241 protein-coding genes and 6 tRNA genes (2 of these 247 running past the window's edge) are annotated in these 222,171 nt (G+C 59.3%); 61 read left to right on the top strand and 186 right to left on the bottom strand.

Annotated features, from left to right (window positions below; genetic code table 11):
• The 31 genes in view from WC529_07050 to WC529_06900 are tightly spaced (at most 47 nt apart) and all read right to left on the bottom strand, a layout consistent with a single transcriptional unit that may run on beyond the window.
• Nucleotides 1–223 carry the 5' end (the start) of a hypothetical protein gene (locus WC529_07050; GenBank protein ID MFA5114031.1) on the bottom strand. It extends 1,073 nt beyond the left edge of the window, so the window shows 223 of its 1,296 coding nt (coding positions 1–223); the start codon lies at nt 221–223; its stop codon lies beyond the left edge, outside the window.
• Nucleotides 220–1,140, bottom strand: a complete 921-nt coding sequence (locus tag WC529_07045) for a glycosyltransferase family 2 protein (GenBank protein MFA5114030.1) — start codon at nt 1,138–1,140, stop codon at nt 220–222. The genes WC529_07050 and WC529_07045 overlap by 4 nt, the downstream gene beginning before the upstream one ends.
• Nucleotides 1,137–2,174, bottom strand: a complete 1,038-nt coding sequence (locus WC529_07040; protein MFA5114029.1) for an NAD-dependent epimerase/dehydratase family protein — start codon at nt 2,172–2,174, stop codon at nt 1,137–1,139. Before WC529_07040 ends, WC529_07045 begins: the two co-directional genes overlap by 4 nt.
• A gap of 12 nt (nt 2,175–2,186) precedes the next feature.
• Complete coding sequence (locus WC529_07035) at nt 2,187–3,398, bottom strand: glycosyltransferase family 4 protein (protein ID MFA5114028.1); 1,212 nt, start codon at nt 3,396–3,398, stop codon at nt 2,187–2,189.
• Nucleotides 3,395–5,557: a bi-domain-containing oxidoreductase gene (locus tag WC529_07030; protein MFA5114027.1), complete on the bottom strand. Its 2,163-nt coding sequence runs from the start codon at nt 5,555–5,557 to the stop codon at nt 3,395–3,397. The genes WC529_07035 and WC529_07030 overlap by 4 nt, the downstream gene beginning before the upstream one ends.
• Nucleotides 5,558–5,578: 21 nt before the next feature.
• Entirely contained in the window at nt 5,579–6,541 is a 963-nt protein-coding gene (locus WC529_07025; GenBank protein MFA5114026.1) for a DUF362 domain-containing protein, read from the bottom strand.
• Nucleotide 6,542: 1 nt separating this feature from the next.
• On the bottom strand, nt 6,543–7,646 hold the full coding sequence (locus WC529_07020; GenBank protein MFA5114025.1) for a glycosyltransferase family 1 protein: 1,104 nt from the start codon (nt 7,644–7,646) through the stop codon (nt 6,543–6,545).
• On the bottom strand, nt 7,643–8,503 hold the full coding sequence (locus tag WC529_07015) for a polysaccharide deacetylase family protein (protein MFA5114024.1): 861 nt from the start codon (nt 8,501–8,503) through the stop codon (nt 7,643–7,645). The genes WC529_07020 and WC529_07015 overlap by 4 nt, the downstream gene beginning before the upstream one ends.
• Nucleotides 8,504–8,506: 3 nt before the next feature.
• On the bottom strand, nt 8,507–9,634 hold the full coding sequence (locus tag WC529_07010) for a GNAT family N-acetyltransferase (protein MFA5114023.1): 1,128 nt from the start codon (nt 9,632–9,634) through the stop codon (nt 8,507–8,509).
• Nucleotide 9,635: 1 nt separating this feature from the next.
• On the bottom strand, nt 9,636–10,817 hold the full coding sequence (locus tag WC529_07005; protein ID MFA5114022.1) for a hypothetical protein: 1,182 nt from the start codon (nt 10,815–10,817) through the stop codon (nt 9,636–9,638).
• A gap of 47 nt (nt 10,818–10,864) precedes the next feature.
• Nucleotides 10,865–11,710 carry a glycosyltransferase family 2 protein gene (locus tag WC529_07000; protein ID MFA5114021.1) on the bottom strand — a complete coding sequence of 282 codons (846 nt, stop codon included), beginning with the start codon at nt 11,708–11,710 and terminating at the stop codon, nt 10,865–10,867.
• A gap of 2 nt (nt 11,711–11,712) precedes the next feature.
• The gene (locus tag WC529_06995) at nt 11,713–12,843 is read right to left on the bottom strand and encodes a glycosyltransferase family 1 protein (GenBank protein MFA5114020.1); all 1,131 of its coding nucleotides are present in this window, start codon (nt 12,841–12,843) and stop codon (nt 11,713–11,715) included.
• On the bottom strand, nt 12,840–13,799 hold the full coding sequence (locus tag WC529_06990; protein MFA5114019.1) for a GDP-mannose 4,6-dehydratase: 960 nt from the start codon (nt 13,797–13,799) through the stop codon (nt 12,840–12,842). Before WC529_06990 ends, WC529_06995 begins: the two co-directional genes overlap by 4 nt.
• A complete protein-coding gene (locus WC529_06985; GenBank protein ID MFA5114018.1) occupies nt 13,796–14,338 on the bottom strand; it encodes an acyltransferase in 543 nt (180 codons plus the stop codon). The genes WC529_06990 and WC529_06985 overlap by 4 nt, the downstream gene beginning before the upstream one ends.
• A gap of 25 nt (nt 14,339–14,363) precedes the next feature.
• Nucleotides 14,364–15,986: a hypothetical protein gene (locus tag WC529_06980; protein MFA5114017.1), complete on the bottom strand. Its 1,623-nt coding sequence runs from the start codon at nt 15,984–15,986 to the stop codon at nt 14,364–14,366.
• A complete protein-coding gene (locus tag WC529_06975) occupies nt 15,974–17,473 on the bottom strand; it encodes an oligosaccharide flippase family protein (protein ID MFA5114016.1) in 1,500 nt (499 codons plus the stop codon). Before WC529_06975 ends, WC529_06980 begins: the two co-directional genes overlap by 13 nt.
• Nucleotides 17,463–18,800, bottom strand: a complete 1,338-nt coding sequence (locus tag WC529_06970; GenBank protein ID MFA5114015.1) for a CDP-glycerol glycerophosphotransferase family protein — start codon at nt 18,798–18,800, stop codon at nt 17,463–17,465. The genes WC529_06975 and WC529_06970 overlap by 11 nt, the downstream gene beginning before the upstream one ends.
• Complete coding sequence (locus WC529_06965) at nt 18,793–19,884, bottom strand: GNAT family N-acetyltransferase (GenBank protein MFA5114014.1); 1,092 nt, start codon at nt 19,882–19,884, stop codon at nt 18,793–18,795. The genes WC529_06970 and WC529_06965 overlap by 8 nt, the downstream gene beginning before the upstream one ends.
• A gap of 3 nt (nt 19,885–19,887) precedes the next feature.
• Nucleotides 19,888–20,940 carry a pseudaminic acid synthase gene (pseI, locus tag WC529_06960; GenBank protein MFA5114013.1) on the bottom strand — a complete coding sequence of 351 codons (1,053 nt, stop codon included), beginning with the start codon at nt 20,938–20,940 and terminating at the stop codon, nt 19,888–19,890.
• Nucleotide 20,941: 1 nt separating this feature from the next.
• A complete protein-coding gene (locus WC529_06955) occupies nt 20,942–21,403 on the bottom strand; it encodes a GNAT family N-acetyltransferase (protein ID MFA5114012.1) in 462 nt (153 codons plus the stop codon).
• Nucleotides 21,390–22,151 (bottom strand): TIM barrel protein, encoded by a 762-nt coding sequence (locus tag WC529_06950; protein MFA5114011.1) that lies wholly within the window; start codon nt 22,149–22,151, stop codon nt 21,390–21,392. The genes WC529_06955 and WC529_06950 overlap by 14 nt, the downstream gene beginning before the upstream one ends.
• Nucleotides 22,152–23,459 (bottom strand): aminotransferase class III-fold pyridoxal phosphate-dependent enzyme, encoded by a 1,308-nt coding sequence (locus WC529_06945; GenBank protein MFA5114010.1) that lies wholly within the window; start codon nt 23,457–23,459, stop codon nt 22,152–22,154.
• Nucleotides 23,452–24,231 carry a glycosyltransferase family protein gene (locus WC529_06940; protein MFA5114009.1) on the bottom strand — a complete coding sequence of 260 codons (780 nt, stop codon included), beginning with the start codon at nt 24,229–24,231 and terminating at the stop codon, nt 23,452–23,454. The genes WC529_06945 and WC529_06940 overlap by 8 nt, the downstream gene beginning before the upstream one ends.
• Nucleotides 24,221–25,096: an aldo/keto reductase gene (locus WC529_06935; protein ID MFA5114008.1), complete on the bottom strand. Its 876-nt coding sequence runs from the start codon at nt 25,094–25,096 to the stop codon at nt 24,221–24,223. Before WC529_06935 ends, WC529_06940 begins: the two co-directional genes overlap by 11 nt.
• Complete coding sequence (gene pseC / locus WC529_06930; protein ID MFA5114007.1) at nt 25,093–26,217, bottom strand: UDP-4-amino-4,6-dideoxy-N-acetyl-beta-L-altrosamine transaminase; 1,125 nt, start codon at nt 26,215–26,217, stop codon at nt 25,093–25,095. The genes WC529_06935 and pseC overlap by 4 nt, the downstream gene beginning before the upstream one ends.
• Nucleotides 26,218–26,219: 2 nt before the next feature.
• Complete coding sequence (gene pseB, locus WC529_06925) at nt 26,220–27,218, bottom strand: UDP-N-acetylglucosamine 4,6-dehydratase (inverting) (protein ID MFA5114006.1); 999 nt, start codon at nt 27,216–27,218, stop codon at nt 26,220–26,222.
• A 13-nt stretch (nt 27,219–27,231) separates the two neighbouring features.
• The gene (locus WC529_06920) at nt 27,232–28,176 is read right to left on the bottom strand and encodes a GDP-L-fucose synthase (GenBank protein ID MFA5114005.1); all 945 of its coding nucleotides are present in this window, start codon (nt 28,174–28,176) and stop codon (nt 27,232–27,234) included.
• On the bottom strand, nt 28,177–29,205 hold the full coding sequence (gmd, locus tag WC529_06915; GenBank protein MFA5114004.1) for a GDP-mannose 4,6-dehydratase: 1,029 nt from the start codon (nt 29,203–29,205) through the stop codon (nt 28,177–28,179).
• Between the two features lie 21 nt (nt 29,206–29,226).
• Nucleotides 29,227–30,132: a Wzz/FepE/Etk N-terminal domain-containing protein gene (locus tag WC529_06910; protein MFA5114003.1), complete on the bottom strand. Its 906-nt coding sequence runs from the start codon at nt 30,130–30,132 to the stop codon at nt 29,227–29,229.
• Nucleotides 30,133–30,145: 13 nt separating this feature from the next.
• Nucleotides 30,146–31,249, bottom strand: a complete 1,104-nt coding sequence (locus WC529_06905; protein ID MFA5114002.1) for an SLBB domain-containing protein — start codon at nt 31,247–31,249, stop codon at nt 30,146–30,148.
• A complete protein-coding gene (locus tag WC529_06900) occupies nt 31,250–31,444 on the bottom strand; it encodes a helix-turn-helix domain-containing protein (GenBank protein ID MFA5114001.1) in 195 nt (64 codons plus the stop codon). It lies immediately after the preceding gene.
• Between the two features lie 83 nt (nt 31,445–31,527).
• On the opposite strand from WC529_06900, the gene WC529_06895 reads away from it, so the two are divergent.
• Nucleotides 31,528–32,553 carry a hypothetical protein gene (locus WC529_06895; protein ID MFA5114000.1) on the top strand — a complete coding sequence of 342 codons (1,026 nt, stop codon included), beginning with the start codon at nt 31,528–31,530 and terminating at the stop codon, nt 32,551–32,553.
• Entirely contained in the window at nt 32,505–33,983 is a 1,479-nt protein-coding gene (locus WC529_06890; GenBank protein ID MFA5113999.1) for a glycosyltransferase family 39 protein, read from the top strand. Before WC529_06895 ends, WC529_06890 begins: the two co-directional genes overlap by 49 nt.
• Here WC529_06890 and WC529_06885 read toward each other — a convergent pair.
• The 27 genes from WC529_06885 to WC529_06755 form a co-directional block, all read right to left on the bottom strand.
• Nucleotides 33,910–35,175, bottom strand: coding sequence for a glycosyltransferase (locus tag WC529_06885; GenBank protein ID MFA5113998.1), 1,266 nt, complete (start codon nt 35,173–35,175; stop codon nt 33,910–33,912). The two genes, WC529_06890 and WC529_06885, sit on opposite strands and share 74 nt — an antisense overlap.
• On the bottom strand, nt 35,172–36,395 hold the full coding sequence (locus tag WC529_06880) for a glycosyltransferase (GenBank protein ID MFA5113997.1): 1,224 nt from the start codon (nt 36,393–36,395) through the stop codon (nt 35,172–35,174). Before WC529_06880 ends, WC529_06885 begins: the two co-directional genes overlap by 4 nt.
• Nucleotides 36,395–37,660: a hypothetical protein gene (locus WC529_06875; protein MFA5113996.1), complete on the bottom strand. Its 1,266-nt coding sequence runs from the start codon at nt 37,658–37,660 to the stop codon at nt 36,395–36,397. Before WC529_06875 ends, WC529_06880 begins: the two co-directional genes overlap by 1 nt.
• Nucleotides 37,657–38,982: an NAD(P)/FAD-dependent oxidoreductase gene (locus tag WC529_06870; protein MFA5113995.1), complete on the bottom strand. Its 1,326-nt coding sequence runs from the start codon at nt 38,980–38,982 to the stop codon at nt 37,657–37,659. Before WC529_06870 ends, WC529_06875 begins: the two co-directional genes overlap by 4 nt.
• Nucleotides 38,963–40,000 (bottom strand): DUF362 domain-containing protein, encoded by a 1,038-nt coding sequence (locus WC529_06865; protein MFA5113994.1) that lies wholly within the window; start codon nt 39,998–40,000, stop codon nt 38,963–38,965. Before WC529_06865 ends, WC529_06870 begins: the two co-directional genes overlap by 20 nt.
• Nucleotides 39,987–41,036 carry a lipopolysaccharide heptosyltransferase II gene (waaF, locus tag WC529_06860; GenBank protein ID MFA5113993.1) on the bottom strand — a complete coding sequence of 350 codons (1,050 nt, stop codon included), beginning with the start codon at nt 41,034–41,036 and terminating at the stop codon, nt 39,987–39,989. The genes WC529_06865 and waaF overlap by 14 nt, the downstream gene beginning before the upstream one ends.
• Nucleotides 41,033–41,557 (bottom strand): methyltransferase domain-containing protein, encoded by a 525-nt coding sequence (locus WC529_06855; GenBank protein ID MFA5113992.1) that lies wholly within the window; start codon nt 41,555–41,557, stop codon nt 41,033–41,035. The genes waaF and WC529_06855 overlap by 4 nt, the downstream gene beginning before the upstream one ends.
• A complete protein-coding gene (locus tag WC529_06850; GenBank protein ID MFA5113991.1) occupies nt 41,554–42,441 on the bottom strand; it encodes a glycosyltransferase family 2 protein in 888 nt (295 codons plus the stop codon). The genes WC529_06855 and WC529_06850 overlap by 4 nt, the downstream gene beginning before the upstream one ends.
• A complete protein-coding gene (locus tag WC529_06845) occupies nt 42,438–43,532 on the bottom strand; it encodes a glycosyltransferase family 9 protein (GenBank protein MFA5113990.1) in 1,095 nt (364 codons plus the stop codon). The genes WC529_06850 and WC529_06845 overlap by 4 nt, the downstream gene beginning before the upstream one ends.
• 52 nt (nt 43,533–43,584) lie before the next feature.
• Nucleotides 43,585–44,742, bottom strand: coding sequence for a hypothetical protein (locus WC529_06840; GenBank protein ID MFA5113989.1), 1,158 nt, complete (start codon nt 44,740–44,742; stop codon nt 43,585–43,587).
• On the bottom strand, nt 44,700–45,686 hold the full coding sequence (locus tag WC529_06835; protein MFA5113988.1) for an NAD-dependent epimerase/dehydratase family protein: 987 nt from the start codon (nt 45,684–45,686) through the stop codon (nt 44,700–44,702). The genes WC529_06840 and WC529_06835 overlap by 43 nt, the downstream gene beginning before the upstream one ends.
• On the bottom strand, nt 45,683–46,612 hold the full coding sequence (locus tag WC529_06830) for a hypothetical protein (protein ID MFA5113987.1): 930 nt from the start codon (nt 46,610–46,612) through the stop codon (nt 45,683–45,685). The genes WC529_06835 and WC529_06830 overlap by 4 nt, the downstream gene beginning before the upstream one ends.
• Complete coding sequence (locus WC529_06825; GenBank protein ID MFA5113986.1) at nt 46,602–48,053, bottom strand: flippase; 1,452 nt, start codon at nt 48,051–48,053, stop codon at nt 46,602–46,604. The genes WC529_06830 and WC529_06825 overlap by 11 nt, the downstream gene beginning before the upstream one ends.
• Nucleotides 48,050–48,571, bottom strand: coding sequence for a winged helix-turn-helix transcriptional regulator (locus WC529_06820; GenBank protein MFA5113985.1), 522 nt, complete (start codon nt 48,569–48,571; stop codon nt 48,050–48,052). Before WC529_06820 ends, WC529_06825 begins: the two co-directional genes overlap by 4 nt.
• Nucleotides 48,572–48,638: 67 nt before the next feature.
• Nucleotides 48,639–49,751 carry a UDP-galactopyranose mutase gene (gene glf, locus WC529_06815; protein MFA5113984.1) on the bottom strand — a complete coding sequence of 371 codons (1,113 nt, stop codon included), beginning with the start codon at nt 49,749–49,751 and terminating at the stop codon, nt 48,639–48,641.
• The gene (locus tag WC529_06810; protein MFA5113983.1) at nt 49,744–50,463 is read right to left on the bottom strand and encodes a glycosyltransferase family 2 protein; all 720 of its coding nucleotides are present in this window, start codon (nt 50,461–50,463) and stop codon (nt 49,744–49,746) included. The genes glf and WC529_06810 overlap by 8 nt, the downstream gene beginning before the upstream one ends.
• Nucleotides 50,460–51,620 carry a tyrosine--tRNA ligase gene (gene tyrS, locus WC529_06805; protein ID MFA5113982.1) on the bottom strand — a complete coding sequence of 387 codons (1,161 nt, stop codon included), beginning with the start codon at nt 51,618–51,620 and terminating at the stop codon, nt 50,460–50,462. The genes WC529_06810 and tyrS overlap by 4 nt, the downstream gene beginning before the upstream one ends.
• On the bottom strand, nt 51,617–52,726 hold the full coding sequence (aroB, locus tag WC529_06800; GenBank protein MFA5113981.1) for a 3-dehydroquinate synthase: 1,110 nt from the start codon (nt 52,724–52,726) through the stop codon (nt 51,617–51,619). Before aroB ends, tyrS begins: the two co-directional genes overlap by 4 nt.
• Nucleotides 52,708–53,214, bottom strand: a complete 507-nt coding sequence (locus WC529_06795) for a shikimate kinase (protein MFA5113980.1) — start codon at nt 53,212–53,214, stop codon at nt 52,708–52,710. The genes aroB and WC529_06795 overlap by 19 nt, the downstream gene beginning before the upstream one ends.
• Before the next feature lie 7 nt (nt 53,215–53,221).
• Nucleotides 53,222–53,295: transfer RNA gene (locus WC529_06790), tRNA-Arg, on the bottom strand.
• Between the two features lie 2 nt (nt 53,296–53,297).
• The gene (gene panB, locus WC529_06785) at nt 53,298–54,002 is read right to left on the bottom strand and encodes a 3-methyl-2-oxobutanoate hydroxymethyltransferase (GenBank protein MFA5113979.1); all 705 of its coding nucleotides are present in this window, start codon (nt 54,000–54,002) and stop codon (nt 53,298–53,300) included.
• Nucleotides 53,981–54,781 (bottom strand): diadenylate cyclase CdaA, encoded by an 801-nt coding sequence (cdaA, locus tag WC529_06780; protein ID MFA5113978.1) that lies wholly within the window; start codon nt 54,779–54,781, stop codon nt 53,981–53,983. Before cdaA ends, panB begins: the two co-directional genes overlap by 22 nt.
• Entirely contained in the window at nt 54,768–56,024 is a 1,257-nt protein-coding gene (gene lysA / locus WC529_06775; protein MFA5113977.1) for a diaminopimelate decarboxylase, read from the bottom strand. Before lysA ends, cdaA begins: the two co-directional genes overlap by 14 nt.
• The gene (gene cimA / locus WC529_06770; GenBank protein ID MFA5113976.1) at nt 56,021–57,583 is read right to left on the bottom strand and encodes a citramalate synthase; all 1,563 of its coding nucleotides are present in this window, start codon (nt 57,581–57,583) and stop codon (nt 56,021–56,023) included. Before cimA ends, lysA begins: the two co-directional genes overlap by 4 nt.
• Before the next feature lie 45 nt (nt 57,584–57,628).
• Nucleotides 57,629–58,714, bottom strand: a complete 1,086-nt coding sequence (locus WC529_06765) for a hypothetical protein (protein MFA5113975.1) — start codon at nt 58,712–58,714, stop codon at nt 57,629–57,631.
• A 31-nt stretch (nt 58,715–58,745) separates the two neighbouring features.
• The gene (locus WC529_06760) at nt 58,746–59,402 is read right to left on the bottom strand and encodes a DNA alkylation repair protein (protein ID MFA5113974.1); all 657 of its coding nucleotides are present in this window, start codon (nt 59,400–59,402) and stop codon (nt 58,746–58,748) included.
• A 6-nt stretch (nt 59,403–59,408) separates the two neighbouring features.
• Entirely contained in the window at nt 59,409–59,927 is a 519-nt protein-coding gene (locus WC529_06755) for a hypothetical protein (GenBank protein MFA5113973.1), read from the bottom strand.
• An 86-nt stretch (nt 59,928–60,013) separates the two neighbouring features.
• Between WC529_06755 and WC529_06750 the strand changes: the two genes are divergently transcribed.
• Complete coding sequence (locus WC529_06750; protein ID MFA5113972.1) at nt 60,014–61,639, top strand: hypothetical protein; 1,626 nt, start codon at nt 60,014–60,016, stop codon at nt 61,637–61,639.
• On the opposite strand, the gene WC529_06745 is transcribed toward WC529_06750, so the two are convergent.
• Both WC529_06745 and WC529_06740 read right to left on the bottom strand, forming a co-directional pair.
• Nucleotides 61,636–62,115 (bottom strand): hydrolase, encoded by a 480-nt coding sequence (locus WC529_06745; GenBank protein MFA5113971.1) that lies wholly within the window; start codon nt 62,113–62,115, stop codon nt 61,636–61,638. The two genes, WC529_06750 and WC529_06745, sit on opposite strands and share 4 nt — an antisense overlap.
• A 349-nt stretch (nt 62,116–62,464) precedes the next feature.
• Nucleotides 62,465–62,950: a GNAT family N-acetyltransferase gene (locus WC529_06740; GenBank protein ID MFA5113970.1), complete on the bottom strand. Its 486-nt coding sequence runs from the start codon at nt 62,948–62,950 to the stop codon at nt 62,465–62,467.
• Between the two features lie 97 nt (nt 62,951–63,047).
• Here WC529_06740 and WC529_06735 point away from each other — a divergent pair, with 97 nt between their 5' ends.
• Complete coding sequence (locus tag WC529_06735; GenBank protein MFA5113969.1) at nt 63,048–63,218, top strand: hypothetical protein; 171 nt, start codon at nt 63,048–63,050, stop codon at nt 63,216–63,218.
• A 12-nt stretch (nt 63,219–63,230) separates the two neighbouring features.
• Here WC529_06735 and WC529_06730 read toward each other — a convergent pair whose 3' ends face one another.
• A complete protein-coding gene (locus WC529_06730; protein ID MFA5113968.1) occupies nt 63,231–63,923 on the bottom strand; it encodes a class I SAM-dependent methyltransferase in 693 nt (230 codons plus the stop codon).
• Nucleotides 63,923–64,651 carry a hypothetical protein gene (locus tag WC529_06725; protein MFA5113967.1) on the bottom strand — a complete coding sequence of 243 codons (729 nt, stop codon included), beginning with the start codon at nt 64,649–64,651 and terminating at the stop codon, nt 63,923–63,925. The genes WC529_06730 and WC529_06725 overlap by 1 nt, the downstream gene beginning before the upstream one ends.
• A 95-nt stretch (nt 64,652–64,746) precedes the next feature.
• Here WC529_06725 and WC529_06720 point away from each other — a divergent pair, with 95 nt between their 5' ends.
• Entirely contained in the window at nt 64,747–64,941 is a 195-nt protein-coding gene (locus WC529_06720; GenBank protein MFA5113966.1) for a DUF5652 family protein, read from the top strand.
• Between the two features lies 1 nt (nt 64,942).
• Here the strand turns inward: WC529_06720 and WC529_06715 are convergent, their stop codons facing one another.
• The 4 genes from WC529_06715 to WC529_06700 are packed head-to-tail and all read right to left on the bottom strand — an operon-like array spanning nt 64,943 to nt 67,581.
• Nucleotides 64,943–65,539: a class I SAM-dependent methyltransferase gene (locus WC529_06715; GenBank protein MFA5113965.1), complete on the bottom strand. Its 597-nt coding sequence runs from the start codon at nt 65,537–65,539 to the stop codon at nt 64,943–64,945.
• Nucleotides 65,540–65,541: 2 nt separating this feature from the next.
• Nucleotides 65,542–65,985 carry a hypothetical protein gene (locus WC529_06710; GenBank protein ID MFA5113964.1) on the bottom strand — a complete coding sequence of 148 codons (444 nt, stop codon included), beginning with the start codon at nt 65,983–65,985 and terminating at the stop codon, nt 65,542–65,544.
• Nucleotides 65,986–65,992: 7 nt separating this feature from the next.
• Nucleotides 65,993–67,216: a hypothetical protein gene (locus WC529_06705; protein ID MFA5113963.1), complete on the bottom strand. Its 1,224-nt coding sequence runs from the start codon at nt 67,214–67,216 to the stop codon at nt 65,993–65,995.
• Nucleotides 67,216–67,581, bottom strand: coding sequence for a hypothetical protein (locus WC529_06700; GenBank protein MFA5113962.1), 366 nt, complete (start codon nt 67,579–67,581; stop codon nt 67,216–67,218). The genes WC529_06705 and WC529_06700 overlap by 1 nt, the downstream gene beginning before the upstream one ends.
• 155 nt (nt 67,582–67,736) lie before the next feature.
• Here WC529_06700 and WC529_06695 point away from each other — a divergent pair, with 155 nt between their 5' ends.
• The 3 genes from WC529_06695 to pta are packed head-to-tail and all read left to right on the top strand — an operon-like array spanning nt 67,737 to nt 70,286.
• Nucleotides 67,737–68,369 (top strand): uracil-DNA glycosylase, encoded by a 633-nt coding sequence (locus WC529_06695; GenBank protein MFA5113961.1) that lies wholly within the window; start codon nt 67,737–67,739, stop codon nt 68,367–68,369.
• Entirely contained in the window at nt 68,366–69,283 is a 918-nt protein-coding gene (locus WC529_06690; GenBank protein MFA5113960.1) for a DUF362 domain-containing protein, read from the top strand. The genes WC529_06695 and WC529_06690 overlap by 4 nt, the downstream gene beginning before the upstream one ends.
• A gap of 7 nt (nt 69,284–69,290) precedes the next feature.
• Nucleotides 69,291–70,286, top strand: coding sequence for a phosphate acetyltransferase (gene pta, locus WC529_06685; GenBank protein MFA5113959.1), 996 nt, complete (start codon nt 69,291–69,293; stop codon nt 70,284–70,286).
• Here the strand turns inward: pta and rfbB are convergent, their stop codons facing one another.
• From rfbB to recG, 7 genes are read right to left on the bottom strand one after another with little or no spacing between them, the layout of a single operon-like run.
• Nucleotides 70,287–71,297 carry a dTDP-glucose 4,6-dehydratase gene (rfbB, locus tag WC529_06680; GenBank protein MFA5113958.1) on the bottom strand — a complete coding sequence of 337 codons (1,011 nt, stop codon included), beginning with the start codon at nt 71,295–71,297 and terminating at the stop codon, nt 70,287–70,289. It abuts the gene before it with no gap.
• Nucleotides 71,294–72,013 (bottom strand): sugar phosphate nucleotidyltransferase, encoded by a 720-nt coding sequence (locus WC529_06675; GenBank protein ID MFA5113957.1) that lies wholly within the window; start codon nt 72,011–72,013, stop codon nt 71,294–71,296. Before WC529_06675 ends, rfbB begins: the two co-directional genes overlap by 4 nt.
• Nucleotides 72,010–72,726 (bottom strand): ribonuclease PH, encoded by a 717-nt coding sequence (gene rph, locus WC529_06670; GenBank protein MFA5113956.1) that lies wholly within the window; start codon nt 72,724–72,726, stop codon nt 72,010–72,012. Before rph ends, WC529_06675 begins: the two co-directional genes overlap by 4 nt.
• Entirely contained in the window at nt 72,723–73,142 is a 420-nt protein-coding gene (locus WC529_06665; GenBank protein ID MFA5113955.1) for a hypothetical protein, read from the bottom strand. The genes rph and WC529_06665 overlap by 4 nt, the downstream gene beginning before the upstream one ends.
• Before the next feature lie 2 nt (nt 73,143–73,144).
• Nucleotides 73,145–73,621, bottom strand: coding sequence for a pantetheine-phosphate adenylyltransferase (gene coaD / locus WC529_06660; GenBank protein MFA5113954.1), 477 nt, complete (start codon nt 73,619–73,621; stop codon nt 73,145–73,147).
• The gene (gene rsmD, locus WC529_06655; protein ID MFA5113953.1) at nt 73,618–74,175 is read right to left on the bottom strand and encodes a 16S rRNA (guanine(966)-N(2))-methyltransferase RsmD; all 558 of its coding nucleotides are present in this window, start codon (nt 74,173–74,175) and stop codon (nt 73,618–73,620) included. Before rsmD ends, coaD begins: the two co-directional genes overlap by 4 nt.
• Nucleotides 74,096–76,108, bottom strand: a complete 2,013-nt coding sequence (gene recG / locus WC529_06650; protein ID MFA5113952.1) for an ATP-dependent DNA helicase RecG — start codon at nt 76,106–76,108, stop codon at nt 74,096–74,098. The genes rsmD and recG overlap by 80 nt, the downstream gene beginning before the upstream one ends.
• A gap of 31 nt (nt 76,109–76,139) precedes the next feature.
• Between recG and rpmB the strand changes: the two genes are divergently transcribed.
• Nucleotides 76,140–76,340 (top strand): 50S ribosomal protein L28, encoded by a 201-nt coding sequence (gene rpmB / locus WC529_06645; protein ID MFA5113951.1) that lies wholly within the window; start codon nt 76,140–76,142, stop codon nt 76,338–76,340.
• Here the strand turns inward: rpmB and WC529_06640 are convergent.
• Genes WC529_06640 through metG form a run of 16 tightly spaced genes read right to left on the bottom strand, consistent with a single transcriptional unit; the run spans nt 76,318 to nt 87,405 of the window.
• Nucleotides 76,318–76,794 carry a flagellar FliJ family protein gene (locus tag WC529_06640; protein ID MFA5113950.1) on the bottom strand — a complete coding sequence of 159 codons (477 nt, stop codon included), beginning with the start codon at nt 76,792–76,794 and terminating at the stop codon, nt 76,318–76,320. The two genes, rpmB and WC529_06640, sit on opposite strands and share 23 nt — an antisense overlap.
• A gap of 8 nt (nt 76,795–76,802) precedes the next feature.
• Entirely contained in the window at nt 76,803–78,119 is a 1,317-nt protein-coding gene (gene fliI, locus WC529_06635) for a flagellar protein export ATPase FliI (protein ID MFA5113949.1), read from the bottom strand.
• 1 nt (nt 78,120) lies between these two features.
• Nucleotides 78,121–78,804 (bottom strand): FliH/SctL family protein, encoded by a 684-nt coding sequence (locus tag WC529_06630; protein MFA5113948.1) that lies wholly within the window; start codon nt 78,802–78,804, stop codon nt 78,121–78,123.
• 1 nt (nt 78,805) lies between these two features.
• Complete coding sequence (locus tag WC529_06625) at nt 78,806–79,264, bottom strand: hypothetical protein (GenBank protein MFA5113947.1); 459 nt, start codon at nt 79,262–79,264, stop codon at nt 78,806–78,808.
• Nucleotide 79,265: 1 nt separating this feature from the next.
• The gene (gene fliF / locus WC529_06620) at nt 79,266–80,816 is read right to left on the bottom strand and encodes a flagellar basal-body MS-ring/collar protein FliF (protein MFA5113946.1); all 1,551 of its coding nucleotides are present in this window, start codon (nt 80,814–80,816) and stop codon (nt 79,266–79,268) included.
• A gap of 58 nt (nt 80,817–80,874) precedes the next feature.
• Complete coding sequence (locus WC529_06615) at nt 80,875–81,243, bottom strand: flagellar hook-basal body complex protein FliE (protein MFA5113945.1); 369 nt, start codon at nt 81,241–81,243, stop codon at nt 80,875–80,877.
• Between the two features lie 21 nt (nt 81,244–81,264).
• Entirely contained in the window at nt 81,265–81,702 is a 438-nt protein-coding gene (gene flgC / locus WC529_06610; GenBank protein MFA5113944.1) for a flagellar basal body rod protein FlgC, read from the bottom strand.
• Nucleotides 81,703–81,708: 6 nt separating this feature from the next.
• On the bottom strand, nt 81,709–82,014 hold the full coding sequence (locus WC529_06605; GenBank protein ID MFA5113943.1) for a flagellar basal body protein: 306 nt from the start codon (nt 82,012–82,014) through the stop codon (nt 81,709–81,711).
• A complete protein-coding gene (locus WC529_06600; GenBank protein ID MFA5113942.1) occupies nt 82,014–82,742 on the bottom strand; it encodes a sigma-70 family RNA polymerase sigma factor in 729 nt (242 codons plus the stop codon). The genes WC529_06605 and WC529_06600 overlap by 1 nt, the downstream gene beginning before the upstream one ends.
• Nucleotides 82,739–83,047 carry a hypothetical protein gene (locus WC529_06595; GenBank protein MFA5113941.1) on the bottom strand — a complete coding sequence of 103 codons (309 nt, stop codon included), beginning with the start codon at nt 83,045–83,047 and terminating at the stop codon, nt 82,739–82,741. Before WC529_06595 ends, WC529_06600 begins: the two co-directional genes overlap by 4 nt.
• Complete coding sequence (locus WC529_06590) at nt 83,047–84,147, bottom strand: flagellar basal body P-ring protein FlgI (GenBank protein ID MFA5113940.1); 1,101 nt, start codon at nt 84,145–84,147, stop codon at nt 83,047–83,049. The genes WC529_06595 and WC529_06590 overlap by 1 nt, the downstream gene beginning before the upstream one ends.
• An 11-nt stretch (nt 84,148–84,158) precedes the next feature.
• Nucleotides 84,159–84,746 (bottom strand): flagellar basal body L-ring protein FlgH, encoded by a 588-nt coding sequence (locus WC529_06585; protein MFA5113939.1) that lies wholly within the window; start codon nt 84,744–84,746, stop codon nt 84,159–84,161.
• Complete coding sequence (gene flgA, locus WC529_06580) at nt 84,743–85,465, bottom strand: flagellar basal body P-ring formation chaperone FlgA (protein MFA5113938.1); 723 nt, start codon at nt 85,463–85,465, stop codon at nt 84,743–84,745. Before flgA ends, WC529_06585 begins: the two co-directional genes overlap by 4 nt.
• Nucleotides 85,466–85,469: 4 nt before the next feature.
• Nucleotides 85,470–86,267 carry a flagellar basal-body rod protein FlgG gene (gene flgG, locus WC529_06575; GenBank protein MFA5113937.1) on the bottom strand — a complete coding sequence of 266 codons (798 nt, stop codon included), beginning with the start codon at nt 86,265–86,267 and terminating at the stop codon, nt 85,470–85,472.
• A 24-nt stretch (nt 86,268–86,291) separates the two neighbouring features.
• A complete protein-coding gene (locus tag WC529_06570) occupies nt 86,292–87,029 on the bottom strand; it encodes a flagellar hook basal-body protein (GenBank protein MFA5113936.1) in 738 nt (245 codons plus the stop codon).
• A 43-nt stretch (nt 87,030–87,072) separates the two neighbouring features.
• Nucleotides 87,073–87,405 (bottom strand): methionine--tRNA ligase subunit beta, encoded by a 333-nt coding sequence (gene metG / locus WC529_06565; protein ID MFA5113935.1) that lies wholly within the window; start codon nt 87,403–87,405, stop codon nt 87,073–87,075.
• Between the two features lie 49 nt (nt 87,406–87,454).
• Between metG and WC529_06560 the strand changes: the two genes are divergently transcribed.
• Nucleotides 87,455–88,516 carry a DNA recombination protein RmuC gene (locus WC529_06560; GenBank protein MFA5113934.1) on the top strand — a complete coding sequence of 354 codons (1,062 nt, stop codon included), beginning with the start codon at nt 87,455–87,457 and terminating at the stop codon, nt 88,514–88,516.
• On the opposite strand, the gene WC529_06555 is transcribed toward WC529_06560, so the two are convergent.
• The gene (locus WC529_06555; GenBank protein ID MFA5113933.1) at nt 88,513–91,410 is read right to left on the bottom strand and encodes an ATP-dependent DNA helicase; all 2,898 of its coding nucleotides are present in this window, start codon (nt 91,408–91,410) and stop codon (nt 88,513–88,515) included. The two genes, WC529_06560 and WC529_06555, sit on opposite strands and share 4 nt — an antisense overlap.
• A gap of 157 nt (nt 91,411–91,567) precedes the next feature.
• Between WC529_06555 and WC529_06550 the strand changes: the two genes are divergently transcribed.
• Nucleotides 91,568–92,908 (top strand): hypothetical protein, encoded by a 1,341-nt coding sequence (locus WC529_06550; protein MFA5113932.1) that lies wholly within the window; start codon nt 91,568–91,570, stop codon nt 92,906–92,908.
• Nucleotides 92,909–92,911: 3 nt separating this feature from the next.
• Here WC529_06550 and WC529_06545 read toward each other — a convergent pair whose 3' ends face one another.
• Nucleotides 92,912–93,793 carry a hypothetical protein gene (locus tag WC529_06545; protein ID MFA5113931.1) on the bottom strand — a complete coding sequence of 294 codons (882 nt, stop codon included), beginning with the start codon at nt 93,791–93,793 and terminating at the stop codon, nt 92,912–92,914.
• A gap of 83 nt (nt 93,794–93,876) precedes the next feature.
• Between WC529_06545 and WC529_06540 the strand changes: the two genes are divergently transcribed.
• Entirely contained in the window at nt 93,877–94,734 is an 858-nt protein-coding gene (locus WC529_06540; GenBank protein ID MFA5113930.1) for a hypothetical protein, read from the top strand.
• Here the strand turns inward: WC529_06540 and pyrR are convergent, their stop codons facing one another.
• From pyrR to WC529_06510, 6 genes are all read right to left on the bottom strand, one after another.
• Nucleotides 94,735–95,286, bottom strand: a complete 552-nt coding sequence (gene pyrR / locus WC529_06535; GenBank protein ID MFA5113929.1) for a bifunctional pyr operon transcriptional regulator/uracil phosphoribosyltransferase PyrR — start codon at nt 95,284–95,286, stop codon at nt 94,735–94,737. It lies immediately after the preceding gene.
• A gap of 29 nt (nt 95,287–95,315) precedes the next feature.
• A complete protein-coding gene (locus tag WC529_06530; protein MFA5113928.1) occupies nt 95,316–96,215 on the bottom strand; it encodes a hypothetical protein in 900 nt (299 codons plus the stop codon).
• A 10-nt stretch (nt 96,216–96,225) separates the two neighbouring features.
• Nucleotides 96,226–96,312, bottom strand: a tRNA-Ser gene (locus WC529_06525).
• An 11-nt stretch (nt 96,313–96,323) separates the two neighbouring features.
• Nucleotides 96,324–96,410 (bottom strand) — tRNA-Ser (locus WC529_06520).
• A gap of 7 nt (nt 96,411–96,417) precedes the next feature.
• A tRNA-Arg gene (locus WC529_06515) sits at nt 96,418–96,491 on the bottom strand.
• Nucleotides 96,492–96,562: 71 nt separating this feature from the next.
• A complete protein-coding gene (locus WC529_06510; GenBank protein MFA5113927.1) occupies nt 96,563–98,560 on the bottom strand; it encodes a sodium-translocating pyrophosphatase in 1,998 nt (665 codons plus the stop codon).
• Between the two features lie 92 nt (nt 98,561–98,652).
• Here WC529_06510 and WC529_06505 point away from each other — a divergent pair, with 92 nt between their 5' ends.
• The gene (locus WC529_06505) at nt 98,653–99,231 is read left to right on the top strand and encodes a Mov34/MPN/PAD-1 family protein (protein ID MFA5113926.1); all 579 of its coding nucleotides are present in this window, start codon (nt 98,653–98,655) and stop codon (nt 99,229–99,231) included.
• Nucleotides 99,232–99,269: 38 nt separating this feature from the next.
• The gene (locus tag WC529_06500) at nt 99,270–99,908 is read left to right on the top strand and encodes a hypothetical protein (GenBank protein ID MFA5113925.1); all 639 of its coding nucleotides are present in this window, start codon (nt 99,270–99,272) and stop codon (nt 99,906–99,908) included.
• On the opposite strand, the gene WC529_06495 is transcribed toward WC529_06500, so the two are convergent.
• Entirely contained in the window at nt 99,902–100,162 is a 261-nt protein-coding gene (locus WC529_06495; GenBank protein MFA5113924.1) for a hypothetical protein, read from the bottom strand. The genes WC529_06500 and WC529_06495 overlap by 7 nt on opposite strands.
• A gap of 61 nt (nt 100,163–100,223) precedes the next feature.
• Here WC529_06495 and WC529_06490 point away from each other — a divergent pair, with 61 nt between their 5' ends.
• Together WC529_06490 and WC529_06485 are read left to right on the top strand one after the other, a co-directional pair.
• Nucleotides 100,224–101,324 carry an HD domain-containing protein gene (locus tag WC529_06490; GenBank protein MFA5113923.1) on the top strand — a complete coding sequence of 367 codons (1,101 nt, stop codon included), beginning with the start codon at nt 100,224–100,226 and terminating at the stop codon, nt 101,322–101,324.
• 16 nt (nt 101,325–101,340) lie between these two features.
• Nucleotides 101,341–102,054 (top strand): hypothetical protein, encoded by a 714-nt coding sequence (locus tag WC529_06485; protein ID MFA5113922.1) that lies wholly within the window; start codon nt 101,341–101,343, stop codon nt 102,052–102,054.
• A 3-nt stretch (nt 102,055–102,057) separates the two neighbouring features.
• Here the strand turns inward: WC529_06485 and WC529_06480 are convergent, their stop codons facing one another.
• The 19 genes from WC529_06480 to WC529_06390 all read right to left on the bottom strand — a co-directional run bounded on the left by WC529_06480 (nt 102,058) and on the right by WC529_06390 (nt 125,765).
• A complete protein-coding gene (locus WC529_06480) occupies nt 102,058–104,016 on the bottom strand; it encodes an ABC transporter permease (protein MFA5113921.1) in 1,959 nt (652 codons plus the stop codon).
• Nucleotides 104,016–104,957, bottom strand: a complete 942-nt coding sequence (locus WC529_06475; GenBank protein MFA5113920.1) for an efflux RND transporter periplasmic adaptor subunit — start codon at nt 104,955–104,957, stop codon at nt 104,016–104,018. Before WC529_06475 ends, WC529_06480 begins: the two co-directional genes overlap by 1 nt.
• On the bottom strand, nt 104,954–106,186 hold the full coding sequence (locus WC529_06470; protein MFA5113919.1) for a TolC family protein: 1,233 nt from the start codon (nt 106,184–106,186) through the stop codon (nt 104,954–104,956). Before WC529_06470 ends, WC529_06475 begins: the two co-directional genes overlap by 4 nt.
• A 14-nt stretch (nt 106,187–106,200) precedes the next feature.
• A complete protein-coding gene (locus WC529_06465) occupies nt 106,201–106,647 on the bottom strand; it encodes a periplasmic heavy metal sensor (protein MFA5113918.1) in 447 nt (148 codons plus the stop codon).
• A 62-nt stretch (nt 106,648–106,709) separates the two neighbouring features.
• Nucleotides 106,710–106,991 (bottom strand): hypothetical protein, encoded by a 282-nt coding sequence (locus WC529_06460; protein ID MFA5113917.1) that lies wholly within the window; start codon nt 106,989–106,991, stop codon nt 106,710–106,712.
• Nucleotides 106,978–107,469 (bottom strand): sigma-70 family RNA polymerase sigma factor, encoded by a 492-nt coding sequence (locus WC529_06455; protein MFA5113916.1) that lies wholly within the window; start codon nt 107,467–107,469, stop codon nt 106,978–106,980. The genes WC529_06460 and WC529_06455 overlap by 14 nt, the downstream gene beginning before the upstream one ends.
• Before the next feature lie 56 nt (nt 107,470–107,525).
• Nucleotides 107,526–108,608, bottom strand: a complete 1,083-nt coding sequence (locus WC529_06450) for a hypothetical protein (GenBank protein MFA5113915.1) — start codon at nt 108,606–108,608, stop codon at nt 107,526–107,528.
• A complete protein-coding gene (locus tag WC529_06445; GenBank protein MFA5113914.1) occupies nt 108,605–109,351 on the bottom strand; it encodes an outer membrane lipoprotein-sorting protein in 747 nt (248 codons plus the stop codon). Before WC529_06445 ends, WC529_06450 begins: the two co-directional genes overlap by 4 nt.
• Before the next feature lie 13 nt (nt 109,352–109,364).
• The gene (locus tag WC529_06440) at nt 109,365–110,588 is read right to left on the bottom strand and encodes an FtsX-like permease family protein (protein MFA5113913.1); all 1,224 of its coding nucleotides are present in this window, start codon (nt 110,586–110,588) and stop codon (nt 109,365–109,367) included.
• Nucleotide 110,589: 1 nt separating this feature from the next.
• Complete coding sequence (locus WC529_06435) at nt 110,590–111,813, bottom strand: FtsX-like permease family protein (GenBank protein ID MFA5113912.1); 1,224 nt, start codon at nt 111,811–111,813, stop codon at nt 110,590–110,592.
• Entirely contained in the window at nt 111,791–112,486 is a 696-nt protein-coding gene (locus WC529_06430; protein ID MFA5113911.1) for an ABC transporter ATP-binding protein, read from the bottom strand. The genes WC529_06435 and WC529_06430 overlap by 23 nt, the downstream gene beginning before the upstream one ends.
• 47 nt (nt 112,487–112,533) lie before the next feature.
• A complete protein-coding gene (locus WC529_06425) occupies nt 112,534–113,757 on the bottom strand; it encodes an FtsX-like permease family protein (protein ID MFA5113910.1) in 1,224 nt (407 codons plus the stop codon).
• A 1-nt stretch (nt 113,758) separates the two neighbouring features.
• Entirely contained in the window at nt 113,759–114,985 is a 1,227-nt protein-coding gene (locus tag WC529_06420) for an FtsX-like permease family protein (protein ID MFA5113909.1), read from the bottom strand.
• An 8-nt stretch (nt 114,986–114,993) separates the two neighbouring features.
• A complete protein-coding gene (locus WC529_06415; GenBank protein MFA5113908.1) occupies nt 114,994–117,921 on the bottom strand; it encodes a hypothetical protein in 2,928 nt (975 codons plus the stop codon).
• Nucleotides 117,921–119,885 (bottom strand): alkyl sulfatase dimerization domain-containing protein, encoded by a 1,965-nt coding sequence (locus WC529_06410; GenBank protein ID MFA5113907.1) that lies wholly within the window; start codon nt 119,883–119,885, stop codon nt 117,921–117,923. Before WC529_06410 ends, WC529_06415 begins: the two co-directional genes overlap by 1 nt.
• 28 nt (nt 119,886–119,913) lie before the next feature.
• Nucleotides 119,914–122,124 (bottom strand): AsmA family protein, encoded by a 2,211-nt coding sequence (locus WC529_06405; protein ID MFA5113906.1) that lies wholly within the window; start codon nt 122,122–122,124, stop codon nt 119,914–119,916.
• Nucleotides 122,121–123,548: an MFS transporter gene (locus tag WC529_06400; protein MFA5113905.1), complete on the bottom strand. Its 1,428-nt coding sequence runs from the start codon at nt 123,546–123,548 to the stop codon at nt 122,121–122,123. Before WC529_06400 ends, WC529_06405 begins: the two co-directional genes overlap by 4 nt.
• Before the next feature lies 1 nt (nt 123,549).
• Nucleotides 123,550–124,575, bottom strand: a complete 1,026-nt coding sequence (locus WC529_06395; protein MFA5113904.1) for an NAD(P)-dependent oxidoreductase — start codon at nt 124,573–124,575, stop codon at nt 123,550–123,552.
• Between the two features lie 2 nt (nt 124,576–124,577).
• Nucleotides 124,578–125,765, bottom strand: a complete 1,188-nt coding sequence (locus WC529_06390; protein MFA5113903.1) for an NAD/NADP octopine/nopaline dehydrogenase family protein — start codon at nt 125,763–125,765, stop codon at nt 124,578–124,580.
• Between the two features lie 74 nt (nt 125,766–125,839).
• Here WC529_06390 and WC529_06385 point away from each other — a divergent pair, with 74 nt between their 5' ends.
• The 3 genes from WC529_06385 to WC529_06375 are packed head-to-tail and all read left to right on the top strand — an operon-like array spanning nt 125,840 to nt 127,180.
• Nucleotides 125,840–126,388 carry a GyrI-like domain-containing protein gene (locus WC529_06385; protein ID MFA5113902.1) on the top strand — a complete coding sequence of 183 codons (549 nt, stop codon included), beginning with the start codon at nt 125,840–125,842 and terminating at the stop codon, nt 126,386–126,388.
• Nucleotides 126,388–127,032: a hypothetical protein gene (locus tag WC529_06380; GenBank protein ID MFA5113901.1), complete on the top strand. Its 645-nt coding sequence runs from the start codon at nt 126,388–126,390 to the stop codon at nt 127,030–127,032. The genes WC529_06385 and WC529_06380 overlap by 1 nt, the downstream gene beginning before the upstream one ends.
• The gene (locus WC529_06375; GenBank protein MFA5113900.1) at nt 127,025–127,180 is read left to right on the top strand and encodes a hypothetical protein; all 156 of its coding nucleotides are present in this window, start codon (nt 127,025–127,027) and stop codon (nt 127,178–127,180) included. Before WC529_06380 ends, WC529_06375 begins: the two co-directional genes overlap by 8 nt.
• Nucleotides 127,181–127,183: 3 nt before the next feature.
• On the opposite strand, the gene WC529_06370 is transcribed toward WC529_06375, so the two are convergent.
• Nucleotides 127,184–127,648 (bottom strand): DUF6790 family protein, encoded by a 465-nt coding sequence (locus WC529_06370; GenBank protein ID MFA5113899.1) that lies wholly within the window; start codon nt 127,646–127,648, stop codon nt 127,184–127,186.
• 75 nt (nt 127,649–127,723) lie between these two features.
• Between WC529_06370 and WC529_06365 the strand changes: the two genes are divergently transcribed.
• From WC529_06365 to WC529_06355, 3 genes are all read left to right on the top strand, one after another.
• Nucleotides 127,724–128,527 carry a hypothetical protein gene (locus tag WC529_06365; protein MFA5113898.1) on the top strand — a complete coding sequence of 268 codons (804 nt, stop codon included), beginning with the start codon at nt 127,724–127,726 and terminating at the stop codon, nt 128,525–128,527.
• Nucleotides 128,524–129,321 carry a hypothetical protein gene (locus tag WC529_06360; protein ID MFA5113897.1) on the top strand — a complete coding sequence of 266 codons (798 nt, stop codon included), beginning with the start codon at nt 128,524–128,526 and terminating at the stop codon, nt 129,319–129,321. Before WC529_06365 ends, WC529_06360 begins: the two co-directional genes overlap by 4 nt.
• Nucleotides 129,322–129,394: 73 nt before the next feature.
• A complete protein-coding gene (locus WC529_06355) occupies nt 129,395–130,909 on the top strand; it encodes a transglutaminase-like domain-containing protein (GenBank protein ID MFA5113896.1) in 1,515 nt (504 codons plus the stop codon).
• Nucleotides 130,910–130,914: 5 nt separating this feature from the next.
• Here the strand turns inward: WC529_06355 and WC529_06350 are convergent, their stop codons facing one another.
• Together WC529_06350 and WC529_06345 are read right to left on the bottom strand one after the other, a co-directional pair.
• Nucleotides 130,915–131,085, bottom strand: a complete 171-nt coding sequence (locus WC529_06350; GenBank protein MFA5113895.1) for a hypothetical protein — start codon at nt 131,083–131,085, stop codon at nt 130,915–130,917.
• A gap of 41 nt (nt 131,086–131,126) precedes the next feature.
• Complete coding sequence (locus WC529_06345) at nt 131,127–132,044, bottom strand: alpha/beta fold hydrolase (GenBank protein ID MFA5113894.1); 918 nt, start codon at nt 132,042–132,044, stop codon at nt 131,127–131,129.
• A gap of 122 nt (nt 132,045–132,166) precedes the next feature.
• On the opposite strand from WC529_06345, the gene WC529_06340 reads away from it, so the two are divergent.
• Complete coding sequence (locus tag WC529_06340; GenBank protein ID MFA5113893.1) at nt 132,167–132,997, top strand: UPF0489 family protein; 831 nt, start codon at nt 132,167–132,169, stop codon at nt 132,995–132,997.
• On the opposite strand, the gene WC529_06335 is transcribed toward WC529_06340, so the two are convergent.
• Nucleotides 132,994–134,202, bottom strand: coding sequence for a DEAD/DEAH box helicase (locus tag WC529_06335; protein ID MFA5113892.1), 1,209 nt, complete (start codon nt 134,200–134,202; stop codon nt 132,994–132,996). The two genes, WC529_06340 and WC529_06335, sit on opposite strands and share 4 nt — an antisense overlap.
• Before the next feature lie 69 nt (nt 134,203–134,271).
• On the opposite strand from WC529_06335, the gene WC529_06330 reads away from it, so the two are divergent.
• Both WC529_06330 and WC529_06325 read left to right on the top strand, forming a co-directional pair.
• Entirely contained in the window at nt 134,272–134,916 is a 645-nt protein-coding gene (locus tag WC529_06330) for a hypothetical protein (protein MFA5113891.1), read from the top strand.
• A gap of 74 nt (nt 134,917–134,990) precedes the next feature.
• Complete coding sequence (locus WC529_06325) at nt 134,991–135,272, top strand: hypothetical protein (protein MFA5113890.1); 282 nt, start codon at nt 134,991–134,993, stop codon at nt 135,270–135,272.
• Between the two features lie 5 nt (nt 135,273–135,277).
• Here the strand turns inward: WC529_06325 and WC529_06320 are convergent, their stop codons facing one another.
• Nucleotides 135,278–138,022, bottom strand: coding sequence for a L,D-transpeptidase (locus WC529_06320; protein MFA5113889.1), 2,745 nt, complete (start codon nt 138,020–138,022; stop codon nt 135,278–135,280).
• 42 nt (nt 138,023–138,064) lie between these two features.
• Between WC529_06320 and WC529_06315 the strand changes: the two genes are divergently transcribed.
• Nucleotides 138,065–138,742: a hypothetical protein gene (locus WC529_06315; GenBank protein MFA5113888.1), complete on the top strand. Its 678-nt coding sequence runs from the start codon at nt 138,065–138,067 to the stop codon at nt 138,740–138,742.
• Here the strand turns inward: WC529_06315 and WC529_06310 are convergent, their stop codons facing one another.
• Nucleotides 138,743–138,904, bottom strand: a complete 162-nt coding sequence (locus tag WC529_06310) for a hypothetical protein (GenBank protein MFA5113887.1) — start codon at nt 138,902–138,904, stop codon at nt 138,743–138,745.
• 36 nt (nt 138,905–138,940) lie between these two features.
• Here WC529_06310 and WC529_06305 point away from each other — a divergent pair, with 36 nt between their 5' ends.
• Nucleotides 138,941–139,576 (top strand): TMEM175 family protein, encoded by a 636-nt coding sequence (locus WC529_06305; protein MFA5113886.1) that lies wholly within the window; start codon nt 138,941–138,943, stop codon nt 139,574–139,576.
• Here the strand turns inward: WC529_06305 and WC529_06300 are convergent.
• Nucleotides 139,573–139,818 (bottom strand): hypothetical protein, encoded by a 246-nt coding sequence (locus tag WC529_06300; protein MFA5113885.1) that lies wholly within the window; start codon nt 139,816–139,818, stop codon nt 139,573–139,575. The genes WC529_06305 and WC529_06300 overlap by 4 nt on opposite strands.
• 15 nt (nt 139,819–139,833) lie before the next feature.
• The gene (locus WC529_06295; protein ID MFA5113884.1) at nt 139,834–140,568 is read right to left on the bottom strand and encodes an SMP-30/gluconolactonase/LRE family protein; all 735 of its coding nucleotides are present in this window, start codon (nt 140,566–140,568) and stop codon (nt 139,834–139,836) included.
• 178 nt (nt 140,569–140,746) lie between these two features.
• Between WC529_06295 and WC529_06290 the strand changes: the two genes are divergently transcribed.
• Nucleotides 140,747–140,932 (top strand): hypothetical protein, encoded by a 186-nt coding sequence (locus WC529_06290; protein MFA5113883.1) that lies wholly within the window; start codon nt 140,747–140,749, stop codon nt 140,930–140,932.
• 55 nt (nt 140,933–140,987) lie between these two features.
• On the opposite strand, the gene WC529_06285 is transcribed toward WC529_06290, so the two are convergent.
• Both WC529_06285 and WC529_06280 read right to left on the bottom strand, forming a co-directional pair.
• Nucleotides 140,988–142,586: a chitobiase/beta-hexosaminidase C-terminal domain-containing protein gene (locus tag WC529_06285; GenBank protein ID MFA5113882.1), complete on the bottom strand. Its 1,599-nt coding sequence runs from the start codon at nt 142,584–142,586 to the stop codon at nt 140,988–140,990.
• 55 nt (nt 142,587–142,641) lie between these two features.
• Complete coding sequence (locus tag WC529_06280) at nt 142,642–143,736, bottom strand: hypothetical protein (GenBank protein ID MFA5113881.1); 1,095 nt, start codon at nt 143,734–143,736, stop codon at nt 142,642–142,644.
• 134 nt (nt 143,737–143,870) lie between these two features.
• Here WC529_06280 and WC529_06275 point away from each other — a divergent pair, with 134 nt between their 5' ends.
• Complete coding sequence (locus WC529_06275) at nt 143,871–144,143, top strand: DUF4342 domain-containing protein (protein MFA5113880.1); 273 nt, start codon at nt 143,871–143,873, stop codon at nt 144,141–144,143.
• On the opposite strand, the gene hycI is transcribed toward WC529_06275, so the two are convergent.
• Genes hycI through WC529_06220 form a run of 11 tightly spaced genes read right to left on the bottom strand, consistent with a single transcriptional unit; the run spans nt 144,130 to nt 153,571 of the window.
• Nucleotides 144,130–144,609, bottom strand: a complete 480-nt coding sequence (gene hycI, locus WC529_06270) for a hydrogenase maturation peptidase HycI (protein ID MFA5113879.1) — start codon at nt 144,607–144,609, stop codon at nt 144,130–144,132. The genes WC529_06275 and hycI overlap by 14 nt on opposite strands.
• On the bottom strand, nt 144,569–144,970 hold the full coding sequence (locus WC529_06265) for a 4Fe-4S binding protein (protein MFA5113878.1): 402 nt from the start codon (nt 144,968–144,970) through the stop codon (nt 144,569–144,571). The genes hycI and WC529_06265 overlap by 41 nt, the downstream gene beginning before the upstream one ends.
• Nucleotides 144,970–145,908 (bottom strand): complex I subunit 1 family protein, encoded by a 939-nt coding sequence (locus tag WC529_06260; GenBank protein ID MFA5113877.1) that lies wholly within the window; start codon nt 145,906–145,908, stop codon nt 144,970–144,972. Before WC529_06260 ends, WC529_06265 begins: the two co-directional genes overlap by 1 nt.
• Nucleotides 145,889–147,073, bottom strand: a complete 1,185-nt coding sequence (locus WC529_06255) for a nickel-dependent hydrogenase large subunit (protein ID MFA5113876.1) — start codon at nt 147,071–147,073, stop codon at nt 145,889–145,891. Before WC529_06255 ends, WC529_06260 begins: the two co-directional genes overlap by 20 nt.
• Nucleotides 147,074–147,095: 22 nt before the next feature.
• Complete coding sequence (locus tag WC529_06250; protein MFA5113875.1) at nt 147,096–147,563, bottom strand: NADH-quinone oxidoreductase subunit C; 468 nt, start codon at nt 147,561–147,563, stop codon at nt 147,096–147,098.
• Nucleotides 147,560–147,997 (bottom strand): NADH-quinone oxidoreductase subunit B family protein, encoded by a 438-nt coding sequence (locus WC529_06245; protein ID MFA5113874.1) that lies wholly within the window; start codon nt 147,995–147,997, stop codon nt 147,560–147,562. The genes WC529_06250 and WC529_06245 overlap by 4 nt, the downstream gene beginning before the upstream one ends.
• Nucleotides 147,994–148,323: a hypothetical protein gene (locus tag WC529_06240; protein MFA5113873.1), complete on the bottom strand. Its 330-nt coding sequence runs from the start codon at nt 148,321–148,323 to the stop codon at nt 147,994–147,996. The genes WC529_06245 and WC529_06240 overlap by 4 nt, the downstream gene beginning before the upstream one ends.
• Before the next feature lie 2 nt (nt 148,324–148,325).
• Nucleotides 148,326–148,646 (bottom strand): NADH-quinone oxidoreductase subunit K, encoded by a 321-nt coding sequence (locus WC529_06235; protein ID MFA5113872.1) that lies wholly within the window; start codon nt 148,644–148,646, stop codon nt 148,326–148,328.
• Nucleotides 148,636–149,127: a hypothetical protein gene (locus tag WC529_06230; protein ID MFA5113871.1), complete on the bottom strand. Its 492-nt coding sequence runs from the start codon at nt 149,125–149,127 to the stop codon at nt 148,636–148,638. Before WC529_06230 ends, WC529_06235 begins: the two co-directional genes overlap by 11 nt.
• A gap of 1 nt (nt 149,128) precedes the next feature.
• A complete protein-coding gene (locus tag WC529_06225; GenBank protein ID MFA5113870.1) occupies nt 149,129–150,535 on the bottom strand; it encodes a proton-conducting transporter membrane subunit in 1,407 nt (468 codons plus the stop codon).
• Between the two features lie 3 nt (nt 150,536–150,538).
• A complete protein-coding gene (locus tag WC529_06220; GenBank protein MFA5113869.1) occupies nt 150,539–153,571 on the bottom strand; it encodes a proton-conducting transporter membrane subunit in 3,033 nt (1,010 codons plus the stop codon).
• A gap of 116 nt (nt 153,572–153,687) precedes the next feature.
• Between WC529_06220 and WC529_06215 the strand changes: the two genes are divergently transcribed.
• The 4 genes from WC529_06215 to larC are packed head-to-tail and all read left to right on the top strand — an operon-like array spanning nt 153,688 to nt 157,576.
• Nucleotides 153,688–155,001 (top strand): replication-associated recombination protein A, encoded by a 1,314-nt coding sequence (locus WC529_06215; protein ID MFA5113868.1) that lies wholly within the window; start codon nt 153,688–153,690, stop codon nt 154,999–155,001.
• Entirely contained in the window at nt 154,994–155,836 is an 843-nt protein-coding gene (locus WC529_06210; GenBank protein ID MFA5113867.1) for a deoxyribonuclease IV, read from the top strand. The genes WC529_06215 and WC529_06210 overlap by 8 nt, the downstream gene beginning before the upstream one ends.
• Nucleotides 155,837–155,843: 7 nt before the next feature.
• Nucleotides 155,844–156,512 (top strand): nickel pincer cofactor biosynthesis protein LarB, encoded by a 669-nt coding sequence (gene larB, locus WC529_06205; protein MFA5113866.1) that lies wholly within the window; start codon nt 155,844–155,846, stop codon nt 156,510–156,512.
• The gene (gene larC, locus WC529_06200; protein MFA5113865.1) at nt 156,509–157,576 is read left to right on the top strand and encodes a nickel pincer cofactor biosynthesis protein LarC; all 1,068 of its coding nucleotides are present in this window, start codon (nt 156,509–156,511) and stop codon (nt 157,574–157,576) included. Before larB ends, larC begins: the two co-directional genes overlap by 4 nt.
• 30 nt (nt 157,577–157,606) lie before the next feature.
• Here the strand turns inward: larC and WC529_06195 are convergent, their stop codons facing one another.
• From WC529_06195 to WC529_06155, 9 genes are read right to left on the bottom strand one after another with little or no spacing between them, the layout of a single operon-like run.
• Nucleotides 157,607–158,152: a hypothetical protein gene (locus WC529_06195; protein MFA5113864.1), complete on the bottom strand. Its 546-nt coding sequence runs from the start codon at nt 158,150–158,152 to the stop codon at nt 157,607–157,609.
• 23 nt (nt 158,153–158,175) lie between these two features.
• Nucleotides 158,176–159,813: a CTP synthase gene (locus tag WC529_06190; GenBank protein MFA5113863.1), complete on the bottom strand. Its 1,638-nt coding sequence runs from the start codon at nt 159,811–159,813 to the stop codon at nt 158,176–158,178.
• A 4-nt stretch (nt 159,814–159,817) separates the two neighbouring features.
• Nucleotides 159,818–161,329 (bottom strand): DUF1846 domain-containing protein, encoded by a 1,512-nt coding sequence (locus WC529_06185; GenBank protein MFA5113862.1) that lies wholly within the window; start codon nt 161,327–161,329, stop codon nt 159,818–159,820.
• Entirely contained in the window at nt 161,329–162,333 is a 1,005-nt protein-coding gene (locus tag WC529_06180) for a hemolysin family protein (GenBank protein MFA5113861.1), read from the bottom strand. Before WC529_06180 ends, WC529_06185 begins: the two co-directional genes overlap by 1 nt.
• A gap of 1 nt (nt 162,334) precedes the next feature.
• Complete coding sequence (locus tag WC529_06175; GenBank protein MFA5113860.1) at nt 162,335–162,685, bottom strand: diacylglycerol kinase family protein; 351 nt, start codon at nt 162,683–162,685, stop codon at nt 162,335–162,337.
• Complete coding sequence (gene ybeY / locus WC529_06170; GenBank protein ID MFA5113859.1) at nt 162,657–162,992, bottom strand: rRNA maturation RNase YbeY; 336 nt, start codon at nt 162,990–162,992, stop codon at nt 162,657–162,659. The genes WC529_06175 and ybeY overlap by 29 nt, the downstream gene beginning before the upstream one ends.
• On the bottom strand, nt 162,982–164,256 hold the full coding sequence (murA, locus tag WC529_06165) for a UDP-N-acetylglucosamine 1-carboxyvinyltransferase (GenBank protein MFA5113858.1): 1,275 nt from the start codon (nt 164,254–164,256) through the stop codon (nt 162,982–162,984). Before murA ends, ybeY begins: the two co-directional genes overlap by 11 nt.
• On the bottom strand, nt 164,237–165,382 hold the full coding sequence (gene wecB, locus WC529_06160) for a UDP-N-acetylglucosamine 2-epimerase (non-hydrolyzing) (protein MFA5113857.1): 1,146 nt from the start codon (nt 165,380–165,382) through the stop codon (nt 164,237–164,239). The genes murA and wecB overlap by 20 nt, the downstream gene beginning before the upstream one ends.
• A gap of 17 nt (nt 165,383–165,399) precedes the next feature.
• Nucleotides 165,400–166,353 carry an MraY family glycosyltransferase gene (locus WC529_06155; protein MFA5113856.1) on the bottom strand — a complete coding sequence of 318 codons (954 nt, stop codon included), beginning with the start codon at nt 166,351–166,353 and terminating at the stop codon, nt 165,400–165,402.
• Between the two features lie 63 nt (nt 166,354–166,416).
• Here WC529_06155 and WC529_06150 point away from each other — a divergent pair, with 63 nt between their 5' ends.
• Genes WC529_06150 through WC529_06090 form a run of 13 tightly spaced genes read left to right on the top strand, consistent with a single transcriptional unit; the run spans nt 166,417 to nt 177,097 of the window.
• Complete coding sequence (locus WC529_06150; GenBank protein MFA5113855.1) at nt 166,417–166,713, top strand: hypothetical protein; 297 nt, start codon at nt 166,417–166,419, stop codon at nt 166,711–166,713.
• Complete coding sequence (locus WC529_06145; GenBank protein ID MFA5113854.1) at nt 166,704–168,638, top strand: hypothetical protein; 1,935 nt, start codon at nt 166,704–166,706, stop codon at nt 168,636–168,638. The genes WC529_06150 and WC529_06145 overlap by 10 nt, the downstream gene beginning before the upstream one ends.
• A 12-nt stretch (nt 168,639–168,650) precedes the next feature.
• Nucleotides 168,651–169,121 (top strand): V-type ATP synthase subunit K, encoded by a 471-nt coding sequence (locus WC529_06140; protein MFA5113853.1) that lies wholly within the window; start codon nt 168,651–168,653, stop codon nt 169,119–169,121.
• A complete protein-coding gene (locus WC529_06135; GenBank protein MFA5113852.1) occupies nt 169,122–169,445 on the top strand; it encodes a hypothetical protein in 324 nt (107 codons plus the stop codon). It abuts the gene before it with no gap.
• Nucleotides 169,438–170,136 (top strand): V-type ATPase subunit, encoded by a 699-nt coding sequence (locus WC529_06130; GenBank protein MFA5113851.1) that lies wholly within the window; start codon nt 169,438–169,440, stop codon nt 170,134–170,136. Before WC529_06135 ends, WC529_06130 begins: the two co-directional genes overlap by 8 nt.
• Nucleotides 170,129–170,434: a V-type ATP synthase subunit F gene (locus tag WC529_06125; GenBank protein ID MFA5113850.1), complete on the top strand. Its 306-nt coding sequence runs from the start codon at nt 170,129–170,131 to the stop codon at nt 170,432–170,434. Before WC529_06130 ends, WC529_06125 begins: the two co-directional genes overlap by 8 nt.
• Entirely contained in the window at nt 170,431–172,170 is a 1,740-nt protein-coding gene (locus tag WC529_06120) for a V-type ATP synthase subunit A (protein MFA5113849.1), read from the top strand. Before WC529_06125 ends, WC529_06120 begins: the two co-directional genes overlap by 4 nt.
• Nucleotides 172,154–173,515, top strand: a complete 1,362-nt coding sequence (locus WC529_06115) for a V-type ATP synthase subunit B (GenBank protein ID MFA5113848.1) — start codon at nt 172,154–172,156, stop codon at nt 173,513–173,515. Before WC529_06120 ends, WC529_06115 begins: the two co-directional genes overlap by 17 nt.
• Nucleotides 173,499–174,098, top strand: a complete 600-nt coding sequence (locus WC529_06110; GenBank protein MFA5113847.1) for a V-type ATP synthase subunit D — start codon at nt 173,499–173,501, stop codon at nt 174,096–174,098. Before WC529_06115 ends, WC529_06110 begins: the two co-directional genes overlap by 17 nt.
• Nucleotides 174,098–174,673 carry a D-sedoheptulose 7-phosphate isomerase gene (locus WC529_06105; protein MFA5113846.1) on the top strand — a complete coding sequence of 192 codons (576 nt, stop codon included), beginning with the start codon at nt 174,098–174,100 and terminating at the stop codon, nt 174,671–174,673. Before WC529_06110 ends, WC529_06105 begins: the two co-directional genes overlap by 1 nt.
• Nucleotides 174,670–175,653: an ADP-glyceromanno-heptose 6-epimerase gene (gene rfaD / locus WC529_06100; protein ID MFA5113845.1), complete on the top strand. Its 984-nt coding sequence runs from the start codon at nt 174,670–174,672 to the stop codon at nt 175,651–175,653. The genes WC529_06105 and rfaD overlap by 4 nt, the downstream gene beginning before the upstream one ends.
• A 2-nt stretch (nt 175,654–175,655) precedes the next feature.
• The gene (locus tag WC529_06095; protein MFA5113844.1) at nt 175,656–176,573 is read left to right on the top strand and encodes an NAD(P)-dependent oxidoreductase; all 918 of its coding nucleotides are present in this window, start codon (nt 175,656–175,658) and stop codon (nt 176,571–176,573) included.
• Nucleotides 176,574–176,581: 8 nt separating this feature from the next.
• On the top strand, nt 176,582–177,097 hold the full coding sequence (locus WC529_06090) for a phospholipase D family protein (GenBank protein MFA5113843.1): 516 nt from the start codon (nt 176,582–176,584) through the stop codon (nt 177,095–177,097).
• On the opposite strand, the gene WC529_06085 is transcribed toward WC529_06090, so the two are convergent.
• The 4 genes from WC529_06085 to WC529_06070 form a co-directional block, all read right to left on the bottom strand.
• Complete coding sequence (locus WC529_06085; GenBank protein MFA5113842.1) at nt 177,024–178,499, bottom strand: polysaccharide biosynthesis C-terminal domain-containing protein; 1,476 nt, start codon at nt 178,497–178,499, stop codon at nt 177,024–177,026. The two genes, WC529_06090 and WC529_06085, sit on opposite strands and share 74 nt — an antisense overlap.
• Complete coding sequence (locus tag WC529_06080; GenBank protein ID MFA5113841.1) at nt 178,496–179,146, bottom strand: C39 family peptidase; 651 nt, start codon at nt 179,144–179,146, stop codon at nt 178,496–178,498. Before WC529_06080 ends, WC529_06085 begins: the two co-directional genes overlap by 4 nt.
• A gap of 7 nt (nt 179,147–179,153) precedes the next feature.
• Nucleotides 179,154–179,225: transfer RNA gene (locus tag WC529_06075), tRNA-Glu, on the bottom strand.
• A 91-nt stretch (nt 179,226–179,316) separates the two neighbouring features.
• On the bottom strand, nt 179,317–179,919 hold the full coding sequence (locus WC529_06070) for a hypothetical protein (protein ID MFA5113840.1): 603 nt from the start codon (nt 179,917–179,919) through the stop codon (nt 179,317–179,319).
• Between the two features lie 126 nt (nt 179,920–180,045).
• On the opposite strand from WC529_06070, the gene rfbC reads away from it, so the two are divergent.
• Nucleotides 180,046–180,618 (top strand): dTDP-4-dehydrorhamnose 3,5-epimerase, encoded by a 573-nt coding sequence (gene rfbC / locus WC529_06065; protein MFA5113839.1) that lies wholly within the window; start codon nt 180,046–180,048, stop codon nt 180,616–180,618.
• On the opposite strand, the gene WC529_06060 is transcribed toward rfbC, so the two are convergent.
• Nucleotides 180,608–181,633, bottom strand: coding sequence for a DUF933 domain-containing protein (locus WC529_06060; protein MFA5113838.1), 1,026 nt, complete (start codon nt 181,631–181,633; stop codon nt 180,608–180,610). The two genes, rfbC and WC529_06060, sit on opposite strands and share 11 nt — an antisense overlap.
• Before the next feature lie 52 nt (nt 181,634–181,685).
• Here WC529_06060 and WC529_06055 point away from each other — a divergent pair, with 52 nt between their 5' ends.
• Nucleotides 181,686–183,170 carry a HAMP domain-containing sensor histidine kinase gene (locus WC529_06055; GenBank protein MFA5113837.1) on the top strand — a complete coding sequence of 495 codons (1,485 nt, stop codon included), beginning with the start codon at nt 181,686–181,688 and terminating at the stop codon, nt 183,168–183,170.
• Here WC529_06055 and WC529_06050 read toward each other — a convergent pair.
• The 4 genes from WC529_06050 to WC529_06035 are packed head-to-tail and all read right to left on the bottom strand — an operon-like array spanning nt 183,160 to nt 185,520.
• The gene (locus WC529_06050; protein MFA5113836.1) at nt 183,160–183,951 is read right to left on the bottom strand and encodes a polysaccharide deacetylase family protein; all 792 of its coding nucleotides are present in this window, start codon (nt 183,949–183,951) and stop codon (nt 183,160–183,162) included. The two genes, WC529_06055 and WC529_06050, sit on opposite strands and share 11 nt — an antisense overlap.
• The gene (locus tag WC529_06045; protein MFA5113835.1) at nt 183,948–184,313 is read right to left on the bottom strand and encodes a response regulator; all 366 of its coding nucleotides are present in this window, start codon (nt 184,311–184,313) and stop codon (nt 183,948–183,950) included. The genes WC529_06050 and WC529_06045 overlap by 4 nt, the downstream gene beginning before the upstream one ends.
• 24 nt (nt 184,314–184,337) lie before the next feature.
• Complete coding sequence (gene dusB, locus WC529_06040) at nt 184,338–185,318, bottom strand: tRNA dihydrouridine synthase DusB (protein MFA5113834.1); 981 nt, start codon at nt 185,316–185,318, stop codon at nt 184,338–184,340.
• Complete coding sequence (locus WC529_06035; GenBank protein MFA5113833.1) at nt 185,305–185,520, bottom strand: DUF167 domain-containing protein; 216 nt, start codon at nt 185,518–185,520, stop codon at nt 185,305–185,307. The genes dusB and WC529_06035 overlap by 14 nt, the downstream gene beginning before the upstream one ends.
• Before the next feature lie 194 nt (nt 185,521–185,714).
• On the opposite strand from WC529_06035, the gene WC529_06030 reads away from it, so the two are divergent.
• The gene (locus WC529_06030; GenBank protein MFA5113832.1) at nt 185,715–186,716 is read left to right on the top strand and encodes a hypothetical protein; all 1,002 of its coding nucleotides are present in this window, start codon (nt 185,715–185,717) and stop codon (nt 186,714–186,716) included.
• Between the two features lie 42 nt (nt 186,717–186,758).
• Here WC529_06030 and WC529_06025 read toward each other — a convergent pair whose 3' ends face one another.
• The 3 genes from WC529_06025 to WC529_06015 form a co-directional block, all read right to left on the bottom strand.
• Nucleotides 186,759–187,193, bottom strand: a complete 435-nt coding sequence (locus WC529_06025) for a pyridoxamine 5'-phosphate oxidase family protein (GenBank protein ID MFA5113831.1) — start codon at nt 187,191–187,193, stop codon at nt 186,759–186,761.
• Between the two features lie 43 nt (nt 187,194–187,236).
• A tRNA-Gln gene (locus WC529_06020) sits at nt 187,237–187,310 on the bottom strand.
• A gap of 10 nt (nt 187,311–187,320) precedes the next feature.
• The gene (locus WC529_06015) at nt 187,321–187,557 is read right to left on the bottom strand and encodes a hypothetical protein (protein MFA5113830.1); all 237 of its coding nucleotides are present in this window, start codon (nt 187,555–187,557) and stop codon (nt 187,321–187,323) included.
• Between the two features lie 40 nt (nt 187,558–187,597).
• On the opposite strand from WC529_06015, the gene nadB reads away from it, so the two are divergent.
• Nucleotides 187,598–189,187 carry an L-aspartate oxidase gene (nadB, locus tag WC529_06010; protein ID MFA5113829.1) on the top strand — a complete coding sequence of 530 codons (1,590 nt, stop codon included), beginning with the start codon at nt 187,598–187,600 and terminating at the stop codon, nt 189,185–189,187.
• Here nadB and WC529_06005 read toward each other — a convergent pair.
• Genes WC529_06005 through recR form a run of 8 tightly spaced genes read right to left on the bottom strand, consistent with a single transcriptional unit; the run spans nt 189,178 to nt 195,267 of the window.
• Complete coding sequence (locus WC529_06005; GenBank protein MFA5113828.1) at nt 189,178–190,728, bottom strand: R3H domain-containing nucleic acid-binding protein; 1,551 nt, start codon at nt 190,726–190,728, stop codon at nt 189,178–189,180. The two genes, nadB and WC529_06005, sit on opposite strands and share 10 nt — an antisense overlap.
• The gene (locus WC529_06000; GenBank protein MFA5113827.1) at nt 190,725–191,003 is read right to left on the bottom strand and encodes an HU family DNA-binding protein; all 279 of its coding nucleotides are present in this window, start codon (nt 191,001–191,003) and stop codon (nt 190,725–190,727) included. The genes WC529_06005 and WC529_06000 overlap by 4 nt, the downstream gene beginning before the upstream one ends.
• The gene (locus WC529_05995) at nt 191,000–191,923 is read right to left on the bottom strand and encodes a thiamine pyrophosphate-dependent enzyme (GenBank protein ID MFA5113826.1); all 924 of its coding nucleotides are present in this window, start codon (nt 191,921–191,923) and stop codon (nt 191,000–191,002) included. Before WC529_05995 ends, WC529_06000 begins: the two co-directional genes overlap by 4 nt.
• A gap of 18 nt (nt 191,924–191,941) precedes the next feature.
• Nucleotides 191,942–193,114: a transketolase C-terminal domain-containing protein gene (locus WC529_05990; GenBank protein MFA5113825.1), complete on the bottom strand. Its 1,173-nt coding sequence runs from the start codon at nt 193,112–193,114 to the stop codon at nt 191,942–191,944.
• Entirely contained in the window at nt 193,102–193,413 is a 312-nt protein-coding gene (locus tag WC529_05985; GenBank protein ID MFA5113824.1) for a 4Fe-4S binding protein, read from the bottom strand. The genes WC529_05990 and WC529_05985 overlap by 13 nt, the downstream gene beginning before the upstream one ends.
• Entirely contained in the window at nt 193,410–193,988 is a 579-nt protein-coding gene (locus WC529_05980; GenBank protein ID MFA5113823.1) for a 2-oxoacid:acceptor oxidoreductase family protein, read from the bottom strand. Before WC529_05980 ends, WC529_05985 begins: the two co-directional genes overlap by 4 nt.
• Nucleotides 193,967–194,671: a YIP1 family protein gene (locus WC529_05975; protein MFA5113822.1), complete on the bottom strand. Its 705-nt coding sequence runs from the start codon at nt 194,669–194,671 to the stop codon at nt 193,967–193,969. Before WC529_05975 ends, WC529_05980 begins: the two co-directional genes overlap by 22 nt.
• The gene (gene recR, locus WC529_05970; GenBank protein ID MFA5113821.1) at nt 194,668–195,267 is read right to left on the bottom strand and encodes a recombination mediator RecR; all 600 of its coding nucleotides are present in this window, start codon (nt 195,265–195,267) and stop codon (nt 194,668–194,670) included. The genes WC529_05975 and recR overlap by 4 nt, the downstream gene beginning before the upstream one ends.
• Nucleotides 195,268–195,299: 32 nt before the next feature.
• Between recR and gmhB the strand changes: the two genes are divergently transcribed.
• From gmhB to WC529_05940, 6 genes are read left to right on the top strand one after another with little or no spacing between them, the layout of a single operon-like run.
• Nucleotides 195,300–195,869: a D-glycero-beta-D-manno-heptose 1,7-bisphosphate 7-phosphatase gene (gene gmhB, locus WC529_05965; protein MFA5113820.1), complete on the top strand. Its 570-nt coding sequence runs from the start codon at nt 195,300–195,302 to the stop codon at nt 195,867–195,869.
• An 8-nt stretch (nt 195,870–195,877) separates the two neighbouring features.
• Complete coding sequence (rfaE1, locus tag WC529_05960; GenBank protein ID MFA5113819.1) at nt 195,878–197,323, top strand: D-glycero-beta-D-manno-heptose-7-phosphate kinase; 1,446 nt, start codon at nt 195,878–195,880, stop codon at nt 197,321–197,323.
• Nucleotides 197,320–197,919: a hypothetical protein gene (locus WC529_05955; protein ID MFA5113818.1), complete on the top strand. Its 600-nt coding sequence runs from the start codon at nt 197,320–197,322 to the stop codon at nt 197,917–197,919. Before rfaE1 ends, WC529_05955 begins: the two co-directional genes overlap by 4 nt.
• 1 nt (nt 197,920) lies before the next feature.
• Entirely contained in the window at nt 197,921–198,946 is a 1,026-nt protein-coding gene (locus WC529_05950; protein ID MFA5113817.1) for an LptA/OstA family protein, read from the top strand.
• A complete protein-coding gene (gene trxB, locus WC529_05945) occupies nt 198,943–199,950 on the top strand; it encodes a thioredoxin-disulfide reductase (protein ID MFA5113816.1) in 1,008 nt (335 codons plus the stop codon). The genes WC529_05950 and trxB overlap by 4 nt, the downstream gene beginning before the upstream one ends.
• Complete coding sequence (locus WC529_05940) at nt 199,947–200,441, top strand: TlpA disulfide reductase family protein (protein MFA5113815.1); 495 nt, start codon at nt 199,947–199,949, stop codon at nt 200,439–200,441. The genes trxB and WC529_05940 overlap by 4 nt, the downstream gene beginning before the upstream one ends.
• Here the strand turns inward: WC529_05940 and WC529_05935 are convergent.
• The 15 genes from WC529_05935 to galT all read right to left on the bottom strand — a co-directional run bounded on the left by WC529_05935 (nt 200,430) and on the right by galT (nt 214,930).
• Nucleotides 200,430–201,305, bottom strand: coding sequence for a protease inhibitor I42 family protein (locus tag WC529_05935; GenBank protein MFA5113814.1), 876 nt, complete (start codon nt 201,303–201,305; stop codon nt 200,430–200,432). The two genes, WC529_05940 and WC529_05935, sit on opposite strands and share 12 nt — an antisense overlap.
• Complete coding sequence (locus tag WC529_05930) at nt 201,302–202,471, bottom strand: ABC transporter permease (protein MFA5113813.1); 1,170 nt, start codon at nt 202,469–202,471, stop codon at nt 201,302–201,304. Before WC529_05930 ends, WC529_05935 begins: the two co-directional genes overlap by 4 nt.
• A gap of 29 nt (nt 202,472–202,500) precedes the next feature.
• Nucleotides 202,501–203,694 (bottom strand): ABC transporter permease, encoded by a 1,194-nt coding sequence (locus WC529_05925; GenBank protein MFA5113812.1) that lies wholly within the window; start codon nt 203,692–203,694, stop codon nt 202,501–202,503.
• Nucleotides 203,691–204,332 carry an ABC transporter ATP-binding protein gene (locus tag WC529_05920; protein ID MFA5113811.1) on the bottom strand — a complete coding sequence of 214 codons (642 nt, stop codon included), beginning with the start codon at nt 204,330–204,332 and terminating at the stop codon, nt 203,691–203,693. The genes WC529_05925 and WC529_05920 overlap by 4 nt, the downstream gene beginning before the upstream one ends.
• 49 nt (nt 204,333–204,381) lie before the next feature.
• The gene (locus WC529_05915; GenBank protein MFA5113810.1) at nt 204,382–205,251 is read right to left on the bottom strand and encodes an efflux RND transporter periplasmic adaptor subunit; all 870 of its coding nucleotides are present in this window, start codon (nt 205,249–205,251) and stop codon (nt 204,382–204,384) included.
• Between the two features lie 22 nt (nt 205,252–205,273).
• Complete coding sequence (locus tag WC529_05910; protein MFA5113809.1) at nt 205,274–206,599, bottom strand: TolC family protein; 1,326 nt, start codon at nt 206,597–206,599, stop codon at nt 205,274–205,276.
• A 15-nt stretch (nt 206,600–206,614) separates the two neighbouring features.
• Complete coding sequence (locus WC529_05905) at nt 206,615–206,845, bottom strand: AbrB/MazE/SpoVT family DNA-binding domain-containing protein (protein MFA5113808.1); 231 nt, start codon at nt 206,843–206,845, stop codon at nt 206,615–206,617.
• 77 nt (nt 206,846–206,922) lie between these two features.
• Nucleotides 206,923–208,056, bottom strand: coding sequence for an ABC transporter permease (locus tag WC529_05900; GenBank protein ID MFA5113807.1), 1,134 nt, complete (start codon nt 208,054–208,056; stop codon nt 206,923–206,925).
• Nucleotides 208,053–209,186, bottom strand: coding sequence for an ABC transporter permease (locus WC529_05895; GenBank protein MFA5113806.1), 1,134 nt, complete (start codon nt 209,184–209,186; stop codon nt 208,053–208,055). The genes WC529_05900 and WC529_05895 overlap by 4 nt, the downstream gene beginning before the upstream one ends.
• 8 nt (nt 209,187–209,194) lie before the next feature.
• Nucleotides 209,195–210,325, bottom strand: a complete 1,131-nt coding sequence (locus WC529_05890; protein ID MFA5113805.1) for an ABC transporter permease — start codon at nt 210,323–210,325, stop codon at nt 209,195–209,197.
• Nucleotides 210,326–210,332: 7 nt separating this feature from the next.
• Nucleotides 210,333–211,469 carry an ABC transporter permease gene (locus tag WC529_05885; protein MFA5113804.1) on the bottom strand — a complete coding sequence of 379 codons (1,137 nt, stop codon included), beginning with the start codon at nt 211,467–211,469 and terminating at the stop codon, nt 210,333–210,335.
• Nucleotides 211,469–212,413 (bottom strand): ABC transporter ATP-binding protein, encoded by a 945-nt coding sequence (locus tag WC529_05880; protein ID MFA5113803.1) that lies wholly within the window; start codon nt 212,411–212,413, stop codon nt 211,469–211,471. Before WC529_05880 ends, WC529_05885 begins: the two co-directional genes overlap by 1 nt.
• Nucleotides 212,410–213,144, bottom strand: a complete 735-nt coding sequence (locus WC529_05875) for an ABC transporter ATP-binding protein (GenBank protein ID MFA5113802.1) — start codon at nt 213,142–213,144, stop codon at nt 212,410–212,412. The genes WC529_05880 and WC529_05875 overlap by 4 nt, the downstream gene beginning before the upstream one ends.
• Nucleotides 213,144–213,908: an efflux RND transporter periplasmic adaptor subunit gene (locus WC529_05870; GenBank protein MFA5113801.1), complete on the bottom strand. Its 765-nt coding sequence runs from the start codon at nt 213,906–213,908 to the stop codon at nt 213,144–213,146. Before WC529_05870 ends, WC529_05875 begins: the two co-directional genes overlap by 1 nt.
• 8 nt (nt 213,909–213,916) lie before the next feature.
• Nucleotides 213,917–214,930, bottom strand: a complete 1,014-nt coding sequence (gene galT / locus WC529_05865) for a galactose-1-phosphate uridylyltransferase (protein ID MFA5113800.1) — start codon at nt 214,928–214,930, stop codon at nt 213,917–213,919.
• 38 nt (nt 214,931–214,968) lie between these two features.
• Between galT and WC529_05860 the strand changes: the two genes are divergently transcribed.
• Both WC529_05860 and WC529_05855 read left to right on the top strand, forming a co-directional pair.
• Complete coding sequence (locus WC529_05860; GenBank protein MFA5113799.1) at nt 214,969–215,532, top strand: DNA-3-methyladenine glycosylase; 564 nt, start codon at nt 214,969–214,971, stop codon at nt 215,530–215,532.
• Between the two features lie 70 nt (nt 215,533–215,602).
• Entirely contained in the window at nt 215,603–215,965 is a 363-nt protein-coding gene (locus WC529_05855) for a hypothetical protein (GenBank protein ID MFA5113798.1), read from the top strand.
• Here WC529_05855 and WC529_05850 read toward each other — a convergent pair.
• The gene (locus WC529_05850; GenBank protein ID MFA5113797.1) at nt 215,962–218,379 is read right to left on the bottom strand and encodes a homocysteine S-methyltransferase family protein; all 2,418 of its coding nucleotides are present in this window, start codon (nt 218,377–218,379) and stop codon (nt 215,962–215,964) included. The genes WC529_05855 and WC529_05850 overlap by 4 nt on opposite strands.
• 106 nt (nt 218,380–218,485) lie before the next feature.
• Between WC529_05850 and WC529_05845 the strand changes: the two genes are divergently transcribed.
• Nucleotides 218,486–219,049 (top strand): hypothetical protein, encoded by a 564-nt coding sequence (locus tag WC529_05845; GenBank protein ID MFA5113796.1) that lies wholly within the window; start codon nt 218,486–218,488, stop codon nt 219,047–219,049.
• 2 nt (nt 219,050–219,051) lie between these two features.
• Here the strand turns inward: WC529_05845 and rimI are convergent, their stop codons facing one another.
• Nucleotides 219,052–219,465 (bottom strand): ribosomal protein S18-alanine N-acetyltransferase, encoded by a 414-nt coding sequence (gene rimI / locus WC529_05840; GenBank protein ID MFA5113795.1) that lies wholly within the window; start codon nt 219,463–219,465, stop codon nt 219,052–219,054.
• Nucleotides 219,466–219,513: 48 nt separating this feature from the next.
• Between rimI and WC529_05835 the strand changes: the two genes are divergently transcribed.
• Entirely contained in the window at nt 219,514–220,074 is a 561-nt protein-coding gene (locus WC529_05835) for a hypothetical protein (GenBank protein ID MFA5113794.1), read from the top strand.
• Here WC529_05835 and tsaB read toward each other — a convergent pair.
• On the bottom strand, nt 220,055–220,720 hold the full coding sequence (gene tsaB, locus WC529_05830) for a tRNA (adenosine(37)-N6)-threonylcarbamoyltransferase complex dimerization subunit type 1 TsaB (protein MFA5113793.1): 666 nt from the start codon (nt 220,718–220,720) through the stop codon (nt 220,055–220,057). The two genes, WC529_05835 and tsaB, sit on opposite strands and share 20 nt — an antisense overlap.
• A 54-nt stretch (nt 220,721–220,774) precedes the next feature.
• Here tsaB and WC529_05825 point away from each other — a divergent pair, with 54 nt between their 5' ends.
• Nucleotides 220,775–222,067: a hypothetical protein gene (locus WC529_05825; GenBank protein ID MFA5113792.1), complete on the top strand. Its 1,293-nt coding sequence runs from the start codon at nt 220,775–220,777 to the stop codon at nt 222,065–222,067.
• Here WC529_05825 and tsaE read toward each other — a convergent pair.
• On the bottom strand, nt 222,059–222,171 hold the end of the coding sequence (gene tsaE / locus WC529_05820) for a tRNA (adenosine(37)-N6)-threonylcarbamoyltransferase complex ATPase subunit type 1 TsaE (protein ID MFA5113791.1). 319 nt of this gene lie beyond the right edge of the window; the window shows 113 of its 432 coding nt (coding positions 320–432); the start codon falls outside the window, past its right edge — the gene reads right to left on this strand; its stop codon occupies nt 222,059–222,061. The two genes, WC529_05825 and tsaE, sit on opposite strands and share 9 nt — an antisense overlap.

Raw genomic sequence — 222,171 nt, 5'->3', positions numbered from 1 at the left:
GCACTTCCCACAGGATATTCCAATGCGAAACCCGCGCCAGCAGCGCGAAAGCCAGCTTCGGGAAGAACATCCGGTGGACGCTGAACGACTGCCAGAGATAGTGAAAGTTGAAACTGTCGATATTGGCGGCGAGCGACCACTGGTCGGCCACCGGGAACGGCAAATGGAACTGGATAACATACCAGAGCGACGCCAGCGCCGGGCCGAGCAAAAGCCAGATCATCGCCGTGTTAACCGGAAAGAAGCGAACAGGAACAGGCTCCTGACCGTCTCGTAGACCGTTTTACCGGCAACCAGCGCCAACAAACCAAGGTAAGAAACGACCGCCAGCGGGTGCCAGGAGCTCCGGTAAGAATGTTTACGGAAATAGTAATAGGCGGACGAATGCATTTCGTAGATCATGAAGATCCTGGTCTTGAGCGTTCGCCGCCCCCCGCCCTGGCCGGTCAAATGAGTGATCTCCGCCTCCGGCGTGAACCAGACGCTCCAGCCGGCGTCCCTTGCCCGTTTGCACAGGTCGGTGTCTTCCCAGTACATGAAGAAGCGCTCGTCCAATAAGCCGATCCGGTCAAAAACCGCGCGGCGCACCATCATGCAGGCGCCGGAGACCCAGTCGACTTCGCGGACCGAATTATAATCCCAATCGGACAAGGTATTGCGCCGGGTGACCGGATTGCCGGGGAAAAGCTTGCTGAGCAGCGAAGCCCGGCCGAACATCGTATCGAACGGAGTTTTGTAAAAAGAGCGGCAGTTGCGCTGGACCTTGCCGTTCGGTTTATAGAGTTTCCCCGCCAGGATGCCGGTCTTCGGGTGCCCCTCCATAAAAGCCGCCATCCGGCCGCAAGCGTCGTTGCGGAGGAGCGTGTCGTTGTTCAGCAGCAGGAGATATTTCCCCCTGGCGGCCCGGATCGCCTGGTTATTGGCCTTGGCGAATCCGACGTTCCGGTCGTTGCGGATCAGCGTGATCTGCGGGAACTCGCGGGTGATCGCCGCTAGACCATCGTTGGTCGAATCATTGTCGACCAGGATGATCTCATAACCGGGGTCAACCGTTTTCGCCCGGATCGAGCGGAGGCAGTTCAGGGTCAGCTCCCCCGCGTTATGGTTGACCAGGCAAACGGACAGCAGCGGCTCGCTCATTTACCAACGACCGACCTGACCGCCGAAGAAGCGCCCGGCCCGAAACTGGCGGCTTTGGCGATATTGTCCCAGTTCTGCTTGAACCAGTCGATCGCTTGCGGCAAACCTTGCTCAAAGGTCGTGTTCGGGGTGTAGCCGATCACTTTGTGCGCTTTGTCGACCGAGGCCAGGATCCGGCTCTTGGTGTCCCATTTGCGGCGCGGCGCGAAGTTGATCCCCGCCTTGTTGCCGGTCAGCTTATTGATCATTTCCGCCAGCTGGCGGATCTCGATCTCGCGCCCCGAAGCCAGGTTGAACTCTTCGCCAACAGCCGACGGCATGACGCCGGCCCGCAGCAGCCCGTCAACAATATCGCCGACAAAGGTAAAGTCCCTGGTCTCTTCGCCGGTCCCGGTGATCGGCAGCGGCTTGCCGCTCATCGCCCAGTAGATGAAGTTCGGGATCACGTTCCGGTACTGGCCCGGGATCTCGCCCGGCCCGTAGGAATTGAAGAACCGCGTCTTGACGACCGGCACTTCGTACTGGTGCTGAAAGAAATTGGCGTACAGTTCGCCCAGCATCTTGGTGATCTGGTACGGGGTGGACAGGTGGAGCGACATAAAATCCTCCGTGAGCGGCATCGGCGCGTGGCTGCCGTAGATCGAACAGCCGGACGAGGCGTAGACAAAGCGCTTGACCTTGGTCAGCGCGCAATACTCCAGCAGTTTAAGCGTCCCCATCCCGTTGACCTGCAAGTCGCGCTCCGGGTGGTCGAGCGAGTTCTGGTTGGCGAAAAAGGCCGCCAGGTGAAAAACGTAATCGGGCGCTTCAAAAAAGACCCGCTTGAGCTTGATCTCGTCCAGGATATCCCCTTCGGAAAAAAGGACGTTCGGCAGCGACGGGATGTTCCACCTTTCCGCCGACGAGAGATCGTCGAGCACGATCACCCGTTCCGCGCCGAGCGACGCGATCGCCCGGGTCAGGTTCGAACCGATCGCCCCCGCCCCGCCGGTGATCAGGACCTTTTTCCCTTTATACTCCGCCTTGTAATCCATCTTTACCCCTCCTTAAAGATCGCGAAACAGTTCTTCGTACGCCTGGACGCAGGCCTGGCGGGAAAAGAGCTTCTCCGCCGCCCGGCGCCCGTTACTCCCCATCTGCCGCCGGGACCGCTCATCATTGTACAGACTGACGATCGCCTCGGCCAGCGCCGCCGGTTCGCCCGCCGCCACCGCCACGCCGCAGCCGTTCTCCGCGATGATCTTCGGCGCGTCGCCGACCAGCGGCAGGCTGGCAACGACCGGGATGCCGGCCGCCATCACGGAAAGCAGTTTGCCGGGCACCACCGGGGTGACCAGCGTCTTATCGAGCACTACCAGCGAGAGCGCGGAAGCGTGCAGCACTTGCGGATACAGGGCGACCGGCTGGGTTGGGATGAAGCGGACATTGTTCAGGCCAAGCTCAGCGGTCAACTTCTCCAGCTCCGGTTTCTTGGTCCCGTCGCCGACCATGATGAACAAGATGTCCGGTTTGTCCCGCAGCCGTTCCGCCGCCCTGATCACCACTTCCAATCCCTGGGCGAAACCCATGACGCCGGCGAACGAGACGACGAATTTATCTTTCAAGCCGTATTGTCGGGCAAAGGGATTGTCCTTGTCCCCCGGTTTGATCAGGTCGACGTCGACCCAGTTATAAATGACCCGGACCTTTTGCGCCGCGGCCCCGTGGTTGACCAGATATTCCTTGTTCCCTGCGGAATGGACCGTCAAGGCGGCGGACCGCCGGTAAATGAACCGTTCCATCATTTGGGACACCTTGATCAGCAAACGGCTCTTGAGCAGGCCGAGATCGATGACCGTTTGCGGGTAAAGGTCCTGGATGTTGACCACGACCGGACAGCGCTTGATCTTGCCGAGCCAGTAGCCGGCGATGCCGAGCGGCAGCGGCGGCGAATAGACCAGAATGACATCGAACCGGCCGAGAAAAAGCCCGCCCCAAAAGAAAGTCAACCCAAGAAGAAAATGCTCCAGTCCGCGAACTACCGGTATGTCCCTGGCGAGCGGGGGAGTCTGATAACGGTAAACCTGAACACCGGAAATAGTTTCTCGAGAAGGTATCTTGCCCAAATCGACCCCGTCGGCGACGTTATATTTCGGCAGCCGGGTGATCACCGAGACTTCGTGCCCGTTCTTGACCAGCGACTCGGACAGTTCAAAAAAGAGCGTCGAGCACGACTTGGTCTCGGGCGGGAACGATTCCGACAGGATCAGGATCTTCATGCCGGCCCCGCCTCGACCTTTTCCGGTTGGCCGCTCCTGATCGCCGCTTCGATCGCGAACGTCGCCGCGGTGGCGTTCCAGTATTCCCGGAAGCCGACCGGCGCGCGGCCGCTTTTGACCGCGGCGCAGAAAGCCCGGAATTCCGCTTCGTAACCGCGGTCCAGGCTCAGGAACGACTTCTTGGTCGCCTGGCCGTTCTTGGCGTGGAAGAGCGACTTAAAATTATCGATCACGCAAACCGCGTTGCCGCTGAACAGTTCGAGCCGCTCGCGCGGCAGCAGCCGGTCGCCCTGGGACGCGTAGAGGAGCGAAGCGACCGAACCGTCGGCCAGCCGCAGGCTGATGACCATGTTATCCTCGCCCTTCTCCGCCGTCGCGCTCGCCTGGACGCTCACGATCAGCGAACCGGTCAGCGCCTGGATCAGGTCGAGAAAATGGCAGACCTCGCCAACCACCCGCCCGCCCCCTTCGGCGGCGTCGTGGACCCAGCTTTCTTTCGGCACGAAACCGGCGTTGACCCGGCAGTTGATCACCATATTGCCCGGCTTACCCAGCAATTCGCCGGCTTTTACGGTCAGCGGCGCGAAACGCCGGTTAAAGCCGACCATCAGGATCGCGCCGTTCTTGGCGGCCGCCGCCTTGTAGGCCGCGGTTATTTCGTCCAGCTCAGCCTGGTTCAGCGCCAGCGGCTTCTCCACAAAGACATGTTTTCCCGCCCGCAGGGAGTCGATGACCATTTTGGCGTGCAGATTATGGCGCGTGGCAACGATGACCGCGTTGACGCTCTTGTCCGCCAGCAGCGCCTGGTAATCGGTCGCGCAATAAGCAAAGCCGTATTTCCGGCCGGTGTGCTCCGCCTTGAACCCTTCGGCATCGACGACCGCGACCAGGTTGGCTGCGCGCAGCGACTTTAAGGCCGGCAAGATGCTCGTATTGGAATGCAAACCGGCGCCGATCAGACCGAGGTTGACCGCGTCGGCCGGCCGCGCCGCCGCCGCGGTTATCGGTAATGAGACCTTCCCCGTCGCTGGTTTTTCCGCTCCGTAGCTCAAAAGCACTCCCAGATAAGGAGCGGTCCCTTTCAGGATCATCTCGTATGCCTGCAGCGCGTCGTCGATCGGGAAACGGTGCGAGATCAACTCCTTGACCCGGACCTTCCCGGCGGCAATGAGATCGAGAAAACAAGCCATGTTCCGCTGGGTTGTCCAGCGGACCAGCGGCAAGGGATAATCGATCCCCTTTGACTCGTAGAGCGGATCGAACTTGCCCGGGCCGGTCGCCCGCGACACGATGACCGACAGCTCTTTCTTGAAAAACTCCTGGCGCGGCACGTCAAGCGAGATCATGCCGCAGGCGACGATCCGCCCGTGTTCGCGGCTGATCTCGGCCGCCAGTTCGATCGGTTTGTTGTCCTGGGAACCGGCCATGATGATCACCGCGTCCGCCCCGAGCCCGCCGGTGAATTCGTTGACCTGCTCCGCGACGTCGTCGCGGCCGATCAGCGCCGTCCGGTCGCAGCCGAACTGCTTCGCCATCTCCGCTTTCGCCTGGCTGATGTCGATCCCGATCACCTGGCAGCCGAACGCTTTAAGCATCTGGACCGTTAACTGGCCGAGTAAACCTAACCCGACGACCGCGACTTTCTCGCCGAACGTCAGGTTGGCGACGCGGATCGCGTTGAGCGCGATCGAGCCAAGCCCGACAAAAGCCGCCTCTTCGCACGAGACCCCCTCCGGGACCGGCACGAACATGTTCTTGGTGATATAGCTCTGTTCCGAATGCGTGGCGTAGCCGTCGCCGAAACAGGCGATCCGGTCGCCCGGCTTGACGGCGGTGATCCCCTCGCCAACCCCGGTCACAACGCCGGCGGAGCTGTAACCGAGCGTGACCGGCGAATCGAGCCGGCTCATCGCCGCTTTATAAGTGTCCATCAGGCCGTCCACCTTGATCTTGCTGATGACCTGCTTGACCAGGTCGGGCCGAGCCAGCGCTTTGCCGATATAACCTTTCTTGGCCAGGGAGATCATCAGTTTTTCCGTGCCGACGCTGACCAGCGAGTTGACCGTCCGGAAAACGACGCCGCCCGGCCGCAGCAGCGGGTCCGGCACCTCGGCCAGCATTAATTCGCCCGATTTATAGTTCTGGATCAACTGCTTCATCTTCGCTCCCCTTCCTTAATGTTATTCACTGATCGGTTTTTGCCGGAACGTGTACATGATCTTATGGAGCAGGTCAGAGACCGGCGATTCGTAAAAAGTGTAATTGATCACGGGGTGGAGCCAGGCCGACAGCGCCAGGTAACTCCAGATGTCACGCTTTAAGTAAAAGCGGTCGGAGACGAACCGGCCGATAGCCTGGTTCAGCTCGATCTCCTCCAGCCGCGGGACCAGTTTATTCTTATAAGCCAGGTAATAATGCCTGATCTGCCGGAGGTCGACCTTCATCAGCCGGGACGCCACCAGGTCGGCGGCCTCAAAGCTGTCCGACGCCAGGACCCAGCCGAGATCGAAAGCGTCGCCGACCATCGGCCCGCTCCGCGTCAGGCCGTAGGTCCCGTCGATGATCGTGTATTTGTTCTTGATCGCCCGGTTGATCGCGAAGATCGCTTCGTTAAAGACCGGGTGATAGCGGAGCCGCATCACGTTGGGGACGCACCCCCACTGGTTCTTGTAAGAGAGGCTGATCTGGGTCATGGCGTGGACCTTGGGGACCGGCAGGGTAATAAAGCCTTCGATCTCGTCGGTCAAGAGCCGCGGGATCTCCACCTTGAACTCCCGGCCGAATTTATTGATCGTCAGGAAGCCGAACGGGAGCTGGGAAAGGTTCACAACCCGGATCCCGTACTTCTTTTCGTAGTCGTAAAGCCCGTAATCGTGGAAAGCGTCCTTGACCGCGTAAGAATTGTAGCCGCCGTCGGATTCGCCGACGATGATCCGGCAACCGTATTCCTTAAGGAGCACGATCAGCGTCTCGAGCAGCGCCGGCGTGGTCGTGACCCCCGGCTTGAACTTCGGGTAGGTCAGGTTCGGCTTGAGGAAGACGAGCCGTCCGGCCAGGCCTTTATCCAGCCCGGTCCAGACCGCGGCCGCCCGTAACTTAGCCGGCAATTGGCCGGCGATCTCGTCAATAAATACTTTTGCCACGCTAACTAAGCTCCTTAAATACCGCCAGCAAGCGCCTGGCGGTTTGGCTCCAGCGGAATTGTCCCGCGCGCTCTTTCCCCCGGGCGATCAGTTCCTTTTGCAGCTTTTCGTCGGTCAATACCCGGGTGATCTTCCCGGCCAGGTCGGCCGGATCATGGGGGTCAAAAAGCAGTCCGGCCTCCCCGACGATCTCCGGCAGGCAGGTCGCGTCAGCCGCCAGGACCGGGAGCCCGGATGCCATCGCTTCCACGACCGTCAAGCCGAAACTTTCGACCAGCGACGGCAATATAAATATACCACCCTGACGGTAATAGTCAATCAGGGCTCGCCCCTTTTGCTCGCCGGTAAAAACGACCTTAGCCGACGCCGCTTTGTGCCGGCTAAGGAGCTCCGCCTGATACCCGGGCGCGACCCGGCCGACCAGGACCAAACGGTGCGCTGCTTGCAGCGCCGGGCTTAACAAGGCGTACGCTTGCAGCAGTAATTCGTAATTTTTCCGTTTGGAGATATTTGAGACCGACAGGATGTAACCGGGCCGGGCGTCCGGCGCCGGCTTGGCGGACGCAAAGTATTCTGCCGCGACCCCCAGATTGATGGTCACCGCTTTTTTTAACGGTTTTCCCAAACGGCGCTCGACCAGGGCGCGGGAATGAGCGGAAGAAAAGACCACCCGGGCGGCTATCTTGATCGACAGCTTGCCCAGCCAGAATAAAAGCCGGTTACGAGTCTGCCTGACCCGCCCTTCATTGCGGAAATAATGGAACGGGTCAATGTTCTGGATCCAGAGCACTTGCCGGCAGGGCGCAAAAAATGAGGCCAGGTTCGCCGGGCTTAAAAGAACGTCTACCCGATTCCGCCGGATCAAGAAAGGGAGCTGCAACTGTTCCCTGAACAACCTGACCAGGATATTTGGCGACCTGAAGCCGACCACCGTCAGGTTGCGGCTGCTCGTGACCGCGCCGGTGATCTCTATCTGCAACTGCGCCGGAACAAAAACGAGATATTCGTTCTCCCGGTCTTCTGTCAGCAAGCCGGCCGTCAGTTCGCGGGCGAAAGAGACTCCGCCGCCGATCTGGGCCGAGAGAAAGTTAAGCGCGATCTTCATTTCCGCAACATCCCTTTTAGCAAGTGCACCGCTTCCAGCCAATCATAACCGCCCCAGAGCTTCAGCTTGAACTCGAACAGACTGTCATCATAATCGACCCGGAGACGGCGCAGCGCGTAGATATCATCTTTCCCGGAATGCCGCCCCCAGATGGTAGAACAAGCAGCAGCATAGCCGGCCTTTTGCACCAGTTCCTTGATCGTCCGGGTACATTCCCGGGCTTGTCCATAAGGATAAGCAAAGAACCGCACCTGAATGCCCAGTTTCTTCTCGATCGCCTCTTTTGAGCCTTGAAGCTCCTGGAGGGCCTCCGCCCGGCTTAAGGCGGACATTTTCCGGTGCGTAATGCCGTGAGAGCCGATCTCGATCGCCTTATCCCTCACTAGTTGTTTAAGCATCTCCCAGTTCATGATCTTGCCTTTATACCCTTTTTCGGCCCGCTCCCAATCACCGGCGCTGCCAATATGCCGAGTGGGTAAAAAGGTTATTCCCCTGATCCCCGCTTGGCAGAACCGTGGGGAGACATGCGCAAAAACGCCCTCATAACCGTCGTCAAAGGTCAGCACTACTAACGGTTTTTGCGGACGATAGGTGCCGTTAAGATAGTCCAAGGCCTGATCCAAGCCCGTAATTTCATAGCAGCGGCGCAGGTATTCGACCTGCCGCTGGAAACGCGCCAACGGAACATTGTCGGCGTAAAGCAGCTCTTTTTCCGCGACCCCGTGATACATGAGAATAAGCACTTTTTTCCGGCGCAGTAACAATTGCTGCAGGAAAACGGCAGACAAAAAGGCCAGGCCGGAATACAAATACAAGCAAGCCGCCAGGTTCTTCACCGTTCTTTTAATCATGTCCATCCTTTAATAAATGTCAAAATCACCAAAGGTCAAATACCAGTCGTTCAGATCATGCGTCTGGGCGGCATCCAGCAGACCGCCGTGATTGCGGATGATGATCGGAAAAGGGCCGGACTTGAAGCGGTCCGGACAGCGCCGGAAACCGGCAAGGGCCAGATATTTTTCCAGGCTGGAGTTGGGCGTAACCAGGCAAGCGACTATCTCCTTGTTCATTTGCCGGAACATTTTCTCCGCCGCCTCGAGCAGTTTACCGGCGACGGCTTTTTGCCCCTCGCCTTCCGCCAGCAACATGTCTACGATGATCCCCATTACGCCGTTCAGCCGTTCGCTTTGCGCCAGGACAACATAACCGGCCAACCGGCCAGGCTCTTCCGCGACCAATATTTTATAAGGCTCACCGGGTTTGTCCAGGTAGCGCCAGCGCAAGTATTCGGCATCCCTGATCCCGGCATTGATGAACTGGCCTTGCGCTCTCGCCCAGAGGTCGTCAAAGCGCCGATCGATCTCGGCGGTACTCCGGATGTTCAAGCCCGGGCACGGTTTCACGGGCCGGGCGAAAAAAACTACCTTCAGCAGCAGGGAGATGAGCGGCGAAAACAGGTTTAAAACCAGCTTTAACGGCTGCCGGCGAAAGACCGCTGGCAATAACTGCTTGATCCCCTGGACCTTGACCATCAAGACCATCTTCCCAATGTCCGCGAAAGCCATTTTCGTGACGGTCCCCCGATAGGCCTTCTCGTTCGGACTGCCGTAAGAAAAGGCGATCCCCAAGCGCGCACATTCGTCAAAAGCTTCTTCCGCCAGCAAGACGTGGACCCCCTGGCCGCGATGGTCGGAGCGGGTCAAGGTGTTCAGGGCGATCGAGCCAAGCATCTCCTTCCCTCTCAGGCGGAACCGCAGCGGCATCAGCACATATTGGCCGATCAGCTCGCCTTGCGACTTGGCCAGCTGGATGAGCGCTTTCCCGGCCGGATTTTTCTGGTATTCCCAAGTGAAATACTCCTGCGTCCAGCGGTCGTCGTCCTGATGTTCCTGTTGCCACATCCGGAGCATCGCCTGGTCATCGGCCGGCTGGTACGGGTGCGCCTCCCATTTATACCGTCTGGCCAGCAGCTTCTTCAGTTTTTCCATTTCAGGCCGCATTATTATTATCCTGCTCCTTTAAAGCCACGCCGAACAAGATGAAGATCAGCCAGTTGAGCGGGAATGATTCCGTAATGATCCCGGTCATTGAAGTGACTAAGATCAAAGGGACCGTCAAGATGATGGTCGGGTTGATCCCGCTCATTTTATTCCGCCAGGCAAAAAGGAAGCGGTTCAGCATAAAAACGATAAAAGCTACCAGGAAAACAAGCCCGACCTGTGATAAGGCCGAGGCATAAAACGAATCGGCGATAAGGATATCCTCGTCCCCGGTCATGCCCGGAACGATGTTATACGTTTGGATCGTCGCCGCCGCGTTGCTCCCGATGCCGAGGCCTTTGCCGATCGCCATCTCCTTTATCCCGAAAGTTGAGATCATCTCAACGAAGATGCTCAAGCGGGTGCTCCCCGATTCCGAAATGATCTGGTTGCGCCCGGTCAATAAGGGGAGATTACTGAACGCGACCAAAGGGATGATCAAGATGACCGGAACCAGCATGTATTTGATCAAGACATCGACCCGGGCGTAAACCAGGAAATACACTACGGCGATCACCGCCAGGCTGACCAGCCCGCCGCCTGAAGCCGCAAACAAAATAAAGACTATCGATAACAGATAAAAGACCCAGGTCCGGATCTTGACCTTATTATGGCGGGCCAGATCATCCCCCATTTGCAGGCAAAGCACGTAACAAATGAACGCCGCAAAAGCGCCCGGCGCCGTAAAAGTGCCGAAGACGCGCGAACCAAAGAGCGCCGGCATCCCGTAAAAAAAGCTCCGCTGGACCAGGGCGACCGCAAATTCCAACAGACAAACGGCGAACAAGACGTTCTTGATCCGACGGAACGACGGCAGGTCAAAAAAACGGTAACTAACGAACACCAAAATGAACGGGGAAAAGACCCGCACCCCGACGATCGCCATCATCGGCTCATAAAAATACGTACTGGCGGCGGACAAGAGCAGCAAGCCCATGAGCAGCCATAGCCAGGCGTTCTCTACCAGCTTGCGCCTGGCGACTAACAGGTCAATCATAAAAAGGACGGCGATTATCCCGAGCACCAGGTCTTTGATGATCTTGATCAAAACCATCGGGCCGGAGCTCATAATGCCGCTGAAGCCGGGGAAAGATGTCAAGAGCTCCTGCCAACCGAAGATCGGGGTTAGCATGAATATAATCAGAATTAAACCATTAACGATCGATCTGATGGTGATCTTCACGGCGTTTTATCCCGGAAATATTTTTTCTTGATCATGCTGGCCAGGAACCAAATGCCATCGCCCTGCGCGATGAATGAGCCGATCTTTACTATCCTTAACAAGATTTTCAAGAGCACCGGCCGCCAACCGGATTCTTTGGCCCCGTATTTCGCGAATATCCTTGCCCGGTCCTTTAAATGGATCCCGCCGCTGAGAATGAACGTCTTGGAAAGTTCATGGACCCGAAAAACGGCCAGCTGATCGTTGAGCTTGCCGAACCGGCCGCCGGCAAAAGCGAATTTGGTTATCAGGTCGTTATCCATCCCTTGCGTCAGTGCCGGGTCAACCCCCCCGACCCTGTCATATATGGCGCGCGTCCAGAACGCCGACAGTTGGTAAAAAGCGAAATAACCGTAGAGCAGCCCGTAGCCCATTAAACAGGGGATCGGCCGCATCACCCTTCTTTCATCATAGATCTTCCCGGCGCCATCCATCAATAAGAGATTTCCATAGATGACGTCGATATCCCGGTGCCGGTTATAATATTGCGCGACTTTGTGCAATGTCCCCGGCGGGTAAGTATCATCGCTATTTAACCAGGCCAGGATCTCCCCCTTGGCGCGCTGGAACCCTTTCCTGATCGCGTCCGACTGCCCCTCATCCCGTTCGCTGACCCAATAGGCGATCCGCTTTTCATATTTTTTGATGATCTCGACGCTGTTGTCGGTCGAGCCGCCGTCCATAATGATGAATTCCAGGTTCGGGTAGCCCTGCTCCAGGACGGATAAAATGGTTTTCTCCAGATACTGCCCCTGGTTGTATGACGGGGTCACGATCGAGATCCTGGGAAATGATTGATCCATGACTACGCCAATGCCTCCCGATAAACTTCTTTAGTTTGGGCCGCAGTCTTGTCCCAGGAGAACTTCTTTAACCGCTCATAACCTTTCGCTACCAGAGCGGCCCGTTTAGCCTGATCGCCGATGACCGCGGTAACCGCCTTAAGCAGGTCCGCGCCGCTTTTCGGCTCAAAATATTCCGCCGCCTCACCCGCCACTTCCGGCAAGGAACTGGCATTGCTGAGGACCACGGGACAGCCGCAGCTGAAGGCTTCCAGCACGGGTAAGCCAAAACCTTCATACAATGAAGGAAAAACAAAGGCTAAAGCGTTCTGGTATAAATAAGCCAAGGTGACGTCACTATCAATGTAAAAACCTCTGACCCGCCCATGCAACCCCAGCTCAACCAACAAGCGCTCCTCTTGCTGAGTAAAGGCCGGACCGGCGCAGACCAGCAGCAGATCCGGATCGGCCAGTAGTAAAGGCCTGATCGCGCGCACCAAAAGCTCATAATTCTTGTAAGCCTGGCGATTGCCGACGTACAGTAAGTATTTGGGCGGGACCCGCCGGCTGATCGCCGGCCCAACCGCAACCCGGCCGCCGCCCAGGGAACTGGCGAGGTGCACGACCGTGACCTTGTCCGGAGCGACGTTCAAGACCCTGACCAGGTCTTTTTTCGTTTGCTCGGAGATCGCGATGATCCGGCGCGCTTGCTCGATCAACCGCCGTTTCCGGGCGGCCAAAGGATGATGCGGGGCGAAATATTCCGGATAAAGCTCGTGGATCAGGTCATGAACGGTCAGGACAAAAGGTTTATTGCCCAAAGCGCTCAAAAAATAATCGTCGTAATAAGTCGGGTGAAAAAGGTCGTAATCGCCTTGGCGCAATCGTTTTAGCGAATTAGCCTGATTCAGCCAGCCGAACAGCCTGGCCTTGCCGCGAAAATCGCGTCCGCCCAAAAAACCGCTGGCAAAAGAGAACCGCCCGCCGCCTACCGTCCGCAGCGCTTTTAAGTGTTCATTATCGCTGTAAACCAGCGCCAATTCGCTGGTTACTTGCCGATCAACAGCGAAAGACCGGAGCAGTTCGCAGAAATACCGCGAAACGCCGCCGTAACGGTGCTCGGTAAATATCTGGTGATCGTATAAAACTTTCATTTTGCCGACCAATAATCGAGGATGTCCCGCAATGACCGGCGCAGATCGTATTGCGGCCGCCAGCCGGTCTCTTTGGCGATCTTTTGATTGGCACCGACGATCATTTTGATCTCATTGGGCCGGATCAAGGCCCGGTCCACCTTGGTCACGACCTCGATCCCCAGCAGCTCGGCCAGCAGCGCGACCAGGTCGCGCAGGCTGTGCCCCTGGGCGCTGCAGATATTGTAAAGCTGCCCCTTGGTCCCCTGGCGGAACAGTCCGTGATAGGCCCGGACAACGTCGCGCACGTCGCAGAAATCGCGGACCACGTCGAGGTCGCCCGTCACCAGCTCGCACTTATGAAGACCGCGCTTTTTCGCCTCGACCAGCTGTTTAGCGAAGGAAGCGACCACGAACGTCTCCCGCTGTCCCGGCCCGATGTGATTGAACGAGCGGGTCATGATAATGTCCAGGCCGTAGCCGTCGACGAACAACCGCGACAGCATCTCCTGCGAGACCCGCGCCACGGCGTAAGGGCTGGCCGGGCGGAGCGGGCTTTCTTCGGTGAGCGGGAGCTCGTTTTCCGCCACCTGGCCGTATTCATCGGAGGAGCCGACCGAAATGATCCGGCAATCCAGGCCGAGCTTGTGGACCTGTTCCACCAGGTTGAGAAAGATATTGGTGTTGTGCTGAAAACTGAGGATCGGATTTTGCCAGCTGAAAGCGACGCTGCTGAAGGAAGCCAGGTGGAGGATCCGGTCGGGCCGGAACCGCGCGAGCAGTTCCCTAAGCCCGGCGTTATTCAGCAGATCGAGCGGCGCGTATTCGATCTTTAACCCCGGATAACCGGCAAATGCCGGATCGGGCGGCGCGATATCCACCCCCAGCACTTCGGCCTGCTCGCCCTGCCCGGCCAGATAAGCGATAAAATGCTGACTGACGAAACCGGAAAAACCGGTGACCAGGTATTTCGTCATAACTTCCTGATCTCCCGGGCCGGATTGCCGCCGACCACGGTATAGGCCGGGACGTCGCTCGTGACCACGCTGCCGGCGGCGACGACCGCTCCCTCGCCGATCGTCACCCCTTTGAGGATGATCGCGTTAAAACCGATCCACGCCTTATCTTTGATCACGATCGGCGCCCGTTTGACCTTGGCCCAGTCTTTCCGGCCTTTCGCCAGTTCCAGCACGTCGTTAGCCCGCTCCGACCAGTTGAGGGAATGGGAATTATGGTCAATAATCTGCCCCCCCCAGGCGATCATGACGTCGCTGCCGATCTCGATCCGGTCGGCGCAGATCAGTTTGGCGCCGCCGATGTAACAGCGATCGCCGACCGTGATGCCGGCGCCTGATCTTTCCAGGTAAAATTCTCCCTGGACCAGGCAATCGCTCCCGATCGTCAGTCGGCAGTCGGCTTGCGCGTGGACGGCCCGAAAAACGATGGTCGACCGCAATCCGAGAGAAACTGTCCGGCCCAGCTTTCTGGCCGCCGACCACTCCGCGATCCTTATCAAAATTGCTTTAATAAATCCCATATCTTTACTCCCACAACCCCTTTTCGCCTAAGATAAACGAGCAGATCGCGTCCAGGCTGGCGTTGGCGCCCGGCTGCAGCTCGGCGACCGAACGGTATTTGAGCAGGACCGGATTATGGACCCGCAAATGCTGGGCAAAGAACGGGAAATCGATCATGTAACGGAAAAAGAAAGTGTAAGCGTAGCGCCGGGCCGTTTCGACCGCCTGCGCCGGCTTGATCAGTTCCCGGCCGTCGCAGAGCGCCGCCAGCGCCGCGGCGAATTCTTTTTGGTCGCGCGCGTCGATCGTCAGCCCCTTGTTCTTATAATGCGTCTTGCCGGCAACGATGACCGGCTTCCCCTTGCAGGCGGCTTCCAGGCCGGTGATCGAGGTGTTGACCAGCACGCCGTCGGCCAGTTCCATGATCATGTACGAGCTGGTCGGCTCCTCGGGGCCGATCACCACGACGTTCGGCGGCAGTTGGGGATATTCCCGCGCCAGGAAATCGGCCACCTTTTCGCGCGAGGCCAGATGCCGCGGTTTCAGCTCGGCCGGATGGACGCGGATGAACAGCAGCGTGTCGGGCCGCGCGCCGATCTGGCCGATCACCGCCTTAAGCCAGTCAAAAATGCTGGGGAACGACTCGTCGCAGCCGACGACCGCGCTGTCCCACAGGACATTGGTGAACAGGGCCAGGACCCGGCGGTATTTCCGGACGTTATACTTGGCCAGGAACTCCGGCCGGTTAAAATCTGGCTTGTCCCATAATTTGATCTCCGACCGTTTGCCGTACATTCGCTCGTCCAGGTAATCGTCCAGCACCTTGTTCTCGGCCGCCGTCAAAGGTTTGTCTCGCCATTTTTCCCAGGCCTTATCGATCGGGAACCAGACGACCGGCGTCGTGTCGCTGAAGACCAACCGATCGATGAGATAACCGCGTTCGTAAGTAATGTGCCTGATCCCCCGTTTCTTGGCGTGTTCGACCAGGAGCATCCCGGGATAAAAAAGACCGTTGATCACCACGACGACGTCCGGCCGGTATTCGTCGAGCAAGCGGGCCTGCGCCCAGTGAATCAGGAGCGCGGAGATCAGGAGCCGCCGGTAGGCGGCGTAATACTCCGCCGTCGGCTGTTCCCGGCCGATCCGGAGATAATGCAGGAGCGACGCCTTGATGACGTCGTCGAACCTGAGCCCTTCGTAAACGAAATCCTTCAAGCGGTCGTCTTCGGCCGGCAGCAGGGCGGCCGCCTTTAAAGCGTCGTCTTGATTAACATATTTGCTGGCCAGGAACGGCCGGTAACCGGCCGCCGCAAAAAGCGCCGCGCTCTTCTGGGAACAATTCCGGCAGATCGCGGGAGTATCGCTGTCGATCAGCCGAAGCTCGCACATCGGTAATGGGAGATCGCAGAGAAAATTGCGGCATTCGTGCCCCCTGCCCTCCAGCGCTTTCATCAAGGTCAGTTCCCAAGTCAGCGCGACTTCGAAATAACCGAGCGGAAAGAACAAGACCTTTTTCCCGCCCTGAACAGGGGCCGGCCGGCGCCGCCTGAATATCTTTTTGACCTGGCCGATCAGGCGCCGCCGCCCGAGTAAACCGGAAACCGTTTCCCGCAACCGTTCCTTGAGGCTTAATTTCACCTTTTCCATGCTAAACCCCACAACAGCGCCCGTTCCTGCCGGTCAATAAGCAGGTAAACCGAGAGATAAGCGGCGTACAGAAAGACGGCAAAGAAAAAGAGCTGGCCGAGCGAAGTGAACGCGAACCACTGTTTGCATAAGACGGTCAGGAAAAAGAACGAACCGGCCAAAAGATACGGGCCAAGAACGACTTGCCGGAGAAAACCGGCCAGGCCGATCTTGAACAGTTTCGTGAACAGTCCGATATAGATGATCTGGCAGATAATGTAAGCCAGCACTGTTCCAGCCACCAGGCCGCCGATCCCCCACTGCCGGATGGTCAAAAGGGTAATAAGCAAATTAAGGACCGCGCCGAGGACGGAGATATTGAGCAGCTCCCTGACCCGGTTCATGCCGACCATCATCGTGCTGCCGACGCCGGTCAAAACCGTCAACAAGCAATGCGACAGATAGAACCGGGTCAAGAGCGCGTAAGCGGCGTATTCCGGGCCGACCCAGATCCCGAGGAACTCACCGGCCAGGGCCATGAAGAAAACGAGCGCCGGCAGGGTCAGGAGAGCGGCATATTTGGTCGCCTTCAGGAAAAGCAGGCGGAGCCGGTCCTCGTCGCCGGCCGCGTCCAGGTGCGAAGCGAACGGGATCAGCGCTTGGTTCATCAGCGACATGATGGTCAATACGATCATATGGACCTTGTTGATGATGTCGAAATTGGTCATGACCGCCATCGTCAGGAAAGCGGCGATCAGGATCTTTTGCGTGTTGTTGAAGATCAGGCCGACGATACGGGAGACGATCAGCTTGCCCCCCATGTTGAACAGCTGCTGCAGGATCCCGAACTGGAAAGCGAACGGATTGAGCGTATACTCCGGCAGTAGCCGAACCGCCGCGCAGAGGTAACAGAGCGCGGTCAAAAGCGACATCGCGAGCGACGCGCCGACCATCAGCCAGAGACCGTTGGCATAGGTGAGCAGGAAATAGATCAAGAGCGCGTTAACGATGGAAGTGCCGATCGTCGCCCCGCGCAGGATATCATAACGCTTCAACCCTTCGACGACCGCGGAAAAACCCATCAGCGGAAATTGAAAAAGGAAGCTGAGCGCGATCAGGTTAACGAGGACGCGGACCGCCGGCAGGTATTGGAGCGGCACGTTGAACCACTTATCGAGAAAGAGCCCGTTGATCAAAAGCAAGATGACCCCGGCGACCACCCCCATGGCCAGGAAGAAAAAAATGACCGAATTGACCAGGTGGTTCAATTTTTCTTTCTCGCCCCGGGCGTGGTACTCGGCGACGTACTTAACGGCCGACCCCTGCATTCCCAGGTCTAGGAGGGAGAAGTAGCCGCTGGCCGAAAAGATGCTCAAAAAGACCCAGATGCCGTACTGGTCGGTGCCTAACCGCCGCAAGATGAGCGGGGTTAAAGCGAACGAGAGGATGAAACCGAACGCCAGGTTAACGATATTTATTATAGTACTGTTGACGATCTTATCTTTCACGATGGTACTCCGCCGCCAGCCCGGCGATCCGGGCCAGGACCCGTTCGCTGACGTGCCCGTCGGGCTGGAAAAAGAAAACCTCGGTCAGCTTCCGCCGTTCCCGCTTCAGTTCGGGCGTCAGAACAGATTTAAAACCGTTGTTAACGTGCGTTTCCAGCCGACGCCGAAAGTCGTCACGGCTAATTGCGACCTCGATCCCCCGGTTCTCGTCAAAGGGGATCAGGTCTTGCTTCGATTCCGGCGCCTTTCCCCAGTAAGTATAGATCAGCGGTTTGGCCGTCAACATCGCTTCCAGCATGGCGGTCGAATGAAAACCGACGGTCAGGTCCGCCTGCACGATCAGGTCGTTCGACAGCGCGGCGCCCGTGACCAGGCGGACGTTCGCCGCGTTGGCCGCGGCGATCTGCGCCCGAACCTGCTCGAGGTTCCGCGCCTGCGGGTGGACCTTGAAGATAATGTTGATCTGCGGCGCCCGCCGGGCAAGTTCGCATAGTTCGGCGTGGATATCGGCCAGCAAGGCGTCCCAGTTATAACCGCGGTCGAACATCTCTTTCTTAATGTAGTTGTCGCTCTCAAAGTCAAAATAAAGAATGGTCTTTTTCTCCGGGTCAAGATCGAGTTCCCGGAAAAGTTTGCCGCGCTCCGCCCACCGCTCCGGCTGGTTCCAAAAATCGGACCTGGGCTGGCCGACGACCGTGATCCCGGCCGGATCGGGAAAACCGGAGCGCCGGTAATACTCTTTCTGCCGCTCGCTCCAGACCAGGACGTAGTCGCAGATCGGCGGCATATAGCGCTTGATCAGTTCCGCCTGCGTTTCGTAAAAGAGCGGCGAGATCGTCCCCTCTTTATCTAGTACGATGAACGGCAAGCCGACCGCCTTGCAGGCCGCCACAAATTCGCGGATCCAAAAAAACTGGTCGGACGGCGAAACAAAGACGAGCCGGGGCCGTCGTTTTTTTAGCGTCCGCAAAACGCCGACGAGCAGCGCGCGAAGCGCGGCTTTCCCCGCCGCCAGCGCGGGATCGACATAACCGTAGAAATCGCTGGCCGAATCGGGCAAGTAGCAGCGGGCCAGCGCGTAGAGGTCGTTGGGCGCGATCGTTTGGATAACGGCCGCGTCAGGCCGCCCGTTCAGCGCGTGCCGCAGCGCGGCGATATCCTGGTCAAAATGGTGGTTAATGATCAGGATCGGCAGCCGGCCGTCTTTGCCGCTGCTCCCCGCCAGCAGAGCGCGCAAGATCTTCCAGGCCAGATATTTTTCTTTCAGCTTCAGCCGCCGGGCCGGGCCGGCGATTAGGCCGCGGACGGCTCCCGTTAAACTACTCATGATCAGCCACCCGGAAATATTCGCGCTTGTTTAAAACCGCCCTGACCGCCCGGGTGATCTGGGCGCGCAGGAAAGAGAGCGGCGCCAGCGGCTTTTCCACCTCGAACAGCAAAATATTGTCGCCGCCAAAACCCGCCTTAAAAGTGGAGATACTGAGCGATTTGCGGTCGGCCGTCCGGTAGAGGCTGGAATAATCCTGAAAACCAAGGTCGTAACACTTATCGCCCCGCTTTTTCAGGTCGAGCATGATCTGCCAGTGCAGGTAGTGGCTCGGCTCCAGCGCGGCGTACGCCGGCTCCAGCGCGCCGGAATAATAATAAGCGGCGACGCCGTAGCGGAGGATAAAGGCGTAGTCGACGATCTTCCCTTCCGTCTTGATGACGTAGAGGAGCGCCAGCCCCCGCTCGATCAGTTCCTGACGAAAATTAAAGGTCGGGAAATCGCCGAGCGCCCCCTGATAACCGCCGCGCTTGCAGACTTTGACGCAAGCGTCGTAGAAATCTTTCATGATCGCCGGCGTGAGATTGCTTTGATCATAACAGGCAAATTCCAGTTTCTGCTTTTCCGCTCTCTTGACCAGGTACCTGGTCCCCTTTTTCAGGTTGTTCCACAGCTCCGCTTCCGGCTTGGTCAGGTCGACGCAGCGGTGGAGCATAAAGGAAGCGTTCAAATAACCGTTAGGCAACAGGTCGCAAAGGAGGTTGCGCTCGGTTCCGGCCAGCGCCCCCGCCGAGAGGTGCGTCGCCTGAAGCGCTATTCTTTTCGCCCGATCTTGAACGGCCAAACGTTCAACCTCGGCGACCAGCGCGGCCATGACCCCCCTTTTCTCCCGGTAATTGAGCGCCGGCGACAGGAGCGGCCCGGCCGGTTCAATGCTTTGCAGCGAGCGGCCGAGCAGGTAAAGCGGCAGCTGGGCCAGGACCCGGCCGTTCTCCACGATCAGGAACGAGCGGTTCCGCGCTCCGTACAGCGCGACAAAAGCAAAGACCAGTTCGCTTAGATGATACGCCCAGGCCCCCTCGTGCCGGCGTGCCGCTTCGTCCCACAGTTTTACGTTATCCGGCGTTAATTTGACGATCTCCATGTTCTAGCGGATGATCCCCCAGCTGACCGGCGTCCCTCTTTTGACCGCCTTTTTCAGCTTTTTGCCGATCAGCTTATCGTAATATTTCGGCGGCAATCCCAAACCGGGCCGGATCGCCCGCATGTTCTCCGGCGACAGTTTCTCGCCGGCCTGAAGGTCTTTAACGATGTAGAGCGAGCGGCGGAACTTGAGCGAGCCTTTTTCCGCCGCGGTCGAGCCGTACTTGACCGCACCTAAAGACAACCGCGCCCGTTCCGTTTCGGCGACCAGCGCTTTCAGCTCCGCCGGTTCCAGAGAAAACGCCGCGTCGACCCCGCCGTCGGCCCGCGCGAGGGTAAAATGCTTTTCCACGACCACCGCGCCGAGCACCACGCCGGCCAGTGCCGCCCCGATCCCCAAAGTATGGTCGGAAAGGCCGACCTGGCAGCCGAAACGCTTTTGCAGGTCGGGGATCGTGAGCAGATTCGAGTTCTCCGGCGAGGCCGGATAAGTGCTGGTGCACTTAAGAAGGACGATCTTATTATTCCCCGCTTTTCTGGCCGCGCCGACCGCTTCCGCGATCTCCCGCTCCGTTGCCAAGCCGGTCGACATGATCAGCGGCTTGCCGGTCGCCGCCGCTTTTTTGATCAGCGGCAGGTCGACCAGTTCGAACGAGGCGATCTTGTAACACGGGACTTTAAGCTTTTCCAGAAAAGCGACGGCGGTGGCGTCGAACGGCGAACTGAAACCGATCATCCCCAATTTGCGGCAGCGGTCAAAGATCGGCTTGTGCCATTCCCACGGGGTCGCCGCCTGGCGATAAAGGTCAAAAAGCGACTTCCCCCGCCAGAGGCTCTTTTTGTCCCTGATCGAAAAGGCGCCGCCGGTCAGGTCGAGCGTCATTGTTTCGGCGGTGTAGGTCTGGATCTTTAGGGCGTGCGCTCCGGCCTTGGCCGCCGCGTCGACGATTGCCAGCGCCCGGGCCAGCGAATGGTTATGATTACCGGACATTTCGGCGATAATGAACGGCGGCTGGTCCGGTCCGATCCGGCGCCGGCCGATATTAATGTTTCTCATGTTACCCCCTTAACCCCAGGACCAGGACCGTACCCTGCCCGGCGTCTTCATAAGCGAACAGTCGGGTAAATCCGGCTTTTTCAAAAACCTTGACCGAGGCCGGATTCGACTCTTTCGCCCGGGCGATCAGGCTGCAGCCGGCCATTGCCCGGCAGCCTTGCGCGATCAGCGGCGCGCCAAAGCCTTTTCCCCGCTGCGCCGGCGCCAGATTGATGCTGACTTCAGCAAAGCTGGTTCCCAGCAGGTCAAACCGGAGCAGGCCGATCTTTTCCCCGCGTTCGCTTTCGGCGATCAATAACCGGCGCCGCGGATCGCTGAACGCGCCGGCGAACCATTTCTCGTGCTCGGCCGCGCCGACCGGCGCCTGGTTAAAACTGACCTTGACCGTGGCCGGGTCGTTCCGCCAGTTCAGGATATCGGCGCTGTCCGCCGGGACCGCTTTTCTCAGTTTAATTGTTGTCATATTCCTTCAACCGGGCGATATCCTGTTCATAGTCGCGCAGGTCGCCGGGCGAACTCTTGTCCGTCTCCACCGTGACCAGCGCGTCCGCCGGTAAAAGCCGGAGGAGCGCCGGAAAATCAAAGTTACCCTGCCCGATGTGGCTGTGGCTGTCCAGTACGCCGTGCCGGTCGCCGTCGGTCAGATGGAACATCGCCGGCTTTAACCGGAGGAATTCCCGCAAGAACGCCAAAGGTTCCTGCCGCTGGGCGTTGGCCGCACAGATCGCGTGGCCGATATCGAGACAAAAGCCGACGCCGGCCCCGTCCATGACCAGCTTGATCTCCGCCGGGGTAGTCCCGTTGCAAATCAGGTCATCGTCGAGCGCGTGATACGGCTTATTCTCGATCAGGATCCGGCGGTCTTTGATCAGCGCCAGCTGGCGGGTGGTTTCCTTGATCTCGCCGGCGATCCCGGGATGGACGATGATCTTATCCGCCATCAACCGGTCGGCGAACTGCTGCGCTTCCCTGATCAGCGTCAGATTTTTCGCCGCCTGCTCTTTTTTGGCCAGGTTCATTCCGCCGCGAAAGTGCGGCGCGTGGATAACGTAAGGGACCTTTAATCCGGCCCACAGGGTGCCGTATTCCTCATAAGAGGCCGGGACGGTATACAGTTCGACGTACTGGCAAACCCCGGCCCGCAAAAGCCGCTCCGCTTCCTGGCGGTAATTCGCGTTGGTCGACCATAATTTAAGACCGAAACGATACATTCAGTTCAACCTTTTAAAGCCGGAATGGCAGACCGGCCCTTTCAGACAATCGGTCGGGTCGCCTTTTTTCAGCGCCGCGCCGATCGCCGCGAACGCTTCGTCGACCGCCTGTAAATATTGCCCGACTTGTTCCGCCTGATGGGCGTAAGAAGCGTAAAGCGCGTTCGCGGCCAGGAAACCTCTCTCCAGCATCAGCTGGGTGAACAAAGTCTTTAAGACCAGCGGTTTTTCATATTTGAAGTCAAAATGGGCGAGCGGCGCGATGCCGGAAACGTGAATATCCAGCCCGCGGCGCTGCGCCGCCTTCTGCCAGCCCTGCTGGACGGCCTCGCCGGTCCGGACCAGATGCTCGTGGACCTTTTTCGCCCGGAACTTCTTGATCGTCGCCAGCGCCGCGGCCGGCCCCAGCCGTTCGGTCCAATAAGTGCTGCTGATAAAAGTATCCTGCGCCGCCTGCATCGTTTTTTTCGTCCCGATGATCGCCGCCATCGGCACGCCGTTGCTGATCGCCTTGGCAAAGACCGCAATGTCCGGAGTGACGCTCAGCAGCAGATGGGCGCCGCCGGCCGTCAAACGGAAACCGGCCGTGATCTCGTCAAAGACCAGGACGATCCCTTTTTCCCGAGTGACTTTTCTGATCGTTTCGTAAAAGCCGGGCTGCGGCGGATCGTTGCGCGGCGTTTCCATGACGACCACGCCGATGTTCGGGTTCGCGGCAAGCGCTTTATGAAAACCGGCCAGATCGTTATAAAGGAACGTCAACGCCGTCCCTTTTAATTGACGGTGAACGCCGGCCGGCTGCAGACCGGGCAGCAGATGACCATCGAGTGCCCGGTCGTCGCCAAGGTTGGCCGCCAGATACCAGTCGTGCCAGCCGTGATAACCGCAGAACAAAACGTCTTCCCTGCCCGCCTTGGCCCGGGCGATCCGGGTCGCGACCGCCATCGCCTCGCCGCCGGAACGCGCGTAGCGGACCATCTCCGCCCACGGGTGGAGCTCGATCAGCAGCTCGGCCAGTTCCACCTCTTCCGGCGCGTTCAAGGTCGTCATCGACCCCTTGTCCAGCGCGGTCTTGACGGCGGCGTCAACATCATCATCAGCGTAGCCGAGAATGCAGGCGCCGACCCCCATGATGCTCATGTCGAGATATTTGTTGCCGTCCAGGTCCCAGACCTCGCACCCCTTGGCCTTTTCGTAATAAGCCGGCCAGAGATCGGGCAGGAACATTTCCGGCCGTTTGGAAAGCAACTGGGTGCCGCCCGGGATCAGCGTTTTCGCCTTTTTGTACAGCGCCTGCGACTTACCCATTACCTATCACCTTGTCCTCTCTTAATGATTTGGCCATCCCTTCGTTCCGGTTGATATGGTGGTTCAACTGCTCGATCGCCGGTTGTGCCCGTAACAAGTCGAGCACCGCCGCCATGCCGAACAACGGGTCTTGTTTGTATAGCTGCCGATAGATCTCCCGGACAAAAGCGAGATCTTCCGGGTTGTCGAGCGTCCAGCGTTTGGCGGACAGGTCGACTTCGTTCTCCACCCCGGCCAGTTTAAACAGCTCCGGATGATTGCGAATGTACGGGGTCACGTGCTCCCGCTCGGAAGTCAGCCGCGCGTTAAGCCACGCCTTTTTCAAGGTTTCCAGGCTGAACACCTCAACATCTTCACCGTCCGGATAAGTCTCGCGCAGGACATTGGCGGTATAATCCGCTTTGGCCTGCAGATGGCGGCTAATGACCAGGTCGATGACCGCCGGGTCCATCAGCGGGCAATCCGAAGTGATCCGGACGATATGGTCCGCGCCAAAGAGGAGCACCGCCTGGTAAAACCGGTCGAGGACGTCATTTTCCGAACCGCAATAAGACCTGATCCCCAGCCCGGCGCACAGCTCGACGATCGTCTTGTCCAACTGGTTGACCGTGGTGGCCACGACCGTTTCGCCGATCAATTTACTCGCCTGGACGCGCCTGACGACATGCTCCAGGACAGTCTTCCCCTCCAGCTTGTTCAAGACCTTGCCGGGGAGCCTGGTCGATCCGGCCCGGGCTTGAATGATCGCCAGTATCCTTTGTTCAGCGGGCATCGCTTTTCTCCTTCGTCCAATTGAACGGCAAGATGATCGCTTCGTCGTCTTCTTGCAGATCCGCCAACTCCGGCAACTTACCGGCCTTCGAAGCTGTCCGTTCGGCAGCGACGATCTCCTGTAAGTTCGCCAAGCTGTCGACGCCGACGACCGCTTTGTCGACCGCCCCGTTCGCCAGGGCAAAACCGAGAGCGAGTTCCAGTAAGGATAATTTATGCCGCGCGGCCAGGTCGCGCAAGGCGGTCAGCTTCCCTTTCACGCCGTTAAAGTGCGCGGAGAGCGCGGCGACCGGCCGGAAAAACAAGCCCTGCAGAAAAAGGGAACGGACATGGACCTCGACGCCGGCTTTTTTCAGCCGGTCAAAATACCGGGCAAACCGGCGGTCGAACAGATTGTACGGCAGCTGGACCAGATCGATCCGCAGTCCGGCGGTTAACAGCTTTTCCAGTTCGGCCGGATAATAGAGCGAAAAACCGATCTTCCCGACCTTCCCTTCGGTCCGCAGCGCTTGCAATTTTTCCCAGACGGACGGATCGTTCTCGTAAGTCTTAAAGTCGTGCAGTAAAAAGCCGTAAAGCGCACCGGCCTGAAGCCTGGCCAGCGAAGCGGCCAGCGCCCGCGCCGGATCGGCCGCGTTTTTTTGCAGTTTGGAGATCAGCTGGAACCGGCGGCCGCCGCCGGCCAGGTAGCGGCCGAGCCGTTCTTCGCTGTCGCCGTAGGCGGCGGCGGTATCGAGCGTCGTGATCCCGCTCGCGGCTGCGAAGTCGAGAATTGCCGTGACTTCCCGATCCGGGACTTTACCCCGTTCGTTGTTGATCCCGTAGTCGAGCCCGAATTGGGCCGTGCCCAGGGCAAGCTTGCTCATAACACCTCTTTGACCGCCGCGATCACCGTTTTAACGTCGTCGTCGGTCATCTTGGGATAAAGCGGCAAGGTGATCGCCTGCTCATAGTAGCGCTCCGCTTGGGGACAGGCGCCCGCCTGGTAACCGAGCTTTTGGTAATACGGCTGCAAGTAGACCGGCAGATAATGGACGTTGACGCCAAGCCCCTTGGCCCGCAGCCGGTCGAAGATCGCCCGGCGGTCGCCGGAGAACCGGACCGGATAGAGGTGCCAGCTCGACCTGACCCCCGGTTTTTCCACCGGCAGCGTCAGGCCTTTCAGCCCGGCCAAGGCCTGGCCGTACTGCATAACGATCTCGCGCCGCCGGCTGACAAAACCGTCCAGTTTTTTCAGCTGGCTGAGGCCGAGCGCGCATTGGAAATCGGTGATCCGGTAATTGTAGCCGAGCGTTTGCATTTCGTAATACCAGGGGCCGTTATCCTTCTGCTCCAGCCGCGCGGCGTCGCGGGTGATGCCGTGGCTGCGGAACAATAACATTTTTTGGTAAAGCGCTTCGTCATTGGTCGTGACCATCCCTCCCTCGCCGGTGGTGATGTGCTTGACGGCGTGGAAGCTGAGGGCGGTCAGGTCCGAATATTGGCAGGCGCCGATCTTGCCCCCCTGGTATTCCGCGCCGAGGGCGTGGGCCGCGTCCTCGATCACCGTTAATTTATGCTGCCGGGCGATCTTTTGGACTTCCGCCAGATCGACGGGATGGCCGTTAAAATGGACGGGGATGACCGCTGTCGTCCGGGAATTCACTTTTTTCGCCAGCTCGGCCGGGTCAATGTTAACCGTATCGGACTGGACGTCGGCAAAGACCGGCTTACCGCCGCAATAGAGGACGCAGTTGGCGGAAGCGACGAAAGTGATCGGGGAAGTGATGACTTCGTCGCCGTTCTTGATCCCGGCGGCAAAACAGGCCGCGTGCAGAGCGGACGTGCCGGAATTGAGCGCGACCGCGTATTTGACGCCGCAATACTTGGCGACCGCCTGTTCGAACTCGCCGACCAGCGGCCCCTGCGTCAGGTAAGGCGACCGCAAAGCGTCGATCACGGCGGCCAGATCGTCATCGTCGAGCCATTGCGTGGCGTACGGGATCATCTTCAGGCCTCGATCATTTTCCGGAGCTGCGGGATAGTGAGCCACTGGCCGTTGTTATCGCTGCTGTAGGAAAAATTCTCCGGCACCGGTTTGCCGGCGGAGTGATTCTCCTTGCGCCACCAGTGGAAAGCCGGCTGGATGACGTAGCAATCTTCCAGTTCGACCGTATCGCGGGCGTCGTCGACCGAGATCATCACCTCGTGCAGTTTTTCGCCCGGCCGGATGCCGACCACTTTGGTCTTGCAGGCCGGGGCGATCGTTTTGGCCAGATCCATGATGTTCATACTCGGGATCTTGGGGACGAACAGCTCGCCGCCGCACATCCGCTCGATATTCTTGATGACGAACCGGACGCCCTGCTCCAGCGTGATCCAGAACCGGGTCATCCGCTCGTCGGTGATCGGCAAAACCCCTTCTTGGGCCTTGGCCTTGAAGAACGGCACGACGCTGCCGCGGCTGCCGACCACGTTGCCGTAGCGGACGACCGCGAACTTGGTGCCGGTCGCTCCGGAATAGGAATTGGCCGCCACGAACAGCTTGTCCGAACAAAGCTTGGTCGCGCCGTAGAGGTTGATCGGGTTGCAGGCCTTGTCGGTGCTCAGGGCGATGACCCGCTTGACCCGGCGCTCGATCGCCACGTCGATGATGTTCATCGCGCCGTTGATATTGGTCTTGATCGCTTCGGTCGGGTTGTACTCCATCGCCGGCACCTGCTTGAGGGCGGCGGCGTGGATGACGTAATCGACACCGTCAAAGGCCCGCATCAGCCGCTCCTTGTCGCGCACGTCGCCGATAAAATAGCGGATCCGGTCGGCGTGGTCGGCGAACTGCTGGGCCATTTCGAACTGCTTCAGCTCGTCGCGGCTGAACACGATCAGTTTTTTCGGCCGGTACTCGTCCAGCACGATCCGGCAGAACTTCTTGCCGAACGAACCGGTCCCCCCGGTCACCAGGATCACGGCGTCATTGAACGGATGCTTAGCAACGGTCTTCTTTTTCATTAACAGGCCCCCTTTATTTATTCCCGATTTTTTGTAAATACCAGTCATAAGTCAGGCGTAACCCGGCGGCCAGACCGACGCTCGGTTGCCACCCCAACCCCTTCAGCCGGGAAACGTCGAGCAATTTTCGCGGCGTACCGTCCGGTTTGGAGCGGTCCCAGACGATCTCGCCCCGGTAACCGACGACCTCTTTGATCAGCCCGGCCAGCTCCTTGAGCTTTAAGTCCTCGCCGCAGCCGATGTTGATCAGCTCGCCGATCTCCTTGGCTCCGTACCGTTCGAGCAGGAAGAGGCAGGCATCGGCCAGGTCGTCCGAACACATGAATTCGCGGTAAACTTCGCCCGACCCCCAGAGCGTGACGGTTGGGCTGTCGTTGACTTTCCCCTCGTGGAACTTGCGGATCATCGCCGGCAGGACGTGCGACGATTGCAGGTCAAAGCTGTCATTGAGCCCGTACTGGTTGGTCGGCATGACCGAGAGATAGTCGGTGCCGTACTGCTCGTTATAATAGCGGCAGAGCTTGATCGCCGCGATCTTGGCGACCGCGTAAGCCTCGTTGGTCGCCTCCAGCGGGCCGGTCAGCAAATACTCTTCCTTGAGCGGCTGCGGCGCCAGCTTCGGATAGATGCAGGAAGAACCGAGGTTCAGCAGTTTTTTCACTTGATGCTTGTAGGCCGCGTGGATCAGGTTCGTCGCGATCATCAGGTTATCGTAAATAAACTCCGCCTTATAGGTGCTGTTGGCGACGATCCCGCCGACCTTGGCCGCGGCAATAATGACGTATTCGGGCCGGTGCCGGTCAAAATAAGCGTTCACCGCCGCCTGGTCGCGCAGATCGAGCTCGGAGATATCCCGATAAATAATGTTGTCGTAACCGCCCGCCTGCAGGCGCCGCAGCAAGGCGGAGCCGACCAGCCCCGTGTGCCCCGCCAGGTAGAGCTTGGCGTGTTTATCCATTTAGCGTACCGCCGCTTCCCGGGCGACCGTTTTCAGATCGGCCTCGACCATGAGCGAAACCAGACTGTCGAATTTGACCTTCGGTTCCCACCCCAGCTCGGCCCGGGCCCGGGCGGAATTCCCGAGGAGCAGGTCGACTTCCGCCGGCCGGAAGTAGTTCGGACTGACCTCGATCAAGACCTTGCCGCTTTTGGCGTCATGGCCTTTTTCGTCGACCCCCTTCCCTTTCCAGACGATCTGCCGGCCGATCCGGCCGAACGCTTTTTCGCAGAATTCCCTGACGGTGTGGGTCTCGCCGGTCGCGATGACATAATCGGCCGGTTTTTTCGCCTGCAGCATCAGCCACATCGCTGCGACGTAATCCGGGGCGTAGCCCCAGTCGCGCTTGGCGTCCAAGTTGCCCAAGACCAGTTTGTCCTTTAAACCGAGCTCGATCCCGGCCACGGCCAGCGTGATCTTCCGGGTGACGAAAGTCCGCCCGCGCCGGGGCGATTCGTGGTTGAACAGGATCCCGCTGCAGCCGAACAAGCCGTAAGACTCGCGGTAATTCACGGTGATCCAGTGGCCGTACAGTTTGGCGGCGCCGTAAGGCGACCGGGGATGGAACGGGGTGGTCTCGCTCTGCGGCGCCGTCTCCGGCAAACCGCCGAACATCTCGCTGGTCGAGGCTTGGTAAAAGCGGGTCTTGATCTCGGTTTCCCGAATGGCGTCGAGGATGCGCAGCGTGCCGATCGCGTCGGTCTCGGCCGTATATTCCGGCACCTCAAAAGAGACCTTGACGTGGGACTGCGCGCCAAGATTGTAGATCTCGTCCGGCTTGACCTTTTCGATCAGCCGGTTGAGGCTGGAGGAATCCGACAGGTCGGAATGGTAGGTCTTGATCCGGTCAAAGAGATGGTCGATCCGTTCGGTGTTGAAAACGGAAGCGCGCCGCAGCGTGCCGTGGACCTCGTACCCTTTGTCTAAAAGGAATTCCGCCAGATACGACCCGTCCTGCCCCGTTATCCCGGTGATCAACGCTTTTTTCATCGCTCGCTCCTTTTTTTCCGCTCAGCCCTGGCCGCGTTTTGCCATGTATTCCTGGAAAAACGCCAGTAAAAAGCCGGAACAGAGCCCGACGACCAGGCCGGCCATCATGTTAACTTTCATTTTCGGCTTGCTGGGCGAGGTCGGCGCCACGGCCGCGTCAATGACGGTGAAAGGCGGGACGTCCTTGGCCGCGTCCAGCTTGGTCGATTCGTACTCTTTGCGCAGCATCATGTAGACCGAATTGTAGATCTCGAAATCGCGCTGGATACCGCCCTGCGCGCCCAGAATGCTGCCGGACGACCGGGGGGCGATCTTCAGCCGTTCCTCCACCGCGCCCAGCTCCGTTTCCACCCGCGGCAGTTCGGCGGCAATATACTTCAGCTTACGCTGGGCTTGCGTGGCATTCAGTTCGTTCCAATAATAAGCGAGCGCCTCCGCGTAGCCGTTCGCGACGTCGGCCGCCAGCCGGGGCTCGGAGGCCTCGACCCGGAGCTCCATCAGGTTGCCGCTCATCTTGACCGGTTTGAGCATCCGGCTGACCGAGCCGGCCAGGCCGATCCGCTTCAATTTTTTGTTATTCCACCCCTTGATCCGTTCGGTCAACTTGAGGTCGTCTAAGACCTTGCCCGCGACGGCGTGGCTCTTGATCAGTTCCATCAGGTCGGAGTTCGTGCCGCCCATCCCTCCCGCGGCCACGCGGCGGAAAGCGCCGGCGATCCCGCCGAGCGCGCTGTCGCCGTCGGCCGCCCGGATCAACACGGTGGCCCTGGCTTCATAGACCGGTTTCTTAAGCAGCGTGTAGACATAGGCCGTTGCCAGAAAGACCAGGGTCACGGCCACGATGGTCTTCCAGCGCCGGGCCAGGATCTCGACATAAGCCCGCAAGTCGATCTCTTCTGCGCCGATATTGCTCTGGTTCATGTTCATTTCCTTCCTTTCCTTACAGCCTGGTGACCGAAGTGTAGAGCGAGAGGCCGAGCAGGATCGTGTTGACGAAGCTGCTGAAGTCGGCGACGTAGAAGAAGTTGCCCGGCACGCCGATCACGTCGCCCCCCATGATCTCAATGTCCTGTTTCTCGTTCCCGCCGTAAATGGCGGCGCCAGCGTTGATCTTCAGCCTTTGCGGTTTGCCGTTAACTTGCCTGGTCACGGACACGTCGCCCAGCAAAGCCCGGGCGGTCGGACCGCCGGCGTAGCTAATATAGTCCGACAGGCGCCGGCCGGGGACGAATTCGTAACGGCCGCCGTTCCTGACCTCGCCGTAAACATAGACAAAGGTCTCCTTGCCGGAATAAAGCAGCTTTTCGCTCTGTTCGCTGCTGGCGATCTTGCTGATCAGCTCATTGGCGGAATCGGGGATCTCGACCACGTCGCCCGCCTGGATCCTGATATCCTTGGCGAGGTCGCGGCTGCGGTAGGCTTCGAAAATATCGGCTTTCAGCAAGGTCTGGTTCCCTTGCTCGTCACGGCGGTGAATGTAAGCATACCGCCGGGAACCGCCGCTGGTAACCCCGTCGGCCAGCTCGATCACTTCCGAAACGCGCGAGTTGTCGTAGACCGCCATCGGCCCCGGGGTCTTGATCATCCCGGTCAGGTAGATCTTCACCTTTTTCGGCTGGTTCAGATTGACGAACAGCTTGTATTGGTCCTTGTAGTTCGACCGGATCAACCGATCGATCCTGGTCTTGGCTTCGGCCAGGCTGAGCCCGGACAGGTCGATCTCGCCGATATTCGGGAAGAACAATTTGCCGTCCGCCCCGATCGTCAAAAAATGGTCGACGGAGAGCTGGGCGTCGCCGAGCAGGAGGTGAATGGCCAAAGTATCGCCCGGACCCAGCCGGTAGCTCTGCGGATCGATCGGCGATTCCAGCGGCTGGTCGCTGGCCGATTGGACCTTGTTGGCCGTAGTGCTGGAACCGACCGCCTGCCGGAGGCTCGGCGTGCTCAGCCCGAGCAGTTCGTAATCGACGGCGCGGACCGGGAGCGCCGGACCAAGCAGGACAACGACCAAGACCAGGGACAAAACGCGGCTTAACTTCTTCATTTATTTCCTCCCTTTGACCAATTGCGGTTTTACTAAACGGAGTATCTCTTCGCCCAGGATCCGGTATTGCCCGCCGACCTTGCGGGCTTGCAGTACGCCCCTTTTGATCAGGCGTAAAAAGGTGGAACGGGATATCTTGAGGAGGGATTCGGCCTCTTCGGCGGTGTAGATCTCTTTTTCGGCAACTTCAACCATACCCGGTCAGTTTATCATATAGTGTCAAGATGTGTCAAGTGGTGTCAGGCAAAGGACGCCCGATCTGTGGTATAATTCCGGCCATGCAGAGATGGCTCTTGATCATTGCCTTGCTGGCAGCCGGGACCGTTGCCCTGGCCTGGGACCGGATCAACGTCCAGTTCGTCCGGCAGCCCGGCACGCCCTACTTTGTCGGCCGCCCGGAGATCAATATCGACGCCGAAGAGTTCCAAACCTTAGTCCTCAAGATCAGTTCGCCCCAGGGCGGCACCGCCCGCCTCTTCTGGGCGACCGATTTCGATCCGCGGCTGAACGAGCCGAAAAGCGTCTGGTTCTTCCTGAAGAAGTCGGCCGAACCGCAGGAGTATCTCTTCAATCTCCGGTCGCAAAACCCTTATTGGTCCGGTTACGTCGGCCAGCTGCTGCTCCTGCCGGAAAATAACGCGGATGACTGCCAGGTCGGACCGGCCTGGGTGACCACCAACAAGCTCGGGACGACCCTCGCCTCCGGCTGGCAAGAGTTCTGGGGGCCGCGGGGACGGCTGGTCATCGGCAGCACGATCAACACGATCCAGAGCCCTAACCTTTTTGGCCGGCCGTTCCTTACATATATATACTGGATAATTGCCCTGCTCTCACTGGGGATACTCGGCTGGGAAGCTTATAAATGGAACGGGCTTAAAAAGAGACCTTCCTTTGAGACGGTCATCGCGACGACCGGCCAAGCGGCCTTTATAATAACGGTCATCTGCTGGGGCGTTCTGGAAGCGAGCAGCCTGATCAGCAACTGGCTGGACGTTCAAGGACACTTTAAATACGTCGGCCGAAGCTATGCGGATCAGCTGGTCACGGCCAATACCGGCGACTTTTATCCGTTCATCCGGTTTTGCGAGCAAACTATCCCGCTCCGCGCCGGGTTCGACCAGCGGATCCCGCCGATCTATAACGATATCAAAGCCAGGTACTATTTATATCCCCGGCAGTTAAGCACTGTGGAGGCCGATTATCTGGTCGTTTACGACCAACCGGTCGAACCGGCCGTCGCCGGGAAATATGTCCCGTGGAAAACGTTCCGCCCCAACGCTTACATCATGAGGAAGAAGAGCTGATGATCTACCTGGGACTGTTGACCGTACTGCTGGTCCCCTTGGCCCTTGGGCTGGGCGCCCTCTCTTTTCTGCTCGGCAATGACCGCGGCAAGTTCACCGCGCCGGAGAAGCTGGCCCTCAGCTTTTTGCTCGGTCTCGGCTTCCTGACCCTGCTGATGTTCCTGGCGGGAATGAGCGGTCTTAAGCTGACATTCCTGACGGTCGCCGCGCCGGCCTTGCTAGTTACCGCGGGCTTGATCACATACGCGCTGAAATCCGGCCGTTTTTGCCTCGATCGGCCGGAGTTCAAGTTGCCCAATGAACCATATCAGCCGATCGAATGGCTGCTGCTCGGCCTGCTCGCCCTGAAAACGCTTTACGTTTACTTTACCGCTTTGATCAAGCCGCTGGTCGACGTCGACGCCTTCCAGCAATACTCGATCGTCGCCAAAGCGATCTTCTTTGACGGCAGCTTCACGCTTCCCTACCTGTATCAATTCTACGGCGACAAGCCGCTTCTGCCGTTCCTTGCCCAAGGCTGGGCTTTTCTGGGGATGGGTGCCGCCAATGACGCGCTGTTCAAGGTCCTTTTCCCAACCGTCTTTCTGGCGCTGCTCGTTATCTTCTACGCGGTGGTGCGGCGCTCCGCCGGCCGGACCATGTCGCTCCTGTTCACTTTCCTGCTCAGCACCCTCCCCCTGCTCGTCTACCACACCACCACCGCTTACGCGGACGTAACGATCACCGCCTACTACGCGGCGGCGACCTTTTACCTTTATCTCTTCATGAAAGAACGGGCTAAAAGCAGCGCGGCGGTCGGTTTCACGCTCCTCGGCTTTGCCGTCTGGGCGAAAAAAGCGGGCTTGATCCTGGCCGGCGTCAATATCCTTTTCCTGGTCATCTTCCTGCTGGCCGATAAAGAGCGGCAGTTATGGCGCAAGGCCGTGATCCCCTTCGTTATTTTCCTGATCATTATCTCGCCTTGGCTGGCGCTGGGGCGGCTGGGAACTTTCGAGACCGTGATCCGGTCGTTCATCGGCGCGAAAACGGCGCCGCTCGCGGCCGCGGCCGTCGCCCAGCCGGCGCCGGAAGAGAGCAAGCTGCCGGTGATCGCCGCGATCTTCGGCCGCAAGCTGTTCCTCTACGGCGATTGGCATCTGACCTGGGGTTTGTTCGTCTTATCGCTGGTCTTCTTCTATAAGCGGGCGTTCCGGCCGCCGCTCGTCTACCTGCTGGCGATCATCCTGCTCGATTTCTCTTCGCTCTTCGTCCAGTTCGGCTCCGGGGAAACCTTCCGCTGGTTGTTGGACGGGACGCTGTTCGACCGTTTGGTGATGAACGAGGTACCGGTAGTGCTCTATTTCGCCGCGCTGGCGATCATTCCCGGCTGGACGGAGCGTTTACCGGCAGACGCAGGCCGTGCGCCCGCAAAAAAGCGCACAAGCTCTTGAAGTGTTCCCGGGTCGCCCGGGTGAAGAGCCGGTTCGCGCTTGCCCGCTCATGCCGGTGGAACATCGCCGCTTCGCCGACGTAAGCGACCTGCCACCCCTTTTCCCAGAGGCGGAAACAGAGATCGACATCCTCGAAGTAGAGGAAGTATTGTTCCCCCATTAAACCGACCGCCTGCAGCGCCTCTTTCCGCGCCATCATGCAGCCCCCCAGGACCCAATCGACCAGCCGGTCGCCGCCGTGGTCCCAATCCTGCATTAAGTAATAGCGTTCGATCGCGCTGCCGGCCATCAGGCCGCGCAAGGGAGTGAACCGGTAGAGATAGGTCCGCAGGTCGAGGAACCGCCTGACCGAATATTGCAGGGTTCCGTCCTCGTTGAGCAGCCGGCAGCCGGCCAGCCCGACTTTCGGGTTCTTCTGCAGGTAGTCGAGCAGCAGTTCGATCGCGCCGGGAATGACGATGATATCCGGGTTAAGGATCAGCAGCCGCTCATGGGCCGCCGCCTTGATCCCCAGATTCACCGCCCGGGAATAACCGAGGTTATCGGGATTATTGATCAGCTTGACGGCCGGGCGGTTTTTCAGCCAGGCGAGCGCACTGTCGCTGGAATGGTTATCGACGACGATGATCTCGTGCGGCATTTTCAGGTCGGCCTTTTTCAGCGATTCGAGGCAATTCTCGATCTTGCCGGCGCTGTTATACGTCACGATAACGATCGACAGGCCCGACCGGAGGTCGTTCTCCAGCCGCCGCTTGCTCTGCTCCATGGCGCCGCGCAGGTCGGCGGGATCGTAGCGCAGGACCCGGCGCCCCCGGCTCGCGTCGCGGCCGACCAGCCGGACAGCGGCCAGCAGCACCACCGACAGTCCCCAGAAAACGAAGAGGATGACCCGCGACATCCACCATAACCGGCCAAGGAACAGGAAGATGATCAAGACCGACAGGCTGACGGAAAAAACGCCGAAGATCAGCAGGAACTCTTCCAAAAGCGCCCGCTTCTGCCGCCGGTCGTAAAGCCCCAGCAGCCAGAAAATGCAGGGAAAGGTCAGGTTAAAGAGCAAAAGGACCAGTAAGTACTTATCGAGGTAGAGCGAAGGATGCTCTTTGACGAGAAAATCGCCGAAGTGCTCCCGCAGGAAAAAAGCGGCGACGGCAGAGATATTGATAACGACCAGGTCGATCAGTGCTCTCATTTTTTACCAGCTAGGAGGTATTTTAACAGATATAGCGCGCTGAACCAATAAGCGCCGGCCAGAAACCCGATCAGGCGCGGTCCGTCGGTCCCCCGCCTGGAGCGCTCCGTTCGCCGGCAATACTCCGCCAACGGGGCGGCAGCCTGCGGCCAAACCAGTTCGGCGGCTAACTTTTTACTGTTTTGCCGGCACTGCTCGGCAAATTGGCGGTCGGCGGCCAGCCGCTCCAGCGCCGCGGCGACCTCGCCGCTCTGCTGGTAACCGACAACGATCCCCGCTTGCCCGGCGGCGATCCTGGCCGACAGGACGTCGCCCGTCGTCGTGACCACCGGCAATCCGGCCCAGAGATAATCGAGCAGCCGGCCCCGGAAAGCGTATCTCGTCTCGGGCGTGTCGCAATGGAGGTTGAGGGCGATATCGGCGTCAAGCAGGTAGTCGCCCATTTCGTCATACGGCGTCCGCTGGTTAACAAAGAAGACCCGTTTATCCAGTAGATCTTTCTCCCGGGCCAGAGCGACCGCCGCCCGGAGCTGCGGCTGCTTGTCCCCTTTGACCGAAGGATCGAGCGCGGCCAGGCCGAAGAAGACCAGCTTAACCTTCTCGTCCCTGACCAGGGCGATCGCTGCGACCGCCGTGAGCGGGTCGAGCCACGGCCAGATCCCGCTCGACCAGAGGACGATCGTGTCGCTGGCCGCTATCCCGGCAACCCCACCTCTGAGCAAATGCCTTTTCTGGACCGGCGGGTCCACCCTGATCCCGGTCGGCACCACTGCCAGCACAACGGCCTGGCTGCCGGCCTCCGCCAGCCAAGGCAGCCAGAGCGCTTTTTGCCGTTCGCTGGCGCAGAGCACCAGGTCGGCACAAGCGAACATCACCCGGATCCGGCAAGCGTCGATCTTTTGCATTAGGGCGGACTTTTTGGCGTTCCCTTTTTCCGTTTCCAGGTGTTCCAAATGGAAAGGCGAATAAGCGTCGATCACGATCCGCTTACCCAATAAGCGGGCCAGTAAAACCCGGAAAAGTCGGAAATAATAGATCTGGACGATGACGATATCGCTACCGATCAGCTCTTGGAAAAATCGCCCGAAACCGGTGGCGCGTCCGGCAATCGCCACGTGATGGTCGGCTGCCAATACCTTGGCCAGCTCGTGGACCCGCAAGCCGAGCCCCGACATCTGCCGGCCGACCGCTTTATCGCTCAGGAACAAGATCTTGGCCATTATTTCCCCCGGAATATATTGTAGCGAAGTTCGCGCAGGACCCGCGCCCGCTCCCGCAGCAGCTTTGTTTCGTTATCGATCACCTGCAACTGCGCGTCGGTCGCCGTCTCATAATGCAATAAAGCCGGAGCGGCCGCGTTGATCATTTTGGTCCGGCCGTAGGTCAAGACCGTCCCCCCGATCCAACCGCCGGCATAGACAATAAGAAAGAGAACGGTCAGATACTTGCCGATCTTCGGCGCCAAGCCGTTCTTGTCGACCAGCAAGAGCCAAAGAACTCCCAGCAGGAAGAGACCGGCAAAAGAGTGGTAGCGGGTCGCCTGCGACATCATCAGGCCGAACCAGCTCCGCGAAACGGCGGTCACCGCCGCCGTGATCGCCGAATAGCCGAGTAAACAATAAGCAAAACCGGTCACGGCGATCGGCAGGGTTCGGCTCCGGTAAACCGCCCAAGCGCCGGCCGCGAGCAACCCGAGGCCGGCCAGGAACGGCAGCAGGAGAAAAAGATTGTAACCGAAGATGATCGCCCCTTTAGGGGGCAAGACAATACTTTGCCCCAGATAAGCGACAAAGAAAGCGGCTAAACGGAACGGATGGAGCAAGCCGAACATTAAGCCGCCGTGCTGCGGCGGGCTTTGGTAACCGCGCAGGTAGAACGCCAGGACCGCGAGCAAAAAGAGCGCCAGGCCGCCGGCTAATTGGTAACGCCGCTGGCGCAAGGCCAGCAAGGCCGAGACCAGCACGCCGCTGATCCCGTTGGCGAACGAAAAGATGGCGACGAACAAGGCCGCCGCTCCCGCCGCCAGTGCCGGCAGCTTTCCGTCCTCCCGGCTGAACAGGGCGAACGCGGTCACGACCATCAGCAAACTTAACGTCAATTGCAGCTGCCAGCCGTTAACTAAATTTATGGAATTGGCCGCCGTCATCTGAGAGACGATCGCCAGGAGGAACAAGCCCCGCGCCGCCTTATCTGACGAGACCCGCCGGAACTGGCGGTAGATCAGCCAGTTCAGGGCCAGATAGAGCGCCAGGTTCAACCCCGTTTCCGCCAGCATGTTCCAATGGGTCAGGTGAGCGAGCCCGAGGTAGATCAGCCGCGGGAAAAAGATCCGGTGCTCGTTGTGCAGCGCCCAAAGCTGGCCGAAGGTGAACCCTTTAAAGTAAGGGACGATCGCCCACTGATCCAGGTACGGGATGTTCGGCGTCAGCGCCAGGACAAAAACGAACAGGAGGAGCGCGTTCAGCCAGAAGAAAAGCCGGCTCACGCCTTACCCCCCATGGCCAGCGCGGCCAGTTTCTGCCCGTATAAGATGCTCTGGTCGACGGAGCGGTCTTCCGGGAAATAGTGCCCGGTATCGGCCAGGAAAAAGCCGGGGACCGGCGTCGGCATCGCCGGCAGGAGCCGGCTGAAACCTTTGACCGGCACCGGCTGGGCGAAACGGCTCTTCTTTAATTGGTAGTCGATCACGTCGCTTCGCTCCAGGCCGGGGACGATCATTTGCAGCCAGCGGAAATACCGGTCGAAGATCGCCTCGGCCGGCGCCGCGTAAAGCGGGTCCGACACGTCCAGGTAAAGCGGGATATAAAGGAGATGGCGGCCGCCGTAACCGGCGGCCGGGTTCAGGTTGGTGTATTCGATCAGGCCGGGAAGCTTGATCCGCGGGTCCTTGACGTTGAGCCAGAAATTATCGGTCAGCCGCCGCTTCAGGACCAGCAGCAGGCAGATGACGCCGATGTTCTTGATCCCGGCCACCTGCTGCCGGTAAGCCGCCGGCAGGTCGGTTTCCAGCGCCGCGACCGCCGGCAAAGGGATCGTCGAAATGACCCGGTCAAAATCGCGCGACTTGCCGTCCTTAGTCCGCACCTGCAATCCGCCCGGTCCCCGTTTGACCGCCGCAACTGGTGCATTGGTCAGGATCGTCCCCCGCCCCGCTTTGATCCGCGCCGCCAGCGCGCTGAGCAGCGTCTCCGTTCCTCCTTCCAGATAACCGGAAAACTCCCAGAGGAGAGCCCGGCGGGAATTAGCGACGCGCCTGATCCGCGACCAGATCCAGGCGGCGGAGATCTCGTCGGCATAATGCCAGAATTTGAGTTCGAGCAGCGTCCGCCAGAGGATCTCGTAAGTCTTCTCTCCCAGCCATCCTTTAAGCCAGTCCGCGGCCGACCGCTCCTCCAGTTTGCGCCAGTTGCTGAAGAATTTGGCATAGAGGACATTCAACCCGTAGCGGAGCTTTTGTCTAAGCGACAGCCCCGGGAACGCCAGCAGGGAGAACGGGTCGCCGAAACGGTAATGTTTCCCGTTGTAGTAGTACGACATTTTGGTCTGGCGCCAGTGGAGCTGCGGTTTTAAGCCGAGCTCGCCGATCAGGGAGAGATAATGGCGGTCCGGCAGGCAGATAAAATGGTAATAACGCTCCAGGCGAAGCCCCTGCCAGTCAAAGGATGCCGCTAGGCCTCCCAACCGGTCCTCCTGTTCAAAAAGGGTGACCGCGTGGCCTTGTTTGGCCAACTCGTAAGCGGCCGACAGTCCCATGACGCCGCCGCCGAGCACGCCGATATTCAGTTGTTTAGCGCCACTGTTTGCCATATAACGGATGCCGCAAGACTTGGTCCTTCATTCTCTTCCCCGGACCGAGATAGTACCAAATATAATACCAAAGGAGCGCCCCCCAGCAGCAAAGTTTCAGAACAAAGGTGTGGAAGATCACCCAGCGAAGGAGCTTGCTCTGCCGGAGGAGCTGCTCGACGAGCGAAACGGTGTTATGCTTGGCCGGTTTAAAGTGGAGGTTGAGTCCGCGAATATCGGCGCCGACCACCTTGATCTTCGTTTCGTCCGCCTCCCCCAGCCCGGCTTTAGCGCAATTAGCGATCATTTTGATCTGCCCCGGCTCAAAGCCCATCAGCCGCGTCATCACCGTGTCGGCCGCGACAATATCGCCCGACGCCATGATGAGGTCGGCGATCTTCGGGCTGCCCGATTTCGGGCCGTTCCCCTCCATGCCGATCGTCCCGTCGACCACCGTGAAGCGCGGCTTGACCGCCAGGTTGATGTCGACCAGCACCTGGTTGACCACCGGGTGATAATTGTGCCGGAACTCCGGCAAACAACCCCACTGGTTCTTGATCGACCCGGTGATCGTCGTTTTCCCGTGCGTCTTCATGACCGGTATCGTGATCAGTGTCGTTCGCGTCAGGATCTCCGGCACGGCGAGCTCTTTCATGATCAAGCCGTTATCAAGCTTAACCTTAACGAACTTCCCCTTGGACATGTTGATCCACGGGAGCCGGTATTTTTCGCACAGCGCCAGGATCCCGGTCTGCCGCACCGCCTTTTCCACGTCGACCAGCACCTGCCCGGCCTCCACGACGTAGAGCTGGCCGACGTGCTCTTTGATCGTCGTGATGACCCCTTCCAGCACCCACGGGCTGGTCACCGCGCCGGGGAAAAAAAGGTCCCAGCCGAGGTTCGGCTTAAGCGCCACCGCAGCGCCCCGCGGGATAAAGTCTTGCCAGCGGGCTAACTCCATCGCTTTTTTGACCGCGGCCATGACGTCGCCTTGCACTTTGACGACGCTGACGAGCGCCGGCTTATTATCGTTGCTCATTTAATATCTCCTTGGCGGCGACCGTCACCTCTTCCGGCTTGATGTCGGCCAGGCACTGGTTCTTTTGGCAATCGGGCCAGACGCCGTTCCGGTAGCACGGGCTGCAGCTCCGCCCGGCGTAGAAATAGCGGTGGCGGTAATTGAGCGGCGCCAGCTCCCGCGGCTGGGTCGGCCCGAACAGGGAGAGCGCCGGGGTCCGAACAGCCGCCGCGATATGCAGCGGCGCCGAGTCGTTGCCGACAAAAAGCCGGCACTTTTTGATCAGCGCCGCCATGGTCAGCAGATCGCTCCGGCCGGAAAGATCGATCGCCGGTTGTTTCATCCGCCGCAGGATCTCGGCGACGATCGGCTTGTCGTCCTGGTTGCCGAGGAAGATTATCCTGGCCCGCGCTTCGCTGATCAGGCGGTCAGCCAGCGCCGCGTAGTATTCCCGCGGCCAATGCTTGAGCGGGACAACTTCTTTCGGGTTACGCCCGCCCCCCGGCGCGATGGCAACTACCGGGTCGTGTTCGGTCAGGCCGTACTGGCCAAAGATCTCGTCCGCCCCCTGTTCAGCGGCGGCCGGGAGCGCGATGTCCATGTCGATCTCGTCCGCCCGGATCCCGAGCGGCGTTAAGCTTTTCTGGTATTCCATGATCTCGTGGATGCCGGGGTCTTCCTCGACCGCCAGGGTCAGGCCGAATTTATTGCCGCCGCGGGAAAAGCCGAGCCGCTCCCTGATCCCGAGCAGCGCGGCAAAGAGCCGGAAAGCGAGCGAGCGGTGCCAGACCACGGCCAGGTCGTAACGCCGCTGCCGGAGCGACCGGATCAGCCGGAGCAAAGTGAACGGCCGGCAGCGGAAGAAGACCGAATCATCGACCGTGATGATCTCGTGCAAATTTGGATTACCGGTAATGATCGGGGCCGACCAGCGGCCGACCAAGAGATCGATCTCGGCTTGCGGGTAGCGGCGGCGGAGCGCCCGGAGCGCCGGCGTGATCAGCAGCAGGTCGCCGATCGCCGCGATCTTGATGACCAGGATCCTTTGCACGCTCACTCCTTCACCCCGCTGATCTTGATCTGCGGTGAGCCCAAATGCGGCCAAAATGCCCGCAGCAGGCGGGAAAGGAGCTGGACCGGGAGCCTGGCGGAATGCTTGTGGGCGATCAATAAATATTGATAGCGGATATCCTTCAAGCCGAGCGCCTGGAAATGGTTCTCCAGATGCCAGGCGGTGTAGAGGGCGTAATGCCGGTCTGCCGTCTGGCCTTGCCGCTCTTCGTAGCCGCCGTAATGCGTCCGGGCACCGAGATGGTAAGCCCAGAAGGAAGCGTTGTCGGTAATGATCGCCAGGCGCCCCCCCCTTTTCAGCACCCGGACCATCTCTTGCAGGACCAGGTTCGGGTTTTTCAGGTGCTCCATCATGTTCTCGGAATAGACCTCGTCGAAGGTCCCGTCGGCGTACGGCAAAGGTTCGCGGTCGACGTCGCACCGGATGACGCCGGCCCGCTGCGGATAAAGGTCGACATGGTCGGTCCCGTAGGTCTGGCCGCCGCAGCCGACGTTCAAGATCTTCATATCGCCGTCCCTCCCGCTATTTGCAACCATTCCCTGAACGCCCCCCGCGGCCAGAGCCGGGCCGCGTACAAACTTAACCGTACCAACCTAATCGCCAGCCGCCGCCAGAAGCCGAAACGATAATACTCGGTCAACAGGTAGCGCTCGCTCCGTAAAAAAGCCCCGGCCTTGACCGTCTGGCCGACCTGCGCGGTCGACCGCCCGACCAGATGATTGATAGTACTATCCGGCGCGAAATAAGTAAACAGGCCGGCGCGGCGGAGTTTCTCCGCTACGATATATTCTTCCGAACCGAGGAAAGTTTGTTCATCGAGCAGGCCGATCTGTTCCAGGGCGGCGCGCCGGAAACAGAGAGCGCACCCCGGCACGGCGTAGACGCGGCTCGGCTGCCGCAAATTAAGCCTGACCAGGCGCGCTGTCAGATGGTAAAGCGGCGTCGCCAGGAGCAGGTATGACCAGAAACCGAACCGCCGGACGATCGGTTTTTGCCAGAAACGCTTACCGGGGAGATCAAGAACCCGCGGGGCGGCTAAACCGGCCGCCGGATCGTGGGCCAGCACGGCGATCAGCGGGGCCGGGAAATCGTCGCCGGCCAGCGTATCATTGTTCAGCAAGATAATGTAAGCGGGATCGAACCGGTCGAGCGCGTAACGGATGCCGGCGTTATTCCCGCGGGCAAAACCGCGGTTCTCCTTGAGCGGCAGGATATCTATCCGGTCGCCGAACCGTTCCTGCAGCTGGACGACCGAACCGTCGGTCGAGCCGTTGTCGACCACTACTATCCGGAAATCCTGCCGGTTACCGGCCAGCAGCGCAGCGGCGCATTCCGCGGTATCACGCCAGCCGTTCCAGTTCAGGACAATTATCGCGGTTTGCGCTTTCATTGGAGCAGCTCCAGCAGGGCCTTTTTGACTTCCTCAACCGACAGCCCGGTGACGCATTCGCTCGTCGCGCAGACCCCGCTCTTGTAACAGGGAAAACAGGCAACCGGCCGGTAAAACGCGCGGACGTGCTCCCCGCGCGGCGTCCAGACCACCGGCGGAAAATTACCGGAAGTGAGGATAAGCGTCTTTTTGCCGAGCGCGGCGGCAAGGTGCATGCCGACCGAATTGCCGCCGATAAAAGCGTCGGCCAGGTCGATCAGGACCATCAGTTCAAAGAGCGAAGTTTGGCCGGTCAGGTCGAGCGCCCCCTCCCAAGCCCCTCTCCGCCCGCCGCCGACGATCACGGTCTTGAGGCCGGTCTCGTTTGGCAATTCGGCCAGCAGCGCGCGCCATTTTTCCGGGAGCCAGTCTTTTTCCGGCGAAGCGGTGCGCGGCTGCGCGATCAGCAGTTTGCCGGGGCCGACCAGCGAGCGGAGCCGGGCGGCAGCTTTGTCCCGGGCGGGATGACTACGCAAAAAAGCGGCGAACGAGAAAAACGACTCCGGCACGCCGACCGCGGCCAGTTCGTTGGCGGTGTTCTCGAGGATCGTCCGGTCGAGGTTAAAGCTGACCGGATGGGTGTAGAGAAAGCCGAGCCCCGGCTCAAGATAACCGACCCGGTAGCGGGCGCCGCCGAGCTTCATCAGGAGCGGCGCCTGCGAGATGTTGCTCCGCTGGTCGATTGCCAGGTCATAGCGCCGCCGGCGAAGCGTCAAAAGGAGCTTGGGGAAACGGTAAAAGCCGGCCAGGAAGGCGATCAGCTTGCGCCGGCGGCCTTCGCGGCAGACGTGGAAATCGTCGTAGACGAGGTAGTCGTCGAACAGTACGCCGGCAAAGATCCGCGCCATCGGCAGCGACCAGCGGGAGATCAGGAGCGTGACGCGCGCCCCGGGGCAATTGGTCTTTAAAGCGTGGAGCGACGGCATGGAGACAAAGATGTCGCCCAGGTGGCCGAAATTGACGACCAGGATATTCTGAAACCGGCGCGGATCGACCGCCCCCTCCTGCCGGCCGGAGAGCAGCGGACCGGCCAGGCGGTCGAGCAGCGTCATTAACCGGTTTATTACTGGTTTGCGGTACGTATAACGCATTTTCGTCCGACGATCATGACAAAGTTTTGACGGCGCCGAGCCATGTTTTCAGGCATTGGGAGAGAACGCGCAGGTATTCCCGGCTGGCATCGGTCCAGATGAATCCCTGGAACTTGTCCGCCTGCGCGGCGAGCGCGTCGGCTAAGGCGGCGTAGGCAGAGGGGTAATCGCTCCCGGACAACTTGAGATCGTGGAGCCAATCGGTCACCTCTTCCAGCATCAGGATGCAGGCCAGCTCCTGGGTCAGGTCTTTCAGGTAGTTGTGGGAGTTGCGCCGGTGGTCGACGATCGGCGTACCGACCCTGATCCGGTGGCCGAGCTGCCGGGCACAGGCCTGGAGAAAATAGCCGCTGAAGATGTCGCCGTAACGGTCGATCGACAGCCCGATCAGCGGATAGCCCATTTTGGCGAAATAGTACGCCGCGATCGCGTCGCGGGACATGGCGGTGTTCTGCGTATTGAGCGGCGACCAGGTGTCCCGGCCGAGGAAGAACGACCGGCCGCGGAAAGATCTCGCCTTAGTCGGCCCGTGCAGGCAACTGACCGCGTCGATATCGGGATGACCGAGCCAGAGCCCGGCGTTGATCCGCACCACCCCGGCTTCTTTTTTGGTCGTGACCGCCGCCGGCTGGTGCCGCTTTTTGTACGGGAAGCCGCGCGGATAGGTCCGGTCGGTATCGATCTCCAGCAGCTCGCAAATGTTGTACCAGCCGAGGTTAGAATCGATCGTTTCCAGGCTGACCTGCTGGTTGACGACCAGGTGTCCGCGAAAAAAATCTTTGGTCGGGTAATTATCGTCGTCGATCGAGATCATCACGTCACAGCGTTTTTCGTAGGCCATCAAGTAGCCGATATTGCGCCGGTTGTCGGAATTGTAAGGGACGATCTCTTTGATCTTGCCGAGCTTAGCGAGGTAAGCGTCCTGTTCCTCCACTGTCGGACAGGCCACTGCGAAACCGCGCGCGCGGAGCGCCGCCGCTTGCTCAAAGATCCCGGCCGGGGTCTTCTTGTCCGGGATCACGATCATCGTCAGGTCGCCCTTGACCTGTTCTTTCTCCGCCGCCGCCGCGTAATCGTTCAGGAACGCGCCGTCGCCGATCGTTGTCACGACCAGGGAGATCTGGCCGCTCATCGCTTCGCCCCCTGCCGCGCCACCTGCTCGCTGATCCACTGGTAGGTCTTTTCCAATCCCTCGCGGAGCGGCCGGGAAGGCGCCCAGCCGAGCTTCTCGCTGATCAGGTGGTTGTCAGACTTCCTCCCCCTGACCCCCTGCGGACCGGGGATATGCTTGATCGTCACTTTCTTCCCCGCGATCGCCATGATCATCTCCGCCAGCTGGTTGATGGTGACCATCTCTTCCGAGCCGATGTTGACCGGGCCGCTGAAATCCGCCGCGAGCAGGCGCCCGATCCCTTCCAGGCACTCGCTAACATAGAGGAAAGAGCGGGTCTGCTTGCCGTCGCCCCAGATCTCGATCTCCCCGCCCGCCTTGGCCGCCGCGATCTTGCGGCAGAGCGCCGCCGGCGCTTTTTCCCGGCCGCCGTCCCAGGTGCCGTAAGGGCCGAAGATGTTGTGGAACCGGGCGACCCGCACCGCCAGATGATAATTCCGCTGGAAAGCGAAATAGAGCCGCTCGCTGAACAGTTTTTCCCAGCCGTACTCGCTGTCGGGCGCCGCCGGATAGGCGGAGTCTTCCGAGCATTTCGGGTTGTCCGGGTCGTTCTGGTTGTATTCCGGATAGATGCAGGCCGAGGAAGAATAGAAGATCTTTTTGACGCCGGCCAGGCGGCTCGCTTCCAGCATGTTCAGGTTGATCATCGCGGAGTTATGCATGATGTCGGCGTCGTTCTCGCCGGTAAAAACGAAGCCGGCCCCGCCCATGTCGGCCGCCAGCTGGTAAACCTCGTCGAACGGCCGGTCGGTGACGCCGCGGCAGAGCTCCACGCTCCGCAGGTCGCCTTTGACAAAATCATCGGCGGCCGTCTCCCAGAACTCCGGATATTTCAGGTCGACCCCCCGGACCCAGCACCCTTCCGCTTTCAGCTTCTTCACCAGGTGGCTCCCGATAAAACCGCCCGCCCCGCAAACCAAAACATTCTTTTTTCCGCTCATCATGCTCCTCCTTTAATAATAATATGGCTTTGCACCGCCGGCAGCGCCCGCTTTTCCGTCCGGCGGAAATACCAGAGCGTGCATTTGCGCCGCCGCTTGAGCTTTTTCGCCCAGCCGAGCGGCCTTAGAATCACCGACTGCAGCAGTAGGAGCGCCAGCTGCCACGAATTTTTGATCGGCTTGACCTCGAGCCGGTGCTCGGCGGCGCCGACATAGCGCGAGCGCATGTACTTTTCCGGCGTCAGGTCTAGGTCGGTCGCGTAGGTCGGCACGGAGGCGACCGAAGCTAAGCCGTGCCGGTAAAGGATCAGCGTGTATGCCCAGTCCGCCCCCATGGTCAGGTCCCACTTGCCGACCCAGAGCTCCCAGACCGACCGGAGGTCAAGCCGGAACCGGCGGGCGTAAAAAGCGGAGATCTGCTGTCCGGTGGGGAATTGATATTCGGCCAGGATCAGCTCCGTCGCCTGGCGGGAAAAAAGAGCCATGCCAGCCCCGATGTTCCAGCTGAGCGCGTAGCCGTTCTTATATTCGAGCATCCGGCTTTCGTAGCTCCTAACCGTCGCGGCGCCGACCGCCAGGCCGTCGCGCTCGCCCAGCACGAACAATTCCTGCAGCGCTTCGTACCAACCGGGTTGAAAGACGATATCGTTCTCGATCAGGCCGCAGTAATCGTAACCAAGTTCCAGCAGGCGGCGCAGCCCGAAACGGATGGCGACATCGGGGCCGCCTTTGAGATTGGTGTGGACCTCCAGCAGGCGGGCGTGCTGGAACTTATGCTCCAAGGGGAGTTTTTGCGCCTCCGCACCGTCGCTCCCGTCGAGCCAGATCAGGTCGATCGGCGCGGTATCCAGGCTGGCCAAGCTTTGCTTCGTGTATTCCAGCCGGTCCTTGGTGCTGAAAACGAAAGCGATCCGGGCTTTAGCTTGCATGCTTCTCTCCGATCAGCTCGGTGACGAAACCGGCCAGGAACGGGACTTCGCCAAATGCGAACAGTTCGAGCGCGTAGACAACGCCAAAAGCGGCGGCCGCCAGAATGACGCCCGGCAGCGCCGGCCAGAACGCGGTCACCAGCAGGAAAGCGGCCAGGCCGCCCGCCGTGGCAACGACCGGCACCCAGCAGCGGTTGAGCACGTCGATATAGATCTGCCGGTAGGTAAAATAGATCATGATGCCGCCGACCAGCAGTTCGGTCAACAGCGTCGCCCACGACGCCCCGATCATGCTGAGCGGCGGGATCAGGATCAGGTTCAGGACCAGATTGGCGAACGCCCCGGCGGCGACCCCGAGCAGGAATTCTTTCCCCCGCCCCATCGGGACCATGACCAGCGTGCCGAACATGCCGGAATAGATGATCGCCACCACGTTCCAGATCAAGATCTGCAGCGGGACGATCGCCGGGGCGTAGGCCGCCCCGTAGAAGAGCTTGACCAGCTGCGGCGCCAGCAGGCAGAAAAGGGTCGTCAGCGGCAGGAACGCCAACAGGCTCAGGCGGGCGTATTTTTCCAGGAATCGCTTGACCGCCGCCCGGTCGTTGGCGAAGCGGTGGCTGACCAGGGGAAAGGCGGCCGACTGCCAGAGCATTAGAAAGCCGAGGACGATAAAGAAGAGCTTGTAAGCGGCGTTGTAATAACCGACCACTTCCGGCTTATCCATCAAACCGAGCATAATCGTGTCGAGGTTATAATAGATCTGGATCATGATCGCCGAAGCGCCGAGCGGCAGCGCTTCCAAAAGGTAATCCCACCAGGTCGCGAGCGAGAGCCGGGGCTGTGAAGTCCGGGTAAACCGCCGGAACAGGAGAACGATCAGGACCAGCGCCACCGCGCTCCCCACCCCGGCGGTGATGAACGGGACCACGACCAGCTCGCGGCTGGAGTGGACCAGGAAAATGATCAGGCCGAACAGGAGGAGCGACGTTGCGATCTTGCCGACGGCGATCAGGTCCATCCGCTCCAGCCCCTGGAAGACCCAGTCGGCGTTGAGCGCCCGGGCAAAGAGAAAGAGGAACGAACCAATGAACAGCCAGCGCATTTCCGGGGCCATGGGCAGGAGGAAAAGGACGGCGACCGCGCCGGCAAAGACCACCGCGGCGATCACCAGCCGGATCGCGAAGATATTGAGCGAAATAACCGCCGCCTGTTCCCGTTGCCTGGCGATCTCGCGCGTGCCGAAGAGCGACAGCCCGGAGTCGACCAAGAGGATCAGATACGCCTGAAAAGCCTGCGCGTAATTGAGCAGGCCGAACGCCGCCGCGCCGAGCACCCGGGCCAGGTAGATCAAAGCGAAGAAGTTCAGACCCCGGCTGACCAGGTCGCCGAAGACGAGCGAGGAGAAATTGCGCGCGATCCGCCCGGTCGCTTTTTCCTTCATCCGACCCCCCAGTAGGCTTCGCCGAGCCGCTCGCCGACGTTGATGGCGCGGAAGCCGTTGGTCCGGGCGGCCGCCGAGCCGATCAGGAGCAAGGCGTCGCGCTCCTTGACCTCGCCGATCTCGCGCACCCGCCGGTAATCGAACCCTTTGAGGGCCAGCTCGATGATGTCGGCCAGGTCGTCGTCGCCCAGGACGACGAACTTCTTCTGCCCCCGGTTGAACTCTTCGAGGACGATCCGGGCGATCTCCGCTTTGACCTGCTTGACCAGGTCGACCGTCTTCAGGATATATTTGTACGACTTTTGGGCCTTTTCCGCAAAGCCTTTCGGGGTGATCAGGTATTCGACTTTTTTCGGGGTGAGATTCGTCGTCTTGACCAGGCCGCGCTTGCCGAGCCGCTTGAGGATGACGTTGACCGCGCCAAGCGAGAGCTTGGTCCTGACCGACAGCTCCCGCTGGGTCAGGTCTTTCCGGCGGGCGATCTCTTCGATGATCTTCAGTTCGTTCTCATCGACCATATGTTCACCTATCGTTCAGACAATGAACATTGTAGCGGTTCGGGCCGTTCTTGTCAAGTACCGGTCGTTAATAGATGTCCAGCGACAGCTGGAGCGACTGGGCCACCGCTTCGTCCATATTAATGTAGCGGTACTGGCCCAACCGGCCGAGGAAGAGCACTTCCGGCTGCTTGGCCGCGATCTCCTCGTACTGGAAAAAGCGGTCGTGGTTCTCCTTCAGTGGCACCGGGTAGTACGGGATATCCCCTTCCCCCGTGAACGCTTTCGGGTATTCCCGGCTGATCACGGTCCGCGGGGCTTTCTGTCCGGTCAGCCGTTTGAACTCGGTGATCCGGGTGAACGGCTCCGGTCCGGGGTAATTGACGACCGCGACCGGCTGGAAGAACTCCTGGTTGACGGTCTCCGGCTTGAATTCCAGCGACCGGTACGGCAGGCGGCCGAAGCAGTAGCTGAAAAACTCGTCGATCGGCCCGGTGTAGATCAGCTTTTTCCAGCTGACTTTCTCCCTGACCGCCTTGAACGGGGTCTTCAGCCGGACCTCGAGGTTCGGCCGGTCGAGCAGCCGCCGGAAAAGTTCGCCGTAGCCGGCGGCCGGCATCCCCTGGAAAGCGTCGCGGAAATAGCGGTCGTCGCGGTCGGTCCAGACCGGGACCCGGGCGGTGACCTGCGGGCTGATCTCTTCCGGCGTCATCCCCCACTGCTTCACGGTATAGTGCAGGAACAGTTGCTCGTAGACCCGGTCCGCCAGCTGGCGGATAAGCGGCTCGGTCGCCCGGCGCAGCTCCAAGATCGGCACCCGTTTGCCGGCGCCGAACCGGCCGATCAGCGCCGAAGTGATCTCGTTCGCTTCGCGGTGGTCGAACAGTTCGTCGACCGTGTTCAGGTTGACCGGTAAAGTGACCAGGCGGCCCGCGACCTGCGCCTTGACCTTGTGTTCGTACGGCTGCCAGTCGGTAAAGCGGGCCAGGTATTCCCAGACGACCCGGGAATTGGTGTGAAAGATGTGCGGGCCGTATTTATGGACCAGGATCCCGTCGGCGCCCGGCTGGTCGAAGCTGTTGCCGCCGAGGTGGTCGCGCTGGTCGATCGCGATCACTTTCTTGCCGGCCGCCGCCAGCCGCTCCGCCAGCACCGCGCCGGCAAAACCGAGGCCGACCACCAGGTAATCGCATTTATCCATGTTCGCTCAATCGCCGGCTAAAGGCCAGCAGCTCGCCAAATGCCCGGGCGGAAAAGACGAACAGGCGCCATTTACGGAGCTTAACTTCGCCGCTCCGCCGCGGTGCGTGACGGACGGGGATCTCCTTGACCCGGTAGCCGAGCTTCTTGGCCGCCACCGCCAGCATGGCCGACGGGACCAGCGCCTCCGGCCCGATATATTGCCGCGCTTCCAGCCAGAGCGTTCGCCGGACCAGCTTGAACGGGACGTTGGCGTCCAACAGAGCGGTGCCGAGGAACAGGCGGATGATCCACTGGAGGACGCGGGAGATCGCCAGGCGGACCGGCGGGTCTTGCCGGTCGACGCGCCGGCCGATGATCAGGTCGGCGCTCTCCCGCTCCGCCCAAAATGCCGGGAACGAACCGAGGTCGATCTGCTCGTCGGCGTCGAGCAGCAGCAGCCAGGGGGCCTCGCTCTCTTCGATCCCGTGGTAGAGCGCCGGCCCATGCCCTTTATTCGCCTGGTTAATGACCTTGAGCTGGAGGGGGTATTTAGCGGTCAAGCCCCGGAGGATCTCTCCGGTCGCGTCGCGACTCCCGTCGTTGACGACGATCAGCCGGCTATGCTCGACCCGGTCCAAAATGGCGCCGATAACGTGTTCGACCGCGGGAGTAATGCCGGCAGCTTCGTTATATGCGGGGACAACAACTTCAAGCTGGCGCACTGCGATCATTCAAATACGATACGGACAAAACGGCGTTTCCCGACTTTTAACTCGTGTTGTTTTGTTTGGTCAACGAGCAGAGTATTGTCGCTGACAAACGAATCATCAAGCGAAACCCCTTTTTGATCTAATAAACGTTTCGCTTCCGATTTTGAATCAGCACATCCGGTCGAAACCACAACATCAATTATCCCCCAACTATCCCTTTTTGGTAATCTGACTTCTTTTCTATCCTGGGGTTTTCCCCCGGACTTAAAGACATTTTCGAACTCCGCTTCGGCCGCGAGCGCTTCCCGCTCCGAATAGAACCGGGCGACTAAAATGCGCGCCAGCTGCTTCTTCGCCTCTTTCGGGTGCAGCGCCTTGACCTCGGCCAACGGCTTATCGGTCAGCAGCTCGTAATAGCGGTGCATCAGCGGATCGGAGATCGACATCGTCTTGCCGAAGATCTGGGCCGGCGGCTCGGTGATCCCGATATAATTACCGAGCGACTTGCTCATCTTCTGGACCCCGTCGGTCCCCTCCAGCAGGGGAAGGGTCAGGATGACCTGCGGCTCCTCGTTAAACTCCCGCTGGAGCTCCCGGCCGACGAGCATATTGAACTTCTGGTCGGTCCCGCCGACCTCGACGTCCGCCTTGACCTCCACCGAATCGTACCCCTGGATCAGCGGATAAAGGAATTCGTGGATCGAGATCGGCCGTTCTTTCTCGAAACGGTTCATGAAATCGTCGCGCTCCAGCATCCGGGCCACCGTGTATTTACCGGCCAACCTGATCGTATCCTCGATCGTCAGCTTCTTGAGCCAGTGGCTGTTATAGACGACCTTCGTCTTCTGCGGGTCGAGTATCCTGAATACCTGGTCCTGGTAAGTTTTCGCGTTCTTGGCCACTTCTTCCTCGGTCAACGGTTTGCGGGTCTCCGATTTACCGGTCGGATCGCCGATCCGGGCGGTAAAATCGCCGATAATGAAAATGACCTCGTGGCCCAAATCCTGGAACTGCCGGAGCTTGTTCAGGATAACGGTGTGGCCGAGGTGGATATCGGGGGCTGACGGGTCCGCCCCCCACTTGATCTTCAGCGGCCGCCCCTTCTGCAGCTTGGCCGACAGCTCTTCTTCCGGGATCAGCTCGCTGGCGCCGCGCTTGATCAGCTCCAGATCGCTCATGCCGCCCCCAGTTCCGCCAGCGCCTGCTTGATGACGCCGGCCGGCACGTCGTTGCGGATCACGACGCGGCCGAGCTTTTCCGGCAGGACAAAGTTGACCTTGCCGGCCTTGACCTTCTTGTCCATCCCCAGGTAAGCGATCAGTTTCTTGGCCGGCAGCCCGTCGAGCCGCGTCGGCAGTTCCAGTTTCTCCAACAAGCCCTTGAGCCGCTGCACCCCTTCGTTGTCGAGCATCCGCATCTTATTGGCGATCAGCGCCGCCGCCAGCATGCCGATCCCCACCGCTTCGCCGTGGTTGTAGGCCCGGTAGCGGGTCAGCGATTCGACGGCGTGGCCGATCGTGTGGCCGTAGTTGAGGACCATCCGCAGGCTTTTCTCCTTCTCGTCCTTCTCCACGATCTTCGCCTTGACCTTGACCGCCTCCAGGACGATCGTTTGCCAGAGCTTGAGCGCCGCCTGCTTGCTCTCCTCGTTCTCGAACGCCTTGGTGTTCAGGTGGTGGGCGTTCGCTTCCAGGAACTTGAAGAAGTCGGCGTCCTCGATCACGCCGTACTTGACCACTTCCGCCAGGCCGGTCCGCAGCTCGCGCGCCGGCAGCGTGGCCAGCGTGGCGACGTCGATGTAGACCCCCTTCGGCTGGTAGAAGCAGCCGATCAGGTTCTTCCCCTTCGGGTGGTTGACGCCTGTCTTGCCGCCGATCGCCGCGTCGACCTGGGCGAGCAGCGTCGTCGGCACCGGCAGGTAGCTGATCCCGCGCATGTAGGTCGCGGCGATGAAACCGGCCAGGTCGCCGATCACGCCGCCCCCCAGCCCGATGATCAGGGAATCGCGGTGGGCGCTCATTTTCACCAGCGTGTCGTAGAGCTTGGCCGCTTCGCGCAGGTTCTTGTACCGCTCGCCGCGCTGGACCTCGATCGTCTTGCACTTCGCCTTGATCCCCCGGCGCACGGTGTCGCCGTACAGGTCGTTGACCAGCGGATCGGTGATGATAAAGACGTCCCGCCCCAGCTTCGCCTCCTGGAGATATTTCCCCAGCTCGGCCAGCGTGCCGGAGCCGATCTGGATCTCGTAACCGCGCTCTTTCAGGTCTACTTTGACTTTAGCCATTCTTTTATTTCCTCTGCTATTTCCGCCGGTTCTTTGCCCGGCGTATTAACCGTCGTCTCGGCCGCCTGGCGGTAGTACGGCTCCCTTTCCCCCAGCCGCCGCTCGATCTCCGCCAGCGGGTCGGCAACTTTCAATAACGGCCGGTGCGTCTCGCTCTTGATCCGCTGGTGGATCGTCGCCGGATCCGCCCAGAGCAGGACAACCGGGCCGAGTGCCTGGAGGAGCGCGACGTTGTCCGGCCGGAGCACCATCCCGCCGCCGGTCGCCAGGACAAAGCCGTCGTAATCCTGGAGCGTCTGCAAGACCTCCGTCTCCAGGTCGCGGAAATGCGCCTCGCCTTCCTTGGCGAAGATCTCCGCGACGCTCCGCTTTTCGGTCTGCTCGATCAGCTCGTCGGTATCCAGGTAATTATAACCCAGATCCTGCGCCAATTGCCGGCCGACCGCGGTCTTGCCGGCCCCCATAAATCCGATCAGTACGATGTTCATACTTCATTGCCCCCGGCGGGATTCGAACTCGCGACCAACGGTTTAGGAAACCGCTGCTCTGTCCATCTGAGCTACGGGGGCAATCAAGCTCGTACCTCGCCGATAAAATTCCTGATCGCCTTGAGCGCCGCCTTTTTCAGGTTGGCCTTTGGCCGGACAAAGCGCGGCGTCCAATCGCTTAAACCCAGGAGATCGTAAGAGACCAGGACCTGGCCGTCGCAAAACGGGCCGGAGCCGATGCCAATAGTCGGCACCGAGACCGCCGCCGTTATCGCTCTGGCCAGCTGCGGCTCCACCATTTCCAGGGTGATCGCGAACACGCCCGCCGCCGCCAAAGCCCTGGCCTGCTTGAGCAGTTTCACCGATCGTTGGACCTTGGGTTTCCCCATGGTCTGGGGCAGATAGCCTAAATGCCCCATCACCGGGATTCCCGCTTCGATCACGGACTTGACCCCTTTGAGCCCCTCGATCTTGACCGCCCGGGCGCCGGCGCCGATCAACCGTTTGGCGTTCCGCACCGAGACCGAGCGGTAAGGCATATCCGCCACCAGCAGCGCTCGCTTGACCCCTCTGGCCGCGGCTTTAGTATGGTGGACCATGTCCGCCATGGTGACCGGACGGGTATTTTTATGACCCAGAACGACGTTCCCCAGCGAATCGCCGACCAGCACGATGTCGCTCCCCGCCTCGTCCAGGATCCGGGCGAACGGATAGTCGTAGGCGGTCAGCATTACGATCTTTTTGGCCTGACGGACCTTCGCGACCGTTACTTTCTCGTTTTTTTCCACGGCAATAACCCGTTCTTCGGTTTCTCGACCTTGTAGAGCGAAAAGAGCTTCTCTTCCAGCATGTCCTTGGTCAGGTAGCGGGTCAGGTAGCCGTTCTCCGCCAGGGAGATGGTGCCGGTCTTTTCCGAGATGACGATCGCCAGCGCGTCGGAGACTTCGGAGATGCCGACCGCCGCGCGGTGCCGGGTGCCGAGCCGCTTGTCGAGCAGGCGGCTTTCGGAGATCGGCAGCAGGCAGCTGGCGGCCATGACCCGCTCCCCCTGGACGATGACGGCGCCGTCGTGGAGCGGCGAGCGGGTGTTAAAGATCGAGAGGAGCAGCTCGGCGGAGATCAGGCCGTCGACCTTGGTCCCCGACTCCTGGTATTCGTTCAAGCCCGTCGCCCGCTCGATGATGATCAGCGCGCCGGTCTTTTCTTCCGCCATCTGCTCGGCGGCCTTGACCAGGTGGCGGACAAAGTAGCTGCCGTGCGGCGCCGGGCCCAGGCCGAGCGTGCCGACGAACCGGCCGCGGCCGAACCGCTCCAGCATCCGGCGGAGTTCCGGCTGGAAGAGGATGATCAGCATCAAAGCGATGATCGCGGCAAAGCGGTCGAACAGCCAGTTGATCGTGTAGAGGCCGAAGTAGCGGCCGCCGACGTAAACGAGCAGGATCAGCAGGAACCCGCGGATAACGGAGAGCGCCCGCGTCCCCTGCAGCCAGGAGAGGATGTAATAGACGATCACCGCGACGATCGCGATGTCGACGAAATCGAGCCAGCGGAGTTCAAGCGGCGTCATTGGCCACCAGGTCGTCGTAGCTTTCGCGCTTGATAACGACCGACGCCCGCCCGTTGTTGACCAGCACCATGGCCGGCCGCGGCACGCGGTTATAATTGGACGCCATCGAATAGTTGTAGGCGCCGGTGCAGGTCGTCGCCAGGATATCGCCCGGCGTGACGGACGGGAGCGGCGCCTCCTTGATCAGGATATCGCCCGACTCGCAGAACCGGCCGACCACGCGGACCGTTTCGTCCGCCTGCGCTCCCGCCTTATTGGCCAGCAGCGCCTCGTATTTGGCGTCGTAGAGGATCGGCCGCGGGTTGTCCGACATTCCGCCGTCGACGATGACGTACTTACGGACGCCGGGGATGTTCTTGACGACGCCGACGGTGTAGAGGGTGATCCCCGCCTGGCCGACGATCGAGCGTCCCGGCTCCACTATCAGTTTCGCGTCGGTCTTCCCTTTCAGGACGCCGGCGATCCCGGCGGCGAACTCTTTAATGGTCGGCGGCTTCTGTTCCGGCAGGTAAGAGATGCCGATCCCGCCGCCCAGGCCGATCTCGCTCGTCCGGTACTTTTGCGTCAGCTCCAGCAGCAGCTTCGCTTCCTCAATGAACGGCTTGGCGTCGAGGATCTGCGAACCGATGTGGGCGTGAAAACCCATTAATTGGACCATTTTGCATTTTTTGACCGCGGCGACGAAGTCTGCCAGCTGGTCGAGCGGGACGCCGAACTTGGAATCGATCTTACCGGTCTGGACGAACTCGTGGGTGTGCGCTTCGATCCCCGGGTTGACGCGGACCATGACGTGCGCCCTGGTCCCCTTTTGCGCGGCGAGCTTTTCCAGGTTGCCGAGCTCCTGTTCGTTGTCGATCATGAAGCGGCCGATCCCGGCGTCCAACCCTTCGGCCAGCTCCTTGAGCGGCTTGTTGTTGCCGTGGAAATAGATTTTCTGCGGGTCCGCCCCGGCTTTGAGCACGGTATAAAGCTCGCCGCCCGACGAAACGTCGAAGCCGAGCCCCTCGCTTTGCGCGATCCGGGCGATGCCGACGGCGCAGAGCGCCTTGCAGGCAAAAGCGACTTCGCTGTTCGGGTACGCCTGTTTGAAGGAATCAACGTAATCGCGGCAGCGGTCGCGGAGCGTCTTTTCGTCGACGACGTAGAGCGGCGTGCCGAACTCTTTGGCCAATTCGACGGCGTCGCAGCCGCCGACTTCCAGGCGCCCGTGCTTATTCGTTTTGGCGGTCAGGGGTAAGCTCATTGCGCCTCCATCATCAGCTTATATTCGATCGCGTCGACCAGCGCCAGCCACGACGCCTCGATCACGTTGGTGGAGACGCCGACGGTGTTCCACACGTCCTTTTCGTCGGCCGATTCGACGATCACGCGGACCCGGGCGGCGGTGCCGGCGGCGGAATCGAGGACGCGGACCTTATAGTCGGTCAATTTCATCTCTTTGACCGCCGGATAGATATTTTCCAGGACTTTGCGCAAAGCGGTGTCTAAAGCGTTGACCGGGCCGTCCCCTTCGCCGCTCGCGTCGTAGTGTTTCCCCCGGACGCTGACCTTGACGTGGGCCGAGCTGTTAAAGAGCTTGGACGCTTCTTTCTGCGAATTGACCTTGAACTCTTCCAGCGTAAAATACGGCTCATACTTGCCGACCGCTTTTTTCAGCATCAGTTCGAACGACCCCTCGCCCTCTTCGAACGAATAGCCCTGGTTCTCCAGCTCTTTGAGCGTCTTGATCAGCTCTTTGGTCTCGGGCGCTTCTTTTTTCAGGTTGACACCGTACTCCTCGGCCTTGACCAGCAGGTTGCTGACGCCGGAGAGCTCGGAGATCGTCACCCGGCGCTCGTTGCCGACCAGTTCCGGCTTGACGTGCTCATAGGTCCCCGGGTGTTTGACGACGGCGCTGACGTGGATCCCCCCTTTGTGGGAGAACGCCGAGCGGCCGACGTACGGTTGGTGCGCCGACTGCGGCAGGTTGGCGATCTCGGCGATATGGCGCGAGATCTCGGTCAGTTTCGTCAACTGTTCGTCGCTAACGCAATCGGCCTTGACTTTCAGTTTCAACAGCGGGATGATCGAGCAGAGATTGGCGTTGCCGCAGCGCTCGCCGAGGCCGTTGATCGTCCCCTGGACGTGAGTACAGCCGCAGTAGACCGCCATCCCGGAGAGCGAGACGGCGCATTCGGAATCGTTGTGGGCGTGGATGCCGAGCGGTTTCTTGACCTTCCCCTTGACCTCGCCGATGATCTTTTGTCCTTCAAAGGCGAGCGTGCCGCCGTTCGTATCGCAGAGGCAGAGGACGTCCGCTCCCGCCGCTTCCGCCGTCTTGAGGACCTTCAGGGCGTATTCCGGATTCGCTTTATAGCCGTCGAAAAAGTGTTCGGCGTCAAAAATGACCTCTTTGCCCGCTTTCTTGGCAAAAGCGATCGTCTCGCTGATCATCAATAGATTTTCGGCCAGCGTCGTCTTGAGCGCGTCGGTGACGTGAAAATCCCAGCTCTTGCCGAAGATCGAGACGGCCGGCGTCTCCGCCGCCAGCAAGGTCACAATGTTCTTATCATCCTCGACTTTAACGCCCGGGCGGCGGGTCGAAGAGAAAGCGACGATCTTCGCGTTCTTTAGCTTGACGTCCTTGATCGCCTTGAAAAATTCGATATCTTTGGGGTTGGAACCGGGCCAGCCGCCTTCGATGTAGTGGACGCCTAGCTCGTCGAGCAGTTTGGCGATTTTTAGCTTGTCCTCCAGCGAAAAGGAGATGCCCTCGGTCTGGGCGCCATCGCGTAAAGTTGTATCAAATAGCTTGACCTGCATAGGAGAATTATAACATAACTTTACCGGGCGGCGCAGGGGTCAGTTTTAGTCCCAACCGGCCAGACGCGCGAAGAGCCACCAGGCGGCATAGGCCTTCCGGTTACCGTTCAAGGCCTGCGTGTGGGCGGGCGAGCAGTCGAACCAGTCGACGTCTTGCGTGTGAGCGCTTTGCCAGTCGGTCGCCCAGTTATGGCCGCCGTCGTAATCGCAGTTGTCCGTCACGTGCTTATCCCCGTAGTAAACGCCGTCCGGGTCGTAGCATTCGATATCGTAAAAGTCGTACAGGATCTTGCCGTGATCGATGCAGTACTGCCGGATCTGCTGGTCGCGCAGGTGCAGGTTGCCGGTCAGGCCCGACCCGTCCGCGTGCCCGGTCATGTAGACGAATTTCACCCCCGGATAATCCGCTTCCAGCGAGCTCATGGGGAGAAGATAAGTGTCGATCATCGTCTGCTCGGTCCGGCTCGAGGCCTGGCCGCACCACGACCACATGATGACGTTGATGGTTGGATGGGAATCCAGGTATTCCCGGGTCTCGTTGACCCAGTCGGGATAATAGCCGCAATCGTTCGCCAGGTAAGAGCCGTTACCCTCGAACATATGGAGGTAAGTTCCGCCCGAGCTGCCGGACGCGCTGTACTGGAAAATATTGTTCGGGAGCGAGAGCCCCAGCCCGCCGCCGTTGGCAAAGGCGATCAAGCCGGTCATGCCGGTGCTAAGCTGGCTGCCGTGCGACGTATGCCCGTAGCCGATATGCAGGGTGTTTTTCGCCTGCTCGATGGCCGATTGCGGGATTTGGGTGATGTCGGTGCAGGTGTGGTCGATAATGATCGCCCCGCCGCTGACCGTTGTCGTGGTCGTGGCGGTCGTGGTGGTGGTCGTCGTCGTGGCGGGTGCGCCGGTCGTCGGACCGGGGCCGGCGGTCGTAGTGGTTGAGCCCGGCGCCGCGGTCGTGGTCGGCGTCACGGTGGTCGTGGTCGTAGCGACCGGCGCGGCGGTCGTGGTCGTGGTCGGCGGGGACTGTGTCCCCTGGCCGCAACCGAGGCCCCAGGAAGCCAGGGCCGCCAGGAGGAGCACTGCTGCCCCGCAGGAAACGTAAAATAAAGTAGCCCCTTTAGCGAAAGTTCTCATGCTGCAATCCTATCTGAATATTGGGCGGGACTCAAGCCCTTTCCGTCAATTCCCGCAAGGCGTCCTTGCCGTTCCATCTGGCCGGCGCGGAGCCGCTTTGCGCGAGTTTTTTTGCCAGGGCAATGGCCGTCGGCCTAGTCCCCACCCTTCTCTTGCCGATCTGCCGCAAAGCCCAGTTGACCGCTTTTTTGACGAAGTTCCGCTCGTCGGTCGAATATTTTTCGATCAGGGGGAAAAGCGGCAGAAATTGCTTGTCCGGCGTTTTTTTATCGTGGACGGCCAGCGACGCCATCATGGCGAACCCGGCCCGACGGACGAACTCTCTTTTATCCCGCGCCCACTTTTTCGCCTTTGGCCAAGCGAACGGGGTCCGGTCGAACAGGTTCATGATCACCTGGTCGCAAATATCCCACGAGTCGAAATCCTTGACCCAGCTCTCCATCTGTTTAACGGTCACTTGTTTCGGGTCGTCAATGAGCCCGGCCAGGATCCGCGCTTCGTGGATCCCGGTTTTCCAGAGTTGGAGGGCTAACTGATGGTCCTTGCCGAGCTTTTTCCCCAGCGACCGGAGGAAAGGCATGCTAAGGCCAAGGGTATTCTTGGCGTTGATGCCAAAGCGGGCCATACCGGCGACATTCCGGGGGTTCCGGTGCTTCTTGAGCAGGGCAACTACCGCCTTACTATCCATTCCCGGTTATTTGGCCGCGCCTTGCTCTTTCAGGTAGCCGTTATACTCCCGTTCGGCCGGCGTTTCGAACATGGAGAAGAGGCCGAAGGCGTTCCAAAAGCTCGGCTGGCGGCTCTGTTTATCCTGCTCCGATTTCGTTTTCAAGTACTGGAGCGCCAGATCTTCGCGCGCCGGGTCGGTGGAGAGCTTCAGCTTATCGTACTCGTTCTCGTATTCGCGCGAGCCGAAGAGGAGATCATAACCGCCCCAACCCATCACGACAACTCCCGGGACCATGATCGTGATGCCGAGCGGGATCGTGGCCAGGGCGACAAATAAATTATCCCTGATCGCAAAAAGCGAATAGCCGGCCGCCGTCACCGCGCCGCCGACAGCCAGCTTGATCAAGCCGCTCCCCCAGCGCCACGCCGATTCTTCGTTGGCCATATTCTTGATCCGGTCGGTCGCCGTGGGCGGCGCCGCCTGGGCGGCGATACCGAGCGAGAAGGTCATTAACAGCACCAGCGCGATCGTTTTAGTTTTCATTTCGTCCTCCCTTTCGGAAAAATTATAGCACTTTCCGGCCGGAAAACCGCTGAAATTATCGCTCCTTTTTGCCGGATATACCGGAGATGGGAAGTTCGATCGGCAGCAGCAATATTAGACCCCAAGGGATCTTTGCCCGCCAACCGGTTTTAGCGGGCCGGGCCCATTCCATTAAACACGGTTTGCGGCAGTTCCTGACGCAAGACGCGGGCGGAGCTGTTTTCTACAAAGAGTATCCCGTCCACCGGGAGCGTCTGCATCTCGGCCTGAAGAGCGGCAACGAAGAGATCAAAGTGCTCGGCGGTCTCCGGGGGATAAGCAAGCTCTTTGTCGGCGTCAGGGAAGAAACGCTCTCGGCCATGCCGGTCAAAGTGTTATACGGCTGGAAGAGCAAAAACGATTGGGGTTTAGCGGAAAAAGCGGCGCTCCAATGCGTTCTGGCGGAAAAGAGAGACGGCTGGTGGCAGATCCTCCTGGAACCGGTAACACTAAGCGCGCTGACGGAACACCAGCAATTGATCCGGGCCAACAGAGCGCTGACCGTTGCACTGACCGGCGGGCTGGGCAGCAATGTCCTGCGCCGTTTTTGGAACGTCAACCGGCCGATCGCCCGCCTGACCTACAGTTTTCATGGCCGGCAGTCGTATCTCGACGGTTTCCAGGGATACGAGAAAGTTTTTTCCCTGATCACGGAAGAGGACGGCAAGATCGTCGCCCGTTTTTACGCCAATGAAGCCGACGCCGACCGGGGGGAACGCCTGATCAAAGGTTTGGTCCTGGCGAAAAAAGGAACAGACGGCGGCTGGGCGCCCCTGAGCAAGCCGGAGCTGTTCTTTGCCACGCCGTCGTCTCCAACGCAATACGCTCATCTGGTGAACTCGCGGATCAAGGGTTTCCTGCTGGCAGAGCAAGCGGTCGGCGCGGCCCACGAGATCGGGGAGCGGACGGTCATTGGCGGTTCTGTCCGGCTGCATCTGCCCGGCGGTTACGTGCAGTTAGCCGGGTTTACGGGGTTCGACGCGGTGACGGGGACGATCGTTAACGAAGGAGAGGAGAAAACCTTCTATTCCTGGCCCGACGCGGCGGCCAAAGAAGCCGGTGCTCTGCCGATCGTTCCGCACGGCCAGGTCGTCGCCCGCCGGAACGACGGGGAATGGGAGATCGTCTGGTTCGACCTGGACTGGGGAAGCCGCGAAGAGCGGGCAGCCACGGTCAAGCTGGGGAACTTTCTTTTTGCGACAGCCGGCGACCGGACCAGGACCGAGCTTTGGCCGGTCAAGCAGGTCAATTTATACGGCCGGCGGCGGCCGATGTTATTGCGGACCATTCGCCAGAACGCTTTCAATTTATCGGTTACCGGGATCGAGGGGGTCAACGGCCGGGTGGTTTCTCAAGTCAGGGAATTCGGCCGCCGGCTCAAGCTGATCGAATTCTGGCCGAACGAAGACGCGCTCGATAACAACGAAGCGCCGTTCGCCGCGCGGCTGATCACTTTTAACCTGAACGGGCACAGCGCGCAAAAAGGCGGCACCTGGGTCCCTTTCTGGCACAAGGTCGACGGTTCGGCCGCCACCCTGAACGCCTTTAAAAAACTGGTCAGGGAGGAAGTTATCGGCTTCAACGAATTAAGCGACATTCTGGGGGACAACCATTTCTTCTATCGCGGTTATCCGGTCTTCGGGATCATCGACGCTTTAAATCCCGATATTTAGACCTGCGCGAACACCACGCAGTAATTATGGCCGTATTTCTTGCTGCACCTGGGGCAATAAGTGAAGTAGAAGTAATATTTTAACGCTTTCTTCCCCTTGCCTGCCAGGTATTTATCGAATTCTTTGATCCATTTGGGCGGGGCGCTGTAGGGGCCGTCGAAGACCTTGCTGATGAATGTGCCGGATATTTTAACGTTTTCCGCGCCGGGGACTTCTTTGGTCACGGTCATGTACAGTTCGGACTTCCAGGGCGAAGGGTCGTAGCTCATCAGGATAAAATCTTTCATGTCCGGCGCCGCCCCCGCCTCCTGCACCCGTTTCCACATCCGCGTCACCGCCGCGCCGTACATCCAGAAGATCGGGATATGGAAGATCTGCGGGATAGTTTCCCTGACGAACGGCTTATTGTTCCAGTTATGCGTCTTTTCTTCCCACGGTTTGGGGTCGAACTTGGGGCAGCAATCGTCTTTGCTCATTGGCATGGTTATCGTTTCCTCCCCTTGCTGACTCCGCTAATTATAAACAGCGCGCCGATCAGAAGCAACGGCAGACTAATGATCAGGAATATATCGAGCCGGCGATAAGTGTGAAAGAATATAGTAAAGATAACCCCCATTATTAGAAAAAGCCCTCCGCCGACCATTTCCCTTTTCCAAGCGATAACTAAGCAGGCAATCAGGATAAATGACGGGATAAGATGGATGAAGAGAGCAAGAACGGTCCCCCAAAACCCATAACCAGCACCAAACACGTCGAGGGCAAAGAGACTAAGGAAAGCCATGTAAAGAATTGCAAGAATTCTGGGTATCAAGATTAATATATTATTCATTGTTTTCCCTCCACTAATACCACCGAATTATCGAACTGGCGCTGGGGGGCGGACCAATACTTGGGGAGAAGTTTGTCCTTTTCCGCGGGAGAAACTAACCGGTAACCATGCTTTTCGTAGAAGCGGATCGCCCAGACGGCGGCTGCCCAGGTGCCGATCAGAATAGGCCGGGTAGTTTGCGCCTTTAAATACTCGAGCAGCTTGCCGCCGATACCGTGGCTGCGCGCGGCGGTGCGGACATAAGCGTGCCGGATCAGCGTTACATCCTTCACATCCTGCAGCCCCATCACCCCAACCAGCTCGCCCCCCTCTTCCCAACCCCAAAACTTGACCCCCTCCCCGATCTCCTGCCGCAACTCTTCCAGCGGCATGTACGGCTCATGCCAGCAGTCGGCCGGGATAACGCCTTTGTACGCCCGCGCGGCATCGTTGATTATCGCTTGGATCGCTTCTATGTCTTTATCATTGCAGGGGCGGATCATGCTTTTATTCTCCCACCACCGCCTTTGCCTGTCAATTATTCGCCAATTGACAAATACCCCTCAAAAGCCGATAATTTCCCGGGAGCGTGAAATAAACATGAAAGATAACGGGATGTTCGGTGGAGTTTACGGCTTGGGATTCCTCGGCGCGGCGGTGTATTACGTCCAGCACGCGACTTCGTTTTTTAACGGCTTGCTCGGCATCGTCAAAGCACTGGTCTGGCCGGCAATGTTGATGTATAAAGTGCTGGAAATGCTGAAGATGTAGTCGCCGGGCGGCTTACTTCATTCCGCCGTAAACGGCGAAATTGTAGTACTTCCAAAAGACCTCGACAGAGCGGAAACCGCATTTTTTTAAAGAAGAGAGCTCGTGCAGCAGGATCGCCGGCCGGTCTTCCGCTTTATACTTCTTGTACCGGTCGGCCGCAAAAGCCGGCGACGACGACCGGAGAATAAATTCCTGCCATTTGGCCAGGTTAACCGCCTGCATGCGCTTGTCCGGCGCGATAATTATATCGGCGTTGATAAACATCCCGCCCTTTTTCAGCGCCCGGAACACTTTCCGGTGAAAAGCGTGCTTGGCGGCGTCGTCCTCCAAATGGTGCAGGGTCAGCGAGGAGACGATCGCGTCGTACTTCCGGTCTAATTTGTAGGCCGCGGCGTCCGCTTCGACATATTCGATCCCCTGGAACCGCGCCAGCTTCTGTTTCGCCGCCGCCAGCATGTTGGGTGAAAGGTCGAGACAAACCAGCCGGGAATTCGGGAAGGCCGCCTTCAGGTTGCACGCGATGTTCCCCGTCCCCGTGCCGATATCGAGCAAGACGACCTTTTGGCGCCGGGGAAAAGGGAGCAGCTCGACAATAACTTCGATCATCTGCCGGTAATGCGGCACGCTCTTGACGATCCCGGCGTCAAAAACCCGGGCTTCGCCGTTAAAATGCTCGAACACCTGACGCCAGCGGGTTTTACGCACTAATATTTCTCTTCTTCCCGGTTTTTTTGCTCGATCGTCTTGAAAGAGTTGGCAAGGACGTCGTCGTAATCCTGGGCCAGGAATTCGGTTATTAACTGGGTCTTGATGATCGCGTTGATAAAAGCGTCGTTCTTGCTGATCAAACTCAGCCTTTTCACCTGGTTCTGGGCCGTGACCGACAGGACCGCCTTAAAATCGGCCAGGAGCGCGTTCACCTTGCCGCAGTCCCCGTTCTTTTCCCAATAGATATTTAAATAGATCCGGGCGCTGGACTGGGTGGCGTTCATCAGCGGATTGACCCCGTAAAAATATTTCCGGTATTGCACCGCTACCTGGCAATAGTGGATCAGGCTAAGAGTGGAAAGATAGACCAGGGCGTTCTGCATGTTCGTGTCCGAGAACCGCCACAGGTCGGGCCGCCACCCCTTGTAGACGGCGGTCACCTTGTCAAAAGAGACGTACTTATCAAGCGCGTCCAGAAAAGGGAGAACGGGCCGGATCGCGTCGCAGATCCCGCCATCCTTTAACCGGGGGCAAAAATCGCACCGTTGGAAATCGACGGTCTTTCTGACTTCTTGGGGTATCTTCGTTTCGTCCGCCCAGTATTCTTTGGTTGCCGCCTTAACGCGGCTGGCGGTGATATCGAGCCGGGTGGCATCCGGAAAAAGGAGATAAAGCCCCTTTTCGGCGTACTCGTCCAGGGGCAAACTAACGATCTTGCCGGCCATAATACTTGGTATTCTCCCATTCCCGACTAGCAGAGTCAATTGTCAAATCTTTTCGTATCAGATAGAATGTTGAGGATAATCATCGGAGGTGTCGCATGGAAAACCTGTCGCTGCAGTACCAGCTCCTGATCGTTGTCGCCCTCATCTGGTCGCTCTATTGGAAAGGCCGGTCGCTCTGGGCGGCCGCGAAGAACGACCAGCCGGCCTGGTTCATCGCCCTGCTGGTGATCAATACGGTGGGGATCCTGGAAATAACCTATCTCTGGTTCTTCCAGCGGAAAAAAGCGTAGTTTAAATCCGCCGGTAGGTCGTAAATTTTTCGATATGCGACCGGACCGGCATGAACTCGTCCAGGGAAAATAAGCGGAGGAACCTGTCACCGCCGAAGATCGCCTGGCGCTCGACGTCGGCCGCGTTGGAGATGATCAGCGTCCCCGGCCGGGTGTCCAGCAGCCGCTCCCTCATCCTCTCCCGGAAACCGGCGTGGAACGGCTTGAAGAAATAGAGGAGATCGAAACCGGTCAGGTCGGCCGTTAAAAAGTCTTCGCAACGGAAAGAGACGTTGTCCAGCTCCAGCCATCCCCTGATTTGCTCCGCGGCGGCGAACAGCTTCTCATCCTGCTCAAACCCGACGACTTTTTTAAAGGGAGCCACGTCGCAGATCTGGCCGAGCCCCATTCCCAGGTCCGCCATGGTCGTTTCGTAAGGGAGATGGAGTTTCTCGATGGCCAGCAGGAACTTTTGCGTCGAGCTCCCCAGGTAGGTCGCCCGGTGCGGCGCCGCGGTCGGAAAACTGCTGCCGCCAAGCTGCCGCTCCGCTTGGGCCGTTAAAGTTTTTACGGTATTGAGCCGCCGCCAGGCGCTCCGCATTTCGGTCCGGCTGATCATGGTTAGCTGCGCGTATGCCTGTCGATCGCTTGGCTAAGCAGCGACTCTTCGTGAACGTTGTAAACGGCCTCCAGCTGCTCGATCGCCCGCTGGTCGGCCAGAAAGAACGAGCGGGCGTTCCGCAATTTATCGAGGCGCGAGAGGAGCAGCCGGGCGTTAAGATGGACATAGAGGACCTTTTTCACTATTTCCGCCGGCACGGCCAGGGCGGGATTGGCCTTGAGCGCTTCCGTCAGGTCGCCGAGCATCCGCCGGGAGAGCGTTTCGGTCCGTTTCAGTTCGGCCAACAAGTACTTGTCGTGTAACAGATTGCCCGCTTTTTCGGCCGTCTCGAGCCGGCGCTGGAATTTTTGGATCCGCCGCTCCGCCTCGGGGAAACCGGTCCGGACCTTATAGATCCGGCGCTGGAACACCGACCGGGACGTAGCCGCCGTAATATTGCCCATTTTTACTTCACTCCTTTTCTGCCGGTAAAACGACCTGATTGGTCGCGCAATGGATCCCGCCGTTCGTCCCCCAGGCCCAGCTGCCAAAAGGCCGGGAAGTCGTTTCCACCCTGATCCCCAGCCGGCGCAGGATCATGACCGACCGGCGAGCGGCCGCGTCCATATAGACCCCGCCGCCCGGCAAAGGGAGCGAATTGACCGGCATGCCGTCCTCGTCGGGGAGCGTGCCGGACAGCTCGGGCCGGACCTGCTCCACGAGCCGCTCCAAAAACGACCGGTTCTCCCGGTAATAACGTTCGGAAAAAAAGAGAGCGTTCTCGGCCGGCAGGTGGAGGACCTGCATGTCGGCATGGTCGGCCGGGATCAGGATCGGCTTGTCGCCGCCCACCTCTTCGATGACCGCCGGCGGGAACAGCTCCATCCAGCCGGTCGGGATCCGGTAAACTTGCTTCCCCATTCGCTTTAGAGTGTGTTCGCTCTCGCCGATCGTCGTCATGGACAAAAACTCCGCCATTGGGTCGGCGATGCCGCCGAACATTGCGAGATCGGGACGGACCTGTTCGGACAGGAGGGCAAAATTATCGGCAATGATCACCTCTCCCCCCATCCCGATCCGGCTGTGGTTCCGCTTCAGGCCGACGGCCCAGTTGAAAAAACCTTGCCAACCGTAAGGATTGTGTTCGCCGGGGGCGACGTAGACAGTATCTTTTTGCTGGACGAACAGGTCGCGGGGAAAAGCGATCGAGCCGGTCGGCTCATCGTGGCTTGGTTTTGCCAGGAAGATGATGTCGCGCTCCGCGACCCCGGCCTCCTTGACCAGCTCCAGTTGTTGCGGATCGGCGTATTCGTAAACTTCGGGATCGGGGGCGAACGCCGCCACCCGATGGCCGAGACGGGTCAGGTCGCTCATCACAACGAGGCGGGCCAGGTCGCGCCACGGCTCGTCCCAGACCATCTCCTGCCGCATCGTCAGGTAAAGGAGCGGATCGTGGATCCGGAAATCTTCTTCGGTCTCTTCCACCATCCGCCGGTCAAAACCGCCGTGGACGACCCGTTCGGCCAGCGGCAGCACTTCTTTTTGATGCAGGGCGATGCCGGCGGTATAGAGCCCCAGCAGGCCGATCTCCTGGCCGAATTCCCTTTCGATCCGCCGGAAATGCGAGCGCTCCATGGCCAGCGTCCGGCAGGAGGTAAAAAGGACGGTCTGGCGCGGCGCGGCAATGGTCGGCACTATAATTTCCTCTCCAGTTCGCAAAACAGCGTCCGGTCGGCATGGCCGATCAGCGTCATGATAACGCCCCGGTCGTCGACCGAGCGCGCGCGAATCACCCGGAGGGCGATGTTTAAACCGGGCTGGTCGAACCTGATGCTCAAGCGGGCGCAGAGCGTCCGGGCAATGGTCGCCGGCTTCGCTTCGGCCGCGCGGAGCAGCTGCTCCAGGTCGACGCCGGGCCGGCCGACCAGGTCAACGACCCGCTGCGGCTCTTCGTTAAGCACCATCCAGAAGCGGAGGCGGAGCACCGGGTCTTTTCCCGTCGCGTAGCGATAGATCTCCGCGCCGGTCAGCTTGCGCGCCATCAGCCAGTCGACTTTCATATTATCGGTGCCGAGCCGGTGCCAAACCGACCGGCAGCCGCGGATAAGAGAGACTCCCGCCATAAGCTGCGTACCTCCGCTCATTTATCCCCAAAGAACGGCGATAATTTCACCTTTTCCTTTGCATTCATTCTCCGGTCTGCTAAAATCAAGGCATGGACCTTTTCTCCAACGAACCGGACCTGTTATCTCTGTCTTACGATCAGGTCAAAGCTCTGGCGGAAAAATGCACCAAATGCCAGCTCGCCAAAGGGCGGACCAACGTCGTTTTTGGCCATGGGCCCGTCCCCTGCGACCTGATGCTGATCGGGGAAGCTCCCGGCGCGGAAGAAGATGAGCAGGGATTGCCGTTCGTCGGCCGGTCCGGCCAGCTGTTGACCCAGATCCTCGCTGCGGTCGGGATCAATCGCCCCAATGACATCTACATCGCCAACACCGTCAAATGCCGCCCGCCGGAGAACCGGGCCCCGCTGGCGCCCGAACAGGAAGCGTGCCGGCCGTACCTCGAAGCGCAGATCCATTTCGTCAAACCAAAGATCATCTTGCTGGCCGGGTCGCCGGCGATCAAAGCGGTCCTCAAGACCGACGAGCCGATCACCAAGATCCGCGGCCAGTGGCTCAAGCTCCCGGGGACCGATATTTCGGTCATGCCGCTCTTCCACCCCGCCTACCTCCTGCGCAATCCTTCTAAGGAAAAAGGGAAACCGAAATGGTTGACCTGGCAGGATGTTCAGGAAGTCCGCAACGCCCTCGATTACCTGAAAAAGGTCTCGGAATTATCTAAATGACCCCCTCTCCGGTCTATTTTGCCGACGATCCCGCCCAGGTATCCGCACTTTTTCTCGCCGCCGGGCTGGATAAACTGGTCGCGCCGGGGGCCGACGTCGCCCTCAAGATCCACTTCGGCGAGCCGGGGAATACGGCTTACCTGAAACCGGACCGGGTCCGGCCGGTCGCGGAACTGATCACCAAGCTCGGCGGCAAACCGTTCTACACCGACTGCAACACCCTCTACCGCGGACCAAGGCAGCAAACCAAAACCCACCTCGACGTCGCGCGCGACCACGGCTACTTCCTGGAGCGGGCCGGCGCCGAGGCCGTCATTTCCGAAGAGAGCGACCAGGCGATCGTGGCGGTCGGCTTAAAACACTTTCAGAAAATCTACCTCGGCGGCGTCATCGCGCGGACCGGCACGCTCATCGCCCTGACCCATTTCAAGGGGCACGAGCTCTCCGGCTTCGGCGGCGCGCTGAAAAATATCGGCATGGGGTGCGGTTCCCGGCTCGGCAAATTAAAAATGCACCAGGATTGCGCCAACTGCGCCGAGGTCAAGACCTGCCGCCGCAACCAGACGCTGGAAGCGTGCTGGGTCGGGCCGCCCGCCCTGGTCCAGGAGCGGTTCGTCGAATACGCGGCCGGCGTCGTCCGGGGCAAGAGAACCGGCTTCGTCACTTTCCTGACCGATCTCTCGCCGCAGTGCGACTGTTACCCGCGCAACGATCCGCCGGTCGTCCCCGACCTCGGCGTCCTCGTCTCCGCCGACCCGGTCGCCATCGACCAGGCAGCCGCCGACCTCGTCAACAAAGCGGCCGGGCGCGACGTCTGGCGCGCCCTTTATCCCGATGTCGATTGGACGACCCAGCTCGTATACGCGGAGTCGCTCGCCCTCGGTAGCCGAAACTACGAGCTTGTGGTAAAATAGTCCCGACATGGACTTCATTGCCGAGACCTGGAACAAAGCCAAAAAACTGAACAAGACGATCGTTCTGCCGGAAACCGAAGATGCCCGCGTCCTTAAAGCCGCCGAACTGATCCATAAATCCAAATTGGCGCAGGTCGTGCTGATCGGCGAAGAAACGGCGATGCACCTCGTCGCCGGCGCCGGCGACGTCGACCTTGCCGGCATCAAGGTCGTCAATCCGCTCAAACACCCGAACATCGACAAGTATATCCAGCTGCTCAAGGAGCGGCGGGCCGCCAAGGGGATGACCATCGAGAAGGCGCGGCATCTGATGACCCGCGACTACCCCTACTTTGCCGCCATGCTGGTGGACCAGGGCGAGGCCGACGGCCTGGTCACCGGCGCCACCCACTACACCGCCGACACCCTGCGGGCGACGATCGACTGCATCGGCAAGGCGCCGGGCCAGTCGATCATCTCCAGCTTCTTTACCATGGTACTCAAGGACAAGCAGTTCGGCGACGACGGGGTCCTCTTTTACGCCGATTGCGGCGTCGTGCCGAACCCGACCGCCGAGCAACTGGCCGACATCGCCGGGCAGACCGCCGACTCGTTCATGAAGCTGATGGGGAGCGAGCCGCGGATCGCCATGCTCTCGTTCTCGACCAAGACCTCCGCCGTCCACCCCGACGTCGACAAGGTGATCACCGCCACCAAACTGGCGAAAGAAAAACGGCCCGAGCTCCTGATCGACGGCGAGCTGCAGCTCGACGCCGCCCTGATCCCGGCGATCGGCCAGCGCAAGGCGCCGGGGAGCCTGGTCGCCGGCCGGGCCAACATCCTGATCTTCCCCGACCTCGATGCCGGCAATATCGGCTACAAGCTGACGGAGCGGCTGGCGGGCGCGCAGGCGTTCGGCCCCTTGCTGCAGGGCGAAGCGAAAGCGGTCAACGACCTGTCGCGGGGTTGCAGCGTGGACGACATCGTCAACGTCACCGCGATCACCGCGGTGCAGGCGCAGTAGTTACTTTTTATACCACTCGGCGTAGAACTGTTTGAACTCGGTTTGTTTCTCTTTGATCTTCAGCCACCAGTCGCGGTTGTGCCGGTACCAGGCGACCGTTTGCTTCAGGCCGTCCTCCAGCTTCGTGGCCGGTTTCCAGCCCAGCTTCTTGATCTTGGCGCAGTCAATCGAATAGCGCCGGTCGTGGCCCGGCCGGTCCTTGACCCAGTCGATCAGCTCTTGGCCGAGGCCGAGCTCCTGCAGGATCAGCTGCGTGATCTCGAGGTTCTGCCGCTCGTTGCCGCCGCCGATGTTGTAGATCTCGCCTTCCCGGCCTTTTTGCCGCACCAGGTCGATCGCCGCGCAGTTGTCGGCGACGTACAGCCAGTCGCGGATATTCTTGCCGTCGCCGTAGAGCGGCACTTTCGCCCCCTGCAGCAGATTGGTGATAAAGAGCGGCATCACTTTTTCCGGGTACTGGTACGGGCCGTAATTGTTGGACGACCGGGTAATGATGGCCGGCAGTTGGTAGGTCTGGTAATAAGCGCGGACGAGCAGGTCCCCCCCCGCCTTCGACGCGGCATACGGGGAATTCGGTTCCAGGTTCGACTCTTCGGTGAACGAACCTTTGGCGCGGCTGCCGTAGACCTCGTCGGTCGAAATGTGGAGGTAGCGGGCGACCCGGAACTTCTTGGCCGCTTCCAGCAAGGTGTAGGTGCCGTAGACGTCGGTCTGGACGAACGAGCCGGCCGAGACGATCGAGCGGTCGACGTGGGTCTCCGCCGCGAAGTTAACGATCTGCCCGCCGCAGCCGAGCCGGGCGACGGCTTCCTCGACCGCTTTGGAGTCGGCGATATCCCCCTTGATAAAGGAGTAACGGGGATCGTTGGCGACGTCGCTTAGGTTCTCGAGGTTGCCGGCGTAGGTCAGCTTGTCGAAATTGACGATCTCGAGGTCGGGATGCGCCCGCAGCGCGTAGCGGATATAGTTGCTGCCGATAAAGCCGGCGCCGCCGGTGACCAGCAGCTTCATAGCTCGATCCTGCCCTCCGCCAAAAGGGTCGCTTTCTCCAGCGATTCAAAGGTCCCGGCGTCGCTCCACCAGCCGCTCAAAACGTCATAGGTCAGCTCGCCCCGCTTCAGATAGGCGTTGTTGACGTCGGTGATCTCCAGCTCGCCGCGGCCCGACGGCTTGAGCCCTTTGACGACATTAAAGACCTCGTGGTCGTAGAAGTAGACGCCGGTGACGGCAAAATTGCTCTTCGGCTTTTTCGGCTTCTCTTCGATCGAGACGACCTTGTCCCCCTTCATCTCGATCACGCCGAACCGGTGCGGATCGGCAACTTCCTTGACCAGGACCTTGGCCCCTTTCTTCTGCTTTTCGAACTTGCCGACAAAGGGCGCCAGCTTGTCCTGGAAAATATTGTCCCCCAGGATAATGACCATGCTGTCCCGGCCGACGAAGTTCTCCGCCAGGCCGAGCGCCTGGGCGATGCCGCCCGCCTCGTCCTGGACCTTGTAGGTAAAGCGGCAGGAAAACGCCTTGCCGCTGCCGAGCAGGGTAACGATGTCCCCCATGTGCTCGACGCCGGTGACGATCAGGATCTCTTCGATCCCCGCCTCCGTCAGCTTCTCGATCGGATGGTAGATCATCGGTTTGCGGCCGACCGGCAGCAGATGCTTATTCGTCACCTTGGTCAGCGGATAGAGCCGCGAACCGGTCCCGCCCGCCAGGATTATCCCTTTCATGATTTCCTCCCCAGCACTTTCTTTTGCGCCGCGATCAGCTGACTTATCGCCTTGGCCGCCAGTCCGAGCATCTCGTCCAGCGTCTTCTTGCTGAACGGCTCGCCTTCCGCCGTTCCCTGGACCTCCACCAGCTTGCCCGATTCGGTCATCACCACGTTCATGTCGACCTCGGCCCGGGAATCTTCGGCGTACGGCAGGTCGGCGACCGGCACGCCGTCGACGATCCCGACGCTGATCGCCGCCAGGTACTCTTTGATCGGATCTTCCGCGATCTTCCCCTGCTCCCGCAGCCACTTGACCGCGTCGCAGAGGGCGACGAACGAGCCGGTGATCGACGCGGTCCGCGTCCCGCCGTCCGCCTGGATCACGTCGGCGTCGAGCATGATCGTCCGCTCGCCGAGCTTGTTCAGGTCGATGACCGCGCGCAGCGACCGGCCGACCAGCCGCTGGATCTCGGCCGTCCGCCCTTTTAAGGTCTTTTCCCGCTGGGCGCGGGTCGTCGTCGCGCCGGGCAGCATGGCGTATTCGGCCGTTACCCAGCCGGAACCGGTCCCCCGCTTATGGTCCGGGACCTTCTCCTGCACGATCGCGGTGCAGATCACCTTGGTGTCGCCCATCTCGATCAGGACCGACCCCTGGGGGTATTTCAGGTACTTCCGGGTGATCTTGGTCGGACGGATCTGGGCCGGCGTCCGGTTATCGTCGCGCTTCACTTCTCCCCCTTGGCCGGCACGCTCTTCGTCAACCGCTCGCGTCCCGCCTTGACGGTGCGCAGGACCCGGGTCGAGGTCGCTTCCAGGTTCGCCAGCACTTCGTCGGCGTACTTGTCGGCCCCTTCGCGGATCTCTTTCGCCATCTGGTACGCCTGCTCGATGACCTCGATCGCCTTGTTCTCCGCCGGCGGCCGCCGGTCGTTCTCGGCCGTTTCCGCCGCGCTCTCTTCCGCCGCGCCGGCCTTCTTGCCGCCCCGGCCGAACGGCGACTCGCCGCCGCTGCTGATGACGTTGCGCATCTTGTCGATGATCTTGAGCACCTTTTCCTCGTCGATGACCAGCTTTTTGGTGAACGGCAGCCGCGGACTGTCGATGATGACCGATTCCAGGGTATCGAGGATCCCGAGTATTTCCATGATTATCGCGCTCCTTTTTTTAGTTTGCGGGCGACCGCCGCCGGGACGAAACCCGAGACGTCGCCGCCCAGATCGGCAATTTGTTTGACGAAACTGGAACTGAGGTAGGAATACTTGTAATCGGTCATCAGAAAGACCGTTTCGATCCGGGGGGCCATTTTCCGGTTGGTCAGCGCCATCTGGAACTCGTAATCGAAGTCGGAGACCGCGCGCAGGCCGCGGACGATCGCGTTCGCCTTTTTCCGCCGGACGTAGTCGACCAGCAGCCCGTCGAAACTGTCGACCGAGACGTTTTTCAGGTGGGTCACGGAACTTTTGATCATCGCCAGCCGGTCGGCAAAGGGGAAAAAGTGGGCTTTTTCCGGGTTGCGGCTGACGGTGACGATGACCCGGTTGAACAGCCGGGCCGCCCGCTCGATCACGTCGAGGTGCCCGTTGGTGATCGGGTCGAAACTGCCGGGATAGATCGCTATTTTCATGTCGCTTCCTTATAAAAAGCCAGGATCGTTTCGCCGTAACGCGCTTCGCGCACCAGCTTCAGCTTGCCGAACTCGGCCGGCAGCGTGTGCTGGCGCCGGTGCTCGGCGACCAGGGTGCCGCCGGGCGCCAGCAGTTCGGTCTCCGCCAGCCTGGCCAGCGTCTTTTCCAGGACCGGGCTCTCGTACGGCGCGCCCAGGAAGATGATCTCGAACCGGGCCCCCTTGCCGCTCAAGATGCCGATCGCCCGGACCGCGTCGACCGCGTAAACCTCGGCCCGGTCGGCAAGACCGGTCAGGTCCAGGTTCTCGCGGATCAGGCCGACGGCGTTCCGGCTCAGGTCGACAAAGATCGCCAGCCGCGCGCCGCGCGACAGCGCTTCGATCCCCACCGCCCCGGTCCCGGCAAAAATGTCGAGAAAGCTCGCGTCCGGCGTTTCCGTCGCCAGGATGTTGAACAACGCCCCGCGCGCCTGGTCAGTTAAAGGCCGAATGCTCCAGTTTTTCTTTGGAGTTTTTAGCGTTTTCCCTTTGGCTTTCCCAGCGATGACGCGCAATTTCTGGCTCTTTTCCGATCAAATCCAGCGCGGCCGCCCGCGCCTCTTGCAGGATTTTTTCGTCCCTAATTATATCAGCGACGCGGAAGTTTGGCAAACCCGACTGGCGGCTGCCGAGCATTTCGCCCGGCCCCCGCAGGCGCAGATCCTCTTCGGCGATCTTAAAACCGTCGCTGGTCTCCAGCATCGCCTTGATCCGGGCCTTGGCGAACTCGCTTTTCGGGTTGCCGATCAGGAAGCAGTACGATTCCTGGCAGCCCCGGCCGACCCGCCCCCGCAGCTGGTGCAGCTGGGCCAGGCCGAAGCGCTCGGCGTGCTCGATCACCATGACGGTCGCGTTGGGAACGTCGATCCCGACCTCGATCACCGTCGTCGAGACCAAAAGCTGCAGTTTCCCCTGCAGGAACTTTTTCATCACCTTCTCCTTCTCCTCGCCCGAAAGTTGGCCGTGGATCAGGCCGACCCGGAACTCGGGAAAGACCTCTTTTTGCAGCCGCGCCGCCTCTGCCGTCGCCGCCTTCAGGTCCAGCTCGCTCGATTCTTCCACCAGCGGGCAAACGACGAAGACCTGCCGCCCCTCTTTGATCTTCTGGCGGATAAAGTCGTTGGCGCCGCTCCGCTTGCTCTCCGGCACGTAGTAGGTCTTGATCGGGGTGCGCCCCGGCGGCAGCTCGTCGATGATCGAGCGGTCGAGGTCGCCGTACAGCGTCAGGGCCAGCGAGCGCGGGATCGGCGTCGCCGTCATCACCAGCGTGTGCGGCGCCGTCCCTTTCTTGATCAGGGCGGCGCGCTGGTGGACGCCGAAGCGGTGCTGCTCGTCGATCACCGCCAGGCCCAGCGCGCGGAACTTGACCTTCTCCTCCAGCAGGGCGTGCGTGCCGACGATCACGTCCTGCTTCAGTAAACCCTCCCGTTTCTCGTCGCTCCCGGTGGTCGCCGTTAACAGATCGACGCGGCAGCGGAACGGCTTCAGGAGCTGTTTGAGCTTCTGGAAATGCTGGTTCGCCAGGATCTCGGTCGGGGCCAGGACGATCGCCTGCAGGCCGCTGCGCACCGCCAGGTAAGCGGCCTCGGCCGCCAGCACCGTTTTGCCCGAGCCGACGTCCCCCTGCAGCAGCCGGTTCATCGGCCGGTCTCTTGCCAGGTCGCCGACGATCTCCGCCATGACCCGCTCCTGCGCGGCGGTGTAGGCGAACGGGAGGCTCCGGCGGAAAGCGGACAGCTCCGCGGCGTCCACCTTCAGCGCCGTCCCCCGCAGTTCGGTCTGGTATTGCTGCCGCCGCAGCAGCAGCCCAAGCTGGAAGTTGAACAGCTCTTCGTAGGCCAGATAATTCCTGGCCGGCTCGAGCGCCTTAAGATCGGTCGGTTGCTGCAGCGTCCTCAGGGCCGCCCGCGCTTTCTCGTCTTTGATCAGCGGCAGGCAGTCGTCCAGCGCGCTCTTGATCACCGAGCGGAGCTTTTTCGGGTAGAGCCCCTCGGTCAGGTGGTATTTCGGGACGATCCCCGGCGGGTCGCCGGTGTCGATCTCAAAATCGCGGACCTGGAGCTGCAGCAGCCCGTCGTACTGCGAATATTCGACCTTGCCGGAGACGATCAGCTTCATCCCCCGGTGAAAGAGGCGGGCCAGATACGGCTGGTTGAACCAGATCGCCTGGATGGTCGCCGTTTTGTCGCTCAGGTAGACCTTGAGGAGGGAAAAGCGGTTCCGCGTCCGCTGCGCGTCGACCCGGAGGATCTCCCCCTTGACCACTTCCAGCTCGTTGGGCCGGACCCGGACGATCGGCCGGATCTCGCGCCGGTCTTCGTAAGCGCGGGGGAGAAAATAGAGCAGGTCTTCGATCGTGACGACCCCGACCTTGGCGAAGATCCGGGCCAGCTTCGGCCCAACCCCCTTAAGATACTGTATCGGGGTGTCCAGTTTCAGATTTGACATCGTCTGGAAATTATTCTATCATAGTGGGGTCATGAGTCGTAGATGTTTTATCTGTGATAAGAAAGCCGTGGTCGGAAACTCCGTTTCCCACTCCAACCGCAAGACCAAGCGCCTGTTCAAGCCGAACTTGCAGAAAGTGCGGATGCTGGTCAAGGGGAAAAAGCTGCGCGAATACGTCTGCACCAAGTGCCTGAAGGCCGGTAAAGTTACTAAGTCTTTGGCTCGCGCTTAAACCGCTGCGTCGCGATCTCGTCCATGAACTTCAGCTCCAGCCCCGACATCAGCTTATTGTACTCTTCCAGCTTCTTTTCCTTGTGCTTTTCCATGATCTTTTTGTCCTTGACCGCTTCGATCAGCTTGGCGCGCTGCTCTTCCAGCAGTTTGCTGGCCTCGATCACCTTTTCCACCTGCTCTTCCAGGTCGTCCTTTAAGACGTCCAGGTGGGCGCGGCGGCGCAGCACTTTCTGGAAATCGGTGATCGGCCCCTTCTGGAACACCCCGCGCAGCTCCGCCTCTTTCCCCTTCTTCTCCCGGGCGATCGCCTCTTCCCGCTCTTTTTCCTCCAGGAACGCGCGGTTCTTTTCCGCGAACTTCTCCTGCTCCTTCTTTTCGCGGATCGCGCGGACCTTGAGGACCGCGGTCAGGTCGTATTTGAATTTTTTGCCCGGTTTGGGCGCCCTAGCCATGTTCGCTCCTAGCTAAAGATGCCGAGCAGCCGCTCGACCGTCTCTTCGAACTCGATCTGCTCGAACGTCCCCTGTTTCAGGAATTCGTTGACCTGGTCGATCTTCGACAGCGCGTAATCGATCTTCGGGTTGCTCCCCTTGACGTACGCCCCGATATTGATCAGGTCCTCCGCCTCGGAGTAGCGCGCCAGCACCTCGCGCAGCTTGCCGGCCGCCGCTTTCTGCTCGTCGGATACCAGGTTGGTCATGATCCTCGAAACGCTGTGCGGCACGTCGATCGCCGGGTAGTGGTTGCGCGCCGCCAGGTCGCGGGACAAAACGATGTGGCCGTCCAGGATCGAGCGGGCGTGGTCGGCGATCGGTTCGTTGAAGTCGTCCCCCTCCACCAATATCGTGTAGAAAGCGGTGATACTGGCGGTTTCCGAGGTGCCGGAGCGCTCCATCAGCCGCGGCAGCATGGCAAAGACCGACGGCGTGTAACCTTTGGTGGTCGGCGGCTCGCCGGCGGCCAGCCCGATGTCGCGCTGCGCCATGGCAAAGCGGGTGACCGAGTCCATCATCAGGATGACCTTCTTGCCGTCGTTCCGGAAAAACTCGGCGATCGCGGTCGCGACAAAAGCGGCCTTGAGGCGGATCAGCGGCGGCTGGTCGGACGTGGCGACCACGACCACCGATTTTTTCAGGCCTTCTTCGCCCAGGGATTCCTCGATAAAATCGCGGACCTCGCGGCCGCGCTCGCCGACCAGGCAGATGACGTTGATGTCCGCTTCCGCGTTCCGGGCGATCATCCCCATCAGGGTCGATTTGCCGACGCCGGAGCCGGCGAAGATCCCGATCCGCTGCCCCTTGCCGACCGTCAGCATCCCGTCAATCGCCCGGACGCCGCAGCGCATCACGTCCGTGACCCGCGGCCGCCGGACCGGATCGGGCGGATCGGCGTCGAGCGGCGCGTCCGCGATCCCCAGGATCGGCTCTTTGCCGTCGATCGGTTCGCCCAGGCCGCCCAGCACCCGGCCCAGGACGTCGTAACCGACCCGGACCTTGAGCGGATGGCCGACCGCCGTGACCTGCGCGCCGGGCGCGATCCCGGCCGTGGAACCGAGCGGCATCAAAAGGACGCGGCTCTCTTTAAAGCCGACCACTTCGGCGAATTGTTCGCGGCTCTCTTTCTCGATCCGGATCGAACAGAGGTCGCCGACGGAAACGCCGCCGACCTGCGCTTCGATGATCAGGCCGACGACCTGGACGACCTTGCCGATCACCCGGACCAGGTCGGCGCGGTCCACCGCTTGGTGGTATTTTTCAAAATCGATGGCGGTGACCATGTCAGTTGGTCTCTTCGCCGCTGACCTTTTGGAGGGCTTCTTCGATCGAGCGGAGTTTGGTGGCGATCCGGGCGTCGATAAAGCCGAGGTTGGTCTCGATCACGCAGCCCCCCGGCTCGATGTTGCTGTCCTCGATGATGGAAAAGCTCTTGACCCCGTCGAGCATCCCGGCCAGCCGGTCCTTGTAGCGCTTCAGGTATTCGGCGTCCTCGCGGTTGACGCGGACGATGATCTGTTCGCGGTCCGAGACCCGGCCGATCGCTTCGGAAACGATGTTGAGGGAAACGTCGCGGTGGAGGGAAACCTCGGAGCGGATGATCTGCTCGGCGATCTTGAGCGACAGCCGCAGCAGCTCCGCTTCGGAATCCTTGATGATCCTTTTGCGCTCTTTGACCGCTTCGTTGACGGTCTCCAGCGCTTCCTCGATCCGGGCGGCCGCTTCGTCCCTTCCCTCGTGGCGTCCTTCTTCCCTCGCCCCTTCCCTGATCTGCTCGGCTTCCTGCAGCGCCTGATCGACGATCCGCTCGGCTTCGCTTTTCGCCCGGGGAAGATCGTCGGCCGCGACGCGGACCGCTGCCGGTCTAACGACCTTGGGCGGCGCTTCCCGGTGCGGCACGCTGACGGCCGGTTTCTCGATGAGGAGTATCCCTTTTTCTTCCAGTTGGTCGCGCTTGATCAGGCCCATGCTAAAAGACGCCGCTGCCGAAGAGCTGGCGCAGTCGCGCCTCGATCTTCGGCCGGAGCGCGTTCTCCTTGAGGGCGGGCAGCAGTTCCTCGATCGCCGCCTTGCCGCGGGGGAAAGCGCGCAGCGCCCCTTCCCTTTCCTCGGCGGGCAAAAGCGAGAGGATAAAGGCCGCCAGCTGCGGCCGTTCGTAAAGCAGCGGAGCGTAAGTTTTGCGGGGCGCCGGCGGGGCCGCCGGGGCCGGCTCGTAAACGACGCCGCTCGCTTCCGGCAGCGCCAGGTAGCTGTTGTATTCGCTCAGGACCGCGGCCAGCGCGTCGGGCGACGGCGACGGCAGGTGGTTGATCCCGGCCGCGATCAGGTCCGCCAGCTCGTCCGGCAGATAACGGAGCACCCGCGAGGAGGCGTCCGCCCCGAGGATCGATAAAAAGATCGTCGCTTTTTCCCTGCCTGTCAGCGTCATGTTATTCGCTCAACCATTTTTTCAGCAGCTCCGCGATCCGCTCCGGGTTCTGCTCGGCGATGTTCCTGACCTGATCGAGCTTGGAGACGCTCTCCCGGGCCAATCCGGGATTGACCGGCGCCGCCGTTTCCGCCGCCGGCGCGGCGGCCGTTGCCGTTCCCTTGCGCCGGCTGCTGATGAACCAGAAACCGCCGACCAGCAGGGCGAACGCGACCCCGGCCCAGGCCAGGCGCCGCGCGGTCAGGAGCGTTCCCCAGATCTTCAGCGACCCGCTGCCGGCCGCACCGGGCCCCTTGGCGGGTCCCTTGACCGTGATCAGCGGCGGGCTTGCCAGGTGGAACGGCACCCGCTGCAGCAGGATCCGGTCGCCCCGTTTCTTGTTGTAACTGACGGCCGCGGCGACCGTCGTCAGGGTCGCTTTTTTCAGGTTAGCGTTGAAGTCGACCCGGTTGTCGATCAGGACGATGGTCGACACTTTCTTGATCTTCAGGTCGCGGGCCTTAAGCTCGACCTCTTTGGCCGGTTTGACGTCGACCGTGACCTTGACGATCACGCTGTTGAGCGGATAAAAGCGGTTGAGCAGTTCCTGCGCCTTGCCGGCCAGCTCCTGCTCCAGCTCCCGCCGGCTCTGGACCTTGAGCCGGACCTTTTCCGCCGCGGTCAGCGTGGCGGTCCCGGTCAGGACCGGCCGGGCGGCCGCTTCGGGGCTGGCCGCGACTTCTTTGGTCGCCGCCGGCCGGGCAATTGCTTCTGTGGTCAGGACCGGCAACGGTTTGGTGATGATCAATTCCGGGCTCGACGACACTTCCGGCTCCTTGATCTCGACCGGCTGTTCCGCCGGCGGCGGCGGGGTTAAGGCTTGTTTGGCGGTCAGGAACATCAGCTTGCCGGTCAGGATCCGGCCGGTGTCGTCGACCACGGTGACGTTCTCCACCTGCAGGTTTTCCACGCTGCTGGCGACCAGGTGGACGATCCCGTTGATCTTTTCCGGCGCCAGCATGAAGCCGGGGCGCAGGCGGAGCATCACGGCCGCGGTGACCGGGGCGGTCGTGGCGGCGAACAGTTTCGATTCGGGGATCACGACCTGGACGGTGGCTTCTTCCACGCCGTTGATCCGCCTGATCATCCGCGACAGTTCGCCGGAGATCGCCCGGATCAGCTGGATCCGGCGGTCAAAATCGGTGGCGCCCAGTTTCGATTCGTCGAAGATCTCCCAGCCGACGACGCCGCCGACCGGCAGGTTCTTCTCCGCCAGGCTCAAGCGGGCCTGATCGGCCTTTTCCTTGGGGACCGCGATCGCCCGGCCGTCGTCCCGGATCTCGTACTGGAGGTTAGTCTCCTTCAGCCGGGCGATGACGTTGGCCGCGTCCTTCAGGTCGAGGTTGGAATAGATCACCGTGTAGCCCGGTTTCTTGTTGGCCGCGCTGATCGCCGGCGCGCAGCTCCGGAAAAAGAAGAAGAGCGCCGAGAAAAGAACGACCGCGACCACGCCGCCGATCAAAAGCAACCGGCGCAAGTCGAAACCGCCGCCGCCACCAGCTGGTTCTGCCATCATTGCCCCTTTCTTTAATAAACTCTAAACACTAAACTCTAAACGCTAAACCAATGAACTAGATCTGGATCTGCGTTATTTCTTTGAACGTGTTGACCGCCGAATTGACCGTTGTCACCGCCAGCTGGGCCATTAAACTGGCCTTGGACTGGGCGACCATCACTTCCTGCAGGTCCGCCTCACCCTTGATGTACCGGTCGATCAGCTGGTTCGCCTGGAACTCCGACTTGCTGACCCCTTCCAGCGATTCGATCGCCTTGGCCAGCATGTCCTCGAACGGGTTCCCGGAAAAAGCGGTCTTGGCCGCGGCCCCAACCCCCTGCCCGATGCCGGCGGACGGCGCGGCCGCTTTCACGCCCAGGTCATCCTCGCCCAGCAGCTGGGCCAGTCTCATGTTCGCCGTGATCGGATCGATCCCCTGTATCATTTAATGTCCCTCCTCGGTACGCTACTGGATCGAGAGCGTGTCCTGCATCATTTTTTTCGTCGCGTTGAACGCGGTAATGTTCGCTTCGTAGATCCGCGAGACCATGATCATGTCCACCATCTCGGTCGACATGTTGACGTTGGGCATCTGCACGTAACCGTCGGCGTCGGCGTCCGGATGGCCGGGATTGTAGACCTTCTGGAACGGCGTGTTGTCCTCGACGATATCGCTGACCTCGACGCCGCCGGCCCCGCGGTAGAGCCGGAGCTGCGCGTTGGCCAGCTCGGTGACGAAGGAGAGCGGCTTTTCGTTCAGCACCGCGATCTTGCGCCGATACGGGCCGCCGAAAACGGTGCGGGTCGTGTTGATGTTGGCCAGGTTGGCGGAGATCAGTTCCATCGTCCGCCGCTGGGCCTCGACGCCGGTCACGCTGATATCAAGGGCTTGATCAAATCCCATCGCTCATTACCTCCTGCCCTGCGTCGCCACGGTTTTCAGGACGTTCAACTTGGAAGCGATCAGTTTGGTGTAAGCCGAGTACCTGACCGAATTGGCGGTCAACTGCGCCAGCTCGTCCTCCAGCACGACGTCGCTGTGGTCCTGCCGTTCGACCGCTTTCATCAGCTGCTCGTCAAAGGTCATCGCCCGGTACCCGGGCGTCTTGGCGTTGGCGATGTTCTGGGCGATCACCGTCTGTCTCTGGGTCGCGATCCGCATCGCCTTTTCCAGGCCGCCGAACGAACTGTCGAAAATGTTGACCGCTTCGACCATCACTTCACCTTCTTCTTCAGCGTTTCGATCGCCTTGTTGATGACCCGGCATACTTTGGGCCGCGACAGTTTCAGTTTTTCCGCGATCGTCTTCTGGTTGATCCCTTTGTGGAAGAACAGCTCCACGATCTGCCGCTGCTGCACCGGCAGGTCGTAAACGGCCGTCCTGATCCGCTCTTTCAGCTCGGCAAAATCGCTCTCGGAGTCCGGGGTCCCCTCGCCGGAGACCTGCGGCTCGACGCCCGCTTCCGACATCCCCTGGATCGACAGCAGGTACATCAGCGCCGACGCGGAAACGATCTTCTTGATCCGCTTCAGCGCCTGTTTAAACTCGTCCTCGGACAGCTCTTTCTTCTCGAGCAGCTCGTCCGCCTCCGCCTCCTTCTTGGTGGCGACCGCCTTGACCCCTTTTTTGGCCATGTCCCGGACCATGACCTGGACCCGGTACGGGACCGGGCTGTAGTTCTTCAGGCCGTCCAGCATCTCGCCCCGGATCCGGTAAGAAGCGTAAGTCTCGAACTTGACGCCGCGCTTGGGATCGAAATTCTCCCAGGCCTTCATCAAACCGACGGTGCCGTCGGAGACCAGGTCGTCGTACTCGATATTGGGCGGCAAACCCTTGCCGGAAACCATCGAGGCGATCGAATGGACCAGCGGCATGTACGCCTCGACCGAGCCGTGGGTCGCCACTTTTACCGGGCTGGAGGCCTTTTTCGCCGTCTTGCTCATTTTGCCTCGCTTTCACCGGCGGCCGGCAGCCACTGGCCGCTCGCCTGGGCGCTCTTGACCAGGTGTTCCGCCATCTTTTCCGCCATCAGGTCGGCGTTGACCAGCGCGGCCGGGTTGGCGAACCCGCTCTCCTCCGCGCCGCCGAACGCCGGCGTCGTAAAGACCTGTTTCAGCATTTCTTTGTAGAACAGCGTCAGGAACTCGGTCTGGACCTTTTCGTTGCGCGTCCGGGCAAGCGGCACCGCGCCGCTTAACGCGCGGTACTGGGCGAGCGAGCCGATCTGGTTCGTCGTCAGCCCTTCCATTAGATCACTTCCAGCTCCGCTTTGATCGCGCCGGCCCGTTTCATCGCCTGCAGGATCGCGATCATGTCCTTATGCGAAGCGCCGATCGTGTTCAGCCCCCGGACCAGCGTCGCCAGCGTCGGCGAGCCCGGCACGAGGGTCATTTTTCCTTCTTTCTTTTTCATCCGGGCGCGCCCCTGGGCGGTGTAGCGCGTCTCTTCCTGGGCGCTCTCCGATTCGCGCCCTTCCGAATACAGGTCGAGGTTGCTGATAAAAACGTCGATGCCGCCGTAAGAGACCGCCACCGGCGCGATCACGACGTTCTCGCCGATGACCACGGTGCCGGTCCGTTCGTTGATGACGATCTTCGCGATCGTATCGGGGGTCACGGTCAGGTTCTCCAGCCGGGCGATCGTCTCGATCACGTCCTCCCCTTCGATCGGCACGTTGACCGTGGCGGCGTCCTTGGCCGTCGCGGAAAAACCGGCCCGCCGGACCGAAGCGACCAGCCGGTTGGCGGTCGTGAAGTCCGGCTCGTTCAGGACAATGGTGATCCCGCTCTTGCCGAGCAGGGTGACCGGCACTTCTTTTTCGACCAGGCCGCCGCCCGGGACCCGGCCGACGGTGACCTGGCGCTGGCGGGAGTAAGGGATGCTGGGCGAGGACGGATCGGCGCCGACGATCAGGCTTCCCTGGGCGACGGCGTAAACCTGGTCGTCGGCCCCCTGCAGCGGGGTCATCAGCAGCGTGCCGCCCTGGAGCGAAGTGGCGTCGCCGACCGAAGAGACGGTGACGTCGAGCTTTTGGCCGACCTTGACGAACGGCGGCAGCGTGGCGGTGATCATGACCGCCGCGGCGTTGCGCGATTTAAAATCGACCGTCTGCGGGACGACCCCCATCCGCGACAGCAGGTTGGTGAGCGCCTGCTGGGTGAAGCCGGTCTGGGTCTTGTCGCCGGTATTGTTCAGGCCGACGACCAGGCCGAAACCCATCACCTGGTTTTCCCTGGCCCCCAGGACGTAGGCGATATCCTTGACGCGGGCGGCCGGCGAGACCGCCAGCGCGCTCCCCGCCAGGATGACCAGCGACAGTGTAATGACCAGGCACTTCGTTAACCGCATTTTCCCTCCCGTTAAAACAGCCAATTGAATATCCGGGTGATCCAGCCGGGCGCGCTGCTGTCGGCGACCGAGCCGGTCCCCTTGACCGCCAGGTTGGCGTTGGCCACCTGGTAGGAATAGATCGTGTTGGCGCCGCTGATGTCCTTGGGCCGGACCAGGCCGGTGATCGTGATCTCCTGCAGCTCGTCATTGACCTCGACCCGGTGCTGCCCCTTGATGTTCAGGTTGCCGTTCGGCAGCACTTCCGTCACCCACGAAGCGATCCGGGCCGTGACGTTGTTCCCCCGGTTGGTCGAAGCGTCGCCCGCGTACTTGTTCTGCGCCGTAAAGGCGACCTGGGAATTGGTCCCGATCACCGGCGCCAGGCGGGCGATCGTGTGCGTCAGCTTGGCGCTCAGGTCGTCCTTGACGTCGGTCTTGGTGCCGGCCAGGCTTTTGGCCGACGAGCTTTCCAGAACGATGATGTTAATGATGTCGCCGACCTTGTAGGTCTTCTGCGTCGAGTACGGCGAGGCGCTGTTCTCGTTCCAGATCGAGTCCGCCGCGGCCAGCGAGACCAGCAGCATGCCCAGCATTACGGCCGTGATCGTTTTTTTCATTCCATTTCTACCTCAACTTCGTTTGCCGATTTTACTTTCGCCTTTATGACCTTGCCGGAATCCAGCCGCTTGACCCGGATCAGCTGGTCGGGGTAACCGGGCTCCAGCGCTTCGCCTTTTGCCTTGATCGCCAGCCCCGGGGCGGAAACGACGATCGTCACCGAGCCCCCCTGCTTGATCAGCGCCGGCGGGCCGACCATCCAGGCGAAGATCGTGCTGTTGGCCGGGATGGCGATCTTGCTCTCTTTACCGACCAGCGTCACGGTGTCGCCGAAATACTTCTGCGGCAGCAGCGCGATGTCGCGGCTCTCCAGCTTCAGGTCTGCCAGGGCCAGCAGTTCGCCTTTCTTGATCTGCCGGTTGGCCGCCGCGATCTCGCGCCGGACCTCGACCTTGGTACGGACCAGGAACTTCTCTTCGTTCTCGCCGTCGGTAATGATCAGCGGGAAGATGACGTTGCCGACCGGCTTGAAATCGGGCAGCACCGGCAGGAGCTTGATCTCGGCGCTGCCGTACGCCTGCAGCGACGCAAACGTCTTGTCGGCCTGTTTGAAGGTCAGGCTGATCTCCGCCTGGGTCCAGTCCGGATGCTTGCCGACGATATAGTTCTTAATGACCGTGCTGACCCGCTGCTCCGGGTTATCCAGCGCCGGCGCGGCGCCGGCGATCAGGAAGACCGCCAGGCCGGCCAGAATAAAACGCCCCAAACGATTGATCATGCGTTTACTGCTTCATCCTTTCGAGCGTGGTCATCATCGTTTCGTAGCTCTGGACCGCCTTGGTCACGGTGTCGAACACCCGCTGGACCATGACCATCCGCATCATCTCCGAGATCACGTCAACGTTGCTCTGCTCCAGCGAGTACTGGTTGATGCTGCCGAAACCGGCCTGATTGGCCGTGCCGCTGACCGGCTCACCCGAGGCGGCGGTCGCCTGATAAAGATTTTGGCCGATCGACTTCAGGCCGGCCGGATTGGTAAAACGCGACAGGGTGATCTGCCCCAGCTCGCTCAGCGTGGTGCTCCCTTCGGTCGCGATCAGGACCGTGCCGTCCTGGCGGATCACGACCGAACTGGTCCCTTCCGGAATGACGAGATTATTGGCCAGCAGGCGGCCGTTCGGGTCCGCGAAGTTGCCGTCGTTATCGACGTGGAAATTGCCGGCGCGGGTGTAGGCATCGCTGCCGTCCTGCAGCTTGACCTGAAAGAACCCTTCGCCCTGGATGGAAATATCAAGCTGGTTGCTGGTGACCTCGACCGCCCCCTGGGCAAAATCCTTGGGGGTGGAGGCGACCCGGACGCCGGTCCCGTATTCCACGTTGACCGGCGGCGTTTCGGTGCCGGACATCGCCTCGTACAGCGTGTCCTTGAAGCTTTTCTCGACATAGAAGAGGCTTTCCATTTCCGCCCGCGATTTCTTGAACGCGACCGTCTTGGCGTTGGCCAGGTTATTGGTGATGTTCAGGATCTCGTCCTGCATCGCGGAGAGGCCGGTAGCCGCAACGTATAATGGCTGGAACATTTTACCCTCCTCTGTTCAGTCTAACTATTGGCTCGCGCGGCCCAGTTCCATCGCCCGGGCCAGGTTGCCGTCGCGGGTGGAGATGATCTTGGCATTGAGCCCGTAGAGCCGCTCCATCATGATCATCTCCATCATCTGGTCGACCACGTTGACGTTGGACGCTTCGACATAGCCCTGGATGACCCGCGGGTTCTCGATCTCCTGCATGACCACGCCGGCATCCTTGCGCTTGAACATGCTGCCGTTAAGCTGGTCCAGGCCGGATTGCTGTTCCGGCTGGACGATCCGGAGCCGGTCGACCCGGACCCCGTCAACGTTGACTTCGCCCGCCTGGCTGATCTCGACCTGGGCGCCCGGGGTGACGATGATCGGCCCGCCTTCACCCTGGACGGGGAAATTGCCGGCGACCGTCAGGAGCCGGCCGTCCTGGTCCAGTTTAAAGCGGCCGTCGCGGGTATACCCGTCTCCCCACTCCCCGGAGACCACGAAAAATCCCTCGCCGCCGATGGCGATGTCGAGCGGGCTGTCGGTCTTGACCAACGCCCCCTGTAAATTGCTGTAGAACGACCCTTCGACCTGCGGTTTGACCGATTGCATCTTCTGGTTGGCGGTTTCGAGCTCGAGAGGGAAACCTTTGATGACCACTTCCGACTTTTTATAGCCGGGGACCTCGGCATTGACCATGTTATCCATGAGTTTTCTGACCCGCTGGTCAGTCGACTCCAGGCCGGCGCCTCCGATCTCCAAAATTCGGTCGGTCATGCTGAAAAAATTATAGCTTACCGGGGCAAAATGTCAATCGGAATTATGAGACTTTCGCTCCGCTGGAGATATCCTTCTCGACCGTCAATAAAACGACCGCGCTTTTGTCTTCGTTGGACGCGGCCAGCAGCATGCCGTGCGAGGTCACGCCGCGGATCGCCCGCGGCTCCAGATTGGCCAGCACCACGATCTTGCGGCCGACCAGTTCCGCCGCCTGGTAATGCAGCTTGATCCCGGCGACCAGCTCGCGCTGTTCCGTCCCCAGGTCGATCTGCAGCTTATAGAGCTTGTCCGCGCCGGGGATCTCCTCAGCCGCCTTGATCTCCGCGATCCTTAAATCAAGTTTCTTGAATTCGTCATAGGTAATGTTGTCCATTTTGCCCCCCTTCTCGAACCAGATTATAGCATGTGCTATAATCTGGGGCATGGAAATTATCGCAGTCGGCGTTTCCGTCCTGACCCTGATCGCCCTGGCCGGGCTCTTCATTAAACTGAACGCGGCCGGACAGCCAGGCAGCGACCGGGCGATCGACATGATCCAGAAACAGATGGAAGAGATCCGCGGCTCGGTCACCAAGCTGTACGCCGACAACCAGACGATCCTGCAAAAGGTCAACACCGATTTTGCCCAGACCATCCAGAACCTCGACAAGAACACCAACGCCCGGCTGGACAACGCCGCCAAGGCGATCAAAGACGTCTACGGCCGGCTCGGCGAGGTCCAGGAATCGACCAAGAAAGTGACCGAACTGGCCCAAAGCATCTCTTCGCTGGAAGAGATAATGAAAGCGCCCAAGTTGCGCGGCGGCATGGGCGAACTTTTCCTGAGCGACCTCCTGGGGCAGATACTGCCGGCCCCCTATTACGAGCTGCAGTACCGTTTCAACAGCCGGGAAACGGTCGACGCCATCATTAAGCTGAAGAACCTCATCATCCCGATCGACTCCAAGTTCCCGCTGGAGAACTTCAAGAAAATAGTCGAAGCGGAGAGCGACAGCGACAAGCTGAACGCCAAAAAACAATTCATCCGCGACGTCAAGAAACATATCGACGCGATCCGGAAAAAATACATCCTGCCGGAAGAAGGAACGTCGGATTTCGCCCTGATGTACATCCCCGCCGAGAACGTCTATTACGAGATCATCGTCAAGGACGAGAACATCGACGACGACAAGGGGGTTTTCCGCTACGCGCTGGAGAACAAGATCTACCCGGTCTCGCCCAACTCATTTTACGGCTACCTGCAGACCATCCTGCTCGGCTTGAAAGGGATGAAGGTCGAAGCGCAGGCCCAGGAGATACTTAAAAAAATGTCGCAGCTGGCCGGGGATTACATGAAAGTCCTGGAAGATTTCGAGAAAATGCGGACCCATTTAAAGAACCTGTCCGCCAGTTTCGACTCCACCGATAAGCGGCTGACCAAATTCGGCGACAAGCTCGATACCCTGGAGGTCCACTCGGACACCCCGCTCCTCCCCAACCCCTAAACCGCCGAACTCGGACAGATCTCGTTATAAGGGCAATACTCGCAAGCGCGGAAATTGGGGGTGGCGTGATAATCGCCCGCCCGCAAGCCGGCGGCGACCTGCTTGATCTTCCCCCAGGCCTTAACCAAGTCCTTTTCCGCCGGTTTGACCGAACCGACCAGGCCGGAATCGAGAAAATAGAGTTCCAGCGCGTCCGGCAGCTTCCCAAATAACCGCTGCCAGGCGATGGCGTAAATATCGAGCTGCAAACTCTCTTTGACCTTTTGGTCCGCCTTTTTCTGGTCGCTGACCTCCGACGACTTAAAATCGACAATAATGATCCGCGACCCGCGACCCGTGACCCGCGGCTCTTCCACCAGGTCGATCCGCCCCTTTAGCTGGATGCCGCTTTCCACGACGGCGAACTCGTGCTCGATAAACTTCGGTTTTCGCCCCCGCTTTTTCTCGGCCAGATAAAACCGTTTCAGCGCTTCCTCCCCCGCGCGGAAACGCCGTTCCTCGTGTTCGCGCGAAATGAAACCCTCGGCGGACCAGTTGGCGGTAAAAACGGCCAGCAGCTGCTTGAGCGAAAACTTGCGGCCCGCCTTTTTCGCCGTGAAATAAGCCTGGACCGCCTGGTGGAGCGCCTTGCCGTAAATGATCGCCTGGTTCGGCAGGAGCGGCACGCGCAGGACGTGCACGTATTTGTATTTGAGCGGGCAGGTCAGATAATCTTCGATCTGGTAATGCGATAAGGGGATGATCTCGTCCGCCGTCTTGCGCCGCTCGGCCGGGATGACCGGCTCGGCGGCGGCGAACAGCTCGATCTGGTTGAGCAGCGGCTGCTTGAGCAAAGTAATATCGGCCCGCGGCAGGTCGAGCGCCTCCAGCACGAACTGAGAGACTTTCCGGTCGCGCTTGCCGCCGTAATCGACCGCGGAGGTAAAGTAGAGCTCTTTTTGCGCCCGCGTCATGCCGACGTAAAAGAGCCGTCTTTCTTCCGCCAGGTTAAAGTCGCCGGCCGGCACCTCTTCCTTGACCAGGCCGAGCGGCAGCTCGATCGGCTGCCGCCGGCTCCTAACCGGGAACCGGTCGCTGACCAGCGAGACGAGAAAAACGACCGGGAACTCCAGCCCCTTGGCCTTGTGGACCGTCAAAATATTGACCGCGTCGGTGTCGAGGTCCGGCTGGGCCGACTCCGGATCGTCCCCCGCCTCTTTCAATAAGTTCAGGTAGCGGACGAACTCCGCGACCCGGTCGACCTCGGCGATCGTCTTGAATTCCCGCACCCGCTCAAAAAAGCGGGCGAGGTTCCTGAGCCGGCTTTCGTTCTCCAGCGATTCCACGCCGGTCAGACCGGCCAGATAGCCGCTCTTCTTCAGGAATTGGTAAAGGACCTCGCCGGTCGATTTCTTTTTGGCGAATTCCAGGTAATAAGCGATATCGGCCATGATCTGCCGGAGCACCGCCCGACTTTCCTCCTTAACATCATCAAGGACACGTAACTCGGAACTCGCGACTCGCGACTCCCCAAGATGGGTGAAAACGTGATGCAGGGTCAGGTTGCGCCGGGCGGCGAAAGTGTTGATCTTTTGCAGTTCCAGCGGATCGAGCCGGTACAGCTCCGACAGCGCCAGGTCGTAGAGCGCGACCGAATCGGTCAGGTCGCCGAGCACTTTCAGGAACGAGACCGCCAGCCTGACTTCGGGAAAAGAATAGAGCCCGCCCCCGCCGGAGAACTGGTGCGGCAACTGCAGCACGTTGAGCGCCTGGCGGAACGGCTCGGCGTCGGAGTTGGACCGGACCAGGATGGCAAAATCCTTGAGCTGGTATTCTTTTTGTTCGGCCTTCGCCCTGATCGTTTGCGCGACCCAGTCGGCCTCCGAGGAGAGACGGTCGAAATGCCGATGCTCGACCCGCTGCCCGCCCGCCCCGCCGGCCGCGACCAGTCGTTTGTCGATCCCCGACCGGACCTCCAGCCGCTCCGGGTCGTTATGGCGGACCAGGCGGTGGGCCGTGTCGAGGATCATTTGGGTGGAACGGTAATTTTTTGTCAGGACGACCTGCCGGCAGCGCGGATACGCTTTGGCAAAACCGAGGATATTGGAAATGGCGGCGCCGCGAAACTTATAGATCGACTGGTCGTCGTCGCCGACCACGGTCAGGTTGGCCTTTTTACCGGCCAGCAGTTTGAGCAGGGAGAATTGGGCGTAATTCGTGTCCTGGAACTCGTCGACCAGGATATACTTGAACCGCCGCTGGTATTCCCGCCGCAAGGCCGGTTTTTCCCGCAGCAGCCGGAGCACCATGTTCACCTGGTCGCCAAAATCGATGAACCCGTGCTTGAGCTTTAGCTCCTGGTATTTTTTGTAGACTTTGGCCACTTCCAGCTGTTCCGCTCCCCCTTGCTTCTTCGCCCAGGCCAGGTACTCCGCCGGTTCGACATCCTCGTCTTTGGCCCGGGAAACGGCGGCGATCAGCGCTTCGACATGCTTGGTCGGGTCGCCCAGCGAGCGGTAATGCTTAAGGGGAAACTCGAAGATATGTTCGCGAAAGAAGATCAATTGGTCGGCTTTGGAGAGGACCCGGTAATCCGGGCGCAGACCGAGGTCGAGCGAGTGGTCGCGCAAGACCTTATCGCCAAAAGCGTGGAAAGTGGCGATCGCCACGTCAACGTAACCGTAAGGGACGAGCAGGTCGACCCGCGACTCCATTTCGTCGGCCGCCTTGTCGGTAAAAGTCAACGCCAATATTTCGCTTGGTTTGGCCTTTTTTTGCGCTATTAGCCAGGCGATACGCCGGGTAATGACCGTGGTTTTACCGGTCCCGGCGCCGGCAATGATCAGCAGCGGCCCTCCCTCCGAGGTCACCGCTCTCTTCTGCTCCGCGTTCAGGCCGGCAAGGATCTCCGTCATGGGGGCATTATAACATTATTAAATGGACATATTAACGCAAGTTTTAGCCGACTTTCTCCGATAATATAGGTGAAAGTTAATATAGCCTGTTGCCAACTCGTCCTGATGGTCAGAGAACCGCAATAAGGCGAGTTTTTCATTTTTAGGAGGGAAACAAATGACACCATTGAACGTTAACGGTTCCAACGCGCCCCGGGGAAGCGCCCGCTGCGCCGCCGATACATATAAAGGATCGCTGCGCGAGCTCGGCGAGATATTAACGCAGCGGCCGGGCATGACCCTGCAGGCCGGCGATTGGCGGATCCAGAAGGAAGGCGGCCAGCTGGTGGCCATTAACCGGAACGGCGAACGCCGCGTCGGCGATGACGCCGTCCGCAGCACTCTTTACGAAGTCTACGGCCGCCGGGGCGACAGCTCGGGCAGTGTTTACCGCGCGCTCAGCGCCATCGGCCGGGACCTAGCCGACCCCGATTCCGACGGCGTCTGGCAGAACTCGACCGGACCGATCGTCATCGATCTCGATAAAACGGTCGCCGCCCGCGGCCAGGAGTTCCATTATGTCGATTCGTACGAATATTACGGGACCGGCAGTTCAGCCGACGTAGCGACTTACTCGACCCACGCCGATTACGCCGCCAGCCAGGGCCGGACAGGCGAAGCCGTCCGCTACTATGAAATGGCACTGAATAACGCGGTTCCCGGCTCTCCGGAACAGACAGAGATCCTTGCCCAGCTTGGAGCGCTTAATACTGCCCGACAACCGGAGCAGGTCCCGGTCGCCGAACCGGAAACGCTGATCGCGACAGTTGCAGAAGAACCGGTGGTCGCCGAGATCCCGGCCGCTGCGGAAACGGTCGTGGCCGAGACACCCTTACCGGTCGGCACGCCGGAAAACCCGGTCGAGCTCAATATGGGGACATACCAGGTCTATGGCCAATTGACGACACCGCAACAGCCGGTAGAAGCGGAAGTAGTCGCCGCCGCGCCGGAAGAAACGAGTTATGATTATAGTCAGCTATTGGCCGGGCCGAACATTGTTGGTCTCGGCGCCGAAGAGCCGGCCGCGACCCCCGTTCTCCCGACGACGCCCGCGACTCCCGCGGTGACGGAAACCACGATCTCGGCCGGCGCCGTACAGACAGCGCCCGTGGTCGAAACCCCGGTCATCCGGCAGGCCGATCTCCCCAGACGCCGGGACGCAGACAATCTCGCCAACATGGGGGCCATCCTTTCCCGGTATATCAACAGCGACTTCAACCGCGCGCTCGATAACCTCGGCGTGGCCGACGTCTCGCTGACGGTCGAACTGGCGATCCATCCCGACGGGACGCTCGATGCGACGATCAACCTGGAAAGCGGCGAATTGCCGGACGGCGTGACGCCCGAAGCGCTGGCGCGGGGGATCGAATCTAAATTTAACGGCCGCAACTATTTCGGCCAGGTCAGGGATTCGGCGGGGGACCAAATGGTCAGGCTGCCGATCAACCGGACGATCTGAAGTTTAATTATTGAGGGCCGCTGCCGGGATCAGGATCGAACCTGTTTGCCGCTCGATCAGGTTAACGCCGCCAGCCGGCGCCAACTCCGCCCAATCGCCAAGACCGAGAAAGTCGAGCGAGTTTTGGCCCAGCGTCCTTAATCCGCCGGCCGGGAACAATTCAACTTCAACATAACTTTCACCGAGCGTTCGCGCCAGGTAAGCTCCGTAATTCGACCCACCCTCCTCCGCCGCGATCTGACCGGCATGGGCCGCGTGGTGCCGGAATCCGTTGTAAACCGCGAAACGGACGCCGGCTTGCATTAAGCGATCGGCCGTTCTCCGCCCCGCTTCCTCGGCATATTGCCAACCGGTAAGCTGGACGGTCCGGTCGGAGTACCAGTCGGCGCGCCAGATCGTCTCCGCCGCCTGCGCTTCGGTCATGCCGCCGGGATGGACCCTGATGCCGTAACGCCGGGCGGTAGTAATGATCCGCAGCAGATCGGCCTGGTCAACGTAGCGCTTGATCGTCCGCCAAAGCGTCGGCGTCGAGTAAGTCCCGATCCGGCCGGTCTCGGCGAAATAAGCCAATTCCGTTGCGATGATCGGTTCGTCCAATAGCTGCTCTACCACCAGATCGGTGATCCCCTCTTCGGCCAGTAACGGGATCACTTCGTCGGCAAAATAAGCTTTGGCGGTCCGGTAATCATAACCGGGTTGCGGATGGAATTCCCCGAACGCGATGACCTGGGGAGCGCTCTCGGCCAGGAGAGAAGAGACGGCCTCCGTCACGGAAGTAAAATGGGAGACTGCGCCGGTCCCCGCCCCTCCGTTCTTGGCCGAACAGACCGGCGGGGTTCGCCCGTACAATGAAGAGACATTATAGGTCAGCGCCGCGATATTCATCTGGCATTGTATCGTTCGCCCGCCGCGGCAATTTCATGATTTCCCCTGAAATTCCGCCTCCCCCGCATCGACAACAAAGCAGAATGACAATGCTGATCAGCGGCGGGTATAACGTTGTCGCCCAATCGTCCGCGCCGGCCGCGGCGCCGGCGGAAGCCCCGGCGGCCAAAACGGCACTGGTCCATTATGACGACCTGGCCCAGGCGCTCTCGCTCATCATTGGCGACCAGGTCAAAGTCGTCTCTTTCGGCGCCCTGCCGAAAAAGGAATATTCCAATCTCCCTTCCCCGCTTGCCAGTTTTAACCGGCAGGCCTTGCCGCTCTTGAAGCAGAAAGGGTTTTCCGCCCTGGTCCTGGCCGACTTGCCTTCTTCCTCCGCCGCGGAGACCGAAGCCGCTCATTATCCCCGGCAAAAACAGTTCGGGCCGGAGCTGACCGAATGGTACAGTTTTGCCCACGATTACTGCGGCATCACGGAGACGTTCCGCCAGGCGCAGGCGCTCGGCCTCTCCCTGCACGGGGTCGCCGCCAACAATGTCCAGGAATATCTGCGGACCCTGCAGCAAAATGCCTGGCCGGTCAAGGCCCGCACCTTGAGAACGGTCGATGTTCTGCTGGGCCAGGGAAAATCGGTCGTCACTTATCATGAACTGACCGCCAACGACGTCGCCCCGCCGGCAAAAAAAGCCGACTCTTCTTTCGGTTGGGAATTAAAAAAGCGGTTGAACGCCGGTTACGTGGAGATCGATCTTATTCAACCGGAATTGGTCCCGGCCGCCAAAGGGGATGAGCTGATCGGCGTGCACGATTGGCAGAAATATATCCCGGCCAAAGGGGTTAACTTGCTCCGTTTCAAGAACGGCCGGCAGGTCGTTATCCTGCCGCGGTTCAACGGCGTCCGGCAGGAACAGCGGGCGGTCAAACAGCCGGTTTGCGAATAACTACTTGATCACGACCCGGTCGACCCCGTCGATCTCCATCACTTCCACCCGGACCTCTTCCTTCTTCGCCGTCGGCAGAACCTTGCCGGTAAAATCGGGATGGATCGGCAGTTCGCGGTGGCCGCGGTCGATCAGCGCCGCCAGCTCGACCTTGGACGCCCGGCCGTAATCCTTCAGGCCGTCGAGCGCGGCGCGCACCGTGCGGCCGGCAAAGACCACGTCATCGACCAGCACGACCACCTTGCCGTCGATCTTGAACGGGATCTCCGATTGCCGGACCTCGATGTATTTCCCCTTGCTGGTCAGGTCGTCGCGGTACAGCGAGACGTCGAGCTTGCCGACCGGGACCTTTTTCCCTTCCTGGGACTCAATGATCTCGGCCAGGCGCTTGGCCAGCGGTACGCCGCGTTGCATGACGCCGACCAGCAACAGGCCTTCGACCCCTTTATTGGTCTCGATGATCTGGTGCGCGATCCGCCGCAGGGCCCGGTTCATCTCCACCTCGTCCATCACGACTTTGACATTGGTATCCGGTTTAAGTTTTTTTGCCATTATAACCATCTCCTCGTGAACGTATTATATCACAGTCCCAGCCGCGCCACTTCCTGGACGGCCGCCAGGAGCGGATCGGCGGCGGCCGCCCCGGCCCGGAAACCGCCGTCCCGGCCGATCGCCGCGTAAGCGCTGGCGTCGGCGTTAAAAGCGAGCCCTAGGTCCGCTTTTAACTGCGCGACCCTGGCCCGCAGCTCGGCCAGGTTTGGCTCGACCGGGTTCGGTTCCAACCCGCCGAACAACACGTCCCTTTTGCCGTGCAGCTCTTCGACCCGGCAGCCCAGACGCTGTAAAAAGAGATCGACATAACCCCGGGCCGCGCCGAACAGCGGGTCGACCACGATGAGCGGCGCGGCTTTCCTGATCCGGGCCTGATCGAGCTGGGCGGCCAGGTAATTAAAATAGCGTTCGCGCGGCTCGAACCGTTCGACCGTCCCCTTGTTCCCGCGGCCGATCTGGCTGACGGCCGATTGGTAATTGAGCAGCATCTGGTTGGGGATATTCGCCGGTTGGGCGGTCGAGCGCTCCAGGAAGACGTAGGTTTCGATCTCTTTCGCGCAATCGGCCAGGCAAAGGGCGCCGCCGTGCTTAATGAACTTGAGGCCGCTGAACCGGTGACCCCGGCCGCTGGCGGTCACGGACACCGCGCCGGCCGCTCCCCGGTCGACCGTCTCCCAGGCGACGATCGGCGTGGGGGTATCTCGTTCGGTAAAAAGAACGTTAATGCCGGCCGATTCCAGCAGCTTGGCAAGCTCCACCGCGAACCGTTCAGCTTGGAAACGGGGATCGTAACTGACCAGGAAAGGTTTTGCCGCCTGGTCGTGGGTGAGCAGAAAAACGGCGATCGCCCGCCCCACCTTTTTGACGTTGTCATAGGTGAAGTCGGCCGAAAGCTCGGCTACCCAACCTTCGGGACCTATTTTTATCATTTTAGTAAATCGGAGGAGGGAGGATTCGAACCCCCGTTACCATTGCTGGTAAAGACGCTTTCGAGGCGTCCGCCTTCAACCACTCGGCCACTCCTCCAAGAAAAAATTCGGAAGGGGAGAGATTCGAACTCTCGTTACGGTTTCCCGTAAACACGCTTTCCAGGCGTGCTCCTTCAACCACTCGGACACCCTTCCAGAAATATGCGCCCAGGGCGATTCGAACGCCCGACCCCTTCCTTCGCAGGGAAGTACTCTATCCAGCTGAGCTATGGGCGCGCTAAACACTATAATAACACAAAAAAGGGGAGCCGCGAAAGCTCCCCTTTTTGTCAGCTAAAGAAAATAAATTATCTAAAAAGCACGTGATGGAACTGGACGATCGCCGGGCCCAGGACCAGGGAAACGATCGACATCAGCTTCAATAAGATATTCATCGCCGGACCGCTGGTATCCTTGAACGGATCGCCCACGGTGTCGCCGACGACCGCCGCCGCGTGGACCGGAGTACCCTTCCCGCCCAAGTAACCGTCTTCGATCAGCTTCTTGCCGTTGTCCCAGACCGCGCCGGCGTTGGCCAGCATGATCGCCATCGGGACGCCGACGCAGAGCGAACCGGCCAGCAAGCCGCCGAGCGCCTCGCCGCCGAGCACGACGCCGACCACGACCGGGATCAGCACGGCGGAAATGCCGGGAACGACCATCTCGTGCAAGGCCGCGGTCGTCGCGATATCAACGCATTTCTTGATCTCCGGCTTCGCCTTGCCTTCCATCAAGCCCTTGATCTCCCGGAACTGGCGGCGGACCTCTTCGACCATCTTGAACGCCGCGCGGCCGACCGCCTGCATGGTCATCGAAACGTAAGCAAAAGGGATCAGGCCGCCGAGGAAAAGGCCGATCACCACGTCCGCCTTCAGGATATCGATCGATTTAATCCCGACCGCCTGGGTGTAAGCGACAAAAAGCGCCAGAGCGGTCAAGGCCGCCGAACCGATCGCAAAGCCCTTGCCGATCGCCGCCGTCGTATTGCCGAGCGAATCGAGCGTATCGGTGATCTTGCGGACCTCGGACGGCAGGCCAGACATGGTGACGATCCCGCCGGCGTTATCGGCGATCGGGCCGTAAGCGTCAACCGACATGATGATCCCGGTCGTGCCGAGCATGCCGACCGCGGAGATAGCGATGCCGTACAGGCCGCCGAACAGGTAAGAGACCCAGATCGCCGCGCAGATCGAGAGGATCGGGAAAATGGTGCTCTTCATCCCGATCGCCAAACCGGCGATGATATTGGTGGCCGGGCCGGTCTTGCAAGCCTCGGCGATCTCCTTCAGGATCTTGCCGGAAGTGTAAAATTCGGAAATGATGCCGATCGCCATCCCGGCCAGGATGCCGGAAAGGATCGCCCAGAAGATCCCGACGTTGCCGACGACCATCTTGGTCAGGAAGAAAGCGGCAATGATGAACAGGCCCTGGGCGACGTAGGTCGCGTAGCGGAGCGCCGCCTGCGGGTTCATCCCCTGGATCACCTGAATGAACAGGACTCCGACGATCGAAGCGACCGTGCCGGCCGCGATCAAGAGGATCGGCAGGATCATCCACTGGAACGGCGCGCTCAGCATCAGGGCGCCGAGCGCGATGGTCGCCACCACGGCGCCAACGTACGATTCAAAGAGATCGGCCCCCATACCGGCTACGTCGCCGACGTTATCGCCGACGTTATCGGCGATGACCGCCGGGTTGCGCGGATCGTCTTCGGGAATGCCGGCCTCGATCTTGCCGACCAGGTCGGCGCCGACGTCGGCCGATTTGGTGTAAATACCGCCGCCGACGCGGGCGAACAAGGCGATCGAAGAAGCGCCCATGGAATAACCGCCGACGACCGCCGCCTTCAGGGCGACCCCTTTAACAAAGAAGAAAATGAGGCCCAAGCCGAGCACGCCGATCGAAGCGACCGCCATTCCCATGATCGCCCCGCCGGAAAAAGCGACGCCGAGCGCCTGGGCCTGGTTCTTGCCGGCCGCCGCGTTGGCGGTGCGCACGTTGGCCCGGGTGGCCGCGTTCATGCCGATGTAACCGGCCAGCATGGAACAAACGCCGCCGAAAACATAGGCCAGCGCCACATATATATTGATCAGAAAGGTCAGCACCAGGAAGATAAAGAGGATAAAGATCAGGACTACCCGGTATTGCCGGTTCAGGTAGGCCATCGCCCCTTCATAGATCAGGCCGGAGATCTCTTTCATCTTCGCCGTCCCCGCCGGCATCTGCAGGATTTTCCAGAACAGATACCCCGCGAACAAGACACCCAGCAGACCGGCGGCCAGGGACCAGGAAATGTAACCTAACATTTTATTACTCCCTTCGATTTTCCAAGATCAAACAGGACGCATTATAAACTATGCTATAATAAAATTCAACAGTCCGATTGTTTCGTAAAAATATGTTTATCATTACCGAACGGCAATACAATATAATCATGAAGCAAGCCCAGGCTTGCTTCCCCCAGGAGACCGGCGGTTTTCTCGGCGGCCACGACAACCGGATCCTGGGCGTCCTGCCGATCCCCAATAAAAACCTGGGCGACCGGACCCAGACCTTCGCCCTGGGCGCCGACGACATCGAGCTCGCTTACCGGTTCCTGGTCAAGCATAAGCTGGAGTACCTGGGCGTTTACCACAGCCACCCGGGCGGCGTGCCGCTCCCCTCGGCGCAAGACCTGACCCATAACCAGAAATACCTGTTTATCGTCGGCCTCAAAGACCGTTATAATCCGGAGCTGTTCGCCTGGCGGGTCGAGAACGGCCGGCTGTACGCGGAAGACATCCAGATCATCAGCGACCTGGGCGCCACCGTGGTCGATATCCGGACCGGCCAGCCCCAGCTCTCCGCCGGCGCTACGCCCCAATACCTGGACCGGCTTGCCGATATGGTCGACGGCATGGTCGGCGGCCGGATGCCGGTCTACCCCAAGCTGGACCCGCGCAACTGGGACGCCTCCAGTTTCAGCACTTTCGCCTGAGGTTGAAATCAGGTCAATCAATGGGCGATATTCTCCTGATGCGCAATAAACGGCTCTGTCTTGCCCTGCTTTTTTGCCTGCTGGCCGCCGGCCTGGCCGCGGCCCGGGACCTGCGCCCGCACCGGATCGAAAAATTCCTGGAGCGCTATTGCCCTTCCAGCCCGCTGCGCGGCTACGGCCGGGAGATCGTCGAGCAAGCCGACCGCTATCAGCTTGATTACCGCTTATATATGGCGCTCGCCGGCGCGGAAAGCACCTGGGGGAAGAACTGCCCGAAACGGAGCTACAACTTTACCGGGATCAGCAACGGCGGCGCCCGCTTCCGCTCCATCAAGCATAATATCCAGTACACCCAGGCGACGATCGCCGAGAAGAAATGGTACCGGAAGTTCCGGAAAACGAAAAATCTGATGGACCTGATCAGGGTTTATAAAGCTGTCCCGCCGTTCGACCGCTACCTGCGCAGTCTCAACTTCACGATGGATATGATCGCCGCCGTCCCGGCCGAAGAAGCCGGCGCGGTCAAGCTGGCGCAAAGCGCGGGGTCAAAGAAAGCGGCAAAACCGGCTGGGGTGAGAAAGCTGCCCGCCCGGGCGAAGCCCGAACTGTTCGCCGCCTGGAACACCATCCGCTACGACCGCTACGCGCCCCGGTCGCTCAACAAGATCGCTCAGTAAGGGGCGTACTGCGAAAAAATGTATAACAGGTAACCGCCGGCCGCGATCAGGAATACCGCGGTCAGATAGCTCATCGTGAACAGCCAGTGCTCCCAGCCGTACTGGTGCCAGTCATAACCTTTCGCCCGGAAAAAGTTCTTGTTTATGTAATCATTGAACGCCATGAACTTTTCGAACAGGAGCAGCATGGCTAGACCCGACAGCAGCCCGGTCAACCCGCCCAGCAACACCAGCGCTTTTAAGACGATCGGCATTTTTTTCTCCCCCTTTAACAATTCTTTTGAAATTCGGCCGCCAAATCAAGGATATTGTAGCATGAAGATCGCCAGCAATGTCCAGCACTATTTGCGGCTCTTGGCCGGCAGGCCGAGAACCTTGCCGGTTTTGCGGCCGCAGGTCGAGATGGCCGAATTGGCCGGCCTGGCGCGGCACGCGACCAAAAGCGTGGAGTCGCTCGGCCGGGCGCGCCTCGAGCTCCCCTGCGAATACCGGACCGCTTTTGTCCGCGACCGCGACCGGATCATCTATTCGCCCTATTTTACCGCCCTGTCGGGCAAGACCCAGGTCTTTTCGCCGGAATCGCTGCCGCTGCCGAGCAGCCAGCAGGTGCATACCCGGCTCTTTCACGTGATCAAGGTCGCCCAGCTCGCCCGCGATATCTGCCGGGCGCTGGGCTTGAACGAAGACCTGGCCGAGGCGATCGCCCTGGGGCACGACCTGGGCCATTCGCCGTTCGGCCACGAGGGGGAAAAGATCTTGAGCGAATACAGCCGGGAAAAGCTCGGCGAACCGTTCAAGCATAACCGGCAAAGTTTGCGGATCGTGCGGGAGATCGCCGACCTGAACCTGAGCTATGAGGTGCAGGAAGGCATATTGAAACACGACGGCGAGACCAAGGACGCCGTCCTCCGCCCCGGCAAATATTCTCTGCGCGACAACGAGCCGGCCTCGACCCTGGAAGCGTGCGTGGTCAGGCTTGCCGACCGCCTTTCTTACCTGCCGCTCGACCTGGAGGACGGTATCCGGCTCGGCCTGGTCAGCCGCGATCAGCTGCCGTCCGGGATCACCGAGATCCTGGGCAGCCAGACCAGCGAGATGATCAACGCGCTGGCGACGAACGTGATCGAGATGAGCGCCGGCCGGGGCGAGATCGCGCTGAGCCCGCTGGTCCGCGAACCGCTCGACCGGCTTTTTGACTTCAATTACCAGCACATTTACTACAGCCGGCGCAACGTCGAATTCCGCAAAAATATCGCCGCCTGCCTCAACGTCCTGATCGGTTATTTCGCGGAGCAGCACCGGGGCGACGCCCGGGCGGTGATCGACAACATCGTCGCGCTGACCGACCAGCAGGCGTTCGCCCTTTTCAACCGGCTCCGTTTCGGCAATCAAGCGCCCCCGCGCGCCAATTTATGATAAAATTGACGCTGCCATGAAAACCGCGATACGCCTGGCCGCCTTTTTATTGACGCTCGGCGTGATCTTGTCCGCCTGCTCGTTCAACCAAAAGGGGCATGTCCCCTCGGCCGACGAGATCCTGGGCGAATGGCAGACCGTGGCCGGCGCCGACGCTTCCGATTACTATTTTTCGGCCGGCGCGGACGACGTTCACTATTTCAACACGACGCTGACCGGCCGTCCTTATGAATCGGGGACCTACACGATCAACGGCGACAAGCTCCTCCTGTTCGCCAACGAGAACAACACTTATGAATGCTCCGCGCTCCTGATCAAGGGGAACGCTCTGCGTTACGTCCAGGACGGGACCGCAGTCGTCCTGCGGGGGAGCGACCGGAGCCGGCGCTGCAATCCGGTCTTCCGTTTCCTGCGCAAACGGAGCGGCCTGGTCTTCTCCGGCCCGCTGACCACGACCTTTCCCTGGCTGCTGCCGGGCGGCGACCAGGTCGACGTCGACGGGTTTGAAATGACCGCGACCGTGCCGGTGGACGGGGATTTTACCGCCGTCAACCAAACGGCCGGCGCGATCGGTTCCGCCCTGGTTAAAATGGGGTTTAGCGCCGACCAGCTGAACGTCACCGAGGCGATGAACGGTTACCGGCAGAACGAGCTGGTCTGCCAGATCTTTTTGCAGGAAACCCCCGACAACCAGGCGGTGATCATCGTTCGCTGCGGTTTGCGGAAGTAGCGCTTACTCGTAGCGGAGCGCTTCGATCGGCAGCAGCCGCGAGGCTCTTCTGGCAGGCCAGAGGCCGAACACCACCCCGACCAGCACCGAAAAGACAAAAGCGAGCAGGACCGACTGCGCGGTGATCACGACCGACCAGCCGGCAGCCGCGCCGATCGAGAACGAAATGATGCCGCCCACCCCTACTCCGATCAGCCCGCCCAGACCGCAGATCAATACCGCCTCGACCAGGAATTGGGTCATGATGTCGCGGTCTTCGGCGCCGAGCGCCTTGCGCAGCCCGATCTCGTGCGTCCGCTCCATCACCATGACGAGCATGATGTTCATGATGCCGATGCCGCCAACGAGCAGACTGACCGCGGCGATCGCCCCCAGCAGGAAAGAAAAAGTCTGGACCGTCTCGCTCGCCGCTTTCTGGATGTCGGCCATGTTCCGGACGTCGTAGCTGTCGGACAGGGAAGCGGGCAAGCGATGGAGCCGAACCAACAGCGGACCGATCTCTTCGGCCAGGCCGGTCAAGTCGTCGGCACTCTGGGCCTGGACGTCGAAATTGCTGATGTAATCGCGGCCGAGCAGCCGGTGCATCGCGGTCGAGAGCGGAACAAAGATCTGGTCATCCTGGTTCATGAACCCGCCTCCCCCTTTTTCCGGCAGGACGCCGATCACCTGGAAATTGATCCGGTTGATCTTGATCCACTTGCCGAGGGGGTTCCCGTCCGGGAAAAGCTGGTCGGCCACCTGCTTACCGAGAACGGCGACCTTGGCACGCAGGTGCTCTTCCGTCTGGGTAAAGAATCTCCCCTGGACCGGAACCGCGTCGCGAACATACTGGTAATCGACGCTCGTCCCGTTAATACTGGTGCTCCAGTTCCGGTTGCCGTAAACGGCCTGCCCCCTCCCCTGGACGTAAGGGATAACGTACTTCACCCCATCGAGCGCCTGCAGCGCCTTCAAATCCTCGAGATTGAACCGGGGGACCGAATCGGAGCCGAGCGAGATCCCGCCCTGCCGGAACGACGTCCGGACGCTGAGCAAATTGGTCCCGAGCGCCGAGAGCGACTGTTCCACCTGCCGCTGGGCGCCGGTCCCGATCGCCAGCATGGCGATGACCGCACCGACGCCGATGACCACGCCGAGGATCGACAGGAATGAGCGGAGCTTGTTCGTCAGCAAAGAGAGAAAGGCCTCATTGAAATAGTTCGCCAAACGGCTCAGGGAAAAGAGATTAAAATTGCGCGGCTTGAGTTCCGGCAGAGAAACGGCGCCGCCTGCCGTTTCCCGCAATCGCTCGTCGGAAACGATCCGGCCGTCGGAGAGCGTGATCCGCCGGCTGGCTTCGTTCGCCAGGTTCGGTTCATGGGTCACCATGATAATGGTATTACCCTGGCGGTTGATCTCTTTGAATAAATTGATGATCTCCTGGGCGGACTTGGTATCCAGGTTTCCCGTCGGTTCGTCGGCCATGATCACCAGCGGTTTGTTGGCCAGCGCCCGGGCCAGCGCTACCCGCTGTTGCTGTCCGCCCGACAGTTCCGTCGGCCGGTGGCGGAGACGATCGCCGAGCCCGACCCTGCCCAGCAGTTCTTTCGCCGCTTTACGGCTCGCCTCCGTGATCCCCTCATCATAGACAAAAGGGAGCATCGTATTGGTGACGATATCGAGCCGGGGGAGCAGATTGAACGCCTGGAAGACAAAACCGAGAAGATGATTGCGCAGACGCGACGTTTCCCTTTCGGTCAAACGGGAAACTTCCTTGCCCAAGATCCGGTATTCGCCGCAATCCGGCCGGTCCAGTAAACCGAGAACGGCCAAGAGGGTCGATTTACCGGAACCGGAAGGCCCCATAATGGCCACAAATTCTCCCGGTTCGATCGACAGAGAAACGTCGCGCAGGGCGTAGACCGGTATTTTGCCGCCGATGTAATAAGTTTTACAAAGGCCTTTGATCTCGATCAAGCTCATTAGCGGCTACGCTGGGTACCGAAGGGATTCAGATTGGGCGGGCCGCGCCGCTGGGAAAGCGCGTCGGTCATCGCTTTGGTCGGGACGGCCACTTTCTCCCCCTCGGCCAGGCCGGAAATGACCTCGATGTTGTCGCCGTTCTCCAGCCCGGTCTCGATCTGGACTGCCTGAGCGGTCTTGTTATCGGCGCTCGGCTTGAAAACGTAGACCGCTTTACCCCGCTTCTTGATCGCCTTGAGCGGCACGGTCAGGACCCCTGCCCGAGCGTTCTGGGAAAAATTGACCGTGGCGCTCATTCCGGCGCGGAAGAATGACGGCACGGTATCCGGGATAACGTCCACTTCGTAAACGGTGACATTGCTGACGACCTTGGATTCGTAGGCGATATGCTCCACGCTCCCGTTGATCTCTTCTTTGGGATAAGCATCTAGGACGATCTTGACCTGCTGGCCAACCTTGATCCGGCCGATGTCGGTCTCGTCGATCGACGCCTTAACGATCAATTTATCGGCCATCACCAGGACAACGTCGTTACTGGTCAGACTTTGCCCCGCTTCCACGCCCCGCTGGATAATGAAACCGTTGATCGGCGCGATGACCGGCGTCGGTTTGTACATTTCTTCCCACCGCTTGACCTCTTCTTCCCCCTTGGCCCGGGCGGCATCGATCAAGGTCGCCCGGTCGAGCGAGCTCATCCAGGCGATGATCTGTCCTTTGTAAACTTCCTGCCCCTCGCTGACGAGGACCGATTCGATCCGGCCGGCGACCGGCGGCTTGATCTCCAGGCGATTGCGCGGCATCACCGTGCCGGTTGCCGGGATGCTCGATTCGATATCCCCCTTGGCGGCGCTCACCAGCTCGAGCGGGACCTCTTTCTTAGGAGCGCAGGAAGTCAGCATTAAAACCCCGACGAACAAGACCCCCAAATTTCTGATTTTCATTTAACGTAACCTCCGTATGAGTTGTACCACGCCGCTTCGGCATAAAGGGCCGCTTTCTTCCGTAATAATAAATTCCGCTGGGCGCTGATGTAGTCGTTCTCGATCCGGTCCCATTCGTCGTAGCTGACCAGGCCGTTGATGTACTTTGTCCGGGCGATCTCCGCCCGCAGGGCGGCGGCAGAGAGCGACAGCTGGGCGGTCTTTTCCGTCTCGAGCGCGTCGAGCAGCGCCTGGTAAGCGGACTGCAAGCCGTAGCGGAGGTCGTTGCTGGCGTTCTGGAAATCCTGTTTGGCCTGATCGTACTGCGCCGTATAAATGACCCGATCCGCAATGTTCGCCCCGCCCGGGAACAATGAATAAGACAGGTTCAGCGACCAGCTGTTGCTGTTGCTCTGCGGCGGCCAATCGGTGCCGCTTCTGCGGTACGAACCGCTCAGGGAAACGTTCGGCAGGAACTCGCCGATCGTCTGCCGCAGCGCGATCTCGGCCCTTTCTAATTGTTTCAGGTTCATCGCGTTGGCCGGAGCCGCCGCCAGGAGCTGGCCGTAATCGGGCACGGCCAGGCTGTTGGCGGCCAGTTCGCCGTCGGCCTTTGCCGCTTCCGCGGAGATGAGCTGGGAAAGCTTAAGGCCGGCCAACGTCTGGGCCCTTTCCGCCGCGGTCACGGCGGCGGCGGCATCGGCCTGGTCGGCTTGCGTCCGCAGCAGCGCCCCTTTGTCTTCGCGGCCGCTGTCGTAGCGGAGCCCGATCAGATCGCTGTTATTTTTCCGGCGCTCCAGTATTTGCTGGTAGAGGGTGACGTTCTCGTCGGCCAGCGCCAGGTCGACGAACGCCTGCCGGAGCTGATAATAGACGTCGGCTTCCGCTTTTTGCAGGGCCGCTTGATAATAATCGTAACTGGCCCGGGCCGACTGGGCGCTATAATAGTTATCCAGGCCGGCAAAGAGCGTCTGGGAGACGCTTAAACCGTAAGACGAGCTGTTGGCCGTCGTCGCCGGGGTTCCTGAGGTCGACTGGCCGGTCGAAGCATTGGCCGAAAGTTGGGGAAGGAAAGACGAATAGCTGCGGTACAGGCTCCACTGCGCCACCTCGGTCTGTTTGCGGGCGCTCTTTAGTTCCGGATTGTTCCGCTGCGCCAGTTTGAGCGCTTCCGGCCAGGTGAGCGCTGAGGCGGACGCCGCCAGATAGACAGCGGCCCAAACGATCGTCAGTGTTCTCTGCCAGGACATCTTGGTTTATTCTATCACTTCTGCGGTCCGCGGCCAAACCCGCGCGGGCGCGGCGGCCGCATCATCCCCTGGAATTTTTGCCGCTGGTCCGGCGTCAGGCTGGCCTTGAGCTCCAGCAACGACTTGACCCGTTTGATCTCGATCTCGGTCCGCCAGCCGTTGATCTCCTTGATCGACTGTTCGATCAGCCGCTGGTCCGGCTTGTCTTTTTCCAGCTCACTCCGTAATTTATCGGAACGCTCCTTGATCTTGTCGAATAACGGCTTGTTCTCCTTTTCCAGCTTCTCCCTGGCCGTCTTGAATTGCGCCTGTTGGGCGGCAGTTAAGTTTAACCGCTGGGCGATCTGTTTGCCCGGATCGCGCTTTCTCTCTTTGCCGCCCCACCACGGGGCCGCCAGAGAGGCGGTGCTAAAGACCAGCACCAGCAAGGCTAACGCTACCGACTTAATTATCACTTTCATATTATTTCCTCCTTTAAACCCATCCTGCCAGATTAGACAAGCCAAGTCACGCAAAGGTTCCCTCACTCGCCGAAAACATAACTAATCAGCGGACTGCCGTTAATGGCTTGGCCTTCGTTCAGGTAGCTGGCGATCGTCTCGTCACTGCCGGTCTCCAGGTTGACAAAAAAGACCAGGCCGACCAAAAGCACGGCTACCGCGCCGGCCAGCGAGACCGCCGTCGGCCAAACCCAGGCGACCGACCTAACAGTTGCCCGTTGCTTGATCGCGCGGTAGAGCCGATCGGAATCGAACGGACCCCTGACCTTTTTCAACTCTTTCAGGTATTCGTTATAATCGGTCATTTTGCTTCAACTCCTTTTGCATGATCGCCCGGGACCGGGCCAGGTTTGATTTAACCGTTCCGACCGGCAACTCCATTAGCCGGGCGATTTCCTCGAGTTTGTACTCTTCGACGTCAGCCAGCAATAAAATGGTCCGCTGGCGCGGGTTGAGCTTCTCTAACGGCTTGAGCAGGCTGGTCGCTTCAACGTCCGATGTCGGGATGCTCTCTTCGAACCTTAAACCGGCCAGGAGAACGGAAAAAAGCTTATAGCGTTTCTGTTTCTTGACGTAATTGATCGCCGTGTTGACCGTGAGCCGGTAGAGCCAGGTCTCCAGGGAAGAGTCGCCGCGGAATTTCGGCAAGGCCTGATGGACCTTGAGAAAGACCTCCTGAAAAAGGTCCTCCCGGTCATGCTGCCCGGCAACATATTTATTAACCAGGCGCCAGACCTGGTCCTTGTGGTCCAGATAAACTCGGTCGAATTCGTATGCAGCCATGGCTGTTGCCATACATTATATTGGACAATTGGGGCGGTTAAAAGGTTCCGCGCCGGTCAAAATGAGTAAACGAGCCGGACAAGCCCCATCTTGCTCCCGCCGAAACCGAGCGGATCAGCCGAAGAAGGCGGCACGAATTCCGACCCGTCCGGACCGCCCAGCCACATCCCCTCCAGGTATAAGTCGAGGTTCTGGCCGATATTGCGGGCGTATTGCGGGTAGACCATGTAGCTCTGGTCATCAAGGTTGGTCAACAAGGAAACAGTAACGGTCGTGATCTCATCGATGATCTTATTGCCGCTAAGATAGAGATAATCCATGCCGACCGATTCCGCCGTTCCCCAGTTATAATTGCCGCTGTTCCGGCTACCAAGGCCGTTGTAATAATACTCGCAGTTGAGGCCGATCCCGTTATCGAGCGTGTAATCGCCGCCAGCGACCGCTTGAGCGACATACCCGTTCAGGCCCGGAACGGTCTTGACCGCGATCTCTCCCCTTACCCCGACATCTTTAATGATATCGCCGGCTGTTTCTAAACCGACCTGATGCCCGAGCGTCCCCTGGTCGACGTAGCTGAGTGCCAGATCGAACGATCCGGTGTTCCCCTTTACCCGCAACCCTCTCCCCGTTTGCTCCCAGGGTTTTCCCGCGACTACGAACGCATCGACCCCGCCCGCTTCACCGACCGGCACTTCCAGGCGGACCGCTTCGACATTGGTCTTATCTTCATCGCGGACGGCGAAGGAGAGGACCATCGGGTTAAAAATGTCGACCGGGTTCCAGATATAGCCGGTCCCCCAGGCGATCCGCTGTTTGCCGGCGGTCAACGACCAAAGATCGGTCCGGTATTTGGCATAAGCCCGGTCAAAGACCAGTTGGTCCAGGTCGGTCGCGCCGGTGACCAAGATCGCTTGCGATTTGGCGAGGAAATAATAGCGGGGCTCAAGGTGGATGGCCAAATTATCCCCGGCTTGCTGGTCGAGCTTCAGCCGGAGTTTGTTCAGGTCGCCAAGCCCGGCGCTGCCGTTCTTCTTGAGCAGGGTCAGCAGGTCGTTCTCGTAGGAACCGGCAAGCTGCAGCCCGAACGCCACGCTCCCCAGTATCCACCACCCGACCCCTATCACCAGCAGTCTTCTCACTTTGTCAAATTGCCCTGGGTAAAGACCTTGGCATCGACAGGCAGGTCGAACTCGATCTTGGTGGTGAACAGTTCGGTCTGGGAATTCGCCCGCAGCAGGTTGCTCATCGTCATGTAGGTCGGATAATAACGCACCCCATAGCGCCGCACATCCCCCATGGTCATTTCTTTTAATTTTTTTCCGGAGAGGGCGAACAGGTCTTCCCGGGCCGGGACGAACAGTTCTTTATCGACATAAACGACCCGGCGGAAATAAGTGACATCCTTGACCTTGGCGGTCAGGTCAACCACATAGCAACGCCGCTGGCGGCGGACCAGCTTCTCCCCTTCGCGAAAAGTAAGCGGGACAACCTCTTCGGAGATCAGTGTGGCGGTGTATTTTTCCAGCAGCTTGCTGCTCTCCAATGCATCCTCGTAGCTAAAATCAGAGCCCATCATCGACTGGCGGAGCATCGCCCCGGAGATCTTGATGATCTTATCGACCGACGGCAGGTACATCCACATATTATCCTTGATCTTGAGGTACTTGACCCCTTTGTCCCTGGCCGGAGAGAGAAATTCAGCATAGCCCGTATCGGTCCCCTTATCATAGCCGATCATCGTCTTCTCCCTGACTTCCTGATCAACATGGATGACCATCTTCGATTCCGACCGGGCGGTCTTGAACGTCATATTAGCGTCGACCTTATTGATTATTTCCTCCCCCGTGATCCCCCAGCACCCGGTCCCCAGCACCCAGATCATCAGGATCGCGAGTTTATATTTCATGTAACGCCTCCGTTGGTTCTAATTTTGCCGCCCGCAAAGCGGGAAAGACCGCCGCCAATACGGCACAAGCCATGCCGACCACAAAACCGCTGAAAACATAGGTCCAGCTGAAATCGCAGTAATAAACAGTAAAGGTCGGAAAATCCATTTTCTCGACGGAAGCAGTCACGTCCAGGCCGTAAATGCTCATATAGTAGCTCAAAGCGGCACCCAAAAACATCCCAATTACACTCGCCAAGGCGCCCAGCACCAGCGCTTCCAGCAGCACCATAATTATCAACTGACGGTTGGTCATCCCCAGCGCCTTCATCATCCCGATCTCCCGCGTCCGCTCCAGCACCGTCATGAACATAGTATTCAGAATGGTAAAAGCGGACAGTAAAACGATCAGGATCAAGATAATAAGGTACAGATACTTGATCAGGACCAGAAACATATAAATTGAGCTCTGGTCCTGCCAGGCGGTTACTTTATAACCCGGTCCGAGCGTGGCGGCGATCATTGACGCCACCCGGCGGGCGGCATCGGCTTTTTCGGTGATAATGAAAATCTCGCTGGCGCTGCCCGGGAGTTCGAGCAAATACTGCGCGCTCTCGATCGGGATCAAAAAGACCTTCCGATCAATGGTTGGCGAAGAAAAATTAAAGATCCCGACCACGGTAAAGTTCTTGGCGCTCAAGGAACCGTAGGCGGTCTGGGTCACAACCGTTAAGATGTCCCCCAGCTTAAGTTTAAGGTCCTTGGCCATGTTCACTCCGATATTGACTTCGTCTGTGCCGGCGCGGATCACCCGTCCCTGCACAATATTCTTATTAAGCTCAAGGATCGACTCCTCCGCCGCCGGTTCGATCCCCATGCCCAACGTCTGCTTGGTATTCCCCGCGTAATCCAAGAGGACGCCGAACTTGAGCCGGCCGGTAACGGTCTTGATCCCGGGAGTGGCCGCGATCTGCCGCTGCACCGCGCGATAATCGGCGATCGAATACTGGAGCGGGAACATCTTTTCACGCCTGGCGAACTCTTTGGTCAAGACCCGGACATGCCCGCTCTGGAACCGGATATAAGCGTCGGACATGTCCTTGACCGTTCCTTCGATAAACGACCAGGCAAAGATCAAGATCGCCACCGAAAACATGATCGAAGCGCCGGTCAGTATCGACCGCCGGGTATTGCGGAAAACATTCCTGATCGCCAGCTTTAAGATAAAATTCATCCTAATATTTTCTCAAGGCCTCGGTCGGCTCCAGGCGCGAAGCGACCAGCGCCGGATAGATGCTGGACAGCAAGGCGACCACTACTCCGAAACCAAAGACCTGCGGGATCAGGTCAAGATTCCAGGCGCCTAAAAACACTCCGGTCCGAAAACCAATATTGCCCCAGTCCCTCATCGCGAAAGAAAGGTCAAAACCGAACCGGGTGGTCCAGAATACCACCAGCAATAATCCGGCCAGACAACCGAGCGCGCTCCCCACCACCCCGATCATCGTCCCTTCCAGGACAAAAAGCCCAACGATCTGCCGGCGCTTCATCCCCATGGCGCCAAGCATGCCGATCTCCCGCGTCCGCTCGAACGCCGCGATCAGGATAGTATTGCTGATCCCGACCAGCGCAATAATGATTATGCAGGCGAAAATGATGTTCTTGCTCATGGCATGAGATTCGGAATGGGCGACAACATCTTCCGCCACTTCTTTCCAGGTCCAGAGTTCCAAGCCGGGGAAGCGGCCAGCGTATTGCTTCTTAAAAGCGTCGATCTGTTTGACATCTTTCAGTAAAATATTAACTTCGGTCACACCCTGCCCCAGATCCAGCGCTTGTTGGGCCAACCCCAGGGGGACAATGATCGAGTTCGTATCAATGGCATAGTCATCGCTCTTGATAACCCCCTTAATTGGCAGATCGAGCGCCTGGAAAGTCGAATACTTGGTCCGGCAGAGAACGGTCAGCATATCACCCGGACTAACATTGAAATCCTTCGCCAAGTCAGCGCCAACGACCATTGCTTCTTCGGCCCCAGCCAGATACTCTCCCTGATTAACCGCTTGCTTCATCGTAAAAACGGTCTGATCCTGGGCCGGATCGACCGCCAACCCGACGGCCGGCAACTGGTCGACGCCGTTTGACAACGTCGAACGAAAGCTGAGCCGGGGCGCCGCCGCCTGGACCAGCGGGTCGGCCCGCAAGACCGCCAGCACCGGCGCCGGGTCAAAAGCTTTCTCGATGGGCAAATTATCGATATCTTCCTTGTAACCTTGCGGAAAATACTTGAGGTGGGCGTTTTCGTAATTGATTATTTTCTCATAGGTTTTAAGATCGAGGCCTTTAAAGTAAGAATCGAAGATGATCAACATTAAAATGGCAAAGGCCAGCGCCGACAGGGTCAACAGCGTCCGCCGGAAATTACGGAAGATATTTCTATACGCCAGCTTGAGCAACATCCGATTCTATTTGTCCGTCGCGGACGCGGATCAGCCGCCGGGCATGCTCCATCACTTTGGGATCGTGGGTGGAAAAGATGAACGTCGTGCCGAGGTTCTTGTTCATCGCCTGCATCAGATCAAGGATCTCGTGGCCGGTCTTGGTATCGATGTTCGCCGTCGGCTCGTCGGCCAGGACGTAATCGGGATTCTTGACCAGCGCCCGGGCGATCGCCACCCGCTGCTGCTGTCCGCCGCTCATTTCGCTGGGCAGTCGGTTGGCCAGATCGGCGATGCCGACCGAAGCCAGCATCTCCATCACTTTCTTCTTGCGGATGCCCGGCCCGTCCTTTTTTAAGAGAATTAAAGGGAATTCGACGTTCTCAAACGCGGTCAGGACCGGGATCAGGTTAAAGCTCTGGAAGATGAAACCGATATGTTCGTTCCGGACGTCGGCCAGCTGGTCGGGTTTCAGGGTGATGATATCGTGCTCCTCGATAAAGACTTTCCCCCCAGTCGGCTTGTCGAGACAGCCGAACAGGTTGAGCATTGTCGTCTTGCCGGAACCGGACGGGCCGGCAATGGCGGCAAAGTCCCCCTTTTCGATCGCCAAGTTGATCCCCCTTAAAGCCGGCACCTCCAGCTTCCCTACCTTATAGTTCTTGACCGCATTTTCCATTTTAACGACTGCCATGTTATCTCCCCCTGTTACCGACAATTATAGGCCGGAACGGAAACTCGTCAACCCGCTTTCATCGCTTCGGTTGGCTCCAGTTTGGCTGCCCGCCGGGCGGGCAAGATCGAGGCCAGAACGGAAAAAAACACTCCCATCAGAAAACCGGTCCCGATCGTCAGCCAGCTGAATTCTCCTTTGTAAACATAAGAGAGCGGGATCTCGATATCCCTGATGCTCTTAAAAGCCGCCGTATAATCGATCCCGGCAGTGCTGACGTAATAAGCGAGCAGTGTTCCACCGGCGGCGCCGGCCAGACTAGCCATTACACCGAGAATCAACGCTTCCAAAGTGATCAGCCGGCCGATCTCCCCTTCTTTCATCCCAAGCGCTTTCATCATCCCGATCTCGCGCGTCCGCTCCATGACCGCCATGAACATCGTGTTGAGAATGGTGAAGCTGGCCAGGAGAAGGATGAAGGCGTAGATCCCGGCGTACATGTACTTGATCAGCACCATCATGTAGAACAAAAAGCCGTTCGCCTGCCACGGCACGGCAATTAGTCCGGACGGCAAGGTCTTGTCCAGCTTTTTTGCCACTTCGACCGCCCGATCATGATCCCTGATCAGCAAAAAGATCTCGGTCACCCGGCCATCGAGGTCAAGGAGCTGCTGCGCTTGATTAAGCGGCAAATAGAAGGTCCGGTTATCGATCGAAGGGACACCGAGGCTAAAGATGCCGGCGACTTTCAGGTTCAAGCCGGAGAGCGAGCCGTGCGCCGTCTGGGTGATGACCGTGAGCGTGTCGCCCGCTTTCAGGCCCAACTCTTTGGCCAGGCCGAGGCCGACGACCGTTTCGCTGGTCCCGCCGGCGAACATCCTACCGGACACCATTTTGCCTGACAGACCGATGACCGACTCTTCCTTGACCGGATCAAGGCCGACGCCGAGGACCGGCTTGTTCCTCCCCTTGATATCCATCAGGACGCCGAACTTGATCCGGCCGGTCGCCAGCTTCACGTTCGGGTCCCGTTCGATCTGATTGATGACATTCTGGTAATTATAAACCGTGGCGCTAAGCGGCAGCATCGTCTCCCTTTTCCGATAATCGGCGTTCATGATCCGGATATGGCCGACCGAATTGGTCACGTAATTCTGGAACATCCCGCTGATGATCCCGGAAACGAACGTCCAGAGAAAGATGACGACCATCACCGCGAAGGCGATCGAGAGCCCGGTCAGGAACGACCGCCTTTTATTGCGCAAAACATTCCTTAAAGCTAATCTGAACATCTTATTTCCTCAACGCCTCGCTCGGCTCCATTCGTGAAGCCACTCTGGCCGGATAAATACTGGTCAAGGCTGACACGACCAGACCAAAGATAAAAGCGACCGGAAACATGATCAGATGCCACTGGCCGGTGAACTTGCCGGTGGTCCGGTAGCCGATCGGCCCCATCTCCCGCATAAAGGCGGAAAAATCGATCCCGTACGGGACCATCCAGAAACCGATCAGCAGAGCGCCAAGGATGCAACCGGTGATGCTGCCGAGCAGGCCGATCATTGTCCCTTCCAGGACAAAGAGCCGGACGATCTGGCCGCGTTTCATCCCCATCGCCCCCATCATCCCGATCTCCTTGACCCGCTCAAAGGCGGCCATCAGGATCGTGTTGGTGATGCCGATCAGGGCGATCAAAACAATGCAGCCGAAGATCGTGAAGGTGCCGGAATATTTTGCCTTGGAGATGGCCAGGACATCTTCGGCCATCTCTTTCCAGGTGGCGATCTCTAAGCCGGGAAGTTCTTTGGCCAATTTATTCTTGAACTGGTCGACTGCGTTGATATCCTTCAACTTGATGTCGATCTCTGTGACACCCCGGCTCAGGTCGAGCGAGCTCTGGCCGACGTCGAGCGGGATGACGATCGAATACCAGTCGATCTGGGGATCCTCGGTCTGCAGGACCCCCTTGATCCGGAGGTCGAGCGCCTGGTAAGTATCGTATTTGGTCCTGGCCAGAACGGTCAGGTAGTCGCCGACCCCGACCCCAAAATCATCGGCCAGCTTCTTGCCGACCAGCATCGCCTCTTCGGAGCTGACCAGGAACTCGCCTTGCGTTAACCCCTGCTTCAACAGAAAGACCGACTCGTCATCGGCCGGGTTAACGGCAATGCCGATCGCCGGGATCTGGTCGATCCGGTCGGAAAGCATGATCCGGAAGTTGACCCGGGAAGTGACGCCGGCAACTGCGGGGTCGCGGCGGACAGTATCGATCACCCCGGCCGGCGCGGTGATCAATTTATCAAGCGGCAGATTATCTTTATCTTGCTGGTAACCGCGCTGGAAGATCTTAACGTGGCCGGTCTCATAATCAATGATCTTGGCGAAAGATTGGGCATCGATCCCGGAGAGCATCGAGTCGGCCAGCAGCATCAGTCCCAGGCCGATCGCAATAGCAATAAAGGTAAAGAAAGTCCGGCGGAAATTGCGGAAAATATTACGCCACGCCAACTTAATGAGCATTTAACGCCTCAATTGTCTTCGAGTTGTTCGTCGAGTATCCGGTATGCGTCCTTTTGGGTCAACCGCTCCATTTGCGCCCGTTCGGTGATCAGCTCCCGCATCAGTTCGGCAAAAACGGCCGGGTCCTTGATCCGGAGCCGGCCCAGGTCCCGGAGCATCGCCTGGCGGATATCGGCCAGCGCGTTCCAGTTGTCCTGCAGGGTCGAGTATATATTGGCATTCTTCCTGATCGAAACGACGTATTGATAGAGGTCGTACAGGACCCCGTAGGCCTTGGCGTCATCGACCTTCAAAGTTCCCCCCTGCCAGCGGGCCAATCCTTCCCTGACGAGCAGGTCCGCTTCCGCCTGGGTCAGGGGTTCTTTCCCCTTGTATAGCTTAAAACAGGCAATGACATCGGGCGGCAGCGCCGCTTGCTCGTCGGCATTGAGCGGCAGGTCCAGATAAGCTTTGTAGCTGCCGCTTTCGATCGGCTCAAGCAGGTCGGCGCGCTGCGGGTCCTGCGTGAACTGGTAGCAGATCGTGTAGAGATCGAAGTTCCGGCTGGCCGCGGTCGCGGCGTTAAAGCTCTCAAAAGTCGAGGCCATCACCCTGATCAGGTCGCCGACCAGCCGCCGCTGTTCCATCATCAGGTCGCCGGTCGTGTGGACCAGCTCGGGAGCCGGCGTCCGGCCGTCTTTGGTCAGCAGGATCGGGAAGCGGCCGAAAGTGTTGCTCCCCCACTTCGCGCGGACCAGCTTGTCGTTGTCGTCCCGTCCCAGGTCGTAATATTCGTAGGTCCGTTCCCGGCGCGACCCGTTCAAGTCGTCGTTGATCGCGTCCGGCACGTTTCCCCAGCTGCCGTCCGTTTTCCGGTACGACCAGTTGCCGCCGGTCTTCTTCAGCTGCGCCCCCTGCGGCACGACGGTCGTGTCGTAATAAAGGTTGGAAACGTAATTATCGACCTTCCGCAAGACGGAATAACTGCCGGGGGGCGTCGGGTAAGCGATGTCCTTGGCGAACAGCGGATAACCGTTCTTGTCCCGCCCCTGCATGATATTGACCTTCTGCTGGAAACCGGCTTCGATCATCATCCGGGCAAAAGGTTTATCTTTTAAAGAAATTATCCATAAGTTGGATCCCGGATAGACTATCGCCCTGACGGAGCCCGGATCGGCTAACTGCGCCGCCAGGCCGGTAAGATCGTCGTTGAAGTTCACCATCTCCGCTAGGAACGGGAGCTTATCGTACCCGGCCGGCGCTTTCTCCGCGTACGGCTTGATCGTGATCCGGGCGCCGACCGGCAGGACTTTGTTCAATATATAAACGTTAAGCGGCGAGACGTGCATGCAGCCGTGGCTTTTATATAAGTTGCCCAGCATCGCGTTAAGCAGGACGCCGAAGTTGTAGTCGTTGAGCGCCTGAACTGAAGAGATCTCCGGCACCGCCGTTTCCCCCGAGGCGGCGGCGCGGATCAGGCCGCGGAGCGCCTCTTTCTCCCGGGCGTTGAAGATCGACTGTTCTTCCGCCGTGCTGGCAAAATCGGCAAAGGTCAACCGCGGCTTGCCCCGCTTGGGGATAACGACCTGGCGGAACTCCAGCCGGTCGTTCAAGAACCGCTCCAAGGCGATGACCCGGTTATCCGGAGAGTACAGGCCAAAGGCGTTATAATCGCGGCGCAGCTTGGCCCGTAAATCGCTCAAGACGTCCCAGTGGTCGCGGACCATGACGTACCAGCCGGCGTTCTTGTCAAAAACATTATCGTAATCGCGGACAAAGTTATACAAGCCGAGCTGGCGCTGCTTTTGATCGGGCAGCAGCGGATATTTCCCCGCCCGTTGATCACGGAACGCTTTTTCCACCCGGTCGTCGATATTCACTTTATCGGCCGCGTTCAAGGGAAAACCATTAAAGAGCTTCACATAACTGCAGGAAACCGGATCAAGGCTCGCCGCCGCGACCTCGCCGCTGGATACCAGAAAATCATGAACGGCGCGGTAGAGCTTGAAGTTCTCATTCCCGGCAATGCACGCCTCCAACGAATCGGGGCCCGGCACGGTTAAAAGCTGGGCGAGGTCCTTGATCAAGACCGATTGTTCATAAAGGAGCTGCCCTTCGCAGTAACCCAGCTCCGGATAGCGGTTCCGGCCGTCCACCGTCCAGAGGAGCGCGTACTTGCCGAAATCGTTCCCCGCCCAGCGGGCGCCGGTTATCTTCCCCTGTTTATCCAGATTAATATCGAGATAGTTCTCCGTCTGCTGGCCATACGGCTGGTTCAGATCGTTAGCAATGAAACCGGGCGCCTGGTACCACTTGCGGTCGTCGTTCTGGAAAACCCAGTTCCCTTTCTGCTTGACCAGCCAGCCGCCGAACGGCACGATCGTGATATCGCGATAAGCGTTACTGAGGTAATGAGCGGTCGTCCCGAGGATCTTATAGTCGCCGGGGTCGGTCGGCGTGGAAAGCGAGCTATCCCAACCGATCCGCCCGTCCGGGTCGGCAGAGAAAACCAGCCGGTAGTCTTGGGCTGGACCGGGCGACGTCTTCATCTTGACCAGCGGCTGGTCGCCGACCAGGACAAATAGTTGGCCGAGCCCGGGATAAACGACCAGCCGGGCGTTCCCTTTCTTGAACATATCGGCATATTTATTGACGTCGCCCCGGGTCGTGACCAGTTTTCTGAAGACCGGCGCCGCCGCGTAGCCGTCCGGCAGCGTTCTCTGATTGTAACTTTTGATCGTCAGCTTCGCCCCTTTGGGGACCGTTCTGACCAAAAGGTAGATATCGGAAGGGGTAAAATGCAAACAACCGTGGCTATCGTAGAGAAAACCGAGATGGTCGCCGATGAAATCCGCCAGGTTGGTCCCGTTGAGCAGCGCCTGGCTTTCGTAAGTCGCGGCCTGGAGCGGCGCCAGGCAACAGAGCAAGAACAGCGCCGTCCAGAAATATCTCGCCATTACCGGTCGACTATCCTAAAGTTCGGGTCGAACTTGTCCTGCAGCTCCATCAGCTCGATAAGCTTAAAGATGTTCCCTTTGATCTTGATCTGGCCGGCAACGATCTTGTTCTTGAACGACGCCACCCCCGACAGCACTTCGTTCAGCGTCGAGCGTTTGAGCGTGACCGTGACGTCCGCCTTAGCGGACTGCTTCCCGGGGAAGTAGTTTAAGACCGAATCGGCCACCGTCAGCAGATATTTTTCGCCGGTGTCGGTCAGGACCCAGTTGATCCTGATCGTCTTCCCGTTCGCCTGCGGGCCGTTCAGGCGGATCGCCATGAAGTCAAAGATCATGTCGAGCGACATCGCGCCGATGACGTCGGGGCTATTCGTCTTGGCCGGGATCCTGACTATCCCGGCGCGCAGCTCGCGCGCCCCGGTCAGATAAAAGTTGCGCCAAACGCCGGACTCGGCCTGGTAGCCGAGCTGTTCCAGCGCGTCCGCTTCCAGCTCGCGCGCCGCCTTGTTCCCCGGATCGGCAAAGACCACGTGGTTCAGGACCTGGGCAACCCAGCGGTATTCCCCTTTCACAAACTCCTTTTTCGCCTTACTGATGACCGCCTCGGCGCCGCCCATGAACTCGACGTATTTCTTGCCGGCGGCAACCGGTGTCAGCGGGTCAAGCGTCGCCGGGTTGCCGTCGAACCAGCCGAGGTACCGCTGGTAGACCGCTTTGCTGTCGTGGTTGACCGTCCCGTAGTAACCGCGGTTATACCACGCCTGCGCCAGCGTCTCCGGCAATTTGATCTGCTCGGCGATCTCGACCATGTTCAATCCTTCATTGGCCAGGCGGAGCGTCTGGTCGTGGATATATTTATAAGCGTCGCGCTGTTTGGCCAGCATGCCGGTGATCTTTTCGCTCCCCCAGCTCGGCCAGTGGTGGCTGGCGAACATGACGTCGGCCTGGCCGCCGAACAGGTCGATCGCTTCGTTCAGGAAATAAGCCCACGACTTGGCGTCGCGCACCTTGGCGCCGCGCAGCGTGTAAAGATTATGCAGGGTGTGGACGCAGTTCTCCGCGATGCAGAGCGCCTTGTACTGCGGGAAATAGAAGTTCATCTCGGTCGGCGCTTCCGTGTTCGGCGTATACTGGAAGACGATCTTGACCCCGTCGATCGTCCGCGTCTCCCCGGTCTTCTTGATGACGTCGGTCGGCGCGATGATGGTGATCGTGCCTTGCGAGACCGTCGGGCCAAGGCCGGCGTTCAGCTGCCCCCTGGGCCCTTTCGGGATCAAGTTGCCGTACATGTATGCTGCCCGGCGCGACATCGCGTTCCCGGCCATGACATTCTCGCTGACCGCTTCCTCCAGAAAACCTTGCGAAGCGATGATCTTGACCTTTCCCGCTTTAACGTCCGCTTCGGACACGACCCCCTTGACGCCGGCCCAGTGGTCAACATGGCTGTGGGTGTAGATCACGGCCACGACCGGTTTCTGGCCGACGTGCTTATGGACCAGCGCCAGGGCCGCTTTCGCAGTTTCGGCGCAGACTAGCGGGTCAACTACTATATAACCGGTCTTGCCCTCGATAAAACTGATGCAGGACAGATCGTAACCGCGCACCTGATAAACGTGATCCGTGACCTTGAAGAGGCCGTGAATATAGTCGGTCCGGGCATGGCGCCAAAGGCTCGGGTTGACGGTGTCCGGACAAGCCGGGTCGCCGTCCAGGAAAGCATACTGCTGCAGGTCCCAGACCGCCTTCCCCTGATCGTCGCGAACGATCAGGCCGGTTTCCGCGGTGATCAAACCACGCGCGGCATCGGCAAAATCTTCATTATTATTAAAAGGAAGTTGTTGCCGCAGCGCGGCATTGAGCGCTTTGGTCTGGTCCGAGGCGTCTTTCGGTTCAGCGGCAAAAGCGGTCACGGCCAGAGAGAGGAGCAGAATAATGGCCCAGGTCGTTTTCTTCACGATCGTCACTCCTTTTGCGGGTCTGCCGGTTATTATATCACCAGATCTGCTTAAGCGTGTATTTATCCGGCTCGAACTTCATGTTCGGGTCAAAGAGCGCGTCCATCCACTGCAGCGTCTTGATCAGCGTCTTCTGCTGGAGATCGGGCCATTTGCCCTTGATGTCGACCTGGATCGAATTGGCCAGTACGTCGAACCCGATCGTCACCGGAAAAAGGACCTGCCGGGCGAGCTTCCAGTTGCTGCCGCGCGAGAATTTGACCCCGAGCGTAAAGTCCGTTTCGCCGGAAAAAGCGTAATCGCCTTCGATCTTCAGGTCCATATTAGACGCTTTGGCATAAGCGTTATCGATCGTCAGTTTCTCGTCCGCGACCTGAAAATTCCCCTCGATACTCTTGAAGTCCGGCAAGGTAAAGCCCTTGTTAACGCTGGCGATCCCCTCTTCGATGATCTTGAAGATCGGCGCCGGCTGGAGATTAGCGTCGGTCATCTTAAAATAACCGCCCCCTTTGATCGAGGACAGATCGCTCCACGGGGCCAGACAAGCCCCGTTGGCCGCTAGTTTGCCGGCCATCCCCTGGAACCGTTTGTCGGTCGAACCGAGCGCCGCCAGGTCGAGATCCTCAAAATGGAGCTCGACGCCCCAGCGGTCGGGATCAAAGACAAAGCCGCCGCCAAAATAGCCGTGGTAAAGCGGCATGACGGGAATGACCGCCTGAAAACGACCGTTATTAGCTTTGAGGTTGAGGATAAAAGAACGTTCTTCCGCTTTCTTGATCCTGAAGTTGCGGAACGCCACGTCCAGCCAGCCATCCAGGCTTTTCCCTTCACCATACCGCCCCTTCAGATAACCGGCCAGGACAACCTTCCCCTTCAGGTCTTTCTGCGTTACCTCCTGGGAGAGGCCGGGGAGCACCAGCACAAACTTCAGATCGATGAGGTCGGCAAGATCAGGCAAACTGACCTCGCCGGTGACCGCGGCAATGAACCGGAGCTGCCGCAGGTCGGTAAAAGTGATATTGGCCAGCACCCGGGACGACTCGGCGGTCAGCAACACGCCGGCCGTTGCCTGCCAGTTCGGATAGAACTTCATCTTGATCCCGGCATAGGCGTCTTGCACCGTCCCCTCCAACCGAAGCTGCTCGAGGTCGTCCCCCTTCTGGGTCATTTCGCTATGCAGGTCGAATTTCCCCTTGAACGATTCGCCGCTGAATCTTTCGATGGCGAACCGGTCCCCGTCGATCAGCGTCTTGAGCCGCGCCCTGGTGATCAGTTTGTTGCGGCCGGAAAAGATCGCCAGGTTATCTGCCGTTAGTTTAAAGACCGTCCCTTTATTGACCAGCCGCCCTTTTTCCAGCCGCGCTTTGTAGCCGAACGTCAGATTGCCGGAACCGCTGTACTCGCCGTTGCGCAATGCTCCTTGTTTGACGTTGATCTGTCCGGCGTAAGTCGCTTCCCGGCTGGCAACGGAGAATTTAACGGTGGCGGCGACACTCTGGGCTTTGAGATGCCACGGCCGGCAGAGATCATCCAGATAATATTGCCAGTAATCGTTGAGGCGGACGGTCTTGACCGCCGCTTCGCCGCTCACGCTTTTTCGGGCGGCATCGGCCTTGAACCGGGCGGAAAATGACTCCTGCCGGGGGTCGGCCGCTTCTCCCCGGAGGTCGACCGCAAACTGCCCTTTCCCTTCCCAGCCGATCGCCAGGTCGACTTTCGGGAACGAACGCGTTAACTCATTCTTTTTGTTCGCCCGGTCGGCGTAATTGACCGCGGCGTCGTTGAATTCGATCCGCTCCAGCGCTACGCTCCACTCCTGCGTCGCCGTACTTTGGCGGTCGATCTTGAGGAGCGGAGCAAAATTCCAGGCGCCGGCCTTGTCCCGCTTGATATTGAGCGTCGCTCCACTAACCTTGAAGCGGGTTATCCTCACCTTTTTCCAGACCAGCGCCAGCCAGTCCAGGTCGGTATCAACCTCCGCCGCCTGAAAAACCAGGTCTTTCCCTTTTGGCTGCTCGACATAAAGCTCGATCTTTTTGAAGAGGAATCCCCGGAAAGGATGGTAGTCGAGCCCGCGAATGTAGATCTCGATCGGCAGGTCTTGGTTGGTTCTGGACAGTTCCTTGAAGACTGCCGGAACGATCACCCGGGGAAGCAGGTAAGAATTAAAACCGTACCAGGCGCCGGCCGATAAAAGAGCGGACAAGACCAGCAGCAACGCCAATAGTTTAAATAATCGTTTAATCACGCTGGCGTTTTATCTTTCGCCAAGTAGCAGAGAAGCATACCAAGCAACGCCAGCGACAGGCCGAACAGAAAGGCCCCACGGAAACCGGCCATCATGACATCAGTGTGCTGGCGGACCTGGTTAAGCATTATGTTCATTTTGGCGATATCGAACAGGACAACCTGCGCCAGGACCAGCATGTAGAAAGCGATCCCGACCGAGGAACCGGCGTTCAAGGCGATCTTGTAAACGCCGGAAGCGACCCCCTGCTTGTCGGCCGGCGCCTGCGCCATGATCAGCTTGTTGTTCGGGGCGATAAAAAGCCCCATCCCGCTGCCAAGCAGGAACATCGCCCCGGCAATATAATAAATGTTCGAATCGGGCGACAAGCAAAAATAAAGCGCAAAAGCCGCAGCCGCCAGACCCATCCCGGCCAAACAGATATACCTTGAGCCGTACCGGTCCGACAGGTTGCCGGCGAACGGTGCCAGCAGCATCATCATAACCGAAGGGACCATCGCCAGCAGGCCGATCTCACCGACGGAGAGATGCCGCATCATTTGCAGATAGAAAGGAAAGAGAAAGCTGTTGCCGATGTGCATCCCCAGGGCGATAAAAGCAGCCAGGACCGCAAAGGTAAAATTGAGGTTCCGGAACAGGTTCAGATCGAGCAGCGGGTAAGCGCAGCTCTTTTCCCGAAGGAAAAAGGCGCCGAACGCCGCCAGGAACGTCAGGAGGCAAGCCAGGATCAACGGATCGGTCCAACCGACCCGGATCCCCTGGTTAAGCGCGTACAAGATCGCCGCCATGCCGAGCAGCAGAACTATCGCGCCCAACAGATCAAATCTCGTTTCCCTGGCCGGCGGTTGTTTGGACGGCAGGAGCTTAACTGCGGCCAGCAGGATCAGCAAGGCAAGCGGCGCCGTAAAAAGAAAAACGCCGCGCCAGCTGATGAGCGAGTTCATCAACCCACCGAGTGCCGGACCGGAAGCCAACCCGAGCCCCTGAAAAGTCGCGTACAGGCCCAGGGCTTTCCCCTTCATGTCGGTCGGCAGGAAAGTCGTCAGCATGGCAATGCAGATCGGACTGTACATCGCCTGCCCCAATGACTGGAAAACCCGGGCGGCTAAAAGCGCCGGGAAGGTCGGGGCCAGAGCGCACGCCAGTCCGCCCAGGGCGAACAGACCGAGGCCGAGACAGAGGACCAGCTTGTACCCCTTCATGTCGCCAAGCTTGCCAAACCCGAGCAGCGTGCCGGTGATCGTGAGCAGATAAAGGGTCGGCAACCAAGAAACCACGCCGACTTTTACGCCAAAAGAATTGGCGATCGACGGGAGGGAGATGTTGAGGCTATTGTAATCAAGGGTGATCAAAAAAGAGATCGCGGAGATGATCGCGATCAGCCAGAATTGCTGCCGGCGGTCGCGGACGACATGGTCTTCCATTTTATTTCTTGTCGAGGCGGTGGTCGCAATCGCCTTTGGCGGCAAAAGCGGCCATATCCGCTAAAGCAGTGTCAATGATCCGCCTGACCGCTTCGTGGCTGTTGAACGCATTATGCGGGGTTAGGACCACATTCTTGAATCTTTGCAAGAAAAAGCCTTCGAGCGCCTTTTTAAAAGCTTCGGCCGGGGGCAGAGCATCCGTTTCCATCGCCAGGATGTTCTCTTCCTTGATCCAGACCTGCTCGCCTTCGAAGGTGTCGAGCGCCACCCCGCCGAGCACTCCGTCCTTGACCGCCTGCAAGACCGCGGTCGTATCAACGATCGGCCCGCGGGCGGTGTTGACCAGGAGTAATCCCTTTTTGACCAGCTTCAGGGAATCGGCATTGATCAAATGGTGGTTCTCCTTGGTATAAGGGGCGTGAATGCTGATCAGGTCCGAGTTCTTCAATAGCTCTTCGAGCGGCACGTATTTAACGGCAAACTTGTCGATCAGCCCCTGGTTCGGGTAAGGATCGAAGCAGATAATGTTCAGCTCAAAGCCCGCCGCCATCTTGATCAGCCGCTGGCCGATCCGGCCGGTACCGATCACCCCCAGCGTCTTGCCGAGCATATCGTTCCCCCTGACCGCTTTCTGGTCAAAGATCCCGAACATACTGCGGATAAAAGTGACGCTGAGCCGGCGCGAGAGGGTCAGGAGCAGGGCGAACGCGTACTCGGCCACGGTATTTTCGCCGTAACTCGGGACATTGATCACCGCTATCCCCTGCTGCTTTGCCAAGGGAAGGTCGATCTGGTCAAAACCGGTAGTGCGGGTGCTGATCAGTTTCAGTTTGGGGAGGACATCAATCACACTTTTATCAACGGCCGAAAAGGAGACCGAGATCAGCTCGATCTCCTTGAGCTCCGGCAGCATGCCCTTGGTCAGCAGGCCGCTCTCGGCTTTCACGATCTCGATCCCTGCCCCTTGGCAGGCGTCATTAATGATGGGGAGCTCCCAGCCCTCCAGGTCGAAGAATGCCGCCTTCATCGTTACGGCCTCAGCTCTTTGCTGGGCTGGGCCGTTTTCGCAGCGGCTTTGCCGACCTTCAGTTCGCCGGTCTTGGCGTATTCCAGGATCTCCTTGATCGTCATCCCTGCCAAACCTAGTGAGACCAGCGTCCGGCCGTGCAGGAAGTAATCGGTATCATTATATATGTTATCGATATCGATGATGCTCCGGATCGCCGGGTCTGCCACACCCGCCAGACCGGCATACTCGTGCATCGTTACCAGGATATACGGCGTATCCTCCGCGATATAGCGTTCCTGCGGGCTTTTCGGCGCGTCGTAGCCGAAGGCGTTATGGATCGGCGTGATCTGCGAGAAATCATGGATATCCTTGGCGTCGATGTGGTACCAGAGCTTGATCAAGGAAATGAACGAGTCCAGTTGGAAGCCGAACTTGGCGCCGATAGCGATCCGCTCGTCGTCGACCTTCTGCTGGACTTTACTGACCGAGGGCGACATCCCTTCCTTGTAGAAGAAGAACTCGCCTTTGCGGCTCTCGAACGCTCCCATATTCAGCGTCGCGGTCACCGGATGGGCAATGATGTTCAAATTGTAAAAATGGACCTCGATCACGTTCTGCTTGACGTCCAGCTCCAGCGGCATGATCGCTTTCATCGTTTTCACCGCCGCCGCGGTCCGGTTCGCCGGGAAGACGCCGAACTCAAAGGCGTCTTTCATCCCGCCGATAAAGATCTTGGCCGGGCCGACGATCCGGCAGGCGTAGGGGATGGAGGCCGCTTCGCAGAAGGTGACATTCTTCTTGATCCCCGCTTCGCGCAGCATCTTGGCAAAGATCAGCGACGCTTCGTTCCCCGGCAGGATGGTAAAAAGATGGCCGTCGCGCAGGTGCGGCATCATCTGCTTGAACATGTTCGCCTGGGCAAAAGCCGGCACCGGCATGATGATGATGTCCGACCAGTCGAGCGCCTCTTTGATGTCGGTGGTCACCTTGGCGACCTTGGCGGTCCCGCTCAAAGCGCTCTTGATCGTCAGGTCGCCCTTTTTGAACTCCGCGACCGCTTCGATGGCATTCCCGTTCTGTTTGATGCTGTCGAGCGCTTTCGCGAAATCGGGATGTTCGTAGAGGCAGATCTCGTGGCCTTTGGTGGTGAGGTGGAACGCGTGGGTTTGTCCGGCATTACCGGCGCCGAGCACTGTAACTTTAGGCATCGATGTTTCCTCCTTGTTCCGGTTGCGCCTTTTGCGACCTGGCAGTATAATACCTTCAACGGGAGGAAAAAACAATGAAAATAATCAAATGGGGATTGATCGTGATCGTCGCTCTGGTTTTGATCGTCGCCGCCTGGCTGGCTTACATGGGGGTTTTCTCCACGCCCAAAGTGACCGTCCAAAAGGTCGGCCCCTACACGCTCGTCTACGAAGAGTACGTCGGCCCTTACTCCAACACCGGCAAAGTGATCCAGCGGGTCTACGACGGCTGCACCCTGGAAGGGGTCATGACCGAAAAAGGGTTCGGCATTTACCTGAACGACCCGAAAATGGTCGACCAAAACAAGATGCGGAGCGAGATCGGCTGCGTCCTGGAAGCAAAAGACTTTGGTAAAGCCCGGCAGCTGCGGAAAAAGTTCAAAATTAAGACTTGGCGGGCCAGCGACTGCCTGGTCGCCGAATTCCCGATCAGGAACAACCTATCCTACATGATCGGGCCGTTCAAAGCCTATCCGGAGCTTAATAAGGCAATGAACGCCAAAAAAGCCGAGCTGGGCGCCTGCATGGAGCTCTATGACATGCCGGCCAGGAAGACGCTCTACATCTTCCAGCTCGCCAAATAATGAAGAAGCGGCTGCGCCATTTAGGATACTTAGCGCTGTTGGCCGGGCTGTTCATGACCTTGGGCTGCGCCCAGGTCCCCCTGGCCACCACCAATTACGAACCGCAGGTAGACCAACCGGGCTTAAAGAGCGTCGTGATCGGCAACGACACTTTTGCCGAATACACCTTGCCGGATTGCCGGATCACCAGCGCGATCTTCGAATTTAACAACGTTATCGCCGTCAGCCTGGAGATCCGCAACCTGACCGGCCAGGACCTCGGCGTTAAGGAATATGCCGTCTCCCTGGCCGACGGGCGCGACCTGAAGCCGGTCAAAATGCTCACGCGCCAGGACCTGGTCGCCACCCGGGCCAAGATGTCCGGCGGCACCGGCGGCGCCATCCAGGACCAGCTGATCCAGGCGACCGTCGACACGATCATGAACACGATGAACACCCCGACCAAAGAAAAACTGATCAAGATCATTGACCAGGGGATCGCGGAATATTTTGATTTTCGGCCGGTCTACGCCAACGACCGGCGGGGCGGCGTCCTCTGTTTTGTCCCCGACTTCCAGCTGGAATATCCTTTGACCCTGACCGTTAAGATCAAAGGGGAACCGCACATCATTAAGTTCCTCCCCCAGGTAAAAAAGGATGTTTAAATTACTCGGAATAACGACCTACGCGCTGGTGCTGCTAACGCTCCTGACCGGGCTAAGAAGGGTCAAGCTGCAATATCATCGGTGGATAGCCTACGCCGCGATCACCGCGGCCACGATCCACGGCGTCCTTATCATCCTGTTCGACTAGGCGCTAATCTTTCAGCCGGCCGTGGACGATCACCAGGGCGAGCACCAGCGCCGGCAGAATGAAGTCGCCGAACATGATGCCGGGACCGGCGTTCCAGGCGGCAACGTTCGCCTTGAGCAGCACTTCCCGGACATGCCCGACGCCGCAGCCCCAATAGACGACCAAGACGTTAAGCGCCGCAGCCAGCCAAAACTCCCGGCGGAAGAAAAGACAAAGGATGCCAAGCACGCCGATCCCCAGGTTCATCATCGCCACTTCATACTGGAATGGGCTGCCAGCCGCCCAGCCGATCATTTGCGCGGTGTAATCCGCCCTGGCCGTGTGCATATACGCGCCGATCAAGCCGCCGACCCCGATGTCGATGACCAGCAGGTAAAGAGCGATGATCCCAATGATGTTTTTGAGCGTCCGCGGCTTCTTAGAGAAAAAAATGTTGGCCAGCGAGACGGCCAGCGCCAAAACGAACATGAACAGCCACATAATGGATACCTCCTGGCAGGAATTATAGCAGAATCCGTTGTATAATAACGCCAGGAGGAATTCATGAACAAACTACTATTCGCGCTCACCGTCCTGCTTTTTGTCGCCACGACCGCCGGTGCCATGGGAACAGCGCCAAAACCGCCGGCGGTTGCCGACCTGCAAACCGCCGTGCAAAACGAGCTCAACCGGATGAACGGGGTGATGAAGCTGGCGGCGATCAAGCTGGCCGCCACCGACCTCAAAGGGCTGAATGCCCGCCAGGCCCTTTATGACGTCTATAGCGACGTCAATTCGGCGATCGTCGTTTCCTCGATCAGCCTGGACGGCACGCTGCTGGCCGTTGAACCATCCGCCCGCTATTCTTCGGGAGTCGGCCAGAGCATCACCAACCAGGCCCTTTTCCAAACCCTGCGCTCAACGAACAAACCGGCCATGGGCCAAATGTTCCTGGCGGTCGAAGGGTTCAACGCCGTAGCGCTCGGCTACCCGATAGTTTCCCAACCGGACGGCAAAACGATCGGTTACACCACCCTCGTCTTCCAACCGGACGCGCTGATCAGGAAGATCGTTAACGACCAGGCCGGCGGCGTCACCTTTGAAGCGCTCGCCATCCAGCTCGACGGCAAAGTGATCTTTGACCGGGACATCCTGCAAGTCGGCAAAATGACCTTTTCCGATCCCGGCTATGCGCAATTCCCCTCGCTGGTCGCTTTTGCCCAACAGGTCGTCGCCACGCCGGAAGGGAGCGGCCATTACGAATTCCTCGACCGGGACCGCGCCACCACCGTCCATAAACAGGCAACCTGGGCGACCGTGGGGCTCTACGGCACGCAGTGGCGCCTGATCGTCTCCGCGGTGCAATGAACAACCGGCTCGTGCCGCTGGTCCTCGCCGCGCTGGTGCTGGCGTCCGGCTGCGCGGATAACCGGCCGGTCAAGGTCTACAGGTTCATCGACTCGGTCAAGCATGCCGATTTTGACTACCAGGCGCTCCAGGAAATCGATCGGCTGCCGACCCCTTACCCGCCTGGAAGCCCGTTCCAGGTCGGAGAGCTGCCGATCGCGGGCGGCGACGGCACTCTCTACAAATTCCAGGCGGAATACCGGGGGCGCTCGGCCGAGGCCGGCAAAGAACGCTTCCACGATATCCTGGTCGTGAAACTGGACAGGGACGGCAAAGTGGCCGACGCTTTCCATTACACCCTGGAATGGGCGGATAGCCCCAGCCTCGATCTTTTCCGCGCCGGCCGGCGGGGCTTCGTCCTGGAGAACGGCCTCACCCTCGACCGCTTCGCCTTTACCAATCCGCAAAACCGCTTCCACGAACGCGGCGTGATCAACCTCTACTCCGCGAACGAAGCGACCCGCTTCCTGGCCAGGCTCAAAGAGCTCGTCCGGCAGGACAAGAAAACCGAGCTCGCCGGTCTGGTACATTACCCGCTGGCAGTGACCACCGGCCGCGCGACGATCCGGCTCAAGGGCCAGGCCGACTTCAGCGCCCGCTACCCCGAGCTGTTCACTCCCCGGGTCAAGGAAACTATCCTGGCCCAGCGGCCGGAAGAGATCTACGCCGACTATCGCGGCTATATGATCGGCAACGGCGCCCTCTGGTTCGACGACTGGGGCCAGGGGCTCAAGATCATCGCGCTCAAACCTTGAGCCCGGCGTTGCGCGCCGCCGCTTCGTGCATTATAATTGAGTAATCCGGTTACACAACAGGAGCGTGTGGAACATGCGCAAGTTTTTTCTGGCAGCCGCGGGCTTAGTCCTGATCGTCCTCTTGGTCATCAGCTGTTCCAGTCTTTTCTCCACTCGGGGCGATAAATACTGCCAGCAGGCGATGCGCTTTGAGGGACACGGCAATTACCCGAAAGCGCTGGAATACTTTAACCTGGCGCGGACCGCTTACCGCCAGGAAAAGAATTGCTGCCTCGGGCGGGAATGTTGTGCCGGCTACTGGCGGGCGCAAAAAGTGATGCTTTCTTACCCGCATTCACTGGAGGCGGTCAGACGGCTGATCACGCAGTCCTATCCCAAGATCAGCCAGGCCCGGATCGATCAGGTCATTAAGGATAACCGAATCGATAATTTGACCATGGGCGGGAAAAAATATTATTTTGCCGATCTCCTGAACACACTTTACCACCTCTACCCCGATTTCCGGGCCAGTCAGCAGGGAACGGCCCTGGGCAAAGGGCAAGACCCGCTCAAACTTTTACTGGCGCTGCTTAAACAGCAGGCTGCCGGTCCGGCCGACAAAACATTTTTTATGCCTGCCACCTACCTGGCGAGCGGCCGCGCGGTGCTCAAACGGGCGGAATTGCCCGCGGCCGGGACGTTCAAGATCTGGATCCCCCTGCCGATCGCGACCGCCGCGCAAGACAACATCAAGATCGTGGCCATTGAACCGGCCAAATATGTCAAAGGTCCGTTCCTGACCAGCGGCGATATCGGGTTGGCTTATCTGGAGGTACCGCTGGACACCCTGAAGAACGATCTCAAAATAGAGGCAAGATACGAATTCCGTCATTTTGCCCAGCGGTTCAAGATCGATCCGGCCAAGGTCGGCAGTTACGATCGGAACAGCCAGCTTTATCGCCGTTACACCCGTTCCGCCCGGAACATCATCTTTGACGCCGGGATCAGGGACACCGCCCGGAAAGTCGTGGCCGGGGAAAAGAATCCGTACCTGGCCGCGCAAAAACTTTACTACTACGTGGTCGAGCAGATCAATTACAGTTTTATGCCGCACCTGGCGCTGGAGGTCCTCAAGGTCCCGGAATCGATCTATGTCCACCGGCACCGTTTTGGCGATTGCGGCGCCCAGAGCATCTACTTTGCCGCGCTCTGCCGTTCGCTCGGCATCCCGGCCCGCTGTCCCGGCGGCTTGCAGACTTTCCCCATCGGCCAGCGCGGGGCCGGCGATCACTTTTGGGCGGAGTTCTATCTGCCTGATTACGGGTGGATCCCGGTCGATACTTCGGTCGGCCAGCTTGTCCGTTATTATCCGGGGTTAAGCAAAAGCGAGCGCCAGGCTTATATGGCTTATTTCTTTGGGGGGCAGGACAATTGCCGCTGGCAGATCCAGAACGATGTTGACGTGCCGCTGACGCCGGAACCGGCGGAACCGCTCTTTTTCGCCATGGCTCTGCAGGCGCCGACCGCCGTTTGCGACACCATGCCGGAGAGCGCCGGCAAGCTGCTCGGCGAGCGCTGGGTTTGGACGGCTAAGAAATTAAATAAATAGGCGGGTTATTCGCCGGCCGCTTTTTCGTTCTCGGCGACGAACTTCTTGATATCCTCGAGGTGATCGAGGATCATTTTCGCCTTGGCCATGCCGAAGGAGAACGGATATTTCTCGTCCTCGCTCCTCTTCAGTACGATGGTCGGCTTCCCTTTGAACTCGCTTCTTTCTGCGATCATGTTGTTTAGCTCCTTTCCGTTGATACAGGCATTATAGCAGATTACCCCAAATGTTGGCGGAAGAATCTTGCGGTCCGTTCCATGAACAAGCCCCATTGCGGGCCGAACTCATGGCGCTCGCCGGCGTAACGATAATAAGCGACATCCTTGCCGGCTCTTTTCAGCTCGGCCGCCAACCGGTCGGACCAGGCGATATAACACGACTCATCCCTGGTCCCGTGGTGGATCGCGACCGGGGCAGTTACCTTGTCCAGGAAATTAATGGCCGACATGTTGCGCCAGAACTCGGCTGTCGGCTCCGGCGAACCGTATTTGGCCAAAAGACTTGCGCCCGGCCCCCCGTGGTTCCGCCGGCCCCAGCGGTTGAAGTTATCGATGTAATCGGCGCTGACCGGCGCGTAGAGGACGAAAGCTTGGGCCAGGTCGGGCTTGGTCGTCATGATGTTAAGACAAATACCGCCGCCAAGCGAGTGTCCCATCATCCCGATCTTCTCCTTGTTCAAAAATTTATAGCCGCTTTGCTTGACCGCCAGGACAACGTTAATGACGTCTTCGACATAGCCAAGGCGCAAGCCACTTTCGCTGTCCGGGTCCTTAGCCGATAAACCGTGATTGCGGTAGTCGGGATGGATAACGACGAAGCCGCGCCGGGCCAGGTAATCCTGCTCGCGCTTCAAGCCGCGGCCGACGGTGTAGAGCCGCGGCGGAATGTGACCGTGGTTGGTGATAACGACCGGGAACGGCCCCTTGCCCACCGGTACGTTCATGATACCGGAAATGTTCAGCTGTCCGCTCAGATAATTGATCAGATAGCGGGTATACTGGGCGTTTCTCGCCAGCGTTTTGACGATCTTCAATTCCCGCCCGTCAAACTGCTGTGCGGCGATCTCCGGCAGCGACTCCGGGTTAAACTCCGCCGGTTGTTTGGCTGCCGCCGGGGCGGCTAAAACAATCGCCATTAGCAATAAAGCGAATCTTGCCCGCATCGGCCCAATTGTAGCACACTGAAATCACCGACGTCGGCTAACGATATATCGCTGTCATGCATCTTCCGCCGATCTTAGCGCAAAGAGGCCATTATTTGGCAGGCCGTGACGGCCTGGTCAGGTCAGCCCATTTCACCGAGCTGCAACTTTCGCGGCAGAAACCGCACGTTTATTACACGCCGCTGATCGCCGGCGATCCCGCCGCGATCACGCCAGGCAGCCACCCGTGCAATTCCTTCAGCGACAGGCCCGATCTCCAGTTCACCGGCCTGGAAAATTGCGTCCGGCTGGAAAAAGCCGGCGGACCGGCTGTTTACGTCATGGATAATCACCTGATGGCTTATTTTGCCTGGCACGAGGCCCGCTTGACCGGGCACCTGAAAGAAGGGGCAATATTACTGCACATTGACGCCCATCCCGACGATAGCCTGCAACCGCCGCCCGGCAAGATGCTGACGTTGGGTGACGCAGCCAATTTTATCCGGCGGGAACTGAATAACGCCAATTTCATCATGCCGGCGCTACGGCAACAGCTTCTGGGGGAATTCTGGTGGGCCTACACTTTTTTAACTAACGGGCGGCTTTCGTTCGGCTGTCCGGGAGGAATGGTCGGCAATTCCAACCAGCTTCCTCTTGGTCGTATACAAATCAGGCCACTGAGCAAAGAGGTCCCGCTTAGCGAGATCATTAGCCGGGCCAGCGGCCGGGAACGGTTCGCCCTCGATATCGACCTCGACGCGATCGTCAAGATAAAGTACCAGGGCGCGCTGCCCGACGCGGAGAGTTTCACGGCGGCTGAGGAATTTTTGGCCCTGATCGCGCAGCAGGCCGGGGTCGTCACCATCGCCACCAGCCCCGGCTTTGCCGACCAGCTGGTCGCGATCCCGCTGGCTCAGCGGTTAGCTGCTAAAATAATCGGTAATTAGCGGCGGCGGCGGTGGCGGGCGCCGTAGCTGCTCATGCCGCGCTGGCGCCAGTGCGAAGTATCGGGCTTGGCCTGCGGCCGCATCACTTCGATCGAAAGCTCGGGATGTTTAGCGACCGGCAAGGCCGTTCTCATCAATTTCTCGATATTGCGGACATCGCTGCTCTGCTCCGGCGTGGCAAAAGTCACGGCATGCCCCTCCTGCCCCGCCCGCCCCGTCCGGCCGATCCGGTGGACATAGTTCTCGGCGTCGTCGGGCAGGTCGTAGTTAACGACCAGCTCGATGCCGGTCACGTCGATCCCCCGGGCGGCAATGTCGGTCGCCACCAGGATCCGGTATTTACCGGACTTAAAACCGTCCAGCGCTTCCCGGCGCTGGGAGAGCGACCGGTCGGAGTGGATCTCCGCCGCGTTATAGTTCATCCCGCGCAGGCCGCGGGTGATGCGGGAAGCCCCGCGTTTGGTCCGGGAAAAAATGAGGACGGTGCCGCGGTACTGTTCCAGCATCGTGCCAAGCAGCTTCGGCTTGTCTTCTTTGCGGATAAAAAAGACCTCCTGGGTGACTTTTTCCGCCGCCGTGCCGGAAGGCGCGACCTCCACCTGGACCGGCAGTTTCATGTAGGAACGGGCCAGGTTGACGATCGACCCGGGCATCGTCGCCGAAAAAAGCATCGTCTGCCGGTCGGCGGGGATGTGGCGGGCGATCCGGGCGATCTGCGGGGCAAAACCCATGTCCAGCATCCGGTCGGCTTCGTCGAGCACAAAGATCTTGACGTCGGCCAGGTTGACCGTCCGCTGTTCCAGGTGGTCATTGAGCCGCCCCGGGGTAGCGATCAGGATCCGCGCCTGCCGGCGGATAGCTTGCACCTGCAGGTGCATCGAGGCGCCGCCGATCAGGACGGCCGTCCTGATCCCGGAAGAGCTGACAAAAGGCCGGAGCGCATCGTCGATCTGCAGGGCCAACTCCCGGGTCGGCGCCAGGACCAAGCCCTTGCCTTTTAACGCGGCTAACCGCTGGATCATCGGGATGCCGAAGGCGAGCGTCTTGCCGGTGCCGGTCTGGGCGACCCCGATCAGGTCTTTCCCTTCAATGCAGGTCGGGATCGCTTTCGCCTGGATCGGCGTCGGCGTCACGAATTTGAGCCGCTGCAGGATCTCCAGGAGACCAGGGGCGATTCCGAGGCCGAAAAAATTGCTGTTTGGCATATGGTTGATTATACCACGGTTCGCCGAATTGGCGAAATTTTCCGCTCTCTTGTTCGATAAATTCTGGTCATGTTCCACTTATCAGCGAGTGACCCGCGGGTCCAGATAATGTTCCATCTCCGGCCAGCCCAGCTGGCACAGCCCAGGGTCCCGATCAAGGAACGCGCCCTGAAAGCAGCCGAGACCCAGGCGATCTCCTACGGGCAAGCTCGGGAACATATCGACGAGCGGCGTTTTACCATCGGCCAGGTCGATTTTGCCCTCTCCCGCGAGGGAGAACTGGCCGATCCAGCCACGACCGCCACATTGATCGCCAATCTCGGCTCGATCTTCGACCAGGCTAATGTCAATTTGGCGCTCAAGGGGAACGGGCCGACCACCCTCAGGGTTGCGCTGCATGCCTACGAAAAGACCGTCTCGCTCAATGATAATCCTCTCTATCTGGGGACCGACGCCGGCCGGCTCCTTGACCTGACTTTTCTCCTGATCAAACCGACCAATTTGCTCGAATTAAGCGGTCTTTACGTCAAAACGCCCGCCCGCGGGATCGGCGGCCGGACGCTGGCGGCGCTGTACAATACCGCCGTCACGCTGGGCGAAAAGAAGATCATTTTTTCCACTCTGGCCAATGACCACGCCTGGCAATTCTACTTCCACCTGGATTTCGGCAAGCCGGTCAACGTCTTTTGGAATGAGTGGGAACTGCCGCTCTGACCAAAAACCGCTTTATTGTGCTATAATTATACACAAACAGGAGGACACCCATGTTAAAAAGGTTTCAAGTATTGTTGGAAGACTGGCAGGCCGATCACATGAAGCAGATCGCTGAGACCTATGATCTCAGTTTCTCAGAGGTTATCCGGCTGGCGCTTTCGTTGGGGATAACGACCGTTATCAAGAGCGTTGACCCCAAGTTCTCCACCACCGTTGACGCGAGCTCGATCAGGACGTTCCTTTCCCCGAAGACAACGGAAGACAAACGCCATCAGATGCTTTCCAAGCTTTATTTTGAAGCGCGGAAGGCGGCCGACGTCGGCAACGAATTTTTAGCTAAATCCCGGGCCAAGTAAAACCGCTACTCGAGCAATTTCGCTAATTGCCTAATGGCGTTCTCCTGCGACAACCGCTCCAGGCGGGTCCGAGCCAGCATTAATTCCCTCATGAACGAATGAAAGATCACCGGGTCTTTGACCACGAAATCATTGAAGTCCCGGAGCATCGCTAATCTTAAACCGCTCAGCTCCTGCCAGTAACGCCGCAGCGTCGCGTAATGGTGGGCGTATTTCTCGACCGTCACTACGTACATGTAATTATCGTAGACCAAGCCGTCGATCTTCCGCTGGTCCAGCTTCATTTTGAGCCCTCCCCGATTGGACCGGTAAGCAGCCACCGTATCCGGCGGCAAAGTCGCTTCCTCGCTCGCCGTCCTGGGCAGGCCGTAATGCAGCTTGTAGGCGGCCCGTTCCCGGTCCCCCAAAACCTCGCCGGAGTTAACGCCGCTGACAAAATCGTAACAATCCTTGTACAGGCCGAAGTTGGGGCTGTTATCAAGACAATCGTCCAGCGCGTCGTGCGGCGCCGCCAGGACATAGATCAGATCATTGATCAGTTGCCGCTCTTCCATGATCAGGTCGCCGGACGAATGGATCAGCTCCGGCCAGGCGGTCCGGCCGTCCTTGGTCGTGATCAGCGCGTACTTGCCGAACGGGTGGCTCCCCCACTTGACGCTGGCGACCTCGCCGCTGGCGTTGACGGCCGGGTCGTAAAAAGTATATTGCCGCGCTTCGCTCGGCTTGTTCAGGTCGTCGGCCACGCTAGCCGGCAGGTCGCGCCATTGGCCGGTGCTGTCCTGAAAGGACCAGTGGTCCCCCCGGCTGACGATCTCCCCGCCCATCGGGATGATCGTCGTATCGCGGTAAAGATTGGAAACGTAATTGGTCGTCCGCTTCAAGATCCGGAACCGCCCGGGCGAAGTTGGGTAAGCCAGTGCGGCTTCAAAGACCGGACGCCCCTTGGCATCGCGGCTCATCACCATCTGCATCACTTTTTGCGCTCCGCCCTTGACGGCTAACCGGGCGAACGGCTTACCATCCAGGCTAACCAGCCAAAAACCAGAGCTCGGATAAACGTCGATCCGCACGGCTTTCCGGTCGGCAAAGGCGGCTTTTAACTTTTCCAGGTCTTCCGCGTAATTGACCAGGTTGGCCAGCGGCGGCACGGCGGCGATCGCTTCTGCGCTGAGCCGGTCGGTATACGGGTGGACGACCATCTCCGCCCCAAGCGGCAGGATCTCGTAAAGGAAATAGCTGTTGCGCGGGGAGACGTGGATGCAGCCGTGGCTCTTATAGAGGTCCCCCAGGATATCGTTCAGGATCAGACCGAAGTTGTACTCGTTAAGCGCCATGACCGAGCGCAGAGCTAACCCGCCAGCCTCGCCGCTTGCCGCCCGGCGGATGACCGTTTTCATCACCGCCCGTTCGCGCTCGGTGAAGACCGAGGGCTTTTCCACGGGACGGAAAAAAGTCGAAAAGTTCAGCTCCTGGACATACTTCGCTTCGCCGGGCGGCGTGACGGTCCGGTATTCCAACCGGTCGGTTAACCACTCCTCCAGCACGTTCTGCCGGTTTTCCAGCGCATAAACGCCCATTCGCGTAAAGTCGGCCCGCAGCTGTTCCCGCAATTGCCGGAAAAACGGCCATTCCCGCCTGATCCGCTCATACCAGCCGGCACGCCTGGCCAAGGCCAGCTGATCGGTCTGCACCTGCCAGTAACGGCCGAGAGCCGCTCGCCGCGCCCCTTTTTCCCGCGGCAGCCGGTCCTCGGTGAATTCGCCGACCGCTTTTGCCTCCGCCGGCGTCAACGCCGGTTTTACCGAGCCGCTGGCCTGATAGTTTGCCAGGTCGCGGTTCCGGCTGACGGCCGCGTCAAAATCATCCGGTCCGGGCGCGGTCAGCAATTCGACCAGGTCCTTGGTCAACATGACTTGTTCAAAAACCGCTCCGCCGGGAGCATAGCCGCTAAACGGCGAACCGACCCGGCCGTCGACCGACCAAAAGAGCGCGTAACGTCCGAACCGGTTGTCGCCCCAGCGCGCCGCCGTTATCCGGCCGTCGCTATCGGTCTGCACGTCGAAATAACGGCCAACCCGCCGGTCGGGAGCGGCGGCCAGGTCGGCCGCGATCCGGCCCGGCAGCCGGAACCACGCTCCGCCTTCCTGATAGCTCCAGGTCCCGTTGACCGGCTGGAGCCAGGCGCCGAACGGGACGACCGATTCTTCGTAGAAAGCGCCGCTTAAATAATGATTGGTCCGGGCCGACAGCTTGTACCATCCGGCCGGGGTCTGTTTGTTCAGGAACGGGTCGTTGGGTAAAAGAAAGTCCTCGACCGGGCCGGCCGCGACCCTGACCTGGGCGTAGGGCGCTCCGTCCGCCAGCAAGAAAAGACGGCCGAGCGAGGGATAAACGGCCGCCGACGCGTTCTGGCCTAATCTTTTCTGGTGTTTCTCGATGTCGGTCTCGGCCAGCGTGATATCGGCCAAAAACGGTATGGCCTCGGGCCGAAAAGAGGGATCAGCGCCGGCCAGGTGATACGGCTTGACCGTTAACGGCAAACCGACCGGCAGGATCCGGTAAAGCAGATAGGCGTCGACCGGGGCAAAATGCAAGTCCCCTTTGCTGGGGGCGATTGCGCCGAGCATTTCGTTGAACAGTTTTCCCCAGTTGGCGGCGTTGATCAGGCGGAGACTTTCAAAGCCGTCCTGCGCCAGCGCGCCGGTCACCAGGGCCAGGAGAAGCAGAACGGTCGATATTGGCTTGCGCATCTTCCTTGATATTGTACTACAAAATTGATATTCTTGCCGTGGATGAAAAACCATCTGGCCCTGGTATTATTGCTTTGTTGCTCGGCCGCCTGGGGCGTGAACGCGCCGCCCGCTTTCGCGCCGCAAACGACCCCGCTGCCGCCCCCGGACGCGGCCAACGGCACGCTCAATGAGCCGCCGGCCTCACCCGCCGCTGAATACCAAAAATACGAACGCGAGCGCGGCGTGTTCGGCCGCTCGCTGGACGCCCGGCTCAGCGGCCTTTACCTCTATAACCGGACCGGCCAGCAAGGCTTGTTTGGCCTGGTCGGCGGCGGCTGCAATATAGTATTCCACGATCCCTCTAAGCTGGGGGCGCTGCTCGGTCTGGCCGAAGACGCGCTGGAATACGAGACCGGACTCGGCCTGGTAATCGGCAACGGGCTCAACAGCCAGGCCATGTTCTCCCTGCCGCTCAATCTGGGCGCCACGCTTTTTCTGCGGGAGAGATCTTTTCTGGGGATGACCCCGTACGTCGGCACCGCGTTGTCGCTCAACCTCTTCGGCACCAATAATCGTTCGGGGGGGATCGGGTTTCAATTCTACGGCGGCGTGGAAAGCGATCCAACCCTGCCGGGCGGCAGGACCGGGATGACCATCGGCTACGGCAGCTACCGGATCACCGACGCTCTCTTTGCCGAAGGGATATTCTTCTCGCTCAGCCAGCCGATCCGGTTATAATTACCGGCGTTTTGCTTTGCGGCGGGCGGCCTTGGCCATCCGGGCCAGAGCCATTTGCGGCGTCGTCCCTTCGGTCAAATTGTTCTGGTAAAGCGCGGCGTAGCCGGAGCGGTTCCGGATCTTGAAGACCTTGACCCCTTTAAGTTTAATTTCTTTTTGCATGTTGTTGTCCTCCTCTGCCGGTATTATAATACAACCATGGACGAAAAACAGCCGGAACACCATCACCAGCTCTCCACCCACCGGATCGAAGGATTATCGGACGGGATCTTTGCTTTCGCCATGACGCTCCTCGTCCTGGACCTGCAGTTCCCGGACGCCGCCGCCAGTTCCGGGATCTCGCTTTCCTCCCTGCTCTTTGGCCAGATCCCCCGCTTCTTCAACTTCCTGCTCAGTTTTGTCCTGCTGGCCGTTTTCTGGGTGATCCACACCCAGCAATTCCATCACATCAGGAAGATGGACAAGCTCCTCCTCTGGATCAACATCGGCCTGCTCGCCGCCATCGTCCTGATCCCGTTCTCGGCGTCGCTGGAAGGTGATTTTGAAGGACAGATGCTGGCGGAGCTCTTCTTTGCCGGGAATATGTTCCTGGTCGGCCTCTTCTTCCTGGCCAATTGGGCCTACGCGGTGAAAGGGAAACATTTTACCGACCGGCCGTTGGAAGAGGATTTCATCAACTCTTCGCTGATCGCCTCCATGACGATCCCGGCCGTCTCCCTGCTGGCGATGCTCGGCGCGCTTGTTTTCCCCCGGCACAGCGCCAACATCTTCCTGCTGATCCCGCTGATCATGACCGTCATCAACTGGCGGTCAAAGCGCCGGCGCAAAGCTTAGCAGCTCTTATAGCTCTGCCAGACCGCCCAGGTGACGGAGACCGAAGCGATAAAGAAGCTGAGATAGAGAATGTCGGGCGACACTCCCCAGTTAAGATAGCGCGCCAGGTCGTAATATACGTAGATCGCGAACGTCAGCGCCAGGCACCAGCCCCACGCCTTCCGCTTTTGCGTCGCCAGCAAGACACCTAACACCGCCGCGACCGCTTCCAGCAGGATCGAGAACGGATGCAGGAAATCCATCTTCTTTTGCCCCCTTTATTGCTTTACGAACTTCTGGATCCGGTGATTGCCGGTATCGGCCACATAAACCTCTTTCGTTCCGTAAACGGCCAGCGTTTCCGGGGTGACAAACTGACCATCCCCGGTTCCGTAACTTCCCCAGATCGCCATTAAACTCCCCGTTGGATTAAATTTCTGGACGCGATGGTTCAAGGTGTCGGCCACATAAACGTTGCCGTCAGTATCTACTTCTATCCCCTTGGGAGAATGAAATTGACCATTGCCTGACCCATACGATCCCCAGGTTGCCTCAAACGTGCCGTAAAAACTGAATTTTTGGACCCGGTGATTACCGGTATCGGCAACGTAGACCCATTGAGCGGTGCGATCGACCGCGATGCCGCAGGGCGAATCAAACTGCCCCGGCGCCGCACCGCCTGTTCCCCATCTCCTAATAAAAGCACCGGTATGTGCGCCGAACACTTGGACCCTGGCGGCATCAACTTCAAAAGCCTGATTTAATGCCCCCTCTACCCCCACATCACGCGGATAATCCAATTGACCGTCGCTGGTCCCCTGCGTTCCCCACACCTCTGGAGCACTACCATCAAGACTCCGTTCAACGAACCGGTGGTTGCTTCTATCCGCGACCAGAAAAGTATCATAAGTCCTGGTAAAACAGAGCCCGTTCGGATTTTTATAATTGGCCTCAAAGGTACCGAACGTGCCGAATTTATCGATAAATGCGCCGGTCGAAGTGAATTTTTGCACCCGATTATTGCTTGTGTCGCTGACAAAAACGTCCCCGCCGCTCGGCAGGACAGCTATCCCGGCCGGCGATCTAAATTCCCCTTCTCCTGTCCCATAGCTCCCCCATTTGCTGTCAAAACCGTAAGTTTCCGGGGGGGGAGTGGTCGTGGTTGTCGTAGTTGTAGTTGTTGTAGTTGTCGTGGCAGCCGAAGTTGTGGTCGTGGGGCCGGTCGTCGTCGTTGGCGACGAGCCGGTCGTGGTGGTCGCGGCAGAGCTGCCGGTCGTGGTGGTCGTGGCCGGAGCTGCCGTGGTCGTCGGCGCGATCGTGGTCGTGGTCGCCGCAGTTCCGCCCCCGCCGCAACCAGTCAGGTTAATTAAAAAGTAACAAGCAATACACAGCAAACAAACAATAAGCCCGAACTCCCTGTTCTTATTGCCGGTTAAAATTTCTTCCCCCATTTGGCGACATAATTGACTGTTACATCCCCCGCTTTGGTGAAACCGCCGGTAACATAAAGATTCCCGCTGCTGTCAAAGGCAACGGCCATGATATTCCCGTCCGTTCCGTTACTGATAGCTTGCCACTGCGGAGAAGTCCCGGGATTAAGGCAGATGGCAATATGGTTGACAGTAACGCTGTCGATCGAGGTAAAGTCTCCGCCGGCGACCAACGCGCCGTTACCGGCCATTTTCAGCGCGTTGACCACCCCGTTCGGATTTCCCAGCGCGCTCCAGGCCGGCGTCCCGGCCGGATCGCTGCACTTGGCCAAATATTGATAATAACCCGAGCTGGTGACAATAAACGTGCCGCCGGCATAAAGGTTATTGGCCGCATCCAGAGCTAAGGCATAAACAGTATTGGAACCGGTATCAGGGATCTCACTGCCGACATTGTGCCAGCTGCCGTTCCAATACGCGACCCGGCTTAATGATGAAGCGCCGATCGCTTCGCAGGTAAAAGCCCCGCCGGCATATAAACTCCCAATTCCGTCGTAAACCATCGCCGAGACCGAGTCATTAAGGCCGTTGGTCATATTGTTCCAATGGCCGCTCTCATAGTAAGCGATCATGCTTTCCGCGGCCCAACCAACCTCTGTTGTAAAGACGCCGCCGGCGAATAATCTGCCGGCTTCGTTGTGCGCCAGAGCTTGGACATTTTTATCAAGCCCGCCGCCCAATGCCGACCAGGCGCTGCTTTCCCATTTCGCGACCTTTATGGCCGGCGCGGTAAATTTTCCGCCGATGTAAAGCGCCGAACCGATCCCGTCGATCGCCCAGACCATATCATTAACATCTGACGCCGTATTGCCCACCGCTTCCCAGGTTTGGAGGGCGATATTCCATTTGGCAAGATTGGCCGCGTTAACCCCGCCGGCAGAAGTAAAATCACCGCCAACGTAGAGGCCGTTCGCTCCATCGCAATAAAGCGCATATCCCCAGCCGCCGCTACTCAAACCCGAACCGAGCGGCTGCCACCAGTAGAGGTCATAATTCCTGGTCCCGACGGCGCTGTCCGTCCAACCGGCCATGAAAGCCTTGGCCTTGATGACCTGCGAGGTTTCGACCGTGATCGGGCCGGAATAGACCAGCGAAGCCGTGGTCGGGGTCGATTCGTCGGTTGTGTAATAGATCGTGGCGCCGCCGGCGTTCGCTTCGATCGTCACCGGTATGCTGTTCGCCTCGAGCGAGCCGGAAGCCGGGACCATCGTGATCGTCAATGTGCCGATCGTCGTGGTGGTCGTGCTGGTCATAGTAGTTGTCGTAGTTGTCCCCGGCGCGGCGGTCGTCGTGGTCGTGCCGGTCGTCGTCGTGGTAGTTGTCCCCGGCGCGGCGGTCGTTGTTGGCGACGAGCCGGTCGTGGTGGTCGTGGCGGAGCTGCCGGTCGTGGTAGTCGTGGCCGGCGCCGCCGTGGTCGTCGGCGCGATCGTGGTCGTCGTGGCCGCCGTCCCGCCTCCGCCGCAACCGGAAACGGTTATGAGCAGAAAACAAAAAGCGCCAACCAAACCAACGAAGCCCGCCAATTTAATATTCACTAACATTTCCCCCCTATTATTTATACGCAACCTTCAACCTGACCAGCAAGGGAAAGGTTAGCTATGGCAAGGGTGAATACCAGACATCGTTCAAGGCGGCGCTCCCATTCCAACCGCCGATGACCCACAGTTTATTATTAAAAACGACACTGCTGTGGCTGCCCCGGGCGCTGAACGCCGCCGCCGCAGTCACTTCCGTCCAGGTATTGTCAACGTTGCTGATATTCCAAACGTCATGCAGCACCCCGCCGTTATCGCCGCCGATCTGCCAAACCTTGCCGGCGGCAACCACGCTGGTCTGTCCGCCCCTGGCGGAATAATCGGCCGTCGGCGCGAGTTTCGCCCAGTTCGTTCCGTCCTGAGTTAACCAGACGTCGTTAAAATAAGTGGACGTATAATTATTATAACCGCCCATCAAGCCGACGTTCCCTTCGAAGGAAACCACGCCGGCACTGAATCTGGGCTCGAACGCCGCTTCCCGAGTGACGCATTCCCAGATAATCCCGTCGGCCGAACTCCAGACTTCGTTGGTCGGAACATCGTCGCTGGTATAACCGGCGATGATCCAGAGCTTATTATCGTACGCGATCACGGATGGGCGCCATCTGGCAATGCCGGTCGCTTCGGCCGTTGCCCTTTCCCACAAGACGCCGTCGCTGGAAGACCAGACGTCGTTCGAATAAGAAACGGACGGGTCTCGGCCGCAGACAACCCACATTTTGTTCAGGAAGACGGCGCTGCCATGGTCGCTCCTAGGGCCGAACGCCGCCTCGTCCGTCACCCTGGTCCAGTTGACCCCGTTGCTCGAATTCCAAACATCCTTTAGCCCGATCGAACCAGCCCCCATGCCACCGATCACCCAGATCTTGTTGTCAAACACCAAGCTGGACTGCCCGGACCTACCAGAGAACGCGGCTTCAGCGGTCGCCTGGGTCCAAACGCTGCCGGGGGTCAAGGTCGTGGTCGTGGTGCTGGTCGTTGTAGTGGTTGTGGTTGTACCCGGGGCGGCGGTCGTCGTTGGCGACGAGCCGGTCGTAGTGGTCGTGGCAGAGGTGCCGGTCGTGGTGGTCGTGGCCGGCGCCGCCGTGGTCGTCGGCGCGATCGTGGTCGTGGTCGCCGCCGTTCCGCCCCCGCCGCAACCGGTAAGGGTAAACAACAAGCAACAAAGCACCAAAAACAAACAAGGCCCAAGCAACAAATTCCATTTTTTCATTTCATGCTCCTTGGGAAAAGTCAGGGTTTTCTCACCCCGCAGGTGTTATAATGCCAGCGAAAAGGGGGTAAGTCAATATGGTAGAAAAAGAAGAGATCATTGAAGAGTTCAAGGTGAACGGTGAGCTGCTGCTGGCCAAGGTCAAAGAGATCGTTAAGGAAGGGAACGTCCGCAAGATCACGATCAAGGGTAAGGACGGAAAAGAGCTGATGTCGTTCCCGCTGACGTTCGGCGTGGTCGGCGCCCTGCTCGCCCCGGTCCTGGCCGCCGTCGGCGCGGTCGCCGCGCTCGTCACCGAGTGCACGATCTCGGTCGAACGGGACCAAACCGCTAAAACTAAGAAGAAATAACCGCTTTTAGGCTGTCGGCAAGCTCCCCGACCGCCCGGTTTACCGCCGGATGGACCGGCGCGCCGAAACGCGTGTCGGCCGGTTGGATCGCGATTATGGTCACGGCGCATTGCCAATCGGCCAGGATAAAATCGATCATCACCTTGAGCGGCAAAGCGTGGGTGGAAAAAGAAAAGCCGCCGATCTCCTCCGGCGTCAGGAGTTTGACCGTCCCCGGCGCCGCTTTCAACTCGGCCGCGTCAACGATCAATAAATGGGAAGGCTTGAGTTTTTTGATCTCGCCGGTCAGGTTTTCCGGCGCGGTCCCGCCCAGGAGGACCGTCGGTTTTGGGGCGTTTTGCAGTTGTGCGGCGACCAGCATGCCGGCCGCGTCGTCGCCGCGCAGGTCGGAGCCGACGCCGAGCAGGACGACCCGCGTCGCCCCCTTAAGACGGCTGGTCAGTTCCGCCTTCAGGTCCGTCGGCATTAAAAACGATCCTCAGCTTGTCGTGAGAGAACTGGGCCAGTTCGAAGTTCGGGGTGATCGCCAGCGCTTTTTTCGGACAGCTGTCGACGCACTGGCCGCAGTAGATGCATTTTCCCAGGTCGATATCCATTTCGAACTTCTTGTCGCCGAGCTTCTTGATCTCGATCGCGTCGGTCGGGCAATCTTTCATGCAGATCAGGCAGCCGATGCACTTCTCCGGTAAAAAATTAAGTTTGCCCCGGAAGTTTTTCGTCATCGGCATCGGCTTGTTCGGATAATCGACCGTCGCCGGTTTCTGGAAGAGCGTTTTCAGGACCAGGGCGATCATCGCCCCCGGGCGGCTAAAGATCTTTTTGGCCATCAGAGCAGTATCTCCTTTAAGATCAGGTTGATCAGGATCTGCAGAAAAGCGACCGGCGCGACGATCCGCCAGCAAAAATCGATCATCTGGTCGATGCGCAGGCGGGCCATGACCGTCCGAGCGAGCGTCAGCAGGCAAAGGATGAACAGGATCTTTATTAAATAAAGCGTAAAAGCGACGACCGGAGCATAGCCGAGGCCGAACGGCATAAAAACCGCCGCCAGCAGCGACGCGCCGACCACCGCCTCGATATCGATCGCCCAGCGGAAGAACGCCAGGAAGCGGCCGCTGTATTCGGTAAAGCTGCCGGCGACGATCTCGGTCTCCGCCTCCGGACTGTCAAAAGGGACGCGCTCCAGTTTGCCCAGCAGGGCGATCAGGGCGACGCCGAAGCCGATCAGGTTAAAAAGCCAGTACCACGGGTGGACCGTGTAATACTCGACCATTTCCGACAGCGACCAGGTGTTGGCTAAAAGCGCCGGGGCGAGCACGGCCAACAGCAGCGGGATTTCATAAGCAAAAAGCTGGGTGACCGAGCGGATCGCCCCGATCGTGGCGTAGAGCGAACGCGAGTACCAACCGCCGAGGAAAAAAGTAAAGGTCGGCAAGGTCAAGAGATAAAGGATGACGATCAGGTCGCCCTTGAAATAATAAAGCGCTTTAGTTCCCCAGATCGGGATGTAGAGGTAAGCGGCGCAAGTCGCCGCCAGGGCGACCAGCGGCACTAGTTTGAACATCGCCGGGTCCGCCTCCTCCGGCACGACTTCGCTCTTGCCGAACAGCTTGATCAGGTCGGCGACCGGCTGGAACCAGGGGGGGCCGACCCGGTTCTGGAACCGGGCATAAAGCTTCCGGTCGATGTATTCCGCCGTCGTCCCGAGGAACGACAGGAATAACAGTCCCGGAAAGACCAGGATATTAAATAATGCGCTTAACATTGCGGAAATCCACTCCCTGTTTACGGTACCAGTCGATGCTGTACTGCCGCAGTTTTTCCCACGACATCAGCCCCTTCCCTTCGACCTCGATCGCCCGGTCGGTGCAGGAGAAGCACGGATCGATCGCCGCCACCACGATCGGCAGGTCGGCCAGATAACGGTCTTCCAGCATCTTGGCGATCGCCTGGCTGTTCGCCAATGTTGGCGCGCGCACTTTGACCCGTTCGGGCATATCCGTGCCGTTCGCTTTGACATAATGGACGTCTTCGCCGCGCGGCGCTTCGTAGCGGCTCAGCGCTTCGCCCGCCGGGATCTTGCGCGGCGCGCGGACCGCGATCGGCCCGTCCGGCAGGTTCTTGATCACCTGCCGGATGAGCGAATACGCTTCCAGCAGTTCGCCGAGCCGGACGACCGTCCGGCCGTAAACGTCGGCCTGGTCGGCGCTGACCACTTTGAAATCGAGCTCGCCGTAAGCGGCGTACGGGTCGTCCTTGCGGACGTCAAAAGCGATGCTGGACGCCCGGGCGGTCGGCCCGACCGCGCCAAGCCGGAGCGCGTCCGCTTTGGGCAGCTTGCCGACCCCGGAAAGCCGCTGGATCAAGGTCGATTCCTCCTGCGCGATCTGCACGTAGTATTTGGTCTGTTCCTCCAGTTTGTCGATGATCTTGAGGATCTTCTCCCCCTCTTCTTTGGTGAGATCGCGGCGGACGCCGCCGATCGTGTTAATGCCGTAGTTGACGCGGTTGCCGGTCAGCTCGGCCAGCAGGTCCATGACCGCTTCCCGGTCGCGCCAGGTATACATTAATAACGTGTCAAAGCCGATCTCGTGGCCGGCCACGCCGAGCCAGAGGAGATGGCTGTGGATCCGCTCCAGTTCGCCGATCAGTGTCCGGATATACAAGGCCCGCCGGGGGACCTGCAGACCGGCGATCGTCTCCACCGCCTGGACGTAAGCGGTGGAATGGGCGTGGGAACAGATCCCGCAGATCCGTTCCAGCAAGTACATGTCCTGGATATAGGTGCGCGATTCGCAGCCTTTTTCGATCCCGCGGTGGTTGTAGCCGATCTTGACCTGGATCGCGTCGATCTTTTCGCCGCGCAGAGCCAGGCTAAAGCTGGTCGGCTCTTTTAACGCCGGGTGCTGCGGCCCGATCGAGATCAGCATATCCCGGTCTTTATCGTCCATGTTAGCCGGCCTCCTTCTGGTCCAGGACCTTAGGGTCCCAGTCCTTGCGGAGCGGATATTGGCCGGCCGGCCAGTCGTCCGGCAGCGGATAACGGACGCCGTCCGGCAATCCAGCGACTTTCACGCCGAGCAGGTCGACGACTTCCCGCTCATAGATCGCCGCGCCGGGGAAATAGTCGATAACCGTCCGGAGATCTTCCTTGTCCTTTAAGATCTTCGTTTTCAGGTTAAAGACCAGCCCACCCTTGCTCAGGTGATAGATGAAAGCCAGGTATTCTCCCTCATCCAGCCCGGTGATCGTGCAGAGCGCGTCAAATCCGAGTTCTTTGACCGCGTAGCCGAACACGTCGAAAAAGAGGTCGTAGCTGACCTCGCTCCAGAGACGGCGCTCCCCCTGCTCACGGATGCCGCCTTTAAGGTAAACGAATTTATCTTCCAGCTGCTGTTTAATCTGCGTGAGATCGCTCATGCCGCTCCCTCCAGTTTCTTAAGCAATTTGACCACGCCGTCGATGATCGCCTGCGGGCTGGCCGGACAACCGGGGATATAGGCGTCGACCGGGATGACCTGATCGATCCCTCCCTGGACATTGTACAGCCCGGAAAAAACGCCGCCGCTGGTGGCGCAGCTGCCGACCGCGACGACGAACTTCGGCTCGGCCATCTGCTCGTAGATCCGCACCAGCCGGTCGCGGATCTGGCGGGTGACCGGGCCGGAACAGACCAGGATATCGGCATGGCGCGGCGTCGCCTTGAGCTGGACGCCGAATCGCTCCAGGTCGAAGCGCGGCGTCAGCGCCGCGATGATCTCGATGTCGCAGGCGTTGCAAGCCCCGGTGTTGAAATGGAGGATCCACGGCGATTTGAGCCGCGACCAGTGGACGATCTTATCGATGATCTTCATCCCTGCCTCCGGAAGAGGAGCAACAGGCCGAAGGCGGCCCCGCCCAGGTAAATAACGGCGATCGCGACCGAACCGGGCGCGGCCAGCGGCACGGTCGCCACCACCAGGGTGACCACGTGCAGGATGGTGAAGAAAAAGGCGAAGGGAAAGAACTGGCTGTAATCGGGCCGGACCCGGTGGGTCTTGACCTCTTCGCCGCCGGTGTAAGCCTTGGTCAGGCCGCTTGGCGCTTGTTTAACCTTGAAAGCGAGCGGGCTCAGCAGCCAGTACAGGCCGAGCGCGGCCAGCAGCAAGACCAAAAAAGCGAGCGGCGGACTAAGCAGCATGTTCATCCTTTCAGTTGCCTCGCGTTCTTGACGTTAAGCGAATCATATTCGTTCTGGAAAGCCAGCACTACCCCGGCGGCGACGATCATCACCACGACCTCGATCACGATCACGGTAATGATCATCCCCTGGCTGACCGCGCCGTGCCCGCCCAACACCCCGGCGGCCAGCAGGAACAAAGTTACCCCCTTGATCAGCAATTCCAGGCCGATCAGGACGCGGAACAGGTTGTAAGTGACCAGCAGGCAGTAGAAGCCGATCACTATCAATAAGATCGCCGCCGACGCGTATTGCCAGAAAAACAGCGTTTGCTCAATGTTCATCTTTTTTCCTCTCCCGGAAAAGCACCAGGACGCCGAACACTCCGGCCAGCAGGACCATGACCTGCCCGAACAGGTAGATCCGCCGGTATTCCCAGAGGACGACCCGGACATCGCCGATCGTTTCCGGCCAGGGCAGAGCCAGATTGAGCGGGACCCGGACAAAATAAAGACCGGCCGCTGCGGCCAGCAGCAAGAGCGGCAGCGGCCAGAAACGGCTGATCCGGCTCTCGCGCCTTTTTAGGAACTCTTTGAGCGGCAGGCGGTGAGTTAAGCTGATGATGCTGATAAAAATGACCGGGATCAAACCGGCACAGACCGACAGTTCGAACGCGGCCGCGTACGGGGCGTTAAAGCGGAACATGATCACCGTCAACAGGACGCTGGTCAGAGCCAGGCCGATCGCCGACCGCAACAGCAGCGGCGTCAGCGCGGTCCAGAGCGCGACGATCACGAGCAAGATCAATAATGCCAGGTTCAACATCTTATCTCCCCACCAGCCAAAAGAGCGGCAGCGCCAGGCCCAGCAGCACGGTGATAACGGACAGGCCGACCGCCGGCAGCAGTAACAGCGCGCCGGCCTCGGTCACGCCGCTCATCGCCGGATCGACCCGGCCAAAGAACAGTTTCCGCTGCAGCAGCAGGAAATACGCCAGGGTCAACACGCTGGCCAAAACGGCGATCAACGCGTAAACATATTGGCCGGCGAACCAGAGCGCCATGACGACCGCCAGTTTGCTCCAGAACCCGGCCAGCGGCGGCAAACCGGCCGTCGAGAGCGAAGCGATCAGCATCGTTACCCCGGTCACCGGCATTTTCCCGCCCAGTCCGCCGATCTTGTTCAGATCGGTACTGCCGGTCTGTTCTTCCAGCGCGGCGGCATTGGCGAACAGCTGGGACTTGAACACAGCATGATTAAAGAAATGGAACAGCGCGGCCAACAAGCCCAGTCTGGTCCCCGCGCCTAACGCCAATATAATGTAGCCGATCTGGCTGATGCTCGAATAAGCCAGCAGTCTTTTAACGTCCGTTTGGCCGAGGGCCGCCAGCGCGCCGACCACGACCGACAGCGCTCCGGTCAATAAGAGGATATTGGCGACCGGCGCCGGGCCGGTAACTTCGCTGACTAAACGGATCAAGGCAAAGACGCCGGTAGCCTTAGTGATAATGCCGGCCAAAAGAACGGCGACCGGGCCGGGCGCCGACGAGTACGCGTCGGGCAGCCAGCCGTGGAACGGCACGACCCCGCTCTTGATCAGCAGTCCGCTGAGAAAAAGGGCGATCGCCGCCCGGGGCGCGAAACTCCCGGCCGCGGCCGGGATCGCCTGCCGCAGGGCGATGAAAGTATTGCTCGGCGCGAAGATCAACCCAAGGCCGATGGCCGCCAGCATCATGACGCTGGCGACGACGGAAAGCAGGAGATATTTCCAGACCCCCTCAAAAGCCAGCCGGTCATGGCGGAGGCAGATCAGGACGAACGTCGCCAGGGCGGTCACTTCGATAAAGATGTAGAGCTGGAACAGGCCGTTGACCATGGCGATCCCGTTCATCCCGATCAGGGCGATCATCAGGAGGGAAGAAAAATTAAGCAGGTCATTTTCCCGCCGCCAGGTAGCGGCGGCCACCAGCAGGGCGGCCAGCGAGACCAAACCGGCCGTCAGCATCATGACCACGGCCAGGCCGCTGATCTGCAGATTAAAACCGAAGACCGGTTCCAGCTCGGCAATGATCAGCCGGTCCCAAAAACCGGTCGGATTGACCAGCACGATCGCGATCTGCGCCAGGCAGATCGCCGCGGCCAGCGCCAGCGCGCTCCTGGTCCGGAACCGGGCCGGGACCAGGTTCATCGCGATCAGCGCGGCCAAAGGCAAAAATAACAGTAAATAGCTCATTGTTTACCTCAACACCAACCAGAGCACGGTCAGGCCGCCGACCAGCGACCAGGCGACATAGGCGCTGACGTTGCCGCTCTGCACCCGGCGGGTCAGGGCCGATCCCCACTCCACCAGTTTAACCACGACCACCTCGTAAAATCCGTCGATCAAGCGGTCCAGCTTATACAAGAGCCGCGACAGGGCCCCGACCCCTTTCATCCCAATCTCATAAGGGTCAAAAGCCTTCTTTTCGGCCAGATCATAAGCCTGATGGAGCCCCGGTGCGTAGTGGATATGATCGACCGCCCCTAAGCCCTGGCCGGTCTTCCTGACGCCGTAAAGATGATTGAGCAGCGCGCCGATCAGGACCAGGAGAGTGATCGCGATCAGCAGGAGATTGGACGGCAAGCCGTAAAAGTTATGCCCTTCCAGCAAATGCGGCGCCAGTACCGGCTGGAGCAAATACTTGACCGGCAGAACGTTGTAAACGCCGAAGAGGACGCAGACCGCCGCGATCACGATCATCGGCAGCAGCATCAGCCACGAAGTTTCTTTGACGTTTTGGTTGGCCGCCGCAACCTTGCCCAGGAACGCCGCGTGGCCAAGCTTCAGGAACGAAGCGGCGGTCAGGAACGAGCCGCCGACCGCCATCAGATAGAAGAGCCAACCCCGCTCGAGCGCTCCGTCATAGATCAGCTCTTTGGAGAAGAAACCGTTGAACGGCGGCACCCCCGAGATCGCAAGAGCGGCAATAATGAAACAGCCGAAAGTGACCGGCATTTTCCCGCCAAGACCGCCGAGCTTGCTGAGGTCGGTCGTCCCCGCCTCTTTTTCCACCGCGCCGCCGGTCAGGAAAAGGCACGATTTATACAAAGCGTTATTGAGCATGTGGAACAGGCCGCCGACGATGCCGGCCGGCACCGCCGTGCCGATCCCCAGGACCATGTAGCCGACCTGGCTGATCGCGTGATAAGAAAGGAGCTTTTTAAAATCCTTTTGGATCAGCGCCATCATGACCGCCAGAACGATCGTGACGCCGCCGATGATCATTAACAAATAGCTAAGCGAGGAATGCGGAGTCAGACGGAACAGCTCCAGACTGATGCGGGTCAAAAAGTAGATGCCGAGCAGCTTTTCCAGCGCGCCGGGGACAAAAGCCATGAACGGCAGCGGCGCGTCCTTGGCCGCGTCCGGGATCCAGCTGTGGAACGGCATCGCGCCCGCCTTCGCCAGCGCGCCGATCATCAGGAGGACAAAGGCCAGCGCCGGCCAACCGGTGACCGGCAGCGCGATTGCCGACATCACAAAGGTCCCGGCCAGTAAACCGGTCAAGGCCAAGCCCGCCATTAAGCAAAGATCGGTGATCCCGACGATCACGAACGCTTTAACGGCCGTGCGAAACGAAGCGCGTCCGCCTATGTAGATCATACCAAACAGGGTCAACAGCAAACCTTCCCAGAAAAAGAGGAAGAGGATCAGGTTGTTCGCCAGGACCGCCCCGACCGACATGATCACGGTCAATAACAGATAAAGCCAGAACTGGCCGGCCCCCTCTTTCCCCTTCATGAAGACCAGCGAATAAAGCGCCACCAGGGCGGCGAACGCCACGATCGCCCCGGCGATCAGCACGCCGAAATGATCGAACCGGAAAAGCACCGCCAGGCCGAGGTCGGCGTGGCCGAAAGCTTTCATTAAATAGTTAAGCGGCAGGTTGATGACCAGCGTCGCGGCCAGGGAAAGAAAAGCCAGGAAAGCGACGCAGGCGACCATCAACCAGGACCCTTCCTTGGCCGTTACTCCGCGCGGCTCGCCGAGAAAGACCAGGGTAAAGAGCCGGAGCAGATAAAGGATCGTCAGGCAGGCGCCGAGCACAAAAGCGAACGTGATCCAAAGCTCGCCGCTCCGCAGGCCGCCGGCGATCACCAAATACTTGCTGAAGAATCCGCCAAAAGGCGGTATCCCCATGACGGAAAAGGCGCAAAAGAGGAACGAGACCGCCGTCACCGGCATTGTTTTGATCAAGCCGCCCATCAAGGTGATATCTTTGGTCTTGGTGTTCTGTTCGATGATCCCGGCCGAGAGGAAGAGCCCGGCTTTGGCCAGGCCGTGCATTAATATGTAAAGAAGTCCCCCCACCACTCCGATCACGTTATTGATCGCCAACCCGAAGAAAATGAAAGCGATCTGGCTGACCGTGGAATAAGCAACGATCCGTTTGATGTCCGTCTCGACCAGCGCGGCGCCGGCCGCGACCAGCGCGCTGACCGCCGCGATCGCCGGTACGGCGGTATGCCAGAATTGCCCAATGGCAAAGGTGGCCAGGAACAACCGGGCAAAAACGTAAACGCCGATCTTGACCAGGACCGCCGCGTGAAGCAAGGCGGTGACCGGCGAAGGCGCGACGCCGGCGTCGGGAAGCCAGGTATGGAACGGCAGTGTGGCCGATTTGCTCAAGATACCGGCCAGGATCAGGGCGACCAGCGACCCGGGGAGCGCGTAACCGACCATCCCGGTCAATTCCAATGTTCCGGTCAATTGATAAATAGCGACAAAAGCCAACAGCATCAGAAGCGCGCCAAAAGCGGTGACCAAAAAAGCCTTATCGGCCTTAAGCACGTCTTTGGGCTCCCGGTAAAAGCCGATCAGCCGCCAGCTGGCGATCGCCGTCAGTTCCCAAAAGACGTACAAAGCGATCAGGTTATTGGAGTAGACCAGCCCCATCATTGAGCCGAGGAAAAGGACGACCATCAGGTAATATTCGTTCTGGTTAGCGTAATGGTCGATATAATCGAATGAGTAGAGCACAATGATCAGGCCGATGCCGGCGGAGACCAGCGCCATAAAAAGCGAGAGCGGGTCGATAATGAAACAGAGAACTTTCGCCCCGCTGAAAGCGTGCGGCAGCAGCAAGGCCGAGGCAAGCAACGGGACCGCCACCAGCAGCAGCGCCAGCCAGTTACGGAGCTGCTTGGAGATAAAACCGGCCAGCGGCAGCAAGAATGCCCCGATAACGGGAACAAGGACCGCGCTTAAGACTAATGCTTCGTTTTTCATCAGGCGTTTGACACGACAAACCCCACCCGTTAGGTGGGGTTGTTACATATATTATAATAAATCCTGCCGTCCGGCGCAAGCCGATTTTCCCCGGTAAAGGGTGATATAATTAAGTTATGGACTTGTTCGACAAAAATCTGGCCGATTTTAAACAAAACGACGCTCCTCTGGCTTATCGGATGGCGCCGCGCACGCTGGACGAGGTCGTGGGCCAGGCGCACATCATCGGCCCCGGCAAGCTGCTGCGGCGGTTGATCGAGACCGACAAGGTCACCTCGGTCATTCTCTACGGCCCGCCCGGTATCGGCAAAACTGCCATCGCCAGGGTAATAACTAACACGACTAAAGGGCACTTTGAATGGCTCAACGCTTCGGTTGCCAAGGTCGACGACATCCGCCGGGTAAGCCTGGAAGCCAAAGAGCGGATCAAGCTCCACAAGGCACGGACGATCCTTTTCCTGGACGAGATCCACCGTTTCAACAAGCTCCAGCAGGATGCGCTCCTGCCGGACGTGGAAGAAGGGAACATGATCCTGATCGGCGCAACGACCGAGAACCCGTTCTTTTACGTTAATTCCGCCCTCGTCTCCCGCTCGCAGATCTTTGAGCTCAAACCGCTGGCCGTTGACGACCTGCAACAGTTGATCACTACGGCCATCAACGATAAAGAACGCGGCTTCGGCAAGCTCAAGGTGAAGATCGCGGCCGACGCCCTGGAGCATCTGGCCAAGCTTTCCGACGGTGATGCCAGACGAGCCCTCTCTGCCCTGGAGCTCGGCGTCCTCTCGACCAAGCCGGATAAGAAGGGGCATATTAATATCACCCTGAAGGTCGCCGAAGAATCGATCCAGAAGAAAAAGATCGTTTACGACAAGAAAGGCGAAGAGCATTACAACACGATCTCCGCGTTCATCAAGTCGATGCGCGGTTCCGACCCGGACGCCGTCCTCTACTATCTGGCCAAGATGATCTACGCCGGCGAGGACCCGCGCTTTATCGCCCGGCGGATCGTCATCTGCGCCGCCGAAGATGTCGGCAACGCCGACCCGTTAGCCTTGGTGATCTCTAATTCGGCCATGCAGGTCGCCGAGTTCGTCGGCCTGCCGGAAGCGCGGATCCCCCTCGCCCAGGCCGCCGTCTACGTCGCCACCGCGCCGAAAAGCAACGCGGCCTATCTGGGGATCAATAATGCGATGAAAGACGTCGAGGAAAGCCCGACGCTAGCTGTTCCCGACCATTTAAAGAACGCCGTTTACGAAGGCGAAAAGAAAATGGGTAAAGGGCAAGGGTATAAATACGCCCATGATTATCAGGGCGGTTACGTCAAACAAGACTATTTACCGGTCAGTAAAAAGTATTACGAGCCGAAAGACATCGGCTTTGAGAAGAAGATCCGCGCCCGGATGGACGAATTAAAGAAAAATGGCTAGATTGCTCGGGGCCCACATGTCCATTGCCGGCGGGGTCGACCAGGCGCTTGACCGGGGTTTGTCGATCGGCTGCACCGCCATTCAGCTCTTCGTCAAGAACAATAACCAGTGGCTCAGCAAAGAGATACCGGCAGAACAAATCGCGGCCTTCCGGCAGAAAAAGACGATCTTGGCCTTTGCCCATACCGGTTATCTGATCAACCTGGCGGCAATCAATCCCGACAACCTGGAAAAGTCCCTTCAGTCCCTCCGCCAGGAGCTTGATTTAGCCGAGTCCCTGGCCCTTCCCTTCACTGTTCTCCACCCCGGTTCGCATTTAGGCGAGGGCGAAGAAGCCGGATTAAAGAAAGTCGCCAAGAACATAAAAGAGTTGCTCGGACAAACCAAGGGATATCAGGTCAAGATCGCAGTAGAGACGACCGCCGGCCAGGGGACCAACCTCGGTTATAAGTTCGAACACCTGGCCGAGATCCTCGATCTGGTCGGCGAACCGGCACGCATGGGAGTTTGCTTTGATACCTGCCACGCTTTCGCGGCCGGTTACGAATTAAGAACGGCTGAAGGATACCACTCAACCTGGGAGCAGTTCGCTAAAACGATCGGCCTGGATAACCTGCTGGCTTTTCACCTCAACGATTCCCAGTCCGATCTCGGCACCAAGAAAGACCGTCACGAACACATCGGCAAGGGGAAGCTTGGCCTGGAAGCTTTTCGTTTGTTAATGAACGATGAGCGTTTTGCTCAGCTGCCGATGGTCCTGGAAACCCCGAAAGATCCCGATCTCCAACAGGACTGCGAGAACCTGAAAGTTCTGCGCGGGCTGGTCGTGATATAATTAGCCCATGAAGTCGCGCCATTACGAAGATCTCGGCTTTGCCAAGGTCGACCACCATCGCCACCAACGGAAAGGATTCCCCGAGGTCATTTATTGCGCCGGGAAGACTCCGCGACAGGTCGCTGAGATAGCTAAAAAGATCTGGTCGCACGGCCATGACGTCCTGGCTACCCGGGCGGACCGTAAGGCGTTCACCGCCGTCCGTAAAGTCATTAAAGCCGCGCAGTATCACGAAACTGCCGGGGTCATTACCGCTCTCAAGAGACCGAGACGTTCAGTCTCGGGTTCCTTGGTTACCATCGTGACCGCCGGGACCGCCGACCTCCCCGTGGCCGAAGAGGCCGCCGTCACCGCCGCCTTCCTCGGGCTGAGGGTCGAGCGCTTGTTCGACGTCGGCGTCGCCGGCATCCACCGCCTGTTCAGCAACCTGGACAAACTTAAAAAAGCCCGGGTCATCATCGTCGTCGCCGGCATGGAAGGGGCCCTCCCCTCGGTCCTTGGCGGCGTGATCGACAAACCGATCATCGCCGTGCCGACCAGCGTCGGCTACGGCGCCAGTTTTAAAGGCCTGTCCGCCCTGCTGACGATGCTCAACGCCTGCTCGCCCGGCATCGCGGTCGTCAATATCGATAACGGCTTCGGCGCCGCCGTGATGGCCTACTATATCGCCAAATGAAGATCGCCTACTTTGACTGCCCTACCGGTATCTCTGGGAATATGATACTAGGAGCATTGCTGGATGCTGGTTTAGATAAGACTTATCTATTGGCTGAGCTTCAGAAACTTCAAACTTCCAACTTCAAACTTCCAAACAAGGCACAAATCATAATCTCCAAGACCAAAAAGAGAGGATTGGCGGGCACTTACTTTAACGTTAACTTCAAGAAAAACGATCGGCCTCGTAATTTAGCCGACATTTTAAAGATCATTAAACGGAGCAAGTTGTCGGCACCGGTCAAAAAGCTAAGCGGCCAGATCTTCCGGCGGCTGGCGCAAGCCGAAGCGAAAGTCCATGGCCTCCCGGTCAACAAGGTCCATTTCCACGAGGTCGGCGCGGTCGACGCGATCATCGACATTGTCGGCGCTTGCCTCGGCCTGGAAAAGCTCGGGATCGAAAAAGTTTATTGCTCCCCTCTGCCCGCCGGCCAAGGCAAGATCGCCCACGCCCACGGAATACTCCCGAATCCCGCCCCGGCGACGGCGGAATTGCTTAAAGGAGCGCCAACTTACTCGACCGGCCTTAAAGGCGAACTGGTCACGCCGACCGGCGCGGCGATCATTACCGCCATCGCCGAGTTCGCGGAGATGCCGAAACTGAAGGTCGAAAATATCGGTTATGGCGCCGGCTCGCTCGACCTTTCCCGGCCCAATCTGCTCCGGGTCTTTATCGGCGAGGCGCTGCCGCCGACCGAGCATGATGCAATTTTACAAATTGAGGCCAACATCGATGACATGGATCCCCGGCATTACGACCGGGCGATCGCCCGGCTGATGAAGGCCGGCGCGCTGGACGCTTCGGTCCAGCCGATCAGGATGAAAAAGCAGCGAGCGGCGGTCAAGCTTGAAGTCCTCTGCCTGCCGGAAAAAAAAGAGCGGCTGTTAGACGCGGTTTTCACGGAAACGACCACGATCGGCACCCGGGTCTATCTGGTCAAACGCGAAAAGCTTAGGCGCGAGATCCGCGGCGGCAACAAGATCAGCTATTTCGGCCCCCAGGTCAAACGGATCAAGCCGGAGTAAAGAGAGTCACCTGCTCCGCCGTTTAAGACCTTAAGGAACCGGGGCCAAATCGATCGAAGTTGCCAGGTTGGCATCAGGGCTTCCATCGTTGACCACTACCCCTAGAAAAGTCGGACCGCTACCTCCATTATAAATCCCGGAATAAGAATATGATTCAAAGCTGGGCGAGACCGCAGCCAGGTAAAACGTACCGGCTTCGCCGGTTACAAAGGTAAAGTCGGTATATTGCGCGGTCAAGGTGACCGGGACAACACCCACTACGGAAGCCGCAAATGCCGCCTCGCTGGTGGCGTTGGTAGCGACCGCGACTGCGGCTTTTGTTAATGGATATCCTGCTCGATTGAGCTGGCCGGTGATCGAATAGCTCCGAATCGTCGTAGTCGTCATGACGGTGGTCGTCGTCGTAGTCGTTGTGGCCGGGGCCGCCGTCGTGGTAGTGGTAGCCGGTGCCGCTGTCGTGGTCGGCGCCGCCGTGGTCGTGACGGCCGCCGTCGTGGTGGTCGGGACCTCGCCGCCCCCGCCGCCGCAGCCGCTCAAAATAAAAAACCCGTAACTTAAAGCCAGCAACGCGCTCAAAATAATGAGCCAGGACGTTTTTTTCACTTGGCTTCTCCCTTGAAAAGTTCGATCTGTTCTTCTTTACGCGCCGCCGCCGCCCGAACAAACCCGGCAAAGAGCGGATGCGGCCGGTTCGGCCGCGACTTGAACTCCGGATGGTATTGCGTCGCCAGGAACCAGGGGTGATCGGGCAGTTCGACCACTTCCACCAGGTCGGCGGCCGGATAGATCCCGGACATGACCAAGCCGCCGTCCGCCAGCGCCTGACGGAACTCGTTATTCAATTCATAGCGGTGGCGGTGCCGCTCGCTGATCTCTTCCTTGCCGTAGGCCTGGTGCAGCAGCGTCCCTTTCTTGATCTTGCACGGATAAGCGCCCAGCCGCATCGTGCCGCCCTTGTCGGTGATCGCTTTCTGCTCCGGAATAAAATCGATCACCGGATATTTCGTTTCGGGATCAAATTCCGAAGAATTGGCCCCTTTCAACCGGCAAACGTTGCGGGCGAACTCGATCACCGCGCACTGCATCCCGAGACAAAGCCCCAGGAACGGGATCCCATTCTCGCGGGCGAACCGGATCGCCCGGATCTTCCCTTCGATCCCGCGCGCGCCGAAACCGCCGGGGATCAGGATCCCCTGCACGTCGCGGAAGACCGTCTCGATATTCTCTTCGCCCTCCAGCTTCTCCGCGTTGACCCAGGCAACTTCGATCGCGGTCCGGTGCGGTAAGCCGCCGTGCTTGAGCGCCTCAACGATGCTGATGTAGGAATCGCCGAGCTCGGTATATTTGCCGACGATGGCGATCCGGACCTTCTTCTCCGGGGCCTTCAGGTCTTCCACCATCTTCGCCCACTCGGACAGGTCCCCTTTTTTCGCCGTCAGGCCCAGGTATTTCAAGACGATCTCGTCCATTCCTTCGCGCTCCAGCATCAGCGGGATCTCGTAAAGCAGCGGCGCGTCGGGCATGCCGACGACCGCTTCCTTGTCGACGTCGCAAAAGAGCGAGATCTTCTCCTTCATTTCCTGGCTGAGCGGCTCGCGCGAGCGGCAGATGATGATGTCGGGCTGGATGCCGATCTCGCGCAGCTTCTGGACGCTGTGCTGGGTCGGTTTGGTCTTGAATTCGTGGGTGGTGTCCAGGAACGGGACCAGCGTCACGTGCAGGTTGACGCAATTGTCGCGGCCGACCTCCTTGCGGAACTGGCGGATCGCTTCCAGGTAAGGCAGGCCTTCGATGTCGCCGACCGTGCCGCCGATCTCGCAGATCACGACGTTGAATTTTTCCTCTTTCGTCACCTGGCGGATCCGTTCTTTGATCTCGTTGGTAATGTGGGGAATGACCTGGACCGTGCCGCCCAGGTAATCGCCCCGCCGCTCGCGGGTGATCACGTTCCAGTAGACCATGCCGGTCGTCACGTTGTTGCCGCGGCCGAGATTGACGTCGATGAACCGTTCGTAATGCCCCAAGTCCAGGTCGGTCTCGGCCCCGTCCTCGGTCACAAAGACCTCGCCGTGCTGGTACGGGTTCATCGTCCCCGGGTCGACGTTGATGTACGGATCGAGCTTCATGATGGAAACGGAGATGCCGCGCGACTTGAGCACCCGGCCCAAACAGGCCGCCGCGATCCCCTTGCCCAAAGAACTAACCACGCCGCCGGTCACGAAAATATATTTAACCATTTGTTTACTCCAAAAATAAGCTTTTAGTCGAGAAATTCGGGTCGCTCGTGATATTGACCCCCAACCGCCGCAAGCCCGCTTCATCGCCCGGGGTCGGAATATGGGTCAAATGGACCTCGCACCCCTGCAGCTCTTTCAGTTTTTCCATCGCCAATTGTGCGGTGGGATTGGTCGCCGCGCTCATCGCCAGCGCCACCATCGTCTCGCCCAGGTCCAGGCTGACGGCTTTCGCCCCCAGGATGTCCTTCTTCAGGTTGCCGATCTGCTCAATGACGTTGGGCGACAGCAGGTGGAGCTTGTCCGGGATCTCCGCCAGTTTTTTGATCGCGTTCAGGATCAGGCTGGAAGAAGCGTGCATCAGGGCGAAGTTCTTGCCGGTAACGAGCGCGCCGTTCCGCAGCTCGATCGCCGCGCCGCAAAAGAAGCCGTCGTGCCCCTTATTCTGCCGCTGCGCCTCCTCGGCCGCTTTCCTGGCCGCGCCAACTACGCGCCGATCGTCGGGTGACACGCCCATCTCTTCCATGATCAGCTCGACCCGCTGGGATGTCTCTTTGTCCATAAAGCCCATCATGTACTCGCAGGCGTAGCGGAAATAGCGGCGGATGATCTCCTGGTTGGCCGCCGACTTGACCGCCTCGTCGTCATAAATGCCGGAACCGGCTTTATTGACCCCCATGTCGGTCGGCGACCTGTAAATCGACTCCTGGCCGGTGATCTTTTCCAGGATCCGCCAGAGCAGCGGAAAAGCTTCGATATCGCGGTTATAGTTGACCGCGACCGTTTCGTAGGCTTCCAGGTGGAACGGATCGATCATGTTGACGTCGCGCAGGTCGGCCGTGGCCGCCTCGTAAGCGACGTTGACCGGATGCTTGAGCGGCAGGTTCCAGATCGGGAAGGTCTCGAACTTGGCGTACCCGCTCTTGTGCCCGTGCTTGTAATCGTGATAGAGCTGGGTCAGGCAGGTCGCCAGCTTGCCGCTGCCCGGGCCCGGCCCGGTCACGACCACCAGCGGTTTTTTCGTCTTGATATACGGGTTCTTGCCGTAGCCTTCGTCGCTGACGATCAGATCGATGTCGGTCGGATATCCCTTGGTCAAGCCGTGGGTGTAGACATTGATGCCGCGGCGCTCCAGTTTGTTCTTGAAGATCACCGCCGCCGGCTGCTCGGCGAACCTGGTAATGACCACCGCCAAAATATCGATCCCCCACTCCCGCAGGTCGTCGATCAGCTTGAGCGCCGCCGCGTCGTAAGTTATCCCGAAATCGGCCCGGACCTTTTTCCGCTCGATATCTCCGGCGTAAATGCAGAGGATAAGGTCGGCCTTGTCCTTGAGCTGCTGCAGCAGCCGCATCTTAATGTTCGGGTCGAAACCCGGCAGGACGCGGGCCGCGTGATAATCGAAGATCAGCTTGCCGCCGAATTCCAGGTACAGTTTGTTATCGAACCGGTCGGCCCTTTCGATGATCGCCTGGGTTTGCTCGGCCAGATATTTTTCGCTGTCAAAGCCTTGCTTCACTATTTCCGCCTTTCATATTCGTCATGGATCTCGCCGACGATCTCCTCGACCAGGTCTTCCAGCGTGACCAGGCCGAGCGTGTGGCCGAATTCGTCCACGACGATCGCCAGGTGCTTGTATTCAACCTGCATCTGGTCCAGCAGGTCGTTGATCAGTTTCTCGGACGGGATAAAGAGCGCCTGGCGCAAATGGTCGGCGAGCTTCTCGCCGCTCCGCACTTCCAGCAAATCCTTGGCGTAAATAACCCCGACGATATTGTTCAAGTTCTGGTCATAAACCGGCAAGCGCGAATGGCCGGACCGCTTGATCAGCTGGACGGCGTCCCCGACGCTGGCTTCGGCGCCGATGCAGGCCATCTTATCCCGCTCGGTCATCACTTCCTTGGCCGTCAGGTCCCCGAACTTAAAGACCGAGGTAATCATCTCCCGCTCGTCCTTCTCAAAGACCCCTTCCCTTTCGCCGGCAATGAGCAGCATCTTGATCTCTTCTTCGCTGACGAACGGCCGGCGCTCGTTGCTCAAGCCGCCGCCCAGCAGAAAGACGAACGGCCGGCTGATGATCGTGAGCAGCCAGGCGATCGGATTAAGCAGCCATTCAAAAATGACCATGACCGGGGCAAGCAACAGGGCCAATTGTTCGGCGTTCCTGATCGCCACGGTCTTCGGCGTGATCTCGCCGAACACCAGGATGAACAGGGTCATTAAGCCGATCGCCGCCCCGATGATCACGCCCATTTCCTTCAAGCCGAGACCAGCAAAATAATTCTCGATCAGGGTCGTGGCCAGGACGGAAGCGCTGATATTAACGATGTTGTTGCCGACCAGGATCGTGGAAAGCAGCTTGGCCGGATCTTCCCGCAGGCGGCGGAGGATCTTGGCGCCCGGTTTTTTCAGCTCCACCAGATTGGCGATCCGCGGCCGGCTGATCGTCGTCATCGCCGTCTCCGACATCGAAAAGAAGGCGGAAAGGACCAGCAGCACCGTTAAGAGCAAGATGCTCGCCATTTTAGGCCAACCTCGGTATAAAAATTAACAGGCCGATCAGGACGGCGCCGATCGCCGTCGCCAGGACGGCTCCGGCGGCCACGTTCTTGACCAGCGCCGCGAGCGGGTGGTCTTCCGGCTTGACCAGGTCGACCAGCGCTTCCAGCGCCGTGTTGAACATTTCCGCCGCGATCACGGCCGTGATCGTCAGGATGAGGAGCGCCAGCTCCCCGGCCGGCAGCCGCAGCGCCACCGCCAGCAGCATGACGAGTACGCCCACGCCCAGGTGGATCCAGACGTTGCGCTGGGTCGCCAGCACGTGCTGCGCTCCGCTCCGGGCGTATTTAAAGCTCCGTATAAATTTTTTCGGCACGGCTCATCTTCCTCCCGTGGTCATGGCCAAGGACATGGAGCGCCCCGTGGATGACCAAGCGTTTCAGTTCCTGCCGGTAAGTAACGCCAAATCGTTGCGCGTTCCGTTCGGTCGTCGGCCGGGAAATTATCACGTCGCCCAAGATCGAACTTTCATTGTAAGGAAAAGCCAGGACATCGGTCGGCTTGTCCTTATGCCGGAACTGCTTGTTCAGCCGGCGGATCGTCCGGTCGTCGACCAGCGAAACGTCGATCCGTCCCCGGGCTTTTTCCCCCTTGATGATCCGGCGGACCAGTTCACGGTACATGGATGACCGCCTTGCTGACGTCGCCGCCGATCCCGCGCAGCTTTTCGATGATATTTTCGTAGCCCCGGCTGATGTGATGGTCCCGGTCCTCCAGCGACGTCTCGCCGTCCGCCGCCAAACCGGCGATCAGGAGCGCCGCTCCGGCCCGCAGGTCGGAGACCTTGACCGGCGCGCCCGACAGTTTCGCCACGCCGTTGATGATCGCGCTCTGCCCCTCCAGCTTGATGTCGGCGCCGAGGCGGCGGAGCTCGTGCATGTGCATGAAACGGTTCTCAAAGATCGTCTCCGACACGACCGACGTCCCGCCGGCCAGCGCCAGGAACGCCGCCATCTGCGGCTGCATGTCGGTCGGAAAACCGGGGAACGGCATCGTCTTGACGTCGACCGCCTTGAAGTGGTCGCCGGTCGCGTCCACTTCCACCGTGTCGGCCAAGAATGTCACTTTGACCCCGCTTTCCTGCAGTTTGCGGGCGATCGCTTCCAGGTGTTCGGGAATGATCCCCTCGATGGTCACCTTACCATTGGTAATGGCCGCCGCCGCCATGATCGTCCCCGCCTCGATCCGGTCGGGGATGATCGAATATTCCACCGGGCGCAATTGTTTGACCCCCTGGACCCGGATCACGTCGCTCCCCGCCCCCACGATCTGCGCGCCCGCCTTGATCAGGAAATTGGCCAGGTCGACGATCTCCGGCTCCTTGGCGGCGTTCTCGATCAGCGTTTCGCCGTCGGCCAGCGAGGCGGCCATCATCACCGATTCGGTGGCGCCGACCGACGGGAAGTCGAGGTAGAAGCGCCCGCCTTTCAATTTTTTCGCCTCCGCGATCACAAAGCCGTGCTCCAGCTTGACCTTCGCCCCCAGCGCCTCCATCCCCTTGATGTGGATGTCGACCGGCCGCGAACCGATCGCGCAGCCCCCCGGCAGCGGGATCTTGGCCAGGCCCTTGACCGCCAGGATCGGGCCGATCACAAAGAACGAGGCGCGCATTTTGGTGACCAGTTCGTAAGGGGCGACGTGTTTAACGGAATAATTCCAGACGTCAACGGTGTTGGGGACCGACTGCGAGTATTCCGCCCGGATGCCGAGCGCCCGCAGCACGCGGATAATGGTGATCACGTCGAGCAGGTTCGGCACGTTCTTGATCACCGAGTGTTCCGGCAGGAGAATGGTCGCGGCCAGGATCGGCAGCGCCGCGTTCTTGGAGCCGGATACCCGGTATTTGCCGCTCAGGGGTTTTCCCCCTCTAACCAGCAGCCGCTGCATTGAATTCCTCCGGTTTCTTGTCCATCAGCCCGAAATAGTGCAGGATCGCGCCGATGATCCGCTCGCTCGCCCGGCCGTCGCCGTACGGGTTGATCACCTGCGACATCCGCCGGTATTCGGCCGGCTCGGTCAGCAGCCGGCTCGCTTCGTTGTAGATCAGCGCCTCGTCCATGCCGACCAGCTTCACGGCGCCGGCGGTGATCGCCTCCGGCCGCTCGGTCTTTTCCCGCAGGACCAGCACCGGCTTGCCGAGCGACGGCGCCTCTTCCTGGACCCCGCCCGAATCGGAAAGGATCAGGTAAGACGCTTTCATTAAATGAATGAACGGCTCGTAATCGAGCGGCTCGATCAGGCTGACGTTCTCGCTTTCGCCCAGCAGTTCGTAGACCACGCTGCGCACCTGCGGGTTCTTGTGGACCGGGATCACGATGTCGATCTCCTGCCGGAACTTGTCCGCCAGCCGCCGGAGCGCGCCGCAGATCTGCCGGAGCGGTTCGCCGAAGCTTTCGCGCCGGTGCACGGTGACCAGGACCATCTTCCGTCCCCGGCGCAGCTTGAGCCCGAGCCGGCCCAGGTCGTATTTTTTCCCGGCGACCTCCAGCAGCGCGTCGATCACCGTGTTGCCGGTCAGGTAGATCCGGTCGGGCGGCACGTTCTCCCGTAACAGGTTGTCCCGCGACGAGCCGGTCGGCGGGAAATGGATATCGGCCAGCGAAGTCGTCAGTTTCCGGTTCATCTCTTCGGGGAACGGCCGCCACTTGTCGTAGGTGCGCAGCCCCGCCTCCACGTGCCCGATCGGGATCCGGTGGTAAAAGGCGGACAGGGCCGCCGCGAACGTCGTCGACGTATCGCCCTGGACCAGCAGCATGTCCGGTTTTTCCCGGAGAATGACCTCTTCGAGGCCGGCCAGCGATTTATTAACGATGCTGGTCAGCGTCTGGTTCGCCTCCATAATGTCCAGGTCATAGTCCGGCTCGATCTTGAACAGGGCCAGGACCTGGTCGAGCATCTGCCGGTGCTGGGCGGTGACCACCACGACCGATTCCAGGAAATCGGGATAGCGCCCGACCGCCTTGATGATCGGCGCCATCTTGATCGCCTCCGGCCGGGTCCCAAAAACGAACATCGCTCTTTTTCGATTTATCATTTCTGCAACGCCATGATGATCGCGGTCATGCTTAAAAGAAAACAGACGATGTAGATCGACATGACCGCTTCCCGCTGGGTCAAACCTGCCCGCAACAATAAATGGTGAATATGCCGGTTGTCCGCCGCCAGCATGCTTTTCCGCTCTTTGAGCCGGCGGACGATCGCAAAGGCCGTATCAAAGATCGGCACCCCCAGGATCAGGATCGGGATGATCAGGGCGACGACCAGGGTCGTCTTAAAGACCCCGACGATCGCCGCGGCGGCCAGAACAAAGCCGAGGAAGTAGCTGCCGCTGTCCCCCAGAAAGATCGAGGCGGGATTAAAATTGTAACGGAGAAAACCGAGCGCCGCGCCGGCGATCGCGACCATCAGCAAGGCGGCGCCGAACTGGTGGGTCCGCAAGGCGACAAAAAAGAGCGTCCCCGCCGAGATCGCCGTTACCCCGGCGGCTAAACCGTCCAGGCCGTCGATCAGGTTGACCGCGTTGGTCATGCCGACCAGCCAAAGCAAGGTCAAAGGGACCGCGATAAAACCGAGGACGAACGGGCCGTCGAAGGGATTGGAGATATAGGTGATCGAAACGCCAAAGTAGATCGCCACCCCCGCCCCGATCACCTGCCAGGTTAACTTGGTCAACGGCCGCAGCCCCCGCAGATCATCGGTCAGTCCGGTCAAAAAGACGATCGAGCCGCCCAGCAGTACCCCAATGATCGGTTTCGGGTTAATGTGCGCGCCCTGGCTGAAAGCGATCAACAGGCCGACCAGCACGGCAATAAAAAAACCGGCAAAGATCGCCACCCCTCCCAGGCGCGGGATCAAAGCGGTGTGCACTTTGCGCTCGGACGGCTTGTCCATCGCGCCGAGACCGGGGGCAAAACTTCGCACCATTGGAGTAAACAAAATGGTTAAAACCAAGGCGATCAAAAAGGTGAGCAGGAACGTGAGCATTACGGGCTTACATTATAACAAGAATTGCCAGGAGTGTCAAACCTGTGCTAATATCCCCCTGTCATGGTTAACCAGGCCGTGCAGCAGATCCTGGCGCTCGAAAAACGGGCCCGGGAGATAGTTGAATACGCGGAAAGAGACCGCCTCAACCTGCTGGCCGCCGCGCACCAACAGGCCCAGGAAGCCGGCGAAAAGGCCGAACAGGAAGCCAGGACAACCGCCGCCCGATCGATCGCCACCGCCCAACAAGAAGCCGAACGGACCAAGGCCGAGCTCCTGGCCCGGAACCACAGCGAGGTCGAGCAGCTCCGTCGGCAAATAACCCCCAAACTCGAAGAGGCAAAACGGTTATGCCGGTAGTGCCGATGGCCAAAGTGGCCGTGTTCGGCCATCTGGCAGTCAAAGAAAAGGTTCTCAAAGCGCTGCAGCGGCTCGGCGCCGTGGAGCTTATTGCCCCGGCCGCCGAACAGCCGGCGGCGGAAAGCTCCCCGCTGGAGCTGGAACTGAGCGAACTGGAGTTCGCCATCAAACTGCTCGACTCGGTCGGCGGCCGCAAGAAAAGCTTCATCGAAAGTTTCGCCCCGTATAAAGAGCCGGTCGCGCCGCAAACGCTGGAAAACGCCGCCCGGGAAACGGATTGGCGCGGGCTGGTCGCCCAGCTCAAAGATTATGAGGCCCGGCTGGCTAATTTGCAAAAGCTGACGGCTACTCTCCGCTCCGACAGCGAGCTGCTTTCCCCGTGGCAGGCGCTGGAATTGCCGCTGGACCAGTTGGTCTGCACCACCTATTGCTGTTTTCTGACCGCCGTGGCCAAGACCCGGAATTTGTCTCGGCTCCAGGCGAAGATCGCCGCCGCCGCTCCCGCCTCGCTGCTCCAACCGGTCCACACCACCAAAGACCGGGCCTATTTGCTGATCGTTTACCCCGCCTCCTCCGCGGCGGCTTTCCGGCAATTATTACGGCCGCTCGCGCTGGAAAGCGTCAACCTCCCGGCCACTCCCCGGCCGCCCAAAGCGGAGATCGCCGAGCTGCGGCGGCTTTTGGCCGAAGCGCTGGAAGACCAGGCCAGGATCACCGGCAAGATCCGCGAACTGCTCCGGCACCAGACCTCGCTCACTTACGTTTACGATCACCTTTTCCAGCTCCACCTGGCGGAACTGGCCGCCCGGAAACTGGCGCAAACCGAAAAGACCTTCCTGCTGACCGGCTGGGTCGCGCGCCAAACGCTCCCCAAGCTGGCCGCCGAGCTGGACCGGCTCAGCCCGCTGACGGCGCTGCAAACGACCGACCCGACGCCGGGCGAGATCGTCCCCACGCTGATCGAGAATCCGCCGCTCTTTTATCCCTTTGAGTTGATCACCCGGATCTTCGGCCTGCCGGCGCAGCATGAGATCGATCCGACCGGGCCGCTCTCGTTCTTTTATCTCTTCTTTTTCGCGATCTGCCTCTCCGACGTCGGTTACGGGCTCCTGCTCGCGCTGGGCGCTTACTATTATCTAAGAACGCTGACCTTGTCGGAAGGCGGAAAAAAACTGCTGCTGCTCCTCCTCTGGGGCGGGGTCTTGACGATCTTTGTCGGGATCGCGACCGGCAGCTACTTCAGCATCGATATCAAGCAGCTGCCGCCGCTGCTGCAAAGATTACAAATAATCGACCCGATCAAGAACCCGCTCAATGTCCTGCTCATGTCGCTGGCGATCGGCGTGTTCCAGAACCTGGCCGGCATTGCCATCTCGTTTTATTGGAAGGTCAGGAACCATGAGTACCTGAACGCTTTTTGCGACGACGCGCTCTGGATATTCTTCTTATCCGTCCTGGTCGGTTACGCGGCGGCCAGCGCGCTGGGCGCGCCGGTCGGCGGGCTCTTCGCCCGGCTCGCGCTGGTCGGGGCCTTGCTGCTGGTCGTGACCCAGGGGCGGAACGAACCTAACATTATTAAAAAGGCGATCAGCGGCCTCCTGAGCCTCTACCGGACGACCAGCTACCTAGGCGACACCCTCTCCTATTCCCGCTTGCTGGCGCTGATGATGACCACTTCGATCATCGGCATGGTGGTGAACATCATTGCCGGGCTGACCCGCGACAGCGTGCCGGTCGTCGGCTACTTGCTGATGGTCGTCATCCTGATCGGCGGGCATCTCTTCAACCTGGTCGTTTCCGTGCTGGGGGCGTTCATCCATGCCGCCCGCCTCCAGCTGGTCGAATTTTTCGGCAAGTTCTATCTCGGCGGCGGCCGCGAGTTCAAGCCCTTTCGCCAACAAACGCGTTATGTTATCATCAAATAAGGAGGAGAAATCATGGACATTGGCATAAGTTTCGCGATCGGTGGCGCCGCCTTCGCGGCCTTTCTGGCGGCGGCCGGTTCCGCCTGGGGCATCGCGGTGGCGGCCGAAGCGGCCGGCGGCGTCTTGACGGAAGATCCCGATAAGTTCGGGCGGCTCCTGGTCCTGGTCGCGCTGCCCGGCACCCAGGGGTTCTACGGTTTTCTCGGCGCATTCTACATTATGATGAAGATCAATCTGCTCGGCGGCGGGCTGCCGGTCTCGCTCTCGGCCGGCCTGCAGCTCTTCTTTGCCGGATTACCGGTCGGGATCGCCGGCCTGGTTTCGGGCTATTATCAGGGCCGCGCCGCCGCGGCCGGCATTTTCCTGATCGCGAAAAGACCGGAAGAGACCGGCAAGGCGATCATCCTGCCGGCCATGGTCGAGACCTACGCGGTGCTCGGCCTGCTGGCGACCATCCTGCTCGTTTCGGGGATCAAATTATAAATGGGTTTAGCGGAGATCGAACGGCAGATCATCGCCGAAGCGGAAGCGGAAGCCGCGCGGATCAGGGGAGCGGCCGCAGCCGAAGCCGCCCGGATCGGAGAAAACGCGGCGGCCGCCGCCGCCCGGATCGTTAAAAAGATCGAGCAGGACGCGGCGCGCAAAGCCGACGAAGCGAAGCAAGCAATCCTGGCGCCGGCCAGATTGCTGGCCAAACGCCGGCTGCTGGAGGAAAAACAGCGGCTGCTGACCGAGGTCTTGCGCGATCTACCGCCCGAGAAGCGGGAAGAAAAAGAGATCGCGGTGGGGAAATTCCTTTATGGTTGAATTCGTTTACGCCGTCGGCCGGATCAGGGCGCTGGAGGCCGGAATGCTCGACGCGGGCCGGATCATCAGGATGGTCGACGCGCCCGACCTGGAAGCCGCTTATCACGTCCTGCGCGAATTGCCCGCTTACCTGCACGAAACGGAAGCCTTTGATTTTGAAAAGCTGCTGGCCGACGAACTGGCGGAAACCTTCGACCTGTTGGCGAAACTGAGCAACGGCCACGCCACGCTCCGGGTCATCAGGCAAAAACACGATCCGGCCCTTTCGCTGGAAAACTATCTGACCTTGCTCGCCGCGACCGCCCGCCGGCATCCCCTTCCGCTCTTTCGCCAATACGCGGCGAGTTACATAACCCTGCAGCGGATCAAGCTCGGCTTGCTGGAAGGCCGCCTGGACCCCGAAGAGCTAATCGCCCGCTACCGGTACTCCGACCTGAAGCGGCCGGTGACCGCCGGCCTGGAATATTACCGGCAGCACGGGACACTGTACGCGCTGGAGCGGGAGATCGATAATTACCTGATCGGCCAGGTCCAGCGCGCCCGTTATCTCGCGTTCGGCCTGGAACCGCTGATCGGCCACGCCCTGGCCAAAGAGAACGAGATCAAGATCATCCGTTTGATCCTGACCGCCAAACGGCTGCGGGTCGGCAGTGAAGAGATCAAAGAGAGGCTGCGTTTACCCTATGTCTAGGATCGCCCTACTCGGCCCCAAAGCGCTGGTCGATCCGCTGGCGGCCGCCGGGATCGATGTTTTCCCCTGCGATTCGACGCCGGAAAGCCAGCGCACCCTCGCCGCGCTCGGCGCCGGCGGCCGGCATGAGATCGTGCTGCTGACCGAACGCTACGCCGCCGATCTCTCGCCGGAGATTGCGGCCGGCGAACAGCAAGGCCTGAACATCCTGCTGATCCCGGACCACCGCGGCAGTACCGGACTCTACCGGGAACAGCTCGATCAGTTGGTCCGCAAGGCGACGGGAGCCGCTTTATGATCAAGGAAGTCGCCGGTCCGCTGGTCGTCGCCAAGCTGGACAACGCCCGCAAGGGGGAAATGGTCCGGGTCGGGACCAAAAGACTGATCGGCGAGATCCTGGAATTGCGCGGCGATCTCGCTGCGATCCAGGTTTATGAAGAGACCGCCGGCCTGAAGATCGGCGACCCGGTCGAGCAGACCGGCGAACCGCTCTCGGTCGAGCTCGGCCCCGGCCTGATCAGCACGATCTTTGACGGGATCCAGCGGCCGCTCGGCGCGATCAGGGAAAAGTCGGGCGATTTCATCGGCCGGGGGATCGACGTCCCTTCCCTCTCCCGGGAGAAAAAATGGCCTTTTGTCCCCTTGCTAGCCGCCGGCGCCGCGGTCGCGGCCGGCGATATCCTCGGCACGGTCCAGGAGACCGCACTGATCAGCCATAAGATCATGGTCCCGGCCGGACTGGCCGGCAAACTCGACGAGATCAAAAGCGGCGAGTTCACGATCATCGAGCCGATCGCGGTCGTCGGCGGCAAGCCGGTCGTGATGCTGCAAAAATGCCCGGTCCGCCGGCGCCGGCTGCTGGCGGAAAAAAAGCCGGTCAGCACGCCGCTGGTCACGGGACAGCGGATCATCGATACGCTCTTCCCGCTCGGCAAAGGGGGCGCCGCCTGCGTGCCGGGGCCGTTCGGCGCCGGCAAGACGGTGATCCAGCACCAGCTGGCCAAATGGGCCGACGCCGACCTGATCGTTTTTGTCGGCTGCGGCGAGCGCGGCAACGAGATGACCGACGTCCTGCTCGAATTCCCGCGGCTCAAGGACCCGCGCACCGGCCGGCCTCTGCTGGAGCGGACCGTCCTGATCGCCAACACCTCCAATATGCCGATCGCCGCCCGCGAAGCGTCGGTCTACACCGGCGCGGCGATCGCCGAATACTTCCGCGACATGGGCTACAGCGTCGCCCTGATGGCCGATTCCACCTCCCGCTGGGCCGAAGCGCTCCGCGAAATGTCGGGCCGCCTGGAAGAGATGCCGGGCGACGAAGGATATCCCGCTTACCTCGGCTCGCGCCTGGCCGATTTTTACGAGCGCGCCGGCTGCGGCCGCTGCCAGGGAAAACCGGAACGCGACGGCGCGCTGACGATCATCGGCTCGGTCTCCCCGCCCGGCGGCGACCTGTCGGAACCGGTCGTCCAAAACACCTTGCGGGTGACCAAGGTCTTTTGGGGGCTGGACGAGAACCTGGCGCACAAGCGCCATTTCCCGTCGATCAACTGGCTCCTTTCCTATTCGCTTTACCTGGACAATCTGGCCGATTACTACAGCCGGGAGATCGCGGCCGATTTCGCCGCCGTGCGGGAAACGGCGCTGAAACTGCTCGCCGAGGAAGCCGAACTGGAAGAGATCGTCCGGCTGGTCGGGCTGGAAGCGCTCTCGCCCAAAGAGCAGCTCGTCCTGCTGGTCGCCAAATCCCTGCGCGAAGATTTTCTCTACCAGAGCGCTTACGATCCGGTCGACCAGTATTCGTCGCTGACCAAACAATATTCGATCATCAAGAACATCATCCAGGTCTACCGGCTGGCGGACCACGCTCTGGCCGAAGGAGCGGCGCTCGCCGCGATCAAGGAGCTGGAGTTCTGGGGCCGGATCGCCCGCGCCCGTTTGGCCGCAGAGCCAGAGATCGCCGGTCTGGAAACCGAGATCAAGGACGCGTTTTACGCTTTAAGAAGCAAGGTGGCACATGGTAAAGATCGCTGAGATCGCCGGACCGCTCCTCCTGGCCGAAGGGGTCAGCGGCGCGGCGTACGATGAACTGGTTGAAGTGCGGCTGCAGTCGGGCGAGGTCCGCCTCGGTAAAGTGCTGGAGATCAAGGACGATAAGGCGCTGGTCCAGGTTTTCGAAGGGACCGACGGTCTTGACCTGAAAACGGTTGAGCTCCGGTTCCGGGGCCGCGGGCTTGAGCTGAAAGTCGCCCCCGACCTCCCCGGCCGGATCTTCTCCGGCCTCGGGCGGCCGCTCGACGGCGGGCCGGAGGTCATCCCGGAAAAACGGCTCGACATCAACGGCGAAGCGATCAATCCGGTCGCCCGCGATTATCCCGACGACTTTATCCAGACTGGCATCTCGACGATCGACGGCCTCAACACCCTGTCGCGCGGCCAGAAACTGCCGATCTTTTCCGGCGCCGGCCTCCCCCACGCCCGGCTCGCCGCCCAGATCGCCCGCCAGGCTAGGGTTTTGAAGGAGGGCGAATCGTTCGCCGTCGTCTTTGCCGCCATGGGGATCACCTACGAAGAAGCGGAATTTTTTATCAGCAGCTTCCGGCTGACCGGGGCGCTGGAGAACTCGGTCCTGTTCATCAACCTTGCTTCCGACCCGGCGATCGAGCGGATCGCCACGCCGCGGCTCGCCCTGACCGCCGCGGAATATCTCGCTTTCGAACGGAACATGCACGTGCTCGTCATCCTGACCGACATGACCAATTACTGCGAAAGCCTGCGCGAAGTATCCGCCGCGCGCCGCGAGGTCCCGGGCCGCCGCGGATATCCCGGGTACCTCTACACCGACCTGGCCACGCTGTACGAGCGCGCCGGCCGGATCAAGGGGAAGCCCGGCTCGATCACCATGATCCCGATCCTGACGATGCCCGACGACGACAAGACCCATCCGATCCCCGACCTGACCGGCTATATCACCGAGGGACAGATCATCCTCAGCCGGCCGCTGGAGCGCAAAGGGATCTATCCCCCGGTGGACCCGCTCCCCTCGCTCTCCCGCTTGCGCGATAAGGCGATCGGCGCCGGTAAGACGCGGGAAGATCACCCGGACGTCGCCAACCAGTTGTTCGCCGCCTACGCCCGCGGCCGCGAGGTCCGGGAGCTGGTCGTGATCCTGGGCGAAGCGGCCCTCTCCGAGATCGACCGGCAATACCTCGCGTTCGCCGACCAGTTCGAAGAGCGCTTTATCCGCCAGGAACTCACCGAGAACCGCCCGATCGCCGCGACGCTGCAGATCGCCTGGGAACTGCTCAATCTGCTGCCGCGCACCGAACTGAAGCGCCTCAAGGACGAGATAATCGACAAATATGCGCATCAGGGTTAATCCGACCAGGATGGAGCTCCTCCGCCTCCGGCGGCGGATCGCCCTCGCCCGCCGCGGCCATAAACTGCTCAAGGACAAGCTCGACGGCCTGGTCCAGCGCTTCTTCGGCATCAAGAACGATTTTCTCGGCCTGCATAACACGCTGGAACCGGGATTAGCCGCGATCTTCCTGAAAACGGTCATGGCATCCGCCCTCTCGGAACCGGCCGCCTTTGCCCCCGGCGGCGAACCGGCAACCGTCCGCCGGACCAGCCGGAACATCATGGGGGTCAGGATCCCCCAATATGATTTGCAGATAACCGGCCGGCCGGTCTATAATGATTTACTGGCGAGCGTTGAGCAGAAAGAGGCGCTGGATAAGTTCCGCGCCGCCCTGCCGGAACTGGTCAGGTTGGCCGGTCTCGGCCAGGCGCTCCGGCTGATCGCCGTCCAGATCGGCGAGACCCGGCGCCGGGTCAACGCGCTGGAATACGTGCTGATCCCGGAGCTGGAACGGAACGCCCGGAGTATCATGATGAAACTGGCCGAGCAGGAACGGAGCACCCGCGTCGTCCTGCTCAAATTATCCAAGGAGGGGCGCTAATGCAGGAAATGATCAAAAAAGAATTGCACGACAGCATCGAGACCAAGCAGCAGGTCGTTAAGACCCTGGTCCCCGCGATCGAAAAGGCTGCCCGGCTGATGATCACCGCGCTGCGCGACGGCAAAAAGATCTTCTTTTTCGGCAACGGCGGTTCCGCGGCCGACGCCCAGCATCTGGCGGCCGAGCTGATCGGCCGTTTCCAGAAAGAGCGCCGCGCCCTGCCGGCCATCGCCTTAACGACCGACAGCTCGATCCTGACCGCCCTCGCCAACGATTACGGTTTTGACGTCGTTTTTGCCCGGCAGATCGAAGGCCTGGCGCAAAAAGGCGATCTCGCTTTCGGCCTTTCCACCTCCGGCAATTCCCGCAACGTGCTGGCCGGCTTGAAAAAGGCCCGGGAGCTGGGCTGCAGAACGATCGGGCTCCTCGGCTGCGACGGCGGCCAGATCGCGGGCAGCGTCGACCTGGCGGTCACCATCCCCTGCCGCGCCACGCCGCGGATCCAGGAAGCGCACATTACCATCGGGCACATCCTCTGCCAGTTGATCGAACAGGAGCTCTTTCCGGGCCAATGAAGAGCGGAGCGATCGTCGTCACCGGCGGGGCCGGTTTCATCGGCAGCTGTTTCGTCCAAAAGCTGAACCGCGCCGGGGAAAAAGAGCTCATCGTCGTTGACGAAGCCGGCGCCGACGCCCGGTGGGGTAATCTGGCCGGCAAGCAATACGTCGATTACCTGGACAAGGCCGGTTTCATCAAGCGGGTGGCGGCGGAAGAGCTGACGACCGCGGTCAAAGCGGTGTTCCACATCGGCGCCTGCTCCTCCACCACCGAGCAGAACGCCGCCTACCTGAAAGATAACAACCTGGAATATTCCAAGACGCTGGCAACTTGGGCTCTCCACCACGGCGTCCCTTTCTTTTACGCCAGTTCCGCCGCGACCTACGGCGACGGCGCCCAGGGATACAGCGACGCCGAAGCGGCCATCCCTACTCTCCGGCCGTTGAACCTGTACGGGCAGTCGAAGCAGGATTTCGACCTCTGGCTGCTGGAGAACAAATTGACCGGCCAGGTCGTCGGCTGGAAATATTTTAACGTCTTCGGCCCCAACGAATACCACAAGGGGGAGATGCGGAGCATGGTCCTGAAGGGGTACGAACAGGTCAAGCGGGAAGGCAAGCTCCGGCTTTTCAAATCGCACCGGCCGGACTACCGCGACGGCGAGCAAAAACGCGATTTTGTCTATGTGCAGGATGTCGTCGACCTGATGTGGGAGTTTTATCGCCACCCCGGAGTTAAAGGGATATTCAACGTCGGCGCCGGGGCCGCCCGCAGCTGGAACGACCTGGCCAAGGCGATCTTTGCGGCGCTCAAACTGCCGGTCCGGATCGAATACATCGACATGCCGCCCATCCTGCGCGATAAATACCAATATTTTACCCAGGCCGACCTGGCCAAGCTGCGGAAGACCGGGCTGCCGGTCAAGATCACCCCGCTGGAAGCGGCGGTCGGCGATTATATCGTCAACTACCTGGAAAAAGGGAATGCCCGGTTCTGACCATGCGTAAACTTTTTATTACCGGCGGCAGCGGCTGCGTCGGCCATTACCTGCTCGACCTGCTCGCCCCGAACCAGGATTACCAGTTAAACCTCCTGGTCAGGAACCCGGGAAAACTCCTGTTCGATCCGGCCAAATTCCGGAACATTAACATCATCAAGGATGACCTGGTCAATATCAAAAAGCACGCCTCATTATTAAGAGAGATGGACGCGGTCATCCACCTGGCGGCGGACTGGGCCGGCAACGAAGGGAATTTTGAGTACAGCCTCCCTCTCTTTGAGGCGCTCGACCCGGAACAATGCCAAAAAGTCCTCTATTTTTCCACCGCCAGCATCCTGGGACCGGCCGGAGAAGCCGTCCATCAGGCCGAGACCCAGGGGACCCATTACATCCGCGGCAAGTATTACATGCATATGATCCTGCCGCGGCTGCCGATCTACCGGAACGTCGTCACTCTTTTCCCGACCTGGGTGATCGGCGGCGATAAAAACCACCCCTACTCCCACGCCGCCAGCGGCCTGCGCGGGATCAGGCAGTGGCTCTGGCTGATCCGCCATTTTACGGTCGACGCCAGTTTCCATTTCATCCATGCGGCTGACATTGCGGTGATCGCCGCCCATCTGCTGGAGCATCCGGCTAAAGAAAACGAGTATATCTTGGGGAACCAAGCTTTGACGGCAACGGAGCTGATCGAACAGGTCTGCGCCTACTACGGAGTAAAGAGCGGACGCCAGCTCACGATCAGCCTGCCGCTGGTCAAAACTTTAGCCGCCCTGACCGGGCACAAACTGCACAGTTGGGACCGCTATTGCTTTGAGCGGAAACATTTCACTTACGATACCGTCAACGCGGCAAGTTTTGGGCTGAAAAGTACGCTGCAGACGATCCCCCAGGTCATGAAAGACATCGGCGCATAAGAATAGCCATGAGAAAACACCTTACTTTTGCCTTTTTACTTTTGACTTTTGCCTTAGCAGCCTTTGCCCAAACGCAGGTTCTCTTCTCCCCCAAAGGCGGCTGCACCGACGCCATCGTCAACCAGGTCAATGCGGCCACCAAGACGATCGACATCATGATGTACTCTTTCACCTCCCGGCCGATCATCCAGGCGCTCGATAAAGCTAAAGCGCGGGGCGTTAGCATCAGGGTCTTGCTGGACAAAGGACAGAAAACGCAAAAATATGGTAAAGGGCGCTATCTGGCTAACCGCGGTATCATCGTTAAATACGATACCGGCAGAGGATTAATGCACAACAAGGTCGGGATCTTTGATGGCAGGGTAATGTGCACTGGCTCATTCAACTGGACGGCGCAGGCGGAAAATAATAATGCGGAAAACCTCTTATTAATCGACGACCCCGCCCTGATCAAACAATACCAGGCTCGTTTCGCTCAGCTTTGGACCACAGGCCAAGCAGCAGGGCTCGGTCCTGATCGTTAAGCCTTAACGCCAGGAGCGTCCCCAGATAAACCAGCAAGTAGACCGGGACAATGACCGGCAATCCTTTAAGCGCCAAGCCCCGCACTACGATCCCGCCCGTCAGCATGGCCGCGATCGGTTTCCAGAGAAAAAGGCTGTAAGGGGTAAAACCGACGATCCGCCACGACTGGTATAAACGGAGCAAGTTGACCGCGACGATCCCCATGGCAACCGCCGCCGCCGCCCCGACCACCCCGTGACCGGGGATCAACATCACGCCCAGGAGTAGGACGATCACCAGGTAAACGACCTGGTTCAATAAACTGAGCCAGCTCCGGCCGGTCATGTTGATGATCACCTGCGTGGCGCTGGTGCCGTATTCGAACAAATAACCGAGCGAAACGATCACCAGCGCGGCCGCGCCGCCGGTGAACCCGGCGCCAAACAGCTGCATTACTTCGGCCGGATAGACGAGGAAAAAGAACGACAACGGCAGCGTCAACATGAAGATCCAGCGGGTGATCGCCTGATAGACCGTTTTTAACGTCGCCATGTCGCCCGCCGCGTATAACTGGGAGACCAGCGGCCGGAAAACAAAGTTCAGCCCGGTCAGGATCACCTGCGACAGGGCGGCAACCTTGAGCGCGACGCCAAAAACGCCCAGGTCGGCGACCGCCAGGAAAAAGCCGGTAATGATCACGATCAATCGTTCACCGCGCGCCAAGTTGAGCGGCAGGAACGGCAACGAATAAAGCAGGACGCTCCCTTTTTCCCGCCAAGTTAGCCGGCCACGGAAAAACTCTCTCCCCCAGAGCCGGTTGACGATCAGCAGGCCGACAACGAGCAGGGCGACGCCGACCGTCAGTTCGGTCCCCACCAGGGCCAATGAAGCCAGCCCGGCCAGACTTAACGCCATTAAGGTCAGCAACCGGACCAGCGGACGAAAAATATCGCCGTAAAGGATGCCGGGAACGATCTGGAAACGGCCGACACAGTATTTATAAAGAACGGGCCAGAATAAGGCAAAGGGAATAATCAGGGAAAACAGGCGGAGCAGCCAGACCAGATCGGTCTTATGAAAGTAAGAAGCCAGGGCCGGAGCGAAAACAAAAAGCAGCCCGCCCAGGACTAAAGCATTGACCATAACGAAACCAAGCACAAAGCGAAAGAGCGGCAGCGAACTGTTCCGCCCTTTCTCCGTTTCGTATTTGGGGGTAAAATAGATTAGTCCCTGCCCCGTCCCCAGGTCGGCGAACTCGCTCAGCAAACTGGCGATCGAGAGCGCCCAGTAGTAAGCGCCCAGCAGCGCGGCGCCGAGCCAGTGCGAAGCAAAAAAGAGAAATAAGTAGGAAAGGGAATAGCTGGCCGCGTCGCCCAGCAGGCTGAAAGCCCCGCCTTTAGCGACGAGTTTCAGCTCTTTCATTTGGCGACCACGATCAGCGCCTTGCGTCCTTCACTGATGTTCTCTTTGCTGCCGGCCCAATCGTGGATCGCGTTATAGGCAACATTGTATTTGTAACGATACCCTTTTCCCCGTTTCGTCCCCGGATCGTTAGTGATGAATTCCTCCTTGCCTTCGTCATAACCGATAAAGACCAGATAGTGGTAAGCCGGTCCCGGTTGACGATAATACTTGTTCCCCAATAAGCGTCCCGCCATCGGCGCCAGTACCAAGTCTCCAGTCCCCAGAACCCCTTTAATATCTTCAACACCGAACTTATAAACGACCCGGTAATTCTTGAACCGGTAATATTCGCGAAGTAAGGCCGCCGCTTTGGCCGCCGTCAGGTCGTGATGGCCGCCCCAGCGTTTAACCTGGTAGCTGACCAGCCCCAGTATCTCCCGGTTCCCCGCTTCTTTCTCGATCGGGTATCCCTTCGCCCAGTGAACCGCCATGATCAGCGCCGCTTCTTCGCACGCGTCCTGCCACGGCTGGGCCCAGTTGGCGAACGGCGCCTGGCAAAGGAAAGGGACCTGGAGTTCGACCCGTGGCGGCAGCGCGAGCGATTTTGTCGTTGCTAACGCGCAAGAAGTTAAGCAAAGCAGGAAAACGATTATTTTCTTTGTCATTAAAAAATAGCCCCACGGGGAATCGAACCCCGGCCTCGGCCTTGAGAGGGCCGCGTCCTAACCGTTAGACCATGGGGCCATGTCAGGTTATCAGATTATCAGAATATCGCCGGGAATTCAACCCGACGCCGGCCAAGGCCAGGAGCAAGAGCCAGGAAAGACCTGTTTGCCTAATTATCCGGTTTTTGCGGAGGAACCGCCTTGATCCGTTCCATTTCGTCCTCCAGCTCCATCATTTTGATCTCGCGCCCGACCGTCAGATCATAAAACTCCTGGAGTTCCGCGACTTTTTTGGCGAGTTCCGCCGTCCGCTCCTGGACCTTGCTTTCCAAGCTCAATTTTTCTTCATATAATTCCCGGGTCCGTTCGACGACTTTTTTCTCCGATTCAAGCTTGGCCGCTTCCAGCTGCTGCGTCCGGTCCAGCACTTTCTTCTCCAGTTCGAATTTCAGCTGCTGCAGCTCTTTGACCCCCTCGTCCAGCTGCCGGTTGGTCAGGAAGAACAAACGCGCACAGACCAAAACGAACACCGCCCCCCAAAAAAAGACCTGCGCGACCAGGCTCTTTAAGTCGATCAACACCCAGCCATTGATCAGGTACAGCTCAAAAAAGAGATAGCCCAACAAAAAGAAAGCGACCAGTACGCCCAGCGTCAGCCACCAACCGGTAAACCTTTCCCGGCCGAAAATATTCCAGGACGTCCAAAAGATCGTGATCGAGCTGATGAACAAGCAGATCCCGGCCGCCACGCAAATAATATTGAATAGTTCCATCCTGTCCTCCCTCCTTTCTCTCAGCTGCTTTTTATTATATCATTATTGCCGGATCCCACGCCGTAAAATAATCCCGGCCTGGGGAACGGCGCGATTAAGATAATTCTGTGCTAAAATAATAAAGTAATGGAAAAGTTCAAATTTACCCGCTCGCCCCTGCCCGGTCTATTGATCATCGAACCGCAAGTGTTCGCCGACGACCGCGGCTTCTTCCTGGAGTTCTACAACCGCGACGAGTTCGCCCGGCACGGGCTGACCGAACCGTTCGTGCAGGACAACCACAGCCGTTCGAAAAAAGGGGTCTTACGCGGGCTCCATTACCAGATCAACCCGTCGCCGATGGGCAAATTGGTCAAATGCCTCCGCGGCAAGATCTTTGACGTTGGCGTCGATGTTCGAAAAGGTTCGCCGACCTGGGGGAAATACTATTCTGACGTTTTGACCGGCGACAACCACAAAATGCTCTATCTGCCGCCCGGCTTCGCGCACGGTTTTCTGGCCTTGGAGGATGACAGCGAAGTGATCTACGCCTGCACCGGCGTTTACAGCGCGCAGGCTGAGCGGGCGGTCGCCTGGAACGATCCGGGGCTCGGCATTAAATGGCCGGTCGACCAGGTCGGCAAGGTGGTCGTCTCCGACCGCGACCGTCAGCATCCGGGGTTGGACCAGGCGGAAACGAACTTCGAGTTCAAACGTTAAAGCGGAAGCTGAGCACGTCCCCGTCGGCAACGAGATAATCGCGTCCCTTTAGGGAAAACTTCCCCGCTTCTTTGACCTTCGCTTCGGAACCGAGGGCGATCAGATCGCCATAAGCCATGTGCTCGGCCCGCACAAAACCTTTGGCGATATCGGTGTGGATAACGCCGCCCGCTTCGGCGGCGGAAGCCCCTTTGCGGACCGGCCAGGCGCGAACCTCGTCCTCGCCGACGGTAAAGAACGAGATCAGCCCGAGCCCTTCGTAGACCAGCCGGTTCATCTTGTCGACCGCCGGCTCGTCGATCCCCATCTCTTTCATGAACTCCCCTCGCTCCTCTTCACTTAGCTGGCTGATCTCCGCCTCCAGTCCGGCGCTTAATTGGATGCACGGATAATGGTATTTCTGTTTGATCGCGGCCGTGATCGAATCGTCCTTGATCCTGTCTTCCGGCACGTTAATGACCAGGACGACCGGTTTCAGACTGAGGAACTGGTAGGCGCGGAGCATTTTATTCTGCTCATCGTTCAAAACGATCGTGCTGAGCGGCTTTTCCTGGTCGAGATGCTGTTTGAACTGTTCCATCAACGCTTTTTCCTTCAACCGTTCTTCGGATTGCTTGCTCTTGAGCTCGCGGGCGATGTTTTCCAGCCTTTTCTCGACCAGCAGCAAGTCCCCGATGATCAGTTCGCTGATAAAACCGGCTATGTCGCTCTCCGCCGTGGCCGCCCGGGAAACCCAGCAGATCTCGTCGGCGTTCCTGATCTCGCCGGCGATCAGCGTCTTGGCCGGGCCCTGGGTGGTAAAATCGGGCAAAAGCGAATATTCGATCCGGGCGTAGGTGGTTTTCTTCGGCCGGTACATCTCCACGAACCGGGCGATCCGCGGGTCGCGCACGTTGCAGGCGCCGAGCTGGACTTCCATCAGCCGCTGGCGGATATGGTCGAGCGCGACCCCGGTCAGGATGCCGAAAAGCTCCTGCTGGCCGGCTTGCGGTAAACCTAAAATATCGACTTTCATCGCTTCATTTTAACATATTGTCACCGTCTAAGCGATGCGCTATGATTCCTTTATGGACCGGTTCAGAGTAAATTTGAAAGACCGCCTGACGATCTTGATCGCTTTTGTCATCTTTGTCTGCATCGCCATCTTTTCCGTCAATTCCTATCTCCGCTCCAGTAGCGCGCTGATGAATTCCCTGCGCGATAACCTGAAAGATACCGCCAGCTCGCTTGCCCTTTCGATCAGCGCCGCGGAGGTTCGGGCGGTACTGGCCGGAAACGGCCAGACCCGGGCCTATCTTGATCTCAAGCAAAAACTGCACTCTTTCACGGTCATGGGCGACAGCAAGATCCACGCCGCCTACGTCCTGGTCATGACCCCGAAAAAGAACGTCTGGAAATTCATCGCCGACGACGAGCTCAAAGACCCGCAAAATATGACCGCGTTCGGCGAAGAGTACGACGTCAGCAATTACCCGGAAATGCAGCTGGCTTTCGGCGGCCCGATCGCCGACAAGGAGATCACCCGGGACAAATGGGGCCGCTGGCTCTCCGGCTACGCGCCGATCCGCGACGGTAGCGGCCTGCCGGTCGCCATCTTCGGCATCGACATGAAGGCGGCCGACGTCGAAGCGCTCCGCCGCGACATCACGCAAAGCGCCATGATATTCTTCCTGATCGGCATCATCGCCTCGATCGCGCTCGGCCGGCTCGGCGCTTACACGGTGACCGGCCCGATCATGGCGATCATCAAAGGGGTCAGCGCGCTTAAAGCCAGCAATTACGACGCCCGGATCAACATCAAAAGAAGCGACGAGCTCGGCGACCTGATCAACGTGGTCAACGAAATGTCCGACAAGCTCCAGGAGGTCGACAAGATCAAGACCGATTTCCTCTCGGTCATCTCCCACGAGCTGTATACCCCGCTCACCCCGATCAAAATGGGGGTCGCCCAGATCAAAATGATCCCCGGCCTGACCGAAGACCTGAAAACGGTCGCCGCCACGATCGAGCGCCAGGCCCAGCGGATGCAGGACCTGATCGACGAGGTGCTCGATTTTTCCTGGCTGGACGTCAAGGACCTGAAGCTGAACAAGGAGCCGATCAACCTGGGCTACGTCATCAACGAGGTCAAGGAAACACTGGCGCTCCCCTTGATCCGCAAAGAGATCAAGTTGAACGTTAATATCCTGCCGGACCTGCCGACCGTCCTGGCCGACCGGAAAAGGATCCAGCACGCCATCAAGATCCTGCTCGACAACGCGATCAAATTCAGCCCGGAAAAAGGGGAAGTCACGATCAACGTTATCCGGACCTCCGAGGGGGTGGAGCTGGCGGTCTCCGACAAGGGGATCGGCGTCAGCCAGGAGAACATCGACAAGCTCTTCGGCCGGTTTTACCAGACGGAAGACCACCTGACGCGGGAGCACGGCGGACTGGGACTCGGCCTGGCGATCGCCAAGCGGATCGTGGAAGCGCACCAGGGAAATATCCGGGCGGAATCGGCCGGGCTCGGCCGCGGCAGCCGCTTTGCTTTCGTCCTCCCTATCGCTTAAAGAACCGCCGCCACTCGCCGTCGATCGTCTGGATCCGCTTGAGCCGCAGCGGATCGAACCTGACCGGGTTCAGCCCACCCGCCACCTCTACTACCAGCTTAAACTCTTTCAAGATGCTCAGGTCGCGCGGATATTTACCCAAAGGGAGCGACAGGCTGACGACTTCCCGGCTGCTGAATTTGGCGAGCGTCGCGACCGAGCGCGCCAGCGATCGCTTGGCGGCGGCCGGGCTGAGCCGGTCCAGCCGGTCGTGCGAATAGGTATGGACGCCCAGCTCCATCCCCCACTCCGTCAGCTGCCGCAATTTCCGGGCGGCGCTCTCCGGCTGGCCAAATAGGTTACGGTCCCGGGCGTTGGTCTCCATCAGGACGAAGAACGTCGCTTTCAGCGGCCAGTCATCCCGGTGGCGGTCGTGAAAAGCCTTGATCATGCCGACCGCGCAGTCGGGATCGATCCGTCCGTCGGGCAAATAGCGGAACTGGCCGGCAGATGAGTCGTCAAAGGTCAGGATGATCGGGCGTTTCCCCGGCGGGATGGCGCCAAAGCCATCCAGTATATCCCGCAGGTTAAGCGGATAGTAAGCGTTGGCATAAAGCCATTCCAGGTCTCCGCGGAAATTTTCCGGGGTTCGCTGCCAGCGCCCTTCCGGCCGGCCGATCAGATGGTATTCCAGGACCGGAAAAGAGGTAAAGGAAAGCGGCTTGGCCGGCGGCAGTTGTTGCGGGGCGCAGGACCATTGCAGGCAGCAGCCGAGGAGCAAAAGGAGAACGCGCCAGTTCATCCGAGTTGTTTCTGAAGCGCCGCCCGCAGATCATCCAGCTCGAACGGCTTGACCAGGTAATCGGCCGCGCCGGCCGCGCGGCCTTCGGCGATCTCCTGCTCGCTGCACTTGATCGAAACGATAATGACCGGGATCGGGGCGGTCCGCTGGTCCTGTTGCAGTTTTTGGCAGACCTCGATCCCGCTCATCCCCGGCATCATCACGTCAAGCAGGATCAGGTCCGGCTTGTCCGCGACCGCTTTTGCCAAACCGGACGGGCCGTCGGCCGCCGTCACGACGGAATATCCTTCAAGCTGCAGGAAAGAGGCGATCATCCCGACGGTCGCCTGGTAATCTTCAATGATCAATATCTTTTTAGCCATTATGCTCCACCGGCCGTCAGCATATCATTGAGCATTTAACGAGTCAATCAGCTCGTTCAGCTCCTGGTAAGAAGCGGACTTGCCGACCCTCCCCCGCAATTCTGCGGCTCCCGGGAATCCCTTCAAATACCAAATCGCTTCCTTACGCATCCAGCCGAGTTTCGCCGCCGGCCGGATCGTTTTATACTTGTCGGTGTAACCGAGATGTTTTTTTAAAACCTTCAACCGCTCGTTCAACGGGATTTCCCGGCGATATTCACCGGACCTCAGGTAATCATTGATCTGCTCGAATATCCACGGATAGCCGAAAGCGCCGCGGGCGACCATCACCCCGTCGCAACCGGTGTCGTCGAGCATCCTTTTGGCCAGCTCCGGGGTCAGGACGTTGCCGGAACCGAAGACCGGGATGCCGACCGCTTCTTTCGCTGCCCTGATCGCCTGGTAATCGACGTCGCCGGCGTAAAGCTGGGCCTTGGTCCGGCCGTGGATGAACAAGGCTTTAGCGCCGCTCTTTTCACAGCGTTTGGCCAACCGGGCAAACTCCTTAACGTCGGTCTGGTGATAGCCGATCCGGAGCTTGACGGTGACCGGCAGCGGCAATTCGTCGCTGAGCCGGGCGATGATCCGGGAAAGCATGTCCGGCTGCCTTAACAGGTTCGCGCCGGAATATTTCTGGATCATCTTTTTGACCGGACAGGCGGCGTTGATATCAAGAAAAGGGACTTTAACCAGCTTGAGCAGCATTTGCGCCGCTTTGAGCATTACTTCGTCGTTGCCGCCGACCAGCTGGGCGGCGAGCGGCTTGTCTTTAGGGGTCGTCGCCAAAAGCAGCCCGTTCGTCCGGGAATGATTGACCAGCGCGTTGGCATCGATCATCTCGTAGAAGGCGAACTTGGCGCCGTGCTCGCGGCAGATCAGGCGAAAAGCCAGATCAGAGACGCCCGAGAGCGGCGCCAGGAGGACGTTCGACGGCAATTTATAGCCGCCGATCTTAACCGATCTCAACGACCTTCTCCCGCCCGGTCTCGCCGCGGACGATCCGAACGGCCGACTTTTTGACGCCGAAGCGTTCGGCCAGGAAAGCAATTAGCGCCTTATTGGCTTTACCGTCGACCGGCGGGGCCGTCAGGTAGACCTTGAGCCGGCCCGGTTCCTCGACCAGCTTGTTCTGCTTCGCGTTGGGGACGACTTTGATGTTATAGCGCATGTTATAAAATTATACACCATGGCCGCTTCACAAGGCCGGGATTATCATTAACCTGATCAAGGTCGTTATCCGTCAGGGGTTTAACCGGCTGGGGTATTACTGAGCGGTATTGATCTTTTTAGTTCCCGGCTGAAACTTCGCCCTGTTTTGCACGATATATACCCGGCTTATCGCTCCCGGCCGGAGAAATATCAATGTCAAATAAAATTGCTTTGTTCAGAGCAGGACAACCCGTTAATATCTATCAAGCGGCTTTTGCCGGACGCCACAGAGATAGCGGTCTCCATGGGCCTATTAACAAAACGGGGATCGTCCCCTTTGCCAGCCGATCCGACCGTTTTGCCGATCTGCCCGCTCTGAATATTTTGGAGTTTGGCCGGTTAAGCGGCGCGTTGATCGGGCCAAAATCCGGCGGCGCCGCCGAGGCCTTAAGCTCTCCAACGGATATTTACCGCCGTTTCGCCCAAATTACCGACGGAATACTGGCCCGGGTAAACCGCGTGGTCAGAGAAGAGCTGACCGAGCCGGACTTGAACATAGTTGTCGATGACGCATTATTCCTGCGGATTCAAAAGCTGGCCATTGGCGGCGATCCGCTGGGGATGTTTAAGGGGCACGCCGGTTTCTTCTTAAATCGGGCGGTGATCGAACAAACCACGCAACGCCGGGAGCGCGCCTTGTATAAAAAGGTATTTTCCGTCATGGACGATAAATTGGGCTTTCGCGCCGATCGGCTCGTTCTCTTGCCTGGACGGACGGCACTGTGCGCCCCCTGGACGGTCGTCCATGAAGTGATCCACGATGTCATCGACGTTTCCGCCAGAAAATATCCGAAGGAGTTCGCTCGTTTAGTTGACAGGATCTTCGCGCTGCTCAAAGACGAAAAACGATTTGCCGTCGAGGCTCGCGGTGGCGCAAGGCGCGCGCTCAGCTTTGGCAGCATCTTTTTCGACGCCACCCATATAAGTTATTGGTGCCTGGACGATAAGAACAACGAGGAAAAAGCGGCGGCGGTAAAGGAATTGGCCGCGAAATTCTTCTCGGGACAACTGATCGACCAATCAAGCGGGAACGGGGACAAGATCTTATATCGGCTCGCTTATTACTATTTACAAACGAATATGCCGCAAGATATCAGGGACATGTTTTTTGCACTAGGATTGCGCTGGCCGCCGGCCATTGATCTGCCTCAATAAAAGCTCGGCGTTAAGTCTAACTGAAACGTTCAGACGGATATCTTACAGGACAACTTCCTGCTTAGGCGCAAAATTGGTCGCCATCGTCCAGCAAACCGCCTTGCCGCCTTTTAAGCAGTAGACTTTAAACTCGTTATAAAAGTCCTTGAGCAGGCCGTTCTTTCTCCATTGCCTGACGAACTCCCTGGTCGGATGAGCGGCAATTTCATCTTTCAAGGTTTTGTCCTCCACCAGCTCCAGTTTGCCGCTGACCCGAACCTGAACGCCGTTTTTATAGTCGTTGAAACAAAGTTCGGCTTTCGGGTTAGCCGTGATCTGCCGGTAGACATCCTTCATTGAACCGGTGTGAAACACGATCCCGTTCTCGTCGGCCCGGTAAAGGAACATCCCCCGGCAGCGCGGCTGGTCGCCCTCGACCGTCGCCAGGTGAAAACCGGGGTTGGTTCGGATCAACTCGAATATTTCTGTTTTATTCATAATTATCTCATCACCATAAAATGATACCGATTTTATTCAGGGTTGGCTGGGGGACAGGGATTTGAACCCCGATAAGCAGATCCAGAGTCTGCTGTCCTACCGTTAGACGATCCCCCAATGCGTCAGGCTAGTAAGGAAGCTTCCACCACGACGGCTGAAAAACCAGGACAAACAGGCCAAAGGCCGTCACGAAAGCCGCCACGCCGATAAAAAGCAAAAAAGGCCATTGCAGCGGTTCTTTCCACCTTTTGTGCATCCACCAAGCGAACAGCAAGGCAACCAAGCCGACGGCCAGGGTCGATCCGCCCTTGAAAACCGGGCTCATGTTAGTGAACTTGATGAAAGCGACGCCCCACTCGTTCATGTCGGTTTAATTTTAACACAGTCGAGCGTATAATTACAGTATGGTCCAGATCAAGGAATGCGACTTTTTGATCGTCGGCGGCGGGATCGCCGGCCTGACGGCGGCGTTGGAAGCCAGCAAGTTCTGCCGAGTTATCCTGCTAACCAAGGGAAAGATCGGCGAAACGGCGACCGAAAAAGCCCAGGGAGGGATTGCGGCCGCGATCGACCAGATCAGCGATTCCACCAGCTTCCATTTTGAGGACACCATTGAGGCCGGCGCCGGGCTTTGCGACGAGGCCGCGGTCAAAGTCCTGGTCACCGAGGGGGTGGACCGGGTCCGCGAGCTGATCACCCTGGGCGCCCGGTTCGACCGGGCCGAAACCGAAGGGGGCGGCAGTTACGCCCTCGCCCTGGAGGGGGCGCACAAGCGCCGCCGGATCCTCCACGCCGGCGACGAGACCGGCGCGGAGATCGAGCGGACGCTGGGCCGCAAAGTGGTCGGCGAAGGGAAGGTCCGGATCGACCAACAGGTGGTCGGGATAGATCTGGTCATGGACGACGGCCGCTGCCTTGGCGCCCTGGCGCTTGATAAACAGAGCGGGGAGATCGTTGAGTACCGGGCCAAGGCGACTTTGCTGGCGACGGGCGGCGTCTGCCAGGTTTACCTATACACGACCAATCCGGAGTTCGCCACCGGCGACGGCGTCGCCATGGCTTACCGCGCCGGCGCGGCGGTGACCGACATGGAATTCGTCCAGTTCCACCCCACCGCCCTCGTCCAGTTCAAGCAGTTCGAGGACATCGTCGCCCTCCCCCAATTCCTGATCTCCGAAGCGGTCCGTGGCGAAGGCGGGGTCCTGCTCAATAACCGCAACGAGCGGTTCATGGAAAAATACCATGTTAAATTGGAGCTCGCCCCCCGCGACATCGTTTCGCGCGCCATTTTTCAGGAAATGCAGGCGACCGGCAGCGATCACGTCCACCTCTCATTGCGCGGGATCGACCCGGACAAGATCAAGCACCGCTTCCCGATGATCTATAAGAACTGCCTGGAACGCGGTCTCGATATCACCAAGGACAATATCCCGGTCGCCCCGGCCGCCCACTACTTTATGGGCGGGATCAAGAGCGACCTCGACGCCAAAACCAACGTCCCCGGCCTGCTGGCCGCGGGCGAATGCGCCTCGACCGGCGTCCATGGAGCTAACCGGCTGGCCTCCAACTCCCTGCTTGAGGGAACCGTATTCGGCTATCGAGCAGCCCAAAGTGCGAAGGCGGAATGCGGAATTACGAATTCATCATTCCCCACTCCGCATTCCGCATTCGGCATTAAGCCAAACCTCAGCGAAACAGATATTCAGCGTTTCAAGCTGGTGATCAAGAGCGCGATGTGGAACGGGGTTGGGATCGTCCGGTCGGCCGAGAGCCTGGCCAACGCCCGCCATAAGCTGGAGATGGTCGCCGGGCAATTACCGGCCGCGCCCGGTTCGGTCGGGGAACTGGAATTGCGCAACATGCTGCAAGTGGCGGAATTAATTACGCGCGGGGCGCTGGAGCGGACGGAATCGCGCGGCGCCCATTATCGGTCCGACCACCCGGCGGTGAACGACGCCGCCTGGCAGCGGCACCTGGTCTATCGTCAGGGGTAAAGCCGCAGGCGCCGGGTCGGCTCTTCGCCGACCGATTCGGAATGCATCTTCACTTCTTCCACCCGCTGATGCTGCAGCCGCCGCAAGTAAGCGTTTTGCGGGTTCAAGTCGACCGACTTCCTGGTTTCCCGGACCGTTCTGATCGCGTCATCGACTTCGCGCAAGGCGACGTCTTCGCTGTCTTCGACCAGCCCGATCCGGAAATAATATTTGAGGAACTTGACGACCTGGGACGAAACGTTCTTCTTGATGACGTGGACCGGCAGGTTGTGCTCCTTGGCCGCCAGCATGATCTTGGTCCCTTCCCGCGCCTTGGACTTGGTCGTCAGGACGAGGTCGGACTCGTCGAGCGCGTTCGCCGCCACCGCCGGCAGCTGCAGCGAACGCAGCGCCCGCTCCATGACCTGCTTGTTGACGCCGAAAGGGTAGATCCGGAGCGGGCCGGTATCTTTTTCCTGGAGCGACTTGTCGATCTCCGCCGCGGTCGGCTCCGGCATCGGCTTGGTCGCCTGCTGTTTGACCTCGATCTTGCCGCCGGCCGTCCTGACCCTGATCTCCGGTTTTAACGGATAACCGCGCAATTCGCCGTCCACCGCCCGCGCGACGTCGAGATAAAGGGCGAACACGTCCCGTTCGCGGATCTCGATGGCCACGTCGAACGTCGGCGGGGCCTTGCGCTCCAGGACCGTTTTTTGCGTCCGGCGCCGTTTCGCCTCTTCGTCCCCCAGGATCACGGATTGGATCCCGCCGACCAGGTCGGACAGGGTCGGATTGCTGATAATGTTATCGAGCAAGATGCCGTGGGCGGTCCCGATCAATTGCACGCCGCGCTCGGCGATCGTCCGGCAAGCCAACGCTTCGGCCTCGGTGCCGATCTCGTCGACGATGATGACCTCCGGCATGTGGTTCTCGACCGCCTCGATCATCACCCGGTGCTGCAGTTCCGGCGCCGCGACCTGCATCCGGCGGGCGTTGCCGATCCCCGGGTGCGGAATATCCCCGTCGCCGGCGATCTCGTTGCTGGTATCGACCACGATCACCCGCTTGCCGAACTTGTCGGAGAGGATGCGGGCGGCTTCGCGCAGTTTGGTGGTCTTGCCGATCCCGGGCGGCCCCATGAAGAGGATATTTTTGCCCGATTCGATCACGTCCTGGATGATGTCGTTGTTGCCGTAAACCGCCCGGCCGACGCGGCAGGTCAGGCCGATGATCTTGCCCAGCCGGTTCCTGATGGCGGAGATCCGGTGGAGCGTCCGTTCGATCCCGGCCCGGTTGTCGCCGGAAAACTGGCCGACCCGGGCGGTAACATAGTCGATATCTCCCTGGTTAACGGTCCCGCCGATCATCATCGTTCTTTTGGCAAAACGCGCCTCGGCCGGCTTTCCCAGGTCCAGCACGACCTCGACCAGGGACGACAGATCGTCCGATTCTTTTAAGACCTTTTGGATGTCTAACGGGAGGATGTTGAGCAGCTTGAGGATCTCTTCAAAGATCTCTTTGTCGCCAAAGGGAACGGAGCGTTCTTTGGCCGAGGGGGTCATTTACCCTTGACGGTCTTTTTCAGGTTGATCCCGGGGACAAAAGCGGGGCAGCGCGATTCGCCGATGGTGATCGTCGCGCCGGTCTGCGGATTGCGGCCTACCCGGCCCTTCCGCTTGCGGACCACGAAATTGCCGAAACCGACCAGGCGGACCTTTTGGCCGCTGTTGAGCGCGGCCGTGATCTCTTCGAGCGTGGCGTCAATGATCCGCTCCGCCTCGGCTTTGGAGAGGTCCATTTTCTCGCCAACCTTGCCGGCTAACTGCTTCTTGTTCATGCTTTTTTCTCCTCCTTGGCCAACAGCTGCACCCAGCGCCGGTCAACCTCGGATTGGATGCTTGCCAGCAGCTGCTCATTGCCGGGCTTGAACAGGTGCCGGAACCGATCCTGGGTCTTTAGGTATTCTACCACAGGTTTTTTCTCTTTGGGCTTGGAAATTTTGTAGACCCCGTTCTCCACTTCGTAGACCGGCCAAAAGCAGGTGTCGAATGCCAGTCTGGCCAGGACGAGGGTCTCTTCCGGTTTATAACCCCACCCCAAGCGGCACGGCTGCAGAACGTTCATGAACTTTGGCCCCCGGATCGAGAAAGCTTTTTCCGCCTTCCGGGTCAGATCGGCCCAGTTACCGATGATCGCCTGGGCAACGTAAGGAATGCCGTGGGCGACCATGATCTCGGTCAGGTCTTTCCGCCATTGGACTTTCCCCTGGCCGACTTTCCCCGCCGGCTCAGTCGTGGTGTTCGCCCCCATCGGGGTCGCCCCGGAGCGCTGGACCCCGGTATTCATGTACGCTTCGTTGTTGTAACAGACGTAAAGCAGATCGTGACCCCGCTCCATCGCTCCGGAGAGCGATTGCAGGCCGATGTCATAGGTCCCGCCGTCGCCGCCGAAAGCGACAAAGTTGATATGCTGGGTGATCTTCCCTTTCTTTTTAAAGTTCTGGTAGGCCGCTTCCACGCCCGATAGCGTCGCGCCGGCATTCTCGAAAGCGTTATGTAAAAAGGGAACGTTCCAGGCGCTGTACGGAAAGATCGTGGTCGAAACCTCCAGGCAACCGGTCGCGGAAACCACGACGACCGGGTCCTTGCTGGCTAACAGGATCTGCCGGACGGCGATCGGCGCGCCGCAGCCGGGACACATCCGGTGCCCGCCGGTCAGCGGCTCTTTTCTGGTCGATAATTCTTTTAACGATGCCATTTGCTACTCCCTATCCCTCTACTCTCTAACCCCTAAGTATTGCACCAGCGGCTGCTTCTCCACGCTCTGCAGCGCGGTAAAGACCGAACGGAGCAGCGGCAGGTCGATCTCGCGGCCGCCCAGGCCGTAGACATAATTTATCAATTTAGGCCTTTTGGCTTCGGCATACAGCGCCGAGCGGACCTCGGCGAAAACCTGTCCGCCCTGGCCCGCCCAGCCGTCGGACCGGTCAAGCACCGCGACCGCCTTGACGTTCGCCAGCGCCTGGGCGATCTCTTCGGCCGGGAACGGCCGGAAAACGCGGACTTTGAGCATCCCCGCCTTCACTCCCTTGGCTCTGAGCTCGTCGATCACGACCTTGGCGGTACCGCAGGTCGAACCGAGCGCGACGATGGCGATCTCGGCGTCGTCAAGCTTATAAGCTTCGAACAAGCCGTATTTCCGGCCGAATTTCTTGGCAAATTCCTCGCCGACTTCCAAAATGACCTTTTTGGCGTCTTTCATCGCCTGGGCGACCGGCAGCCGGTGTTCAAAATAATAGTCCTGCAGGTCGAGCAAGCCGACAGAGACCGGCTTATTGACGTCAAGCAGGCCGTTGGCCGACTTGCGGTCCCCGCCGATGAACTCCTTGACCTCTTTATCTTCCACGATTTCGATCCGGTCGAGGCAGTGGCTGATAATAAAGCCGTCGGTCGTCACCATCGCCGGCAGGTGGACGCGCGGGTCTTCGGCGATCCTGACCGCCTGGATCAGGCTGTCGTAGGCTTCCTGGGAGTTCTCGGAAAAGATCTGCAGCCAGCCGAAATCGCGGGCGGCCATGGTATCCGAGTGGTCGCAATGGATATTGATCGGCCCGGAAATGGCGCGGTTCACGTCGCACATCACGATCGGCAGCCGGAGCGCCGCGGCGATCGGCAGGATCTCGTACATTAAACACAAGCCTTGCGAAGAGGTCCCGGTCATGACCCGGGCGCCGGTCGCCGAAGCGCCGACGCAGGCGGACATCGCCGAATGTTCCGATTCGACCGCCACGAAATTAGTATCGACCAGGCCGTCCGCCACGTATTTGGCAAAGATCATGACGATCTCGGTGGCCGGGGTGATCGGATAGGCGGCGACCACGTCGGGGTTGATCTGGCGCATCGCCTCCGCCATCGCCTCGTTGCCCGTCTTCGCTACTACTTTTGACATCCTGCTTCTTCCCTCTCTGGTTTCATTTCCAACGCTTTGTTCGGTTTGACCGGACATTCCTTGACGCAGATCCCGCACCCTTTGCAGTGATCGTAGTCAATGCCGGTCATTTTCCCGTCTTTAACGATGATCGAGGAGTCCGGACAGGAGATCCAGCAGAACATGCAGTGGATGCATCTTTCCGGGAACCAAACGGGCCGTTCGCTCCGCCAATCCCCGGTCTTGAATTCAGCGGCCGACCCGCCCTTGACGACGTCGCCTTCGGGCAGTGATTTCCAGCCTGGTTTTGCTTCGCTCATTCGCCAATTACCTCGTTATAAGCGCGTTTGATCGCTTCCAGGTTCCCTTTAATGACTTCCGGCTTGGAAGCGAATTTCTTTTTTAGTTTTTCTTCCGTATCTTTGATCATCGAGTCGATCGGCAAAAGTCCGGACGCTTTGACCAACGCACCCATCATCGGCGTATTGGGGATATCCCGGCCGATCGTCGCCTTGGATATCCCGGAGGCATCAACGGTAAAGACCTTGGCTCCTTTGAGCTTCAGTTGTTTCCGGATATCGGCCGGGCATTGCTTGGTATTGACAATGATCTTGCCGTCAGCCGGTAAACCGGCCGTGACGTCGACCGAGTCCATCAGCGTCGGATCGAGGACGATCACGACGCTCGGCTCGGTAATCGAACAATGGAGGTTGATCGGCTGGGAGGAGATCCGGTTAAAAGAGGCGACCGGCGCCCCCATCCGCTCCGGCCCGTATTCAGGGAACGCCTGAATGTTCTTGCCGAGCGACAAGGCCGCTTCGCCAAAAAGAAGGGCAGCGGTTTTTGCGCCCTGCCCTCCTCTACCATGCCATCTTATTTCAACGGTGCTATCCATGCTTCCAACTTTCCAAGCGCAATCTTATCAAAAGCCAGGCCGAAAATCAAGAGGATAATTACCGGGACCAACGCGCCGGTGAACGCCAGCCACTTCGGCACGCCGTAGACCCGGCGGCCCGAGACCGCCCACAAGCCGTAAACGTAGAGCACGGTCAAACCGTAGAACAGATTATAGCCGACCCGGAACAGCGCAAAGTCCAAGAGGCCGTAACGGGTAAACACCGCGAGCAAGCACGGGATAACGCCGGCCAGGGTAACGGCGCTGCTGTATAACGACTGCTGGATCATCCTCGGCAAATGCCCTTTGCCGCCCATTAGTATATATGTATAATGCAGGACCGCGCCGATCCCGTAGAAAGCCGCGCCCAGGCCGACGACCAGCAGACCCCCCAGGATAAAAGCCGTGATCAGGAAAAAGACCAGCGCCAGGGTCACCAGTACCGGCAGCACGACGATCAGCTTCCACCCCCTGACCGCTTCGACCAGGGTCGCGCCGATCGGGACGTACTGCACGATGAAAATGGTCAGGGCAACGAGCGCCGCCAGCAGCCAGGCGGTCTGCAGCAGGAAAGTCAGCGCTTTTTCTTTCCAATCTTCTTCTTTCAGGCGGGTAAAAAAGAGGATCGGCCTGGCCATGATCGTCCACCAGGTAATAAAGTACTCCTTCAGGGTTTTGCTCATATATTAACCTCTCTTCGCCCTTCCAGGGCTTTCGATAGGGTCGCCGGGTCCGCGTAATCCATGTCGGCGCCGATCGGCAGGCCGTAAGCGATCCTGGTCATTTGGACCCCCAGCGGCTTGAGCAGCCTGTTCAGGTAAATGATGGTCGCCTCCCCTTCGGTCGTCGGGCTAATGGCCAGGACCAGTTCCTTGACCGGGCTCCGGCTAAGCCGGGCGAGCAGTTCCTTGATCCGCAAACTGTCCGGCTCGACCCCGTCCAGCGGTGAAATAACGCCGCCCAGGACGTGATATTTTCCATTATACACTCCGGAACGCTCGATCGCCACCAGGTCCTTCGGCTCGGCGACGACGCAGATCTGGTCAGCGCGGCGGGAAGCGTCGGCACAGATCCGGCAGGGATCGATATCGGTGATGTTAAAGCACTGGGAACAGTATTTAAGCCGGTCCTTGGCCTGCAGGATCGAGCCGACCAGGGCCTCAACGCTCTGCCGCGAGCTCCCGAGCAGGAAAAAAGCCAGCCGTTGCGCCGATTTTGGCCCGATCCCGGGGAGTTTTTGCAGTTCGTCGATCAATTTCGCCAGCGATTCCGCGTACATCGTTTTTTCATTTTATGCTATAATTGGCCAATATGCAAGGCACCAGCAGGGCGGTCTTTGTCGACCGCGACGGGACGATCATCGAGGATTCCGGTTACATCAGCACTCCCAAAGAGGTCCATTTTCTCCCCGGTTCGATCGAGGCGCTCCGGCAACTGAACCAGGCCGGGTTCAAGGTCATCGTCATCACGAACCAATCCGGGGTCGCCCGGGGCTTTTTCAGCGAGGATATGGTGCAAACGATCGATAAGTTCATCCATAAGCAGGTCTTGAGCGGCGGCGGCCATATCGACGCCTTTTATTATTGCCCGCACCATCCCGAACACGGCGTGTACCCTTACCGGCAGGAGTGCGCCTGCCGCAAACCGAGTCCCGGCATGATCAAACAAGCGGCCCAAGACCATCATCTCGACCTGGGCCGCTCGTTCATGGTCGGCGATCACAGCTGCGACGTGCGGGCCGGTAAAACCGCCGGCGTCAGGACGGTCTTTGTGCTGACCGGCCACGGCAGCCGGGAAAAAGCCAAACTGGCCGACAAGCCGGACCACACCGCGCCCAGCCTGGCGGAAGCGGTCGCCTGGATCATCAAGGAGGGCAAATAATGGAAAGCTTGAAAAAATACCTTCCCTTGTTCAAGGGGAAAAAGGTCCTGGTCTTCGGCGACCTGATGCTCGACGAGCATATCTGGAGCCGGGTTACCCGGATCTCGCCGGAAGCCCCGGTCCCGATCGCCGACGTGGTCAAAACCACTCACGTCCCGGGCGGCTGCGGCAACGTCGCGGCCAATATCACCGCGCTGGGGGCGACCCCCTACCTGGTCGGCATCATCGGCAACGATAGCTCGGGCGATAAGCTGGTCAAAGCCCTGAGCAAGGCCAAGATCCCAACCGCGTATTTGCTCCGGGACAACGACCGCCCGACGATCCTCAAATCGCGGATCATCGCCGCGTCCCAGCAGATGGTCCGGGTCGACCGGGAAGACCGGACCCTGGTTTCCCCGCTGCTGGCGAAAAAGATCACGGCACGCCTGAAAGAACTGATCACCCGGGTCGACGCGGTCATCATTTCCGATTACGAAAAAGGCCTGGTCACCCCGGCGCTTTGCCAGTTCCTGATCAAACTCGCCCACCGCCACAAGAAACCGGTCGCGGTCGATCCCAAGGGGTTCGACTACGCCAAATACCGCGGGACCACCATTATTACCCCGAACCAGAAGGAGGCCGCCCTGGCCGCCAAGATCGTGATCCGGGATGAGGCCGACCTGAAAAAAGCCGGACAATCCCTGCTCCGCGCGGTCCGCAGCCGCTACGTCCTGATCACCCGCGGGAAAGCAGGGATGAGCCTGTTCGACCAAAAAGGCCCGACCCATATCCCGGCGATCCCCCGGGAGGTTTTTGACATTACCGGCGCCGGCGACGCCGTGATCGCGACCTTAAGCTTGGCGCTGACGGCCGGCGCGCCGATGAAGCAAGCGTGCGCGATCGCCAATTACGCCGGCTCGATCGTGGTCGGCAAGATCGGCACCGCCCCCTGCTCCCTGGCCGAGCTGGAAGTCGCCCTGGAGGGACGCGAGCCGATCGCCCGCAAGATCAAGCTGCGCCAGGAAATGGCCGCGATCGCCCGGAGCCTGCGCGCCGAAGGGAACAAGATCGTTTTCACCAACGGCTGTTTCGACATCCTCCACCTGGGGCACGTCCGTTATCTGCGGGAAGCAAAAAAGCTCGGCGACATCCTGATCGTCGGCGTCAACACCGACGCCTCGGTCTCCGCCCTGAAGGGGCCCGAACGGCCTTACGTTTCCGAGCTGGAACGGGCCGAGATCCTGGCTTCCCTGGAGTGCGTCGATTTTGTCGTCCTGTTCAGCGAACTGCGGCCGGATAATTTGCTCAAGGCGATCAGCCCGCAGATCCACGTCAAGGGGGGCGACTATAAGGCGTCCGAACTGCCGGAGAAAAAGCTGGTCGAATCGCTCGGCGGCCAGGTCGTGGTCATCCCGCCCATTAAAGGACGCTCGACCACCAATATCGTGGCCAAGATCTTGGGCAAGCAGCAATGAAAAAAGCTTTACTGGTCGTTAGTTGTTTATTGTTAGTCGTTGGCGGCGCCGGCGCCTGGCGCATCACGCCGGAGCTGCAAAAGGAACTGGCGCAGAAACAGGCGGCCGTGCGGGCAAACCCGACCGATCCCGACACCCGGTTCGACCTGGCGATCACCATGGCCTACACCAACAATCTCCAAGACGGCTGGGCCAACCTGAAAAAAACGGTCGAGCTCGATCCCGGCTACCGGAAAAAAGGGCTCGAACTCTATATCGCTAAAGTCACTGCCGCCCCCAGCGACTGGCGGCTCCGTTTCCGGCTGGCTTTCGCCTACTATTTCAACGACCGGAAAAAAGAGGCGATCCGCGAGCTCGACAACGTCCTGAAGATCGATCCCTACAATGTTTGGGCTTACGGTTATATCGCCCTGATCTACGGCGAGCTCGGCGAAGTCGACACCGCCATGGACTACACCCGCCGGGGACTGAAGATCGACAGCAACGTCGCCGCCCTCCACGCCCTGCTGGGCGAAGGCTACAACCGCAAAGGCGATAAATGGAAAGGATTTTCCGAGATCATGGAAGCTCTGCGGTTGCGCGCGCTAGGCTATTAACATGAGCCGTTTTTGGCAGATCACCCTAACCGCGCTCTGCCTGGCGTTCGTCGGCTGGCTCTTCTACTGGGCGCTGTTCGCTCCCAAAAAAGACCTATCGCAGCTCATTTATACCACCATGATGGAACAAGCCAAACAGGCCGACCTGTCGTTCAAGCAGGTCAGCTTCGAGGAAAACTCCAACGGCGAAAAATTCTGGCAGTTGCAAGCCGTCAGCGCCATGGTCAACAAGAACACCGGCCTGGCCACCCTGCAGAATACCCGGGGGACTTTCTACAAAAAAGGGAAAGCCGTCCTCAAATTCCGCTCGCCGGCCGCCCTCTGGGAGATGAACAAACAGGAGATCTACCTGGACAAGCCGCTCGGTTATGACGCCGCGTACGAAAAACAGGTGTTGGCGCTGATCAAGGGCTTGCAAGCCCAGCCGCTCTCGGTCTTCAACCTCCCCCAGGCCTATCGCCAGGGGCTCGGCTACTGGTTCCAGGCCAAGAACCTGAGCTGGAAAGTCGCCGACCAGCTCCTGCTTTGTACCGGTGGGATCAGCCTGAACAAGGGCGAGGTCAGCGGCCAGGCGGCAACGCTCAAAGGGGACGTCGAATTCAACAACGTCGTGCTGGAAGGGGAGCCGCGGTTCCAGATCGCTTCGTCCGGCAGCGCGCCGGTCACGATCGAAGCGGTGAGCTTTGAGATCGCCAGCGCGGCCGATCTTTTGACCGCCCGCGGCAACCCGGTGATCTCCTGGCGGGAAGCCAGGATCACCGCCCAGGCCGCCAGCTATCGCCAAACGGCGAAGGTCCTGAAACTGACGGGCGACGTGCGGGTCACCTACAAGGATATCAGCGCGTCGGGCTCGGCGGCCGATTACCTGGTCGACAGCCAAAAGGTCGTACTGACCGGCGACGCCCGGGCAAATCAGGCGGGGAATAACCTGTCCAGCGACCGGATCGTCGTTTCGCTCGCGGAACAAAAGATCGCGCTGGCCGGACGCAGCCGCGTCGTGATCGGCGAGGAGCAGAGCAAACCATGAGCCTGCAACTGGCCGCTAAACCGAGATTAAAACCCCAAACAGCCGGCCGCCGGAGCCAGTACGACCTGGCGATCATCGGCGGCGGACCGGCCGGACTGACGGCCGCCCTGTACGCGCTGCGGGCCGGCCTTAATACCGTGTTGATCGAGAAAATGGTGCTCGGCGGCCTGGCCTCGACCACTTTTCAGGTCGAGAATTATCCCGGTTTCCCGGACGGTATCGCGGGCCTGACCCTCGCCCGCCAGATGGAAGAACAGGTAGGAAAATTGGGGCTCAAGGTCATCTGGGAAAAAGCCCAGACGGTCAAGAAAAAGAACGCCCAATTCACCCTGCAGGTCGAAGGGCAAAGCCTGACCGCCCGGGCGCTGATCATCGCCGCCGGCACGGAGATCGCCAAGCTCGGCGTCCCCGGCGAAGAAGAGTTCCGCGGCAAAGGGGTATCATATTGCGCTACCTGCGACGGGCCGTTCTACAAGGACAAGAACATCATGGTGGTCGGCGGCGGCAACGCGGCGGTCGAGGAAGCGCTGTTCCTGACCCGCTACGCCGGCAAGGTCACGATCGTCCACCGCCGCGACCAGTTGCGGGCCGACAAGATCGTGGCCGACCGGGCCAAAAGCCATCCGCAGATCTACTTCCACTGGCACTCGGTCGTCGAAAAGATCAGCGGCGATAAAACCGTCAACCTGGTCGCGGTCAAGGACCTGCAGACCGGGAAAAGCCTGAACGTGCCGGTGGACGGGCTGTTCATTTACGTCGGCAACAAACCGAACTCGGCCCCGTACCGCTCGCTGGTCAAGCTGGACGACCAGGGTTTCATTTTGACCAACGAGCAGATGCAAACGGCCACCCCCGGCGTTTTCGCCGCCGGCGATATCCGGGCCAAGAGCCTGCGCCAGATCGTGACCGCGGCGGCCGACGGCGCGATCGCCGCCGATGCCGTCCGCCGTTACCTGGAAAAACTTGACTCCCCGAACGGGAAGCGTATAATCACAAGCGGATGAAAAAAGTCTTTACCTATATCATGATCGGCCTGGTCCTGCTGCTGTCGGCCCTCCCCGTCCGGGCGGAGACCGGTCCTTTGGCCGGCTGCCAGGCGCCGGATTTGCGCTTAACCACTCTGGCCGGCAAACCGCTCGCCCTGCAGGATTACCTGGGCAGCAAGAAAGTGGTGCTCACCTTTTTTACCAGCTGGAGCAAGTCCAGCCAGGCTCAGCTGAAACTGCTGGGAGAGATCGCCGCCGCGCATCCGGGCGACGTGCAGGTCCTGGCGGTCTCGTTCGATAAAAAGACCAAGCAGCTGCGCTCTTTCCTGGCCGCTGCCAACCCGAATTTCCCGGTCCTGCACGACCGGAAACTGACGGCGAGCGATGCTTTTCAGATCCTGATCATCCCGACCACGTTCTGCATCGGCCGCGACGGCGTGATCGCCAAGGTCCTGGTGGATTACGACGAGAACGTCAAAAAAGCGCTGGCGGAGTGGTTAAAGGACTAAGACCCTGACCGCGAACCGGTCCACCGCCTTGGCCGGCCCCTCCCACACCCGGTAATAAAGCAGCTTGATATCGCCATAACCTTTTTTTAACGGCACGATCTCCCAGAAACTTGTCCCGCCGCTCCCCACCCGGCCGGTCGCGGCCGGATCATAGCCGGAGCGCCGCACCTTGAACCGCGTCTCGTCCAGGGCGGCGATATACCAGTTATAACCGGTGGTCGGATTGGCGGCCAGTTCGATCCGGAACGGCCGGTCCTTCTTCGCCCAGAACATTTTACCGTGCTGCTGGTTGCGCAGCAGCGTGACAAAGGAATTGTGGTAACGAAAACTGGCCGCGATCGCTGCCGCTTCGGCCGACAGCCCCTCGTCCGGATAGATCATGACCGCCTTGACCGGCTGTGCGCCAAGTTTACGGGCTTTGGCCAGGGGGAAATAATAGAGCGGACCAACTATGGTCTGCTGATTAATTTCCCCGCTGTCGGTATCTTCGTGCCGTACAACCTCCCAGTAAGTTCTGTAACCTTTGACGTTATAAGCGGAAGTGACTGGTTCGATCCGGACCAGTTTTGTGAAGTTCTGGATATCGACCGAAGCGGCAAGCCGGACGTAACGGTCAAAAGGCATTTGGGCGTAGTCGGTCCCGGTCGGCAGCGCCTGGACGGTAATGGTGCGCTGGCCGGCTTTCAGTTCAACGCCATTCTCTGCCTTGACCCAGTTGAGCGGTTTAGCCTGATAACCGGCCGGATAATCGACGGAAAAACCAAAATCGCGGTTATCATAAGACCGTTCGTTCTCGCCGCCGCTGCAGCCGACCAACACGACCGCCGCCAGCAAAAAACCGAGCCAACCGCTCCGTCGCCTCATTCGTACCTCAGGGCGATGACCGGATCAAGCTTGGCCGCCCGCATGGCCGGATAAACGCCGAAGAATATGCCGACCGCGGCCGAAACGACCGTCGCCAGGATGACCGCCCACCAGGCGATGACCAGCGTCCCCTTAATAAAGAACATGATGAGGAAAGCCCCAAGCAAACCGAGGATAATACCGAGGAACCCGCCGATCAAACTGATCATCATCGATTCGACCAAGAACTGCAGAACGATGTCCCGGCTTTTGGCGCCGATCGCTTTCCGCACGCCGATCTCCCGCACCCGTTCGTTGACGGCCACCAGCATAATGTTCATGATGCCGATCCCGCCGACCAGCAGGGAAATGGCCGCGATCCCGGTAATAAAACCGGTCAAAGCGCCGAGAATGTTATTAACGATGTTCAAGATGCCCTGCTGGGTCATGAAGCGGAAATCATCATTGCCCAGACGGCGCAAAGTGACCACCCGGACTTTTTCCTTGACCTCATCCAGCTTATTGACGTCTTTCGGGAAAATATTGAAACGCATAATATTATAATTGCCGAACATGTTTTTAACGATCGTGACCGGCAGCGTGATCCGCCGGTCCATGTCCATCGGGCCGATGCTGCCGCGCGCTTCGGAGACGCCGATGATCAGGTACTGGTTGCCGTCCATCTTGAGCCGTTCGCCCAACGGATCGCTCTCGCCAAACAGCTCCGTTGCCGCCCGGGGCCCGATCACCACTACCCGGCGCCGCCCTTCGACTTCCGCTTCGGTAAAATAGCGGCCGCTCGCCATTCCCCCCCCCATCAGTTCCAGCGCATTCGCCGTCATCCCCATAACCGCCGCGCTCTTGACCGTCTTTTTTCCGTACGACAGGTCGCCGGAACCGATATTCAGCGCCACAACATCCCTGATCTCCGGCACCCGGCTTTTGAACAGAGCGATATCGGCAAAGGTAAATTTGGGGTTGGGCGGGGCGCTTTGATCTTTGCCCGCCACCAGGATAAACGAATCGTAACCGGCGCCCAGGTTCTTGATCTGGTCGGTCACGTAGCTCTTGGCCCCCTCGCCGATCGTTACCAGCGTAATGACCGAAAAGATGCCGATGATCACGCCGAGCATCGTCAGAGCGCTGCGAACCTTGTTCGACAGCAAGGCGCGCCAGGCTTGCTTCATCTCTTCCCAAATGGAATATAACAATACGTTCATACTTCGAACCTCAAGGCTTCGACCGGATCGAGCTTGGAAGCGCGCATCGCCGGATAGACCCCGAAGAAAGTCCCGACCAGGAAAGCGACCAGGCAAGCCATGTAAACCGCCCCCCAGGCGATTACGGCGCTCATTTTCAGCCAGGCCATGATCCCCCAGGCGGCCAGCGTCCCGATCGTGATGCCGATCAGCGCCCCGCCCATCGTGATCAGGACCGATTCGATCACGAATTGCAGGAAAATATCGCGCCCTTTGGCGCCGATCGCCTTGCGGATGCCGATCTCCCGCGTCCGCTCGGTCACCGCGACCAGCATGATGTTCATGATGCCGATCCCGCCGACCAGCAGGGAAATGGCCGCGATCGCCGAAACGATGCCGGTCATGGCGTTTAAAATATTATTAATGATATCGATCATTCCCTGCTGGGTATGGATGTGAAAGTCTTCTTTGCGGTGGCGCGCGATCAGGATCTTTTTTATCTCCTGCACCGCCTGCGGCACCTGGTTTTCGTTATCGACCGTCACGAACATCTCCCAGATCTTATTGGTCCCCAGGACCAGTTCCGACAGCGTTGACGGGATCAGCACCATGTCGTCCATGTCGTAGGTCAGCATCGTCCCCTTCTCTTCCAGCTGGCCGACTATCTTGAAGCCGATGCCGTTGATCTTGATGTTCTCGCCGACCGGCGTGCTTTCACCGAACAGATTGCGCGCCACCGTTTTACCGATGACCGCCACCCGTTTGCGCCCGGCATCCTCGGCGTGGGAAAAGAAGCGTCCGACGTCCGCTTTTTGTTTATAAGCGTATGGATAATCGGCCGACACGCCGAGCGTGTAACCCGGTTTGTATTCTTTTTTCCCGTAGTTCAGCCGGCCCCGGCCGACGAATTCGGTCATCAGGTACTCGAGATTATTGACCTTGGCCCGCAAGGCCTGGCCGTCGGCGTAGGTCAGGCTCATCTCCATCGTGTGCGAATTCTCTTCGCCGGGATTGATCGTAATGCTGTTGGAGCCGACGCCCCAGCTGCCGACTTGGTCTAAAATGTAGCTTTTCGCCCCCTCGCCCATCGAGACCAGGGTGATGACCGCCGCGACGCCGATGATCACGCCGAGCATCGTTAGGAGCGAGCGGGTCCGGTTCGCCAGCAGCGAAGCGGCCGAGATCTTGAAAGGTTCGACCAGGTTGATCATTTTACCGGTTCGTCGGAAACGATCAATCCGTCTTTCAGGCGGACAATGCGCTTGCTGTGGTCGGCGATCTCCTGATCGTGGGTAACAATGATCAAGGTGATCCCCTTGCGGTTCAATTCCTTAAAAAGACGAATAATCTCTTCGCCGCTGCTCGAATCGAGGTTCCCGGTCGGCTCATCAGCTAAAATGAGCGAGGGATCATTGGCCAGCGACCGGGCGATCGCCACCCGCTGGCTCTGCCCGCCGGAGAGCTCCGACGGCTTGTGGTACATCCGTTCCTTGAGCCCGACGATCTCCAGCAGCTTGGCGGCTTTTTCCCGCCGCTCCTCAAAACCGATGCCGGCGTAAATCAGCGGCAGTTCAACATTTTCAATGGCGTTCAGCTTCGGGAGCAGGTTGAAAGTCTGGAAAACGAAACCGACCTTCTTGTTGCGGATCTCCGCCAGGCTGTTGTCATCAAGCTCGTCAACATCGACCTCATCCAACCGGACATCGCCGGCCGAAGGCCGGTCAAGACACCCGAGGATATGCATCAGGGTCGATTTACCGCAACCGGACGGGCCCATGATCGAGACGAACTCGCCTTTTTCGATCCGCAGGTTGATCCCGCGCAGGGCGTTGACCTCGACCGTCCCCATCTGGTAGGTCCGTCTGACGTCGGTGATCCGGACGACCGGCTGGCCGCTGTTAGCGCTCAATCTTGACCCTCCCCCTGTCCTTCAGCTTGGTCACGTTGCTGACCGCCAGCAGATCACCGGCACTGAGTCCCGATACCGCTTCCACGCTGCTGAACGAGCGGATCCCGATCTCGATCTTGGCCTCCCTGACCCGGTTGAACTTGTTGACCAGATAAACGAACGAACTGTCGTTCTTGCTGACCAGCGCTTCGCGCGGCACGATCAGGGCACGGTCGTTCTTTTTGGTGGCGATGTCGACGTTGACCGACATGTTGACCTTGAGCTCGCGGCTGCCGTCCAGAAAACGGATCTTACAGGGGAACACGTACGATTCCTCGTCCATTTTCACCCGGCCGCCGACCTTGCGCAGCTCCGCCAGCGGGGCGATCCAGTAGATCTCCCCAGCAAAGACCTTGTCCGGATAGACGTCGGAAGTGATCTTGACCTTGTCCCCCATCCGCACGTTGCCGATATCGATCTCGTCGATCTGGGCGTTGACCCAGGGCCGGGAGTAATTGACCACGACGATCGCCGGTTGTCCGGGGGTCGCGGTCTCGCCCGGGTCGTAATTGACCTTGGCGACGATCCCGTTGGCCGGCGCCACCAACCTGGTCGTATCGTCAAATTCCGCGAGCGTTTGCCCGCCGTAGACCCGTTGGCCTTCCCGTACGTTGATCACCATGATCTTGCCGCCCATTTTCGGGCTTAATTCGTAGACCGGGGCGTCGACGATCCCGCTGGCGGTCACGACCTGTTCGATCGGCCCTTCGACAACGGTCGCTACTTTAACGCCGACCACGTCGCGGTTATACCAGTTGTAACCGGACCAGCTCACCAGCAACAAAACCAAGCCGCCGACGATCCACATCCACCTTTTCATTTGGAACTTGTTGTTTGCCATTTTACAATACCTCTTTTCCGATCACTTTATTGATCTTCGCTTTGGCGATCTCGACATTGAACAGCGCCTGTAAATTGTTGACCCGGGCCTGATTGAGCGCGACCTGCGCGTCGATCACTTCCAGGTTGGTCCCGACGCCGGACTGGTAGCGCGTCGAGGAAACTTTGTAGCTTTCTTCGGCGGAATCGACCGCTTTTTGGGTCGAGCCGATCGTGTCCAGCGTCGCCTTGAGGCTGAGCAGCGCGTCCCGGACCTCCAGCGCGATCCCGTTCCGGACCTGTTCTTCGGTCGAGCGCTGCGCGTCCAGGTTGGCAGAAGCTTCCCGGATCCGGTTTTCCCGGCCTAAACCGTCGAACAGCGTCCAGGAGCCGGCGCCGGTGACCCGCCAGCTGTTGACGTCGAACTTGTACGCCGGATATTCGGAGATCTGGTTGCCGGTCGAAGCCGAGAGCAAAACGGTCGGCAAGTATTCCGACTGATAAAGCCGCAGCGTATCTTCGCTGATCCCGGTTGTCAGCAGGAATTGCTGCCAATCCGGCCGGCTGGCATAAGCCTGGCCGAGCAGGTCCTTGTAAGACGGCAGGCCGGCGATCTTGCCGGTAAAGCCCTCTTCCTTGATCGCGACCGGCTGTTCCAGGTCGTTCCCCAGCGCATTGTTAAAAGCATCTTTGGCCAGCTCAACCCCGTTCTTCGCCTGGGTCAGGGCGACCTCGGAATTAGCGACCTGGACCTCCGTCCGGAGCAAGTCGGCCTTAGTCACGACCCCGGCGTTCAGCATCGACTGCACCTGCTGCTGGTGCGATTGGGCCATTTGCAGGGATTCCTCGGACAATTTGGCCAATTTTTGGGCCGCCAGGACTCCGTAGTAAGACTGCGTAACATTATATGAAGTGTCGATCACGGTCCGCCGCAGGTCCTGCTGGGCCAGGTCGGCGCCCCGCTTGGCAATGCTGTAGCCGGGGACCAGCGCCGCCACAAAGAGCGGCTGGGACAGCGACCCCTGCAGGGACTTGCTGGTCATCACCGCGTCGGTGCCAAAGGTCATGTTCTGGGTGACCACTCCCATCGTGGTCGGAGTGGTAATTTGGACGGTCGATGGCTGGGCATAAGATCGGCCCAGCGAACCGTCGATCTTGACCGTTGGGAAAAATGAGCCGATCGCCTGGTTAAGCTTGGCGCCGGCCGCGACCGCCTTTTTCTGGGAAGCCAGGACGGCCGGGTTCTGTTTGAGCGCCAGGCTGACGCTGTCGCTCAAGGTCAACGCCGGCGCCGCCGTGGCCAGGGCCAAAGACAGGAAAACGGACAGGATAACCGCGTTTTTTGTCATGCTCATAATTTTACCTCACCCTTTCCCGGAGAGCAATTTTTTCATCTTGCCGATATGGGCCGTCACTTTTTTAAACATAATATCCATGTGCCGGGCATGGACGAAGACCAACCCCATCATCCCCAGTCCCTGCAGGACAACCAGTTTATCCCCCGCTTTGATCTTAAAATCGCGGCGGGCCTTGGCCGGGATCACGACCTGGCCGCGTTCGCCGACCGTCACCGTGTCGTAAAAGATTCCTTCCATAACGCTGCCTCCTTAATGCATGGGATAATATGAATGGTATGATATATCATACCATAACCGGCGGCGCCTGTCAAGCCTTAATCCAGCTTGCGGCGGAATTCCAGGACGCTGGCGGTCAAAAGGGCCACCCCGAAGACCAGCAGGGCCAGCACGTTAAGCCAGAGGTATTCCATCCCTACCCCTTTCAGGAACAGCCCCCTGACTATTTCCAGAAAGTAGCGGGCGGGGATGAAATAGGTCACCAGCTGGATCGGCCCCGGCATGTTGGCGATCGGGAAGATGAAACCGGACAGGATAATGGAGGGGATCATCACGAACAGCGCCGCCATCATCGCCTGGCGCTGGTTGGCGGAGACGATGGAGATAAAAACGCCCAACCCCAACCCGGTCAGCAAAAATATCCCCCCTAACCCGAACAACAGCAGCGTACTTCCCCGCATCGGCACCCAGAACCACCACCGGGCGACCAGGTAAACCAGCACGATATCGATCAAGGCGACGATCGAGAACGGCAGCAATTTGCCCAGGATCAGCTCCGTCGGCCGCAGCGGAGTGACCAGCAGCTGTTCTAATGTCCCTTTTTCCTTTTCCTTGACGATCGAAAACGAGGTCAGGAGCATGCTGATGATCATCAGGACCAGGGAAAAGATCGCCGGCACCATGAAATTAACGCTTTTCATCTCCGGGTTGTACCAGATCCGCGGCCGGAGATCGACCAGCGTAAAAACGTCGGCCGGCATGCCGGCCTGAGTTAGCCGCTGTTCCAGCAAAACGCCGGCGTTCCGGTAATTGATCTGTTCGACGTAGCCGGCAATGATCGTGGCCGAGGAAGAATTAACGCCGTCGATGATCGCTTGCACGTCGACCGGCTCCCCCCGGACGATCCGGCGGCCGAAATCGACCGGGATCTTGAGGGCAAGCTTGGCCTCTCCCCCGTCCAAGAGCGCCGCGATCTCCCGGTCGTTCTTCACCCGATATTTGAGGTCAAAGTATCCGGAATTCCGGTAACTGTTGAGATAAGCACGGCTATAAGCGGAATTATCCTGATCAAGGACGGCCGTCGCCACGTTCTTGACGTCGGTCGAAGCGACGTAGCCGAGGATGATCAACTGGATGACCGGCGCCAGGATCGCCACTCCCAGCATCCGCCGGTCGTGCAGCAGCTGCCACAGCTCTTTCCTGATAAAATGAGCCAACCGGTTGTCGATCATTCCACCCTCTTCTTGAAACGCCGCTCACTGGCCAGGACCACCAGGCCGGTCAAAAGCGTCAAAGCCAATATACTTGGCCACAGCTGGGGCAACCCGACCCCCTTGAGGAAGATCCCCCGTAATATCACCAGGAAATAGCGGGCCGGCAGGAAAAGCGAAAAGACCTGCAGCGGCCACGGCATATTTTCGACCGGAAAAATAAAACCGGAGAGCAGGGTGGTCGGCAGCAGGGTGATCAGCATCGCGGTCATGATCGCTTCGGGGCTGGTGCGGGAGTTGACCGAGATCAGAAGGCCGATCGCCATCGAACCGAACAAAAAGATGAACGAACTGACGGCCAGCAGAAGCAGGTCCCCCTTGATCGGCACCCGGAACCAGTAGTGGCCGACCGCGATCACCAGCAGGATATCCAGGAAAGCGATCAGGCTGTAAGGGAGGAGCTTGCCGACCATCAGCTCCGTCTTGCGCACCGGGCTGATGACCAGTTTTTCCATCGTCCCCAGCTCCTTTTCCGAGACGATAATGACCGACGTCAAGGCGGCCGAGATCAGCATCAGAATGACGCAGATCAACCCGGGGATAAAAAAGTTCAGGCTGCGCAGGTCCGGATTGTACCAGACGCGGGTCCGCAGGCCGATCGGGCTCAGGCCGACGGCCTTGACCTTGAAACGGACCATCTTCGCGGCGATCAGCCGGCGCTGCAAATCTTCGGTGATGCCGTTCAGGTAAGTTAACGCCGCAGAAGCGACGGTCGGATCGGTCCCGTCCAGGATGACCTGGACCTCGGTCCTGATCCCCTTTTTCACGTCGTTGCTGAAATCGGCCGGGATGTTCAGGATCACTTTCGCCCGGTTGCCGTCCAGCCGGTCCGCGAACTGTTGGCTGGAGCTGAGGTGCTCGACCAGGTCGAAATAACCGGCCCGGGTAAAGCCGGAGATCAACTCGCGGCTGGCCGCGCTCCGGTCCTGGTCCAGGACCGCCAGCGGCAGGTGTTTGACGTCGAACGAGACCGCGTAGCCGAACAGGACCAGGAAAAAGATCGGGAAGCAGAGGATCATCAGCAGGGTGCGCGGGTCGCGCACGATGTGCAGATACTCTTTGCAGGCGATGGCCCAGGTCCGCCGGTTCATCGCCCCTCCTACTCCAGGCTTTTACGGAAACGGGCGACGCTCAGCATGATCAGGGCCACTCCCAGGACAAGCAGCGGCCAGGTCTGGACCCAGAGATAATGCATCCCGACCCCCTTGAGGAACAGGTTGCGGACGATCTCCAGGAAATAGCGGGTCGGCATCAGGTAAGTCAATAATTGGATCGCCCACGGCATATTGGCGATCGGGAAAGTGAAGCCGGAGAGCATGAACATCGGCGCGGTGACGATGTTATTGGTCATCGACGCCTGCCGCTCGGTCCGGGAGAACGCGGAAACCAGCAAACCGAGGCCGAGACCGGACAGGATAAAGATCGCGCTCAGCCCGAACAGGAGCAAAATGCTGCCGCGCATCGGCACCTGGAACCAGAACCGGGCGATCAGGAAAACCAGGGCGACATCGATCATGGAAAGGATCGCGTAGGGGAGCATCTTCCCCATGATGAGCTCGAACGGTTTTAGCGGCGTCACCGCCAGCATCTCCATCGTCCCTTTTTCCTTCTCCTTGACGATCGACGAGGCGGTCAGCATCATGCTGATGATCAAAAGGAGCTGGGCAAAGATCGACGGGACCATGAAGTTGATGCTTTTCAGGTCCGGGTTATACCAGATGCGCAGACGCAGGTCGAGCGGGGGCGGCGCGTTGGACAGCAGTCCGGCCCGGGACAGCCGCTGCTGCAGATAATTCTGGCTGGCGGCAAAATCGATCTGGGTCAAATATCCCTGGACGATCGTGGCGAACGAGGAATTGGAACCGTCAATGTCCGCCTGGACCTGGGTGGTCTCGCCGCGCAGGATCCGCCGGCTGAAGTCATAGGGGATATGCAGCCCGACATCGGCCTGGTCGCTGTCGATCATCCAGGCGATCTTTTTATCACTGTCAACATAATAATCCAGATCAAAATAACCGGAATTAGCCAGGCTTTCCAGGTAGTTCCGGCTGTAAGCCGACCTGTTCTCATCAAAAATAACGGTCTTAACGTGCTTGATATCGGTCGAGGCGACGTAACCGAGGATGATCAGCTGGAGGGCCGGCGCCACCAGGGCGATCGCCAGCATCCGCGGATCATGGAAGAGCTGCCGGAATTCCTTCCGGACAAAATGGGCGATCCTGCTGTCCAACCATTTGCTAATCAAGGCGTTTCTTAAAGCTCCTGGTGCTCTGGTAAAGGTTATAGACCGTCAGCGCGGTCATCATCGCGAACGGCTGCCAAAAACACTCCAACCCCACCCCTTTCAGGTAGATCGCCCGGAGGATATCGATAAAGTAACGGGCCGGAATTATTAAAGAAAGCGCCTGCAGCGCCCACGGCATGTTGCCGATCGGAAAAATAAAACCGGAAAGGAGGATCGACGGCAGCATCGTCGTCAGCGTGGCCAGCTGCATCGCCTCCTGGCTGGACTTGGCGCCGGTCGAGATCAGGATCCCGAAGCCCATCGCCCCCAGCAGATAAATAAAAGCGCAAACCAGGAGAAGGAGATAATTACCTTTGACCATCACCCCAAAAAGGAGGAAACCGACCACCGTGACCACAATGACGTCGAGAAAAGCGACAATCACGTAGGGCAAGACCTTGCCCAGCATCAGTTCATTCTTGCGAATCGGGCTGACGATCAGCCCTTCCATCGTCCCCTGCTCTTTTTCGGAGACGATCGCCAGCGAGGTCAGCGTCGCCGAGATCTGCATCATGATCACCGCGATCAGGCCCGGGATGTAAAAATTAACGCTTAACAGGTCCGGGTTATACCAGATCCGCTGGGCCAGATCGATCGGGTCGTTTCCCGCCTGGGCCATACCGTGGCGCTGAAAAAGCAGGGCGAGCCGGTCCTGATAATAGGTCTGGAAGATCCCGGAAACGTAGCCGATCGCCGATGACGCCCAGGTCGGATCGGAGCCGTCGACCAGCACCTGGACCTGCGCCTGTTTGCCGGAGCTGAGGTTGCGGGCATAATCGGGCGGGATGTCGATGATCACCCGAAGCTTGCCGGCGTCCATCCGGTCCCGGAACTGTTCGCTCGACTTAAATTCTTCGATCAATTGGAAATAACCGCTGCTGGTAAAGCGTTCGATGAATTGACGGCTCTCCTGGGTCCGGCTTTGATCGTAGACCCCCAGCGGCACATTGCGGACGTCAAAAGAGGCGGCGTAGCCGTAAAGGATCAGCATCAAGACCGGCAGGGCGATCATCATCGCCAGGGTCAACGGATCGCGGAAGAGATGGGTGAACTCTTTTTTAACGATCGGGATCAGCCGCCGCCAGGACATTATTTGCCTCCGGCTTTAGCCCGGGCCGCTTGCTCGACCCGAAAAACAAAGACATCCTCAAGGGACGGGGTGATCTTTTCGATCCGGGCGACGTTCAACCCTTTGCCGGTCAGGACTCCCCGGATCTCGGCGATCGCGCTCTCCTGCTCCACCATGGTATGCAGGAAAACGCCGTAAAGGGCCACATCGCCGGCGACCTTGGTCTCCCGCAGCGCTTCCAGGGCGATCATGACATTATCGCACTCGATCTCCAGCAGTGAGCCGGCGATCTGCGTTTTCAGGTTGGCCGGCGAATCGAGGGCGATCAGGTCGCCGGCGCTGATCATGGCGATCCGGTCGCAGCGCTCCGCTTCGTCCATGTAATGGGTGGTGACCAGGACCGTCACGCCGCGCTTGGCGACCGTATCGATCGCTTTCCAGAAAGCGCGGCGGGAGATCGGGTCGACGCCGGCGGTCGGCTCGTCCAGAAAGATGATCCGCGGGTCGTGGATCATGGCGCAGCCGAGCGCCAGGTGCTGCTTGAGCGCCCCGGCCAGGTCGCCGGCCATGACCCCTTCTTTCCCGACCAGGTCGGCCATCGCCAGGATCTCCGTTTTCTTCTTATCGCGGGTCTGGGGCTCGGTCTGATAAAGCCCGGCGTAAAGCTCAATGTTCTGCTCAACGGTCAGATCGTCATAGAGGGAAAATTTTTGCGACATGTAGCCGATATGCTGCTTGATCTGGTCGTTCTGCTTGCCGACCGCAAAGCCGCCGACCCGGGCGCTGCCGGCGGTCGGGTCGATCAGGCCGCAGAGCATCCTGATCGTCGTGGTCTTGCCGGCGCCGTTCGGCCCCAGAAAACCGAACACTTCTCCCTGGCCGACGTTGAAGCTGATCCGATTGACCGCGGTGAATTCGCCGAACTTTTTGACCAGCTCTTGGACTTCGATCGCCTGTTCGCTCATGCCGGCGTCCTGCCCTGTTCCACGATGTTGATAAAGGCCTCTTCCAGGGTCTTGGCCCCGGTCGATCGCTTGATCGCCTCCGGGGTATCGATCTGCAGCATCTTCCCTTCGCGGATCAGGCCGATCCGGTTGCAGCGCTCCGCCTCGTCCATGTACGGCGTGCTGACGATGATCGTCACGTCTTTTAAGCCGTAAAGGATCCGCCAGAACTCGCGGCGGGAGATCGGGTCGACGCCAAGCGTCGGTTCGTCGAGAAAGAGGACCTCGGGGGTATGGATCAGCATGCAGGCCAACGCCAGTTTTTTGTACATCCCGCCGGAAAGCTTGGCCGCCCGCCGGTCGGTGAATTGGAGCATGCCGGTAAATTTAAGCAATCCTGCCGCTTTCTGTTTCCTTTCTTCGCCTTTGGGCACGCCGTAAATATCGGCAAAAAAATCGATGTTCTCCTGGACGGACAGGTCGCCGTAGAGGCTGAACCGCTGGGGCATGTAGCCGATCCGGTCGCGGATCAACTCTTCCTGGTTGCGGACGTTAAGTCCCAGGACCAGGGCTTCGCCGGCGGTCTGTTCCATCGCGGTCGAAAGGATGCGCAGGGTGGTCGTCTTGCCCGCCCCGTCCGGCCCCACCAGCCCGAAGATCTCCCCTTTTTTGACTTGCAGATCGACCCCGGCCACCGCGGTCACGGCGTCAAATTTCTTGACCAGTCCCCGGGCTTCGATCGCGTAGTCCATTAAAATGCGGCGTCGGCCGGCATCCCCGGCTTCAACCTCTGGTCGGGATTGGGAATTTCCACTTTAATGCCAAAGACCAGCGTGGTCCGTTCGTCCTTGGTCTGGATCGCTTTGGGGGTGAATTCCGCCTTGTCGGAAATGTGGGTGATCTTCCCCGTGAAGGTCTGGTTCGGGTAAGCGTCGACCGTCACTTTGACCACGTCGCCGAGCTTGATCTTGCCGATATCCTTTTCATTGAGGTAGACCATCAGCTTGAGCAGCCTGATATCCGCCAGAGTAACTATCGGCGTGCCGAAGTTCGCCAGTTCGCCGACCTCGACCGCCTTGACCAGGACCACGCCGGAGATCGGGGCGGTGATATCGGTGTGGACAAAACCATCTTTGGCCTGGTCCAGGCCGGCCTGGGCCGCCTCATAATTCGCCTTGGCCGCGTCGTACTGCTGCGCGCTGATCATGTTGCTGCCGAACAGCTGCTTATTTCGGAGAAAATCGCTTTTCGCCTCGTCAAAGCGCGCCTGGGCGTTGAGCAACGCCGCCCGCGCGTCGGTCGGGTCGATCTTGGCGATCAGCGCTTCTTTCGAGACGCTGTCCCCCTCATCGTAATTGAGCGACAGGATATGGCCGGGCACCTTGCTGCTGACCACCACTTCGGTCGCCTCGATCGTCCCCGAAGCGGTCAAGCCCTGATCAAGGTACTGGGCGACGTAGAACCAGGCAAAAACCCCGACCGCCACGACCGCCACCGCTCCTAAAATCATCATCATCCGTTTACTCATTTCTTTTCCCCCTCTCGCAAATATTGGGCCGCGGCTTCCGGAACAACGGTATTGATCATCATCCCCGAGCCCACTTCGAAACCGGCCTGGCTCGTCACCCGCGGGAAGATCTTCAGGTTCCAGTGGAAATATTCCAGGTCGTGCTCCCGGCAGGGAGCGGAATAGATCGCGTAGTTGAAGTCCGGGTTGCCCAGCGCCCGGTGCAGCTTCTGCAGCACGGCCTGCACTACTCCGGCCAGCTCCCGGCACGGCTCCACGGTGATCTTTTCAAAGTTCGAAGCATGCTTCTTGGGCAGGACCCAGGTCTCGAACGGCAGGCGGGAAGCGAACGGCGCAAAAACGATAAAATTGGCGGATTCCAGGACGATCCGCGCTTGCGCTTGTTTCTCGGCCGCGATCATATCGCAATAGAGGCAGCTCCCCGTTTCATCAAAATGCCCCCGGGCGATCTCGATCCGGTCGCGCGTGGCCCGCGGCGTGACCGGCATCGCCACGATCTGCGAGTGCGGGTGATGGAGCGAGGTCCCGGCGTTATGGCCGTGGTTCTTGAACAGGATGATCGATTCGAACCGCCGGTCGCCGGCCAGCCGGCTGAACCGCTCCCGGTAAGCCAGGAAAATGTCTTCGACCGCGGCCCGCGGCATGGTGGCAATGATCGCTTCGTGGTCGGGCGATTCAATGATGACGTCGTGGAGCCCGACCCCGTTCATTTTCAGGAAACCTTCGGGGCTTTTTTCCCGTTTCGGCTCACCGGTCGGCGCCAGCGCCGGGAAAGCGTTGGGAATGACCCTGACCCGCCAGCCGCCGGTATCGGACAGCGTCCCCGGCTCCCTGAGGGCAAACACTTCTTTTGGGGTCTTGGCTTCCTTACCGGGGCAAAAGGGGCAATTGGCGGCGCTGTCGCTGGCCAGCGTATAAGCTTTATTGGCGAAATCCTCCGGCCGCTTGGCGCGCTCGGTGGCGATTATGACCCACTCTTTGGTGGCGGTATTCAACCTCAGTTCAGGCATAAGCCTTTACCAGTGCTATAATAATGGGAAAGTATACCATGAAACCCGCCAGAAAGTTAACTGGAACGTTTTTCCGCCGCCCCGCCCTGACCGTCGCCAAAAACCTCCTGGGCAAGCGGATCGTCCGCGTTTACCGCGGCCGGAAGATCATCGGCAAGGTCGCGGAAGTCGAGGTCTATTATTCCGTCAAAGACCGCGCTTCCCACGCTTTTGGCGGCAAAGTGACCGAAAGGAACAAGGCGGAATATCTCCGGGGCGGCCATGTATACATATATCTGGTCTACGGCCTGCACTGGCAGTTCAATATCTCGACCGGGCCGGCCGGACATCCGGAATGCTTGCTCGTACGGGCAGTTGAACCGGTCCAGGGTTTTTCCGGCCGCCAGGCCAGCGGCCCGGGCAAGTTCTGTAAAACCTTCAAGCTTGATAAGTCGTTTTACGGCGAAGACCTGACCCGGTCTAAACGGCTCTGGCTGGAGGATGATCGGGCAAAGGTCAAGATCAAACGCGGCCCCCGCGTCGGCATCGACTACGCCGGCCCCTACTGGGCCAACATCCCCTGGCGGTTTTGGCTTAAAGATAATCCTTACGTTTCCCAATAACCGCTTTTATAGTGAAATTACCCCGCCCCCCGGCCGATACAGCTAAGGTTGTCGCAATAAGGAGACTAACATGGCAATTTTATCCGGCATCATTAGGAATATTCACGTACCGGCCCGCAATCAACTGGGAGAAAGGCACTTCCTCAATCTGAGGATCAGGCCGCTGGCGGACAGACAGTGGGCGATCTCCGGGTCATCCAAAGAGGGGCTGAATATCTTTGAATTCACCACCGCACTACCGCTGCTCGAACGGCTGGAAGCGGTCAGTTTTGAGGTTGCCTGGGGCTCGACCCACTTTCTGCGGCTTGATAAACCGCTCGAATTAGCTCCGGAGTTGCCGGTGCCGGAGATCGAGCTCGCGGCGGCGGAGCCGGTCCTTAAGCTTGCAACGCCTCTGCCGGCGGCGATCATCCCGGAAAATTACCTGGGCTAACTTTTCCGGCCGGCCGATTTAATGATCTGCTTGGCCAGGTTAACCGCCCCGACCGCGTCCAGGCTGTAAACGGCGCCGATCCGGTCGGCATACCCCTTGGTCACCACCGCCCCGCCGACCAGCAAGGGAATAGCCAATTTTGCTTTTTTCAACTCTTCCTTAACTATGCCCATTTCGACCATGGTCGTGGTTAGCAGAGCGGAGAGCGCGATCACGTTCGGCCTTTCCTTTTTCGCCGCCTCGACGATCTTTTCCGGCGGGACATCCTTGCCCAGATCGACGACGCTGAAACCGTGGTTTTCCAATAGCATTTTGACGATGTTCTTGCCGATGTCGTGGATATCCCCTTTGACCGTGGCCAGCACGACTTTACCGGCCGACTTGCTCTTCCCCTTGGGCAATTTTTCTTTGCATAGCTCAAACCCGCGTTTCATCGCTTCGGCCGCTTCGATCACTTGCGGCAGGAAGAATTCTTTTTTCGAGAACTTTTTGCCGACCGTTTCCATCCCCGGGATCAAAGCCGAATCGATGATCTTTTGCGGGTTAAGTTTTTTCGCCAATGCTTGCCTGACCAATTCGGCGACCGCTTCGGCGTCACCATTGATCACCGCTTTCCTGATATCCTGATACCCCGTTAGTTTAATGTTCTTGAGGACCGCTTCCCGCTTCTTCTCCCCCGGCTTACCCAGTCGCCTTTGTCTCTCCACTTCCGCCTTAAACGCCTCTAATAGCCGTTCCCTGCCCTCAGCCTTTTTCGCCTTTATGGGCCTTAATGGGCCTTTAATAGCCTTATCCGTGACATCGATGATGGCCGCATCAAGACCGTAAGTCAGCGCCAGCTGGTAATAAAGAGCGTTCAATTTTGCCCGCTCAGGCATGCCGTGCGAAACATTGCTGATCCCCAGGATCGTCCTGACGCCAAGCCGCTCTTTGACCAGCGGCAGCGCTTTCAAAGTTTCCAGACAGCCGTGAATGCCGACCCCGGCCGTCAGGACCAGGCAGTCGACGAAAATATCTTCCTTGGCGATCCCCCGCTCCACCGCTGACTGGACGATCCGCTCGGCGATCCGGACCCGGTCGTCGGCCGATTGCGGCAAACCCTTTTCGTCCAAAGCCAGCGCAATGATCGCCGCCCCGTATTTTTTCGCCAGCGGCAGGACGCTCTCCAAGCTCTCCCTCTTACCGTTGACCGAATTGAGCAGCGGCCGGCCGCAGCACTGCTTCAGGCCCGCTTCCAGGGCAAAGCGATTCGGGCTGTCGAGCGAAAGCGGCGTTTCGGCCACCGACTGGACGACCTTGACCGCCTTGGCCATGTTTTCCGACTCCGCCGTCTCGGGAACGGAAATGTTCAGGTCCAAAAGGTCGGCTTTGTGCTTGGCCTGTTCGCTTGCTTCCTGCCGCAGGATCCGGGTTTTCCCCTCTTTGATCTCCGCCTGGAACAGCGGCCGGCCGGTCGGGTTGATCCGCTCCCCGACCAGCAACGGCGTACCGGCTTTCAATTCAACGACCCTGGTTCGGCTCGCGAATTGCGTCTTTCGAATTTCGAGCTTCGAATTTGTTTCGTATTTAGTATTTAGTATTTCGGATTTTATCGCTTTAATGTGAGCTGGCCCTGTCCCGCAGCATCCCCCGACGATTCTGACCCCCAGTTCCGCGAATTTCCGCGCAAAAGCGCCGAACTTCTCGGGCGTCATTTTATAGACCGCCTGGTTGCCGATCAGTTCCGGCATCCCGGCGTTCGGCATCACCATGACCGGGACCCGGGCAGCGGCCAGCAGTCGTTTGGCGACCTTGAGCATCCCTTCCGGCCCGGTCGAGCAGTTAGCGGCAATAACGTCGATCCCGAGCGGTTCCAGAACCGCGACAGCGACTTCGGGGGTCGTGCCGTAAACGGTCTTTTCCCCCTCGTCATAAGTTAGGCTGGCGATGACCGGAAGCCTCGTTTCCGTCTTAACGGCGATGACCGCCGCCCGCATCTCCTGCAGGTCGGAAATGGTCTCGACCGACACAACATCGACCCCGCCCTCGGCCAACGCTTTGGCCTGTTCGGCGAACGCCTCGTAAGCCTGGTCAAAAGTGACTTCCCCGAGCGGTTCCAGCATCTTGCCGAGCGGGCCGATCGAGCCGCAGACGAAACCTTTTTCGCCAATGGCTTTCCTGGCCAACTGCGCCGCCGCAACATTGAGCTCTTTGACCTTTTTATCGAGCTGATAATCCGCCAGCTTGATCCGGTTGGCGCCGAACGTGTTCGTTTCAATGATGTCCGCTCCGGCGTTGACGTAAGCCTTGTGGACCGCTAAAACGACTTCCGGCTTCTTGAGGTTGATCGCGTCAAAGCAATCTTCCGGCCGGATCCCCCGCTCCATCAGCTGGGTTCCCATGGCTCCGTCCATGACGAGAATACGTTTACTCAATTCTGCTAATATATCCGGCATTTACAAAAATTATAGCATATCGATCAGTTAAAAGAAAAAAGTGAAATCCCCCGCCGAATAAGCTGATAGATCAGCGGAAATAAATATGGGAATCGGAAAAATATTCAGAAATTTGTTCGCCGGTAGAGCGGCCAAGGCCCCTAAGCCGGCTTCGCCGAAAAAACCGGTTGCGGCGGCGATTCCGGTCGGCCCGCCAACCATCCCGCCGGTCGCTTTAGCCCCCTACTTAAGGCCTTTCACTTTGGAGCAAACCAACTTGAAAGAATTCTTGTTATTTATTAAGCAGACCGGGAGCTTGGCGCGCAAATATATCTTTGATGTCAGCCGAAATATTCTGGCCCTTGATGGTGTCAGTAAATCCCAGCATCATCAGATAGCGAACTTGGTCCTGGGATTACAGTATAGTCAGCAAAATATCGTCGGCGGGGAAATTAAGTTCAGTTATACCGCTGATCTGCTCAGGATACAAATATTTGATTTTTCAGCGTCTTTCACCAAACCCGGGAAAGCAGTAGAAGACCGACTGCCCGTCAAAAAATATCTGCAGGCCATGATTAAAGGCACCTTTAGCCCGGACATTACCTTCATTGAAGAACCGGACAGCAGCTTTTTGCGCGGTCTGACCTTCTATTGCCGAATAGCGGGATGATTTTATTCGCCGGGGATCCGTCGCATCACTAAAGCGTCTTCGCCGTCGGCATAATACTCTTTACGGGTATTGATCACTTTAAAACCGTACCGCTCGTAGATCTTTTTCGCCGATTCGTTGGAAACGCGGACCTCCAGAAAAAAGACCTCCTCGTCGTTGAGGACATGCTGCATCAGACGATTACCGACCCCCTGCCCCCTGTAGCCCGGGTGGACCGCCATGTTAATGATGTGGACCTCGTCGAGGATCTTTTCGATGCCGATATAGCCGACGATCTTCTGCTCGTCCCTGGCCACGAGGTACTTATGCTCATCTTCGCGAAAGACCGCTTCCGGCTTGGGGTATTTAAAGGAGAGCGCTTCGATCTCCACGACCGCCGGGATATCCTTATCTTTCATCGGCGTGATCATTATCATCCTGCGTCAATTATAGTATAATTACTGGAAAACAAAAGGGGGCACCTGATGAGCACTTTCCTGACCGCCGCGATCATTTTCTCCTTGGTCTTTGTCGCTATGGCTTTCTTCCTGGGGCATTCGGTCCTGAAAAAGAAAGCCAAGCTGTCCGAGCTGATCTCGGAGAGCACCATCCTCCTGGTCCTGGCCACTATAATTATCGGCTCGATCCAGCTCCATGTCCTGGACAAGACCAGCAAGGCGCAGTTCCTGCTCGACCTGAAGGAGACCTTCTACGAAGGCAACCCGCTCAACAACCGGATCATGGAAGCGATCGATTACGGAGAATTGACGATCGTTGAACGGACCCCGGCCGGCCGGCGGCCGCCGGAAACCTTTTCCGATTACGAGGTCGACCAATACCTGATCAATTTTGATTACATCAACATTTATGCCAGCCAGGGGATCATCGATCTCCAGCGGGTCAACGAGATCTTCGGCTGGTATGTCCGCAAAGCCTGGGGGAATAAGGCTATCCAGGCGTACATTAAAAGGATCAGGCGGGATGAACCGACGGTCTATCGCAACTTTGAGCAGTTAGCCGGGGCGCTTAAGCGCGGAACTCTCTGATGTTCGGCTGGTGTGAATAGTCCGGGACCAGGTTGAGCGGATCGGCTTTCTCCCCGGCCTGAAGCTTAAGCGCTCCCAGCCGGGCGACATTGACGCCGTAAGGATGGCATTGCAGCTCATCAGCTAAATGGATATTGTTCCGCATTCCGCATTCTTCATCCCGCATTTTATCCAGATTCCCGACCAGCCACAGCTCTCCGGTGATCGCTAAGAGCCGCTCTTTGATCACTGCCAGCTTTAACGCCAGGTCAGCGGTTAGCCGCTTTAACTGGCCGCCGCTGGCACCGAACAGGGCGAAATTATATTCATCCCCCCGGGCATCCAGGATAACGGCCATTGTCCCCTCGATATCGACCAGGTTGAAAGCGATCGCGTCCAGGGTCGAGACGCCGACCAGCGGTTTATCGAGCGTTTGCGCCAGCGCTTTAGCCGTTGCCAGGCCGCCGCGCAGGCCGGAATACGACCCCGGCCCCTGGCAGACGGCGATCGCGTCGAGCTGTTCCGGCAGAACGCCCGCCTGCGCCAGGAGCGGCATGATCGTCTCCGCCCGCGTTTCGGCAATGGTCGCTTCGGCGACGATCCGCTCGCCGTCGAGCAAGCCAAAACTGATGATCTTGGTCGCGCTGCTAAGCCCCAGGACTTTCATATGCCAAGTATAACAAACTCTGCAATTTCTGGCTATTTTTGGCGATAATATCTTATGGAAGCGCCAGCGGTTTTTAGAGCGTCGCAAAGAAGCACAAATCTCGCCTTTCGGCGTCCCGATTTTGCTTTCCGGCCAGCTACTCCCCCCAAGAAAAATCCCGGCCTTCTGAGCAGAAGGGCAACTGTCTATTCCGAGTGGCTGGCAAACGGCATTGTTGCCACCTGGCAAAAATCTGGTTCTTTTATTGAGAACGTTGAACCCCAAACCCTGGCACTGGCGGCCGCCGTTGGGCTGGTCCGCAGTAATCCTGCCAAGCTGGAATGCCTGCAAGCCTGGGGGATGCTGGCCGAAGCGGACGCGGAGGCGCTGCTCGAACGCTCCACCGACCTCGATCCGGCCCGGATCGCCGGGATGCTGATGTGGACCATCGCCGAACACCAGGTAAAATGGCAGCCGACCAAACAACAATTAACCAAGGCGGCCGGCACCCTGACCCCTTTCGGCCAGATCCGTCATTTAACCGATAAATTCGCAGCTCAGGGGATAACGACAGCCGATGTCTGGCATTTCATTTTGGGCAATCCCAGTGGCCCCGAACAAGCACTTTCAAAAGCGCTGGAACAAGCTGATAACTTGTTCACTAAATACCAAGTGCGAGGGGTCTCGGCCAGTGAGGCCTGGCACTTTGCCTTCTATTGTTCCGCCGATCCGGAGGCCGCATTGCTCAAGGCACTGGAAACAGCCTCCGTCTTGTTCGGTAAATACCAGGACCGGGGAATTTCTGCCGCCGAGGCCCGCTACTTTGCGGTCCATAATGCCAAAGACCCGGAAAAAGCCTTGCGGCAAGCGCTCGCCGTAGTCGATCAATTACTCGCCAAGTATCAAGAGCAAGGAGTAACCGCCGCCAATGCCTGGCACTTCGCGATTAGTAATCCTGCCGATCCAGAATCAGCGTTGCTTAACGCGCTGGCAGTATCCGCGCGCCTGCTGGCAGAATATCAAGAACGGGGGCTCTCGGCCGCCGATGCCTGGTATTTCGCGGTCGGTAATCCTGCCGATCCGGGAAAAGCCGTTTTAAAAGCCTTCGACGACAAAGGGTTATTGCTCGCCAAATACGGGGCAAGAGGCCTGACCGCCGCCGATGCCTGGTATTTCGCGATTGGTAATCCTGCCGACCCTGACTCCGCCGTGCAGAAAGCGTTGAACGAAAGGGATCGCCTGGTCAACTTGTATCGGGAACAGGGGGTCACAGTTGCTGTCGCCTGGCATTATGCCGTCCATTCTGCCACTGACCCGGAAAATGCTTTAACGGCAAATAATTATCGTTTTCCAAATCGCTTAATCTAATCGCGCCGCTAAACCCGGGGAGACGCTGATCGCCCGTTCATTCTCCCCTTTGCTTTCGATCGTGATCCCCTCCGCGCCGGCGGGCAGTAAACCGTCCAGCTTCT

It is taken from the genome of Candidatus Margulisiibacteriota bacterium, from assembly GCA_041650855.1.
Taxonomy (GTDB): domain Bacteria; phylum Margulisbacteria; class WOR-1; order O2-12-FULL-45-9; family XYB2-FULL-48-7; genus JALOPZ01.
Note: the sequence above shows the minus strand (reverse complement) of the source record. Positions and strands in the feature narration are given on the sequence as shown.

Excerpts from the sequence above, each read along its gene's own strand:
- WC529_06050 (MFA5113836.1), bottom strand. The coding sequence starts at position 183,951 with ATGAACTGGCGCGTTCTCCTTTTGCTCCTCGGCTGCTGCCTGCAATGG.
- trxB (MFA5113816.1), top strand. The coding sequence starts at position 198,943 with ATGAGCCTGCAACTGGCCGCTAAACCGAGATTAAAACCCCAAACAGCC.
- WC529_06365 (MFA5113898.1), top strand. The coding sequence starts at position 127,724 with ATGAACAAACTACTATTCGCGCTCACCGTCCTGCTTTTTGTCGCCACG.
- WC529_05990 (MFA5113825.1), bottom strand. The coding sequence starts at position 193,114 with ATGTCAAAAGTAGTAGCGAAGACGGGCAACGAGGCGATGGCGGAGGCG.
- WC529_07010 (MFA5114023.1), bottom strand. The coding sequence starts at position 9,634 with ATGGAAAAACTGAAGAAGCTGCTGGCCAGACGGTATAAATGGGAGGCG.
- WC529_06415 (MFA5113908.1), bottom strand. The coding sequence starts at position 117,921 with ATGGCGAGATATTTCTGGACGGCGCTGTTCTTGCTCTGTTGCCTGGCG.
- larC (MFA5113865.1), top strand. The coding sequence starts at position 156,509 with ATGAAGATCGCCTACTTTGACTGCCCTACCGGTATCTCTGGGAATATG.
- WC529_06190 (MFA5113863.1), bottom strand. The coding sequence starts at position 159,813 with ATGGTTAAATATATTTTCGTGACCGGCGGCGTGGTTAGTTCTTTGGGC.
- WC529_06720 (MFA5113966.1), top strand. The coding sequence starts at position 64,747 with ATGGAAAACCTGTCGCTGCAGTACCAGCTCCTGATCGTTGTCGCCCTC.
- WC529_06880 (MFA5113997.1), bottom strand. The coding sequence starts at position 36,395 with ATGGCCAAGATCTTGTTCCTGAGCGATAAAGCGGTCGGCCGGCAGATG.
- WC529_06615 (MFA5113945.1), bottom strand. The coding sequence starts at position 81,243 with ATGATACAGGGGATCGATCCGATCACGGCGAACATGAGACTGGCCCAG.
- WC529_05910 (MFA5113809.1), bottom strand. The coding sequence starts at position 206,599 with ATGACAAAAAACGCGGTTATCCTGTCCGTTTTCCTGTCTTTGGCCCTG.
- WC529_06470 (MFA5113919.1), bottom strand. The coding sequence starts at position 106,186 with ATGTCCTGGCAGAGAACACTGACGATCGTTTGGGCCGCTGTCTATCTG.
- WC529_06500 (MFA5113925.1), top strand. The coding sequence starts at position 99,270 with ATGCGCAATAAACGGCTCTGTCTTGCCCTGCTTTTTTGCCTGCTGGCC.
- WC529_06715 (MFA5113965.1), bottom strand. The coding sequence starts at position 65,539 with ATGATCAGCCGGACCGAAATGCGGAGCGCCTGGCGGCGGCTCAATACC.
- WC529_06965 (MFA5114014.1), bottom strand. The coding sequence starts at position 19,884 with ATGGAGATCGTCAAATTAACGCCGGATAACGTAAAACTGTGGGACGAA.
- WC529_06375 (MFA5113900.1), top strand. The coding sequence starts at position 127,025 with ATGTTTAAATTACTCGGAATAACGACCTACGCGCTGGTGCTGCTAACG.
- WC529_06320 (MFA5113889.1), bottom strand. The coding sequence starts at position 138,022 with ATGCGCAAGCCAATATCGACCGTTCTGCTTCTCCTGGCCCTGGTGACC.
- WC529_06445 (MFA5113914.1), bottom strand. The coding sequence starts at position 109,351 with ATGATCTGGGTGCTGGGGACCGGGTGCTGGGGGATCACGGGGGAGGAA.
- WC529_07005 (MFA5114022.1), bottom strand. The coding sequence starts at position 10,817 with ATGCTAACCCCGATCTTCGGTTGGCAGGAGCTCTTGACATCTTTCCCC.
- WC529_06060 (MFA5113838.1), bottom strand. The coding sequence starts at position 181,633 with ATGAAAGTCGATATTTTAGGTTTACCGCAAGCCGGCCAGCAGGAGCTT.
- WC529_06545 (MFA5113931.1), bottom strand. The coding sequence starts at position 93,793 with ATGAATATCGCGGCGCTGACCTATAATGTCTCTTCATTGTACGGGCGA.
- WC529_06490 (MFA5113923.1), top strand. The coding sequence starts at position 100,224 with ATGAAGATCGCCAGCAATGTCCAGCACTATTTGCGGCTCTTGGCCGGC.
- WC529_06485 (MFA5113922.1), top strand. The coding sequence starts at position 101,341 with ATGAAAACCGCGATACGCCTGGCCGCCTTTTTATTGACGCTCGGCGTG.
- WC529_06555 (MFA5113933.1), bottom strand. The coding sequence starts at position 91,410 with ATGACGGAGATCCTTGCCGGCCTGAACGCGGAGCAGAAGAGAGCGGTG.
- WC529_06425 (MFA5113910.1), bottom strand. The coding sequence starts at position 113,757 with ATGTTCAGATTAGCTTTAAGGAATGTTTTGCGCAATAAAAGGCGGTCG.
- WC529_07000 (MFA5114021.1), bottom strand. The coding sequence starts at position 11,710 with ATGGATCAATCATTTCCCAGGATCTCGATCGTGACCCCGTCATACAAC.
- metG (MFA5113935.1), bottom strand. The coding sequence starts at position 87,405 with ATGGACAACATTACCTATGACGAATTCAAGAAACTTGATTTAAGGATC.
- WC529_06300 (MFA5113885.1), bottom strand. The coding sequence starts at position 139,818 with ATGGATTTCCTGCATCCGTTCTCGATCCTGCTGGAAGCGGTCGCGGCG.
- WC529_06745 (MFA5113971.1), bottom strand. The coding sequence starts at position 62,115 with ATGAGCAAAGACGATTGCTGCCCCAAGTTCGACCCCAAACCGTGGGAA.
- ybeY (MFA5113859.1), bottom strand. The coding sequence starts at position 162,992 with ATGTACCGTGAACTGGTCCGCCGGATCATCAAGGGGGAAAAAGCCCGG.
- WC529_06725 (MFA5113967.1), bottom strand. The coding sequence starts at position 64,651 with ATGGCCGGCAAGATCGTTAGTTTGCCCCTGGACGAGTACGCCGAAAAG.
- pseC (MFA5114007.1), bottom strand. The coding sequence starts at position 26,217 with ATGATCCCGTACGCCACGCAATGGCTCGACGATGACGATCTGGCCGCC.
- WC529_06265 (MFA5113878.1), bottom strand. The coding sequence starts at position 144,970 with ATGGCCAAAAAGATCTTTAGCCGCCCGGGGGCGATGATCGCCCTGGTC.
- WC529_06255 (MFA5113876.1), bottom strand. The coding sequence starts at position 147,073 with ATGCTGATCTCGATCGGGCCGCAGCACCCGGCGTTAAAAGAGCCGACC.
- WC529_06015 (MFA5113830.1), bottom strand. The coding sequence starts at position 187,557 with ATGAACGAGTGGGGCGTCGCTTTCATCAAGTTCACTAACATGAGCCCG.
- WC529_06735 (MFA5113969.1), top strand. The coding sequence starts at position 63,048 with ATGAAAGATAACGGGATGTTCGGTGGAGTTTACGGCTTGGGATTCCTC.
- WC529_06150 (MFA5113855.1), top strand. The coding sequence starts at position 166,417 with ATGGTTAACCAGGCCGTGCAGCAGATCCTGGCGCTCGAAAAACGGGCC.
- WC529_06090 (MFA5113843.1), top strand. The coding sequence starts at position 176,582 with ATGAGAAAACACCTTACTTTTGCCTTTTTACTTTTGACTTTTGCCTTA.
- WC529_07030 (MFA5114027.1), bottom strand. The coding sequence starts at position 5,557 with ATGAAGCAGTTGATCCAGAACTATAAATCGGGCGAATTAATGCTGGCC.
- WC529_06105 (MFA5113846.1), top strand. The coding sequence starts at position 174,098 with ATGCAGGAAATGATCAAAAAAGAATTGCACGACAGCATCGAGACCAAG.
- larB (MFA5113866.1), top strand. The coding sequence starts at position 155,844 with ATGAAGTCGCGCCATTACGAAGATCTCGGCTTTGCCAAGGTCGACCAC.
- WC529_05870 (MFA5113801.1), bottom strand. The coding sequence starts at position 213,908 with ATGATGATGATTTTAGGAGCGGTGGCGGTCGTGGCGGTCGGGGTTTTT.
- WC529_06155 (MFA5113856.1), bottom strand. The coding sequence starts at position 166,353 with ATGCTCACGTTCCTGCTCACCTTTTTGATCGCCTTGGTTTTAACCATT.
- WC529_06690 (MFA5113960.1), top strand. The coding sequence starts at position 68,366 with ATGACCCCCTCTCCGGTCTATTTTGCCGACGATCCCGCCCAGGTATCC.
- WC529_06005 (MFA5113828.1), bottom strand. The coding sequence starts at position 190,728 with ATGACCCCCTCGGCCAAAGAACGCTCCGTTCCCTTTGGCGACAAAGAG.
- pta (MFA5113959.1), top strand. The coding sequence starts at position 69,291 with ATGGACTTCATTGCCGAGACCTGGAACAAAGCCAAAAAACTGAACAAG.
- WC529_07045 (MFA5114030.1), bottom strand. The coding sequence starts at position 1,140 with ATGAGCGAGCCGCTGCTGTCCGTTTGCCTGGTCAACCATAACGCGGGG.
- glf (MFA5113984.1), bottom strand. The coding sequence starts at position 49,751 with ATGGATAAATGCGATTACCTGGTGGTCGGCCTCGGTTTTGCCGGCGCG.
- WC529_06350 (MFA5113895.1), bottom strand. The coding sequence starts at position 131,085 with ATGATCGCAGAAAGAAGCGAGTTCAAAGGGAAGCCGACCATCGTACTG.
- WC529_06215 (MFA5113868.1), top strand. The coding sequence starts at position 153,688 with ATGGACTTGTTCGACAAAAATCTGGCCGATTTTAAACAAAACGACGCT.
- WC529_06695 (MFA5113961.1), top strand. The coding sequence starts at position 67,737 with ATGGACCTTTTCTCCAACGAACCGGACCTGTTATCTCTGTCTTACGAT.
- WC529_06435 (MFA5113912.1), bottom strand. The coding sequence starts at position 111,813 with ATGTTGCTCAAGCTGGCGTATAGAAATATCTTCCGTAATTTCCGGCGG.
- WC529_06825 (MFA5113986.1), bottom strand. The coding sequence starts at position 48,053 with ATGAAGGAAAAAGCGACCGGGCGGATCGCGCGCAATTTCTCCTCGCTC.
- WC529_06710 (MFA5113964.1), bottom strand. The coding sequence starts at position 65,985 with ATGGGCAATATTACGGCGGCTACGTCCCGGTCGGTGTTCCAGCGCCGG.
- WC529_06870 (MFA5113995.1), bottom strand. The coding sequence starts at position 38,982 with ATGGCAAACAGTGGCGCTAAACAACTGAATATCGGCGTGCTCGGCGGC.
- flgA (MFA5113938.1), bottom strand. The coding sequence starts at position 85,465 with ATGATCAATCGTTTGGGGCGTTTTATTCTGGCCGGCCTGGCGGTCTTC.
- WC529_06465 (MFA5113918.1), bottom strand. The coding sequence starts at position 106,647 with ATGAAAGTGATAATTAAGTCGGTAGCGTTAGCCTTGCTGGTGCTGGTC.
- WC529_06430 (MFA5113911.1), bottom strand. The coding sequence starts at position 112,486 with ATGGCAGTCGTTAAAATGGAAAATGCGGTCAAGAACTATAAGGTAGGG.
- WC529_06240 (MFA5113873.1), bottom strand. The coding sequence starts at position 148,323 with ATGCTGCTTAGTCCGCCGCTCGCTTTTTTGGTCTTGCTGCTGGCCGCG.
- WC529_06990 (MFA5114019.1), bottom strand. The coding sequence starts at position 13,799 with ATGACGAAATACCTGGTCACCGGTTTTTCCGGTTTCGTCAGTCAGCAT.
- WC529_05975 (MFA5113822.1), bottom strand. The coding sequence starts at position 194,671 with ATGAGCAAAACCCTGAAGGAGTACTTTATTACCTGGTGGACGATCATG.
- gmd (MFA5114004.1), bottom strand. The coding sequence starts at position 29,205 with ATGAAAAAAGCGTTGATCACCGGGATAACGGGGCAGGACGGGTCGTAT.
- WC529_06760 (MFA5113974.1), bottom strand. The coding sequence starts at position 59,402 with ATGGATAGTAAGGCGGTAGTTGCCCTGCTCAAGAAGCACCGGAACCCC.
- WC529_06025 (MFA5113831.1), bottom strand. The coding sequence starts at position 187,193 with ATGAATAAAACAGAAATATTCGAGTTGATCCGAACCAACCCCGGTTTT.
- WC529_06235 (MFA5113872.1), bottom strand. The coding sequence starts at position 148,646 with ATGAACATTGAGCAAACGCTGTTTTTCTGGCAATACGCGTCGGCGGCG.
- WC529_06055 (MFA5113837.1), top strand. The coding sequence starts at position 181,686 with ATGGACCGGTTCAGAGTAAATTTGAAAGACCGCCTGACGATCTTGATC.
- WC529_06285 (MFA5113882.1), bottom strand. The coding sequence starts at position 142,586 with ATGTTAGTGAATATTAAATTGGCGGGCTTCGTTGGTTTGGTTGGCGCT.
- WC529_06590 (MFA5113940.1), bottom strand. The coding sequence starts at position 84,147 with ATGCGGTTAACGAAGTGCCTGGTCATTACACTGTCGCTGGTCATCCTG.
- WC529_06820 (MFA5113985.1), bottom strand. The coding sequence starts at position 48,571 with ATGGTCGATGAGAACGAACTGAAGATCATCGAAGAGATCGCCCGCCGG.
- WC529_06970 (MFA5114015.1), bottom strand. The coding sequence starts at position 18,800 with ATGAGTAGTTTAACGGGAGCCGTCCGCGGCCTAATCGCCGGCCCGGCC.
- WC529_06810 (MFA5113983.1), bottom strand. The coding sequence starts at position 50,463 with ATGATCGCAGTGCGCCAGCTTGAAGTTGTTGTCCCCGCATATAACGAA.
- WC529_06700 (MFA5113962.1), bottom strand. The coding sequence starts at position 67,581 with ATGAAAGTCGACTGGCTGATGGCGCGCAAGCTGACCGGCGCGGAGATC.
- WC529_06045 (MFA5113835.1), bottom strand. The coding sequence starts at position 184,313 with ATGGCTAAAAAGATATTGATCATTGAAGATTACCAGGCGACCGTCGGG.
- WC529_06550 (MFA5113932.1), top strand. The coding sequence starts at position 91,568 with ATGACACCATTGAACGTTAACGGTTCCAACGCGCCCCGGGGAAGCGCC.
- fliF (MFA5113946.1), bottom strand. The coding sequence starts at position 80,816 with ATGGCAGAACCAGCTGGTGGCGGCGGCGGTTTCGACTTGCGCCGGTTG.
- WC529_06120 (MFA5113849.1), top strand. The coding sequence starts at position 170,431 with ATGATCAAGGAAGTCGCCGGTCCGCTGGTCGTCGCCAAGCTGGACAAC.
- WC529_06220 (MFA5113869.1), bottom strand. The coding sequence starts at position 153,571 with ATGAAAAACGAAGCATTAGTCTTAAGCGCGGTCCTTGTTCCCGTTATC.
- WC529_06830 (MFA5113987.1), bottom strand. The coding sequence starts at position 46,612 with ATGCAAGCTAAAGCCCGGATCGCTTTCGTTTTCAGCACCAAGGACCGG.
- WC529_06570 (MFA5113936.1), bottom strand. The coding sequence starts at position 87,029 with ATGACCGACCGAATTTTGGAGATCGGAGGCGCCGGCCTGGAGTCGACT.
- WC529_06855 (MFA5113992.1), bottom strand. The coding sequence starts at position 41,557 with ATGAAGATCTTGAACGTCGGCTGCGGCGGCCAGACCTACGGGACCGAC.
- WC529_05905 (MFA5113808.1), bottom strand. The coding sequence starts at position 206,845 with ATGGAAGGAATCTTTTACGACACGGTGACGGTCGGCGAACGCGGCCAG.
- WC529_06070 (MFA5113840.1), bottom strand. The coding sequence starts at position 179,919 with ATGGAACTATTCAATATTATTTGCGTGGCGGCCGGGATCTGCTTGTTC.
- WC529_05920 (MFA5113811.1), bottom strand. The coding sequence starts at position 204,332 with ATGGGGACGGTCGAGGTCAACGCCCTGCGCGGGATCAACCTGCGGATC.
- WC529_06755 (MFA5113973.1), bottom strand. The coding sequence starts at position 59,927 with ATGAAAACTAAAACGATCGCGCTGGTGCTGTTAATGACCTTCTCGCTC.
- fliI (MFA5113949.1), bottom strand. The coding sequence starts at position 78,119 with ATGGTCACCGCCATCGATTTTGAAAAATACCACCAAGCGGTGGACCGC.
- WC529_06740 (MFA5113970.1), bottom strand. The coding sequence starts at position 62,950 with ATGATCCGCCCCTGCAATGATAAAGACATAGAAGCGATCCAAGCGATA.
- nadB (MFA5113829.1), top strand. The coding sequence starts at position 187,598 with ATGGTCCAGATCAAGGAATGCGACTTTTTGATCGTCGGCGGCGGGATC.
- WC529_06345 (MFA5113894.1), bottom strand. The coding sequence starts at position 132,044 with ATGGCGATTGTTTTAGCCGCCCCGGCGGCAGCCAAACAACCGGCGGAG.
- WC529_06945 (MFA5114010.1), bottom strand. The coding sequence starts at position 23,459 with ATGGGTAAGTCGCAGGCGCTGTACAAAAAGGCGAAAACGCTGATCCCG.
- WC529_06095 (MFA5113844.1), top strand. The coding sequence starts at position 175,656 with ATGCGTAAACTTTTTATTACCGGCGGCAGCGGCTGCGTCGGCCATTAC.
- WC529_07020 (MFA5114025.1), bottom strand. The coding sequence starts at position 7,646 with ATGAAGATCGCGCTTAACTTTCTCTCGGCCCAGATCGGCGGCGGAGTC.
- WC529_06390 (MFA5113903.1), bottom strand. The coding sequence starts at position 125,765 with ATGCCTAAAGTTACAGTGCTCGGCGCCGGTAATGCCGGACAAACCCAC.
- WC529_05915 (MFA5113810.1), bottom strand. The coding sequence starts at position 205,251 with ATGAAAAGGTGGATGTGGATCGTCGGCGGCTTGGTTTTGTTGCTGGTG.
- WC529_05935 (MFA5113814.1), bottom strand. The coding sequence starts at position 201,305 with ATGAGGCGACGGAGCGGTTGGCTCGGTTTTTTGCTGGCGGCGGTCGTG.
- WC529_06905 (MFA5114002.1), bottom strand. The coding sequence starts at position 31,249 with ATGAAGAAGTTAAGCCGCGTTTTGTCCCTGGTCTTGGTCGTTGTCCTG.
- WC529_06400 (MFA5113905.1), bottom strand. The coding sequence starts at position 123,548 with ATGGAAGACCATGTCGTCCGCGACCGCCGGCAGCAATTCTGGCTGATC.
- WC529_06115 (MFA5113848.1), top strand. The coding sequence starts at position 172,154 with ATGGTAAAGATCGCTGAGATCGCCGGACCGCTCCTCCTGGCCGAAGGG.
- WC529_06595 (MFA5113941.1), bottom strand. The coding sequence starts at position 83,047 with ATGGAAGGGCTGACGACGAACCAGATCGGCTCGCTCGCCCAGTACCGC.
- WC529_06540 (MFA5113930.1), top strand. The coding sequence starts at position 93,877 with ATGACAATGCTGATCAGCGGCGGGTATAACGTTGTCGCCCAATCGTCC.
- WC529_05980 (MFA5113823.1), bottom strand. The coding sequence starts at position 193,988 with ATGGATAGCACCGTTGAAATAAGATGGCATGGTAGAGGAGGGCAGGGC.
- WC529_06030 (MFA5113832.1), top strand. The coding sequence starts at position 185,715 with ATGTCAAATAAAATTGCTTTGTTCAGAGCAGGACAACCCGTTAATATC.
- WC529_06845 (MFA5113990.1), bottom strand. The coding sequence starts at position 43,532 with ATGACGCTGCTCGACCGCCTGGCCGGTCCGCTGCTCTCCGGCCGGCAG.
- WC529_06370 (MFA5113899.1), bottom strand. The coding sequence starts at position 127,648 with ATGTTCGTTTTGGCGCTGGCCGTCTCGCTGGCCAACATTTTTTTCTCT.
- WC529_06145 (MFA5113854.1), top strand. The coding sequence starts at position 166,704 with ATGCCGGTAGTGCCGATGGCCAAAGTGGCCGTGTTCGGCCATCTGGCA.
- WC529_07040 (MFA5114029.1), bottom strand. The coding sequence starts at position 2,174 with ATGGATTACAAGGCGGAGTATAAAGGGAAAAAGGTCCTGATCACCGGC.
- WC529_06630 (MFA5113948.1), bottom strand. The coding sequence starts at position 78,804 with ATGGGCCTGATCAAGCGCGACCAACTGGAAGAAAAAGGGATACTCCTC.
- WC529_06335 (MFA5113892.1), bottom strand. The coding sequence starts at position 134,202 with ATGCCAAACAGCAATTTTTTCGGCCTCGGAATCGCCCCTGGTCTCCTG.
- WC529_06530 (MFA5113928.1), bottom strand. The coding sequence starts at position 96,215 with ATGATAAAAATAGGTCCCGAAGGTTGGGTAGCCGAGCTTTCGGCCGAC.
- WC529_06035 (MFA5113833.1), bottom strand. The coding sequence starts at position 185,520 with ATGCGCTATAACATCAAAGTCGTCCCCAACGCGAAGCAGAACAAGCTG.
- WC529_06210 (MFA5113867.1), top strand. The coding sequence starts at position 154,994 with ATGGCTAGATTGCTCGGGGCCCACATGTCCATTGCCGGCGGGGTCGAC.
- WC529_06135 (MFA5113852.1), top strand. The coding sequence starts at position 169,122 with ATGGGTTTAGCGGAGATCGAACGGCAGATCATCGCCGAAGCGGAAGCG.
- WC529_06900 (MFA5114001.1), bottom strand. The coding sequence starts at position 31,444 with ATGGTTGAAGTTGCCGAAAAAGAGATCTACACCGCCGAAGAGGCCGAA.
- rpmB (MFA5113951.1), top strand. The coding sequence starts at position 76,140 with ATGAGTCGTAGATGTTTTATCTGTGATAAGAAAGCCGTGGTCGGAAAC.
- WC529_06250 (MFA5113875.1), bottom strand. The coding sequence starts at position 147,563 with ATGAGCGATCTCACGCAGATTAAACAGCAGCTGGAAGATAAATTCGTT.
- WC529_06420 (MFA5113909.1), bottom strand. The coding sequence starts at position 114,985 with ATGCTCATTAAGTTGGCGTGGCGTAATATTTTCCGCAATTTCCGCCGG.
- WC529_06640 (MFA5113950.1), bottom strand. The coding sequence starts at position 76,794 with ATGGCTAGGGCGCCCAAACCGGGCAAAAAATTCAAATACGACCTGACC.
- WC529_05900 (MFA5113807.1), bottom strand. The coding sequence starts at position 208,056 with ATGATCGACAACCGGTTGGCTCATTTTATCAGGAAAGAGCTGTGGCAG.
- WC529_06000 (MFA5113827.1), bottom strand. The coding sequence starts at position 191,003 with ATGAACAAGAAGCAGTTAGCCGGCAAGGTTGGCGAGAAAATGGACCTC.
- WC529_06750 (MFA5113972.1), top strand. The coding sequence starts at position 60,014 with ATGGGAAGTTCGATCGGCAGCAGCAATATTAGACCCCAAGGGATCTTT.
- rfbC (MFA5113839.1), top strand. The coding sequence starts at position 180,046 with ATGGAAAAGTTCAAATTTACCCGCTCGCCCCTGCCCGGTCTATTGATC.
- rimI (MFA5113795.1), bottom strand. The coding sequence starts at position 219,465 with ATGATAATGATCACGCCGATGAAAGATAAGGATATCCCGGCGGTCGTG.
- WC529_06305 (MFA5113886.1), top strand. The coding sequence starts at position 138,941 with ATGGACGAAAAACAGCCGGAACACCATCACCAGCTCTCCACCCACCGG.
- WC529_05885 (MFA5113804.1), bottom strand. The coding sequence starts at position 211,469 with ATGTCCTGGCGGCGGCTGATCCCGATCGTTAAAAAAGAGTTCACCCAT.
- WC529_07015 (MFA5114024.1), bottom strand. The coding sequence starts at position 8,503 with ATGGACATGATTAAAAGAACGGTGAAGAACCTGGCGGCTTGCTTGTAT.
- lysA (MFA5113977.1), bottom strand. The coding sequence starts at position 56,024 with ATGAGCTTACCCCTGACCGCCAAAACGAATAAGCACGGGCGCCTGGAA.
- coaD (MFA5113954.1), bottom strand. The coding sequence starts at position 73,621 with ATGAAAATAGCGATCTATCCCGGCAGTTTCGACCCGATCACCAACGGG.
- WC529_06440 (MFA5113913.1), bottom strand. The coding sequence starts at position 110,588 with ATGAATTTTATCTTAAAGCTGGCGATCAGGAATGTTTTCCGCAATACC.
- WC529_06980 (MFA5114017.1), bottom strand. The coding sequence starts at position 15,986 with ATGGAAAAGGTGAAATTAAGCCTCAAGGAACGGTTGCGGGAAACGGTT.
- wecB (MFA5113857.1), bottom strand. The coding sequence starts at position 165,382 with ATGTTCGTTTTTGGGACCCGGCCGGAGGCGATCAAGATGGCGCCGATC.
- cimA (MFA5113976.1), bottom strand. The coding sequence starts at position 57,583 with ATGCAGGTCAAGCTATTTGATACAACTTTACGCGATGGCGCCCAGACC.
- WC529_05985 (MFA5113824.1), bottom strand. The coding sequence starts at position 193,413 with ATGAGCGAAGCAAAACCAGGCTGGAAATCACTGCCCGAAGGCGACGTC.
- WC529_06380 (MFA5113901.1), top strand. The coding sequence starts at position 126,388 with ATGAAGAAGCGGCTGCGCCATTTAGGATACTTAGCGCTGTTGGCCGGG.
- WC529_05895 (MFA5113806.1), bottom strand. The coding sequence starts at position 209,186 with ATGAACCGGCGGACCTGGGCCATCGCCTGCAAAGAGTATCTGCACATC.
- WC529_06475 (MFA5113920.1), bottom strand. The coding sequence starts at position 104,957 with ATGAAAATCAGAAATTTGGGGGTCTTGTTCGTCGGGGTTTTAATGCTG.
- pseI (MFA5114013.1), bottom strand. The coding sequence starts at position 20,940 with ATGAGAAACATTAATATCGGCCGGCGCCGGATCGGACCGGACCAGCCG.
- WC529_05995 (MFA5113826.1), bottom strand. The coding sequence starts at position 191,923 with ATGGCATCGTTAAAAGAATTATCGACCAGAAAAGAGCCGCTGACCGGC.
- WC529_06455 (MFA5113916.1), bottom strand. The coding sequence starts at position 107,469 with ATGGCTGCATACGAATTCGACCGAGTTTATCTGGACCACAAGGACCAG.
- WC529_06665 (MFA5113955.1), bottom strand. The coding sequence starts at position 73,142 with ATGGAAATACTCGGGATCCTCGATACCCTGGAATCGGTCATCATCGAC.
- WC529_06180 (MFA5113861.1), bottom strand. The coding sequence starts at position 162,333 with ATGGCGAGCATCTTGCTCTTAACGGTGCTGCTGGTCCTTTCCGCCTTC.
- WC529_06885 (MFA5113998.1), bottom strand. The coding sequence starts at position 35,175 with ATGAGAGCACTGATCGACCTGGTCGTTATCAATATCTCTGCCGTCGCC.
- WC529_06460 (MFA5113917.1), bottom strand. The coding sequence starts at position 106,991 with ATGACCGATTATAACGAATACCTGAAAGAGTTGAAAAAGGTCAGGGGT.
- WC529_05880 (MFA5113803.1), bottom strand. The coding sequence starts at position 212,413 with ATGAGCGAACAGGCGATCGAAGTCCAAGAGCTGGTCAAAAAGTTCGGC.
- recR (MFA5113821.1), bottom strand. The coding sequence starts at position 195,267 with ATGTACGCGGAATCGCTGGCGAAATTGATCGACGAACTGCAAAAACTC.
- hycI (MFA5113879.1), bottom strand. The coding sequence starts at position 144,609 with ATGCCGACGGACCTGAAGGCGGAACTGACCAGCCGTCTTAAGGGGGCG.
- WC529_06085 (MFA5113842.1), bottom strand. The coding sequence starts at position 178,499 with ATGAAAGAGCTGAAACTCGTCGCTAAAGGCGGGGCTTTCAGCCTGCTG.
- WC529_05845 (MFA5113796.1), top strand. The coding sequence starts at position 218,486 with ATGGGAATCGGAAAAATATTCAGAAATTTGTTCGCCGGTAGAGCGGCC.
- WC529_06355 (MFA5113896.1), top strand. The coding sequence starts at position 129,395 with ATGCGCAAGTTTTTTCTGGCAGCCGCGGGCTTAGTCCTGATCGTCCTC.
- WC529_06230 (MFA5113871.1), bottom strand. The coding sequence starts at position 149,127 with ATGTTGAACCTGGCATTATTGATCTTGCTCGTGATCGTCGCGCTCTGG.
- WC529_06605 (MFA5113943.1), bottom strand. The coding sequence starts at position 82,014 with ATGGTCGAAGCGGTCAACATTTTCGACAGTTCGTTCGGCGGCCTGGAA.
- WC529_05950 (MFA5113817.1), top strand. The coding sequence starts at position 197,921 with ATGAGCCGTTTTTGGCAGATCACCCTAACCGCGCTCTGCCTGGCGTTC.
- WC529_06315 (MFA5113888.1), top strand. The coding sequence starts at position 138,065 with ATGAAAAACCATCTGGCCCTGGTATTATTGCTTTGTTGCTCGGCCGCC.
- WC529_06560 (MFA5113934.1), top strand. The coding sequence starts at position 87,455 with ATGGAAATTATCGCAGTCGGCGTTTCCGTCCTGACCCTGATCGCCCTG.
- WC529_06585 (MFA5113939.1), bottom strand. The coding sequence starts at position 84,746 with ATGAAAAAAACGATCACGGCCGTAATGCTGGGCATGCTGCTGGTCTCG.
- WC529_06495 (MFA5113924.1), bottom strand. The coding sequence starts at position 100,162 with ATGCCGATCGTCTTAAAAGCGCTGGTGTTGCTGGGCGGGTTGACCGGG.
- WC529_05875 (MFA5113802.1), bottom strand. The coding sequence starts at position 213,144 with ATGGACTACGCGATCGAAGCCCGGGGACTGGTCAAGAAATTTGACGCC.
- WC529_06910 (MFA5114003.1), bottom strand. The coding sequence starts at position 30,132 with ATGAACATGAACCAGAGCAATATCGGCGCAGAAGAGATCGACTTGCGG.
- rfaD (MFA5113845.1), top strand. The coding sequence starts at position 174,670 with ATGAAGAGCGGAGCGATCGTCGTCACCGGCGGGGCCGGTTTCATCGGC.
- WC529_06310 (MFA5113887.1), bottom strand. The coding sequence starts at position 138,904 with ATGCAAAAAGAAATTAAACTTAAAGGGGTCAAGGTCTTCAAGATCCGG.
- WC529_06850 (MFA5113991.1), bottom strand. The coding sequence starts at position 42,441 with ATGAAAGCGCAAACCGCGATAATTGTCCTGAACTGGAACGGCTGGCGT.
- WC529_05930 (MFA5113813.1), bottom strand. The coding sequence starts at position 202,471 with ATGAAGCAAGCCTGGCGCGCCTTGCTGTCGAACAAGGTTCGCAGCGCT.
- WC529_06950 (MFA5114011.1), bottom strand. The coding sequence starts at position 22,151 with ATGTATCGTTTCGGTCTTAAATTATGGTCGACCAACGCGAATTACCGC.
- WC529_06675 (MFA5113957.1), bottom strand. The coding sequence starts at position 72,013 with ATGAAAGGGATAATCCTGGCGGGCGGGACCGGTTCGCGGCTCTATCCG.
- WC529_06625 (MFA5113947.1), bottom strand. The coding sequence starts at position 79,264 with ATGACGCTGACAGGCAGGGAAAAAGCGACGATCTTTTTATCGATCCTC.
- WC529_06505 (MFA5113926.1), top strand. The coding sequence starts at position 98,653 with ATGTTTATCATTACCGAACGGCAATACAATATAATCATGAAGCAAGCC.
- pyrR (MFA5113929.1), bottom strand. The coding sequence starts at position 95,286 with ATGGCAAAAAAACTTAAACCGGATACCAATGTCAAAGTCGTGATGGAC.
- WC529_06480 (MFA5113921.1), bottom strand. The coding sequence starts at position 104,016 with ATGAGCTTGATCGAGATCAAAGGCCTTTGTAAAACTTATTACATCGGC.
- WC529_06765 (MFA5113975.1), bottom strand. The coding sequence starts at position 58,714 with ATGAGAACTTTCGCTAAAGGGGCTACTTTATTTTACGTTTCCTGCGGG.
- WC529_05925 (MFA5113812.1), bottom strand. The coding sequence starts at position 203,694 with ATGATCAACCTGGTCGAACCTTTCAAGATCTCGGCCGCTTCGCTGCTG.
- WC529_06260 (MFA5113877.1), bottom strand. The coding sequence starts at position 145,908 with ATGTTAAGCGCATTATTTAATATCCTGGTCTTTCCGGGACTGTTATTC.
- murA (MFA5113858.1), bottom strand. The coding sequence starts at position 164,256 with ATGCAGCGGCTGCTGGTTAGAGGGGGAAAACCCCTGAGCGGCAAATAC.
- WC529_05835 (MFA5113794.1), top strand. The coding sequence starts at position 219,514 with ATGAGCACTTTCCTGACCGCCGCGATCATTTTCTCCTTGGTCTTTGTC.
- WC529_06795 (MFA5113980.1), bottom strand. The coding sequence starts at position 53,214 with ATGAACATCGTACTGATCGGATTTATGGGGGCCGGCAAGACCGCGGTC.
- flgG (MFA5113937.1), bottom strand. The coding sequence starts at position 86,267 with ATGTTCCAGCCATTATACGTTGCGGCTACCGGCCTCTCCGCGATGCAG.
- WC529_06940 (MFA5114009.1), bottom strand. The coding sequence starts at position 24,231 with ATGCCCGCTGAACAAAGGATACTGGCGATCATTCAAGCCCGGGCCGGA.
- WC529_06385 (MFA5113902.1), top strand. The coding sequence starts at position 125,840 with ATGAAAATAATCAAATGGGGATTGATCGTGATCGTCGCTCTGGTTTTG.
- WC529_05955 (MFA5113818.1), top strand. The coding sequence starts at position 197,320 with ATGAAAAAAGCTTTACTGGTCGTTAGTTGTTTATTGTTAGTCGTTGGC.
- WC529_05940 (MFA5113815.1), top strand. The coding sequence starts at position 199,947 with ATGAAAAAAGTCTTTACCTATATCATGATCGGCCTGGTCCTGCTGCTG.
- WC529_06225 (MFA5113870.1), bottom strand. The coding sequence starts at position 150,535 with ATGAGCTATTTACTGTTATTTTTGCCTTTGGCCGCGCTGATCGCGATG.
- WC529_06865 (MFA5113994.1), bottom strand. The coding sequence starts at position 40,000 with ATGAGCAACGATAATAAGCCGGCGCTCGTCAGCGTCGTCAAAGTGCAA.
- WC529_06110 (MFA5113847.1), top strand. The coding sequence starts at position 173,499 with ATGCGCATCAGGGTTAATCCGACCAGGATGGAGCTCCTCCGCCTCCGG.
- WC529_07035 (MFA5114028.1), bottom strand. The coding sequence starts at position 3,398 with ATGAAGATCCTGATCCTGTCGGAATCGTTCCCGCCCGAGACCAAGTCG.
- WC529_06360 (MFA5113897.1), top strand. The coding sequence starts at position 128,524 with ATGAACAACCGGCTCGTGCCGCTGGTCCTCGCCGCGCTGGTGCTGGCG.
- WC529_06130 (MFA5113851.1), top strand. The coding sequence starts at position 169,438 with ATGGTTGAATTCGTTTACGCCGTCGGCCGGATCAGGGCGCTGGAGGCC.
- WC529_06395 (MFA5113904.1), bottom strand. The coding sequence starts at position 124,575 with ATGAAGGCGGCATTCTTCGACCTGGAGGGCTGGGAGCTCCCCATCATT.
- pseB (MFA5114006.1), bottom strand. The coding sequence starts at position 27,218 with ATGAAAAAGAAGACCGTTGCTAAGCATCCGTTCAATGACGCCGTGATC.
- flgC (MFA5113944.1), bottom strand. The coding sequence starts at position 81,702 with ATGGGATTTGATCAAGCCCTTGATATCAGCGTGACCGGCGTCGAGGCC.
- WC529_06080 (MFA5113841.1), bottom strand. The coding sequence starts at position 179,146 with ATGACAAAGAAAATAATCGTTTTCCTGCTTTGCTTAACTTCTTGCGCG.
- rfbB (MFA5113958.1), bottom strand. The coding sequence starts at position 71,297 with ATGAAGCTGCTGGTCACCGGCGGCGCCGGCTTTATCGGCAGCAACTAT.
- recG (MFA5113952.1), bottom strand. The coding sequence starts at position 76,108 with ATGTCAAATCTGAAACTGGACACCCCGATACAGTATCTTAAGGGGGTT.
- WC529_05860 (MFA5113799.1), top strand. The coding sequence starts at position 214,969 with ATGAAACCCGCCAGAAAGTTAACTGGAACGTTTTTCCGCCGCCCCGCC.
- gmhB (MFA5113820.1), top strand. The coding sequence starts at position 195,300 with ATGCAAGGCACCAGCAGGGCGGTCTTTGTCGACCGCGACGGGACGATC.
- WC529_05855 (MFA5113798.1), top strand. The coding sequence starts at position 215,603 with ATGGCAATTTTATCCGGCATCATTAGGAATATTCACGTACCGGCCCGC.
- WC529_06275 (MFA5113880.1), top strand. The coding sequence starts at position 143,871 with ATGGTAGAAAAAGAAGAGATCATTGAAGAGTTCAAGGTGAACGGTGAG.
- WC529_06935 (MFA5114008.1), bottom strand. The coding sequence starts at position 25,096 with ATGAGCAAGCTTGCCCTGGGCACGGCCCAATTCGGGCTCGACTACGGG.
- aroB (MFA5113981.1), bottom strand. The coding sequence starts at position 52,726 with ATGGCTAAAGTCAAAGTAGACCTGAAAGAGCGCGGTTACGAGATCCAG.
- WC529_06995 (MFA5114020.1), bottom strand. The coding sequence starts at position 12,843 with ATGAAAGTTTTATACGATCACCAGATATTTACCGAGCACCGTTACGGC.
- WC529_06125 (MFA5113850.1), top strand. The coding sequence starts at position 170,129 with ATGTCTAGGATCGCCCTACTCGGCCCCAAAGCGCTGGTCGATCCGCTG.
- cdaA (MFA5113978.1), bottom strand. The coding sequence starts at position 54,781 with ATGACGCCGCTTGAACTCCGCTGGCTCGATTTCGTCGACATCGCGATC.
- WC529_06600 (MFA5113942.1), bottom strand. The coding sequence starts at position 82,742 with ATGAGCAAGACGGCGAAAAAGGCCTCCAGCCCGGTAAAAGTGGCGACC.
- tyrS (MFA5113982.1), bottom strand. The coding sequence starts at position 51,620 with ATGAGCGATCTGGAGCTGATCAAGCGCGGCGCCAGCGAGCTGATCCCG.
- WC529_06955 (MFA5114012.1), bottom strand. The coding sequence starts at position 21,403 with ATGACAACAATTAAACTGAGAAAAGCGGTCCCGGCGGACAGCGCCGAT.
- galT (MFA5113800.1), bottom strand. The coding sequence starts at position 214,930 with ATGCCTGAACTGAGGTTGAATACCGCCACCAAAGAGTGGGTCATAATC.
- WC529_06835 (MFA5113988.1), bottom strand. The coding sequence starts at position 45,686 with ATGATGAGCGGAAAAAAGAATGTTTTGGTTTGCGGGGCGGGCGGTTTT.
- WC529_06330 (MFA5113891.1), top strand. The coding sequence starts at position 134,272 with ATGTTCCACTTATCAGCGAGTGACCCGCGGGTCCAGATAATGTTCCAT.
- WC529_05825 (MFA5113792.1), top strand. The coding sequence starts at position 220,775 with ATGGAAGCGCCAGCGGTTTTTAGAGCGTCGCAAAGAAGCACAAATCTC.
- tsaB (MFA5113793.1), bottom strand. The coding sequence starts at position 220,720 with ATGAAAGTCCTGGGGCTTAGCAGCGCGACCAAGATCATCAGTTTTGGC.
- WC529_06245 (MFA5113874.1), bottom strand. The coding sequence starts at position 147,997 with ATGAAGATCATCGATAAGATCGTCCACTGGTCGCGGCTCAAATCGCCG.
- WC529_06920 (MFA5114005.1), bottom strand. The coding sequence starts at position 28,176 with ATGGATAAACACGCCAAGCTCTACCTGGCGGGGCACACGGGGCTGGTC.
- WC529_06510 (MFA5113927.1), bottom strand. The coding sequence starts at position 98,560 with ATGTTAGGTTACATTTCCTGGTCCCTGGCCGCCGGTCTGCTGGGTGTC.
- WC529_06140 (MFA5113853.1), top strand. The coding sequence starts at position 168,651 with ATGGACATTGGCATAAGTTTCGCGATCGGTGGCGCCGCCTTCGCGGCC.
- WC529_06895 (MFA5114000.1), top strand. The coding sequence starts at position 31,528 with ATGCAGAGATGGCTCTTGATCATTGCCTTGCTGGCAGCCGGGACCGTT.